Source organism: Paenibacillus sp. FSL K6-1330, assembly GCF_037976825.1.
In the GTDB taxonomy this organism is placed as follows: domain Bacteria; phylum Bacillota; class Bacilli; order Paenibacillales; family Paenibacillaceae; genus Paenibacillus_AQ.
On sequence record NZ_CP150269.1, the window covers coordinates 1328187 to 1558872 of the forward strand.

The following is a 230686-nucleotide window of genomic DNA, read 5'->3' on the forward strand; positions in this document are numbered from 1 at the left end:
TGATGAAGTCAAATCAGATGAGAATAAGACAGAAGATGTAACCGATTCAGGTGAGCAAGTGACGATAAAATTTATGACACCTTGGGGTGCGGAAGAAGTTAAAAGCCGACTCTCGGATGCACTGGAGGCAAAATACCCGAATATTAAAATTGAACATATCGGTGCATTTGCATCTGCTGAGAAAATCCAGGAAGCCAATGCCGCGAATAATTCACCAGATATTATGCTCGTAACCGACCCGTTCGTGACATTAGATGAGTTAGAAATGACCTATCCTTTGGATAGTTTAATTGCTGAAAGTAATCTGGATTTGACTAAATTCCGTGATGGCGCAATTGATGCAATTCGGTTACGTGATCCCGAGCAGCAGGGAAGATTACTTGGTTTACCTTTTGAAGACGTCGTCGTGAATCTATTCTATAACAAAGATATTTTCGATAAGATGGGTATTGAATACCCAAGTGAAACACCAACATGGGATGAAGTTCTCGAAAAGGCAGCGAAGATTGCAGGGAAGCATGGTGACAGCACATACGTTGGTTTAGCTACACGTGGTCTATCCCAATCGTTGCTTCAGTTATCCGCGCCTGGTACGAATCCGGAAACAGGAGAAATCATGTTCGAGAAAGATCCTGCTTTCGCAAAATATTTTAATCTAATCCAACGTGTTGTGAGTATCCCGGACAATGTTCCCGCAGAATCGGAGAAAGATAATTTTGGATTTGATAAAGGGAATGTTGCAATGATCCTATCCTTTGTAAATAGCGCCAACTTATATGCTCATACAGAGGGGCTGAACTTTGGCATGTCCGCGTACCCAAGCTGGAGTGAACTTCCGGGTATATTGCCAAACAACGTACCGCTTACACTGGCTATTAACCCGAACAGCGAACACATTAAAGAAGCATTTCAAGTGTTAGAATTCGCAGTTTCCGATGAGAACCAGAAGAATTTATCCATTGGCGGAGCTCCACCAGTCGTTAAGGACCCCGAAATACGACGATATATGGCAGGAGAAGATAATGTGGGTGTATACAACATTGATGCTGCCTATAAAGGAGAAGCGGCTAAACCGGTCTATTCACCTTTTGGCCCCGATATTTTCTATTACGAAGCCAACATTATTGATGACAAGACCGCAGAGTTTATTAAATTGAAGGGCAAAGAAGATGTCAATACCTTCTTACGCAAAATGGTTGAAGAATATGATGCGATATTGAAAGAGAAAGAAAGTAAGAAATAGAGGCAGGTACAATTATGTTAATTAAGGAGAAACCTATCCCGACCTTTGTCGGGATGGGTTTTTTTATCCAAAGGAGGCATTCCAATTAAATCAGCGAGGCGAGAATCAACGATTTACATGGTACGTAAAAAAGGAATTGAGACCTGCATGGCAAATAGTTAATTCTAGGAAGCGTTCTCAGGAGAAATATGCTTAACAAATTTCCAAATGCACGTGTCATAGCAACATACGGATAAGGAGGAAATGGAATGTATCATTTGCAGCAAAGGGGGCAGCTTTACGAATTACGGACGTAAACTTGAAGTAAGAACAAAAAATTGGCAACAGCACCGCTCGCTCTTAATCCGATTTTCAGAGATCATTTGAAAATTGAAAAGCCGATTTGGCATAAAGATACTGCTAGCAGCGAAGAGGCTATTGGGAGGAAGAAATATAGCATGAACATTCTAATCGTTGAAGATGATGAATCAATTTGCAATATATTACAATCATATCTGGTGAATGAAGGTTGGACGGTATATACCTCGGAAGAAGGTAATGATGCCCTGCAAAAAATTCATAACTTTAAAATTGATTTATTAATTCTGGATTTGATGATTCATGGCATACCAGGGGAAGAAGTTTGTCGGAAAGTGAGAGGGTCTTCCAGCATGCCGATCATAATGATCACATCCAAGGCTCGTGAAATCGATACGATTAATGGTCTTAATCTAGGTGCGGATGACTATATTACGAAGCCTTTCCGCATGAAAGAGGTCATCGCTCGAATTCGAGCTCTGGAGCGAAGAATGAAGATGCTCTCTATAAATAGCCGAACTGTGATGCGATTTAACAAAGGAAGACTTCAAATAAACTTTGAATCGAAGGAAGTATACGTAAACGGTAAACTCGTGAATTTAACGGTTACAGAGTTCAAGCTGTTAAGTGTTTTGCTCAAAAAACCAAATAAGTTATATAGTCGACAAGATTTATCTTATGAAGTTCAAGGTTATCGAGATATTGGTGATGGGAGAACGACAGATACGCATATAAAAAATATCCGCAAAAAAATTGAAGAAGATCATAAAAATCCAGTTTATATTGTAACTAAAATTGGTGCGGGGTATAAATTTACGTTCCATCCGGATGAAGAGTACTAATGGAATTGTGGAATAGATTACGCCAGACCCATTGCATTCTGTTTATCTCCCTTATTTTGACATCTTTGATCTTTTTGTTAGCGACCTATTTCTTATCCCGTCTTTCATTTGATCGTTCAATAGAGGTTTATAAGATGAAGTTTGTAGAGGATCAAACGCAGAAAATTGCCTTTACTTTGCGCACTCATCTAGAACCGGGCAAGCTATCGATCGAGAAGATGGACTGGCTTAAACAAGCAGTTAATGTATATTCGATGAGTATACGTTACTATGCTCCGGGCCATGAAGAAGTGCTGTATGATTCAGGGCTGGAAAGTCAGCAATATGGTCGGCCCTTCACGGCGAGCAGTCCGATTTATGTCGATGGCCAGTTAATCGGAATTTTGGACGCTACGGTTGATTTGGATAATGATTTCAACCTTCCTTCCGCATCGTTTTTTTCGTTTGCTTTATTTGGAGGTAGCGGTGGTATTACCATCATCTTATTATGCCTTATGGTAGTTATTTGTTATCTTCTTGCCAGGCGATTGTCGAAGCCGCTTCGTTTAAGCAGCCTTCAGGCGAAACGTATTGCTGGGGGACATAGGGATACTTTAATTTCCGAAACGGGAACGTTGGAGCTGAATCAGCTAATTACTTCTATGAATAAGCTTGTTGTAGATTTGAATAACCAAGAACACTGGCGGGAGCAATCGATGCAAGATTTAACACATGAACTTCGTACTCCGCTAACCTCTATGCTATCCAGAATGGAGGCGCTTATTGATGGTATTTATCCAGCGAATGAAGAGAATTTAAATCGTATTTACGCCGAAATTGATCGGCTATGCCGCCTTGTGGATGATGTGGAAAAATTGTCTGAAGCAGAGGGAGCTAAATTCCAGCTTGATATTGAATTAATCGATATACGAAATCTGGTGAGGGATGTTTACGAGAATTTAATCTTCTTAGCTAAAGCCAAAGATATAAATTTTACTCTGCATACCATCTATACCCCTTGTCACGTGGAAGTAGATCCTGACCGTTTCGTTCAAATTATGACGAATATTATTTCCAATGCGATCAAGTATACGGCAATTGGAGGGAGCATCGATGTGGGAATCACGATTGATCACAAAGAAATGGTTACTATTTATTGTAGAGATAACGGCATAGGGATATCGGAGCAAGATTTGCCGCTTGTTTTCAACCGCTTTTATCGGGCAGATAAAGCACGTACTAGAAATACCGGTGGAATCGGGGTTGGATTAAGTATTGCTAAAGCACTGATTGAAGCTCATGGGGGAACTGTTCAAGCAGAAAGTAAGATAGGTGAGGGTTCGATGTTTCGAATTGATATTCCGTTAGTCCGAACGCCCAAAAACGAGTTGCTGGCGAACTCATATTCGCCATATAAGTTGTGACGGAGGTTTTACTTCATCATGAAAAAAACATTCCGCTTGCTATTGAAAAACCCATTAATTATTATGTATCCGATTATTTTGGATGCGTTATCATTCATTATTGGGCTTATCATTGTTGGTTTTATTGGTGTGCCTTCACTATCCATACGTCTTATTCTGGAGATGGGGATTCCATCGGTCAGTTATGTTAGTAATATTCCGCAGCTCATCAATCAAATGCAGTTTATGGGTGATACGATATCTGTGAGAGCGTGGATTCCTGTTCTCTTCATGCTGTTACTGATGGCTTTTGCTCAGGGGGGGTATATCGCTTCTTTGCGTAATGTTGTGGAAGGCAGTCCAATATCAATCGGTCAATTTATGAAAGACGGCAAAAAATACGCGGTCCGCTTTATCTTCTTGTTTATGATCATAACCGCAGCAAAAACAGCCATTACAACGTTATTGGCAGCGTTTCTAGGTGTTATCGGACTGTTCTTGTCCCTCGTTATATTTGTAGTTCTCCGAGTCATCTTTATTTATGTAGAATATTGTATCGTTGTTAATCAATTGAATGTTGATGCAGCATTCCGTCAGAGCAGACGTTATTTTCAAGCGTCAAGTTTTAACACGTCAGGTATTATTATTGTCATGATGATCAGTTCAGGCGTCATTAGCTTGCTACTTCACTATTTATGGAGCCCCGCAGCAGTAATTATAGCGATACCTATTTGTGCTGTTGTCATGGGTGTTATTCAAATTGCTTTCATGCAGCAGTTGTTGTTAAACAAAGTATCTACATGAAAAATTGCAATGAATCCCTAATAGTGCGTGTTCAAAAAGATCGATTTTCAGCACCGAGAAGGTTGGATGAAGCTAGGGACGTCAGGAGCGGAGCGTACGTTTTGGGTACGTGAGCACCGGAAGGCCCGGCTGAATTCAAGATTCGATGCCGAGCTGCTTCCTGATTCGCTTCGTAATCAAAAGCGGACTTTTTGAACAACCTCTAATACATAATTAACCCCTTAAATAGCAGTAAGGACACTCGTTCTTACTGCTATTTATCGTTATGGATCATCACATGAAATACGCAACATCTTCACACCACCTTCACAACAGAATTGTTAAGATTAGAAAAAAAGTTGAGGGGGGTCTTTGTGATAACGAATTCGATGATTAAACCTACTCTTCGGCAATTAGAGTATCAGGGTTGGGAGTTCGGTATGTTTTTGCATTTTGGTCTGCGTACATTCTATGAGGGGTATGTTGATTTTGATAAGCGCTCGATGTCACCTTCGGAATTCAATCCTGTTCGGTTAGATTGCGAGCAGTGGATTCGAACAGCTAAAGAATCTGGGATGAACTACGCGGTATTGACAGCCAAACATCATGACGGTTTCTCTAATTGGCCATCGAAGTATAGTTCATTCACTGTGGCGGAGTCCCCATGGAAAGAGGGAACCGGGGATGTGGTGAGGGAGTTCGTCGCCGCATGCCGTAAGTATGATGTGAAACCTGGATTATATTATTCTCCATTTGACGGCTCGGCAGATTTTTATAATCAGGATGCCCGTGCATATGATGATTACTTTGTTAATCAAATTACGGAACTGCTTGGAGATTATGGAGACATTGATATTCTGTGGTTTGACGGTTGCGGCTCTGAAGATCATGAATATGATTGGGCAAGGATTATTGGTGAGATTCGCCGACTGCAGCCGAATATTTTAATTTTTAATATGGGCGATCCTAATTTCCGGTGGGTAGGTAATGAAGACGGAATTGCACCGATTCCTTGCTGGAATGTTACAGATGCAACGGAATTCTCGATTTTAACCCAGCAGAAAGATGCATTGGGTGAACATATATGGTTACCAGCTGAATGCGATGTACAGATGCGGGCGAATTGGTTCTACAGTGACAGTGATGAGCACACCGTCAAGAGTCTAGATCAACTTATGGGCTTGTATTATTATTCGGTAGGTCGAGGCGCTAACTTGCTATTAAATATCGGACCGGATCGAGAAGGTTTGTTACCTGCGAAAGATACAGCACAGTTACAGGCAATGGGTAGTGAGATTCGTAGAAGATTCGATCATCCTATTGCTTCAATAGAACAGTGTTCGCAGAATAAGTCAGGATGGTCTTATGAGGCAACGAAACCTCATGTAATCGATCATATCCTGATTCAAGAGGATTTGGCGCACGGAGAACATGTGCGGGGTTTTCGGATTAACGTCACGACTGAAAAAACACATCGGTCCATCACGGTGTACGAAGGAAGAAACATTGGACATAAAGCAATTATTCGCATTCCTCCGATTAAAGTTCGAGGCCTTCAGTTAGAAATAACAGATTATGAAGATGTGCCTTCAATCCGCCAAATTGCTATCTACCATGTGGGGGAGACCTATGATTCCGAATAAACAATGAGGGGGAATTGATTGTGATTAAGAACCGAAAAATATGGAATGTGCTTATGATTCTGTGCCTTATGCTTACCATTTTTGTAACCGCTTGCAATAGTTCGGATAATACAGCTAATGAACCGGAAAGCCATTCTGAAGCGACGGATACCCATAATACGGATACAAACACGGAAGAAGGTAAGGAAGAGGGACCGAAAGAGCCTGTCAAACCATTTAGCGATGAACCCGTAACGCTTAAGATAGCGACGCCTTGGGGAATCGACTATTTCACACCGAGAATGATTGATCCGATTCAAGAGCAATTCCCCCATGTGACCGTCGAGCATGTTGACTGGAACGGGACGGCTGAGAATATGCAGGAATTAAGTGCGCAAGGTATTGTTCCTGATATTGTATTAGGTTACACCGGTCAAGCACCGTTTGAAGAACTTGAGATGGTATTCGGTCTGGATGACATGATTGCCGAGTATGGCGTTGATTTAAGTGGAGTCAATCCACAGCTGCTTCAGGAATTACGTTCAAGGGACAAAGAAGGACGTCTGATTGGTCTTCCCGATGCTGGCGATGTCCTCGCATTGTACTATAACAAGGAAATCTTTGATCTGTTAGGTGTCAACTATCCATCTGACAATATGACGTGGGATGAACTTATTGATCTGGCGAAGCAGCTGACCGTCAAGAAGGACGGTGTTCAATATAGTGGCCTTGATCTAGGGGCCATGCCAACAGCGTTATTTAATCAATTATCGATGAACTATACAGACCCAGAGACGGGTGAAGTATTGTTTGACAAAGATCCTAAGTTTGCAAAGATGATGGAAGTTCTCAAGAAATATTTCAGTATACCCAACATCTATAATCCAGAAGAACAAAGTAAATTTGAAGGTAAAACAGCTGCAATGGTCATTAACTGGCATGGCTTCTTAACTTGGTTTGGCGGAGAAGTGGAAGAGAGAGTTGAATATGAGAAAAGTATGGATATGGTTCCCGTTCCGTCGTTTGCAGATATGCCGGGAGTAGCTCCTAAACCAGGGGCTCATCCATGGATCATCAATGATTTCAGTGAACATAAAGAAGCAGCATTGCAAGTGTTAACCTACGTGATCTCCCCTGAATACCAGATCCAATACCGGATGAGAATGGGGACTCCTTCCGTATCCTTAAGCCAAGAGGATGGGGAATTGTTCGGTGCAGATGATCCAACGTATACAGGCAAAAATGTCACGGCGATGTTCCAAAATCCATTTGCTGAACCACCTGCACGTAAAAGTCCGTGGGATCGGCATGTTGCGATCAATGAGGCACTCACGAAGTTTGCCACTACCGATTTGAACGTAGCGGAATTCACGCGTGTACTGAAGGAAGAGTCGGAAATTAAGATCAAGGAAGAGCAATCCAAGAAATAAATATGACATGCATTAGGGGGAGCGTTATATGAAGCTGAAACGCACATTAGTCCTGCTATCTGTGTTTATTTTATCGATTTCATTGTTGTTGTCAGGGTGCAGTACGGATGTTGGTGGCCAGCAGGAGGACACAACGGAAACGGTAGCCACGGATACACCGTCTACGGATACGCCATCCACAGATGCGAAAACAGAAGATGAACAGGCCGTATCGACAGATGAGGTTACCATCAAGATTTTGTATCCATGGGGACAAGAGGCGTTCGATAAACTTTTTAAGGATATTGATGAGAAGCTTCCTAATATTAACGTTGAATTAGTTGACTCCCAAGCACAATTGGAGCCCTTGCAAGAGCTGAACGCGAAACAAATCGTGCCGGATATCATATTTGCCAACTGGGGAATCGACGCGTTGCAGGAGCTGGATATGATCGAACCGCTCGATGATTTGATCGAATCCCACCAATTCGATCTTAGTGGTATAGACCCTTCCATTATAGCTTACTGGCGTTTAGTCGATTCTGAGGGCAGATTGCTAGGTATGCCTACAGCTAGCGACAATTATACGATGTTTTACAACAAAGAGGTTTTCGATCTATTTGGAGTGCCTTATCCAACAGGGGATCTGACATGGGATGACATGGTTGATCTTGCGAAGAAACTGACTGGTGAAAGGGACGGAATCCAATATCATGGACTTGAGATGGGCCCTGGATTCGCAGGTACGGAAGCCTTGGTCCCTTTAAAGCAATTAAATGTGAACCTGACGGATCCCGAAACAGGAGAGGTTTTAATTACGAAAGAACCGGCAATTATTAAATACCTTGAATTGATGAAGAAGTTCTACAGCATCCCTGGTATTTATAGTGATGATCCGGAAGTCAGAAAGGATTATTCCTTTCAAAATAAAAATGTCGCTATGATCGTATCTTGGCCGGGATACATTAAATGGGGCATTGGAGATCCGGAAATCACGAAACATATTCAATCCGTACCAGTGCCGGTATGGCCGGAATTACCGAATATTGCACCGGCTTCATTCTCGCATCCATTCATTATTAATAAATACAGTGAGCATAAAGATGAGGCATTTCAAGTCCTTACCGAATATGTGTCTCCCGAGCATCAGGCCCAATTAGCAAGAATTGGGGATCGTCCAGTACTAACCGATCCGAAAGTTTACGAAGAGTTTGGCGCAGAACTTGAAGTTTATGAAGGTATGGATATCAACGCATTTTTCTCACGCCAACCAGTCATTCCAAAAACGATCAGCAAATGGGATCAATATGTGGATCTTTCAGGGAGCCTAATGAAATTCTCTGAGTCAGATATGAATATTCCAGAGTTTCTAAGAGTATTGCAGGAAGAATCTGAGGCGAAAATCAAAGATGCCATGGCTAAGGGACAATAGATATTTCATGACCAAAAGATTCAAACCAAGGTATTGACTGGGGAAAATGGGATCGTGCAAAGGAGGAATTCTTGTGTCGAGAATTATATTTAATCATGTTCACAAACGTTACGGGAAATATAAAGAATACGCAGTGAAAGACTTTAACCTCGAAGTTGAGGATGAGGAATTTCTTGTCTTTGTAGGTTCTTCAGGATGTGGTAAGTCGACAACATTACGTATGCTCGCGGGATTAGAAGATATCTCAGAAGGCGAAATTTACATTGGCGATACCATTGTGAATGATATGCCGCCTAAAGACCGTGATATATCGATGGTATTCCAAAATTATGCGTTATACCCGAACATGTCTGTCTACGATAATATTGCCTTTGGTCTGCAAATGAGAAAGCTTCCGAAACATGAAATTGAGTCATCGGTTAAACGGGCTGCCCGTGTGCTAGAAATTGAAAACTATTTGGACCGTAAACCAAGAGAATTATCTGGCGGTCAGCGCCAGCGTGTTGCACTTGGTCGGGCGATTGTTCGTACACCACAGGCATTTCTGATGGATGAACCGCTCTCCAACTTGGATGCTAAACTGCGTGTGCAGATGCGTTCGGAAATTATTCGGCTTCACAAAAAAATCGGTGTCACGACGATTTATGTTACCCATGATCAGATTGAAGCGATGACGATGGGCGATCGTATTGTGGTCATGGAGAAGGGGATTGTTCAACAGGTAGATACGCCAGAGGTTATTTATAATGAACCAGCTAATCTGTTCGTAGCTAACTTTATCGGAAACCCGCCGATGAATTTTGTGACCGGCAAAATTGAAGAGCGTGAAGGGTTCCTTGAATTCCATACGAAGCGCTTCGGGCTTAAGCTCACAGAGAAGCAAGCTCATGCGATAAGACAGATGAATCTCGTAGATCGAGGAATCATTATTGGAATGCGGCCAGAAAACATTAGCTTTGAGGAAATTATGTTGGAAGCGTATCCACAGTCGATTATTAACGGAACGATGGAATTAAGTGAATTTGTTGGATCTGACCGTTACTACCATATGAATATAGGGTTGGAGAAATATCTGGTTGCCCGTGCTCACCCACGCTATCACTTTGACGATGGAATGAGAACTGCTGTCGCCGTGGATATGAACAAAGCATTATTTTTCCATAAAGATACAGGGCTTCTATTAACAAAGTGATGGAGGGATACGAATGGTAAAGAGAAGTATTAAATTTCTTAACCGATTATTGCTCGTTATCTTATCCGTAGCCCTTATAGGTAATCCGGTGTTGCCAGGTAACGCACAAGGTGATCCCAAGATTGCAGAATCAAGCAGTCCGGATACACGTACTCAAGATTTTTCGAGCCATGAGCCTTATTTTTATACCATATCGAAAGAATGGGAGCAGAAGAAGGTTAAGGTGGGAGCGAAGGAGGCTCTGATTGATGCTAAATCGTATCATGCGAAGTCGGATGATGCTGTCGTCTCCGTGGGCTCTTATGAAGGCGAGCATGATGTTCTTCTATGGTCTCAGCCTAAAGGCTGGGTAGAGTACAAAGTAAATGTAGATCAAGAAGGCTTATATGAACTGGCTACGGATTATCACCCGTTTCTTTCAAAGGATGGGCTCGGGCGCCAGTCGGTGATCATGAGTGTCCAGATCAATGGAGAATATCCGTTTCGAGAGGCACATTCCGTTTCGTTGGAACGGCGATTCTCTGAGGTGAGACCTGAGAAATATGATGATGAGGGTAATCAAATTCGTTCATTAATTGACGAAGAAGCGGGCTGGAAAACGACTTCTTTTCGTGATTCTGAGGGGTCTTATAGCAAACCGTTGCAATGGCATTTGAACAAAGGGGAAAACACGATTCGTATAGAGACGATTCGCCAGTCGGTCGCGCTGAAATCATTCCGTTTACAAGTCCCTAAAGACATTGCCAATTATGAAGACGTGAGAAAAACGTATCCAACTCATGCAGCGAGCGGCAGTAAGGAAGCCATTGTCATCGAGGGTGAACAGTTCAGCCTTAAAAACTCCTCTTCGATTCAAACGCAATACGATCGGAGTCCGTTATCTGAGCCTAAGTCGCTCGATCTCGTTCGATTTAATTCGCTGGGTGGTACGGGCTGGAACAAAGGCGGTCAAGCGGTAACCTGGGATTTTGAAGTTCCGGAAGATGGCCTATACCATCTGACATTCCGTGTGAAACAAAATTTGCGTAAAAATGCTACGGTATTCCGAAATATTTATATTGACGGTGAAATTCCTTTTAACGAAATGAAAAACGTTCCGTTCCCATATGACAGTGACTGGAAAAAGGTATCGCTTGCTAATACGGATGGGGAATTATTTGATTTCTATTTCACAAAAGGAAAGCATTCGCTCAGGATGGAAGCAACTGTCGAGCCTTATATCCCCGTCATAGCCGACATCGATCAGATGTCGAAGGAACTTCGCGACGTTTCCAGAGAACTTCGTATTGCCACAGGGAATAGCACAGATGCGTATCGCGTATGGAACATCGAGAAAGATATCCCGGGTATGACCAAGAGACTTGAAGTATTAAGGGATAGCTTCAACAAACTTACAGATGAAATGCTCGCAATCAACAAGGTAAGGGACAATGTGTCACAATCCTTTAAATCCAGTGTGCGAGATTTAGAAGATTTATTAAAAGATCCGAATGAAATTCCTTATAGTCAGTTAACCATCGGAACGATGCAAGAGAAAATTGAGGCCCAGCGTGTGGATTTGATGAATACTCCGCTGCAAATTGATCGAATTTATGTAGCTGCCCCCGATACAAAACTGCCTAGAATAGAGGCAAACTTCTTCGAGAAATTATGGAACTCGATCGTTACGTTGTTCTATTCCTTTTCAAGCAAGAACCAGCTTGATCGGAATGCAGAAGATGAATTGAATATTTGGATGTTCAAAGGGCGTGATTACGTCGATGAGCTGCAGCAGCTTGCCAATGAACGATTTACACCAGAGCATGGCATTAAAGTGAATATCAATTTGGTCCAGTCGGCAGATTTGGTAGTTCTCGGTAAAGCAGCCGGGATATTACCTGATATAGCGATTGGGGTACCGAGTGCATCGATCTTTGATTATGCATTGCGCAATGCCATTTATGACTTTACAAAATTCCCGGATTCGGAGGAATTGTTAGATCAATTCCATCCAGGTATTATGCAGCCTTACCGTTATGACGGTGGTGTTTATGGTATACCGGAGACCAATAACTTTAACATCATGTTTTATCGCAAGGATATTATGAATCAGCTTGGCCTACCTGTTCCGGATACTTGGGATGATGTATACAAGATTCTGCCGACGTTATTGCAGAACGAAAGCAACTTCTACATCCCGCCGGATAACTTCTCGTACCTGTTCTTCCAAAATAACGTGGAGTTGTATTCGAAAGACGGACTGACGAGTGCATTGAACGAACCTAAGGCTTTTGAAGCGTTCAAAGAATGGACGGAAATGTTCAATGTGTACGGAATGGAACGACAAGTGAACAGTTTCTATCAACAGTTTAGAGATGGAACCATGCCGATCGGTATTTCAGATTTCAATACATACATGCAGCTACTGGTCGCAGCACCGGAAATTATGAATGAATGGGCAATCGCTCCCATTCCTGGAACAAAGCAGGCAGACGGTACGATTGCAAGATGGGCTGCCGGGGGAGCGCCGACAGCGAACATTCTTTTCAATGATACGCCGAAAGAGAAACGCGATCTCGCTTGGGATTTTGTGAAATGGTATATGTCCGAAGATATTCAAACCGAGTTTGGACTTAATCTGGAGCAATATCGAGGTGAAACCTTCCGCTGGAATTCAGCTAATGTTCATGCGTTTGCGAATATGCCTTGGAAACAGGATGATCTCAGCGTTATTTTGGATCAATGGCAGTGGATGCAAGAATGGCCCAATGTACCGGGAGGATATATGACGGCTCGAGAACTTGGTTTTGCTTGGAACAATGCAGCCATTGATCAAGTAAATCCGAGGATTGCATTAGAGAAGGCGGTTAAAGAAATAAACCGAGAGATGAAGCGTAAACAGCAAGAGTTCAATTATATCGATGAAAACGGGCAAGTGTTGAAGAAGCTGGATCTGATCCGAATTACGGAACCTTGGAAAGGAGCAATTCTGAATGACAGATAATGCAGCAGCTCTTTCTGAAAAGGTGAACGGAGCTAAGGCCAAGCTCGGTAAGACGAAGCCCAGCATTTCGGAACGGATCCATTATTTGTTGAAAGACATGTGGAAGTACCGCTTATCTTACTTGTTTATTTTGCCGTTTATGGCGATGTTCATCATATTTATCCTGATTCCTGTTGTTTCAGGTATTCTGTTAAGTTTCACCTATTTTAATGCCTTTGATTTTCCATCATGGCGGGGCTGGCTTAACTACCAGAATTTATTCTCACAGGACATTATTTTCTTGCAGTATGTATTGCCTAACTCGTTTAAGTTTGCCGTATTCGTAGGGCCAGTCGGTTACATCTTAGCCTTTCTGTTAGCCTGGTTAATTGCTCAGCTGCCAACAACGATGCGCACTTGGTATGCACTTGCCATGTATGCTCCTTCGTTATCTGCAGGTGTTGCGATGGCAGTCGTTTGGACGGTTATGTTTACCGGGGACCGATCAGGTTATATTAACAGCTTTTTGCTCAAATGGGGAATCATTGATCAGCCGGTTTTATTCTTACTCGATAAAGACTACCTGCTCAATATTATGATCATTGTCTCGATATGGTCTTCTATGGGTATTGGTTTCTTGGCCATCTTGGCCGGTATCCTCAATGTGGATAGACAATTGTACGAGGCAGGACGAATTGATGGTATATCGAGCCGTCTTCAAGAAGTGTGGTACATCACCATTCCAATGATGAAGCCGCAGATGATGTTCGCAGCCATTATGGCAATCGTTCATACGATTAAATCCGGAGGTATTGGGGTTCAATTGTCGGGTACGAACCCGACTCCGAATTATGCGGGTCAATTATTAATTGATCATATCAATGACTATGGATTTATTCGTTTCGAACTCGGTTACGCGAGTGCGATTTCTATCGTGGTTCTTCTGATGTGTTATGTGTTAAGTAAATTTTTCGGTTATTTATTCGCACCGAAGGAGGATGAATAATGCAAGAGGCACGGATGACTGCCATGCAGCGGAAATTAAAAATAAAATGGAGCGACTTTGTATTAGCTCTGAGATTGATCGATCGAGCACAAATATGGATTGCCATCTGTATCTTGCCGCTTGCCATTTTCATGCTCCTTCCGCTCATTTATTTGTTCAACCATGCATTTAAACCATTGCATGAGCTGTTCATGTTCCCGCCCACATTTATTGTTAGGGAGCCGACAACGGGGAGTTTCTCCGAACTGTTTGCCATGACGGCAAGCACCATTGTGCCGGTATCCAGGTATGTATTTAACAGTATTGTGGTTACCTTGTTGTCTAGCGTTGCCATGGTTATCACAGGAGCGATGTGTGCCTATCCTTTATCGAAGCATCCGTTCCCAGGTTCAAAAATTGTACTTGGTTTAATTATGCTGTCGTTGCTATTCGCAACAGAAGCCATCGCGATTCCACGCTTTATCGTCATTCAAAGCCTAGGGATTATGAACACTTATTTAGGTCACGTACTGCCACTTGTTGCCATGCCGGTGGGCGTATTCCTATTGAAGCAGTTTATGGACCAAGTGCCGAACGAGTTGCTGGAAGCAGCGAAGATCGATGGCGCGAAAGAATTCACAATTTTCCTGCGCATCGTTATGCCAATCGTTACACCTGCCATTGCAACGATTTCAATCCTTGCTTTCCAATCGGCATGGGGGAATGTAGAGACTTCAACTTTATTCATGCAGGAAGATTCCATGAAGACACTGCCGTTTTACATGAGCACATTAACATCTGGGCTAAGCAACTCGGTAGCTAGACAGGGAGCTGCGGCAGCAGGAGCATTAATCATGTTTTTACCGTCATTGCTCATCTTTTTGATCTTCCAGAGAAGAGTAATCACGACCATGGCGCATTCGGGGATCAAATAAGCAGTGGTATGGGGGAGGTGTACAATGCGCAACAATCCAAGCAAACGAAAATATGTGCTTTGGCTAGTCTGCTTGATTGCACTGACTGGATTCCCGATGATCGCAAGCGCTGATGTTCCTTATCGTACCTTCACGGAAGACAGTTATGAACGTACGATAATGACTCAATCTGCATATTCTCCAGTCGGCGTATTAGCGCAGGAGATTCCAGTCGTCAATGAGAAGGGTGAAGTAGAGTATACATCGCTGCAGCGTCCTCAAGATCTATTCATTGCAGACAATGATGATATTTATATTGCGGATACCGATAATAATCGGATTGTTCATCTGAATGAAAGTGGTGAGCTTGTTCGGTTAATCACGTTACCAGAAAGTCCGCTCAATCAACCACAGGGTGTGTTTGTTGCCGATAATGGCGATGTTTACATTGCGGATACAGGTAATAAGCGAGTTGTTCACCTGGATAAGAATGCGAAATTATTGACTGAAATTGGTCGTCCTACATCACCACTAATTAATGAATCCTTCGTATATGAACCGACGAATATGGTTATCGATAAACGCGGCTTTATATATGTTGTATCGAAAGGAAGTTATCACGGGATCATCCAATTTACTCCCGAGGGGAAATTCGACCAGTTCTTCGGAACGAATAAAACGGAAGTAACGCTGATGGATATCATTCGGAGACAGTTTTATTCGAAAGAGCAATTGAGTCGGCAGGTTCGACTTCTGCCTGTAACGATCCGGAATATAGATATCGATGATCAAGGCTTCATCTATACGGTTTCCGGTTCCAAAACAGAGCAAGTCAAGAAATTAAACATTCGCGGTGAAAATATATGGAAAGAGATGTCGTTCAATGAACGGTTGTTTTCCTTAGCTACAGTAGAATCTGATGAATTGATTGAGAAGCAGCTTACCGATGTTTCCTTAGATCAGAATGGTAATGTAACGATTATTGATAAATCACGGAACATTGTCTCCCAATATGATGCAAACGGTACGATGTTATTTTATTGGTCAGGCCGTTCTGCCTTAGGTAATTCGCTGGTTGGTTTAACAGCGGCACCTGTTGCAGTAGAAACCAACTCAAACAAACACCTTTATATTTTGGATGAAGCGCTGGGCCTCATTCAAGAGTATGAACCGACCGAGTTTGGAGCAACGGTTCACGAAGCTTACAAGTTGATGGAGGAAGGCAAGTATGCAGAAGGGGAGCAGTATTGGAACAAAGTACTGAAGTTGAATGCTCACTTCTCTCCAGCTTATAAAGGAATCGCTCAGGCCGCATTTTCTCGCGGTGAGTACGAGCGCGCTAGAGACTTGTTCAAGCTTGCAGGAGATGGTGAGGGATACTCAGACTCATTCTGGCAGATTCGCCTGCAATGGTTCCAGAAAAACTTCTCGACCTTGGCGAACTCTGTTATTATAGCCAGCCTCTTATTATGGGTTTTTATCAGGCTAAAGAAAAAATTCAATTTCCGAATGATGCCGAAATCGAATAAGTTAAACAGTCAAACCTGGTTCCAGCAATTAAAGCATGTATTCTATATCTTGAAACATCCGATAGATGGGTTTGGTGATTTGAGATATTTGAATAAGGGTGGCTACATCAGTGCTTTCGTTATTCTCATATTAACGGTAGTCATGCTTCTGGTGAAATCGTTCTATACGAGTTTTACATATAATCCAGTGCCGGTCTATGCAAAGGGTTCAACTTACATGCTTACAGTCTTCTTGGCCGTATGGTTATCATGGGTGGTATGTAACTATCTGGTAGGTTCGATCAAGCAAGGTGAAGCAAGGTTTAAAGATGTATTCGTTGGAAGCTGTTATTCCTTATTCCCGGTCGTGTTACTCGGGATCCCGCTTGCCCTTATTTCGAACATCTTTACACAAAGTGAAGCATCCATTTACAGCTCGATTGAGGTAGGTATGCTTTTGTGGAGTGGGTTATTATTCTTCTGGAACATTCAAGCGTTGCAAAACTACGGTGTTGGCGAAACGGTATTGAATATAACACTTACGGTCATCACAATGACCATTATGTGGGTACTTGTGTTCATCTTAATCGGACTTACATCCGAATTTGGTAACTTTGTTTACACGATCTATCAGGAGGTGTCGATGTGATGCGCTTATTACGGTCCAAAAAACGATTCATGGTAGCTGCGATTTGCGTCTTATTCGCGTCGACGCTCGGCGGTTTCATCTTTGCTACATCCGCTTCAACCAATAAGACGAAGACCGAAACTCAAACAACAGCACAGACTGAAACAAAGACTAAAACGGAGACACAGAGAGCACCTCAGACGAGTACGACAAAGGCAGTAACCCCTGCAAAATCAAATGGGAAATTGCCGGATGAAACCCAGTTCCAAACGATATCGGAGAATGAGAAATTATTGCTCAAAGCTGATAAATCCTCCGGTCATTTTACTGTAACAAGTAAAACCACAGGAGAAGTATGGCGCTCCTTTCCTAATCCGAAGGATTGGCAGGATAAGCTCAATACAGATGCATGGAAGCTGCATCTTGCTTCACCCTTTATGTTCCGTTATGTAGAGTTTAACCTGCGTAAAGACTTGCTGAAAGAGACTAACTTCTATGCACAAAAAGGGGGAATAAGCCAGTTCGAAGTAACAGATCAGGGATTCAAAGTTATGTATGACATGCCAGATCTTGGCTTCATCATTCCTGTAGAAGTCAAGCTTGGCGAAGATTTCGTTGAAACCAAAGTATTAGCTGAAGGTCTGGTAGATGAGAAAGTCATGCCGAAGGAAGAACCAGCGGCAGCAACGGTTGATAAGGATGGCAAAGAAGTCAAGAAACCGAAGCCCAAGAAAGATCCGATGGCTCGCCTAGCGTCCATTCGCTTATTCCCTTTCTTGGGTGCACAAACTTCGGATGACGAAGATGGATTTCTATACATTCCAGACGGGCCGGGCGCTTTAATTGATTTCAGAGAACGTCGAGCGGGTACACAAAACCTCTATACGGAACGTGTTTATGGTGACGATTGGGCATACAGTAACCGCAATACCATGTCTGATCGTAATCCGATTACTATGCCGGTATTTGGCATTAAATCGAATAAACAAGGACTTCTTGGAGTCATTACGGAAGGTGAAGAGTACGCGAACGTGGTTGCGGCGCCTTCGGGATCATTCAGTCAATTCAACTGGGTTACACCGGAGTATCAATACCGGTTCAAGTTCTTCCAACCGACAGATACGAAGAAGTTGAACGGTTACTTGACGTATAGCAAGGAAATAACGAAGTCGGATCGTGCGACCCGTTATTATATGATCGAGGAGAAGAATGAAGAAATTAGCTATGTTACACTAGCTGAACGCTATCGGGAATTGTTGATGAAGGAGTCGGCGATGAAACCGCTTGAAGGTGAGCATGCGAAGCTGCGGCTGCAGCTGCATTTACTTGGCGGCGATACCGAAGACGGATTTTTGTGGGATTCATATCTACCGTTAACTACGACGAAAGAGGCGGAAGGCATCGTGCAGGAGTTGTCTGCACTTGGTGTCGATCATATGGACATCACTTATCTTGGCTGGCAAAACGATGGATACAGTAAGTTTGGCGGCGACTTCCCCGTTCCAGATCAACTGGGCGGTAATCAGGGAATGAAGAAATTCACCGATTTTGCTCATTCGAAGGGCTACGCGGTTTATCTTGATGCCTCTTCCTATACGTATAACAGAGGCGGTGAAGACGGATTTCGAAAAAATCGAGACGGTCTTCGTGATCTAGCTTCTTCCGTCATAGAATCGACGAATTGGGATAGCAGACGGAAGACATTTGTCAGTCCTCAATTTATGAAAGGGGTTATAGAAGGAGATCTCCAAGAAGCGAAATCATTAGGAATTAATGGCTATTTATACGGTCAAGGAATCGGATCGTTGTTGAATACGGACTTTAATGAGAACTATAGAGCGACAAGAAAACATTCAAAGGAAATTCAGAGCCAGTTGTTTCAGATGACAAAAGAAACATTCGGCAGCGTAAGAGGGGCAGGAGGTAACGCGTACACCTTCCCATATATTAGCCATATGGACAACATGGCCTCTAACTTCTCCTATGACATGTTTATCGATCGTGTTGTACCATTCGCCCAAATAGCTCTTCATGGTCTGACTACATACTCATTCGAGTATGCGAACTTGAGTGATGACTATGCGGACAATTTCTTGAAGGGAATCGAATACGGCGCAGTACCGTCGTTTGTCGTAACGAACGCTTCATCACAGGAATTACTTAAATCACTTTCTCTCCATGAATTCTACAGTACAAACTACAAGGACTGGCTTGCAGAGATCGTGTCACAGTATCAAAAATACGAAGAGGCACTTGGTGATGTGCAGAACGAGTTCATTACAGGCCATCGTGAAATCGTAAGCGGCGTATTTGAAACAACATACAGTAACGGAAAACAAGTCATCGTGAATTATAACGATAAAGAGGTTAGCGTCGGGGATGCTGTTGTGAAAGCCAAAGATTACATTGTAAGCAAAGGAGGTGCGTAGTATGGCCCCAAAGCGAATACTCTCTGCTAAGAGATCCCGAAAGCTGGAAGGGTCGTTATTTATTGCACCGTGGTTGATCGGCTTTATCGCTTTTTTAGGATTTCCGCTAGTCTTCTCACTCTTTATGAGCTTTCACACGGTAAAAATATTGCCGAAGAAAATTGTGTACGACTTTGTTGGCGTCAAATATTACCGCGAGATCTTGTTTAACAGCTCGGATCTATACGATAAGTTAATTCCATACTTCCAGGAAGTCGTCATCATGATCCCGGTTATCGTCATATTTGCCTTGATGATCTCTATTATGCTGAACCAAAAGCTGCCCGGTCGATTCTTATTCCGCGCCATCTTCTTTTTACCGGTTATCTTCTCTACGGGTGCTGTGCTGATGTCATTTATTAATCAAGGGGAAGGCAACCTGGGTTTCCTTGAACGATTTAATATTGGCGGTTACATGGATATGTTCCTTGGGGACAGTTCATGGGCGAAACCTGTAAAGACCGTATTGAATCAGTTTGTCCTTGTCTTATGGTATTCCGGGGTGCAAATTCTGCTCTTTATTGCAGGCCTTCAGACCATTTCGACGTCTGCGTATGAATCAGCTCGAATTGATGGTGCTACACCATGGGAGGTATTTTGGAAGATCACACTTCCAGCAATGTCACCGTTCATCCTGCTGAACTTAATTTATACCGTTGTAGATATGTTTACGTTCCCATCCAATCCTGTCATTAGTTTGATCAATACGGGGAACTACGGATTTAATAGTGCACTCGCATGGATTTACTTTGCTATTATTCTTGTATTCTTAGGAATTGTCATTCTCCTCTACAGTAGAATTAACCGGAAAAATGCAGGAGTAAATCGTTAGTGAGGAAGGGAGGCAGAACATGAAGGTTGAATTAGCGAGGCGTGTGAAACTGAAACAGAAGTTCACAACGAAACGTGGATTACGGCAAGTGAAGTATACGATTCTAGGTCGAGAGATGAATCAAGGGCTGATATTTAAACTAGTCTTGTACGGCATATTCATCGTAACCTCCTATGTGTATATGAACCCGATTTTAAAAATGCTGGTGAAGATGATCATGAGTGCCAAGGACTTAATTGATCCAACCGTGACGTGGATTCCGTCTTCCGTTTACTTAGGTCATGTGGTCGAAGCTTGGAAGCTGCTGGATTATCCGAAGTCTCTCTCCATCAGTGTACTGATTGCGATTTCGACTGCTGTGCTGCACTGTATCTCGTGTGGGCTAGCGGGCTATGCCTTGGCAAGACTCGATGTCCCATTCAAGAAGACGATTCTATTCCTCGTCTTCTTGGCATTCATTATTCCGCCGCAAGTTGTTATTTTGCCGACGATTATGGTGTATACGAAGCTTGGATTGAACGGTCATTTATTAACCTTAATTTTGCCTTCTATTTTTGGGTTCGGTGTCAAGGGCGCACTCTTTGTCATCATTTTCCGTCAATTCTTCTCCACGCAGCCCAAAGCATTGGAAGAAGCGGCCCGTATCGATGGTGCAAGTGCTTTGAGATTTTATGTACGCGTTATGTTTCCATTGGCAAGACCAGCCATTCTCGTCGTCCTGTTGTTCTCGTTCGTCTGGACTTGGAATGACACGTACTACCCTAGGATGTTCCTGGGTTCAAGCGGCGATATGCCGTTAGCACTGAAAATGTCATTTATCGATAGTCAGTTGACGACGTTTATTACGAATGGAGGACTGCCGGAATATTTAGCCGAACCGATTAAAATGGGTGCAAGCTTCCTGGTTATATTGCCTCCGCTTATTCTTTACCTCTTTGCCCAGCGTTACTTTGTTGAGAGTGTTGAACGTACAGGTTTGGTCGAGTAGAACTGGATCCATAATTTAGGATAATACAGGAGGATTATATATGAAGAGAAAATCGATTTTTCTAATCATTACTTTTGTATTCATGCTAACAACAATACTTTCAGGTTGTACCGGCAATGATTCGGTAAATAAAGAACCGGAAGTTGTATCCGAAGCGAAGCCTGCTGGGACTAATGAAAAAGCTGCACAGGAAGAAGAAGTGGATTGGACGAGTAAAGCTGTGACGGATTTCAGCGAGGAGACAACGATCACCATTCAACATGAATGGGGCATAGATCAGATTGCTCCTCTCATGCAGCCCATTGAAGATAAGCTCCAAGCAGAAGGTAAGAATATAACCGTTCATTGGATTCAAGGTGATTCCACCTCGGAAGCATTGCAAGAATTGAACGCTAGCGGTGTCGTCCCGGATATTATTTACAGTTCTAAGGGAATTGATGGTTTAAAAGAACTGGATATGGTTGAGCCCATTGATGACTTCATGAAGATATACGAAATGGATGAAACTAGTATCAATCCATCTGTAATATCCTTGTTCCGCTCCTACGATGATAAGGGTTCAATGGTTGGTGTACCCACGTTTGCTGATACCATTACGTTATTTTACAATAAAGAGATTTTCGATATGTTCGGCGTTCCTTACCCGACAGACCATATGACGTGGGATGAAACCTTTGAGTTAGCTAAGAAGTTGACCGGAGAACGAAATGGTGTAAACTACCGTGGTCTGGAGATGGGCTATACGAACAGCCTGACAAGCGAAGCGCTCGCACCTCTTAAAGAAATTATTACGAATGTTGTGGATCCTGAAACGGATGAAGTATTACTTACGAAGGAGCCGGCAGTTACAAGATATTTCGAATTGATGAAAAAGTTCTATAGCATACCAGGGATATATGAACGTGATCCGGATAAACAAGCAAGCTTCTTTGCCGGTGGAACGGCTGCGATGTTAGTGTCTTGGCCGACATACTTGGAATGGGGAATTCCTGAAACCATTCGACCGAATGTTGATTCGGTTCTCATGCCCATCTGGGGAGGGGAAGAACAGTTAGCGTCACCTACGCAAGCTCATATGTATGTATTGAATAAATACAGTGAGCAAAAAGATGCAGCTTTCCAGTGGATGAAAGAAGTCGTTGCGGAAGATATGCAGATGAAGTTCTCCGCTGCAGGATATCCGACGGTATTGAAGAGTCCTGAAGTTATCGCGACATTCGGCAGCGAAAAAGATATTTACGAAGGCAAAAATGTAAAAGCGTATTTCCCGGAAAACGCGAGAATAATTGAAGGTAGAAAATCGGAATATCAGCGATTAGCTGAAGGTATGATTACCGAGAAACTGAAGGACTTCGCGAACTCAGATATGAATATCGCCGAATTTTTGCGGAAGCTGGAAGAAGAAATGACGATTAAGATCAAGGAAGAGCAACAAAAGAAAGAACAAGGTCAATAAGAACCTCTGGACGCCTGCATAAGTATTTGTTAAGAACCTGAGGCCAACGTCTCAGGTTCTTGGCGCTATATAGCTTTACGCACTTGTTGGACTATTTTGCTGATTAAATCTTCACACTATCTCTATGGGGATTCATGTATTGTAGAAAACAGGGGATGAATCAGTCGAAAAGTGGGGAAGGTGAATTCGCGATGTATGATAAGCTTCCAGTCCTGAATCCAGAGGAAACGATCCCGATATTGCAGGATCAATTCTATTATCCACCTTATATTACGCTTGCCCATATGTATAAACCTCCAATGGGTTGGTTTATGATACCTCAGCAGATTAGTCAATATCAGCTTCTATATGGAGTCGATGGGAAGGCGGATAATATTATGAATGGCGTTAAGTGTCCGCTTGGAAAAGGGGATATTTACATCATTCGGCCCGGTGCTGTTCGTTCATTGCAACCATCTAAGAATGAGCCATATGTGGGAATAACCATTTCATTTCATTTTGGACTGTCAAAGTCACCAATAGAATTCATGTTTGGAAAAGACTACATTAAGGGGAGCGATCCAGATGGATCGTTACTAGGCAAACTAATCCCCTTAATTCAGGCGATCCAGCAGCATACGTTGACAAGTAATATGCTTGCCCAAGGACTGTTGTTACAAATATTATATGATTTGGCTAATAACAATCCGGTTGATGAAACAGCGAAGCAAACCACAAAAATCAATGCAAAGATGGTGAAAATCTGTAATTACATTAAAGAAAATTATAGTACGACGATTCGTTTAGATACGCTAAGTGAGATGACGGGGCTGAGCAGAAACTATATCATACGGCAATTTCGCAAGTGTTACGGTATGACGCCGTCTGATTATCTGGCTACGATTCGCATAGAGAAGGCGAAGCAGCTCGCACTTGAAACCGATCTTTCGATCAGCGAGATTGCGAACCAGGTCGGATATACGGAGCTGCACTCATTTAGTCGGATGTTCAAAAAACGAATGGGAATCAGCCTGAGTCAGTTTAATGCAACGCTTATTTCGTCACTCGATATCGTCTCCCCCCTAGAAGAATCTTAGGGGGTTATTTTTGTTATAAAAGTGTTACTCTGGGCTAAATACTTCCAGGGATTAGCCGAGTAAACTATGAATTAGATCGATTTGAAAACGCTTCCGATGTCTAGTGGACAGTTCAAGTTCGATTCAGAATTAGCCTATGAAAATGTAAGAAGACCGGATCGAATGGCTTTTGGATTCATTTAATCCATTCTTTTCACATCGGTATTATGAATTTGATGTAGGAGGAGTTATATATGAAAAAAAGTAGTCGGAAAAGTCTAGGCCTGCTGTTAATGATGTGTCTCTTGTTCCTTCTCGTTCTGGGGGCATGTTCATCAGGAGGAGGCGGTGAAGCAGCAAGTGATAAGCCGGATACAACAGAGTCAACAGAGGCAACGAATGCGAATACAGAAGAGCAAGAAGAGAAGCCCAAGCCTGTAGAATTGAAACAATTCTCGAATGAACCCGTTACGTTAAAGGTAGCAACCCAATGGGGTGAAGAAAATTTCCAGAACAATTTTGTTCAGGATATGAAGGAGCTGGTTCCTCATATTACATTCGAATATGTGGATTGGAATGGAACGGTTGAAGGGATCCAGGAGATTAACAGCGCAGGGACGGTTGTTGACCTACTAACGCCCAACCTTGGGGTGGATGTGCTGCTCGATCTTGATATGGTACAGCCGCTGGATGAGATGGTAAAAGAGTATGGGATCGATTTGAGCACAGTGGACCCGTCGTTTATTGCTCTGATTCGCTCCCAAGACCCTGAAGGACGGCTGATCGGATTGACGGGTAACGGAGGGATTTATGGTCTCTTCTATAATAAAGAAGTATTCGACCTATTCGGTGTTCCCTATCCGACAGAAAACATGACTTGGGATGAAATCATTGACCTCGCTAAGAAAACGACAGGTACCCGTGAAGGAAATCAATACATAGGATTGGAGTTCGGCTCGGATACGGTGGATGCTGCTCTATTACAATTATCTATAACATTGACAGATCCAGATACCGGGGAACTGTTATTGTCTAAAGATCCGAAGTTTACGAAATACATGGAACTGATGAAAAAAATATATAGTATCCCAGGCATCTACAATCCGGAAGAACCAGATAAGTTTATGCAAAAAACAGCTGCAATGGAAATCAACTGGCATGGTTTCCTGACTTGGTTTGGAGGGGAGACCCCGGAGGAAAGAGCAGATTTCAAGAAAGACATGGACATTCTGCCGGTTCCATCCTGGTCCGACATCCCACAAACGGCTCCAGCGGTTCATACGGCGCCTACCGTAATTAACCCGTATAGCGAGAATAAAGAAGCAGCGCTGCAAGTACTTCAAGCCATTATTTCAATAGAGAACCAAACGAAGGCTACAAGAAAAGGCACAATCCCGGCTACCTCCGATGTGGAAATACGCAAACAGTTTGGTGCCGACAATCCAGATCATCAAGGCAAAAATGTAATGGCCATGTTCCAAAACCAATTTGCCCTTCCTCCTGCCAGAGCAAGCGTGTGGGATAAATATGTCGATTTGAATGGGGCTATGCAGAAGTTTGCGACCTCGGACATGAACATCCCAGAGTTTATTCGGGTGCTTGAAGAGGAATCAGCGATCAAGATTAAGGATGCCAAGAATAAGGAGTAAGAGAGTTTCGTTCAGACAAAATAGAGTACGGAATAGGAGCGAGTAAAATCATGACAGATATGTTGCATAAGGAAGGCTGGACCCTCGTATTTCATGAAGAGTTTGATGGGGAAACGCTCGACCAGACGAAGTTCTCACCCTACGGGTTATCCCATTGGAAGACATTAGAGGAAGCAAAGGCGACCTATCAATTACGTGATAGCTGTATCGTGTTACAACTGCCTGATGAGCATAAGCGTGTATCCGCTATTGTTACGGGGATGCGAGACGGACTACACCGATACGGTGATAATTTCGGACTAAACCATCATGATCGTGCCTTCATGAACCTTGTGACGAAATATGGTTACTTCGAGTTACGTGCGAAGGTGGCGAAAGGGAGCGGGCTTAATTCAGCTTGGTGGATGATCGGGTTCGAAAATGAGAAGGAGCAAAATGCTGAAGTCGACATTTTTGAAATGTTAGGCAAAGACACACGTTTACTGAATACAACACTTCATTCATTACGTGATACGAAGTTGAAGTACGCCCATATTCCGTATCGTACGGATGTAGACTTATCTGAAGATTTTCACGTATACGGCTTTGAGTGGGATGAATCCGGTATGAAGTTCTACCTGGATCATGAGCTATATTGGGAAATCGATCAGTCACCGGATTATCCGATGGTTACATTGCTCCAGATTAATGATGGCGATGGGGGATGGATTGGCGACCTGGATCGATCCATTCCGTATCCGAAGGAGTTCCTCGTTGATTATTTAAGGGTATATAAGCGCGAGGGGATGCCTATGGAGCTCATTCCGCTCGAAGGAACGGAAGGCAATCTCGCCCGGTTTGCCATTAGCGGAGTAGGTAACGATATTACCTGGGGAGATTTGTACAACGCACAATCGCATATTTGTTATATCAATGACGGCGATCCGAATACCGCTCTAATCAGCAAACCGGAAGAGTCATTACCTCACTATATTTATTTGGATTGGATGGAACCGAAAGCATTTGATATGGTATCGTTAACGACACGAGCGGGATTGAAGCATGGCCCGACACAGTGGGATATTGAAATATCTCCAGATGGTGTATCCGATTGGCGTAAAGTGGGTGAATCCGGGCAGGTTGCATGGAGTTATCGTGAGAATGAGTTAGAAACGTTCGAAGTCAGGTTTGCCCAAGTAGAGCAGGCTAAGTCGATTCGCTTGGTTATTCAAGCCTTCAATGAGAGTCAAGAAACAGGAACGTATCTTATCCAGGACATAGCTGTCTATTTGAGCACAAAGGCGTAATAGATCAGAGCTGATCCGAAGCGGAGACGGATGAACTGTTGGCTGTACACATGGCCGGTAGGAAATGGATGGATGGCCTAAACTGAAGCGGTCGTAGTTACCTCATTGTAGTTTATTCGTTTATCACTTGTACATGTCTTTGGAATCAATGACCAACGCCGAAAGCCTCAAACCCATAAAATAACGGTTGAAACGTATAAGATCAGGGTATTGGGAGATGTATGAATACCATCATCAGGAGGCGATGAAGTGAAGAAGAAGACCTACAAGTTGAAACATATGGCCGGAGCATTTCTTGCTGGTGCCATGCTGTTTTCAGGATTTTCGCTGGCGGCTGCCAATCCCGAAGGAGCCGTAGATGCGATTAAACACGCAACATCTAAAATAAGCTACTACGTCAATGGCAAGGACCACTCTACACCTGCCGGTCAATTCATGAACCAAGGGACGGCGGCCCCGGATTCCATTATTCACAACGGCACGACTTACGTGCCTGTTCGCATCGTTTCTGATCTGGTCGGCCAGCCCGTGTATTGGGAGCAAGCTTCCCGAACGATCTCTTTGGGACTTCCCGTGGTCAAGCTGTACAATGCGGCGAGCGAGCCTGTTGGTTCCACTACCTTGGAGCAGATCAATGACGGGGTGAAGGTGAAGATTACCGCATCCGGTCTCACTCCAGGCAAGCATGGGTTCCATGTGCATGAGAATGTGATACAGGGAACAGATTTTAAATCTGCCGGAAGGCATTTTAATCCGACCGACAAGCATCATGGCCTTGAGAATCCGCAAGGAAGCCATGTTGGCGACATGCCGAACCTGGTCGTCGGCGCAGACGGCACCGTTGAAGCGGAGATGATCATTCAGCATGGCACACTTGAAAAGAATCAGCCTAATTCGGTGCTGGGACGCTCGCTGATCATTCATGCCGGCGAAGATGATGGCGTAACCGATCCAGCGGGTAATTCCGGCGACCGTGTGGCTGGCGGGAATATTCCGGAGTAATCTAGTAAGTTGATAGTACATCGGTTTGCAGCATATGAAATCCAGTGAAAAACGCATCTCCACAGGGAGGTGCGTTTTTTTGATGGCTGTGCAACGAAGGGGAGAGAAGGAACTGGTGGAGTAGTTTATGTAAGGTGTAATCTTGGTGGATACGTCGTTAACGATTGACTGCCATACTGTAGAGGGATCATCGAAGTTCCGGTTTGGATCAGAACAGGTATACGGATTTACCGTTGGGTTGTCCATGATTTAGAGTTTTTGATGGTTTTGGCTTTCCGTTATTCGGACCGTTGTTGCTTTTTGCGGATATGCCGTATAGGGTTAGTTAATTCTAATATCCAAGTACTCAGGAGTTTAGTAGTTTGTAGCAGACCACTAATTATAGTTGAAAAAAGACCGTAGATGTAAAATGTAGGACCCATTAGAATGGGAAATTTCGCATTAATTAAGTATCTATCTGACAGTTGCGGTGATTGTAAAAAAAGAACTCCCTTCTAGCTATTACTTCGTATAACGTCAGGAATGCTTCTTTGATATGATACAATGTAAATACATAATTAACCATGTAAAGGATGAGAATCTATGCCGGTTTACAACAAGCTAGTTCGGGATATGATTCCCCAAGTCATTGAATCTACAGGCAAAGAATTTCGCACACGGATCTTGGATGAGGAAGAGTATAAGAAAGAATTGATCATAAAGCTGAAAGAAGAGTCGGAAGAGTACTTTGCCGCTGAAAGTTCAAAGGAGTCATTGGAAGAACTTGCAGATATGCTTGAGGTTATCCGGGCATTGGCGGTGGTACATGGAGCAACATGGGAAGAGCTTGAAGCCTTGAGAGAGAAGAAGGAGGAAGCTCGAGGCGGATTCCAAGAACGGGTGTATCTAATCGATGTCGACGACAACGCTTAATGTCAAACTGATTACGGAAAACTTAGCAGACGATTTAATCACCAGGATGCAGAATGCTTCCGGAATCTATATTATGACTTCCTTCGTTATGCAATCAGGGGGGCGTTTATTGGCTCCCCATTTGAAAAGTGCGATCGAACGGGGACACCAGCAGAGACACTGAACGATTGAACATTCAATTAATTAACGGGATCGCGCTCAAGAATAAGTTGATGCCTGGAGAAAGAAGAAACGGATCGGATAAATCATTAATACATAAGAAGGGCGATGCATTTACATGAAGCGCCCTTGCAAGTGCATTAATCGTTAGCAACGTAGGCGCTTTTTTAACTTTCTCAATTTCAGTTATTTGTATTTGAGTATAATCTGTTTAGCGAATAATGGAGTGAAATAAATGCCCAAAATCCAGGTTCCACCCGAGTTGCTGATTCAAGTCGCTGAGAAGTTCCGTATAGAGTCCCTGCAAATGGAATGGAGAATAAGTTCCCTGGACCATCAAATGGATACCATGCTGATGTGGGAGGGAACGACGCGGTAGCGTTTTTTTGAAGATTTTCATAGAGCCCGCAGCGAAATGACCCAGACGATTGAATATATGAGATCAATTAGTGATGAATTAAAACGCATTGCTTATAGATTTATATTAGTAGATGAAGAACTATTACCTCTTGCTCTGGTAGGCAGCAAAGAGGAGCCCAAGACTTGGCTTGAAGAGGCCTGGGGCAGCTTGAAAGAATTAGGAAACGGAATAATGGCTGCTTCTAACGAGAGATATGATAAACGGTATTCTTCGGTGTGGAGCTTTTTGGATTACTGGACAGCTGGCGTACCCAAAGGTGCTTACCAAGGTTATGTGGAAAGGGCTGATAAGCTTTTTGATTCCCCGAATCACTTCGCCAATGGTAAGACCTTTGGAGTACATGGAACTATTAGAGAAGCCATTTTTCCTATAAATGCATGGTCTACAGAACATGTTGCTAGTATCATTGGAGCAGCAGGAATTGCTACGGGTGCAACAGTACCTCTTATGAAACCGAAAGATATATTGAGTCCATCTGTTAAATATGAAGTTAGAAAAGGTAATGATGGCTTGAAGCATGATTCGAGTGGAGATGGAGGAGGAACGCCGAAGAAAGCTGAGGGGTCAGGTGAGGTTGGTAAAGTTATACCAACAAACAGTACTGTTATTAGTCCAGAAATGAAAGATAAGATATTGGAGGGACAACGCAAAAACCCAAATAAGAATGACTTAATAGGTGGGCATTCTCCTGAAATCACTAACCGTAATCCAAATTATGCAGTTGAAGAGATCTCGATTAACCCTGATGGTACGAGAAAAGTAAGGTTTACCACACAATTCCTAGATGGAAATCTTTCTAAAATTAAAACAAGTACACTCTTTCCAGAGTCTTGGACTGAAGAACAAATTCTAAATAGCATAACTAATGTTGGTAATGCACCAGCTATTTCTACCAGGTTAAGAGATGGGGCAACTTGGCATAGAGCTGTTGTTAATGGTGTTGAAATTGATGTAATTAAAGCTGGTGAAAATGTGACCAGTGGTTATCCAACAGGAACAGTAAATGCATCTCGCCCAGCAGGTTTTTAATTCAACATTAATGGAGGCAATGTATATGTACAAAGAACTAGATAACCTATTATCTGCGGATACAACAGTAGATTCGTGGTACGATGATGGCTGTGTCATTGCAAACGAGATCCTTGCAGAATTTAGTCCAAGTGATTGGGATGAATTATCTAATCAAGTACTAAGTAAACCAGTAGAATGGCAAAGAAAATTGGCATATTGTTTAGATAATGAGTGCAATATGTATGAACTTAACATTTTAATAGCATTACTGAGCACTAATGATGTTGAGTTGTTCGAGATATGCATTGACACACTAAGAAGTTTTACAAATCAAGATAGTAAGAAAATGATATTAGATAATCCCATAATAATACAACGTGTTAATAGCATTTTATCGCAAACATCGAGCTTACCAGTGAAAAATATGCTTCAAGATTTTCTTTCAAAAATACATTCGTAATTTTGCGCTCTATACCTTGATTGGTTTTAGGTCTTTCAAGGTTTCTTTTTTTGGAGGGGGCTACCCAGTACTGTATGAACCCATCAAACATTAATGATCAATAACGTTTTAGATCAGTATAAGACAAAATATTTAACCACAAGTCTACTTAAGTGAATTTTCGAATCGGAGGGCGTATATAGATTTCTCCGTCCTCTTTCCCGGATCTCTAAGTAACTATTTACGTTAGTAGCTGAAAAAAAGGACACAAAGTCCTCAATAGACTTCGTGTCCTCGAATGGTTCCACCCTAACGATTTTTGCCTGTACTTCGCTCCTCTTAGATCTTCCTCAACGGCTTCACTTCAACGTCCTCACATCCACCGTATTAGATATAACATCAACTTCATTCGGAATAATCCCTTTCTCAAACATATAATCGGCCACTGCTTGCCAACGTTGGCGGACGGTGTCATCAATAGGGGCTAGCGGGAATAAAGAGCCTTCTAATTGTTGACGAGCAACGGGTTCGGAGACGCCTTGGATCTCTTGAATTAATTGGACGGTGTGATCGACGTCTTTAGATAGAAGCGAAGCCTCTTCATTCAACCCTTCAAATACTTCACGAACGAGTTCAGAATGTTCCTTCAGGAAGCCATTTCGAACAATATACACCGTATCATTGTCAGATTCGATGTCGCCTGCGGATATGACCAGCTCTGCACCGAAGTCGACGAGCGCAACGGCTGTAAACGAACCCCATGTCGCCCAAGCATCGACTTGCCCGCTCTCAAAGGCAGGCCCTGCTTCCGTTGGCGGAAGATAGACAATCTCGACTTCGCTTGCATCGAGTCCACCTTTCTCCAGCGCTTTATATAGTAGGTATTCGCCGGTACCGCCGCGGTTTACAGCGATCTTCTTACCTCGAAGGTCGGAAGGACTCTTAATGCCGGCTTCCGGCTTGGCGACAATGCCTTGATTATCTTGATCGCCAGGCTGCTTCGTAAAAATGGTGAATTCGGATGATCCACCTACAAGAGCACTAATTGCAGCAGTGATCGAGCCAATCGTGATATCGATGGAATCAGCGTTTAACGCTTCGATCGCCGGAGACATGGCCGCAAAACCGCCGGTTTTTTCAACTTTCGCTCCGGCTGCTTCAAGCCTTTTATACAGGGGCCCGCCTTCATCGGATAAACTTAATGGCTGAGCACTGCGCAGTATGCCTAGACGAACGGGTACGGCCTCATCATCCTCAGGGTTGGCTTGTTTCGCTTGACCGGCTTTACCACAAGCCGCTAACGTTACTAATAGAAATATGAATAGTAAATGAAAGCTTATTTTTCGCATAGGACACTTCCCTTTTTGCCTGATCATTTAGTGGATCTGATGAGCCCAAGTGAAAACCTTCTCCTGTTCTTCTTGCTTCGGTGTCGTTGCGGCCTCACCGTCAATGAATAGATGGGGCAGGATGTATTCTCCTACACGATAAGCTTCTTCGAGCAGTGGAACACCGGAGAAAATAAAGGTTGAAATGCCCGCATCTTGATACTCTCTTAAGCGCGCCAAAACGGTTGCCGGACTGCCTACGATCGTTGTGCCCGGACCTGGTCTTACCAGACTCATCCCGGCCCATAAATCCGGATAAATTTCAAGCTCCCGAGCGTCTTTAGGAATTTGGCCGTTGTGATTGCCAAGCATCCGCTGCTGCCCCACCGAATCGCTATTACGAAGGACCTTCTGCATATTTTCCACGGTTTGCGGATCCATCGTCTTGAGCAGCCGATCCACTTCTTGCCAAGCTTCTTCGTCCGTATCTCGAACGATCAGGTATAACCGGATGCCATACCGCATGGTACGGCCTTGCTCAGCAGCTAAAGCTTGAAGATCTTGAATCTTCTCTGCGACTTGCGGAGGCGTTTCCCCCCAGCTCAGGTACGTATCGATATGCTTGGCTGCCGTGAGGTGAGCCGCTTGCGACGATCCGCCGAACCACAGGGGCGGCGTTGGCTTCTGCGTGGAGGTGAGCTGTAAGGCTTTGCCTTCAGCCGTGATATACTTGCCATGGAAGTCTAGGCTGTCTCCGGCCACCGCTTGTTTCCATACTTCAATCCATTCATCCGTGTAGGCATAGCGTTCATCATGCCCAAGCGTTGAACCATAGGCGCGCATTTGCGCCGTGTTTCCGTTCACGATGTTTAATAATACGTGTCCTCCGGAAAAATCATCGAAGGTTTGCGCCATTTTCGCGGCCAGCACGGGCGAAATCAACGGTGGATGAACAGCGATTAGAAAACGCATGTTGTTCGTGCTGGATATGAGGGATGATCCCAGTACCCACGTATCATGCGGGCCCGTTGCAAGCAGTGCACCGGTAAACCCTAATTGGTCAACAGCCGAGGCAATCTGCCTTAGGTAAGGTAAATCGATTTTGCGAGCGCCCTCCGTTGACCAAGGGCTGCGGCCATCCGGCGCTGTTAAATACCAATACACTTCAACGTTGTCTTTATGTGCAGCCACGTTATTCTCCTCCAATTTCTACGGGTACAGGCAAAACGGCATCTGAAACGACAATTTCCTTAGGCAAAATGTGCTGTCGCGCTAACAGATCGGCAACCTGCTGCTGTTCAGTTATGAATTCTTCGGTAATCGGCTGCAGCCCCCAAGGTCTGCGCCGAAGCGCGGCTTCCCATGATTCCACGGAAGGCCAATGGGGCAAGTCCCGGGCAAACAGCTCCGCCGCTTCGCGCGTATTTTCTTGAATCCACGCATCGGCCTGCTGCAGAGCTTCGACAACGGCCTTGAGCAGCTGCGGTCGATTTGTCGCAAAATCCCGGTCGGCAAACCATACGGAACGGTGAGAGATATGGGATTCAAGCGGCACCAGCGTACGAACGAGTCCTTTGTTATGCAGCTCCGTCAGCTGCGGGTCGTTGCCGACCCATGCCTCCACTTCGCCCGCCAGCAATGCATTGGCCCCCTCATTGCCTATATCCGCACGAGCGACATCATCATATAGAAGGCCTTCTTTATCGAGAGCGGTTGCCAGAAAACTTGTATGCCAGGACCCTTCGGAAAGCGCAATGCGCAAACCTTTCAATTCCGCAACGGATTGCACCGGCGACTCTTTGCGAATGACTAAGGCTCCGCTAGCTGTACGAGGATTAGATACCGCAACGTACACAATATCGATATCCGAAGCCTGCGCGGTTAACGGCGGCGTAGACCCTGTACCTCCAAAGTCGATTTCTCCAGAAGCGATACGTAGAGGCGTCTTCGCTCCATCGGTGTAATCGACCCAAGCAACGGATGCGTTATGGTCTTTAAGAATCTCTTCTAAAAAGCCTAAGCGGCGCAATACGAATAACGAATGATTATTGGGATGAACGCCGATGGTTACGTCTGCTTTCGTTTGAGTCATGTGAGGGACACTCCTTTGGCTATGTTTTGTTCAGCCGCGGCTAATGGTTCTGGAAGACTCCAGTCCCATACGTTCACGGGATTCGGGATGAAACCATGCTCGAACAGGAACCTGCTTTGGGCATCAAGCGCCGTTAGATAGTCTTCGCGTAGTGCCGGTCGAAGCGAAATATTACGGTAAGCGGAGGCCACATATTCGGATGAAGCGCCGGTTTCTTTTGTAACGACCCGAATGAAATCATTGGGATGATCTTTGGACCAATCAGCGGCGCGAAGCAGAGAAGTGAGAATCTGTTCAACGACATGTTCCTGCTCCGTCAATGCCGTATCGACGGTCACGGTTCGGGGCACGCCATTGTTGACTCGCACCAGCGGATCCGGATGGAACCCAAGCTCGATCACTTCCTTCACGGCGACCGTGCGGGCGGCCTCAAGCCCGGTGGCTCCTTTGACAAAAACGGCATCGATCTCCCGTCGCTGCAGCGCCTCGATCTCGGTATTCCATGAATCCCTTCTTCCTTCAGGAACCGCCTCAAGATGAACGATGTTGACTTCATCCAGCGTAAGATTTGCAAGCGAGAGCGCATTATGAAAACCGCGAAGCGCTTGGGCCGCTCGAAAATCAATTTCTAAATAACGATGGCGAGGAATTCCGATTCTTTTTCCACGCAAATCGCCAGGCCCCTGAATATCCGAGTCGGGAAGGGTAAGGATCGCTTGATATTCATCGACCCAGCTTAGTCCGATAAGCCGCGTATCGCTCCCGGTTGAGCGTGCCCATAAAGCCGGAATGTTTCCTCCTTCCCGCACCAGGAAAGGCAAGGTGTGATTAAAATGCGCATGAGGCAAAGCGTGATTGGCGTTTCTTGTTAGTTCCGCCGCCGTACATCCGGACTTTTCAAGCTCCTGTTGAAGAAGCCCTAGGTCAAGGGCCAAACTGGCTGCTGTCGGAACCGGGCAGCGTGTAATCCTAATTTCCTTCACGATTTCTTGCGGGTTATCGATGTTAGGCATGCTTCAGGGCTCCTTTCTTTTTTCGGTTTCACGTCCTGTCATCGCTCGCTTTTGATCCACCTCCTTCAAGAAATGGTTATCCATTAAGCCTTACAAGCGGGCTTATGTTAGAATCTATGACCCTTTCTTTAATGGGTAGGGGAGGTCCTCTGCTTCATTTCGGCTTTCCATTTCGGTTATGCCCATGACCCGTTTCAGGATGTGATCGATGAATGCTGCCACTTCGGCATTTCCCCGTTGACGCGGACGTGAGAAAGGGACAATTCGATCCATCGCGATCCGGCCTTCCTCAATGAGTACTACGCGATCGGCCAGGACGACAGCCTCTTCGACATCGTGGGTAATCAAGACGGTCGTAAATTGCTGCTGCTTCCACAACGATTCGATTAATTGCTGCATTTCGATGCGGGTCAATGCATCCAGCGCGCCTAAAGGTTCATCGAGCAACAATAATTTTGGCTGGCTGGCTAACGCTCTTGCTAAGGCGACTCGTTGTTTCTGACCGCCGGACAGCACGGACGGCCATTCATTCGCCCGCGTTCCTAGCCCAACCTGGTCTAAGGCGGCTTCGGCTTTATGACTGTCTTCTTTTCGAAGTCCGATCGCTACATTATCGATGACCTTATTCCAAGGCAACAGCCTTGCATCTTGAAACATCATCCGAGTTTCGGCATGCACATGCTGAATCGGATGGTCATTAATCCATATGTCTCCCGACGTGGAGGGTTCCAATCCGGCGATCACGCGCAATAACGTGCTTTTCCCGCAGCCGCTTCGCCCGATGATGGCAATGAACTCTCCTGGCTTCACGTCTAGCTCAATGCCTCGAAGCACAGTCTGTTCGCCGAAGCTTTTCTGTAATTTGGTTATACGTAGGTGTACACCATGGGTAGAGGAAATCAGGGTCGACACATCCTTTCAGAGCTTACTTTTGATAATTCGGGTTCCATTGTAAAAACCGCTTCTCTAGGAGCTTGGCGATGGAATCGGCCAGTTTTCCAAATAAGGCATAAAGCAAAATGGTAAGAAGAATAATGTCGGTTTGCATGTATTCTCTTGCGTTCATGGCAAGAAAGCCGATTCCCGAATTCGTAGCAATCGTTTCGGATACGATTAAAGTCAACCACATGATGCCTAAAGCGTAGCGGAGTCCGACTAAAATGGAAGGAAGTGCGCCAGGCAGAACGACTTTCCAAAAGAGCGAAGCTGAGCGCAGCCCGTATACGTTCCCCATTTCGATCAATCCGTTGTCCACGGAGCGGATGCCGTGCAAGGTATTGATGTAGACCGGAAATAACACGCCAACCGCGACCAAGAATATTTTCGACTCTTCGCCAATGCCAAACCATAGAACGACTAATGGAATCATCGCCAGATGAGGAACATTGCGTACCATTTGAATCGTCGTATCTAACAATTTTTCAGCGATGGAAGATAAGCCGTTGATGAAACCCAGCACAAGACCGATCCCCCCGCCGATTAAGAAACCAATGAACGCTCTTTGAAAACTAATTGAAATATGCTCGATTAATTCTCCTGATAACAGCAAATCTCTGAAAGAAAATAAAACGTCCTGAGGCAGGGGGAGGATTTTCCTCGAAATCACGTCAAGATTGGATAATATAGCCCACACAACGATTAGTAAGATGGGGAGAACCCAAGGCAAACATTTTTCGATGATGGGATTGGACATGAGCTTTCTCATCACTTCAACTCACCTAGCCTTCAAAAATAGGATCAAAAGAAAAAGGCCACAACGCCAGCACAATATCTGCTGAGGTTGTGACCTCCATTTGAATGGTCGGTATCATTTAATGTTTAATAATTCCTATAAGTTTAATATGGATTTGATTATACTTCCCGATTTTGGTTTCGTCAACCGGAAATATGCGAGTCTATAGTCTATGGAAGAGGCTATGTTAAAATATGGTGTAATGTATATTCTCCCATACGGAAAATACGTTCTTAATTGAAGTGATATATAGGAGTGTTTCATATTAACAATAAAGTAGCCCTATTGTATGTTGTTCTTGTTGCTTCCCTCCTAACTTCCTGTTCGCCAAGAAACCCGGATCGAATAGAAGAATCCGGCTCGTTGGAGATGGTAAATATCTATTTGTACCGTAACGATACCCATCACGTTCAACCCGAACTGATCAATGTTCAAAGTGACCCTGATTTGCTAAGGAATGCCGCACAATGGCCACAGAGTGGAGAACCCGAACAACTGCCCAATATTCAAGAAATTAAACAAATGTATGTCTTTCAGTTTCAATTTCGCAACGGAGATACGATCCAAGATGTCTATTATATGTATGTTACCGACACAAGTAATGAGCAGTACATGAAGGAATTTGAAGGGAGTCTTAAAAAGGATACCGACAAATTTGATGCTTCAGAAAAAGAACGGATACTAAATTTAGTAGGACTTGAAGACTGGAAAAAGGTTTCAGTTTCAGACTTATTAAATTCATGATTGTTAGATTGAATAAATTAGATTGTATTCGTTGCGAAGCGTATCAATATTCTCTAGAAGAACTCGCAGAAGCTTGTTGAACGATATACATCGAGGAGGTTAACCAAACTAAATGAAAGCAACAATCGAAGGACTTCTCCATGTACTAGGAGAGCATCATAAGGGGTCCCACGGCATTCCGGAGGAGGACATTCAAGCAAAGGAACAGAGCCTGGGTTTTCCATTGCCGACGGTGCTGCGGGAATATTATAAGATTTTGGGACGATCCCCATATACCACCCAAGGGTGCAATAATCAATATGAACCGCTCCCTCTGCAGGATGTGTTCATTCCCGATGATACATTTTTTACGACAGATAAGGCGTTTCTGGTCTTCTATCAAGTAGAGGAATCCGTAATATATTGCGGGATCCGACTTCAGGATTTAGAACAGGAAGATCCACCGGTTTATCTGTGCGCTTGGAACTCGCCCGACTGGCAACTGGAAAATCGATCGCTTCAACGTTTTCTCGCTGGCAAGGGACTCGTTCAGTTGGGCGTGGAGGATCGGCTGCCGTATTGGGCCATTTTCGATGAGAGCATGTGGAGCTTGTCCGACTATCGCAGATGTATGCGTCTGGAGGAACCGGAGCATGAGATGGAGGAAGGATCAGAGCTGAATGCATGGAAAATCTATCTGAAGGACGATGTGCTGATCGTGTTTGAACTTGACGTATCCGAAGAGGAGACGGATGAAACGTTGGCTGTATATCTGGCGTCCTTTCAGCCAGCGAGCATGGAGGATTTGCTGAGCGAGATGAGTAAGGCAACTGACTTGCCTTCATTTCGAACGAATCTGTCAGCTCAGTGAGGGATTGAGGGAGCAAGTAAGAGGAGGCAAGTAAGAAGTAGCGGATAGAACGAACCTATTTGATGGATAATTTTATGGTACAATATGTATATAATAAAGTGGACTGAGGATGCTGCTAACATCCACACTCCTAACAACTGCCGCTTTTAAGAGCGGTAGGCTGTACAAGGTTCAGAAATAGGTCGTCACCCTTGCCTAGGGCGGCCTATTTCTTTTTGTTTTGACAAGCTGTGAACAGAATTGGAGCATGAATGTCAGTGCATTCTTAACCTGCACGGGCATCATGCTGGAATTCCTTAACAGACCTCACGATGAACCGTATCCTAAGTCATTAAACTAACAGGCAAAATAGTTTAAGATTATGCGCGGTGAACCGTACCCCAAGTAAGAGGGAATGGTTGGTTACGGTCCAATGGATTGAATGGGGGAAATATATTGTAGATTCGTTTGCATCTCGAGAGAGGTGCTTTTTTTCGTTTAAAGATTCCTCACGATCCCTTCACCAATTACAGCAAGATTTGAAAAGTAAGGGCAGGCTATATTTGTTAAGTTATATTCGACAAACATAATAAGGAAGGGGCCGTAGCAAAAAAAAATCATAATAACCTCAATGTTGGTTGGAGTCAAAACCTGTCATGTCGAGAAAAGACTTGGCGATCATGTTATTAATACCTAGAAGTGGAGGAATCATCGTGAATATAGAGCACAATAAAGAGGTAAGTAGATCTATAATAACACCACATGTTCTCAAACGGTGGTCAGGATTTATGGCAGTAATAGCAGGTATTCTATATATCGTCATTCAGTTTATCCACCCGACAGATGATATCTCTTCTGTGCACACAAACTCTTGGGTAGTGGTTGCATGCCTGACTATGGCTATGTCGCTCTTTAACCTGATCGGAATTACGGGATTCTATATAAGCCAAGCGAAAGAAGCGGGGTGGCTTGGCTTGGTCGGTTTCCTTTTGTTCAATCTGTTCTGGTTAATGTCAATCATTTTTAGTTTTATCGAAGCATTCGTTTTGCCGTTGCTGACAAGTGATGCTGAGAAGTTTGTGGAAGGAATGGCTGGACTCTTTGGAGGAACGGTTAGCGAGGTTGATCTGGGGATCTTCCCAATATTAGCACCGCTCGCGGGAGTATTGTATATGCTAGGAGGTCTGTTGCTAGGCATCGCCACATTACGTGCCAGAGTCTTCCCTCGCCCAGCAGCAATTCTGCTGGCCTTCGCTTCTGTAGTGACCATTGCTGCTGCAATCATCCCCCATCCGTTTGATCGGGCATTAGCGATACCTATGGGATTAGCTCTTATATGGATGGGATATACTGTTTGGTCGGAACGTAAGTAAGCATCGAATTAGAGATGTCTTCGATCTTCCCTATTTGAATGAAATAAATAGTTCCTCTGACGGTTTGGCTCCTCGGTGCAACATTAAATTTCCAGATCGTCAGGGAGTTTCTTGATGGGTGCATAGATATGGTAGGTTGAATCCAGATTGTGGACGTCATTAAAAACTTGGATAAGTTCAATATCCGATTGATCAGACTCTTGCTTGGAAATCTTTAAGAATCTTGCATAGTCTGTTTTGAGCACTTCTCCAATATCAAGCAGGTCGCCAAAATAGTTGAACCTCGCACAAAAAATAGTCGGTACATCAACCGTGAAATAAAAGGGTTTATGAATTTGAATTTCACTTGGGATTCCGAACAGAACTTTGAACCGGGTTGAATTGGGTTGACAGTTTGAATAAATGACAAAACAAGAACCATTTATGTTTTCATCAATATGATTCAACAGCATTTTGGAATGAGAGTGAATCTTCTTTTTGTAATCATCAGTGGCTAGGTCTACTTCAAAGGCAATCCCGCTTATTCGGGTCTCTTTGAACTCTGTCAGTGTGAAATCCGTGACGACATCACCATTCATATTTTTAAATGGTCTTTTAACCACAGTAGGTATTTGAGTCGGAGAGATTTTATTGAACCCTGCTCTTAGCGAACTTGGAGCTATCCCGTAATGTTGTTTGAATGCCCGGGTGAATGAGGCTTGCGTACCAAAGGCTAACTGATAAGCAATATCGGTAAGCGATAAGTTGTTGTTATAAATGAGTGATAAAGCGGCATTCAATCTTCTAGATAGGATGTACTGATTTAACGAACAGCCCATCATGGCAGAGAAAAGCCTATGAAAATAATATTTAGACATATTGAAAGTAAGAGCAACGGATGACACGGATAAAGGCTGTTCTAAATTCTCCTCAATATGAATCAATGCTTGTTCTATTATCCTATGATGGTTCATACTATCTCCCTTCGTCACGTGCTCTAATTTTTTGTGCTAAGTATACCACACGCGTTATACCGCTTAGAAGGCAATTCGCAATCCGCGAATTGTTAAACAGAGGCTCCTCATTATTTGTATAGAATTAGGGGGAAATACGAAAAAACGGTCAGATGACTGACCGATTCTGTCAGGGATAGAGGGATATAATTGGATATAAATAAGTCGATGTGTTATGAGTGGTTCTATATATTGGATTAGGAGGAACGAAAATGGATTGGAATTACTATGATACGTTTATTACCGTTGCCGCAGATTGCCCCGTTGAGACTGGAACGCAGCCACCAGACAAGAAAGACGGAAAAACCAAGCCGGGCATCGAGTTTGAGTTAATCACGAATCATCCGTATGGCTATACCCAGGAGGAGCTCTTGTACGAAGTGTATATCCGACACAAAAATATTCCGGAGGCAGAGTTAGCCGAGAGAGGGAACCAGATTCGAGACGAGTTTTATATGAAGCCGCAACCATGCTTGAGAGCATCGATGCTCCCGAAGAAATACGGGTGGGGTATTCATTTCAATGCAAAGGGGCAAATCGCGATCGTTCCGGTGGAATCCCCTGATTATCGGCGCTTCGTGGAAAGAGCCTATGGGAATGTGAAGCTGCTAGCCGCGATGAGAAACAAGAGGAGGTGAGTGCAATCACAGGTTCAGTAAAACACATGTTTGATTTGATCAGTGTCCCCCATATACAAAAAACCACCCCCAAAGCCTACGACAAACGTAGTCTCTCTAGGGGCAGCTCTGTAAACCTTACATATAACTCCAATTGCCTCGCTCTACAACTTACTTCGCACTAGGCAGCAATTTATTCAACAAGATCGCTGCAAGCGAAGCAGCCAGAATCGGTGAGCCCAACAAATACTGCACGAACGTAGGCAGCGTGTACAAGAAATCTTTAGGAATGAGCACTAACGCTAACGTCAAAATCATCGGGATGGCGATAATGTACATTTCTTTTTCCCCGATTTTTTCGTTCTTCATGACCTGGATCCCGTTAATCGAGATGATACCGCAGACGATTGCGAATACGCCGCCGATGACCGCAGTTGGGATCGAGGAGATCAGCGCGGCCAATTTGCCGGAGCAGCCGAAGAGGACAAACCATCCACCTACCGCAAGAAAGACTCGGCGACTAGCTACGCCCGTGATGGAGATGATACCTGCATTCGTGGAATAGCCGGTAACCGGCGTCGAGCCGAGTCCCGAAGCAATCAGGCAGCTAATCCCTTCTCCAATGACCCCACGGTTAATGTTCTTATCGGTTAACGGTTTATCAATAACGTTGCTGATGGCAAACCATGTCCCCGTCGTTTCTGCCAGCAGAACGAGATAAATAATGATCATGGTGATGATCGCCGAGAAGTCGAACGAGAAGCCAAAATCCTTAAACGGAATCTGCGGCATGCTGAACCACTTGGCGTTTGCGACAGCGCTGAAGTCCAGCACACCCATAAAGTTAGCGGAGATACATCCGATAATTAATGCGACCATCACGGACGTAACGCGGAATATCGCGCCTCTTGTGCGGAACAAAGAACCCAGGATCACGAACAGGATGAGTGCACCAGCTGAGATCAGGGCCAGCAGCACGTTCTGATTGATGGTAGCGTCCGTGGCGCCGTAGATATTGTCTCGAATAGCAACAGGCAATAAGGACAGACCGACGATGAAGATGATCGTGCCCCCGACAATGGGCGGGATAAAGGAGGTAACGATTTTATTGAAGACTCCCGTATACCCCAAAATAATCACGAGGATCGCGCCAATTAAGCTCGCGCCCAGCACGGAACTCCAACCCATCTCTCCGCCGCCGCTGGCGGCATAAATGGCGACAATTGCGCCGAGAGGAACATAGGAAGGACCCTGCGCCATCGGCAGCTTCATACAGAAATACGTTTGCACGATTGTGGCAAGCCCGGCTGCAATAAACGTGGATTGAATTAATGCGCTGGACTGATTGGGCGCCAAGCCAATTAGCATGGCAATCAGGAAAGGAACGACATAGACGTCCATCGCGACGACATGCTGTAAACCGAGAATGGCGGATTTCCCGAATGAAATTTTGCCGTCGGGAGGAACCGTTAAATGCTGTGATGTTGTTTGCGTGTCATTTTGCTCTTCTGCTTGTGTTTTCACTCCGCTGGACACCTCGAATGTTAGGATGAATTGCTATATCTTTCTTAACGCGTATGAACCTTTTCCCCTTGCACCCACACCTCGCGGATATGCTCAGGCCGTGCCAGATACATGATTTTCTGAAAAATATCTTGTATGTCTTCAAACTCATCAAAAATCGGCAGCTTCGCAGACGGAAGTCTCGTATCGATCACCTGCACATCCCATGCGTAGTTTTCTTGAATGCGACCGATCGGCAAGCTCAGGCTATCACCGCCCCCGGCCGTAGCCAGATAGAATGCCTGATGGACCGTTATCCGCGACTCGGGTACGCCACGAGCTTCCGCAGGAAGGGAGGTGTTCACGCCATCTTCCAGCATCCTTGAAGACATCACGGCTTGTCTTATGTTATCAAAGAGACTGGGCGAGAAGCCGCCGGATAGATCCGAGCCTAAACCGATCTCGACATTTTTGGCATGGAAGCGGGCAACCGGGATTACGCTGTTGGCGAAATACGCGTTGGATATCGGGCAATGGGCGATCGCGGTGCCGGTGTCAGCGAATAGTTCTGCATCCTGATCATCAAGGAAATTACAATGAGCCATGACCGATTTATCGCGCAGCAGTCCAAAATCATTCAAGGCAAACGCATCGTTTTTCTGGAACCGATCTTTCACATAACCGTGCGCCCAATCGCTTTCGCTGCAGTGGGACTGCACATACGTATCGTATTTGGCTGCCAGCTCGCCTAAACCCTTCAGCCCCTCATCGGTACAGCTTGGAATAAAGCGTGGGGTGACGACGGGATACACGCCTTGTTTTGTGGTCTTGGCGAGTTCCTGTACAGCGATAATAAATTCCTCCGTATCCGCCAGTGCCGTGGATGTGTCCGCATCGCGGTAGTAATCTGGATTCTGCTCGGGGTCGTCCATGACAACCTTTCCGACAAGTCCGCGCTGGCCCTTGTTCGCACAGATTTGGGCTAACAACAAGCTGGCTTCTTTATGCACCGTGGCAAAATAAAGGGCCGTCGTTGTTCCGTTGGCCAGCAGGGTGCTTACCACATCGTCGTAAACCTTTTGCGCAAACTCGAGATCGGAGAACTTCGATTCCAGCGGGAACGTATAGGTATTCAGCCAATCATAGAGCGGAATGTCCAATGCGGTACCGGATTGAGCCCATTGCGGGGCGTGAACATGCAAATCGACAAAGCCAGGCAAGAAATACTGTCCTTCCTCTAGTCGATGAAAGCTGTCCGTGCCTTGATACGTATCCAGCAAGGATTGATAGTCGGCGTCTTCCGGTGCCACGACTCGCTCAATCATTCCGTCAGCATTGATACAGTAAAGATAGTCTCTTAATACTTGAATTTCTTTGGGCGATTTGCTTGAAAAAGAAGTCCCTTGAAATAATAACATATATTTACTCATGTTTACCGCCTTAATGTTCGTTTTTTGGAGCGCTTTTGTCATTATAGTCCGTTGAAAAAGAGATGTCCATAGTTTAAAGGCGAATAGATATGAGCGCTGGTCTGGTAGGGTGATCACTAAGCGTAAGGGGGGGCCTTGGCGAAAACAGGGGGGCTATGTTGAGTATGGAGCTCGGATGTAACTTAACATAATAGGAGGAGCATAAACTTGCACAGAAAATCTATAAGAATAAACTGTTTTACTCCATGCAATGTAATAGTCAAAAAAAGAGCCAAGTTGGCTCGAATTATTTTGAACTCACTAATTCCTCGCCCTTGACTCTCCAAATCTTCGCACCGCTTACAAAAGTATTGGATTCTTTATCATATGTCACTTCCTGTGCATCAAGCGTCTCGTTTAGATTCGTTGCAACGATATGAGCATTCTTGAGTTGGTAAATTGATGTTTGGGCAGCAGTACCAACCGTTGCAACAATTTCATTGGTTCCGTCCTGGTCAACATCTGCTTCCACTGTATGCGCGTCAATTCCCAATACCTTTGGAGAACTTGTACCTGTTTGAATGTAATAACTAATGGGGCAATTAGCTCCACATGCTCCAGTTACTTTAATATAAGTCTTATCAAGTGTTTTAACCCGACTAACTGTATATTGATCAGTATTTTGAGAAGAGTAACCAACTTGACCAATTTCAAAAATATTCGTTCCAATCTTTATTGCCGCAGTAACATTTTCATCATCATGATTTTTTTGATAAAAATAGGTAGTGTAATTATCTAACTTTTGTTTGAGTATGACTTTGGTCAAGTCTGTTTCGACAATTTTCTTTAGTGGTTTTTCTAGGTCCACATCTTTGAAACTTAGGGTATATTGCATAGGATGTTTGCCCGTGTCAGAATCATCAACTGTTGAGTTAGATATGGGGATATCAGACGCCTGATTGCAACCGGTGAGGAGAAAAAATACTGTTAACAATGTTATTCCTATTCTTTTCATTAAATCCCCAACCTTTTCTATTTTATTAAGTTTTGCAGATTTTATTATATTCGATATTTAAATTGAAATGTTGATACTATGTTTTTCTTTAATTAAACATTAGTAACCATTGTTGTATATGCATTTAAATGAGCGGACTACGACCCAATAACCACTGAGATGAGTGGATCTTCATGAAAGAAGGCTGCGGACGCAATACGTCCGTAGTCTTTTTGTATAAACAAGAGGATATGAGGTGGTTCCCACAGAATAACTTGAAGCTGCAATCATTTTTGTGATTTGAAGGGGAATTGAAATGAAGACAAAATTGATCATGGTCGAAGGTCTGCCGGGATTCGGCAAATCGACGACGTCCCGTATGATTTATGATATTTTAACCGAACGAAACATCGAGGCCCGGCTTGTGATGGAAGGGGATGTTGACCATCCGGCGGATTTTGAGGGAACGGCGTGCTTGACTGAAGAAGAATTCGAGCAGTTGCTGCTGGCCGCAGGCTCCTTTAAAGAAATATTGATCGAACGAGCCGCCCAAAAAGGCAGCTGAAAGCTCTTGCCCTACCAGAAGCTGAAGAACGAATACGGTACCTCTTTTCCAGATGACCTATATCAATCGTTGTCCAAGCAGGATATTTACGAGCTCCCGCTGGACCTCAACAGGAGACTTATCACCGAGCGGTGGGAGGCATTTGCGGAGCAGGCGCTAGATGAGCCCGCCGTTATGATTTTTGAGTGCTGCTTCATCCAGAATCCGGTGACCGTTGGCATGGTGAAATATGATGCGCCGGAAGGCCAAGTGATGGACTACGTGCTGGGGCTGGAAAAGGCGATCCTTGGCCTGAATCCTGTATTGTTCTACATTGAACAGGACAGTCTGGAATACGCATTCCGCAAGGCCATCCGGGAACGACCGGAGGCTTGGTCTACAGGGTTCGTCCATTATTACACTCAGCAGGGATACGGCAAGCATCACGGTCTAGAGGGCGTTGAAGGGGCTCTGCAAGTATTGGAAGCCCGGCGGGAGCTGGAGTACAGGATCTTGGACAGTCTCGGACTGAACAAGGAGCGAATCAATAACTCCCATTATGATCAAGAGACGTACAGAACCATGCTGATGGGCAAGCTGAAGCTGCATGGGGTTATCCAATAATATTTTTTCGAACGCCTCATATCCCATAAAATAACGGCTTAGACGTATAAAATCAGGGGATTGGGAGATGAATGAATATCATCATTCAGGAGGAGGCGATGAAGTGAAAAAGAAGACCAACAAGTTAAAGTATAAGGCCGGAGCATTTCTTGCAGGGGCCCTGCTGTTTACAGGAATTTTGTACGTTGCTGCGAATTCCGAAGGAACCTTCGATGCGATTAAACATATGACGTCTAAAATAAGCTACTCCGTTAACGGCAAGGACAATTTCACTGCTGACAGCCCATTTGATAAACAAGGGACGGCGGTCTCGGATCCTGAGATTCCTACCGGCAGCAACGATGTGCCCGCTCGCACGGTTTTGAATTCGGTTAACCAACCAGTGTACTGGGACCAGGCTACCAGAAAGGAATCCATGGAGCTTCCTAAAATCAAGCTGTACAATGCGGCAGGCGAGTCTGTTGGTTCCGCTACCTTGGAGCAGATCAATGACGGGGTGAAGGTGAGGATGACCGCATCCGGCCTCACACCAGGAAAGCATGGTTTCCATGTGCATGAGAACACGATCAAAGATAGGGATTTCAAATCTGCTGGTGGGCATTTTAATCCGACCGACAAGCATCATGGCCTTAAGCATCCGCAAGGAAGCCATGTTGGCGATATGCCGAATCTGGTCGTAGGCGCAGACGGCACCGTGGAAGCGGAGATGATCATCCAGCATGGAACCCTTGAAAAGAACCAGCCGAACTCAGTGCTCGGACGCTCGCTGATCATTCATGCCGGCGAAGATGACGAAGTAACCGATCCATCGGGAAATTCCGGTGATCGGGTGGCCGGGGGAAATATCCCGGAGTAACTTGACTGTTAGGAGCTATACAGGACAATCGGGCATCGGCAGAGATTTGGAGCTTAATGGAATGTGTGTACATTAGTGAGAAGAAGAGAACAAGCAGAGGGGCCAAGAATCTCCTAAGATTCTTGGCCCCTCTGCTTTATTTTCAATATTCGCTTAAATCGATTCACCGGAGCATCCCCCCTTCAGCCCTGCTGCTGCCGATATTCGAGCGGGGTTAGGCCGCAGTGTTTTTTAAACACCTGTGAGAAATAAGAGAAGTTGGAGTAACCCACCTTGGATGCAATGAGATGTACCGGTATATGCGTGCTCGTCAGCAGCGATTTCGAGATTTCCATTTTCCGGGTGATAATAAAGTCATTCAGAGATATGCCCTTCGCTTTCTTGAACAACCGGGATAAGTATTCCGGGTTCAGATAGATGGCTTCGGCTACTTCCGCACGGCTGAAGTTCTTCTCGATGTTCTGATTGATGTAATCAATGGCCCGTTCGATGGGAGATAGGGCATGGTGAGCTTCTCCGGTATGCGCTTGAACATAATCAAGCGTGAAATGGACCAGGTCGATCATCTTATCCAGTGATGTATAAGCTTCGATATAGTCGGCATAAGGATATTGCTCAAAAAAGATGTCGTTCACTTCCAGCTTCAACTGGTTAACCGCTGTCAAGAATATTTGGATATAGTCCTGATGAAACCTGGCCAGAAATTCAGCGGACATAATCCCCAGCTGCTTTTGCTGATGGAGGTAGCTATGGATCTGATCCCGGACGGTCTTAATGCTGTTATGGGATATGAGCATGGACCAGTTCTGCATGTTGGGAAAGGAGTAGGAACTATCCTTGATCTTGTTCAGATGCTGCATCGTAAAGACTTTGCTGTATAAAGCGACATTTTGCTGCCGCATATGGCAGAGTGCTTTGTAGTGCAGTTTAAGCTTTTCCGGTTCCCCGATATCGGAGATATAGCAGGCTGCTGAGCAGCCGAGCTCATTTTGTGCCATGTCGATAAATTGCTTCATCAATTCCGAGATGGGGGCATCGAATACACCCTCCGTATAAAGAAGTGTCAAATAATTCATCTGATCCAGCTGCACGAACAGCAGGTCGAGGTTATAAGGCTCTATGAGCTCCGATATGATGCTTCTCAGCTCATATTTTATGGTGTCTTTGTGCGGATTCGATTTCGTAAGCTGGATCAGGATGGAACCGAATTGAGCATGAGTGGAGACGGAAATATGGATATTGCTCAAATCTCGCAGCAGCTGCTGCGGATGCATTCGGGAATCCAGCATGAAGCTGCGGACACAGTTCTCGAGCAGCAATTCTTCATTTTGCCGCCAATAGGCACCATACTCATAAATTTGCCGCATGTGGGTATTGGCATGAATCTTATGGATCGCACGCTCAATGGATGCTTGAATATCTTCGTACCTTGCAGGCTGGAGAATATAATCGAAGCAGCCAAGCTGAATGGCTTCCTGCGCATATTCAAATTCGGAATAAGAAGACAGGAAGATACACTCGATGGCAGGAAATTGAGCTTTTACCCATTTGAACAACTCCAGTCCATTCTCCAGCGGCATTTCGATGTCACATAACATAATATGTACATGATGATGATTTAATAGTGTTCTGACTTCGTCCGGGCCATACGCGGGATACACATGATCGATATGCAGCTCCTGCCAATTGACTCCTGCTATAACTCCTTGCACAACATCATATTGATCATCCACCACTAGAACGTTCATAAGCTTCCTCCTTGTCTTGTATTCTTGCCTTGATCGGGATTATGATTTCGGCAACCGCACCTTTCTCTGTGTTGAAAAAAGCAAGCATAGCCCGCTCCCCGTACAGCATGGACAAGCGATGACGCACATTGCTGATTCCGATATGGATATCCTTATGGAAGCTGCTGTCCCCATGATTCAGCTCCTGCAGAACCGAATCCGTAAAGCCGTCGCCATTATCCTGAATGGTGATATCCGCATAATCTCCATCGTCACTCTCTAGCAGAATCGCTTTAATTTCGACCCGCAGCTGTTCGTTCGGCTTCGTTGCATATTTGATGCTGTTCTCCACGAAGGCCTGAATGGATAGAGGCGGTATCGTAAAATCCTTCAAGGCGCTATCGACGCTGTATTCACACAGCGGCGGAACATGATGAGCAATTTGCTGAATCCGTATATAGTTCAGAACATGATCTACCTCCTGTTGAAGGGAGACAAGCTGCAGATTATCCTTGAAATTGTAGCGTAGGTGGTTGGATATCGCCAGGATCATATGCTGAATGCGCTCGTAGCTTTGCTGCTGGGCCATCCCGTACAGGCTTTTCAAGCAGTTTAGAAAGAAATGGGGGCGAATTTGCAGCTGCAAATGCTGCAGCTCTGCCTTCTGCCGTTCAATCTCATGTTCATAGGCGACAATCTTCAAGTGATTAACCTGGGTTGTCAAATGGTTAAATGCCGCGCCCACCTGCTTGAACTCTTCGATGCGGTATTCTTCTCTTAGCTCCTGCGCTGAGCCTTTGCCAATGCTCGTCATCAGGCGATGCCAAGGAGAGAGGAGCGACCGGTTGAAGAAGAATAAGCTGATGATCACAAGTACAATGGTGAACAAGGACAGCGCGAACAATAGAGCAAGCCCTCCCTTGAATACATCCGGCTTCGGTACAGCAAAGATCAATTGAAGGTTCGTATTCTGAATGGGCTGGCTGATCATGATAAAGTTGTTGTTATATTCGTTTAATTGGAGCTCGTGGTCTGCGACGAATGGTTTATTCGTCAGCGGAGCGCCTTGATTGTTGGCGTAAATCACCTCGGTTCCTTTTTGCACAAGATCCATCGAATGGATCTGATCAAAATCCACCATGGCAGCGGCATACGTGCCGTTTTTTCCGAGCAGTCTGAAAAGATAGGCTTTACCTTCAACTTCGAAAGCGAGCCAGCCCGCGTTATAATGGTTCTCTGCTCGCTGCGTCAATGTACGCATCTGCAGCCGAATGGCTTCTTTCGTTTCATAACTGTACCCGTTATCAAAAATGTCGCGATAAGTGTCATTGACAGCACTATATATAAAAAAAGCATTAGCCAAGTCATACGAGTTCAGAGCCGTATTGAACTGCGTCAAAATTTCATGGGATGCAACATGAGCCCGAAGCGCACTGACAGGACTGCTCAGCGTTGCATAATTGTAATCGCTTACGGCAACGTTGGATAAAAAACTATCGATGGCATCCAGATCGTTTTGCAAGTTTTGAGCATATAATGCGTAGGATTGCTGATTAGATTCGACAAATTTCGCATTAAACGCGTAATAGGAATAGAAGTTGAACGCAAGCAGCATCCCGATTAGCGGGAACGTAATCAGCAATAATGCGCGAAATATATTCATTTTAAATGAAGCGCTGTACCTTCTTTTCATGATGTGGTCACCTAGGATTTAATATGTTTGTATATTATATCACGTAAGACACCTGGATCAGGCTGAACAAGTTATTTCCATGAAAATCATGATTTCAAAAAAAGGACAATAGGCCAGCAAGGTGATGAACATTCATGCTGTGCTTCTTGTCCTTTTTTGTGAGAAAGTAAGGTCTAACCTTTAACGGCTCCAACCGTAATCCCTTTTACGAAATACCTTTGGAAGAATGGGTACACCATCATAATCGGTAATGCCCCGACGACGGCGATCGCCATCTTAATCCCTACGCTAGGCATATTGGATGCAATTTCACTAGCGTTGCCGCCAGCTCCGCCGCTTGCAAGGAATCTAACATCCTGCAGCATCGTATTCAGCATATTTTGTACACTGAACAAGCTATGATCCGTTAAGTAATACAGACCGTTTCTCCAGTCGTTCCAATAGTTGAGTCCAATGAGGAGCGACAGCGTCGCGACCATCGGCAGCGACATGGGGAGAACGATGCGGAAGAGAATGCGGAATTCTCCGGCACCGTCGATTCTTCCGGCTTCAATGACTTCGTCAGGTATGGTCGTCGTAAAGTACGTACGCATCATGATGACATAGAAGGCATTGAGCAGCAGGGCGGGAATGATCAAAGCCCAAATTGTATTATCAATGTTTAAATAGCGGGTCCACATAATATAGGTAGGTACTAACCCGCCGTTGAACAGCATCGTGAAAAAGACGAAGAAAGCGAATTTTCCGCGATGGGGCAAATCTCTTCTGGAGAGAGGGTAAGCCAGCAATACGGTGATTATCAAGCTGGTAACCGTACCGACAACCGTGACGAAGACTGTGATGCCGTAGGCACGTACAATCGTATCGAGTCTTTCATACATGTACGCATAGCTTTCCAAACTGAACTTCTCGGGAAACAGTGAGTAACCGTTCCGGATCAGTGTGCCCTCATCGGTAAAGGAAGAGACGACTAGCAGTACAAACGGAAACAAGCAGAATATCATGAACAAGAACATTAGAATATTCGCTATGATCTGAAACGCTCTACTATTATCAACCATGTTCGAATCTCCTTTGCGTCAGAATAGCGCGTTCTCTTTGCTGAATTTAATAACGAGTCGATTGGCGATGTAGACAAGTGTGAATCCGACCAGCGATTGGTACACACCTGCGGCAGAGGACATGCCCACATCGTTCAATTTGATCAAGCCGCGATAAACATAGGTGTCAATCGTATTGGTAACATCGTATAGCGGACCGGAATCCATCGGTACCTGGTAGAACAGTCCGAAGTCGGAATAGAATATCGTTCCGATTGCAAGCAGCACGAGCGTAATCATCGTTGGCTTCAGGGAAGGCAATGTGATGTGAACGATCTGCTTCCACCGGTTCGCCCCGTCAATTACAGCCGCTTCATAGTAGCCCCGATCAATGCCGACTACGGTCGCGTAGTAGATGATGCAGCTATACCCGACGGTTTTCCATAGATGTACAATCGTCAAGATATAGGGCCAGTATTTCGGCTCCGTGTACCATGAAATGCTCTTCAGTCCGAGAGGCTCCAGAATGGAGTGATTGATAAAACCGGACTCGGAGCTAAACAGGGCGAATACAAGATAACTTACGACAACAATGGAGATCAGATAAGGCAGCAGGATCAGCGTTTGGTAGCTCTTTTTCCAAAACTTCGAACGAATTTCATTTAAGACTATGGCAATGGCAACGGCTAAAACAGTCCCCAAAATAATAAAGGCAAGGTTGTATCCCAGGGTGTTTCGGGTAATGATCCATGCCTCTTTCGTCTTGAAGAGGTATTCAAAGTTGCTTAAGCCTGCAAACGGGCTATCGATGATCCCTTTATTCCAGTTAATATGTTTAAACGCGATGATGATGCCAGCCATTGGTACATAGTTGTTGATCAGCAGGTAAATAAGGCCTGGAATCATCATGATGTACATGGGAATAAAGCGTTTAATACTGGTTTTTCCAGCTCTTTTTACCTTTGGTGCCGCCATGATGGCCATTCTCCTTTCAGCCAATAATCGAAAAAAAGATTATTTATTGTTAGCAGCCCACTTATCAAGTTGGGATTGCTTCTCGGCAATAATGTCGTCAATGCCCGCATCCTTCAGTTCCTTCTGGAAGATCGGCAATGCCGTCTCAGGGTCAAGAACCCCGCACATCAAGGCTTCGTGATATTTAGCAACGACGTTGGACGCCGCAGTCATCTGGTTTCGTACACGGCTTGAATCAAAGGTGAAGCCGTATGCTGCAGAGCGGATGGCAGTATTGTTAAATTCCTTCTGAACCTCCCAATAATCGGCCGGGTTTCCTTTCCATACATGACCAATGGTTTGGTTCGTCCAGATCCAGCCTCCAGTCGGCGGGTATCCACTGTTACCGCCATTCACGCCTTCAGGGAAATCGATCATGGATTGTGCATTCCCAGCATCGCCAACGGTTACATAGTGCTTATCCTGAATACCGTAGATCAGCAGGTTCACAATTTCAGGATCGGTGTACATCAAATTCAGCAATTTCATCGCCGCTTCGGGATGCTCACTTCCGCTGCTGATCGCCCAAGTAGCCATTTGCACGTCAGAGGTTGTTGTATAAGGAGGAATGATTTCGGATACGACGATTTCCGTGTTCCAATTTCTCGTCTCCTGTACGGCAAATCCAGGCTTCAGGTTGGCAAATCCGCCAAATGCGCTGCCTGCTTTCATCAGCGTGCCGGCACTTTCCGTATTGTTAATCGCATCTTTCATGATCAGGCCGGATTGATACCATTTGTGCATGCGTGTAACAAAATCTTTGTATAAGTCCGTTTCATACAAGTTGACAACCTTCAGTTCCTTGCCAAAATCCATCAGTACGCCAAGGTTGGTCATATCGTCGCCAAGCGTATCCCAGCCCCAGTTACGAACCAGCTCGCCATTCGATGGAACGACAGGGATTACGTTGGGTTCATTCTCGCGGATCGTTGTCAGCGCTTCTTCCAACTGATCGAGTGTTTTGATATTGGCGTAATCGATGTTGTATTGATCCGCCAAGTCTTTTCTCATTTGGAAGCCATAGGCCTTGGCAAGGTCGCGACCTGTCGTAATACCGTAAATGTCATCGCCTATGCGGCCGCTCTCGATGTACTCAGGCCCGATTTCTTTAACGAGGTCTTGACCATACTTCTCGAGCAAATCGTTAAGCGGGATGATCTGACCGTTGTTGGCAACCGTAGCCAGTGGCGTCATGTAGATCGGAAGCAAGTCCACTCCCTTACCGGAGGCCAGCATCATTGTCGTCTGTTGTACGTAATTCCCGTACGAAATGTACGTGAGGTCCATTTCAACATTCAGCTTTTCTCTTGTGATTTCGTTAACGGCCTCCACGACCTCTGCGGTATCTTTCTTGTTATTGCCCATCATGACAACGTTGAGCTTCACGAGCTCCTTTTCTTTCAAATCTCCTTCAGCGACAGGTCCCGAATCGTTCTTAGCGCCGGATCCGGAATCTTTGCCTCCGCAAGCGACAAGGATTGAAAGCGCTGTTATTATGACCAGCGCGCATGACAGTATTCGTTTCATTTTGACAACACCCTTCTCTAGTAGAATCTTGTTTAATATCTTAACAAACAAGGTGAACGCGTATCTGTAAAAATAATGTCTTAAATGATTGAAAAAATGACTTGTTATCCGGAAAGCCGCATTTGTTGATTCCCCGTAAACAGGTTTGTGCTAAGATGGTGCAGGCTCTTTGCCATAACTTAACATCAGAAATGAGGCGGATTAGGCATGACAAATCTGAAGGTTGCGTTACAACTGTATACTTTGCGCGATTACGATCAGGAAGATTTCGCTGCGAAGCTTAGAAAAGTAAGCGAGAACGGTTATGATGGTGTTGAATTTGCGGGATTTGCTGATATTCCGGCAGAAGAGATGAAGTCGATGCTGGAGAAGGCGGGACTGGAAGCCATGGGCAGCCATACGCGAATGGAGGAGCTGCTGGATCATTTGGAAGAGGTTATTGCTTACAATCAAGTCATCGGCTCTTCCTATATCGTGATCCCTTACTATAAGATGGAATCGATGGAAGACGTACATAGCCTGATCGCGATCGTAAAAGAGATGGGCCCGAAGATCAAGGCAGCCGGTATGGATCTTCTATATCATAATCATTATCATGAGTTCACGAACGAGTTCGGTGATCAACCCATACTCGAAATGCTGCGAGAAGCAACAAAGGAAACGGAGCTGGGTTTTGAAATCGATATGTTTTGGACAACGCATGCTGACCGTGAGCCTGTAGAGGTCATGGAACGTTTCGGCTCACGCTGCAAGACGGTTCACGTGAAGGACATGGTGAATAAAGAAGTCAAAGAGATGACCGAGGTGGGAACAGGCATTCTTGATCTGAAAGGCATTATCGAGAAGGCCAAGTCCTCGGGCTACGAGTGGGTCGTTGTTGAGCAGGACCGAATTAAGATCGATGGCTATGAGAGTGTCAAGATTTCGCTCGACCATGTGAAATCAATGCTATAAGGGGCAGTGGTCGATAGGTAGGCTAAAATCTTTGTCTAATGGGTGTAAGTCTGACTGTAAAAAACGTTGTATTGAGGTGGCTCGAACACCATTTAAACACTTCCGATCATACGTGCTAAAATAGAACCATCATACGTTGTTATTGGAGGTATCTTCATTGAACATTCAACTGGGCCATTTTGAAGTGAATTCCGGACAATTGGTTGTGGCCGATCCTTGTTATGAATTGGATACGAACATTATTATTATGGGTGTGTTGGAAGCCGTATTGAATGGAACGTGGGTAGGGGAAGTGGAGAAGGTGGAGATCCCGGATTGGGGCGAAGCCAACGCCAAGCTAACGGCTTACCATCATTCGGCAGCTGAACAGGGGGCATTCCTGGAGTGGATCAAGTGTCCTTTTGTAGCTGGAGTGGATAGCGGGCAGGCCGGGATTTTTGATATTCCAAAGTACCGAATTCCTGATGCGGATTCGACCTCGGACAGCTCGGATACGGATACGGAATGGTATTATGCCTGCTGCGACATCACCGGGAGTGGAGAAGAAGCGGGCGTTCTGGATGGAGGGGTCGTATCTCGAACCGGCATGGGCGATGGTGCATACGGCGTATATAAGGCCGTGAATGAGCAGGATCAGGTGGTTGGCGTGAAGATTGTGTTTATTAAGAGGTAGTCGAGTGTCAGTGAAACCAATATGAGCAAGTGCAAACAGCCATGGAAGGTAACCCTTTTGTGGCTGTTTTACTGAATTAACAGAGGAGGCGGAGCAGCTCTTAGAGGAGTTACAGGAAGGTTAGCGAATAAATAGGGAATCCACTTTAAATCGAAGGTGATTCCATGAGTTTTAGGATTAACAAGAGTGAGCAGCACGCAAAGAAGGCTCCACCGGCATACCTAATCGGTCTAATCGGAATGTTATTGTCGGTAGTCATTGCCATCGGCATATTGAGTATGACGGACTTCGAGTTATATTCGTATTCCATCTTATTTGTTCTTCCTTTGGGTGCGATTGCCTTGGGTATGATTTCAACGTCGGTTTATACTTGGCGAATCGTAAGCAGAGGCTATAAGCCGTCCAGGCAATATTATGCGGTTTCATTACTCATGGCGTTCATCACCTTTTTCTTGATTCAATATGGTGAATATCAAACAACGTATGTAACTGAAGACCATACGATCAATCATCAGTTTAAAGGGGAACCTATCCGCAACTACACCGATGCGCAGGAAAATGTCCTTACGTTTCCCAATTACCTTGCCTTTAAATTGAAGACTGGCGAAACAAGCTTCATACATCGTGGCGGCGAGGTCATTGAAATGAATTCATCCTCAGGTTCCAACTGGTTCAGTTGGAGTTTGAGCCTTGTCGGATTCCTGTTGGGTAGCACATTTCCAGGCTGGTTCTCCCAGCAGGGCACGCTGCATTGTACGGCATGCAAACGAGCGTATGTGACAGAACACAAGCTGGGAGAGCTCACCTTTGAGAGAGTCACGGAGCTCCACGATGTTCTTGTTCAAGAAATCCAATCCGATAATTTCAACGCATTTATAGACATCGTCAATCGATATGATATTTTCAAAAACAATGAAGCCCATGATCTTCAAGAAACCTACGTCATTAATATAGGTGTCTGCCCAAACTGCAACCATGGATATGTAATCATGAGACATTACTCTCGCATTGATGCAGAAGGAGGCTCTTTCAGCGAAGATAATAAAAAAATCGTACTTCCAACTACGGGGTCGTTTGCTGCACAGGGGTTTCGTTATGTGAAAGCGGTGTAACTTTTAAAGATTCCGCCTACAAATTTGTTTGATGGATGTTGCGGAATCATCGTAAAAGCAATGGAACCTCAAGCAACATCTTAGCCGAGCGAAAACTCAGGGCCGCTCCCTGTATTCGCTCGGTTTTTCTGTTATAACATGCTCCTTGAACTTGAAACAAAAATGAGACAGTTCTTGTTCAACAGTTGGTTTACACTTAATTAAGATGTTGAAATTTATCAGATCACGTCGTGTTTCTATGACTCATCGATGATTGTACTGATGCAAAGGAGAAACCTATATATGAAAAAAATGTCTATCATGCTGGCAGTAACGCTCATTTTTTCGATGGTGCTTGCTCCCTTGGCTTCCGCTCTGCCCGGGGTCGGGGCTGGTAATGCCTCGATCCCGTCCGAAGCGGACGGTTGGGTATGGGTCGGGACAGCAGAAGAACTGGCTTATATTAATCGGAATCAAGCATCTTACCTGGATCGGAATATCCGATTGACCGGCGACATCGATATGACCGGGTACGATTGGTTGCCTATAGCCGATGAAGCGACCGTCTTCAGCGGTATTTTCGACGGAAGTGGACACCGGATCGAAGGTCTCACCATCGATGGAGGAGCTCTACAGTATGTCGGCTTTTTCGGCCGCGTATCGGGGACCATCCGTAATCTAAGCATTTCCGCACAAGTCAACGGCGGCAGTTATGCCGGCGGATTGGTGGGCCATCTGATGGGCGGCAGCATCATCAACTCGCATTCACAGGGCACGGTTACAAGCGGTAATACGGGTACTGGGGGCGTGAGCGTAGCAGGCGGGTTGGTCGGGACGGCCTATGGCGATTCGACCATTCTTCGCTCCTCTTCATCCGCTGCCGTTAAGAGCGGCGATGCCTCCAATCAGTATGCGGGCGGCCTGGTTGGAGCTCAGGGAGCAGGCAGTATCAATGAATCGTATGCCACCGGAAGGATCACGAATACGGCGGGCGATCACTTTTTTTTTGGCGGCGGGTTGGCCGGACAATTGATATACGGAACGATCGCCAATAGCTATTCTTCGACTGCCGTCATGCAGTCCGGAAGCGTCACCTATTACACAGTTGGCGGCTTTATCGGAATCTTGACGTATGCCTCCATCAACGCCTCGTATTACGATAACACGGTATCGGTCCAAACCACTGGCGTGGGAGTTGGGGAAAACTTAGGCCCGCCTCAACTCACAGGCCTTACGACCAACGACATGAAGGCAGCCTCCAATTATGGCGGTTGGGATTTCGCGAACACGTGGGCCGTCGATGCTGGCGTCAATGGGGGTTATCCTTATTTGCGCCCGGGCATCTTGACAACCGATCTTCAGCGGGCAGTCAAGGACGTTCCCTATTCGATTGCGATTGATGCTTTCGATGGCGCAAGAGGAGGACTGGTTTGGAGTGCCTCCGGACTTCCCAATGGCCTATCGATGACTGCTTATGGGACGATCGAAGGCAGCGCTACGGTGAGCGGTACGTTCCCGGTTACGGTTTCAGCGACCGATGCAGGCCGGAACATCGCCAGCGCTGTGTTGACCCTGAACGTGGATCAACCTGCACCGGACATCGGCGGGCTTGCTATTAGTCCAGGCAGCGCGAACGGCTCGACGAGCGTGACGGCGGTTCCGGGCGACCCGGGACATACGTTTGCTTATCTGCTCGAGAAGGATGCCGGTGTTCGTCCTCTGGTGGGTGATGCGCTGCCTGCTGAAGCGACCTCGTACTTGCTAGGCACGGACATTTTGGATCTAGTCCCGGGTCAATATCTTCAGGTATTTGAGCTGGATGCACAGGAGCGCATCCATGCATGGAGCAGCGTACAGGTAGAAGGGGCCCATATTCGAGACCAGGTCCGCGTGACGGGAGTGACGCTGGATCAGACGGAGCTGACCCTTACAGCTGGAGGTGCTTCGCAGAAGCTGACAGCCGTCGTTACGCCGGTGAATGCGACGAACCAGACGGTATCCTGGGACTCCAGCGATCCAGCCGTCGCCGAGGTGGATCAGAGCGGTGAGGTGACGCCGATCGCGGAAGGTACGGCGGTCGTTACGGTGACAACCGCCGACGGAGGGTTCACGGCCACCGCAGCAGTGACGGTACAATCGGCTCCAGCAGATACGGGGACGGTGATCGGCGCAGTCTACGGTACAGGGAATACACCTCTGGCCGGTGCGGCGGTATCGGTGGGCGGAATGAAGGATATGACCGACGCCGAGGGGAGATTTGCCCTGAATAACGTAGCGGCAGGCCGCCATGCACTCACGGTGACAGCAGCGACGTATAACGATTATGAAACAACCGTAAATGTTTTAGCTGGGGAGACGGTCGATGTAGGACGCATCGATCTGAGAACTGTCTATACCCCTAAACCGGAATCTCCATCCTATAGCTGGGTTCCTCCTGTTCCTACCCCTATCCCTACACCGGACCCAAGGACTGTCGTAACGATCAACGGCAAACAAGTTCGGGTAATCGCCAAAAAAGAGCAGGAGCATGACGGACGCACCGTTCTAAGACTGATTCCAGGCTCCGAGTTGGTTCAGTCATGGGCCGCTGACGGGGACGACATCGTCATCGACATCGACAATGAGGATCCGGTGGTGAAGGTTGATCTTCCGGTTGAAGCACTGCAGGTTCTCCTTGCGGTGAAGCCGAATGCAGCCATTCGAATTGGGGTAATCGGGGCAAGCTACCGCGTTCCGCTGCACGTGCTAAGTGACCTTCCGAACCGAGCGACCGTAACGGTTGTTATTGCGAAAATGACGGATTCCGCAAGCCGCGAGCTGGATGAGGAATTGACCCGTCAAGGGTATGACATGTTGGCGGAACCGACGAGCTTTGAGCTATACAGCGACGGCAATATAAGAATCGAAGCGGAAGGCACGTATTTGGAGCGGGCATTCTCAATAAACGCTGCGGCAGAACCCGGCCGTTCCACCGTCGTGTGGGTGGATGACGCAGGGAAGCCGAGCTTCGTGCCTTCCGTTTTTGAAGGGGAGACAGCGACTTTTTATGGCGCATATAACGGCGTGTTCACCGCGGTTCGGTCTAACCGAACCTTCGAGGATATCCAGGGACATTGGGCGCAAAGCGACATCGAGCGGATGGCGAACAAGCTGATCGTGAACGGATCGGTTGACGGCACGTTTGATACTAACCGTACGGTGACCCGCGCCGAGTTTGTCGCGATGCTCGTGCGTTCGCTCGGACTCGCTGAGAAGCCGCAGCTTTCTGCTTATTCGGACGTGTGGCCGAAAGAAGTTTGGTATGCCGGTGCGGTTGGAGCCGCATCCGCTGCCGGCTTGATTGAAGGCTACGCCGACGGTTCGTTCCGACCGGACGCTAGGGTCACGAGAGAGCAGGTGGTGGTTATGCTGGGCAGAGCCGTCTTATATGCCGGCGAGCTTCCGTCGCAGGATGTCTCCGCGTTGGAACGTTTCGCGGATCATGCCCAGGTATCCGAGTGGGCTAAGGGACCGGCTGCCGAGCTGCTGGCCGCGGGCATGATCGAAGGCGTCGGCAATGCTGCGTTCGCACCGCAGGCGTTTGCCACGCGGGCCCAAAGCACCGTTCTCTTAAACCGAATGCTGCTCTACTTGAATTTCATGAACTAATTGCAGTTGAATAGCTGACGCGCACATTCCAACCGAGAATGTGCGCGTTTTTTTTCGTTTATTCCGTTATGGAGCCTATTCGTAGACTCGAAACATAGTATAGTATAAAAAAATAGCAGGTTTACTAGTTGTAAGATTCAACGGGCGAGAAGCGGATGGAGTGAGGATGTAACGGATGGAGAGGATTTCAAGACATCGCATTATCGGTTTGGATCGGGAAATGAAGAGTTTTGGCTGACGGATTCCCGGGCGCAGACATCCATTTTTTTAATATCAGGGATTGGCGGTATTGGCAAAACAACGCTGTTGCTTCAGATGGCCCGCACGGCAAGGCAGTCCTCGGTGCGTTCTCTTTGGCTGGAAGGGCAAGGGGGCCTAACGACGTCGGGCGCTTTTCTGGCGAGTCTGGAGATGAGTCTTGCAACTGAATACGGCAGAACCAGGGATCCGGAATCCGCGCTGCTGCCATACATCGTTAACGAGCTTCAGCTGCAGCGTACCGTGTTGTTCATAGACAATGGTGAAGAGATCGCACAGCTGGAAGGGTGGCTGTTCTCCAGATTTCTTCCCGAGCTGAAGTCCGCCCGCGTGTTGATCGTTTGTGCCTCACGCAATGGATTGCCGCTCAAGTGGCAGACGAATCCGGAATGGAAATCCCAATTGCATAGGTTCCCTTTGCGGCTGTTTACGCGAGAAGAGGTCTACGATTATTTAGGCGGCAGCGGCTTGGGTGTGGAAATGCAAAGGGGTATTGCCGAGAAGACGGAAGGCCATCCGTTGTCGCTTGCTTTGACCGTGGATCTGCTGCTTTCCGAATCTGCGGAACAGTGGAATGTATGGCGAGAGGTTCCGGCTGTATTGAGCGCCGAATTTTTGCGGGAAGCGGCTTCTCCCGGCGTGTACCGTGCGCTGACGGTTTTGTCGCTTCTGCCTGCAGCCGACGAGAAGCTGCTGAACCGGTTGTTGGACGCACCCTTGGAAGGGGCAGACTATTACCAGTTGAGGGGACTTTCGTTTGTACGGGATACGGTGGATGGAATATCGCTGCACCAGGTCGTCGCTCGAATGTTGCGGGATGATTTCGCGCGCAGAAATCCCGCACAATTCGAAGCGGTTCGCCATCAGGCGTTCGTTCTGCTGGCAGAACGATTCCATTCGGTCGATCAACGGATGCAGATGCGCCTGAGCGCCCACATCTTGGAGCTGTACCGCGAATTTCTACCCTCTGCCCATGCGTATGCCAATTTCGCATCTAGCCTAAAGCCCGGCGAACAGAAACCGTTCGGGCAGGAGGATCTGCCGTATTTGCAGCGTTTTTTGAAGGCCTCTATTCTCGGTTCCGACTGGCAGTCCGAACTGGTTGAACCTGCCGATTGTCCGGTTGTGTTGGAGGAGATTGCAGCTCATTTTCCTGAAGGAATCTTTATCGTGCGGGACGAAAAAGGGATGCCGCTGGCTTTTTGCGCAGGCGTATGGCTGCATGCCTTGAGTTTGCCATTGTTGGAACGATATGCGCCTGGGTGCAGAGGGATGTTGGGAGAAGAGGTTTCTTCGCTGCATCGGCTTCCTCCGGAGGCAGCCGATACGATATTTGTGCTGTTATCCGCGGTGAATTCCGAACAGTCCTTGTATCGTCCCGCGGAGCTGGGCGCTTTGCTGATGCAGCAATGGCTGGTTCACATGACTGGCGGCCTGCGGGGGATTTTGGCGGCGGGGGATCCGCAGTTGAATTCCTTATTGTCGATCCTGGGATTCAAAGCGTACGGGAAAGCGACGGGATATGCGGGCATCGAATTGACGACATGGGAGCTGGATTTTAGGCAAACGACCTTTGATCAGTGGATTCAGCGGATCATACGGCAAACGGAGACAGCAGCAGGTCAACCGACATATCAACGGGAAGATGAGGTTCCTCCGGCCATTGATAGAAGCGAAATGAAGCTAATACTGGATGGACTGTTCGACCCGGACAAGCTGGAGGAACTCCCTGTCAAGCGGCGGTTGGGTTGGAGCGGGGCGCAGGTGAGAACCATAATCCAAGAGATTCTGGCCGACCCACGTTCGAGGGAACCTTTGACGCTATTGGAGAAGGAAATTCTAATCGCAAGTTATCTGCGTAAGGACAGGAACAAAAACCAGCTCGCAGCATCCTTCCATATGAGCAGAGCCACCTTTTACCGCCATACGCGTTTAGCAGAAAAGCATCTGGCTTTTGTGCTAAGCGATTTGGTGAGGTCAGGGTTCTGAGCACACTAGATAAGATATAGGATCAAATAGCCCGTTTATGTGAGCTCCTGCATAGGATTCCCAGCGGAAAAACGCATCTCTGTAGGAGGTGCGTTTCTTGTGATCTGTTTGATTAGAGATACACTATAATGTCAACCAAGGCTGTCACTATACTAGAGACAATAGAGCATATTGGGGCTTCTGAACCATATTAGAACATGAAAGGCCCCAATCCTCCAGCTTGTAAACTCCAATGCCTTTGATATGAAGGACTCTGGAACCTTTTCCATATCCTAGAAGATAGGTACAATAAGGTCCAATGAAATATTGGAGAGGATGCAAATGCCTAGAATACTCGTTCCGCCCGAGGTATTGATTCGGGTATCGGAGGAAGCCGCCAGGGCAGCGGAAGAGCTGGAAACGACCAAGAATCGGCTGGACCAGCAGATTACGTATATGATGTCTTCGTGGGAAGGAACGACCCGTTCGCGGTTTTTTGAAGATTTTCAGCACGCCCACGGCGAAATGAATAAAACGATTGAACATCTGCGGATCATCGGCCAGGAGTTGAAAACCATTGCCTTTCGGTTTATTTCAGCCGATATGCATGAAGATCTCATGCTCGCGGCAGCTGCAGCGAGCGCTGCTAATGAACCCAAAACGTTCTGGGACCATGCGGGGGACTTCTGGCAGGGGCTGCAGACCGGTGCCAAGACCGTGGCCAATTCGGTAAAGGATACGGCGACCTCCTTAGTAGAAGATCCGCTTGACACCGCTAAGGATATGGCCTATAACATGACCATCGGGGCAGTCGAAGAGGTCGTCGACACGGCGGTTTGGGGAGGCAAAATGATCTTTGATGCCGACACCCAGGAGAAATTCGCCGCAGACGTCGAGGCGTCGGGCGGTGCGTTCAATTTTGCCGGACAGCAAGCAGCCATGACGATCGCCGGCTTGGTCGGACGCCGGTTTGGCGTGAAGACTCACCCACACCTGAAGCATGATTCGGGTGGGGATGGGGGGAAGGTTGGAGGGCAGCCGAAGTCTGTGTTTGAGAATGGTCGAGCGTCAATTGAAACATTCAAGTCAAATCCAAAAGTTTTCAGTGGTAAATCAGCCGAAGAAATTTCAAAGATGTTAGAAGATGAAGGATACCAAGTTTCGGTTCAGGCTTCTAAAAAATCAAGATCAGGTGCAAAAATAATTAATATTCACAACACTGGAAGCGAGAAAAATATAACGCAAATGCAGGTTTCACCTGGTGGAGGAAGGCACGGGGATAGTCCATACGTTAAAATAAGCACGAGTGATCAAGGAATTATTAAAATTGTCGATGGTTCTGAGAATGTGTATAAAACTGACGGTGCAGAAACTGCAACTATTATCTTTACAGGGAGGGAATAGAGTGATAGACAATGATTCACCAATTATACCATGGGTTGGACTTGGCGGAATTAAACTTTATAGTCATGTAAGTCAATTTTACGATTTAATTGATAAGCTGGATGAAAAGTCATCGTTGTTAGTGAAATTCTTTGTAAGATATGAAATTAAAGATTCTGTAGATTTGTGGTTCAATTTATTGAATGGAAAGCTCTTTAAGATAACTGCGTCTAAAGGATACAATGGATTATTATTTGATAGAATTCATATCGGCATGCATATTGATGAGGTGCTTCAAATAGAGCCAAGTTTTGAATACGATGATTTTGAAGAAGTCTATGTAAGCCCCAAAGGGGTGTTTATTGAAACTGACCCTATTGAGCAAACAGTATTGTGGATATCGGTATATGTTAAAGAACTAGATGATGATGATTTTGAAAGGGGAAATTGGTGATTAAAAATCTTCTGTGTTCGTTCTATTCATGAGATCGAGTCTGAGACTAAGAACTTTTGATGAACTTTGAAGGCTTATTCCAACTTGAAAATGAGTTAGGGACAAGCTTTTTTTATGTATAATACCTATAACAATCTAAGATATGTATAGACTAAGTGATTTATTGGATTAGGGGTACCGGACATGTTTACTATTTCCTTTAAAGCATATGATAATTTTGATGATATTAAACAAATGTCTGCTAAACAATTTGACCAGACAAAACAAGATATAGAAGGAATCATTGAACTAAATTTTAATGGCAATAAATACGGATTGTTCTTCGATGATTGTCCTTTTGGCGAGGAAAGGCTTGTTCGATGGTTTGTTGACTTATTAACGATTGCAAAAAAAATAAAAGAGCATAATTATGTTGCGTATCGAATTCCAGATAGTTCAAACCTATGGCTTGAATTTATTTTGCAGGGAAAAGAGCTAAGTGTAAGCCTAGTAGAGGATGTTGATCGACAATCAATAATAGATCTATTTATTTATAAACCATACAAGGAATTTACGTATTCACAATGGAAGGGAAGTATAATCAACACAGTTTCTTTTGTGGAGGAGGTAATAATAAATTCAAGCAAGCTGCTAAATTTTATAGCTGTAATGAATCCTCAACTATTAAATAGCGAGAATATTCAACTATTAGAAAATAAAGTGCGTGAGCTAAGCTTATAATGATTTTTTTCTAGATCATCCCATTACAACTTACTAAACTACTGATCATTGATTAAAGGCTTGTTCTAACTTAAAAATGGTTAGGAATAAAGCCTTTTGGCACGTGCAATCTATGGAAGTATTTTTTATCTTGTTTGATCAATGTGGGGAAAGTTGTAAAATTTATGGCCGTTCCCCTCCATACCTGAATAGAGTAGAAGTTAAGCAAGTCAACCTTAAAATGGAAATGGACAATGGATTTGAAAGGGAAATTTCATAAAGTGAATGTTGAGATAAAACAGTCCTCATTATGGATGATTCAATTGCTAATGATACGCATATCCCTTTTACTCCATAATATTGAATAAGGTGAAAAAATTGAATATAGAAGAACTAAAGGCAGCACTCTCTGGATCGAATACTGAGGGCGAATATAGGGAAGTCGTAAGATAGCAGCTAAAAAAACGAGAAGCTAGAGCGCAAATAACATTACCAACTTAAGCAGCCAATCATATAACCTCCCTAATACCTCCGCCAGAGCACAACTAAAGAGAAGCCTTTCCCTAACCAATACTACCCCTCAAAAAAAGACGTGACATTGAACTGACCGCTCCCCAGCGATCCTTCCATTCACGTCTCTTTACCGTAGACTACCCTTTATTCAGCAGCCGATAAAGCGTGAGCGCCAATTGAATCTGGAATAACTCGTCTGCGTTTTTTAAGTTGGAATTCAGCAGCTCTTTGATTTTGTCGATGCGATAGATAAAGGTGTTGCGGTGGATGAACATCGCCTTGGCCGCTTCCGTTACGTTCTGGTTGTGCATGAAATAGTATTCCAGCGTGGAGATGAAACTGGTGTTGAACGTTTGATCATGGTGATGGATGACGCCAAGCGTGTTGTGGAAGAACTCTTCCATCTCGGCAGGCTTGATATTGGAATCGAGAAAATGATAGACGGCATAATCCTCAAAATGGGAGATGATCCGAATGTCTTTGAATCGCTGCATCAATCGCATCGCTTCCTGGGCCTCGAAGAAGCTTCGATGAAGCGAGGAGAACGCCTTATACTGACTGCCAATACCGATTAGAAACTGCGTTTTCTTCATTTCTCGGGTCAATAGCTCGACCAGCTCAAGGGCGAAAGCTTTTGTTTCGTTGACGGTAACCGGCGGTTTATTCTCATTCTTCCCGACTAATATGATGATCTGCTGACTTCGGTAGTAACACGTAAGCTCCCCGTTCGCTTTACTGGACAAGCCGTGGATCAGGTTGACGCATTTCTTCACCATATGCTCCAGTTCGTATTTTCGGTACACGATATCCTTATAGCTTTCCAGAAGGGTCGGTTCGATATGAACGACCATGCAGTAATAGGTATAGTTGATATTCAGCCCGTGTAGATCCGACTGCGAGTGCAGCGTCTCGGTCGAGGTGATGCTGCCGGACAGCAGGTCGTCAAAGAAATCGTGTCGGATTTTGAGCTTGACTTCCTCCAGCTCTTTCGCCTTCATGCGATCGAGAGCCAGAATGGTAGAGCCGTGCTCTAACGCTAAATTATCCATTGCCGTTAGCTTGCGAACGGTTTGGAAGACGACAATGTATCCGTACACATGGCTGGACACCGAGATCGGCATGATGCGGCATTTGAAGGTTTGATGCTTGTGGTCGTAGTCGCGCTGGATCGATTTCTTGATTTCGCTTACGTATGTCGGGATCGCCTCGGTAAACTCGGACGGGAAGATGGGCCTGTTCTTCTGGACCGACAAGAACTCATGCAGCTGCGTCTTATTATCCGGATGGTCTGTATAGCAGAGCAAATTCCAATCCCGATCAAGAATCAGGATCGGATTATGGACGATGTCGGCTAGCTCCGCCGAAATTTGTTCGATGCCGCCCCCTTCCAGCGGAATTTTGAACAGCGCATTATGCAGGTCGAGCGATCTGCGATTCAGCGCGTCATAATCGGCATTGGTCTTCTCATTAATGATCGCGATCACCTTGGAGAGCGTGTATTCAAAAGGGAGCTCCAGTAGCGGAAGCCCATACTTGTTCGCCAGATCAATCATGTTTTGCGGAATTCGGTCAAAATAGCGTTTCATTTTGATACACAGTCCCGCGCAATTGTTCGCGGCCAATTCATGAATGACCCGATTCTGCAGCTCCTCGCTATCTTTAAAAATATATCCGGTGGATAAGAGCAGCTCATTCGAAGCAAGCCAATCGAATACATCCGGATTTTCAATAATATTCACAATGGATATTTGGTGATCAATTCCTGCCGCACCTGCAACGAGTTTAATGCCTTCGATCGCTTTGATCTGAAGGATGTCCCTGATAGTTAGCATTCTTAACACACACCTTTGTTTTTGTTCTTCATTGTGCAATGTGCACAGCGAATACGCTAAGTTTTTAGTTTCGCTGTACAATGACCGGAGCGTAGCCCTGGATTACAATAAGGGTGTCAGGAGCGGTTTGTAACTTCAACTGTGATATAATTCACAAAACATCCTTTTGGCTGTGGAAAGTCATTCACCTGTTATACGTTCGACGTTTATATACCGGCTGAATTTGAATTCAGTATAGCATCTTAGGTCATTTATCCACAACTAAGGCATGGCCGATCCAAGGTGAATGAGGCCTTCAAAGGGATAGCCTGACAAAAGACAGCGTTTGTCCATTTGTAAGCTAAGGAGGCGATATAACGGGAAGCTGCGGGAATAGAACCAGTACAGAAGCGGTTTGTGTTGTAAGCGCCGCCATCTCTTGCGATGCGGGGTTCCTTCAACAAATAAGAAGCTTGAAATTCCATGGGACGGTACACAGCATCTTTGATCGAACGGTGAACCTGAGGTGCCGGACGAACGGTGAACTATATACACTTGCCACTGACAACGTGGACAACGCTCCGAATACGCTGGTCACGGACATCGCGAGTTTTTCCAAACGGGGGCTGACGATTGGAGATCAGTTCTACGCGGAGGGAGATCGGTTATGCGTAGGGAAGAATGCAGCCATTATGCTTCAGCAAGTCCATGTATGGCGGAGTAAGCTCCCACCCTATCCGGAAGACGAAGAAGTCTTAAGAAACCATGTAGCTGCAGCGCAGTCATGGATTGAAGCTCACGGCAAGGCCGGCGGGATGAAGCGAGCGGCTGAGACCGGAAATCCTTTTGATCAGGAAATGGAGAGATTGCTGAGGGAACGCTCGACGGGACTTCTTGAAGCGCTGTCCAAAGGTGAAGTGAGTCTTGCATCTCATTATGCAATTCAACTAATCGGCTTGGGTCCGGGTCTGACTCCGTCGGGCGACGATTTCTTGGTAGGATTGTTTGCCGTTATGAATCTAACGAATGGTCCGCTGTTCAAGATCCGCCACGTGTGCGAGCAAGTTGTGGCGGCATCGGCTGATAGGAGCAATCCCATTAGCTATATGGCTTTAATGAAAGCCGCAAGCGGCCAGGTAAGGGAATCCATAGGTGATTTCATGAACCATATGATCCATGGCAGTAAGACTGAAGTTATATCTAGCTTATCCAGGGTACTTGATATCGGTTCTACATCAGGAACGGATATCGCGCTCGGGCTGGTGAATGGCTTGAAGCTTAGCATAGAAAGCAATGGGAGGTAAAGCATGTCGACTAAAGTTGTGATTAAAAAGAATACGTACTTTGATTCCGTCTCACTGATGTCACTGTCAACCAAAGCGAATCAATTAGACGGCGTAGAACAGGCATTTATCGCAATGGGAACGCAGATGAACAAGGAAGTACTGGCCAATGTCGGTCTCATGACCCCGGAACTGGAGGAAGCCAAGGGAAGCGATTTGATGATCGTCATTAAAGCGGTCTCTGAGGAGTTCGTGGAAAGCGCTTACGAAGGTGTCGAAGCCTTATTTAACAGCAAGGGAAGCGAGGCAGGAAACAGTGAGCTTACGTTCCCGACAATCGACTCAGCCGCAAGAAATCTTCCTTCGGCCAAGCTGGCCGTCATTTCTGTAAACGGACTGTTCGCAGCCAGAGAAGCCAGAAAGGCACTGGAGAATGATCTCCACGTCATGCTGTTCAGCGATAATGTGAGCGTGGAAGAGGAGATTGAGCTTAAGAACATGGCGCATGAGCGTGGTTTGCTCATGATGGGACCGGACTGCGGTACGGCCATCATCGGAGGCGTGGGGCTGTGCTTTGCGAATAACGTGCGTCCAGGAAGCATTGGGATCGTAGGCGCATCCGGCACGGGAAGCCAGGAGGTCAGCGTTCGGGTTCATGATTTTGGCGGCGGGATCTCCCAGCTGATCGGCACGGGCGGACGGGATTTAAGCGAACGGGTTGGCGGCATTATGATGCTGGACGGCATGAGGGCGCTTAACCAAGACGAAGCGACCAAGGTCATCGTACTGATCTCGAAGCCGCCTGCAAAGAGCGTGGAGGAGAAGGTGCTTGCCGAGATCAAGAACATGAGTAAGCCTGTCGTGGTGTGTTTTATCGGCGGAACGGAGGAAGCAGTGGTGAACGCCGGCGGTCATTTTGCCAAAACGACGAAAGAAGCGGCGCTGAAAGCCGTTATCCTGTCGGGCGTCGACGAGAGCACCATTGATAAGCACCCGCTGAATCTGCCTCTCATCGAGGAGATCAAGGCCAAGCTAAAGCCGGAGCAAAAATACATCCGTGGATTGTTCTGCGGCGGAACACTGTGCGACGAAGCCATGTACCTGGCGATGGAGCAATACGAGGATGTATACAGCAATATTCCAAAGGATCCGAAGTATCGCCTGCAGGATATCCATGTGAGCCAGGGCCACACGTTTATCGATTTTGGGGATGACGAGTTCACCAACGGCAAGCCTCACCCGATGATCGATCCTTCTTCCCGGATTGCCAGATTCAAGCAGGAGGCTAAAGATCCGTCGGTTGGCGTTATCGTAATGGATTTCGTTCTTGGATACGGAGCGCACGAGGATCCGGTCGGGGTCATGCTCCCGGCGATCGTGGAGGCCAAGCAGGCGGCCGAACAAGAAGGAAGACATCTGGAGATTATCGGCTATGTACTGGGAACGGATCTCGATACGCCGTCTGTAGAAGAGCAGTTAAATAAACTGGTATCTGCCGGAGTTACTTATGCCAGCAGCAGTACGAACACGGGGCTTCTCGCCAGAGGCTTCGTCGAGAAAGGAGTATGACATGAGCAGAATCAACGAGCTATTTAACAGCGAGCTTCACGTAATCAATGTGGGTCTTGAAATGTTTAAAGATGATATTTTGAAGCAAAAAGGGAAGGTTTCCCACCTGGAGTGGAAACCGCCCGGCGGCGGCAAGCCTGAAGTGATCGCACTGCTGGACAAGCTGGATCAGCCGGACATTCAGGAGAAAATCGAAGCGGCGAACAAGCTGGCCGTAGAGCGGATCATCAACTCCCAGCCGGTATTGATCGGTTTCGATCAGGCGATCAATGTCGTGCCGGGCATGACCAAGAAGACGATCCTGCACGCAGGTCCGCCTATTACGTGGGAGCGAATGAGCGGTCCGATGAAGGGTGCGGTCACGGGCGCACTGGTCTTCGAAGGCTTGGCCAGCAATCTGGATGAAGCGGCGGAACTTGCGGCATCGGGTGAAATCACGTTCTCGCCATGCCATGAGCATAACTGCGTAGGCTCGATGGCGGGGGTAACTTCAGCCTCCATGTTCATGCACATCGTGGAGAACCGGACATACGGCAATATCGCATACACGAACCTGAGCGAGCAGCTGTCCAAAATACTGCGGATGGGTGCTAATGACGAAACGGTCATCGCCCGTCTGAACTGGATGAGAGACGTGCTGGGCCCGATGCTTCGGGATGCCATGAAGTTCTCCGAGAATGGCATTGACCTTCGCCTCATGCTGTCGCAGGCGCTTCATATGGGAGATGAATGCCATAACCGCAACAATGCCGGCACGACGCTGTTAATCCAAGCATTAACGCCGCTGATTCTGCGGACCGACTTCCCTACGGAGCAGCAAATCGAGGTTTTTGATTTTGTGGCAAGCAGCGATTACTTCTCCGGCCCGACCTGGATGGCGCTCTGTAAATGCGCGCTGGATGCGGCGCATGGGATTGAATACAGCACTATCGTGACCACCATGGCCCGCAACGGCGTCGAATTCGGCATTCGCGTCAGCGGCATGCCAGGCAACACCTGGTTCACCGGACCGGCGCAAAAGGTGGTTGGACCCATGTTCGCAGGGTATAAGCCGGAGGATTCGGGCCTTGATATCGGCGATAGCGCGATTACGGAAACCTACGGAATCGGCGGATTTGCGATGGCAACCGCTCCGGCGATTGTGGCGCTTGTCGGCGGAACCGTGGATGAAGCCATGAATTATTCGGTCAAGATGAAGGAGATTACGACCACGGAAAATCCGAACGTTACCATTCCTTTATTGAACTTCAGCGGCATTCCAACGGGCATAGATATTCGTAAAGTGGCCCAAACCGGCATCATGCCGGTGATCAACACGGCCATCGCGCATAAAGACCCGGGAATCGGAATGATTGGAGCGGGTATCACGCATCCTCCGGTGGATTGTTTTGAACAGGCGTTACTAGCTCTTAGCCAGCGCATTCAGTCATAGAATGGTGGCCCTTCAGGCATGCCTTAATGCCTGAAGGGTACCTGATGCTAGTTCTATAAGTGTAATGATCTAAGGAGGCATTTATATGGATCAGGTACTCATGAAAATGTTATGGAAAAAAGGAGATTGGGCTGCGTTCTTCGGCTTGCTTGCCAATAATCTAACCAATCTGCTGACCATGATTTCACTTTTGATTTTTGTTGTAGGTTTTCCGGAAGATATGGTCTACGGAAGAGTAGTCCCTGCCTTCGGATTCGCTATCTTTATCGCAAGCATGGCTTACGGTTGGTTTGGATATAAGCTGGCAAAGAAAACGGGCCGCAGCGACATTACCGCGCTGCCGTCAGGTCCGAGTGCCCCGTCGATATTTACCGTTACTTTTCTGGTGCTGATTCCGGTATTCAGACAGACCAATGATGCAACCTTTGCGCTCCAGATCGGTCTGGTATGGTGCTTCTTCGAAGCCATGATCCTGGTTGTGGGTTCCTTCTTGGGCGATTTGCTCAGAAAAGTAATTCCAAGAACCGTTCTCTTGTCCTGTTTGTCCGGCCTTGGATTGCTGCTGCTTGCCATGAACCCGATGCTGCAATCATTCGAAACACCGATCGTCGCTTTTATCGTATTGGTTATCATCTTTATCAACTGGTTTGGTAAATCTCCAATATTCAAAAAGATCCCGACCGGTTTTCTGCTGCTAATTGCCGGTACCGTCCTGGCTTGGGTATTCGGATTGCAAAATCCGGAAGCGATTACGACGGCGTTGTCTACGCTGGGCTTTAATCCGCCTGAAGTTCACATTACAAGTCTGTTCCAAGGAATACCTCATGCGCTGCCGTACCTGGCATCGGCTATTCCTTTGGGTCTCGCCAATTATATTTTTGACTTGGAAAATATCGAGAGCGCCCATGCGGCGGGAGATCCTTATAATACCCGAAACGTCATGCTGACGAACGGTGTGGCTTCCAGTATCGGCGCATTCACAGGGAATCCGTTCCCGGTTACCGTGTACATCGGTCACGCCGGTTGGAAATCCATCGGCGCCGGTCTGGGGTATACGATTGCATCCGGCTTTGCCATGCTGATTATCTCGCTCTTTGGAATCGGGGCGCTGCTCCTGTCCATCATTCCGGTTGTCGCGATTGTTCCGATCCTGGTCTATGTCGGCGTGGTCACGGCCAATCAGGTTGTCCGGGAAACGCCTAAGAATGAAGTACCCGTTATCTTCATAACCTTATTCCCTTGGATCGCCAACTGGGCTCTAACACTTGCCAATAACATCTTTAATGCCGCCGAGACGACGGCTTCCAAGGTTGGCATCGATTTGTTGTTAAGCAAAGGCGTTTATTATAACGGACTGAATCATCTGGGGAACGGCGCGCCGCTCAGCAGTTTGATCTGGGGTTCCATTGCCATCTTCGCCATCCTGAATAAGCCGCTGCGGGCTGCCGTGTTCGCGGTCATCGCAGCCGTCCTATCCCTATTCGGCATTATCCATGCGCCTACGGTGGGATTTGCCCAAGATGCGCTGATGCCGTTCGTATACGCATACCTGATGGTTGCCGCACTGTTTGTTTATAAGCATTTTTCCGATCTTCGCGATCCGGCAAATCAATTGCAGTCAGAGTAATGGAATGCGCTGGTCTGAATATGTAGATCTGAATGACAAGGATTGAAAACATAAAACGAGGAGGTCACTCGATGAATGCTGAAGCGATGAATGACGAACTCATTCTGGCGTGCGACCGAGGAGACTTGGCTGTGGTAGAGCAGTTATTGGAGCGTGGTGCCGATGTTCATCACAAGGACAGCCAGGGCCGGACGGCGCTAATGGCTGCAACACAGAAAAACCATGTCTCCCTTGCCAAAAGGCTAATCGAAGCGGGCAGTGACGTGAATGCAAGAGACATCACCATGTTAACCCCATACCTGTGTGCAGGAGCTAACGGTTTTCATGAAATCCTGCGTCTGACTATTCAAGGAGGAGCGGATATCACGAGCGTGAACCGGTTTGGGGGAACAACGCTGCTGCCGTCAAGCGAAAAAGGATATTTAAGAACCGTTCAGATTTGCCTGGAAGCAGGCGTTGCCGTGAATCATGTGAATAATCTGGGATGGTCCGCGTTGCTGGAGGCTGTCATTCTTGGAAACGGGGGCCGGCTGTACTCCGATATCATTCAGCTTCTGGTTGAAGCAGGGGCCGACGTGCAGCTGAAGGATCGTGACGGAAAGTCCTCCCTCCAGCATGCCGTAGAGATGAAGCAGCATAAGGTAATCAAGATTCTCAATAAACAAAGCGTAAGTATCCCGGACAGCATTCTACGAGCGAAAGAGCTGGGTAAGGCAGAGAAGTTCGAGGAAGCCATCTCAATCATAGACAACGTGCTGGGGGAAGAGGGGAATCCTGCCGACCTCTACTACTACAAAGGTTATTTTTTCGGAGAACTAGGACGTTATGACGAGGCACTGGCTGCTTATAATCAAGGGCTGTCGATTGATCCCGGCGATCTCGACTTCTATTTCTATACCGCCAATGCTTATCGGATGATGAAACGTCCGGAAGAAGCCATTGCCGAATATGACAAAGCGATTGAGCGGAAGCCGGAGGAAACGTTCTACCGCTATCATAAATCCAATTATTTAAGAGAATTGGGCAGGCACGAGGAAGCCGTCATCGTGATGGATCAGCTGTTAGCCGACCAGCCTTGGCGTTATGATTTTTCCTTTCACAAGGCGAACAGCCTGAGATCGCTCGGTAAGCACCAAGAGGCTGCCGATGCGATAGACAATGCAATCACGCATGATCGGACCAATGGGCTATATCATTATCATAAGGGCCAATCCTTGAATTTGCTTGGTAACTATGCGGCGGCGATCGAAGCGATGGATCAGGCCATCCAATGCGGCCCGGATCATGCGGATTATTACTGCGAGAAAGCCAGCAGCCTGTTAGCGCTTAATCAGCCGGAGGAGGCCATGGTGCTCATTGAACAAGCACAGGCTATTCATCCGGATCATGGCAGAGCCAAGAGCTTGAAAGAAACAATAACGGCTGCTGCAAAACCATAATTCCATTTGAATGTAAACACATCTTTACAGAAACATCTACGGTCTCTGGCGTGCCAATAAAGATGGGATTCTTCATGCAGGACTCGTTATTATCGGCGCGCCGTATGGCTCGTTTATAGAGGATCACTCAGCTAGAGTCATCGGCTGATCGACCAGGAGGTTAGTCATGGATAAATTTGTAGTTGTAGCCATTGGCGGTAATTCGTTAGTCAAGGATAATGGCCGCGAGTCGATTAAGGATCAATACGAGGCGGTATGTGAAATTGCTGCCAACATTGCAGACATGGTGCAAGCAGGGGTCAACGTGGTCGTTACCCACGGTAACGGGCCGCAGGTTGGATTTGAGCTGAGAAGGAGCGAGGTTGCTTCAGAGGTCATCGGCATGAATGCTGTTCCGCTCGTGAATTGCGTGGCGGACACGCAGGGCGGCATCGGTTATCAAATTCAACAGGCGTTAACGAATGAGTTTATCCACCGCAACATCACGAAAAAAGTAGCGACCATCATCACACAGGTTGAGGTCAGCGAAGCCGACCCTAATTTCCGAGATCCTTCCAAACCGGTGGGCTCCTTCTTCTCCCTGGAGCAAGCCGAGGAATTGAAGCGCGAGCATCCCGAGTGGGTGATGGTTGAGGATTCGGGCCGCGGATATCGCAGGGTTGTTCCTTCACCTGCGCCGATTGATATTGTCGAGAAGGATGCCATCCGATCGCTGATCGAGTCCGGCTGTATCGTGATTGCCGTCGGCGGAGGAGGTATTCCCGTCATCAAGACGAAGGACCATACCTACGAAGGCATCGATGCGGTGATCGATAAGGACTTCGCCACAAGTTTATTGGCAGAGCAGGTAGATGCGGAAACGCTGATTATTACAACGGGCGTGCCTCAAGTATTCGTGAATTTCGGTACGCCGGATCAGAAGGCACTAGAAGAGGTCACCGTTGAAGAGATTAAACAGTATGTGAAAGAGGGGCATTTCCCGAAAGGCAGCATGCTTCCTAAAATTGAGGCCAGTCTTAATTTTCTAAAGAAACCGGGACGCAGAGTCATCATTACGAACCCGGAAAGCTTAAGCGATGCCATCAAGAAACAGGCTGGAACGCATATTGTGAGCTAACGGCTTAAGCTGTTGGCAAAAGAACCGCCAGAACCGCTATATTTACTTTTTTGAACATGGCCCGAGAGAGGGATACTTTGAAAAAAGTGCCTCTCTCGGGTTCTTTGCGATGATACTCGCATAATCGGGCTCCTCGGGTTTTCCGTGGCGTATAGGTGCTGTTCTCCCGATCCACGGAAGTTTCTTGAGCTTGATGATTGAACAGATGGGGCCAACAAAGCGGACGCTGACCTCATAGTCTCCATCCATTGTAATGCCGGTGGTGGAGCTGGTGGATTGGAGTCATTCCGATATACTAATGTTTCCGCTGTGTCTCGTTCTCTTCAGAATGTGCTGCATACCAAAATCATGGCAGCCCTAAAGCCTTATCATGTGATTGATCGGGGACAGAAAGCGGCGAACCTGCATATGGTCTATGACCTTTATGTAAAGATGGAAAATGTAAATTTTATAATATACCAAAATTACTATTAAAAATTCATAAAAACACATATTGTTAAAATAAAATAGAACTTTCATCATTTGTTAAATATTAGTAAATAATTTAGATTTTTAGGAGGTGTTATACAAAATAGATATTATAAGGAGATGGTTTTTTTGAGTTTTTGGCGTAGTATCAAGAAAATAGCTTCAGTTTTAGTTTTGGTAATGTTGTTAAATACAGTATTTGCTGCAATTACTGTATCGGCGCTCCCAGCACATAGCGAACTTCAGCAAATCCAAGATGAACTAAATCTAACTGAAAGCGAGATTCAAGAACTTCTATTATTTATCCAAGAACACTCTAGCAGCATAGAGGAAGCAATCGAGGTAGACGAAAATTTAAAGGCGAATATTGAACAATATAACGAGTATAGCAAAGAGTTTGCTATGATACTTGCATTTGCAGATATAGCAAATAGCCAGACATCTACAGTCAGTCACTTGTCGGACTCCAGTATTCCGAGTGAAATTTCGCCAGCTATTTGGCCTATTGTTTGGGCTGTTGTATCTGCTATAATTAAAGCCGCAGTAAAGAAGAAGATGGGGAAAAAAATTGTTCAACAAATAGGTAGACAATTCGATGATAAAGTATGGCCACAGATAGAACCAGGAATTAAAAGAGAATATGAAATTCATGGTTATACTAGGAGTGTTGGTCCAGAGGATGCTGCGCAAGCCAATGGAATTAAGCAAGGTGAACACATAATCTCCTTATATGGTCAAAATGGTTCGGAATATTTGAGGCTACATGTTTATACTTCCGATTCAAGAAATCATACTCGGTGGCATTATCATACAAAAGATAATTGGCCTGACCATAAGGGTAATGTTGATTTATACCATAATTCACTTCCAAAATGGGGTTCAGAATAAAGTTGGATAAACGACGATTTTTGTTAACGTTTGGTCGTAATTTAGACCATAGTAATATTGACTACTTGGTAAAGAGCCGATTATCAAAGTATAAGGGCGGGATCCAAGAGGATTATTTTAACCCCATTCTTCAAAAGGGGGCAGAAGTGATTCTCAACTACCAGATTATTGATACGAATTTTGATCGAAAATCTTCTAAGTATTATTTGGATGATTATCATATTACGGAAGCACAGAAGAACGGTTTTTTGCTTTCATTGAAAAAGCTAAAAGGGACTCACGTCTGGTGCGACCCGCGAATTCAAGGCCATGCCTTTTGTGTAGTTGATGGAATCGAGTACAGTTTCTATGTCTACCGCTCACTTGAAAGACAAGAATACCGCTTTCCCCAATATTACAATGATGACAGTAATGCAGATCCTATTGTGCATAGTCAGTTGCATAAAATGCCTGAGGAAGAACAATATTTACAGTTTCCATCCGATTTGAGTACAGAGGTCAAAGATGAAATAACGATTAAATGGATACAGGAATTGATTAAAATGTAGTAAGTAATTTGAAAAGTAAGACCCTGCACATTATATAGTGCAGGGTCTTTTATTTTTGCGATTATGGGAATTATAATTTTCATATGAATTAAAGTCACTGTTTGTTTCCAAAGAAACTCAAGAAATAATCCGAGTAAAGAAAGAATTATATAAATGACAGAGGTGTGCTCTGCACGGACAAAGATTCATCGAACAAGCGGGCATGGAAATCTATCTATGGATATCGACGATCATTCAAGGTGCTGATATATTCTCTTAACATTTGGTCATATCTTGTACTTATATCCATATAATATACCATTATTAACCAAATTTGATATTTGCGAGGTGTGTTATATGAATTCCGTTTATATCACAAGTGTAGGAAAGTTTCTCCCCGGTTCTCCGGTTAGTAACGATGAGATGGAAGAATATCTTGGCAAGATTGGAGGGAAATCTTCCAAAACCAAAAGACTCATTCTGGAGAAGAATCAAATTCGGTCCCGATATTATGCCATGGATAAAGAGCAAAAGAGCTTATACACAAACGCAGAGATGGCTTCTTTAGCCATTCGGGATGCCCTGGAGCGAAACGGCAACGTAACCGAACAAGATATCAATTTCCTAGCGACAGGTACGACAAGAGCGGATCTGCTCCTGCCAGGGTTTGCGAGTATGGTGCATGCAGAGACTGGTTTACCCCCTATGGAAATTGCATCTCATTCCGGTTTATGCGCCAGCGGAATGCATGCACTCAAGAATGCGTATGTACATATAAAAGCTGGCGAGCACCGAGCAGCCATCGCCTGTTCCAGCGAGTTTTTGAGTCGCGAATCAAACATACGAAATTTGAAGCACAGGGGATTTATAGCAATAATCGGGTGCCTTTTGACACGGATTTCTTACGTTTTATGCTTTCGGATGGCGCAGGAGCTGCCGTACTGCAAAATGAGCCTTCCTCCAAGGGGCCATCGCTGCGTATTGAATGGATCGATAACCAGTCCTATGCGAACCAGTATGAGGTCTGTATGTATTCAGGCATGAGTAAAGAGAATGGAATTCCTTCCTGGCTGGACTATCCCTCCATTCATGAAGCAGCCGATCAAGGAGCTCTGAATATGAAGCAGGATGTAAGGCTTGTCAATGAAATAACAAAGGTAGGCACCAATCGATTATTGGAGCTCGTGGAGGAAGGGAGAATTGATCCTGAGAGATTGGACTGGATGGTGTGCCACTATTCATCGCATTTTTTCAGAGATGAAATCTTCCGATTATTGGAGCATGGCGGCGTGAGGATTCCGGAAGAGAAATGGTTTACGAATTTATATACGAAAGGGAACACGGGCGCAGCATCGATCTATATTATGCTGGAGGAGCTGCTGAATGAAGGTCATCTCACTGAGGGAGAGCAGGTATTGTGTATCGTTCCCGAAAGTGGTAGATTCCAAATCTCGATTATGCTGCTGAGCGTAGTGTAAACATAAAAGACGCCATCGTCAGATGGCGTCTTTTATGTTCCTCATACAGACAGCGATCATCATGCACAGATTCTCCTTTTTAATAATAAAAAGAGGAAAAAACACCATGAATTCGAATATACTCTAGAAACTATACGAAGAGAGGGATACTCTAATGAATATGCAGACACTAGCAGAGAAGATGAGTGCCGGTGTGTTTAACGATATGCTAAAACGTGACTTTTCACAGGACATGATTTCTGAACTAGAACAGATGAACGTTGCCCAATTGGAAAACAAATTGAAAGACACATTAACAGTGCCGATAGGCATATCCAAGGAGAGGGTATTCGAATATCTTCAATTGTATTATTCAGCATCTTGGCAGAATCTCTTCATGGAGCTGAATATGCCCCGTGCTTTAAGTCTTCTAGAAGTTGGTGCAGGTGATATTGTTTACATTCCAAAGGCTTTAGACGCTTATTCCAAAAACATGGGCACATATGTGACTGCCAATCTCAACAGGGAGTTGACACAAAATTTTCAGGAGAAAACGAAAGGAATGGACATAAACATACAGGTTGTTGAGGACGATGCCGCAAATATAGGTTTATATTATCCAGCGTCTTCTTTTGATGTTGTCGCTTTTCATCACGCTATTAATGATATCATTCAGACCATTATCGCCAATCGTGAGGGCATTGATACAGTAAACAATGATTGGTGGACAATCGAACCTCAAATGTTACAAGCTGTTATGGATTATGACCGAAAAGGCATGTTGAAAGATGCAGCGTATCATGAGTTTATCCAAATCATTGACACAAGCCATAAGCAGTTAAAAAGAGGAGGATATATGATATTCGATAATATTACTTATTCTGGATATGATGAAATGGGTTATTCCTCTGAATTTCACAGCAACTATATCCAACTGGCTAGAAGCTGGATTAGCGAAGCAAATCTAGGTTTGGAAGAGATTGAAGTCGAATCGTATGATAAACAATGGTGGATGATATTGAGAAAAGTGTAATTATAGTTTAAATTCTTGTAACAACATAGTTTCAACAAATAATCCAAATTCAAGTATAACTGTCAGGAGTTGATATGGTAGTGAGCAAGCCTGTTATGCAGGTCGCTCTGGTCGTTGGACCGGATTGCGATATGGAGAGCCAAGCCGTAAGGGCGGCTCTGGAATATTTCGGAGTGCGCGTTTTTACATATTGGGTCGGGAGGCCGAATGATCTGATCTCTGTCTTGTCAGGTGATGATGTGTATGAAGGCACCGATATGATCCTGTTGAACTTTCACGGGGATGAAGGCAGCTTGATCATGCCGGAGCTCGGCGAAGAGGTATACGAGGAGCATGAGCCGAGGGGTGACTTCGGACCAGGCGAGATTCAGCGTTATGCGAAGCTGGACGGAAAGACAGTAATTGCGAACGGCTGCTCGCTGGGAGATCCAGCACTGGCCGAAGCCTTCCTGGAGCGGGGCTGCAGGATGTATATCGGGCCGGATGATTACCCGGACGGCAACGATGCGCTGATGTTCGTTCTTCGGCTGTTCTATGAAATCGTTCAGCAGGGCCGGGACGTGAAGGAAGCCTTTGTTCGAGCGGTAGAGATGAGTGATGAGCTATCCATGTACCGGCTGTATGAACGACAGGAATAATAGATAAAGATTCTACACCCCTGCTCATTCCTAGCAGGGGTGTGTGTGCCAATATAAGTCCGATTGAGTACCTCTAGTATCTAGATTACCCGTGCTATCCATTCTTCTCCTCGAAATACTCCTGATACTGACTCGGCGTGACGTGGGCGTACTTTTTGAAGATACTTATAAAATACTTGTAGTCACTAAATCCGATATCCTGCGCGATGGTATAGACTTTGTTATCGGCTGACTTCAGTAAATCGATCGATTTCTGAATCCGATAGCGATTAAGAAACTCGTTGAAGGTATAGCTGGTCTCTGCCTTGAATTTCTGGTTCAGGTAATAGGCGCTTAAGCCGATCTCTTCCACGAGGTCATGAATACTGATCTTCTTGGCATAGTTCTCCTGTACATAGGCGATCATTTTGGCCACGTATTTCGAGGTTTTGGTTTCTTTCTCCAGAAATTTGCTGTTTAGAATCTCTTCCTTTTCCTGCGGATGATTGGAGATCACTTCATATTTGCGGACTAAATCCACTTTGGCTTTGGCCGATTCGAGTGCCGCGACCAGCTGCTCATCCTCTAAGGGCTTCACCAGGAACTCGGTCACGCCTAACTGGAGTGCCTGCTTCGCAAGGTGGAATTCATTATATCCGGAAATAATAATGCTGCTGAACGTATGCTGCTGCAATCCTTCCCGAATCATCGAAATGCCATCCATGATGGGCATGGTGATGTCGGTTATGACGATATCCGGCTTTAGCTCGCAGATCTTCTCATAGCCATCCTGTCCATTCAGCCCTTCTTCAATGACGATGCAATCGTATTGAAGCCAATCGATGCTGAACCGTATCCCCCTACGAATCATATCCTCATCTTCGACCAGCAGAACTTTAAACATGATATCCACTCCATTCGTAAGGAATCGTAAGTGCCACGCAGGTGCCTTTTCCTTGTGCGCTGTCAATGTGAATGCCGGATCCTTCGCCATATAGAAGCACTAAACGTCGGTGAACGTTGTACAGCCCGATATGCTGCGTCGTGTTTGTCTGGCTTTGCAGGAGCTGATTCACTTCCTGAAGCGTCTCTTCACTCATGCCTTGCCCGTTGTCGCGGACTTCCAGAATCAGCTTGTCTGTGGAAGTGTAGATATGGATCTCGATAAGCACATGGCTCTGATCCTGATACCCATATTTGATAGCGTTTTCGATAATCGGTTGCAGCAGAAGCTTGGGGACATATACATCCAGTGTTTCCTCCTCTACGGTAATCCGATATTCCAGCCGATCATTGAACCGAATTTGCTGCAGCTTCAGGTAATCCCGTACATAATTCATGTCATTCTTCAGTTGGACATTGCGATCAGGTCCAATGCTGTATCGAAGCAGCCTGGATAGGATCAGCACGATGTCCTGCGCTTGATTCGCATCAATCTTAATCGCATAGCGCAGTGTCTCCAGTACATTGAATATAAAATGCGGGTGGAACTGTGATTGCAGCTGCTTCACCTCAATAATCGTGCTGAGCTCGGACAGCTCTTTATTTTTCTCGATCAACTCTTTCAACCGATCCAGCATCACATTGTACTCATCGCCCAGAATTTGAAACTCGTCATTCGTCTGAATGTCGACATAGCCATTGAAGTTTCCTTCGCGCAGCTGTGCCAAGGCATGAATTAATTTATCGATCGATTCGGAATTGCGGGTCGACATTTTGTTCGCCAGGAACTGGATCAACACCCACAGCAGTAGGCTGGCAGCAAGAACAAAGAAAGAGACCGTATAGTAGGTGTACTGCTCCGACTTATAGGAGTTCAGCGTAATGACTTGAATCGGCGTATCAGGGATCCGCTTGGCATACATGTAGTACTTACCTTCATTTAGCAGAACATGTCCCTTGTTATCGAGCTTGGGGCTGAATTTGTTGAGAACGCCTTTGGTCACATTGCTGGTCGTGGCAATAATGGTGTTATGTTCATCGGTGATCATGGCGATCTCATTATTTTGTTCGAAAATCATCTTCTGAATGTCGGATTCGTATAGCTGGTAGATGATATAACCTATCGTCCGCTTGTCCTTAACGATGGCTTTGCCAAACGTATAACTTGTATCGCGATCATGCGAATAACGAAAGCTGTTCATTTCGGTTAGCGTGTTGCCGGGCCGCTGATCGATCCGATGAATGAGATTGCCGAAGGCAAAATTGGAATACAGCGCATCCGCTGGAGCGGAGCTTGCCAGGAAGACCCCATCCGTATTGACGACATGAAAAATGCTCTTGACCTTCTGCTGGTTGTTGAAATCATAAAAGGCAGAATACACTTGTTCGCTGCCCAGATGCGAGCTTACATAATTGATCACGGTAGGAGAGACGGCCATCCGATTAATCTCCTCGTAGTACTGATGATACACACCGGATATGGATTGATTGATGGACTGGGCGGCTTCGGTCGTTTTTTGGGTTAGGTTCATTCTGCCATTAATAATCGTGAATGCCAAAAACAATACGATTAAGATGGAGAACGGGATCATCGTATAGATGCGAAATAAATGACGGGTTGATTCCTTGAAGTTGCGATAATGTGTAGGTTTCATGCTGCCCTCCATCTGCGATAAGGCCCTCGACTCTATTATACTGACTGGCGGTATCCGCAGATCATCCAAATACATCCAAGCCGCCCCCTCATGCTGCAGGTGCCGACTTGGATGTAGTCTACGTTATGAATTCATCACATTTACATGGAAACTTCTTTTTGTCCGGAGAGCTTCAGGAAGACAAGCAGCGACACTACCGTAATGACGGTAAGAATCGTAGATAGAGCCGCCGCCACGCCGTAGTTACCGCGGATGACCTCGGTGTATATGGCAACCGTTACGGTCTTGGTCTTGCCTGTATAAAGAATGATCGAAGTGCTTAATTCGGTAATGATGGTAATCCAGCTCAGGATCGCGCCGGAGACTACGCCTGCCACCATCATCGGAAGCGTAATCTTGAAGAACGTCTTCATCTGGGAAGCCCCCAGACTGATGGCTGCTTCCTCGATCCCATCGTTAATCTGATGCAGAATGGCCGCGCTGGATCGAATCGTATAGGGCAGGCGCCTGATAACAAACGAGATGATCATGATGACGGCTGTTCCGCTCAAGGCTAGCGGCTTATTATTGAAAGTGATTAATAGAGCGATCCCCAGAATGGAGCCGGGAACGATATACGGGAACATCGTGAAGATATCCAGCGTGTTGGTTAATGCATTCTTTCTTCGAACGGTTACGTAAGCAATCAGTATCGCTAACAGGATAATGACGACCAGCGACACGATCGCCAGGAAGAACGTGTTCAGAATGACGCCGCCAATATTACTGAAGGCATCCCTATAGCTTTGGAGCGAGAACCCTTCGACGAAGATTCTGCCGTTGGATTTCAGGAACGAAGTATAGATGACATAGAGCTGCGGCAGCAGCGCGATTAACGTATACAGATAGATAACGGCATGCGCCGCGATATTGCCGATGCCCTTCTTCTTCTTGGCTTCAATCGGATGCAGTGCGCTCATCGTAAAGGATTTACGATTGGCTACGAATTTTTGCAGCAGGAATATCGTTGTGGCGAACAGAACGACAATGACGCTGATCGCCGCTGCAAAGCCGTCATCACCGCCGACCTCACTGATGAACTCGTTAAAGATCAGCACTGGAACGGTCTTGTATCCCTCACCGATCAACATCGGCGTACCAAAATCGGCCAGCGCACGCATGAAGACGAGCAGGCCGCCCGCCAGCAAGGTTGGCGTAATGAGCGGGAGGAGCACTTTGCGCATTTTGCCAAAGCCTGAATAACCCATGCTTTCGGCTGCTTCCATTAGCGATTGGTCCATATTTTTCAGTGCGCCTGATACATACATGAAGATAAGAGGGACCATCTGCAAGGTTAAGACGACTAAGATCCCCGTAAATCCGTATATATCCGGCATTGTAATGCCGAATGTGTTGCTAACGAATTTTGTAATGACACCGCTTCTGCCCAGCAGCAGGATCCAGGAGTAAGCTCCAATGAAAGGAGCCGACATCGAGGAGATCAGAATCATGACCCGAATGGCCGAACTGCCTTTAATCTTCACCGTTGCCATGATATATGCCAGCGGCGTTGCGATAATGGCGGCAAGCAAAGTTACGCTGACGGTGACTTTAACGCTGTTGAACAGAGCGTTTAAATAGTAGGGCTTACTGAAAAACTTCGTGAAATAGGCGAGGGAAAAATCGCCAGTCGTACCATTGTACACACTCTTGAACAGCATCGTAAATAAGGGCAGGGCCAGAAACAGAATGTAGAACACAAAGATCAGTAACGAAATGTTGGTCCAGACATCAAATCGTTTGCGCGTCTCTCTCATAGCCGAGCGCCCCTTGTATAGTTCAGTTCGCCTGCCGCATCATAGACATTAATCTTCTCTTTCTTGGCCTTGAGATAGATAACTTGACCAGGCTCGAGGATATATGACGTTTTCGATTCTTGTGTGATCTCCACGCGTTGACCGGACGCCAAGTCTACAAAATAATGGGTGTTCTGCCCAAGAAATACGCTGTGTACAATCGTCGCTTCCATGCCGGTTTGGTCCTCGGTCAGAATGAACTCTTCCGGCCGAACCGAGATTTGAACGTTTAGCGTATCTGCCTTGGCATCGGATTTCGGAACCTCGATGTTAGACAGCTCTTCCATATAGCCGGAGCCGAGGTGCAGGACATAGCTGTCTGCCAATTTTGTTAAAGTACCCTCGAGAATGTTGGTACGACCAATAAAGGTAGCAACGAATACGTTCGCAGGACGTTGATAAATCTCCTGTGGCGTCCCCAGATGCTGAATCACGCCGGATTTCATAACCGCAATCCGATCGGATACCGCCATGGCTTCCTCTTGATCGTGCGTGACGTAGACGGTGGTAATCCCGACTTCTCTCTGAATGTCTTTAATCGCGTTACGCATGTCGACCCGAAGCTTGGCATCCAGGTTGGATAGAGGCTCATCCATCAGCAGGACATCCGGGCGGATGACGATCGCTCTGGCTAGCGCAACGCGCTGCTGTTGGCCGCCGGATAGGTTCTTCGGCATGCGATCTTTATAGGGCTCGATCTGAACCACCTTTAAGATGTTATCCACCTTGGCGTTAATCTCCGCCTTGGATAATTTCCGATTCTCCAGTCCGAACGCGATGTTTCCTCTAACGTTTAAGTGAGGGAAGATCGCATAGCTCTGAAAGACCATCCCGATATTCCGCTTGCCCGGTTCCACCTGGTTAATGACACGCTCGTTAAAATGAATGGTTCCGCCTTCAATGCTGTTGAAGCCGGCGATCATACGCAGCAGTGTCGTCTTGCCGCACCCGGAAGGCCCGAGAAGGGTGAAGAATTCACCCTTTTTAATCTCCAGGGACAGCTCGGGAATGACGGTTGTGTCGTCGTATTTTTTGATTAAGTCTTTAATGGTTATAGTTACGCTCATGGTTGTCACCTGATTCTATAGTTTATTTAACGCTAGTAAACAAATCGACATAACGCTCAACGATCTCAGATTTATGCTCACTTACATAGTCCGTGTCTTCATCAATCATGTGGATCTCTTCATAGGGCTTCATGTGGTCGCCAAGCTTCGTATCTAGGCGAAGTGGACGGTTCGTTAATTGCGTACCGAACGCATCCTGCGCTTCTTGAGACAGAATGAAGTCGATGAATTTCTTGGCGTTGTCCATATGCGGTGCATCTTTGATAATAGCGGATCCCGCATCCAGGAATACGGCGCCTTCTTTTGGATATACGATTTCTACCGGAGCGCCGTTCTTTACATAAGTGCTGGAAGGGTCTTCATAGGTAAGGCCGACTACATATTCACCGTCCGCCACACTTTTGTGAACGGCACCGGAACCGCTTGCAATTTTGCCGTCCAGGTTCTCGATCAGTTGACCAACGTAGTTCCAGCCTTGTTCATTCTCATAATCGCCGCCCATCGCTTTCAGCATGTTGGTTAACTGAGCGAAAGCGGAGCTTGAGCTTGCCGGGTCAGCGGAAGCAATCTTCCCTTTGAGCTGCGGATTCAGCAAATCCGCATAGCCTTCGATTTTGATATCACCGATCAGGTTTTTGTTTACGAGCAGCACGCTGCCATCCGAGATATAAGGAGTAGCAAAGCCCGACGTATTACGGTGACCTTCAATCAGGTTCTTGTCTTCAGGTGATACGTAAGGCTCGTATAAAGCTTCATTTTCGCGGAAACCTGCCATAGAACCACCAAACATCACGTCAGCGTAAGGGTTCTGCTTCTCAGACTGTAAGCGCTTAATAATTTCGCCGGTACCAGCCGTTACAAGCTCAACTGTAATCCCGGTCTGCTTCTCGAACATCGGAATGATCGTCTTGATGATCTCCTCGCTATTCGGACTGTAGATGACGAGTTTATTGGACGATCCCGAATCGGACTCGCTGCTTGCACAACCGCTAAGCGCCCCCATAATCAACACGCAGGTTAACAGTAAAATCGATAGCTTTTTCATGTATAATCCCCCTTGAACAAAAGTTCATTTCGTAATTGCATGTTCATTGTAGCAGTCTTGGTACCGTTTACATAATCCCATAATCCGCAAACATCGTCTAAAATACGCAACCTATTTTGGAGGAGAAAGAGATCTGAAACGGCATACTTTTAAAGAATTCTTTCGGATCCGTTAGGGCAAGATATGGTTTGGAACAACATCTGGCAAGAAGGAGCTGTTCCTATCACAATTTCGAGGGAGTGAGATGGATGGCTAATAAAAACGATCGTAATCAAAAGGCTGATTCTGACCGCGACAACGCCAAAATGGATATTGACGCTGGAGAAGCCTTAGGGACTGCAGGTGGTGGTGTCGTAGGTGCTGCTGTAGGTTCCATATTGGGTCCAATCGGCACGATTGCAGGTGGTATCGCAGGCGCAGCATTGGGTAACAAAGCTGGCGATGCTGCAGATAATGACGACAACGATTCAAAATAAGCAGTGTTAGCACAACCATCTGTGCGAGTAAAAATAAAGGGAACCGGGGATTCCTGTGTCCTCGATTATTTGTAGCTGCATGTTTAAAAGAACCGCGCTCCCGCGCGGTTCTTTGATTTTTCGTATAAGTTCTATGCAGTAGTAAATTTAAACTCATCTTCGCTTGACATATCACTACATGATGTAGTAGTTTATAATCACTACACCGTGTAGTGATTAAGTTCGTTATGGACGCATAACGACGTAAAGAGGTGTTCACCGTGAATCAAGTTCAAAAATTATCGGATACTGAAATGGAGCTAATGGAGGTGATTTGGGAGTGTACACCGCCTGTCACATCCACCGAACTGCTAAGTCTGTTTGCCCAGAGAGGAAGAGAATGGAAAGCGCAAACCATTTCCACCTTCCTATCACGCTTAGTGGACAAAGGGGCGCTTACGGTTACGAGGCATGGACGGACAAATAAATATATGCCTCGCATTTCGCCTGAAGATTATAAGCTCATGGAAACACAGCACGTCTTGGACGGATTATATCAAGGCTCGGTTAAAAATCTAATTTCAGCTTTGTATGACGGCGAAAAGCTTTCAGATGAAGATATTGCAGAGCTGAAGCAATGGTTTTCGCAAAAGTAGGGGGCTTATGAATACTATTCTTGAATTGCTGTTGACCCTTACCGTTGCTGGAAGTGCCGTCGTAGCCTGCATTCTTGTACTGCGGATCATACCCATCAATGCCTTTCCTACAAAGTGGCGCTATGGGATTAGCAAAATGGCAGTAGGCTTTTATCTTTTACCCGTAGTCCTTGGTATGCAGTGGATTTCACCGTTTTTTGTATTCAATGGAACAGCAACCATCCCCTCCGTGAACGAGTTACCTTCTACTGTGCAACATGCGGTGTCCGGTCCATATTCAGGGATTCATTCGGAGCAGCTCGTCCCAGCACAGACCATTTCAGCAAACGTAGCCCTTCCCCTTATTATCTTATGGGCAATCGGCGCTATAGCTTTTGCTGCATGGCAGATGTATTGTTATCGCAGATTTTTAAAGAAACTAGAACATACGCGTACCACCGTTCCGATTAGCAGCGAAGCAGCTAAACAGCTTCCTTTCATCAAGGAAGCCCTTGGTCTGAAAAGCAACGTCCGGCTTGCCTACAGCTCCATCATTCGGAGTCCTGTTCTTGTCGGCCTATGGAAACCAACTATTTATCTCCCTATAGAGAATACAGTTAACATGGACATGGTGATCCGTCATGAGTTGATCCATCTGAAACGGAAAGATTTATGGGTCAAAGCGTTCACGCTCGGAGCCAGCGCCTTACATTGGTTTAACCCCTTGGTGCACATTCTGCGCAAGGACATTCACACATGGAGCGAGCTGTCTTGTGATGAAGAAGTCGTAAAAGAGATGTCTTATGCCGAGCGAAAACGCTATGGGGAGACGATCTTAAGCGTTATGGTAGGATCAAGGAATTTACCCGTGCAATTTTGTGCCTCCTTATCCGGTGACGGGAAACAATTGAAAAGGAGATTAATGATGATGCTTAATGTAAAGAAACAAAAAAAGAAAACACTGTATCTCTCGATAACAGCGGTGTTTTTGGTTGCTGTAATTAGCACATCAGCAGCGGCATGGGCTTCTAGCAATACGCCCAAAGTCATTGGAAATGAGGGAAGTCATTCTGAAGCTCAACCAAACGAAGTAGCCAATGAAGCGGCTCCTAAAGCGCCCCCTTCTAATGACGTAGTTGAAACTGAAGGAAACGGTGTTGGAACTCAGCCAGAAGAAGCTCGTCCTGTGCCTGCAGTTGAGAATGAAGGAAATAATGTTGAAACTCAGCCAGAAGAAGCTCGCCCTGCAGTTGTAGCAGAAAATAAAACAATCACTGATTACCAAGGCAATGAAACCGTGGATGCACCTAAAAACATAGGTGCAAATGAAAAAAGTGGTGCTGAATCTCAAGCAAATGTAGAACCAGCTCTCCCTGTAGACGATGGTTATAGGAAGTCCCACCCAAATGAAATCCCACCGGGAACTTCTATGACGGTCAGATCCATGACAGCTCAAGAAAGAGCTTCAATGGAGGAGCTTGAAGAGGAATTAAGAGCCACGTTGACGCCCGAGGAGCTTGCTGAGTATGATCATGAATATTCTCATCCAAATGAGATTCCCCCGGGCACTTCCATTACGGTCAGATCCATGACACCTGAAGAAAGAGCTTCAATGAAGGAAACTGAAGAGGAATTAAGAGCAACATTGACGCCAGAAGAACTCGCTGAATATGATTTTGATAAATAAGAAACCGCCATTTTGAAAAAAGCACTGCCTTTAGGGCAGTGCTTTTTTTGGGGGTTATTCAGAATGGGTCGACCATGAAAAAGCTGCACTTCTTGAATTAGCCTCGTTCGTGCTTGTTTTAATTTGGAACGTATGGTTACTATAGCTGCCTGTGTCAATGGTAACAATCGAATTTCCAGCTATATTTGGTTGCCACCAACTGACACTGCTATTGGTTTGACTTTTTATGCTTAAATTAACGGATGGCATCGTGCCTGGCAAATTCCCTACAGCTATCGAAACATATCTGTCCGGAGAGGGAATAAATGCATGGCCGACATTTGCTCCTTGGGTTCCATCCGTATTAATAGGGACACTCACATTTCCACTCCAGCTATCAGACAAGATACCAACGTCAAAGAGACCTACGTCCTGGTTTCCATTCGCTCTTTGCTCAAACAGGACGATCTCTTCCGGAGTCATAGGTCTGACCGTAATGGATGTTCCAGAAGGAAAGATTGCTTCTTCTCCTTCTGAGGTTGCAAAAGCGGATACCGAAAGTGACAACATCAGAACCATTGTAAGGACAAGTGAAAAAAGTTTTTTCATTAGAGAATGATCCTCCTTAAATTTAATATTTTTTTAATTACTAGATTAGCTATTCAAACAACCATATAAAAGAACTCACCTCCGCCTCCTCTATATGAGCTACCCCTCTTTTCTAAGGCAAGTATCTAGTAGGTTCAAAGCTTCTTGTTCGTTACCTTGCTTGAGATAAGTAAGGTAGCTTGAACGATGTATGTATCCAATAGAGCTAATCTACTACTAAAACGATTTATCCTAGCAACATATGACGCTTTTTTTAAAAATATAATTTTTCTGACGATCATACATAAGGAAAATCGTGTAAATATATGTTAATATTTTACTATAATGGTAAACTGCTTGATTTAAAACTTCGTCAAGCAGCTAATGAATAAAATAAAACGGAGGAGGGTACACGTGGAGCAAGAACAATGGTTATATTTCTTATGCACTAATTTCTATGATTTAGACCACGACACCCAAAAATTAGCTTATGAAGCTTATCGGAATTTGGTCTATCGGGACATTTATTTTCTGACACGAAGTCATGAACTGGCAGAAGATGTTGTACAGGAGACGTTCTATAAAGTGGTGGTTAAAGCCCCTCAACTGCAAGACACTAAGCATTTGAAAGCCTGGATGATTAAAATAGCTAGGAATTATGCCTATGATTTGTTAAAAAAAAATAAAAAATATCATCATCTTAGAGATCCTCAAGTCGTTATTGATATGAAGGCCCCTTTTTTACGCCCTACTGTAGCCGAGCAAGTGGAAGATCAGATTCGGAAAGAGATACTACTTGAAGCTCTAAATGAGCTAAGCCCCGAGTATCGTCAAGCTTTGTTTCTATATTACATCGAAGAAAAACCATATAAGGAAATTGCACAGGAGCTAGAAACAACGGAACAAGCTTTGGCTCAAACGATGGTCAGAGCAAGAAAAAAATTGCACCTCTACTTTTCAAAAAGATGGGTTGATGCTGATGAGTGACGATTCAAACATAACGATGAACGGTTAATTAGAGCAACAACTAAAGAAGGAAGGTGCTCCCCTCTTTTTCGCTTAATACAGAATGGCATCAGATAGCATCTGTAGTTGTAGCTGTAAAGGGCCCGCCTATGGTACGATATGAGGGATTGGCAAGCGACTTAGCTAGCAAATCGCCATGCTATCATAGACATCTGGATTGGGGATAACATCTTGAAGACATTTAAGAAAGTTTACATAGAAATTACGAGTATTTGTAATCTGGCCTGTACGTTCTGCCCACCGACAGAGCGTAAGGCCAACTTCATTAAGGTCGAAGACTTTGCGAGAAGATTGGACGAGATCAAGCCGCATACGAGTTACATTTATTTGCATGTGAAGGGGGAGCCGCTGCTCCATCCGAAGATCGATGAGCTGCTGGATATTAGCCATGAAAAAGGGTTCAAGGTCAACATTACGACCAACGGCACGTTGATCGCGAAGAACCGGCATAAGCTGCTGGGCAAGCCGGCCTTAAGACAGATGAACTTCTCACTCCACAGCTTCGACGGTCACGAGGGTTCAACAAATCGCGAGGGATATTTACGGGAAATCCTATCCTTTGTTCGTGCCGCGGAGGAGCATAAAGTCATCTTTTCGTTCCGATTGTGGAATCTGACGCAGGACAACCAAACAAACCTGGAGAAGAGCCGCAACCGCCAGACGCTCGAAATTTTGGAGCAGGAATTTAATCTGGATTACCGAATCGAGGAAAAGGTTGAACCCGGCGGTGGTGTGAAGGTGGCCGACCGTGTTTATCTGAACCAGGATTATGAGTTCCAGTGGCCAAGTCTAACAGCCCCGGAGGATGAAGGCAAAGGCTTCTGCCATGCGCTTCGCAGCCAGGCGGCCATTCTCGTAGACGGGACAGTCGTGCCGTGCTGTCTGGATGGGGAAGGGGTCATCAATTTGGGCAATATTCATCAGAAGTCCTTCTCGGACATCGTTGACGGGGAGCGGGCGAATAACCTCGTAGAGGGATTTTCGCGCCGGGAAGCCGTTGAGGAGCTATGCAGAAAATGCGGGTATCGGCAGCGGTTTGGGGCATAAACAAGAGGCGGAGAAAAATTCCGCTTCTTTTTTTATACCGATGTATGGTATCGTTATGTGTTATGACGTAAAGGAACGGCTTGTGGAAACTCGATTATGAGATGCCCTATGTTACGTGATGAGACAATATAGGTATTCACCTTAAAGGAGACCCCATGACATTTCAAGATTTAAATATATCCCCCGTGATTCTCAAAGCTTTAGCGAAGGAGAATTACAAGACGCCAACGCCTATTCAGGCTCAGGCGATCCCGGCTGTGCTGGCCGGCAGAGATTTGCTGGGCTGCGCGCAGACCGGAACAGGGAAGACCGCTGCTTTTTCGGTACCAATGATCCAGTTGTTGAACGAACAATCCCCTAAACCGGGCATGTCGCGCCGTATTCGTGCGTTGGTGTTGTCGCCGACCCGGGAACTTGCCCTGCAAATTTCAGATAACGTGAAAGCCTACAGTCAGTTCACGAAGCTGCGTTCGACGGCCATTGTTGGCGGCGTTTCGCAAAAAACGCAGGAGCGGGCGCTACAGCAAGGAGCGGACATCCTCATTGCTACCCCAGGCAGACTCCTGGATCTTATGAATCAGAAGCGTGTCGATCTGCAGCATGTGGAGATCCTGGTGCTGGATGAGGCTGACCGGATGCTCGATATGGGCTTTATTCATGACGTAAAACGAATTATCGCCAAAATGCCGAGCAAAAGACAAACGCTGTTCTTCTCAGCTACCATGCCTGCGGAGATCACCCAACTTGTCAAAACATTATTGCAAAACCCTGTAAAAGTGGAAATCACGCCGGTTTCCTCTACAGCCGAACGAATCAAGCAATCGGTGTACCTGCTGGAAACAGGAAATAAACAGAAGCAATTGAATGAGCTGATGAAGGACCCGTCCATCGTGTCGGCCTTGGTCTTTACCCGTACAAAGCGCGGCGCTGACCGGGTTGTGCGCGACCTGACGAAGGTGAACATCTCGGCTCAAGCCATTCACGGGAATAAATCGCAGGTCAGCCGCCAGACGGCACTCAAAAATTTCAAAAGCGGGGAGACCCGGGTTCTGGTGGCTACAGATATTGCCGCCCGAGGCATCGATATCGACGAGCTGTCGCATGTCATTAACTTTAACCTTCCGAACATTCCGGAAACGTACGTTCACCGGATTGGCCGGACGGGGCGTGCGGGACTGAGCGGAACGGCGATATCGTTCTGCGAAGTGGACGAGGTGCCTTTTCTCCGCGATATTGAGAAGTTAATCGGAAAGTCCATACCCGAAGTGAAGGACCATGCTTTCCCGATGTCGGGATCATTAAGAGCAGCCAAGGTAGACCGATCGCCGAAATCGGGCTCGGGCAATTCCACCAAAGCCAAATCAGCAGCAGTTAGACCTGCTAAACCGAAGGCCGATCCCACCCGCAAGCCAAAGACCGACATGGCTCGTAAACCGAAATCAGACGGAGCTCGTTCTTCGAGCACGAATTTGGTACGTAAGCCGAAGGCGGAGGCCGTCAGTAATCCGTATTCAGAGATGGCACGTAAGTTCAAATCGGAAGCTGCTCAGAAACCCAAGGATGGCCAAGCACGTAAGCGCAAATCCGAGGGATTCAATAAGGGAAGCAAGACCGGTAGATCCTCGTAAGCAGAAATAACGATAGTGACTCAGAAAGCACCCTCTCCCACTTTTGAAGTGGAAGAAAGGGTGCTTTTTTTCGAAATGGAATGAGAGTTACGTGCTCTTTCTCCCCGCTAGAAACAGGAACAGTGGAATTCTGCGCCTGCGCTCATAGGTTTCCTCGTTCAAGAAATGTTCTCGCACGGGTCTGGATTCCCTAAGCTGCTCCACGATAAAGCCTGCTTCCTGCATCGCCGTGAAGTAATCCTCGACGGTTCGATGGTACTTCCGAACGGTGCCTCCGAGCCATTGCTGTTCCCGGTAGCCTTCGCTGAAGTAATGGTCCACGACCCAGTTCGTTCTTGTGCCGGACGGCTGAAGCGTAGAGGTAATGACGGGATGTTCGACGGAGAAGACAAATCTGCCGCTTGGCTTCAAGCACTGATGAATGCATTGAAAGACGCGCTCGATATCCTGCAGATAATGAATGGCGAGCCTGGAGATCACTAAATCATAAGAATCGCGGGGATATGTAAATTCCTCTATCCTCGTGAGCATAACGGTTCCATTGTTGTAATCGGCCAGGTTGCTTGAGGCGGCTTCCACCATATTACGAGAGCCTTCAATCCCTATATACGCAGCACAACCTTTGTTGAGCAATTCCACGCCAAAGCCTGCATCGCCGCACCCTAGGTCCAATACATGCCGATCCGAGATATCCTCAAGCAGCTGCCAGATGACCGGCTTCTCTAGTGTATCGTTGGCGTTTTCCTGCCCTTGCCGCCGCTCCATGTACTTCTCGAAGTTCGTGTCGTTGTCATAAAAATCAGATCCGTGATAGCTCATAGGCACCTCCTGCTTGGAATCATCCTTACACTCGATATTTCAGAAGATCAGTTAGCCGTGCTAATCCACCTAAAACAGCCGTCTGCAAAATCCGGGGCGGTCCCTCGAGGTACCCATGATGAACAAGGGTCTTTCCTGTCACACAACTCACCTCGATCCGTTATTTTGGAAAAGACTGGGGATGTTTACTCTTATGATTCATTATAACGGATCGTTCCTCCCGGAATAATACCCAGGCCACGATTAATATATAAATAACGGTGCCGATATGAATCCACGCGCTGGCTGGAGCCGCTCCGTCACTACGCAGAACTAATATGGCATCTACAATAGGCATTTCTATGCTGAGAATGAGTAGGATAAGGGATGCTTTACGCAGACGAAAGAGCAATAAGGCGGATATCACCAGCCCGATGTATAAATCTCGATTGGCCTTGATGTAGATGATGGCTGCATCTGAAGAATGAAAAAGAGTTAAACCAAAGCCTTGAATGGCGGCCTCCGGCTGAATAAACGTGTTCACACCGAGGTACAGCAGAAACAGCGAGAGTGAGGCGACCAGCCAGTAAGAGTAAGCGCGCGGCCCCCAATCCTTGGATTGCGATGATGTGCTGGAACCATATGGATTCATACAATAATCCTCCTTAAATTTTTCGAAAGCATCTAGGCTGCTGAATAACGTTACCTGTCATGCTCCGGTTGAATTGACTTTAGACTAACATGCAACATAGAATCGTGATAAGAACCCACTTTCGAGTAAGGAGCTTACTTTAAAGTAAGCCATAGAGGAGGGCTATATGAGAACATCTGCTAAAGCTGTCATTAGTCAATGCCCCATTGAAACGGTCATGCATGTCATAGGGGGGAAGTGGAAGCCCTTGATCTTATGGCATCTAATGGAATCCACCAAGCGCTTCAGTGATTTGGAGAAGGACATACCCGAAGTTACGCAGAAGATGCTGACCCAGCATCTGCGGGAATTGGAAAGTGACGGGCTTGTTGTTCGTACCATCCATCCTTCGGTTCCGCCAAAGGTGGAGTATGCTCTGAGCGAATATGGAATCACACTGCTGCCTGTGCTCGATGCGATGTGTAATTGGGGAACGATTCATAATCGAATAGCGATAGAACGTCCTTTATGATACGAAAAATGTGAATGTTAAACGGCGTCAATCGGCACCAAGGAGTAACCCCTCTCATAAGGTACATGAGCGGACATTTTTATTGAGGGGGTTACTTCCGAAATGTACGAAAATTACTATCATGTACCTGGGCCGATGACCAGGCAGAGAATCTCTATGCAGCAAGCTCAAGAAATTGCACTTGCCCGTGTGCCGGGCCAAATTGTTCATGTCGATATGGATCTGGAGCATGGCGTGTTGGTCTATGAAATATTTATACTGACATCCGACAACAGACTGTTTGAAGTCGAAATTCTTGCAAAATCGGGAAGAATCTTAAAGGTTGAGGAAGAAGACGACGCGGATTAAGGTGTATTAGGCTGGAAAAAGCAAATAACCGAGTGAGACGTGGATAAATCATCGTTTCGCTCGGTTTTTTTATTTGTGCAGGATGTTAAGTTTCGGTTGCTTCACCACCTCCAGACATCGTGTGATTTCCATGACGAAGAAGTGGAAGAATCATCAAGAATCCGGCGAGAAAACATGCGCCAGCTAAAACGTATACGTAGGTTAGTGACATGGTCTGCTTTAATAGCCCCGAGCATCCCATTGTGATCAGCATGGCTCCGGTCATGAGCGGCGTACGTACTCCGGTGACCCGACCGATGTAGGCTTGTTCCGTTTGCTGCATGACCAAGGAGTGGTTCCCGATAAAAATAGCCGGTTGCAGCAGCGCAATCAGGAATTGCGAGAGCATGGTCAGCCAGAGGACCGTCGACAGACCCAGCAGGAGAATGCCCGCTTCGTTCACAATTAACCCCATCATCAGTAACCGTCCGGGAGCTATTCGGGATGCGAGCATAAACGTTACGATTCCACCCAGGATTTCGCCTACACCGTAAGGGATGGTAATCCACTGCAAGTCCTGAGCGGACAAGCCTAAGCCCTCGGTCACCAGAAATACGCTGAGCGGGGAGATCAATCCCACCCCAAGTCCCACAACCATGAAGCAGAGGCTTAGCCGCAGCAGGTCTCTTTTGAATAGAACATAACGAATGCCATCGGCCATATCATGAAGAACGGAGGGAACTGCTGTTGTCGTGTTTATAGACGCCCCTTGGTTTTTAGGCACAAACAGCATGGCTAGCGCAGATAACATGAACAATCCGCTCGTTAACACGAGAGCAGCCGACATGCCCCATTGCTGAAATACCCATGTGCCTAGAATCGGACCGATGATCATGAAGAGAGAGAACAGCGTTTGCAGCAGCGACATTCCGATGGAAGCATCCTCGTCCCGCACATGGATTTTGAACAGCTTCATGCCCGAGGGCTGGGCGAACTGCGAGAGGATGGATGAGCATAAGGTCGCGAAGAATACAGCGCCCCACGAGCCGGATTCCAGCATCAGAAACACGATAAGGACGGAGCAGGCACTGAGTATCTCGCACCAGACGATGGTTGCTTTGGGACGCCAACGGTCGGCCAATACACCCCCAATGAACGAAAACAGAAAGATCGGTCCATATTCGGCGACGGAAATCATGGAAGTGGCAAAAGCATTCCCGCCTGTCATGTCCATGACATACAGCAGGACGGCAAAATTTCGGATCCATATTCCGAGCTGGGAGCATACATTGGAAATCAGGATCGCTCGGACGAAGCCGTTGTGGAGCAAACGGATGGAGCTTGGCATGATGATATTCCTCCTTACAGAATCAATGCTGGAACCTATTTTGCGGCCTCCTGTAAGGTAAGAGTCAATGGTCAACCGCCACCAGGATCGTGTAAAGTAGTATAAAAGGTGGTTGAGGAGGGGTGACATGTTTATCGTCAACGTAGAAGGGGCCGTCTGCAAGGACGGGCAGTGGCTGATGATTACGCGCAGCATGAAGGAAGAGCATGCGGGCGGAACACTTTCGTTAGCGGGAGGTAAAGTCGACAGGGAGGGGCACACACTGGATATTCTGGAGCGCACGGTGAAGCGGGAACTTTACGAAGAAGTAGGCGTCGAGGTGAAGGAGAACGTCACGTACGTATACAGTTCTTCTTTTGTAACGGACGATGACCGTCCTGTCATTAACATGGTGTTCTTGTGCGAGTATGATAAGGGGACGCCATACAGCAAGAGCCCGGACGAGGTAGAGTCGGTACAGTGGATGACGCTGTCCGAAATCATGAATCACCCGATGGCACCGCCGTGGACGAAGGAGAGTGTGCAAAGAGCGGAGGAGGCACGACGTAAGCTAACCTAAGTCAGGGAAAAAAGAATCCAACGAATTGGCGGTGTGGTAATGAGCAACCTATTGCAGGTCAGAGTGACCGGAATCCTGATTGAAGACGAACGTATTTTGCTGGTCAAACAGAGCGTTTCGTCAGAACGTGGCTGGTCGCTTCCCGGAGGAAGAGTAGAGCAGGGGGAAACCTTGGAGGAAGCCATGGTTCGGGAAATGGAAGAGGAAACCGGGCTAACTACAAAAGTGAAGAAGCTCCTATATCTATGCGATAAACCGGATTCATCGCCCTCACTGTTACATATAACGTTTTTGCTGGAACGCTTGGAGGGGGAGATCCGCCTCCCGTCGAACGAGTTCGATTTCAATCCCATCGGTGATGTGGTCCTGGTCCCAATCGCAGATTTAACGAGCCACGGGTTCTCCGAGAAGTTTATGACGATCGTTCAGCGCGGATTTCCGGAGTCAGGAAGCTATCAAGGGCTCAAGAGTAATATTGGGTTATAAAGGAGCTGTTGATTTCATGAAAAACGTAATAATCGTGCGACACTGCAAGGCTGAGGGACAAGCCGTCGACGCTCCGTTAACCGTGCAGGGTATTCAGCAAGCGCTTGAACTTGCGGAGTTTTTATCTGATAAAGGGATTGATCATATTGTTTCGAGTCCTTACCGCAGAGCCTGCGATACGATAAAACCCTTGGCGAATCTCATTGGTGTGGAAGTTGTGATGGATGAGAGATTAACGGAGAGGGTTCTATCGGGTCGCATGGCAACCTGATCTCGCTTCTGCTGAAGTATTACGATAACCGGATCGGCTTCGACGAGTGGGAGGCGTTAACCAATCCCGACGTGTATCAGCTCAACTTCCATTCGGATGTACTCGTGATACAGCGGATATGGACCTCGTGAAGCACCAGGCACAATGTGACGTACCGTATGTAAAAAAGAGTTCATAAGCGTTTATTCCCTATATTTTCCGGTAGGCCGTCCCCTATAATGGAGTTGCACAGATATTCAGGCTGTATTTTCTACGATTCGTATAACAAAGAGAAATCGAATCTTGTACAAGCTGTGTGCAGGGGTTCGCAACAACATTAAAGAGATTATGAAATAAAGGGGATATGAAACATGGCCAAAACAAAACGGGGCCGCGCACTATGGAGTATGCCATCACGTGGCCGCGGCACATGCCCGGTATGCAGCACGTCTCGCATCAAGCTTCTCTACGTCGCCAACAAGTCGGACGGCACGGCGCTAAAGGTATGCAAGAGATGCCAGAATGCCGATCAGTCCAGAGTTGACGCAGCTGTCGTGTAAGATGAGGTTTGTAGGTTAACTGGATGTGAATAGAAACTTGAGAAACGATAGTCATGCAGCAGCCCGCTCCTTACGAAAATGGAGCGGGCTATTTCATGTCCTGTGAATGAAGTTCAGGCGTTACTTGCCGCCTTTCATGAAAACATGAATATGACGGACCTTTTCCCCGGTCATATCGCTCTTGTCATCGTTCTGGCCATTTTTTAAAAAAGAACGAGGTTTACTTTGAATTTCAGATGGGATAATATCTAATTTAATCAGTAGCAAATTAGATGTTCGTCAAATTGTGTAGGGAGTGAACATATCCATGCAATTGGATAAGGTGGTTAGTTATCATAAGGCGCTTGCAGATCCGACGCGAATCAAAATGCTGATCCTGCTAGCCGAAGGCGAATTGAACGGACAGGTTCTGGCCGAGAAGATCGGTGTCACGCCGGCAACAATCACGCACCATGCAGCGAAGCTGCGGGAAGCGAGCCTGATCAAAGAGCGCAGGGATAAGAACACGATCTATTTCTCGTTAAACCATTATTTCATCAAAAATAGTGCAACGGCTACGGAAAATCTAATCTACCAAAGAGTGAGGCCCGAGGGCGTTCCCGAGCGCTTGGAGGAAGAAGATCAGCGGACGAGGGACGCTGTTGTGAACCATTTTTTCACATCCGACGGGAAGCTGAAGAGCATCCCTGCCCAGCTGAAGAAGAAACTTATCGTGCTTACACATTTGGTATCCCGGCTGGAGAAGGGACGTAAGTACACCGAGAAGGAAATCAACGAGTTTATTCAGGGTTACCATGAGGACTTTGCGACTCTTCGCCGGGAGTTCATCATGCATCATTTCATGTTCAGGGACAACGGGGTGTATGAGCTCAATCCGCAAGAGATGTGGGCACGTTGGGAGGATCTATCCTAAATGAAAGAGGATTCTCCGCTATCCCTACAACGGATAGGATTTCGAGCAGCAGGTCTCAGAGCAAGTCCTTAAGAGAGCCGGTCATTTCTATATTCCAGTCACGGATAAGAGGCAGGAGACCGTATGGTTTATCCTGCTTTTTCATCTGGAAACCAGCAGACATGGAAATCCGGTCTCATGGCAGACTATAAAAACTAATCCCTTTTTCATTCAGATCATTAACAACACTTATAAGTTCCTGCATGTTTCTTCCAAGTCGATCTAATCGCCAAACAACGATTGTGTCTCCGCTTCGAACAAAATCTAATGCCTCAGTTAATCCGTCCCTTTTCTTTTTAACTCCACTCACTTTATCTACAAAAATTCTCTCACAACCAAAGGTCATATAAAAAAACAAAACAACTCCATTAACTTATCTCTTAGGAAGGATAATGTTCTATGCAATGGTTTTAATCTTTTATATGGATATTAATATTTCAATACTACTTGACATGTGAATGGATTATCGGTATGGTGTGAATGAGTTCACACTTCACATTAAGGAGTAATCTATGCCAAAAAATACTTTCTATCGTTTAGATGAAGCAAGGCGCGAGGAAATATCTAATAACGCTATGCATCTTTTTGTTGATAATCTTTACGAGGATATAACTATGAAGATGGTTTTGGATAGTTTGTCCATGCACCCCGGAACATTTTATCGGTATTTTGAAGACAAAGATGACCTTTATTGTCTCTTAGTACGTAATGTCACCCAGAAAAGAGCTGCGTATTTTAATAACAGTAATGAAGATTCCCTTTACCGGTTTTTCCTTACTGGCTTATTTGGTAACGTTAATGGCACTGTGACCGAGCCGCTGAATGAGTTGGAAATCAAACTCACTAAAACATTTTTAAACATTCCTGAGAACGTTTTACTTAAAGTATATCTGAATGTGCTAAAGGGCGAGTCATTCCCTTTAATCAAGGACATTTTACGCCGAATGAGGGTTGATGGATATCTCCGACCTGATATTGACGACGACCTGATTTCTTTTATGTTTGAGTCAATGCAGTTTAATTTAGTCATGTTTTTTAGGGAATTCGATATTAAGGACTCTACGCTGCAACATAAGCTTAGCAAGTACTTTGCTGACTTTATGAGTCATGGGCTGCTTGAAGATCATAAATATTCTGAAATGGTTAGCGATATCAAAAAAGCCAGGGAGTAGATATGATTCACTGAAGATAGGATGTAATCGTTTCACCGTTTTGAAAAGTGCTCATAGCGCAGTGTATGTATTTCATATTCGCCACTATTAATTAAGGGGGAACAAGAAAATGAAAACGTATGACGCATTTCCAGAACCAATTGGCGGCTATACTGTCGGTCGAACCCAGATGGATTTTGAGTACACGGCATCAGATCATTCCAAAAGAGAACTGACGGCGTTTGTGTACTATCCGTCCGACAGCAGCGAAGGTAAGACTACATCAACGTACATGTTTCCTGAAGTCTACGAAATGTTTAATGAGCAGCCACTTGTCACTGCGTTGAAGGATGTTTTCTCTATAGATATCAAGACCCAGTGTTACGACGACCTTGCTCTCTCCGGGAAGGAAAAGCGCTATCCGGTGTTATTCTATGTTTGCGGCGGGGGCGGTTCTCCAGAATGGGGTACAGTGATCTGTACAGACTTGGCAAGCATGGGATATGTTGTGGTAAGCATCGGCCATCAGAATAGCACGATGTATAAGCGTAAAGATGGGCGCCTGTTTAATGTATCAAAGGATTTTTCGGATGTCATTATGGCGTTTTCTGAAGATCCGGAGATGCTGGCGTTGGCTGGTAAGATGGAGATGCGGCCTGACGATGAAACTGCCATTGAGATGTGCCGTAACGTGCTTACACTGCCGATACTTGCCAAGGTAACAGAGTATAGTGAATTACAGGCAGAAGATGTGAGGTATGTAGCCGATTATCTTTACAAACTGGACTCTGGAGAACTGAATTCCATCTTTAAGGGCAGATTGTTGCTTGACATCGGCATGGGCATAGTCGGACATTCTTATGGAGGGCTTACGACGGCGATGGTTTGCCGGGACGACGACCGGTTCGCCTGTGGGATTGGCTTGGATAGCGGTGCGTTCGGCCTTCAGGGCAGCGACCTTAAGAAACCCTTCTTGCTACTGTTTTGTGAACCTAACTATAACATGAATGCGATAATTGGCGCTAACAATAGCATGGAAACCTATTATTTCTCTGTTGATCGTGTTGCGCATTTAGATTACTGCGACATCGTGTTTACCAGTGTTAATGAGGAACTCAGAGGCGAACGGGATGCTATGGAGATGCGAAATCTTGTTACAGACTATACGAAGAACTTTTTTGATCATTACTTACTGCAGAAGGCTGCAAGTGTGGAAAGTCTGGCATACGATGGCGTGGACTTGATCAAGAAGACCAGCAACAAGTGACATAACCGAGAGGTTGCTGATAAACGCATATCAAAGAGCTAGCCGTACAGACACAAAGCCGATAACCCTATTACGCGGTTATCGGCTCTTTCATATTTCATGTTTTCTATTTGAAGTATCTATTTCTGTCTTAACTTGACATCAATCATCCCACCTAAAAAATTGAAAATGCTATTTTTAAAAATATTCATATTGAAACCTGCCATGACTATGTCCTTTCATACTTCGCTACCTGATTGCCGTCAGCTGAAATATTATGAAAATTTCTGTTCGATAAAAGTTTTAACATACCACTGCTCACGGTACAGATGTCCTTGCAGTGCTGTTCAATATAGTCCACTACTCGGCGCAGGGATAGGTTGTAATCGTGATCTCGACGGCAACAAGTTTAATGTTTGGCAGGATGCTCCCACCAGCTGACCGACAGAACACTGGAATGGATAGGCAAGCACTGGCTCGAATGAGACAGATGGCTTGCCTTTTTATGTTGTTAACGCGAATTCGCAGTTTGGCAGCTCCAGTGCGGTGACTGAAACTCCTCATGATCACTGGACAACGGTCATAACGAATCTGGTAGTTTAATTCCCCGGTAACGTTTACAATAGGGAATATAAGGGTTAAATGCCAAGTGAGGTGATTGGATGGAAGTCTACCGCTGCATGAACCATCCCGAGATGGAGGCCGTCGCTCAGTGCACGCGCTGCGGAAAGCCGGTATGCGAGGAATGCCATAATCCGGAGACAGGCCGCTGCCGCTATCGCTGCGGTGAGATGAACCCCGCTCCCGGCATGCCGGGACGGCCTAGGAACGTATGGGTGACCGTAATCGTCTCCATACTGGCTATCTTGGGCGGTCTTGCGCTGCTGCTGCTGACGATCTGCGGAGCCATACTGTTTTCTTATTAACGCACGTGTTCCTAGTTCCGACAAGCGCAATTTTCAAATCAGTTATTATTTCAAGGAGTGGACAGATGGAGTTTCCTGTTTATTTGTACCTGGGTTCCTGGCGGATTCATCCACATGTGTTGTTTGAATCGCTGGCTTACTTTATCGGCTTCCGCGTGTATTTATGGACCCGCAGGCCGAGCGGCATGACCAAGCTGATGAGCCTGCAGATTCTGGCTGGAATCATCGCCGGCGCGGCCATTGGCTCCAAGCTGCTATTTTGGCTGGAGGATCCGGCTGCCACTTGGGAACAGCTGCGCCAATTCCACCTGCTATGGGGAGGCAAGACGATTGTCGGCGGTCTTCTGGGCGGTTTGATCGGCGTCGAGTTGACAAAGCGCTTGGTGGGATGGAAGCATTCCACGGGCGACGATTTTGTTTACCCGCTGATGCTGGGCCTGGGACTCGGACGGATCGGCTGTTTTCTGACCGGCCTGGATGACCATACCTATGGCACGCCGACGACCTGGTTCACAGGCGTGGATTTTGGCGACGGGGTTTATCGCCATCCGACTCAGCTGTATGAGATCCTGTTCCTGATCGTGCTGGCCTTGCTGCTGCTTCCGCTGTACCGCCAAAGTCGCGGCAGATCTACTCGCGAGGGCTACGTGTCCGGGCGGATGTTTCAATGGTTTATGGCCGGGTACCTGCTGTTCCGCCTGGTGATCGACTGGATCAAACCGACGCCGCATCCTTACCTGGGACTGAACAATATCCAATTAGCCTGCATCGCGGGCCTCATCTATTATGCATGGCTGATCGGCGGCAGAAACCGGCTTCGCCGCTTCATGCCGGGTTCCCATCTTCCAAGCTGACCAAAGGAGTCTTGATTATGCCAAAAAACCGGCCTTATCTGTATCATGAACTGACGAATAGCATATGCACGACTTGTTACCGCAAAGTGGAAGCCAAGATCATCGAGGAGAACGGCATGATCTATATGCTCAAAAGATGCCTCGTTCACGGTCCGGAAAAAGTGCTGATCGCCACAGAGGCCGATTATTACCATCAGACGCGAAAGTTTATCAAGCCGTCCGAAATGCCGCTTGTCTGGAATACGCCGATCCGTTACGGCTGTCCTTATGACTGCGGGCTCTGTCCGGACCATGAGCAGCACAGCTGCCTCACGCTGCTGGAGATCACGGACCACTGCAATCTGCAGTGCCCGATCTGCTTCGCGGAGTCGTCGCCGCATCGTACCTCGTACCGGTCGCTAACGCAGATCGAATTCATGCTCGACCGGATCGTGGAGAACGAGGGGGAGCCTGACATCGTGCAGATCAGCGGTGGCGAGCCGACGACGCATCCGGATTTCTTTGACATCCTGGACATGTGCAAGAGCCGTCCGATCAAGCATATTATGGTGAACACAAACGGCATCCGCATTGCCCAGGACCGCGATTTTGCGCGGAGGCTGGCCGAGTACATGCCAGGATTCGAAATTTACCTGCAATTCGACAGCTTTGAGGCGCATGTGCTGAAGGAGCTGAGAGGGGCCGATCTTCGGCGCATCCGCCAGCAAGCCATCGACCATCTGAATGAATTCAATATCTCCACGACACTGGTCGTCACGCTGAAGAAAGGCCTCAATGACGGCGAAATCGGAGATATCATTCAGTATGGGCTTCAGCAAAAAGCGGTGCGCGGCGTCACCATTCAGCCGATTCAGGCTGCGGGCCGGCTGGAGGGGTATGATCCGGCAACCGACCGGCTGACCGTGAGCGAAGTGCGGCGGATGATCATCGACCAGTCCGAGGTATTTACGGATGCGGACATTCTGCCGGTTCCTTGCCACCCGGATTGCCTGGCCATGGGCTACGCCTTGAAGCTGGGCGGGGAAGTGCTGCCGTTGACACGGATGATCGACCCGGAAATCCTGCTCGAGGGCGACAGCAACACGATTGTGTTTGAGCAGGATCCGGTGATCCGAGGCAAAATGTTTGAGCTGCTGTCGACCGGCCATTCGCCGCAATCCTCCGCGCTTTCCCTGAAGAGCCTGCTCTGCTGTCTGCCGCTAGCCGCCGTGCCGGAGCAGATTACCTATGACAACGTCTTCCGGGTCATTATCATGCAGTTCCTGGACGCCCATAACTTCGACGTCCGTTCCGTCAAGAAATCCTGCGTCCACATCATGCATCCCGACGGACGAATGATCCCGTTTGACACCTACAACATGTTCTACCGAGACGACAAGGAAGAGCTGCTGAAGGAGCTGAAGGAAGAGGTCGTCACGGCTTGGGACCGGTAGGAAGGCTCTGAAATCATGGCTCAATGGCTCTGAAACTGGAGGGATGAGGCGATATAACACTTGAGAAGAAGATAAGCGCTTTGGATTCTTAATCATTCCTAACTACATAGGGAGGCGAGAATTGTGCAGAACCGAATTCCTGAACCTGAGAAGGTATCCCCTTATCAGTTGGATCAGAACATGAAGATCGAGAACCATGGAGCGGACGAACGGATATGGTATTCCCCCCAGAGGGGGCCGTTTCAGGTATCCGGATTTGGCTGGTTCCACACAGAACGCATATATCGCAGACTGCCTTCGGTACCGGATGTTTATATCCGACCTGAGGTGGATGCGTTAGCGAACTGCACATCGGGCGGTCAGATCCGCTTTCGCACGAATTCGCGGAGCGTGTCGGTCCGCGTGCGTCTGACCGCAGGATCCGGCATGTACCACATGCCGCCAACGGGGGAGTGCGGCGTCGATGCGTATATCGGCGGCCCCGGCCATTGGCTGCATGCGGGAACGGCTCGATTTCAGGCTGGTCAGGTGGAGTATGAGAGCAGCATCTTTGATTCCGGGACAAGCGAGGCACGGTCGTTCCTCCTGAATATGCCCTTGTACCAGGGCGTCGAAGAGATATGGATTGGACTTGAACCAGGGGCCGAGGTTTGGGCACCGGAATCCTATGATTCTTCCAAAAAAGTGATTGTATACGGAACATCCATTACGCAAGGCGGATGCGCGTCACGGCCCGGCATGTCGTATACAAACATCTTAAGCCGCAGGTTTCATCTGGAGTTTATCAATTTGGGTTTCTCGGGCAACGGAAAAGGGGAGTCGGAGCTTGCGATACTGGCGGCTCAAATTCCGGAACCCGCATGTCTCGTCATTGATTACGAGGGTAACGCCGGGAGCACTGAGTCTTATCGACAGACCTTGCCTCTATATATCGAGACTTACCGCAAGGTTCATCCGGAGGTTCCCATCATCTTGATATCCCGCATCCGCCATGGAGCCGAGTCGTTCAAGCCGGAGATTCTCGAAGGGCGGCTTGCGCGGAAGAAGTTCCAGATGGATCTTATCCGGCAGCTGACCGAGGCGGGAGATCATAACCTAACGTTCGTCGATGGATCGGATTGGTTAGGTGATGATCCCGGGGAAACGACGGTTGACGGGGTTCATCCGACGGACCTCGGCTTCAAGCTGATGGCGGACCGGCTTGAGCCTGTGCTCAGGCAAGTGATTGGCGATAGTGCATCTGCAGCAGGGCGATAAGGCAGTCAACAGGTTCAAATGTTAGCGTATGGGTGAAGTAACGTAAACGCAATGAAATCGAAATCTGTGACCATTGGGCCAGGCCAATGAGCCTTAAGGCGCGGATCTATGGAATCTTTACCAAAAATGGTACAAGTCTATTATAGGTTCTAACAAATTTGTTACATCCTACTTGCGTTATGACGATAATATAGAATAATATGAAGGGGCGCGGCTTTCATAGAGGGGACCCGCGCTTTTTTGCTATCTAACTTGCCTGGACACCTTCTTATCGGAAGCCCCCCCTGTAAGAGAGTGTTATGACGCGGAAGGCCGGCATGCCTTAAGGGTTTACAGGCTTGAGATGCGCATTTTCATATTTTCCATGTATAATAGAAGAAATCATTCAAATAGGAGCTAGGAAATGAAAAAGCTAGGAAGAAACGATCTATGTCACTGCGGAAGCGGGAAAAAGTACAAAAGATGTTGTCTTGAAAAAGATGAACGCACGGTATACGGTAAAGTCATCCAGTTCCCTGGTGCGAGAGCAGAAGAGCCTAAGCTGCAGGTCGATCAATTGCGTCAGATGATTAACGACAAGCTGGGATGGATGGACTGGAACGCTGATGAGCATCGCGAGCTTGCCGAGTCTGTGTTTCCTCAGATCTGCCGGGATTATGAGCTGCAGGATGATCAGCAGCTGTTTCAAGTGTTCAGCCTCCTGATGGTCTGGAACAGCTTCTCCAGAGAAGCCAATCCGAAGTACCGTAAACAGGGCGGATATGCAAGTGCGTTGGAATATATAGTAACTTCATCGCTGAACATTTCAACAACGAAGTCCGATATCGCGAAGAAGCATGAGGTTTCCGTTGCTACGTTGACCCGCAACAGCGGTCAGATTCAAGACTTCATGGATGGCGTAGCGGCATCCGGTGACGACGCAAACGTCGAGGATGAGGAAACCGATAGCGAAGTGGACAAGGACTTGTCCCTGGGACGCTAGCATTGCCAAATGAAGATCCATAGCATGAGTGCGGCATTTGCGCATTCGGTATCATAGCGTGACCGCTCCTATTCAAGTGGGGCGGTCATTTTGCGTTTATCCATAATCGACGTTTTCGCAAGGCTGCTTTCCCGATCTAGGCGGAGGCTCCGCGTGAACCCGTCAGCAGCCAGCCTAATGCAATACCATACAGTAGATGACCGGCCAGCCAGAACAGAAGAGCAGCGAGGTCAGATAACTCCGGTGTACGGTCAGACAAAATGGTGGTCAGATACAGGAGAAGCCCTACGGCCAAACAGACCAGGGAGACCCAAGACAAGCTTCGCCAGCGGGTCCAATTCTTCTGCTTCAGAAAGACAGCCAGAGCGATGCTCAGCAGGACGGAGATGATGAGGTGCAGCGCAAACTCGATAATTTCGGAGAGCTTCAGCTCATTCAGGACAGGTACGTAGTCAATGTTTAGGAGCAGCGTGTAAACCTTCAATGAGGTGAAATGCTCTACGATTTTTAGGAACAGCCCGAGGAGAATGCCGGCGGTGATGCCAGCCCATACTGGCCTGTTCAACCTGAATTTACTCCACATGAGCGACGCCCCCTTTTTTGTTCATTGTATAATACCTGTCGATCCGATGCGAAACGAATATTCGCTGTACAACATTGGAACGAATCGAGCGAATACGATGGCAGGCATAAATGTACATATAAAAAATAACCGGACTCATCCCCTCAATGCAGGAGAAGATGTCCGGTTATTCGTATTTTAGCCTGTTATTTCACACGGCGCTTTGCAGCAGCAGGGAGCCGGGCAGTTCGATCCGGTATCCTTTGACAAGATGTTCGCCGTTAAACGTATCCGTATCATATGCCCGCTCAAAGCCAAGCCGCTCATAGAGTTTCACCGCAGAGGCCATCATGTCGGAGGTATGAAGATTCAGCGTGGTTGCGCCGAGCTGGATCGATCTGCGGGCAGCCTCTTGAATCAGAAGCGTGGCGATGCCGCGTCCCCGGGAACCCGGAGATACGGCTAGAAGGCGAATAATGGGCGAGTGAATCCCCATTTCCGGTTTTCCGTAAGCGGCCTCCGAGGAGAGGAAGAGCTGGACGCTGCCCACGATTTCCCCGTCAAGCTCGGCGACGATCCGCGCATGCGGCGCATGGCTGTACGCGGAATTCCTGATGGAATCCCGATATTCCTCCCATCGCTCCGTAGACAGATCGAAGGCATACTGCTGATAGGATTCCAGCATTATAGCAGCAACAGCCTCTCGTTCCCACTCATGAGCATCCCGTATGATCACTTCCTGCATTGAATTCATCGTTACCACTCCTTTTTTAGGTCATTACAGTTTCAGAGGATACGGTCATATCCTGATAAGGTGAGATTAGTATAGCAGCTTATTCCCATTAAACACATTGGAAAACAAATTTATTAATGCTGTCATTAAAAAAATCTATATGCATATTTGGATTGACAATAATTTGCCAACTGCCTAAGATAAGGATAATTTATAAGGAAATTGCGGTCCTAAAACCATCTATATTCATTGGAATAGTGAGTATAATGATGTCCGGAGGTGTTAGTTTGAACATCGAAAATATCGAGGCCTTTGTCTACATCAATCATTACGGCAGCTTCAATAAGGCGGCAGACGTCCTGTTTCTGTCCCAGCCGACGGTGACCGCACGCATCCAGTCACTGGAGAGAGAGCTCGATTGCAGGCTGTTCGACCGTTTGGGTAAACAGATTCATCTGACCGACAAAGGCAAACAATTCCTCCCTTATGCCCAGCAGATCCTCCAAACCTTTCAAAAAGGAAAGCACCATCTTCAATCGAAAGCTTCCATGCCCAATGAGCTCAGAATCGGAAGCACCGTTTCGGTATCCAATTACTTAATGCCTTATCTGCTTATGGTGCTCAACCGCCGGTTTCCCGAGATGAACTTCAAGTTGACAACAGGTCCGACGGAAGAGCTGGCCGGCAAGCTCTCGTCCAAGGATATCGATCTGGCTTTCGTCCGCAAGCTGATGAATCCGGCGTTTCAATCCTATCCCTTTTTCGAGGACCCCATCCGCTTGTATGTATATAAGGATCATCCGCTCGCTGCTGCCGGGAGAGCCTCCATTCGGGATATCCGGCGCGAGACGCTGGTCTTCTTCGAGTGCGGTTCATTGGACTGGTTGCGGATTCAACGGGTATTCGAGAGTCTGGAACAGCCGCCGAACATCGTGTTTCAGGTTGATAATTCCGAGACGGCGAAGAAGCTCGTGCTGGGGCGGGCGGGGATCTGCTTTCTACCGGGCCTTTGCGCTCAGCAGGAGGTAGCCGAGGGAAGCCTGATTCCCGTGGATATAGCCGAAACGGCAGGCATTTCCCTGCAAACCCATCTCATCTCCTTGAACGGACAGAATAATGAGTTTCTGGATTCTTTGCTGGAGCTCGGTCGGGAATTGTCCTATTGATGATTTGCATGGATGAATAGAAAAACTCTATTAGACGCGTTCCCCAAATCGCGGTAAAGTTAGTGACAACATAATTCTTACTAAATCTATAGGAATTATTTATTTGTGGATGGGGACAAGATCGAAAGGGGATGAGGTCGTGAAGAAATCAATCGTAGCAGCTGTTGTCATCGCATTGGCAGGGGTGATCGTCGGATGCGGAGCAGACACGAAGAGCGGAGAAGCGAAGAAGGACAGCAAGGTCAACGCAGCGGAAGGAAAAGTAACGAAGATTGTTGTCGGCACGGGCACGGCCTTCCCGAGAATTTGCTTTATTGACGAGAATGGTAAGCTGACCGGCTTTGACGTTGAGCTGGTGCGGGAGATCGATAAACGTTTGCCGGAATATGAGTTCGAGCTGCAGATCCAGGAGTTCTCCAATCTGCTGCTGAGCCTGGAAACGAGGAAAATTGATTTTGTAGCTCACCAGATGGAGAAGAATCCGGAGCGAACGGAAAAGTATCTGTTCAATAAAGAGCCGTACGCCCATTGGCGAAATAAAATCATCGTCTCTAAGGAGAACGACTCCATTCAATCGCTGGATGATTTGAAGGGGAAAAAGGTGCTGACCGGTGCAACCAGTGCGGCTGCACAGATTCTGGAAAACTACAACAAGAACAATCACGATGCGATCCATATTGTCTATCAGAACGGTGCGGCGAATGATACCGTAAGCCAGATTACGACAGGCCGGGTGGTTGCAACCGTTGGGGCGGACTTTACGCTGCCGCTGATCGATCCGCAAGGAAAGCTGAAAACAACGGGTGATCACCTGTCGGAGGCCGATATTCTGTTCGTATTCCGCAAAGACGACCCGGACAGCCAGAAGCTGTCGGATGCGGTTGACGATGCGATCAGGGAGCTTAAATCGGATGGAACGCTGACTAAGCTGAGCAAGGAATGGCTGGGAGACGACTTTACGTCGTCGAATCCATGATGAGATAACCATGCAAGAAGGGAGAAGGATTCATGGGTGCACCGTTCGATTTCTCGTATGTGCTTAGCTTTTTGGCTAAACTCTTGTCGACCTTAGGCGTCACGCTGCTGATCGTGGCAGGCTCTCTGCTGGTGGGGATCGTTGTCGGATTTCTGGTTGCCCTTCCCCGCCTGTACCGGATTCCGGTGCTGAACGCGTTTGCCAAGGTGTACATTTCGTTCTTCAGGGGAACGCCGATCCTGATCCAGCTCTTCTTGTTCTATTATGGTCTGCCGGAGATCCTGAAGCTTGTTCATATCGACATGTCCCGGGCGCCTGTCATGGTATTCGTGATCTTGACCTACGGGCTTCATACCGGAGCCTTCATGTCGGAGATGATCCGGGCCTCGGTAACGGCGGTGGACAGAGGTCAGGTAGAGGCGGCGTATGCCATGGGGATGAAAGGACATCAAGCCTTCCTTCGGATCGTCCTCCCCCAGGCGCTCGCGATCGCCGTTCCGGTATTTTCGAATATGGTGATTGCCCTGCTGAAGGATACTTCACTGGCGTTCACCCTCGGGCTTATGGAGATGACGGGAAAAGCGCAAACTCTAGGCAATATCACCCAGCATTTTATCGAGGCCTATCTGGCGCTGGCTTTCATCTATCTTGTCATCAGCTTTACGCTGGAGAAACTGCTGCTGCGTGCGGAATGGCGTCTGATGCGCCATGAGGTACCGGAGTCGGCAGCCCGTGAAAGATTCCGTATGCAAAAGAAAGGGGCCTACCGCCGCATCATCGCCGGAATGAGACCTGATAAAGGAGGAGCGGAGCTGTGAAAATCGATCCATCCTTCATATGGACGGCATTCGTAAACTTGCTGTCCGCGATCCCGACAACGCTGTTGATCACCGCCGTATCGGTTACGGCAGGATTTATGATCGGGCTGATCGCGGCGTTTGTCAGGATCTATAAAGTGCCGGTGCTCAGCCAGATCGCTGCAGCCTACGTGACCTTTATCCGGGGTACTCCCATGCTGACGCATCTTCTGCTGATCTATTTCGGGCTGCCGGTGCTGGTGGATGCGCTGTCCGCACAGATGGAGTGGGGCTATAAGTCATCCTCCATTCCGATGATCTGGTTCGCGTTCCTATCGTTCTCGATTACGGCAGGCGCGTATATGTCGGAAGTGATCCGCTCGGGCCTGCTCGCGGTAAACCGGGGGCAGCTGGAGGCAGCTTATTCAATCGGCATGACGACGTGGCAGGCGCTGCGCAGGATCGTATTCCCCCAAGCCTTGGCCGTCAGCCTACCAAACCTGTCCAATTCGGTCATCGGCATGCTTCACGGCTCGACCTTGGCATTTACCGTGTCGGTTGTGGACATTAACGCGCAGGCACAGATCGTGGCATCGACCAATTGGAAGTTCTTCGAATCCTACCTGGCCGCGGCAGCTATTTTCTGGGGGCTTACACTCCTCATCGAAAGACTGACCGCAGTCATCGAGAAACGAATCAATCTCTACAATCGGGGGGGCGTCGCATGATTCAACTGACCGATATTTCAAAGTCCTACGGCAAGAACGCGGTGCTGAAATCGATTGATCTGACGGTAAACAAAGGGGAAGTGGTGGTGATCCTGGGGCCGAGCGGTTCGGGCAAAACCACGCTGCTGCGCTGCGTGAACTATCTCGAGAAGCCGAATGGCGGCGAGATTGCCATCGGTGATTACCGCCTCGATTGCAAGCGGGCCACGAAGAAGGAAATTCATGACCTCCGCCAGCGATCGGCCATGGTGTTTCAGCAGTACAATCTGTTCAAACACAAGACCGCGATCGAGAACGTGATGGAAGGCCTGGTCGTCGTCAAAAAAATGCCGAAGGCCGAGGCGAGGGAGAGAAGTATCGCCCTGCTCGAAAAGGTCGGTCTGGCCGATAAGCTGGATGCCTATCCGAGTCAGCTCTCGGGCGGGCAGCAGCAGCGGGTGGGCATTGCCAGGGCATTGGCCCTGGAGCCGGAGGTGATCCTGTTCGATGAGCCGACGTCGGCGCTCGACCCGGAGCTGGTGGGCGAGGTGCTTGCGGTGATTCGCAAAATCGCGAAGGAAGGGATCACCATGATCGTGGTGACGCATGAGATGGGCTTCGCGAGGGATGTGGCGAATCACGTCGTGTTCATGGACGAAGGCGTGATTGTGGAGCAGGGGACTCCGTCCGAGCTGTTCCATCATCCGCGGGAAGAACGAACCAAGCAGTTCCTGAAGCGGATCACGCCTGAGCTTAACTACAGCATTTAGGAGGTCAACCAATATGGGGATTACGATAAGCGTGCTTGACCAAAGTCCAATATATCCGGGCGAAACGGCAGCGGAGGCGTTCACGCATACCGTGCAGCTTGCTCAAAAGTCAGAGGAGCTTGGCTTCCGGCGCTTCTGGGTATCCGAGCACCACGATTCGGACCAAGTAGCAGGGTCTTCGCCGGAAGTGCTCATTTCTTACCTGTTAGCTAAAACCCAAACCATTCGCGTGGGTTCCGGCGGCGTCATGCTGCAGCATTACAGTCCTTATAAGGTAGCGGAGAATTTCAACGTGCTGGCCGCGCTCGCGCCGGGACGCGTGGATCTGGGCATCGGGCGCGCGCCTGGCGGGTTGCCGCGCAGCACGCAGGCGCTGCAGCGGGGCGTGCAGGAGCAGGAGTCGTTAACTGATAAGATCGTCGAGCTTAGCCAATTTGTGCATAACACGCTGGAAGAGGATCATCCGCTCGCCGGGCTGCGTGCCGCTCCGCTGCCGGAGACCGCCCCCGAGCTGTACGTGCTGGGGGCCAGCGCAGGCAGCGCGGAAATTGCGGCCGGACTCGGCCTGCCCTATGTGTTCTCCCTCTTCATCAACGGGGAGGAATCCGCGGCGTTGGAAGCCATTCGTGTTTACCGAAGCACGTTTGACTACTCCCATGGCAGGGAACCGGAAATTCTTGTTGCACTGTCCGTAATCGTGGCTGATACGGAGGCGGAAGCGGCGGAGCTGGCAGGGGCGCTGAAGCTGGTGAAGATTCATTTGGCCAGCGGCCGGACGCTGGCACTGGGGACAAGGGAACAGGCCGAAGAATTCGGACGCCAGGCAGGCGAGCCGTACACGATCGAGGAACAGGAGCCGTTCATCACCAAAGGTACGAAGGAGACCGTGCGTGAACAGCTGCTCCGGCTTCAACAGGCTTCGGGCGTTGATGAAATCATCGTCACCAGTAATATCCAGCCCTTTGCCAAGCGAATCCGCTCATTCGAGCTGCTGAGCGAGGCGTTGGCTGAGGTTCCTGCCGAAGCGTAATGGAATCGGTCATAGGTACGTGACTATTTAGGAGGTTTTACGAATGCCAAGCCATGTTTTATCCACGGATATAGACATCCATCGATTTATTGAGATCCGGCGCCATCTGCACCGGTACCCGGAGCTGTCGAACGAGGAGTTCGAAACGACGCGGCTGATTAGGGGCTGGCTCGAGGAAGCCGGGATACGGGTCACGGAGTTTCCGCTCGCCACAGGCGTAATCGCCGAGGTCGGTGGACTTCAAGAGGGGCCGATCATTGCGCTGCGGGCGGATATCGACGCCCTGCCGATCCAGGAAGAGACAGGGCTTCCGTATGCCTCGACGATTCCCGGTAAAATGCATGCCTGCGGGCACGATTTTCACACCGCTGCCCTAATCGGGACGGCGTATGCCCTGAAGAAGCGGGAGCAGGAGCTGAAAGGAACCGTGCGGCTGATCTTTCAGCCGGCCGAGGAGAAAGCCAAGGGAGCGAGGCAGGTCATCGACAGCGGGGCACTCGAAGGCGTGCAGGCGATCTTCGGCATGCATAACAAGCCGGACCTGCCTGTAGGGACCATCGGCATTAAGGAGGGCCCGCTGATGGCCGCCGCCGACGGCTTCGTGGTTGAAGTGGCGGGCAAGGGGTCCCATGCGGCCGTGCCGGAAGCGGGCCTTGACCCGATCGTGACCGCATCGCATATCATTACGGCGCTCCAGTCGATCATAAGCCGGAATGTGAGCCCTCTGAAGAGCGCCGTCATCAGTGTCACGAAGCTGCACAGCGGGACCGCCTGGAATGTGATCCCGGATAAAGCGCTGCTGGAAGGGACCATACGCACCTTCGATGACGACGTCAGACTGCAGGTGCTTGAACGATTCGGCCAGGTGGTTCAAGGCGTGGCCGCAGCTTTCGGAACGACGGCTGTCGTACGCTGGATCGAGGGACCGCCGCCGGTCCATAATGACCGCAAGCTGGCGGAGCTCGGTTATGTCGCTACTGCCGAAGCGGGATATGAGGCGGTGATACCGGTTCCTTCGCCGGCCGGGGAGGATTTTGCGGTGTACCAGCGTGAGGTTCCCGGGTTGTTTGTTTTCATGGGGACGGCAGGCACGCAGGAGTGGCACCATCCGGCGTTTGATCTGGATGAGCGGGCGATTCAGGTCAGCATCGATTTCTTCACGAGGCTGGCGGAGCGGGCACTCAGGCATTACAACTCCGGCGGGGAGACTTCGCTATTGTTATCACCATCACCATCACCATCACCATCACCATCGCCTTAAGGAGTTCCTTCTGTCGCTGTCATTCGAAAGGAAGCACCGATTCATGTTTCAAGCATTATCGTTATAAGGCCCCGAACATGAACCGCAGTGCGATGTGAAGGGCAGCTTCTTGTTGTTGTTTATATCGGGAGAGTCATTATCGAGTTTGTATTGGAGGAGATCGAATGAGTGAGTTCCCTATCGAAGCCTTTGTTAATACGCATGATCAGCTGCTGGCCGCCGTTGCTGGCCTTAGCGAGGATCAACTCCAATGGAAGCAGGCACCGCATATATGGAGCATACAGGAGGTGCTCTCCCATCTGGTGGATCACAGCATCGTGATCTCGTTCCGGATTCGGGACATTCTGGCCGGGACAACGGTCCAACTGCCTGCGTTCAATCAGGATGCCTGGGTCAACGGCCAATATTCGAACGAAGGCAGAGCCGCGGATATTTTGGAAGCATTCCGGGCGCTGCTGCACTACAACAGTTTGCTGCTTCGCCGCTTGAGCGCAGCCGATACGATCAAAACCGGCATCAATTTCAAAGGGGAGACCGTCAGCGTTTCGGATATCGTCAGCGGGTTTACCCGCCACGTACAGAATCATCTCGGACAGATCGAACGCATTAAACTGGCTGCAGCTCCCGTGTGAGCAGATGACGCTAAGATCGATAAGGAGGAAAGGAATATGGCAAAGCAAAGACCATTGAAATTAGGGGCGCTCCTGCACGGCGTGGGCGGAGGGACCTCCATGTGGCGGCATCCGGATGCGCAGCCTGACGCAAGCGTTAATTTTGAACTGTATAAGCAGTGGGTTCAGAAAGCCGAGGAAGGCAGATTCGATCTGATCTTCATTGCGGACGGCTTGTATATCAACGAAAAATCGATCCCGCATTTTCTGAACCGCTTTGAGCCGATCACCATACTGAGCGCCCTGGCCGCCGTCAGCCAAAACATCGGTCTTGTCGGTACGTTATCCACCTCGTACAGCGAGCCGTTCACCGTGGCCCGTCAGTTCGCGTCGCTCGACAAGATCAGCAACGGACGCGCAGGCTGGAACATCGTCACCTCTCCGCTGGAGGGCTCAGCCCTAAATTACGGCAAGAAGGAGCATCCGGAGCACGATAAGCGATACCGGATTGCAACGGAGTATTTGGAGGTTGCCCGGGGATTATGGGATTCCTGGGAGGATGATGCCTTCGTGCGGAATAAGGAGACGGGGGTCTTCTTCGATCCCGAGAAAATGCACACGCTGAATCACGAAGGCGAGTTCTTCTCCGTGAAGGGGCCGCTGAACATCGCCCGTTCCAAGCAGGGACAGCCGGTCATCTTTCAAGCGGGATCGTCCGAGGTCGGCAAGAACTATGCCTCAAAGGAAGCTGATGCGGTATTTACCGGTCATGAGTCTGTGGAGGATGCGGCAGCCTTTTATCAGGACGTGAAGTCGCGGGCGGCTGGTTTCGGCCGGAATCCGGATGAAGTGCTGATCTTTCCCGGAATCAGCCCGATTATCGGAAGTACGGCCGAAGAGGCCGAGCGCAAATATGAGGAGATAGCCAGTCTGGTGACCATCGAGAATGCCCTGGATTATCTCGGCCGCTTCTTCGAGCATCACGATTTCTCGCAGTATCCGCTGGATGAGCCGTTCCCTGAGCTGGGCGACCTGGGCAAGAACAGCTTCCAGAGCGGTACCGACAAAATCAAAAGGGACGCTAAAGAGAAGGGGCTGACGCTCCGGCAAGTGGCACTGCAGTCGGCCACGCCTCGCGGCGGGTTTATCGGCACGCCGGAGCAGGTAGCAGACAAGATCCAGGCTTGGTTCGAAGCAGGCGCAGCCGACGGCTTCATGATTACTGCGGCGGTGCCGAACGGGCTGGAGGATTTTGTGGACCATGTCGTCCCGCTTCTGCAGGAGAGAGGCATCTACAGAACCGAGTACGAGAGCGACACGCTGCGCGGCAATTTGGGCTTGCCAGTGCCCGAGAACCGGTACAGCAAGGATCAGGCAGTTGCTGTCCGTTCCTAATAGGGAGCGGTGGGCATGACGGCGGTTGTGGAATTGGATCAGATGACGGAGTTTGCTGGGGAGCTTCGTGGAGAGCTCTCCCGAATCAGGCGGGATCTCCATCAACATCCCGAGCTATTGTACGATGTTTCCCGTACCTCGAAGCTGTTGGCAGATCTCATGGAGTCGTGGGGGATTGAGGTCAGGCGGAAGGTGGGCAAACATTTCGGGATGGGGTCATCGGCACGCAACAAGGAACGGCAGGCAGCGCCATCAATGTCATCGCTGCGCAAAGCGAGCTTGTGGGAACCTTCCGGACGTTTCAGAAGGATACCGTGGCGGTGATTACGGAGGGCTTAAGGCGTCTGGCCGTGTCCATTGCGGACCAAGCAGGCGGCAGCTATAAGCTGGAGCTTCGTGAAGAGATCTTCGTGAAGGGATGGCCGTGGTCAACGACGGAGCCGCGCTGCGTCGTATGAAGCAAGCCGCAGGGCAAGTGCTGGGCAAGCAAAAGGTACATGTGCTCCATCCACCCAGCCTGACTGGCGAGGATTTCGATTGGTACCTGGATCAGGTCCCGGGCGCTTTTGGATTCATCGGCTGCGGGAATCCGGATCGGGGGATCGTGCATGCGATTCACCAGCCCCGATTCGATCTGGATGAAGATGTCCTGGTGCATGGGACTCGAATATGGGTGCGCCTAGCCCTACATGACGTTTACGAATAAGGAGGAAAACCAATGACGAAAATCGCTTTTATAGCAGGAAGCCCGACGCAAGGGTCCCGTTTGTTCGGATTAACGCAATATGTAGAGGATCGCCTGATCATTGCTGGCTACGAGATCGATTTCATCTCGGCAGCGGATCTACCGGCTGAGGATTTGCTGCGGGCCGATTTCAATAGTCGGGCCATCAAGCAGGCCATAGCGGCGGTTGAAGGAGCCTCTGCCGTGATCATTGCCAGCCCGGTATATAAAGCTTCTTATTCAGGGGCGTTGAAAACGATTTTGGATCTTCTTCCCCAAAAAGGTTTGCAAGGCAAAGTCGTGCTCCCGCTATTCATTGGCGGCACCATCGCGCATTTGCTCGCGGTGGATTATGCGTTGAAGCCAGTAATATCCGCACTCGGAGGAACCAATATTCTCAACGGGGTGTTTGCCGTAGATCAGTGGATCACCCGCCTCGAACTGGGCGGTTACGACATCACGGAGCAGCTGAGAGAACGCCTAGATGACGCGCTAAACGAGCTGCAATCAGAGCTGGCCCGATATTCAGCTGTGCCGTCGGAGCGGCAGGGGCAAGCGGTCTGACGCCTAATATTCCAAGACAAACGGCGATCTTGAGATGCAGCAGCCACGATCCGAATCCGTGGATCGTGGTTTTTGCGCTGCCATGATTACTGAGGGGTAAGGGCTCTAATAGAGAATCAAGAAGCGAGGAAAGAACTTCTCTATATGGTCTTGTAGAAGAGAATGCTGGGTGATAGAGTAATCCGTCTATACTCATTGGAAAGATGGAGTCAGAGTGTGGCTGTGGATTTTCAGTAACGGCACTTCCGGAGAAATCGCTGAGTGGCTGCATCGGATGGTTTACACACGGAGCATCGATGATGTGTTTCTGAGGGCAAGCGGGCTGGTGGCATTGGCCATCCCTTTGGCTCTTCTCCTTCGGCGAAGACGGCGAGCCGTGGAGATTGCCGTCAGCTCAGCCATGCAGGATGCAGGAGCCGTCAGCTTAGCATGTAACCGAGTCTTGTTTAGAAATTGTATAGTTCGGTCCTATACTCTAGTTCTATAGACTTATATAGCTGGAGTGATAGGATGACAGACGAGTATTTTGATGAAATGCGAAAATACGGCCACGAGGATGAGATGCGGTACCGAATGTTGATGCGAGGGGTAAAGAACCTGCTGGAACAACGGAAGCGTGAAAAGTCCAAACTGTTCAAAGGACTTCCGCTTCGACAAAGGAATAAAGCCCCGCGTATAGGTAAATGGTCATAGGTTGTCGTTACCAGAACCGTCAGTGGAACAGCATGTGAGCAATGGAAGACAAAACTTATGTTTATAGCGTTTATTACAAATACAAAGGCTACCCTCATGGTTTTGGGGTGGTCTTCTTTGTGTGTCCTCTTCATGTCCCTCTCCATGTCTTTCTTCATGTCTCACTGCATGGGGGTCTTTTGTCTCTTCGCGTCAAGCCCACATAAAAAAGGCCGGCTCCCACCGCTTGAATGCGAAAGGGAGTCGGCTTGATTTCAATTTATGCTACACCGGTGCCAGCTCAGGAGCTGGAGTCGGCGTTGTTGGTTGTTTGGGTTCCGCTGGTTCCGGCTTGACGGCTAAAGGCCGGCGTATGCCCTTCCCGCGCGGGACGCACATCGGGGTTCCGTACAGCGGGTCTGGAATAATCTCGCACGGCAGCTGGAACACGGTCTGCATCAGCTCGGAATCGATGATATCTCCCGGTTTGCCCTTTGCCTTGATGCTTCCGTCGCGAATGGCAACGATATGATCGGCATAACGGCAGGCCAGATTGATATCATGCAGCACCATGACGATGGTCCGTTGTTCTTGAACATTTAATTCATACAGCAGATCCAGCACTTCGATCTGGTGCGTCAAATCCAGATAGGTGGTCGGTTCATCGAGCAGAATGATTGGCGTTTCTTGTGCCAGCGTCATCGCGATCCAGGCCCGCTGGCGCTGACCGCCGGATAGCGAGTCAACCGTACGGTCAGCCAGTTCGGTCAAACCTGTGGAGGTCAGCGCCGCTGTGACTGCTTCCTCATCCTCGCGTGACCATTGACGAAGCCAGCTCTGGTACGGATAACGTCCTTGCTTTACCAGCTGCATCACCGTTAATCCTTCCGGGGCGGTAGGCCCTTGAGGCAAAATGGCGAGCTTACGCGCCACGTCCTTGGTGGACAAGCCTGCGATGTCGGCCCCGTTCAGTACAACCGAGCCGCGCTGCGGTTTCAGCAGCCTGGCCATGGAGCGCAGCAAAGTGGACTTGCCGCAGCCGTTGCTGCCGATAAACACGGTGATTTTACCTATAGGCACGGTTAAATCCAGATTTTCGAATATAAAGTCTCCCCCATAGGACAGACCCAATCCCTTTGCTTCCAGCGTATTCATGACGCCAGCTCCTTTCGGTTCTAGAATCGATTGCGGTTACGATACAGCAAGTAGAGGAAGAACGGCGCGCCGATTGCGGCGGTGAATACGCCTGCCGGAACGTCGCGCGGCAGAAATGCCGTCCGAGCTACCAAGTCCGCGACAAGGAGCAGAATCGCACCGATCAGTGCGCTGACCGGCAGGACGCTCCCGAAGGAGGGACCCACCAGCCTGCGGGCCATATGCGGTGCCATCAGACCGATGAAGGCGATGGCGCCGCCGATCGAGATGGCTGCTCCGGCCAGAGCTACGCTGAGTCCGATTAGGATCAGGCGCTGTTTCTGAACCTGGGCGCCCGTGCTGCTGGCAACGTCGTCGCCCAAGGCTTGGATGTTCACATTGCGGGCCTGCAGCCAGGTAAGCGGTAGAAGTACAGCTATCCAAGGCAGCAGGGTCAAAACGTCCTTATCCCAGGACATGCCGTAAATGCTGCCTGCCATGAAAGTAAGGGAGCGGTCGGCCAACTGCAGCGGTCCGGATATGATCAGCATATAGGAGATCGATTTGATTGCAGCCGATACTCCGATTCCGATCAAGACTAGCCGCAGCGGTGATACGCCATTTTTCCAAGCAAGCACGTACAGCAGTCCGGTTATGAAAAAAGCACCAAGGATGGCGAATAGCGGCATCCAATGGATCGATACGGTGCCTGTGAATATGAAGATGAAGAGAACCGCTCCAAGTGATGCTCCCTCCGTTATACCGATGACGTCGGGGGAGGCCAGGGGGTTGCGGATGACGCCCTGCAGAATAGCCCCCGCCACGGCGAGAGCGGCGCCGATCAGCACGGCGATAATAATTCGGGGCAGCCTTAGCTGCATAACGATAACCTGCTCCATGGGCGGAGCGTTACCGAACAATGCCTTCATGACATGAAGCGGCGAAACAAACTGGCTTCCTGTGCCTGTGCTAATAATCATGGCGGCGATGCAAAGCACGAATAGGATCAGACATACCCATAGTGTTCTTCTCTCCAGCATAAACGATACTTTAGCGTTCCTGGAGCGGAATATGCGGTGTTTATTCATTGTGCTCGTCTTCCTTTCCTGGCTATGTACACGAAGAACGGCACGCCAATGATTGCGGTCATCACGCCGACCGGGACTTCCTTCGGCATGGCAATATATCGGGAGCCGAGATCGGCCGTCACCAGCAGAAGTGCACCGAGCACCGCGCTGTAAGGCAGAATCCAGCGATAATCATTTCCTATTAAATGCCGAACGATATGCGGGATGATAATCCCGACGAATGCGATGGGGCCCGCAGCGGCAACGGAACCTCCGGCCAGCAAAATAACAGCCGCTGCCGCTAACAACTTAATGAGGGCTGTTTTTTGCCCGAGGCTCTGGGCGATGTCATCACCCATGGAGAGGGCGTTCAGATGGCGGCCCAGCAGGAGTGCAACCAGCATGCCAACGGTCATATACGGCCACACGGCTGCAAGTTGGTTCAAATCGCGTCCGGCTACCGAGCCGACAAGCCATACCAGCACCTGATCGAACATTTTGCCGTCAGAGAGCATGAATCCCTGCGTTAAGGAATGGAAGAAGGCGGCTATGGAGGCACCCGCGAGGGTGATTTTTACTGGCGTCATGCCGTCCCTGCCGATGCTGCCTAGGAAAAACACGATACCGCCGCTTACCGCGGCTCCGATCAGCGCGACCCAGGTAAGAGATTGGAGTCCACTTATACCCAGCCAACCCGCTGACATAATAATGAAGAAGGCTGCACCGGAGTTCACGCCCAGCGTGCTGGGTGATGCAATCGGATTGCGCGTGATGACCTGCATGAGGGCACCCGCAACAGCTAGGCTTGCTCCTACAGCAAGTGCAATGAGCGCCCGGGGCAGTCTTGCTGTGAGAATGATCAGATGCTCGTTGCTCCCGTTGAAGTGAGTGAACGATTCCAATACCTGATGAAGAGGTACGTTTGTTACTCCGAAGGCGATGCTGCCCATGACGGCAGCAGCCAGCGCCAATAGCGATATGAATAGTCCGAATACGCGCATATATGCTCACTTTCTTAAGTCCATGAATAATTAAGTTCATATGAATTTTAGGTGAAGGGACCCCATCTGTCAATGAGCTTGATAATCATTCTCATAAATATCTTGATATTTTTCAGGAAACCCTTTATAGTTTTGAATCAGTGATTGATAATGATTTTCAAGTAGAAGGATATGATACAAGGGGGATTTAGATAGGAATGGGAAAAGGAATGGCAAATAAACCAACGAGAGGCCTCAAGTTTAGCTTGCTGGCTCTCATTATGATCGTGATTCTTGCCGGTTGTGGAGCAAGCCCAGCGAAAGAAAATACAAACAATACCGGCGACGATACGACGAATAATGCAAGTGGTAACAATGGTAGCGCAGCAAGCGAATCCTATGAAGTTACACATGCGATGGGTACGGAAACAATCAAGGGAACCCCTCAAAAAGTGGTGGTTCTCACGAACGAAGGAACCGAGGCGCTTCTCGCATTGGGCGTGAAGCCAGTAGGCGCTGTTAGATCCTGGACAGGTGACCCATGGTATCCACATATTAAAGACCAGATGGAAGGCGTTACCGTTGTCGGGGAAGAGAGCCAGCCGAACATCGAACTGATCGCGGGCCTGCAGCCGGACCTGATTATCGGCAACAAGATGCGTCAGGAGAAAGTATACGAGCAATTGAAGGCGATCGCGCCGACCGTTTTTGCCGAGGATCTTCGCGGCGAGTGGCAGAATAATTTTGAACTGTATGCCAAGGCGCTGAACAAGGTATCCGAAGGTGAGGAGCTATTGGCTGCATACGACAAGCGGATTCAGGATTTCAAAGAGAAGGCCGGAAGTAAGCTGGACGAGACCGTTTCCGTGGTCCGTTTCATGGCTGGCAAGACGCGCGTGTACCATACCAATACGTTCTCGGGCGTCATTTTCGATAAAATCGGCATCGCCCGCAACGACATGACCAAGAACGCCAAAGACGATTTCGTTGACGAGATCACGAAGGAACGTTTGCCTGAGGCAGATGCCGACAGACTCTTCTACTTCACTTATGAAACCGGGGATGGCGGCGCCAACCAAACCGAGCAGGAATGGATCAACGATCCATTATGGAAAAACCTGAACGTCGTCAAGAACGGCCAAGCCCACAAAGTGGATGATGCAATCTGGAATACAGCAGGCGGCATCCTGGCGGCCAATCTGATGATTGACCAGTTGCAGGAGTTTTACGGCATTCAGTAATGAATGAAGACGAATGCTACAGGGTAGTATTATCGAATAGCAGATGATGCAAGGAAAAAGCTAAAAAAGGAGGCATCCCAAAAGATCTCAGATCTTGAGGGACGCCTCCTTTTTTAGCATCACAGCATCGCCAGTACTGCCGCTATAAGGCATGCCACACCGTACGCCAGCACAGCTTAACTAAGCCCCCTAATTCGTGCCGCTGCCCCTGACTGTTATCGGACTCCAGATCCCTTATTTCTCAAATTGCCCCCGATTTTTAAATCTAACGGACACAGAATCCCTTATTACCGCAATAATCTGCCTATTTGCTATCATTTTCTATGAATAACGTACCTAGTGTCCGATAACTCTCAAAAATTACGCCTATTAAGCCAAATAACGTATCCTCAGTCCGTTACGCTCAAGGAGTAGCACGAAGTCCAGTAGATCATCAGTAGCCAAGACCAGCAAGTAGCACCAAGATCAGCAGTAGCACCAATACCAGTAGTAGAACCGAGCCAGCAGCAGCACCAATACCAGCAGTAACACCAAGATCAGTAGTAGCCAAGACCAGCAAGTAGCACCAAGCCAGCAGGTAGCAACAAGATCAATAGTAGCACTTAGACCAGCAGTAGCGATAAGACCACCTGTCAACGGACTCCAGGTCCCTTATTTCTCAAATTGCCCTCGATTTTTAAATCTAACGGACACAGGATCCCTTATTACCACAATTACCGGCCCATTTGCTATCATATTCTATGAATAGCGTACCTGGTGTCCGATAACTATCAAAAATCACACCTACTCAGCCAAATAACGTATCCTCAGTCCGTTACGCTCGAGGAGTAGCACCAAGTCCAGCAATAGTAACAAGACCGGCAGTAAGCACCAATACCAGCAGCAGCCTCAGCTATACACGCTGTGTTACCCCGGAATCTACCTCTAAACCATAGCTACTCTGAGTTCCCGCCGGCCCCTACATCGATTATAATCCCAGCCATCCATGCATACCCCTAGACACCCAACGCTTATGTACTCATTATGTTGGGGAATACATGACAGCCGAGCGTCAGTGTTCCCGTAACAAGTTTCGGCCGCCGGCGTTTTTGCGAATGACCTCCGCCACCGTACATCATCCTAATCCCCACTCATGGGAAAGCTTCGAGCGTGGGGCTCCGCCCACGAACAGTTAACATTTGACAGCATCCATAAACCTATGTACAGTATTAGACAAAAGAATAGGAAGTCCACTAGGGGAGCCGTTGGCGGCTGAGACAAGAGCGTATCTTGGACCCTTTGAACCTGATCTAGTTCGTACTAGCGTAGGAAAGTGGAGCCTTCGTATATGAGGTCTCGGTGCGCTTTTTTGGCGCACCCGGGCTTGTTGACGAAGCCGCTCCAGTTTTCGGGGGCGGCTTTTTAGCGTTGTCTGGAAAGTCGTGACTTACGGACTTCCTGCTCTTCAATAAGTTGGAGGTGGGGACAAAAATGAGTTTCACGCATGAGCTCCGTCAGCAGGCGGAAGGAATTTTTCAAGCAATCTTTGATCATCCCTTTGTAAAAGGCATTGCCGAGGGGAACCTGGCGCGAGAACAGCTGATTCACTATGTGAAGCAGGATTTTGAGTATTTGAATGCCTACATGCGGATTTACGGAATTGCCATATCCAAATCGACCAGCAGGGAAGAGATCGCGGCCTTTAACGAACAGATTTCATTCATCTTGCACAGCGAGGTGCACCCGCATCAGAATTTGTGCGCAGCCGCCGGGGTGACCTACGAAGAGCTTCAAGGGTATCCGCTGGCTCCGTCCGCGCATCATTATATCCGTCATATGCTGACGGTGGCGCATGAGGGCAGTCTGGGCGAGATTATGGCCGTATTGCTGCCTTGCCCATGGACGTATCTGGAGATTGGCCGCAAGCTGCTGGATGAAGTGAAGCCGGATGCATCCCATCCGTTCTATGACTGGATTTATTTCTACGGCAACCGTGGGGAAAACGCGACAGCCAAGTTCTGCAACCGTGTCGATGAATGGGCAGAGCGCGCGACGGCAGCCGAGCGGGAACGGATGAAGGAGCATTTCATGCTGAGCTGCCAGCTGGAGTATATGTTCTGGGATATGGCATATAAGCAGGAGGAATGGCCGGTGCCGCTGCAGGCTGCGGTGCTATAAGGAGTCATAATAAGCACATAAATTCCAATATAGATAAGAGAGGCGATTCATATGCATGCATGGGAAAAAGAGGTTTCGGCGCTTTTAACGAAGGTACAGCAGACGAGCCCCCTCGTTCACAATATGACGAACGTGGTGGTTACGAATTTTACGGCTAACGGCTTGTACGCGCTGGGCGCGTCGCCGGTCATGGCTTACGCGCCGGAGGAAGTGGCGGATATGGCCGCCATAGCGGGCGCGCTCGTGCTGAACATCGGCACGCTGAACCGCGAGCTGGTGGATGCGATGATTCTCGCCGGGCAATCGGCGAATGCGCACGGTGTGCCGGTTCTGCTGGATCCGGTCGGTGCGGGAGCGACCTGTTTTCGGACGGAGTCGGCATTGCGGATTCTGAGTGAGGTGAAGGTCTCGCTCGTGCGCGGAAACGCGGCTGAAGTCGCTCATCTTGTCGGGGAGGCCCGCGAGATTAAGGGCGTAGACGCTGGTAATAGCGCAGGCAGTCATCATGCTGAGCTGGCTGTGCGGGCTGCCCGCGAATTAGGCACAATCGTGGCCATTACCGGTGAAGAGGACGTGATTACCGATGGAACAGAGGTACGCATCATTACCGGAGGGGATGCACTGCTCACGAAGGTCACCGGCGCAGGGTGCCTGCTGACCTCGGTGCTGGGTGCCTTTGCCGCAGCGGAAGCAAACCTGCTGCTTGCAGGTACGGCGGGTCTGGCCTTCTACGGGGCCGCGGCGGCGAGAGCTGCGGAATGCACGGCGGACCAAGGACCGGGAAGCTTCCAGATCGCTTTTCTAGATGAGCTGGCAAAACTTCATCCAGGCTCGTTGGCGGGATATGCCGCTGTCCGGGAAGCGGGAACGGCTGCCGCCGGTGGCGCACGATGAGCAAGACTCGCGTGCCCCGGGCACTGACGATTGCCGGCTCCGACAGCGGCGGCGGCGCCGGCATTCAGGCCGATCTGAAAACCTTCCAGGAGCTCGGCGTATATGGCATGTCGGCGATTACGGCGATCACGGTGCAGAATACCTTGGGGGTTCATGGCGTATATCCGCTGCCTTCCGAAGCAGCCGCGGAGCAGATTGAAGCGGTAGGATCGGACCTCGGAGTAGATGCATTGAAGACAGGCATGCTGTTCAATGCAGAGATCATTCGCCTGGTGGCTGACCGGATTCGGGCATTTGGCTGGGAGAAGGTCGTTGTCGATCCCGTGATGATCGCCAAGGGCGGAGCGGAGCTGCTGCAAAGCGAAGCAGTGCAGGCTTTAAGAGAAGACTTGCTGCCGCTAGCCTTGATCGTCATCCCCAATATACCGGAGGCCGAAGTATTGGCGGGGATGCGTATCCGCACGATCGAAGATCGGAAGGAAGCGGCGAGACGTATTCATGATCTGGGGCCCAAGATCGTTGTGATCAAAGGCGGCCATGACGAGGGAATGCCGGGCGTCGCCGGTGAAGGTTCGGATCACCAAAGAGACAGAGGAGCAGATATAGCGGCGGGTACGCAGCAGGAAGAGTTGCCTTGGTCCGAATCAACGAATGACCAAACGAGAACTGCCAACCCTCTCGGGGAGTTAAGTGAGGGACGCTCTCCTAGTATCAAGACCGACGACAGATTCGGTAATGCCGAAAGTCCTCCGGTCATGGACCTCGTATACGATGGCACTGCCTTCTCCGAACTATACGGCAAAAGAATTCATACCGTTCATACGCATGGTACCGGCTGTACTTTCTCTGCCGCCATCACTGCAGGCCTGGCCAAAGGCTTGAGTGCATTCGATGCGATTCAGAGCGGGCGCTTATTCATCCAGGCCGCCATTGAGGACGGCTTAAACCTGGGGCAGGGACACGGCCCCACGAATCATTGGGCGTATCGTCGCCGCCGTCAGGAGGTGCTGCGATGACGGGGAGAGTGACACCCGAGATGATGAGGCAGCATCTACGGATGTACCTCGTACTCGGCAGCGTGAACTGTATCGAAGAGCCAAGCCGGATTGTGCAGGAAGCACTGGCTGGCGGCGCAACCATGGTCCAGTTCCGCGAGAAGGGACATGGCTCGCTTGTTGGCGAGCCGGTGATCCAGTTGGCTCGCCGGATTCAGGATCAGTGCCGCCAAGCGGGCGTACCCTTTATCGTCAATGACGATGTGGAGCTGGCGCTGAAGCTGAACGCCGATGGCGTGCACATCGGTCAGGACGACGAATCTGCGGCTTCCGTCCGCCAGCGGATCGGCAACCGGATTCTCGGTGTCTCCGCCCATACCGTGGAGGAAGCCAGGCGAGCGATCCTCCACGGCGCCGATTATCTTGGCATCGGGCCGATCTATCCGACCCGCTCGAAGGATGATGCCAAGACTGCGCAAGGCCCAGCAATTCTCCATGAGCTTCGCGAAGCTGGAATCCACCTGCCGATCGTTGGGATTGGCGGGATTACCGTGGAGCGCGTGGAGGAAGTGATTGGAGCGGGTGCGGATGGCGTCGCGGTGATATCCGCCGTGACGGGAGCGGAGTCGATACGGGAGGCTGTGGAGGCTATTGTAGATAAGAGCTTCAGGTAGTGGATGTTTTTCATGTGAAAGGATGTTAACAATTAATAGAACTTACTATAAAAAAAGAGTGTCGAAATTTTTCGACACTCTTTACAACTATAGGGTAAATTTTATCAGTTTAAGTGTTCTGCTTTTCCTTCTACATACCATTGTTTTGATCCATTTGAGTTCTTCGTTTTCATGTTAATAACAATATAAGAGCCATCATACTTCTGCCAAAACTGCTTGGCTTCCGTTAACTCGGAGTTTATTAGAATAGCAGGCATGTAATCCCCTACTTCTAGGTTTGCTCTTCTTTCTTCGCCATAAAATGCATCAATAAAAGACGATTTCTCTTCTGATTTGAATTTTGAGTATAATTTATCTTCAATCTCGATGGAGCTTATCATATTCCATTCGCTTAAGTCTTGTTGTGTTGTCAATGTCACGGATTTAATTGAATGATGTAGGATCGTTTCTTTCCCTAAATTCCATGAAGAAACAAGTTTGTTTTCTACGTTTTTAATATATTGTTGTTCTTCTTGATTTTCTGTATTAAAAGAGAAGATGTTTGTTAATGAGTCACTCGCATAAACACTAGAACCTGATATAGCAAATGCTAGACCGAGAGTTATTATAGCAGTTCTTTTTTTTACCTTCATTAAGATGCTTCCTCCTTTAGTCATTTGTTTTTTAGTATATTTACTGAACCTGAATTAGTTACATCACTGCCAGTAAGAGGCGAAAGGAGAGAATTCCAATTCATAACATAAAACTCGAATGTTTTATGTGTACAGCTTGAGATATTAGCTGCCGCGCTTCTTAAATAATTTTGGGTTTATACTAATAATAATATAAGATTTACAATATATGAAATTAAATAGGACTCATTGACCAAAATTAACAATAAATACCTATTGATTGGCGGGATTACCGTGGAGCGCGTGGAGGAAGTCATGGGAGCGGGTGCGGATGGTGTCGCCGTGATATCCGCCGTGACGGAGGCGGAGTCGGCGCGGGAGGCTGTGGAGGCTTTTATAGGAAAGATATGCCGTGCAACCGAACGAATTTCTTGAGATGTAAGAGGATTATAATACGGATCATGAACAAGAGTGCCGAAGTTTCTGCGGCACTCTTGTTTTGTTAACGTCAGATTTTAAAAAAACGGTATATGCTCAGCTTTTCCGTCAACATGCCATTCTTTTGCTCCATCCGCATCTATCCATTTTCGTGCAGCATCCCAGATCAGATTGCTATACAGACCTGGATATGATATACGTAGGACTATGTACCTGCTCCACATTTAGAGAGCTCTCCAAATAAGTTGAATAGGAGATCGGAATGAATAATAGGCAAAAAGAGATTTTTCGCAATTTGTTAATGGAACCGAACCGGTTGTGGCTCGTTCAGGATCTGGCGGATCAGACCGAGTGCTCGGAGAAGACGATCCGGAATGATCTGAAGGTAATTGATGAATATATAGTTAAGCACTCCAGTGGTAATCTGGTGAAAAGGCCGGGACTCGGCGTTTATCTGGAGATCGGGGAAGCAGATCAGACTGATTTATTCCAACGTTTGTATTCAAACGAGAGTTCCACCGAGCATGTATCCGATGAGGAAAGGGTGCTGCATCTGGCTTACCGGCTCTTGATGAACGCGAAGCCCGTAACCATTCAGAACCTGGCTTCTTTGTTTTATGTGAACAAGACGATTATTCGTCGAGATATGGAGAAGATTGAGGGCTGGCTGCACAGCTTTGATCTGAACTTAGTGACTAAGCAGCGTGTGGGCTTAATGATTGAAGGCTCGGAGAAGAACAAACGGATGGCGCTGGCGCGGTTGAACCAGTTGATCAATCGTCCGGAGTTGACGGGACAGATGATGCGTAAGCAGTATGAACCGCATGAGATTGCAACCGTATTCAATGAGTTGAAGGCGTTGCAAAAGCAACATCAGCTCCGCTTCACCGATGAAACCTTTGAAAGTCTGATGCTGCATATTCTGCTTATGGTCAAACGGACCAAGCTGGGACAGCCGATTTCGCTTTCTGGGCAGGACATAGCCTTTTTGGAGAACAAAGCGGAATTTGCATGGGCGATAGACTTTTTGAAGAAGCTGCAAAAACTGTTCGCCGTACCTTTTTCCAAGGAAGAAACCGCTTATCTAACCCTGCACCTGCTTGGCGGGAAGTTCCGATACACGCAGGAGGATGAAGGCGCCCGGCGGAGTGATCTGGCAGACAGCCACCCCCTGCTGCCCCAATTGGTTGAGCAATTGATTCGGCGGATGTCGGAGTTGAATATGATCCCTTTCTCCAAGGACCAGGTATTATTGAACGGGTTGAAAGTGCATTTATACACGACCATGAACCGTCTTCATTATGGTCTGGCTGTGTCTAATCCGATGCTGGCTGAGATCAAAAAGATGTACCCCTACATGTTCGATCGGGTCATCATGGCATTGGAAGAGGTAGGGGGAGCGCTCCAGCTGTATTTTCCCGAAGAGGAAGCCGCCTATTTGACGCTGCACTTTCAGGCGTCTGTGGAACGGCTTCACCAGAATGAAAGCCATCCTCAGAAGGCCATTATCGTGTGTCATATGGGCGTCGGGATGTCCCAATTGCTTCTCGCGAAGGTGGAACGGAGATTCCCGTCCGTGCATGTAGAGACAACGATGTCCAAAGCGGAAGTGGAGGATTATCTGGCAGCTCATGAGGTGGATCTTATTATTACAACGGTGGATCTGCCCAAGCTAAAATCACCTCACATCCTCGTTTCCCCACTGCTCGAGGCCAGTGACGAGCGTAAGCTGGAGCAAGCGATCCGGCGGCTTGATGAGCCGGATTGCAGGGCGGCTGAGGAATCAGTCTTTTTGAAATATACGACACCTTTTCTCGTCTTTCCTCAGCAGGAGATAGAGCGCCCAGAACAGTTAATCGCCAAATTTGCGCATATGCTGGAGGACAAAGGGTATGTCGAGGCAGGCTATACGGAAAGTGTGCTGGATCGTGAGAATATGTCTGCTACGACGATTGGCGGGGGCATTGCCATCCCTCATGGCAGCCCGAAGTGGGTTAAACAGTCCTGCATCGTGATTGTTACTCTGAAACAGCCGATCACCTGGGGAACCGAGAAAGTAGAGCTTGTGTTCTTGCTTGCGGTTAAGCACGATGAGCGGGAAGAGATGAGGCAGCTGTTCAGAGAATTGTCGCATATCAGTGAGCAGCCGGCTTTGGTCAGTGCGTTATCTAAGGAGACGGATGCGATGCGATTGCTGAGTACGTTAAAAGGGTAATATTAGTCTTAGAAACATTGATGATCAAGCAGGACGTATACGTCCTGCTTTTTACATTCTTTTTTGGGGTCCCCGGAAAGTATTTGGAATAAGCATCGTAGAGGCTCCACTTGGTGGGGACATTTTATTGCGATATAAACCTGTTTTTCCGGAAGTTCCGGTAAAAAGTTCATCCGATAACAGCGTTTTTAGCCTGTACACTATAAATGTAAGCGGGAACATGAGAGCAAAGGAGAATGACGATCATGAAAATATTAGCGATTACTTCATGTCCTAACGGAATTGCACATACGTATATGGCTGCTGAGAATCTGCAGAAGGCAGGCGCGAAGCTGGGCGTTGAGTTGAAGATCGAGACTCAAGGCTCCATTGGCGTGGAGAATCAATTTACGGAGCAGGATATCCGTGAAGCCGATGGTATTATTATCGCTGCGGATAAAACGGTGGTGAAGGACCGGTTTGTCGGTAAAAAACTGCTTGTCGTTGGTGTGCAGGATGGTATCCGTCGTCCAGAAGAGCTAATCCAACAGATGATAAAAGGGGATGTGCCAGTTTATCAGGCACAGTCCAAGTCAGCTGAAGATATGACAGGAGAGAACAAACCTAAACAAAATCCGATTTACCGTCACTTGATGAACGGTGTATCCTATATGGTGCCGTTTATCGTGATCGGCGGGCTGCTCATCGCAGTCGCACTGACGATGGGCGGTGTGAAAACGCCGGGTGGACTGGTTATACCGGAAGATTCGATCTGGAAAACGATTGAGAGTATCGGCGGGGCTGCGTTTACCTTTATGGTTCCGATTCTTGCGGGATTTATCGCCATGAGTATTGCAGACAGACCGGGTCTTGCACCAGGTATGGTTGGCGGGTTCATTGCTGCGAACGGCAGCTTTTATGGAAGTGAAGCGGGAGCGGGATTCATCGGCGGGATTATTGCCGGTTTCCTGGCGGGTTATGTTGCACTTGCTATTAAAAAGATCAAGGTTCCTCGGTCGTTGCAGCCGATTATGCCCATTATCGTTATTCCGGTACTGGCTTCTCTAATTGTAGGGTTAATCTTCGTCTTTGTAGTTGGTGCGCCAGTTGCGAATCTGTTTGAAGCGTTAACGGTCTGGCTCGCGGGCATGCAGGGCACAAGTTCGATTCTGCTCGCGCTTATTCTGGGCGCGATGATATCTTTTGACATGGGTGGTCCCGTGAATAAGGTTGCGTTCCTGTTCGGCTCGGCCATGATCGGTGAGGGAAATTATGTGATCATGGGACAAATTGCCGTTGCCATCTGTGTTCCTCCGATTGCGATGGGACTGGCAGCCATGATGAACAAAAAGAAGTTTACACCTGCGGAACGCGAAGCTGGAAAAGCAACATTTACAATGGGACTGTTCGGGATTACCGAAGGAGCGATTCCATTCGCGGCGCAAGATCCTCTACGCGTTATTCCAAGTATCATGGTCGGCTCGATGACGGGTTCGATGATTGCAATGTTTGGTAATGTCGGTGACAGAGTAGCCCATGGCGGACCGATTGTAGCCGTACTCGGTGCCGTTGATAATGTGTTGATGTTCTTCCTCGCTGTCATAGGCGGCGCAGCTGTATCCATTATCATGGTGAGTCTGCTCAAGAAAGATGTTGCAGGTGTGACTCCGGCAGTTGTTGGAGAAGGAGCGAAAGAAACACCGGCCAGTGCACGTAAAGAGTTGGCAGCAGACACAGCTGCACCCGTGGCTGCGGACTCAGCGGAAGTGACTTCAACCGTGACCCATAACGATACAGCAACCGAAGCACCTGCTATCCGCGTCGAGAAATTGACAGACATTGTAACAATGGATCTTATTAATCTGAATCTGACCGGAACGACACAGGATGCTGTTATTGACGAAATGATCGGTGTATTGGAGCGGAATGGGGCGGTAAGAGCTGATGGAGATTTTAAACAGGCCATATTAGCCAGGGAACAAGAAAGCTCCACAGGCATCGGCATGAATATTGCGATTCCTCACGGTAAATCGGATGCTGTCCTGAAACCAAGCGTGGTCTTTGGTATCCAGCAGGATGGTGTTGACTGGAAGAGTCTGGATGGCAGTGAAGCCAAATTGATCTTTATGATTGCCGTGCCGCGGAATAGTAAACAGAATGCACATTTGAAAGTGCTGCAAATGTTGTCCCGCAAGCTGATGGACGATGATTTCAGAGAAGCGCTCTTGGCGGTGACCACCAAGGAAGAGGCCTACCAATTGCTCGATCAGGTGCATTAATTCAAGCCACCGAGTGACTTCACCTAGCCATTGGTTCGGTGGGCAACAGTAGCCAAAGAGCTTGGCTTATAGCAGAAGGATAATGGCTGATCTGTTGGAATTAATCCTGCCGTTATCTCATCATATTAGGGTTCTATGGAACCATTCCAATGAAGCCAGCCCCTACACAGAAATGAGCGGGGCTGGCTTCAATTTTTTTGTGCATGCTTGAATCGGAGTAGGCATTTCGCCGTTACATTATTTATTTGGTGTCCATCTCTGTCATCTGATCTGTTACTGGTATGTTACGTTGTCATATTTTGCATAATGACAATGATATCCAGAATATGATAAAGTTTGTTCGTTCCATGTCCAATGGATTGTGTCCGTTTGGAGTGGACAATAAACGGAAATAAGATCTGTGGGTGATAACAGCATGAACATGAAAAAACTCGGTTTGCTGCCGAAAATCCTTATAGCCATTTTGCTCGGCATTGCGATCGGATCGTTCTCACCGGAATGGCTGGTTGCCGGATTAGCTACCTTTAGCGGGTTGTTTGGAAACTTTCATTGGTTTTGCCATACCTTTAATTATCATCGGATTTATTGCTCCCGGGATCGGGGAGCTGGGAAGAGGGGCCGGTCGCCTGCTGGGCGTGACCACGGGCCTTGCTTATCTCTCCACTGTTATCGCGGGGCTGTTGGCGTTCTTGGCAGCGACGCTATTGTATCCGTATATGTTGGAGGTTGGTGGTCTGGTTAATTCCTACTCCAATCCGGAAGAGGCGCTGCTGGAGCCTTTTTTTAAAGTTGACATGCCGCCTGTTTTCGGGGTAATGACTGCTCTACTGCTAGCCTTTACACTTGGGCTGGGAGCGGCTGTAATCAAGGGACAAACCTTGCAGAAGGTCATGGTTGATTTCCGGGAGATTGTGGAGAAGCTGATCGCCTCGATCATCATTCCGCTGCTGCCGTATCATATCCTCTGCGTGTTTGCCAACTTAACCTATGGCGGGCAAGTGACCACGATCCTGTCGGTCTTTGCCAAAGTATTCATTATGATCATTGTCCTGCATGTGCTGTTCCTGATCATACAATACTTGGTTGCGGGGCAAGTCACGCACAAGAATCCGTTTGCCATGCTGAAGAACATGCTGCCGGCTTATTTTACGGCGATAGGTACGCAGTCTTCTGCCGCTGCCATTCCGGTTACGCTGCGTCAAACCAAGCTGAACGGGGTCAGCGGGAAGGTCGCTGATTTTGTCATCCCTCTGTGCGCAACCATACATCTATCCGGTAGCACGATTACGCTGGTAAGCTGCTCGATGGCCGTGATGCTGCTGACGGGGATGCCAACTTCCCTCGGCATGATGTTCCCATTTATTCTGATGCTGGGCATCACGATGGTTGCCGCTCCAGGAGTCCCTGGAGGTGCCGTCATGGCAGCACTCGGATTGCTGGAGTCCATGCTGGGCTTCGATACAACGCTGACGTCGCTCATGATCGCCCTCTATATTGCGCAAGACAGCTTCGGAACGGCTTGTAATGTAACCGGAGATGGAGCAATCGCAGTGATCACGGACCGCGTGAGCAAATCTGAGCCTGCGTAAATAATGTAGCGCGGATTACTACTTTGCATCGCGGACGGTCAGGATCCAGCAATCTATATGAGTTCAGGCGGAAGCCTGCCCATTTCCGAAAAGATGGGCAGGCTTTTTATTGATTTTTTTTGTACGATCGTACTAAAATATAACCATGAATACTAAAAATAAAATGAATGACCAAAAGGAAATGTCTTTTATTGAGAAGGCCCGCCGTGCGCAGATCGTGGCATGTGCGATCGAAACCATTGCCGAGGACGGTTATGCCCAAGCTTCGATAGGTCAAATCGCCAAGCGTGCCAACGTTAGCAAAGGGGTGATTTCCTATCATTTTGCAGGCAAGGATGAGCTCCTGGAGCAGGTGGTGACGGAGTATTATATCGCCTTTGAGTCCTTTATGCAGCCAATCCTGCGTGACGAAGCTTCTCCGAAAAACAGGCTCAAGAAGTATATTGAAGCGAATTTGGAGTTTATCGCGGATCATCGGAAGATGGTTTTTGCCGTTGTGGAAATCGTGACGGGCATGAGGACGAAGGAGGGGAAGCCTCGGTTTTCGGCGGATACGGATGAAGGTGTGTTTCAACCGATTGAGGCGATTCTGCATGCAGGGGCGAAGGAAGGAAGCTTTCGAGAATTCACCCCGTTATCCTCCCGAGTCATGGCGCTCGCTATCGGGCATGCCATCGATGGATTCAGCCTGGAATTGATGAGAAACCCCGATCTTCACGTAAAGGCTTATGTACAGGAACTGATTACGATCTTTGATCACGCCACGCGCAAATAAGAACGCTCCCAAGGAGGAGAGAGCATGTTGATTTATTATGTGGTGGAGTGCTTTTGCTGCAAGAAGACATTTCGGCTGTACGAAGGAAGCACGGGATATAAAAATTTCAAGGAAAACCAGAAAGGGAAATATTCCTGCGAGTCATGCAATCATAGCATACGGCTTGAGGCGCTCTTTAATCTGCTTAAGAAATAAGAAGGAAGAAAAAGAAAAGGATAATAATGAAATGACAAGAACAATTATCTGGGCCCCATCGCTTTCGCCGCGAGCATCAGCTGCATTGCGGCATGAAATGGTGGGTATCGGACGGTAGGGTTACGCTGGTGGATATGTTCTCGCATACGCATATGTGGAATGCTGTTCACTACTAGTTTGGAACGGGAAAATGTGTGTGAAGTTAATTTGGGTATGCCCTCTCTTGATGGAGAGGGCTTTTTTTCTAGGGAGAGGATGATTACAATGGGGGGGCTACATCCAAAAGACAGTTTGCAGTTGGCTCAAATGACCGAACGCATCCAGCCTGACACTCTGCAAACTATAAAACGAGACAATTAAATTAATTCTATTATATGGTATTATATTTGAATAATTTTGAACAGAAAGGAAGCCAATCGTGCTGTTTCGAAAAGCTACGGATATACCGCAGTTAATTAAATTTCGTAAGATATTACTACGTTTATGAGGATAACAGTAGTATGGGTGAAACATTTAGAAACTACTTTGATTCCTCATTATCAGACAAGATTCGTAGTATGAGTTGCTGATGATGACAGAGTATTTATATCAACAGTATGTAGGTTTTATTTTCAGGCCTTAGATACTTCCAGAGTCTTAATTTGAATCTTTAATCTTACTATACAAGACTAAAGATTCAAATAATTTACTATTAAGAAGAATTTCGAGATATCCGATAATAAAAGAGAGTCTATAATATAAAAAGGAGATGATTAAATTTTATGAAAAAAATTACAGGATTAAGTATTTTTATTCTATTATTTGTATTATTAGATACTTATGCCTATGGGGAATCCGTAAAAGAAATGCAGGGTAATTCATTCCCAAGCGGGACTATCGCAACAGCTAGCAGCGTAGCGGATTCGTATATTCCCGCAAATGTAATCGATAAAGATTTAAAAACAAGATGGAACGCAACAACATACCAAGCAACGCTGCAACTTGATTTCCCAACGGAGTTGAATATTTCTGCAGTGCAACTAGCAGCAGTTGCCACTCCCACAACGGATGAGGAGTACACGGTCTTTGGATTCAAAAATGGATTATGGACACAAATAAGTGAGCCTACGATAAGAAATGTTCTTGCTTCAGCCGAAAGTACACCTGTTGTACTGGAGTCTATTCCAGTTAATCCAGGCAACTACGATGCGATTAAAATAAATATTGATGGTCGTAATTCATGGGTAGCCATAAATGAAATAACATATATAAATCAGTCATTAAATGCCCCGCATCTTGAAAAGATAGTAGATGGACCGATTTCTTTATATTGGAACTCGGTTCCGGGAGCGACTCATTACGAAGTGAAACGATCCGAGACACCTGGGGGTCCTTATACAACTATTGCTACTGTTCAGGAAAGACCTTGGTTAGGGTATCTAGATGAAGAGACGTACAATGATGAGAATCATTATAAGGATTATTATTATGTCGTAACGGCATTGAACGGATCGGAAACGAGCCCGAACTCAAATGAGGTATCCTTAATCCGGCCGAGCACGCCTATAAATGTTCAAGCAGTACCAGGGGACAAAGAAGCAATGGTTACGTGGGATAAAGTGGATAATGCAACCAATTATGAAGTGAATGTTGCGACTTCGGAAGAGGGCCCCTATCAGTATGTTGGATCCGCAATTGATAATAACAAAACAGTGACCAAATTAGTAAACGGAACGAAATATTATATTCGGGTGGTTGCGAGGAATGAAGATGGGTACAGCAGGTCTTCGTCACCAGTTTCAGTTATACCGGGTATAAATCAGTCATTAAATGCCCCGCATCTTGAAAAGATAGTAGATGGACCGATTTCTTTATATTGGAACTCGGTTCCGGGAGCGACTCATTACGAAGTGAAACGATCCGAGACACCTGGGGGTCCTTATACAACTATTGCTACTGTTCAGGAAAGACCTTGGTTAGGGTATCTAGATGAAGAGACGTACAATGATGAGAATCATTATAAGGATTATTATTATGTCGTAACGGCATTGAACGGATCGGAAACGAGCCCGAACTCAAATGAGGTATCCTTAATCCGGCCGAGCACGCCTATAAATGTTCAAGCAGTACCAGGGGACAAAGAAGCAATGGTTACGTGGGATAAAGTGGATAATGCAACCAATTATGAAGTGAATGTTGCGACTTCGGAAGAGGGCCCCTATCAGTATGTTGGATCCGCAATTGATAATAACAAAACAGTGACCAAATTAGTAAACGGAACGAAATATTACATTCGGGTGGTTGCGAGGAATGAAGATGGGTACAGCAGGTCTTCGTCACCAGTTTCAGTTATACCGGGTATAAATCAGTCATTAAATGCCCCGCATCTTGAAAAGATAGTAGATGGACCGATTTCTTTATATTGGAACTCGGTTCCGGGAGCGACTCATTACGAAGTGAAACGATCCGAGACACCTGGGGGTCCTTATACAACTATTGCTACTGTTCAGGAAAGACCTTGGTTAGGGTATCTAGATGAAGAGACGTACAATGATGAGAATCATTATAAGGATTATTATTATGTCGTAACGGCATTGAACGGATCGGAAACGAGCCCGAACTCAAATGAGGTATCCTTAATCCGGCCGAGCACGCCTATAAATGTTCAAGCAGTACCAGGGGACAAAGAAGCAATGGTTACGTGGGATAAAGTGGATAATGCAACCAATTATGAAGTGAATGTTGCGACTTCGGAAGAGGGCCCCTATCAGTATGTTGGATCCGCAATTGATAATAACAAAACAGTGACCAAATTAGTAAACGGAACGAAATATTACATTCGGGTGGTTGCGAGGAATGAAGATGGATACAGCAGGTCTTCGTCACCAGTTTCAATTATACCGGGTATACAAGAAACAGATAGCAACAATAACTAGTTTTTACTTTACCTAATAACTTCCTCAAATGAATTGCTGGATCGTGAGCTGCTGCTTATGCTGATCAAGCACATCGAAGTTTTAAGAAAGCGGAGAAGTTAAGGCCGTATCCTGTTAAAGTTAAACGATATTACGTAGCGGGAAGGCACTGATTTCCGGCCCCTTCCCACCTTGTTATGTGTTGAATCAGCTTCCCCTACACATGGGAGCACTATTCACTGTTAGCGCGAATGGACAATTAAACCGGAGACGCATTGGCGGAACTAGCAAAGAGGGGCGGAGAGCCCCTCTTTTTTGTTAAACTTCACTATGTTGTTAATGCAGAGATTTGAATCCAATTATTTGGGAAATCATTCGATAAAGGATTAGAAGTGTTGTTTAATATATTCGGCAATATGTTGATGGCTTTTAACCCTGACATGGTATTTGTGGAAAATGGTACAGATCAATTATTCAGAAAAGAAAATGGCTGTCATTATAAATACAAAGCTGGGTCAATACCAGAAAAAGTATCTAAGATAATTAATTTACTACGATTTCCACATATTTATCAGGAGTAGTTATAAAAAACACATTCACATTCGAATGTGTTTTTATTTTATATAAATATTGCTACAGCTTTGGTTTATTTACATTTTTTTGTTCATTATTTACTCCAGTAGAATATTACCTTAATATTTCCTGTTTACAATATGATAGAAACTTATATCGTTTTGCGGATGATATTCTGAAATGATGATAACTAGGAGGAATAATTGTGAAGAAGCTACTAACAAGCATTATGGCAACATCTATTATTTTCAATATGGGTGCTTTTTCAGGATCAGCGCAAGCAAAACTGGATGAGCTTCTATTCTCCAAAGATCCAGGTCTTACTTTTGATGTCATTAGTGACATTCAAGGGGATTACAACGACTTTAAGCATGTGCTTAACGATATGAAACAGGTAAACCCTGCTTCAAAAGCATTAATCGTGAATGGTGATATTACAGACCGAGGGTGGGACTTTGAATATCAAGCCGTACAACAGGTGTTAGATAGTAATCTTCGTCCAGAACATGTTTGGTACAGCATAGGAAATCATGAGTTTTATAAACCGAAATGGGCAACACCGAACAAATTAGCGCAAAACACGTGGCCGAATAATACGCCGGAATCCGAAATGTTCGAAAATTTTTATAACTTTACGGGCGAAGAGAAAGTCTATCATAAAAAAGAGTTAGACGGATATCCGCTGCTTTTCATAGGAACCGAAAAATATATGCATTATCATGATAAATCCTTGTGGGATGAGGTTTATCTTAGTGATGAGCAGCTTGATTGGTTAAAGCAGAATCTTGAAGAATATTCAAAGAATGATCCCAATAAACCCATCTTTCTCTTTAGTCATCATGTCCTCAAGGATAGTATTTCAGGCTCCAATCAATCCCCCTACACAGGTGATTACTTAGACCAGGATAAATTAGAAGGAATCTTAAAGGATTACCCACAAGTCATTCTCTTTACAAGCCACAGTCACTGGGATCTGAATCTTCCGGATTGGGCAGGTAAAAAGGTAGTTGAAGGTGGAGATAAGCGTGGTTTTACTGTTGTGAACACAGCTGGTATTCAAATGGGCTGGGCATCGGCAGGTCCTAATGGTGGCGAAGTGCAAACCGGCATTGATTTTAAACAGGGACTTCAGGTTGAAGTGAACGGAAATGATGTGAAAATAAAAGCGTATGATTATAAAACAGATAAAGTTATTAAAGAGCTGGGTGTGCATCATGGTACGGTTGCTCAATTACCACCTCATGTTGAAGCTGATGATGAGAAAAATGAGCTTATTGGTGCTACCCAGTACATGGAGTACTCTGTGAATGGAAATGGAAATGGAAAAGGGAATGGGAATAGTCGCTGGGTTGACTATGATCCGAAGAACCCTCCAAAATTTGAAGGAAACCAAAATGTATTCGTTCGCCATAAAGGTGAAATGAACCTGGAAGATGGATTATCTAAGAAGGTGACTTTCAAAAAATAATCTGAAAAAACAGAGCGCTGATTTTATCAGCGCTCTGTTTTTTGCGTACAACTAACCCGATCTGACTTGGGCATTTCAATATCAACCTTTCGAAGTAACGGGTTCGCTATTCATCTTTTCGTCCGCATCCATTTTAACTGCACGCCCAAACTGTACATAATAAAACGCAGCTACCACAACGATAAGAATGGCAAGCACCATAAAAATATTGCTATAGATGATAGTCGTGCTATTTTGTGGTATCGGATTTAAGCGAATGGTCGATGTGCCCAAATCCAGTATCTTGCCGATAACAGCTGTTGATGTTGCCGTAGAAATAAAAGTGATCATGGAGAATAATCCCATACCTACTCCTATATGCTCTTTTGATAGCGTTCGTGAAACGGTGTTCGACATCGCAATTTGCATGAACGATTGACCAACAGCACCAAAAATAAGAAAGATCCCAATAAAAACTGGCGACATGCCAACGACGGAAGACAAAGAGATAAAGCCAATCAGAAGAAGTGCCGCTGCTGTATAAACAAGGAACGGATTTCCCTTTTCATCTGCTAATTTGCCGCCGCGCCGACCCAAAAACGCGGCCATTAAAGATGATGGCAACATAACCATTCCGATGAAAACAGGTGACGAATGGTTTACAGAAGAAAGCAACTGAGGTGTAATGAATGGAATGGCAAAGCTAATCCCGATCATTACGAAAGTAATAATTAGACCGAATGTAAAAGGTTTGTTTCGAAATATAGCCGGGTTAATGAATGGCGCCGAAGTGTATCGTATACGTAATAAGAAAAAAATGAGAGTAATAGTACCCACCAAGGCAAACCAGATACTTCCGTTTGTTAAAGCCAGTAACAGAATGGCCACTGTGCCCGCTAAAAGCAATCCGCCAATAAAGTCGATTTTTCTGGCAACTCCCTTTTCTTCATCTAAATATTTCCGATACATCGGTAACGTAAGCAACGATAAAAGCGAAATTACAAATAAAACCCGCCAGTTCCACGTACTGCTTACCACTCCAGCAATGATCGGACCTATTGCCAAACCGAGTGAAAATCCGATTGCAACGGTACCCAACGCACGACCGCGGCTTTCAGGAGAGAAGTAACGAACCGGGACGATCATTGCAATCGCTGGAATGACCGATGCACCAGCTGCCTGCACAATTCGACCCACAATGACCATCCAATATTGAATAGCCGCTAAGCCTACAATAGATCCAATTGCAAAAAGTAGCAGGCCAAACGTCAACAAATTCTTCAGACTGTATCTGTCTGTCAATTTTCCGTAGGTTACCGAGCCGATTGCGTATACAATCATATAGCCTGTGATGATCCAGCTCGCTTGCGATGGAGAAAGTTGAAACTGTTTGCTGATATTAGGAAGTACAATATTAAACATGGTTGCATTCATGACGGAAATAATGAGCGTAAAGACAAGTAAACCAAGTAATAACTCTCTGTTATTTTTTTGAACGCTTTGATTGGATTGCATTGGAATGCCTCATTTCTATAGGATAAAACAGCATTGCAGGGGGATGCTTTAAATACTTTGCTTGGTAGATGCTCATCGCCAAAATACTGAAAAGTCCTCAAAATTGAGGACTTTTCTGTTACTTTGGACAATTTGAATTTGAATTTGTTTTTGATCTTGCTCCCACAGCCGCAAATGATCGTATGCTTCAAAATTAGAATGGGCTGCTGGCACTTGGGGCATATATTTTGATGCTGCGTCGCTTGGAGCATTAGACTTTTCAGCTCTTGTTGTATACGAACACCAAAATTTTTCATACCATCGTCTCCCATGCCTCAACAGCTTGGATTACTTGATTTCCCCTGTTGCCATGAGAACGGCTCTTCCCAGCGTATGGCTCAGCATGGTGAATCCAAGGAGAGCCGGTGTGGAGTTAGGGGCGACGCCAATATTCTCGACATCCAGCGCATGAACGACAAAATAATACCGATGAGGGCCGTGTCCCGCTGGAGGCGCCGCACCGATAAACCGTTCAAGTCGCAAATCGTTCGGCAGTTGCAAGGAGCCTTGCGGCAAACCACTGCTATGTTCGTCACCTGCACCGGTTGGCAGTTCGGTGACGCTGGCAGGAATGTTGATGACGGCCCAATGCCACAAGCCTGATCCGGTCGGGGCATCCGGATCATACGCGGTTACGGCAAAACTCTTTGTCCCTTCGGGTGCACCCGACCATTTCAAATGGGGCGAAAGATCTTTACTGCCTTCCAATCCTGACATCTCCGAGTATTGCTGGGGCTGTAGAGGATGGCCCTCCGCAATGTCGTTACTCGTCAATTGAAAGACTGCGACTTCTGGCAACTTGGAAAATGGATTGTTGTTCACTGTATATTACCTCCTTTTATTTTACAATGTCGATAATACACAACATAATCGATTCTGTAAAGAATAATCGTTTTATTTGTCCATTATTGAATTTAGTCTTTGTTTTTTTATAAATTTCGGTGTAAACTATCGAAATACGGATAATTATAATGTGCATGAAGGAAGGTGCTGCTTCATGGCCAAAAGGAACGGTTCGTCCACCTTAAGCGAGAATGTCACGAAGAAACTACAGTCCGATATTCTGACTGGACAATATGAACCCGGCTTCCCATTGAAAGTTTCGGAATTAGCCAGAGATTTTGAGGTCTCGGTTGCCGTTGTTCGAGAAGCGCTGACCCGATTGGCGACCCAAGGTCTTGTACAGCAAAACCCTAACCACGGATTTTCAGTAAAGACGGCGTCGGAAGAAGAGCTGAATAACATCATACAAGCACGGTTAATCAATGAATCCGAAGCTTTACGCCTATCCATCGCTTATGGCGATCTCACATGGGAGTCCAATGTAATCGCCGTTCATCACAAATTATCGCAGACAGCGGAGCACAAGGAAGTAAATGAAAAGCTTATCGTTCGCGAAGAGTGGTCCGAGATCCACCGTCAATTTCATTACGAACTTATAGCTGCATGTCCCAATCCGGTTCTCCTGAATATCTGCAGCAACCTTTGGGATTTGAGCGAATTTTATCGACATTGTTCGCCCCCTAAACAGCAAGTTCGCGATGGCCTCGCTGAACATAAGGCATTAACAGATGCAATTCTTAGCCGCGACAGTGATCGTGCTGTACAGATCTTTAGAGCGCACATCCAGCTCACCGCGGATGTCCTGTTTGACAATCATTAAGTGGTTATGCTACAAATACCAACTTTCAAACCCGTTGTAGACAAGTAGCAACACAGTCGGAGAGGTGGCTGCCCATCATTTGAGCAAAGCTGCTCTGCCGCACCACCGTTGTATCCAATCGGTTCATAAGTTTGCGCGTTGTTTTCGAAGGACTTGGATAGGACGGGCTGTTTGAGATTCGCCAGTGGCCATTGGGGCAACTGAAATAGGGCACCCATATGGGTGCCCTATTTGATCATATTACGAAGTGCTGTCTTCAAATTTTTCTTTGTGTTTGAACCCCGCTTACCCACTCGAAGACCCGAACAGTCGTTAAGCCCTCTGAATGATTTTTTTGTCCCTGATTTCATATACGGTATCAGCTACATTCTCTATCAAACGGATATCGTGCGAAATGAAAATGATCGTTCCCGCATAGTCCTTCATCAATTGTTCCAGTGCTTCCACCGCAGGAAGATCCAGAAAATTGCTGGGTTCATCCATCAGCAGGATGTTGTACCGTCCTAACAGCATTTTGGCAAGCTGCAATTTCATGATTTCTCCGCCGCTCAACACGGATAATGCCTTGCGTACGTCCTGCTGAGAAAATCCCATCGATGCCAGAACGGCTCGAATTTCCGATACCTCATAATCACTGTCTTCCAACATGAACTCCATAACCCCCTGATCACGGTCAAACTTGTAACCCGTTTGGGAAAAATAACCGATTTCCGCTTTAGGGGATACGGAAATACCATGTTCACGATGGAGTATCATCTTGAAAAGCGTCGTTTTGCCAGATCCATTCGCACCGGTGACTGCGATCTTGGCACCCAATGGAAACTGGAAGGAGGCCTCCTCGAAAATCTCCTTGCCCTCAAACTGTTTGTAGATGTCTTTCCCGGTAATCGGAAACGAATGATGAAGCTCCAAGGCTTTGCTTTGCCGAAAACGGATGGATCGCATGGCTTCAGGGGGTTTCACCTCACCAAGCGCTTCGATTCGATGCCCCATATTTTTAGCGGCATTATGGAGCTTTTTCTGTTTGCTGCCCGTCGATTTTTGATGAGCCAGGCGGCCTCCGCTTTCGGAGCTGTTTTTTCGTGAAGCGCCCTTGGCCTTTTGATCCACTTTTCGAGCCTGGTTAAGCTTTTCGGTAATGGCTTTCTCCAGCCGCTCCCGTTCCGCAGTAAACTGCTTATATTTTGCAGCCTGGCTATGCCGTTCCTCTTCCTTTTGGCGCAGGTAATCGGAATATCCGCCCCAGTACTCCGTGATTTTCCCCTCATTCAACTCCCAGATCTTGTCGACGACTTGGTCAAGGAAATAACGGTCGTGACTGATGATGAGCAAGGCGCCGGAAAAATATTTAAGCTGGTGGATCAGAAAGTCTATGCCATCCCGATCCAGGTGACACGTCGGTTCATCGGCAAAAATTCCGTGCACTTCTCTGGAGAGGGCCTGGGCTATTTTTAGCCGTGTTTCTTCACCGCCGCTCATATTCTCCGCTTCACAGCTCTCAATTCCCAGCTTGCCGATTAAAGCGTAATCTTGAATCTCTTGTACCATGACATCATCCAATTGGGGAATATAACTGATGTTGCCTTCCCGAATGACTGTACCATGGGACAAAGGAATTTCCCCCAGCAGGGCTTTTAGCAGTGTGCTTTTTCCTGCTCCGTTCGCACCAACCAGACCGATTCGGTCGTAGTCGTAAAGCTCCAGTTCATCAATGTCCAGAACATCGCGCCCCGAATATTCCACAACCATATCTTTTGCTTTTATCAATAATTCCATATTGTGTTTCCTCCTTCAAAAATCGCAGTTTCTGTTCGCAGGATCTCCTGCGATTGAAGAAGAGAGGTCTAAATAAAGAAGTACCAATGCATGGATCTCATAAGATCTGCCCCTTTTCATATTTATTTTTTTTCTGCTAGTTTTTATCGTTCGGCTGTTTTTTGGCAATAAAAAATACAGATCCGAGTCCACAATGGGGCTTAAATCTGCATGGATAACGAGAGAAGATGGCGATACAAAGGCATAGCAAACAAGCTAACCGTGTCGCAATCTATGTCTACATACGCAGGAAATAAGCAGCTCAAAAAAAGCCCACACTTGTGGTTTGGAAAATCCGCTTTTTTTATTGCCAACTTATCTTATACGCATGGAATGTAACATAGATCACGAGCCTCCTCATAAATGATACGTTGAATCATAACATTGGCTGCTATACCTGTCAATACAATAGAGTGCAGCCACAATAACGAGTAGATGTGAGCAGACCCTTAGATCGCTAGAAGAACTTGACCTGTTGTTGAAAAGGGTGCTTGGTTTTGAATTGTATTTTCTGATTCTGGATTTTTAATAGGTCGCTTAGCCATCGCTCTGACTATTTTGACCATCCTCTTCAGGATCCTGCGATTGTAAACGAATATCAACAATTCTATTTTTATAAGTTGCTCCCCAACTCTTCATGGATAAAATGATCGGTTCCAATGTCTTTCCGAATTCAGTAAGCGAATATTCCACTTTAGGTGGTACCTGTTTATATACTTCGCGATGAATAATGCCATCCCGCTCAAGCTCCCGAAGCTGCAGCGTGAGCATGAACTGCGTAATGGCCGGGTACAGGCGGCGGAATTCACTAAATCTTTTCGGACCTTCAATGAGGTGATAGAGAATAATACCTTTCCATTTTCCCCCGATAACTTCCAGAGTTGTTTCAACAGGACACCCTTCTGTACTTGGAATCACATGGTTCTTATGTTTACGATCGCTCAAACCCCTTATCCCTCCCAATAGTTCAATAATTAATACTATATAATAAAATTATGCGTACTTCTCAAATCTTTATATATATTCTATTATAAACCCGTGTTAAGTTCAATTCATTTGGGCAAGGTTCGAACGGCACAAAATGAACAGAGAGAAGGATGTTGAGTCATGAATTTGAAAGGGTTGTTCATTGGGTTACTTTTTACGGTTTTATATGCTTCGGGGGCCATTATCATGAAAATTGGTCTGCTCTCAGCGTCTCCATTAACATTAGCCACATTACGTTTTCTGATCGCCGGGGTGCTGCTACTGGTCTTTATTTATGGATTTAGAAAGGGGAAATACCCTTTACCTAACAAAAGAGAGTGGGGCGTTTTACTGCTTCTGGGTTTGCTGAATACCTCGTTGTTTGTTGGTCTAGGCAACTTAGCGCTTCGAACCATTTCCGCCGGGATATTCAATCTCTTTCTACCCATAAATCCTTTTGTCTTTGCGCTTTTTTCCCTAATCTTCATGGGGAAAAACATTCGTGCAAAAGAATGGATGGGTATGGCTGTTTCTGCCATAGGTCTATTCATCGCAACCTACCCATCATTGGCAAACAGTCATGCCTCCTTAAGCGGCATTTTATTACTTGTTTTGGCGATGGTTTCGATGGCTGTTGGAAGTCTCGTCTTTAAAAAGGCCAATCTTCAATTGCCTAATCTTGTGATCAACGCTTGGCAGGTATTCATTGGCGGAATGATTATTATGATTCCTGCTCTCTTCCTAGAGTCTGGAAATCCGGTCAATGTGGACGCTCATCTAGTCGAATACTTGATCTGGTCCGTCTTCGGTCTCTCCATTTTTAGCATGGGTCTCTGGTTTTATTTATTGAAACAAGATGCCGTTAAAGCAAACAACTGGCTACTTTTAAATCCTGTCGCGGGCTATATCCTGGCAGCCATCATCCTGGGTGAACCGCTTACGTGGTACTCGGTCGTAGCCACCATCGTTGTGCTTTTCGGATTGTACTTGTCAGGAAATTTTCGCATCAAACAAACGAAGGGGAAAATGATAGAACAAACGGAATAATATCCTTACTTAAAAGGTAAAGCTAAAGTTTTAAGAAAATCTGATTCAATGAATAAGAGAGCTTGTTTTGATCAATCTTTTTTCAAAACAAGCTCTCTTTTTTGTTCATTTATCAATTTGGTAAAGCAATTAAAAAACTCCCGCATAATCAGGAGTTAGTTATCGTATTAAAACGCTGACTTAAAGAATCGTATAAGAAAGATAGATATCTTTTGTAATGTTCATTCTTTATTTCCGATATAACTCTTTAAGGATGTTTAATCCTTTTAATTGGTTTTCTTCATCTTGTTGTAATAGCAGCGAGTTAATTTCTAATATGATCTCATTATCTTTTTTACCTAATGACATAAAGTCAAAGAAGTCGATGTTTAGCGCTATTGTAATTTTCTCGAGGGTTTGTATAGTGAAATTGCCTTCTCCTCTTTCCAGCCTGCCTATATAGCTAAACGAGGACCCGATTTTTTCGGCAAGCTCCTCTTGAGTTAAGTTCTGGTTTTTTCTTATTTCTCGTATAGCAATTCCCAATCTCTCTGCAACCGATTTTTCCATATATGTATCGACTCCTCTTATATAAGAAGTGTAGACAAAAGATAGTTAATATTGGAGTCACTAAAAGTTTCATTATACATTAATTATTGTCCTTAAAAGTTTCATGTGTTAAATTGTAAATGTATTCAAGTATGGCATGTGATTGCAAAAGGTATTCTTTTAGCAAAGTGAGTTATTGTGTGCAATACTAACTTTAAGCATTAATTGACAGGTGTTAGACTCATTTATACTATTACTATAGAGTCATACTAAATTATGGATGTTCGGTATGCGGATATTCTTATTGGAGGTTGTTTGAATTGATACATACAACCACGATACGATCAGAATTGGATTTTCACCTGAAAAAGACGGGATTAACTATAAATCAATTTGCGGAACGATCAAAAATTAACTCAGGGACGTTAAGCACTATTATTAAGGGTGTGCGCCCCATTGCTATGCAGCAATTAGATCGAATGGTATCGGCGATGGGACTTCCCGAAGGCAGCTTTTATGAGCTGTATGCGGATGAATGTTTTGCTTATCCGCTGAATTGGCGAAGACTAAAGCCATTTTTGTACCGCTGTGCCGAACTGGATAAGCTGGAGTTAATTCAGAAGGTTGTTCGATACATGACGGATAACCTAGCTTATGTGCCGATGCTTTATGACACAGCAGAGGATTTGTTTAATCAGGGTAAAAATTCAGCTGCCTCAATTATTTACGAATCAGTAGCCGAGAGTGAGAAATATCAACATTCTGAACGGTTAGCTCTGTGCCATTATCGACTGTTTACAATCTCATTAGGTCATGACCAGGAAAAAAATCTTCGGGCAGCCACCAAATTTGAGGAATTCGTCGAACGTTTAGATGAAGTGGATCAGCTTGATGCACTAAAAGATTTGGCCAATGTATACTGCTCTCTGCGCCATTGGAGTAAGGTTGATATGTTGGCTAAAGAGATGGGACGAAAGGCAAAGATTCAATATGCTTTTAAATATGGGAAGGATGGCATTCGCTATCATCATGATAAAGAGCCCCAAAAGCCATTGTTTTTATATATCATTTATTCATATTTGATGTGTTCAGCTGTCTGTGATGAGTCTGGTGATTATGAGCAGGCATTACGATATGTGGCATTATATTCCGACTTGAGCTGGGTTAAAGAGGACTCGGAAGAAGCACTTGCGATTAAAGATAATTTTAAAATGTGGGCTATAGCGAATACATATTTATATAAGGTAATGATGGGTGATTTTGAAATTATTGCTGAATATGTGGGATTTATTGAAACAAAAGAAGATGAAATCCTGCCTGCGTTAACCAAGATTTTTCAAGCTGCTAATCGTTTTCAGTTCGATATAGATCATGTTTTACTAAAGTTTGAAGATCATATTTTATCATTAAATCAAAAGGACGACGGTACATATAATTATTTAGTAAGGGCAGAGCGATATGTGCGGTTTCAGGCCGAACTGTCACGTTATTATTTTACAAAAGGAAGATATGATGAGGGAGCTAGAAGTGCTTTAGATGGGCTTGCGTCTGCTATTAAAATTCGCAATGAAAATGCGACACTGCAATGTGTAAAATTATTTGAACAATTCAGACATGGAGTATCTGATGAAGATCAGCAACGTTATGACAATTTATGGGAACGGTTGGAGTATCGTGGTCTTAACGGTTGGTAATTCCATAAGGTAATTTGTTGGATATAGGAGAGTGCCTGGACTAAAAGCACATGAATGGATGATAATAAAAACCAAGCATTTACAGGGATTGCCCCCTAAATGCTTGGTTTTTTTCTGTTCATTATTTCAGCAGCTTCTCCAACTGTTCTTGCACCCAGATAGGATCATATTCATGGGTCCAGGTTGTTCCCCCCACCTCAACAAAACACAACCCCAACCCAAAAAAACAAAGAGGCTGCACCAGCGTTACTTCTATAATGGAGGTTATTAGACAGTTGAGCCAATGGCAAGTAAGTGAGGAGGGTACGCATGAAGCGGGATGAATACATGGATGGGGCAGGACTGGAGCAGGAAAGGTCGAATGCTCTTATAAGCGATAAGCTGGTAAGTGATCATGATAGTAACCGTCAGATAGCCTGGTGGAGGGAAGCACGCTTTGGGCTTTTTGTGCATTGGGGGCCTTATTCGATACTGGGCGGGATGTGGAACGGTGAACGGGTGGATGCCAATTATGCGGAGCATATCCAGTTAAGGGGAAAGATTCCGGTGACCGAGTATGCGGAGGCCGCAGCCGGGATGAACCCGGAGGCTTTCGATGCGCATGAATGGGTTGCGCTGGCCAAGCGGTCCGGAGCAAAATATGTTATCGTGACGGCCAAGCATCATGATGGGTTTGCGATGTACGATTCCAAGGTCAGCGATTATTCGATTACTCGTCATGCTAATTTTCCGAGAGATCCGATCAAGGAACTGGCAGAGGCCTGCGAAGCAGAGGGGATTCGCCTGGGAATCTATTATTCCCATGCCATGGACTGGCATCACCCGGATTCGCAGGGGAACACGCTGGATTACCCGGGGAATATCGGCGCATGGGATCAACTGGAGGAATGGATCGGAGATGACGATAAGCGGGAACGCTTCGAGCGTTACCTTCACGAGAAGGCTCTCCCTCAAGTTGAGGAGCTGCTGACCGACTATGGCCCGATTGGGTTGATGTGGTTTGATTGCGGTCATAAGATCAGCGACGAGCATGCCGTGTGGTTCTATGATCTGGTACGCCGGCTGCAGCCGGATTGCTTGATTAACAAGCGGCTGCGGGATGACCGATTTGCGGATTACGGCAATCCGCATGATAACCAGCTCCGGTTCCACCCGGTGCAGCGGGACTGGGAATCGATTCATACGCTGAATGATTCCTGGGGGTTCCGATATGACGATGACCATTGGAAGAGTCCGGACGAATTGATCGAACAGCTGCTGCGCGTGGCAGCCACAAACGGTAATCTGGTACTGAATGTCGGGCCGCTCGGAGACGGAGCGATTGACGATACATCGAGAAGTCTGCTGGAGACGGTGGGCAGCTTCTTGGAACGGAACGGCGAGGCGATATACGGCACGAGCGGCAGTCCGATTGGTACGCCACAGTGGGGTTATTGCACATGGAAGCCGGATGAGAATCTCTTGTACCTGCTGGTGAGAGAATGGCCTCAGGACGGTTTCTTGATCCTGCCTGGTCTCGCTAGCGGAGTTCAATATGCGAGGCCTATCGGAGCGAAGGCGAAGGTGGGCCACCTGCCGTTCCGAAAGCTTGGGCCGTGGGACTGGCAGATTGATGTGCGTTCGGTACCTCAGGACGCCTATGCGACTGTGGTTGAGCTGAAGCTGGATGGAGCGCTGGAGACGAATCTCACTCCGAGGTTCATATCTCAGATGGCGAATACGTTCTGGGCTTATGATGGCATTATCGAGGGCGATGGCCTGCGATACGATAATGGAAAACGTGGTCATGATGGCGTTACCGGTTGGACCGCTCCAAATGCGGCTGTTCAATGGACGTTCCGTTCAGAGGAAGAAGTGCCCGTCCAGTGCCGAGTGATCGTCACCTTGGCCGCTGGAGCGGATCAGGCAGGAGGACGTTATGAGTTGTCTCTGGATGGACAAAAGCTGACTTGTACCGCTTTCGATACGGGTGGGGACGGATGCTGGGGAGAATTTGAAATGGGTCAACTGACCATTCTCTCGGCAGGCGTACATCGTCTTGAAGTACGGGGACTATTGCTGGTTTCTGATTCATTAATGAATTTGCGCAAGGTTACGCTATTGCCAATGGAGAGGGAGTGAGGAATCAATGAAAATCGTATTTGATCCTGCACCGGTTGGAGGAGGCTTTCGAATGCCGGGATATTGGATATGGTGCGGCAGCGTTATCCAGGGTGAGGATGGCCGGTACCATATGTTTGCTTCGCGCTGGCCGAAATCATTGCCTATGCATCCCGGCTGGCTTGCGGCCTCGGAGATCGTCCGTGCGGTCTCCGACCATCCGGCCGGGCCGTATGTATACGAGGAGACGGTACTCGGGGCCAGATCCCCGGCCTATTGGGACGGATGCAGCGTGCACAACCCGCATATCGTGAAGGTTGAGGGCTCATACCTCCTCTATTACATGGGCACGACGTTTCCGTTTCCCCTACCTGAAGAAGGGGAGCCTCTGCTTCCGAATGATCCGCTCGTCGTGGCTGCCAGGGCGAACAAACGGATCGGGGTTGCGACCGCTCCTTCCATAACCGGCCCTTGGACACGGAGGGACCATCCGGTTCTGTTGCCGCGTCCGAATCATTTTGACAGCTTCTTGGTGTCTAATCCTGCCCCCTGTGTTCATGAGGACGGTTCGGTGAAGCTCATCTATAAATCTCGTCCCTATGAAGGGCATTCTTATGGCAACATGCAGTTGGGCTTGGCCTGCGCCGAATCGGTGTACGGTCCTTACACCCGTCAGCCTGAACCGCTGTTTCCCCCAGCGATTCATATTGAAGACCCCTTCATTTGGCGTACGGCACGCGGGTACGAAATGATTGCCAAGGACATGGACGGCTCCATCTGCGGGGAGCGCTATAGCGGAGTCCATGCGTGGTCAGCGAACGGGGAACAGTGGAAGATGACAACCAAACCAGGGGAACCCGTGTACTCTCGCAGAGTACGGTGGGACGATGGCACGGAACGGTTGATGGGTAACCTCGAACGCCCGTTTTTGCTTATGGAGGACGGTCGTCCGGCCTGGATGTTTGCTGCGACTTCAGACGGGAGCCGCGGGTTTTACGATTGTACGGAGACCTGGAACATGGCGATTCCGATTCGGGAGATTACGGAGAACGACGACGAATAAGAGCGATCCATATCCGACTCGAAGCATGATAAACAGCACCTGAAACGGGTGGTCGACCACCGTCGTGCGATGCGCACCCGCACCATGCATGGGGAGTGTACGCGGTGAGAAATGTCCGATTACTCAGCGGCCCATGCTCTCATGTACGGCTGCGTTTTACTTCTCCGTTCATTTCCCCCATAAGCCCTTTTGCTTACCATGGCCGGATAGACCATGATAGCAGAAGGGCTTTTTTCTCTATTCCGCCTCAAATCCCCATCTTAAACACAATCGTAAAAAAACACATCGACAAACAAATGCCGCCATTGTTGCCAAGGCCCTCCGCTTATACGATGAATACGAAGGAAAACTTACAACGGGAGGTCCTTATGGCGAACATCAACCCAAGCACGCGGCTAACACCGTCAGCGCGGAGCCGGGAATGGTTATCCAGCTTTCGCAAGTACAAGGCGATATACCTCATCTCGATTCCGGGCATCCTCTATTTTTTGGTATTTAAATATGTCCCTTTATTTGGCAGCGCCATGGCTTTTCAGGAGTACAACTTATTCAAAGGCATATGGGAAAGCCCATGGGTGGGGCTGGATCAGTTCTATCGCATGTTTCAGTACGAAGAGTTTCTGCGGATCTTCTGGAACACCCTTCTGATCGGGATGTACAGCATCGTATTTGCTTTTCCAATCCCGATCATTCTGGCCTTGCTGTTGAACGAGATTCGTCTTGTCCTGTATAAGCGGGTGCTGCAAACCGTTATCTACATGCCGCACTTTCTGTCCTGGGTCATTATCGGGGGGATTGCGGTAGGCATTCTATCTCCGACCACGGGCATCATCAATCAGATCCTGATGTGGGTGGGACTCGAACCGATTTACTTCCTTGGCGAGGAAGGCTATATTCGCAGCATTCTGATCGGCTCCGGCATTTGGAAGGAAGCGGGATGGGGGACGATCATTTACCTGGCGGCGCTGGCCGGGATCAATCCGGACCTGTATGAAGCTGCGCGCGTAGACGGCGCAAACCGGTGGCGCCAGACTCTGGCGATAACGATTCCGTCGATTCTGCCAACGATTATGATTCTGTTCCTGCTGAACATCGGCAATTTCCTTGATTTCGGGTTTGAGCGGGTGTTTGTGTTCCTGAATGCCTTGAACGAGAATAAGGGCGACATTCTGGATACATACATTTACCGCGTCGGTCTGCTCGGACAGCAGTACAGCTACACCACGGCCATCGGGCTGTTCAAATCTCTCATCGGGCTGCTGCTCATTGTGGGCGGAAACGCCATAAGCCGCAAAACGACCGGAAATTCCTTATACTAGGCAGGTGACCGAAAACATGATAAAACGATCAAAAGGTGAATCCGTATTCGAAATTTTCAACTTTATCTTCCTGGCCGTTGTGTCGGCTGCCATGATATTCCCGATTCTGCACGTTGCGGCACAATCGCTCAGCAGTGATGTGGCCATTTCACGGGGAGACGTTGGCCTGTGGCCGGTGGAGTTCACGCTCTCCAACTATGCGATCGTCTTGAACGATACTTCCGTATGGCGTTCCTTTCTGATCAGCGTATTCGTGACCGTCGTGGGGACCGGGATCAACCTGATCGCAACGGCCTCGCTGGCCTATCCGCTGTCGCGCAATGAATATCGGGGACGAAAAGCCATTCTCATGCTCGTGCTGGTCACTTTTATCTTCAGCGCGCCCTTGATTCCGAATTATCTGCTCATTAAATCGCTGAACATGCTGGATACGGTATGGGCCCTGATTATTCCGGGCGCGATTAGCGCGTACAACTTGTTCATTATGCGCTCGTTCTTCATGAATCTGCCGAACGAAATTATTGATTCGGCCCGGATCGACGGGTGCGGGGAGCTGCGAATCATATCGAGCATCGTGCTGCCTTTGTCCAAGCCGGTCATGGCGACGATGGGGTTGTTTTACGCCGTTGCGCATTGGAATTCATACTCGTCCGCTCTATACTATATCAATAGCCGTCAACTGTTTCCGCTCCAGGTTCGTTTGAGAGAGATCGTCATTACCGATCAGATGGGAGAGATGGACACCACGTTTGAGAATCTGGCGAACATGTCCCCGGAGGGCATCAAGATGGCCACGATTGTGATCGCTACGCTGCCGATCATCCTGGTCTATCCGTTCCTGCAGAAATATTTTATTAAGGGCATGCTCATCGGTTCGATCAAATCTTGATCGTAAAAGAACACAATCCCATAATAAGAACGCCAATACTGCATATGAGGGTTATGAGCTACGATGAAATGGATTTAACGAAAGCGCTTACCTCATGAATGAGCCACTTGTCTATTTTTGTGAAAAAGGGGAGAGGTTGATGAAAAAAAATTGGACGGTCTTACTGATCAGCGTCATGATGATGTCACTGCTCGCTGGATGCGGGGGGAAACCGGAAGAAGGAACTGTCAGTCCCAAGCCGGAAGAAACGAAGCAAGGTACAGACTCCAACAAACTGTCCTTCTCGATTTCTTTCTCTACGGGCGGCAACACCTACATTGAATCGTCACCCGATATCAATAAGGACAAATGGGTGCTGAAGCTGGAAGAGATGACAAACACAGATCTCGATATCCGCTTGATGTCCCACAAGGAATTTGATCAGAAGATGAGTCTGATGTTTGCAGGCAATGAAATCCCGGACGTTGTGGGAAATATGCGGGGAGGTCCAACAACAGGGTCCATGTCAGGCTCGGTGGAAGCCGGGGTGTTCATGCCGCTGGATGATCTCCTCAAGGAACATGCTCCGAATTTGATGAAGATGGTCACCCCGGCCGCGTGGGAAGAAGTATCCTATAACGGCAAAATCTACGGCATCCCGGCCTGGCTGGAAAATCCGTCGCGCCGCGCCACATTCATTCGCACGGATCTCATGGAGAAGGCCGGCATCAAGGAAGCGCCTAAAACCGTGGAAGAGTATCTGGATATGCTGCGTGCCTTTAAGAAGCTGGGTGTAGAGCACCCGTACCAATACCGTGAGGGCTTTAAATATGCGGATACTTTCCTTGGGGCATACGATGTGCTGCCGTTCCAGTTCATGGAGCTGAATGGGGAGGCCGTTCCGAAATTCTTCGATGTCGAGAACATGAGCAAGGCGCTCCAGACGTATAAGACGATGTACGATGAGGGTCTGATCCCGAAGGATTTCGCTTCGCTCTCTCAGGAGGATTACGGACGCAATATCAATGCCGGCAAATCCGGGATGTGGGCCTCCAACGGCGAGGGGTTGATCGGGTTCCGCACCAAACTGAAGGAAGTGGATCCTTCGATGAAGGTGGATATTTATTCATCCCCGACCGGACCGGACGGCAAGGGCGGACTCGGCTTATACAGTTCGGTATCGACCACGTACTATATCAATAACAAGGTGGGAAAAGAGAAAGCCATCGAAATCATTAAATTCCTGGATTGGATGCTGACGGAGGAAGCCGATATGTTCTTCTCCTTCGGGATTGAAGGCGAGAATTACACAATGGAGAACGGGAATATCAACTATAAATGGCCAGTGACCAAACAAGAGGTGGATGAAGCGGGCTTCCGAGCCAACCAGCTGTGGTTCGTTCATGAGCTGACCTATAATAAGAAGCAGACGGCCCTTACCGAGGATGGCCAGGACGTGATCAAGGCTTTCAGTGATGTGCTGAGCAATGAAGGCCGCGGCGGTATTACGTTCATGGCGAATCTGAACAGCTTCTCCAAGTTCCCGGATCTGGCTTCGACCGGAGATACGGGACCTAAATTCATCCTGGACAGCATGGTGAAGATGATCTACGGCAAGCAGCCGATCTCCGATTGGCCGAAGGTGCTGGAGGAATACCGTGCCAAGGGCGGGGATGAGATCATCAAGGAAGCGACGGAGCGTTGGAAGAACAAGGAGAACGTCGTAGACCGCACGAGATAATACCCAAGATAGGAAGTAGGGCATCTCCTGTTTGTTCCATATATCGTGTACAATAGATCCGATATGTAAGCGTTTAACCCAAATGAGCGAAGGATGAAAAATCAAGGTATCTGCCGGTCTTACCATCACAGGTATCCGCTGCGGATACCTTCTTGTTCCATTCGATGTTTGCCTCATACCTTATTCTTCTACATACAGGAGGCTAAAATGATATGCGGTTGCTTATTGCTGACGACGAACCTGTAATCCGAAGAGGGCTGGTCAAGATGGCGGAGACCTACCGTCTGCAGTTTGATGCCATTGACACGGCCGTGAATGGTGAGCATGCGCTCTCCCTGATCAAGGAATTCGAGCCGGATGTACTGCTGACCGATATCCGGATGCCCCGAATGGGCGGACTGGAACTGTGTCAGGAGCTTCATGAGTTGTACGGGCATATTCAAATTATCGTCATATCGGGTTATGGCGAATTCCAATATGCACAGCAATGTCTGGCTTACGGGGTGAAGCATTATCTGCTAAAGCCGGTTACCGGCGTGGTGCTGCACCAAACCTTTGACGCGATTGTGAAACACCGCAATAAAGGCATTGTCTCGCTGGCTTCCTATGTCGATTGGATTGAAAATATCGGGCAGGAGATCTGGATGCTGCAGACCGAACAGCTCGATCGGCTGTTGGTCGATTGGAGAGCGCATCTGCAAGCGGCGGGACTCAGCGTCCCACAGCTTCAGCAGCTGCTGGATGACGCGGTGGGCATGATTTTCCGTCGTCTCGTCTCGAAGGGGTATATGGAGGTTTCGGTGATTGAACCGATCGGTCACCACACGGTGCAGGAGCAGCTGTTGAACGAATTTGAGTTAAGGGTCAAGCAGATGACCGCGGATCTGGTTACGCAGCGGTGGGGGAATTTCAAGAATCCGCTGGATGAAGTGAAATCGTATATCGACACGCATCTGTCCGAGGAGATCACCCTTGAGGAAGTGGCGGAGATGGCCGGTTATACGCCGACGTATTTTAGCGCAATGTTTAAGAAGATGACGGGGGATACCTTTGTAAGGTACCGGATTCACCGGCGAATGGAGCGGGCGAAGGAGCTGCTGGCCCTGCCGCATATGCGGATCATCGACGTGGCGGCGAACGTCGGTTACGAGGATTATCCCCATTTTACGAAAATGTTCAAGAAGGTAACGGGACATACGCCGACGGAATATCGGACGATGCTGGGCTTTAACGGATGAAAAATAAACTGTACCGCAAGTTGTTTTTGTACTTTGTATCCATCATTGTGCTGACTTCCTTGTTGATCGGCATCGTTACCTACACGCGCTCATCAGCTGAGCTGGACCGCCAGCTGGACCGGCATATGTCGCAAATCGTGCAGAATGCCTTGAACCATACCGATCTGTACATTAAATCCTACGACCGTACGATGATCTCCTTATTGACCAACCGGGAATTGAAGAAATTCGTAGATTTGCCTAACCCGGCGGACCATTACGAGTACTATCACATCAGTTCCACGATCAAGGATACGGTATTCCGTCCCCTCATGGAACGGGGGCCCGAGTTGCTGACCATGTATCTCCTGTCTTATAACGGACATGCCACGTACAGCTTCGGTTCTGACTTTACGGCACCGGTATTCAGTGCAGAGGAGAAAGCAAAGCAGCTGACGGATCTCCGTAATACCACAAAAGATGAAAGCGGTCTCATGATTCACACGGAGAGTATTATACCTGGACGCAGCGGCAGTGTGGTACGCATGACGAGACTGATCAAGGGATTATCCTCCACAGCGGAAAAAGGCGTACTAGCCATGGAAGTGCGCTCCCAAGAGTTATCCTCCCTCTGGAAAGGAATTGATCTGGGCGAACGGGGATACTTCTATATCGCGGATGCCAGCGGCCATGTAGTCTATCAACCTGAGGGACTGGAGCATGAAGCCTCGTCTCCGGCCGAGGATCCGAAGCTGACGGCCGCCATCATGGGCGCAGACGAGGAATCCTTCAAATATACGACGGCCGATGGAGAGCAGAGAGTGTTCATGACGCGGATGTCTCCCTATTCCGGATGGCGTCTGGTTGCTTCGTTGCCGCTGGAGGAGTGGCGCAAACCGATAGCCAGCATTCGTTCTACGGTCTGGACGATCGGCTTGATCAGCCTCATTGCTGCTTGTCTGCTTGCTTACCGTTTCACTCGTTCCATTACCCAGCCCATCCAGACGATTATCCGCGGGATGCGCCAGACGGAGCAGGGGCGGTGGATTCCCTTGGAGCTTCCTAAACGCGAGGACGAGCTGACGGAAATGATGCAGCGGTACAATCTGATGGTGACCCGGCTGTCGGAATTAATCGAGCGGGTATACGAGACCGAACTGCAGCAGCAGAAGACGATTATCGAACGGCAGAAGGCCGAGTTCCAGGCGCTTCAGCTCCAGATCAATCCGCATTTCATGTACAACACGCTGGAGACCATCGTGTGTTATGCCGAGGTTGAAGGCTCATCGGAGATTACCGAAATGGTGTCCTCTCTTGGCTTTATGATGCGGTACTCCTTGCTGACGTCGCTGGAGGAGATCACGGTCGCGAATGAGCTCAAGCACGTTTTGAACTACATGACGATCATGAAGCATCGGCACGATCTGGAATTTGATCTGCGGGTTGAGGTTCCCCATGAGCTGCTCCTGTACAAAATGGTGCGGTTGACGCTCCAGCCTTTAATTGAAAATGCATTCCAGCATGCCTTTCCGGACGGCATCGAAGCATTGCAGTACATCATTATCGCTGCCGGGTGCGACGATGATTCCTTCTGGGTCAGCGTGAGGGATAACGGCATCGGCATGACCGATGAACAGCTGCGCGAGGTTGCGGCACGGCTGTCCTACGAGTACGATCATGTGAATCATGTGCCTGAGTCCTCCCTGAACCTTAGCGGTACCGGAGGTATCGGGCTGCTGAATGTGCATCGGCGGATTCAGCTGGTATTCGGCGAGAGTTACGGACTTCGTGTAACCTCGGCGGGCGAGGGGACAGGAACTACCATCCGCATGGTCATGCCATGTCCGCCGCGTGTTTAGCACAAGGCCTGCTTCCGTATTGGAGGTTAGGCCTTGTGCTTTTTGAGGTGATAAGAAAGCATAACCTTCAGAGGCTTCCCCTTCTTATCTCGCAAGAATGATTGGCTTACTTGTTCTCCGCTTGCGGCGTAAGATGGATGGATACGCCGCCATACACCTTGAGACGTATCTTGATGGTATCCTTGGCGCAGCACGTTTCCGTGTGAACCTCAATGGGAGGAAGAACGGAACGATATCGATATTCGTCTGCTTCCGCCTGTTCCTGATAGATCACGGCTTGGTAGGTTTGGTGGTCCTCAAGGAAATCCAGCGGAATATGGACGTCTCGTCCTCCTGCGGCACAGATGGAGGCGACAAACCATTCCGTACCCGATCGTCTTGCTATCGTAACGAATCGGCCCGGATAACCTTCCAGCAGCCGCGTCTCATCCCAGACGGCGGGAACGGCGGCCAGCAGCGGCTTGCCCGGATGATCCGCGAAGACGGAAATCGTATCGGCATAATGCTGGATGCCGGATTCGAAGAGGATGGCAAGGGCCAGCTGAAGCCCTTGGGTCGTCGTGGTCCGCCTGCTGAACGTGACCGGCGTAAAATCCATGGACCCGATCACGTTCCGCGTAAACGGCAAGGTACAGAGATGAGTGGCGTTAGGCCCTTCACTCTGCGCCCGGTAGTATTCCGCACCGTAAACGCCTTCTCTTGTCATCACGTGAGGCCATGTCCGGTGTTCGCCGCTTGGTTTGGTGGAACCGTGAAAATTGACCATCAGCCGATGCCTGGCAGCGGATTCCGCAATGGCATCATAGACCTGGAGCGTCTCTTGGCTGTCGCTGTCGAAGAAGTCGACCTTGATGCCAACGGCGCCCCAAGATGCCCACAGGCATAATTTCTCCTCACGGAGTTCCTTTGTATCCAGCCCTTTATAATGTGTCCACAGCCAAATGCCGACGCCGCGCTCCTTCGCGTAATGGATGAGCTGCGGGGCATCCAGCGTGCCTTCCCAGCCGCCGTCAACGACACTGTATTCCCATCCCATCCCCGCGGCAAAATCCACATGCTGCCGTTGAATATTCATATCGCCGCAAGAATCGCCTTCTGCGTACCAGGACCAGGCTGCTCGGCCCGGAGAGATCCAAGAGGTGTCTTGCAGCACGGACGGGGGGCATAGGTGAGTCGTTACCGAAGAAGAGACCAGATCCCCAAGCGATCCGATGATCATAACACGCCAGGGGGTCGAGAGCGGAAGCTGCGAAGCAACCGGCGTTTCCTGATCCGGGGCGAAGGAGGTTCGGAGCTTCCGGCCGTCGTGCTCATCCGCTGCGAGATGGCTGGCGCCATATTCGCCGTCCACATCTGCTTCGGTCAGCAGCAGCCATTGATCCTCTGCTGATTGGACCAACAACGGGAAACCGAAGTGTCCTCCCCGAAGATGATCCGGCATGGCATGGTCGTAGGTTCGTTCATAGCACCGCATGAACGGCTGAGCCCAGACGTTGAGCGTTCGGTCCTCCGGGAGATGGAAGCCGGAGAGCTCATACTCGATGCGAATATCTCCTTCTCCTTGCAGCAGCTCGTACCGGAATGCGACACCGTCATGAAAAGCACGGAAACGGATCCTCACCTGATGATTCTCTACAGACGCCAGCACCACCATCTCGCTTGCTTCGTAAGACTGCGATTTTTGTTTGCCGGTCACAAGTTCGTAACGCTCCGTGATCGTGTTGTGCTCAACCCCTTGGATGCGTATGCCTTCCTGAAATTTGTATTTGTCGGTTATCAGTCCGAGCGGCGACCTTTCAAGAACTCGATCCCGCTTGTTCATCACCGAGTAAAAGAGGGGGCCGTTATGCTCCTGTTTCAGCGTGATCTGCAGATTCCCGTCAGGTGAATGAAGCTGTGCATGAAACGGCGCTGACGGAGACTGGGATAACTCATGATCCATAAACGAAACTCCTTCCTTATCGATCCAAGAATGGCGTATCCATTGCAGCCTCATTGTAGCGGACAAAGCAAAGCTTAGCATAAGGCTCCGTTCGCTCCGGGTTGTGTTTTCTTACGTTGTGATACTCCATAAAAAAACACGGCCATTCCGCAAATTACGGCATGGTCCAGCGAGCAGAGGCTGTTTTATCATAGAAGCATATCAAGAGGTGTTTGAAAGGGGGGCATCATGTAATCGCGGGTAGATCGTAATCACTACATATGACAAAGGATGGGTGATGATTGATGAGACAGGTACGCAAGCGTAACAGGCAGGTAAGAAGAGGAGGTTTCATGCTGCTGCTGGGTATTCTTCTGTTTTCGTTCGGTAATCCGCCAATACAGGGGGAAACGGCTGCACCGGATGTGATGGAACGGGTCAACCTGGCATGGAATAAGCAGGCGACGGCCAGTTCCGAGATCAGCGGGCGTGAAGCCGGGAAGGCCGTTGACGGTAGCCGTGATACCTACTGGCAGCCGGCGAGCACAGACCGTGAGGACATGAGTGTATACATACAGGTGGATCTGGGGAGTGAGCAGTCCTTCAACCAGGTCGTCCTGGATTTAAACCGGGGAGATCATTTGGGAAGTATCGAGATCGATTACTCCCGTGACGGTGAGTCTTGGAGCAGAGCCTATGCGAAAAATGGGGGCATTCGAGCGGACGGTCAGGAAGTGATGACGTTTGATTCCGTAAGCGCTTCCCACATTCGGGTAACGCTGCTTCTAAGCCGAAATCTCAATGTTCAGCTAAAGGAGTTGGAGCTTTATATGCAGGATGGAGATCAAGGGATTCCGTCCGATGTAACGGAGCTGGCCTTCGTGAAGCCGGATGGAACCCCTTATACCAACAATGAGGAACTGACCTTGGACATTGGAGGCACATCTGCCGTGGAGGCGCGCGGCAAACAGGGGAACGGGGAATGGATTTCGCTGCCTCAAGGCCAGGTTCAATATCACGCCGTGGGAACCAGCGCTGCGGTTACTTCCGAAGGTTCGGTAACGGGGGTCAAGGTAGGAGCGACCCGGTTATATGCGGAAATCAGCATTAACGGTCAAGGGATACGTACACCGGATTTCTGGATTGTGGTGAAGGATGATCAGGAGTTCCAGGATGCGAAATACATTGCCTTCAGCTCGTTCACGCATAAGGCGTTGGTCCAGAAGATTGGCGAGGCGGCGATCTTGGGTGATGGCGAGGAGCTGCCAGTCGTAACAATCGCTCCGAATAGGGATGGAACTGTATCCGCCAGATGGTTCAAGGACGGTCAATCCAGAGGTTCGCTGGGCACGAAGGCGCTGCAGGCAGGGGTAACGCAATCGATAACGCTTCCGGGTGGGATGAAGGTACCGGGCACGTACGAGGTGCGGATGACTTTCCAAACCACAGACGGGGGAACCTACTTCGACAGCTTGTTTTATACCGTCATGCCCAAGAAGGGAACTCCTGAAGGTCAGAGCCAAATCGCCTATACCGGAAAAGACGGAAGGATGGTATACGTTCCTGATTATAAGGGGAACCGGATCATCGATTTCTCAAACGTCGGTTATATGGGTGGCGGTGTGAAACTGCCCGACGTACAGGCGAGAATTGCCGTACAGCCGACCGGCGGGGATGATACGGCGATGCTGCAAGCGGCGATTGATGAGGTGTCGCGGCTGCCTCGTGATGCGGACGGCTTCCGGGGGGCAGTGCTGCTGAAGAAGGGCACATATCTGGTCGGCGGTTCCCTGAACATTCAGTCCAGCGGGGTCGTGCTGCGGGGTGAGGGCAAGAGTGAGGACGGCACGATCATCCGCGGTACGGGCACAACGGCCAGAAATTTGATTGTTGTCGGTGGAACCAACGGTGCAGCTGTTGTGGACGGGACGGAGACGGACATACAGGATCTGTACGTTCCGGCAGGCTCCCGATCCTTCCATGTCCAGAATGCCTCCGGTTATCAGGTGGGCGACTCCGTTATTGTTCGAAGAATCGGGAATGACCGCTGGATTCATGAGATCGGCATGGATCATATCTACATGCGGCCAGGGACCGGGGGAACGCAGCAGTGGTCCCCGTTCAATCTGGATTTTGACCGCGTCATTACGGCCATCGACGGCAACCGGATTACGGTGGATGCTCCATTAGCAAATGCCATTGAACGTCAATGGGGTGGAGGCAAGCTGTTCAAGGCGACGGATGAATCTCGAATCGAACAGGTCGGGATCGAGAACATGCGCGCCATATCCGATTTTGATCCGAGCAAGACCGATACCAAGATGGATAACGATGTTCTGGATACCCCGTATTATTCCGATGAGGCACATGCGGAGCGCTTCATTATGATGAACAGCGTGAAGAATGCCTGGGTGCGCGAGGTGGACGGCTACCATTTCTCCTACGCCTTGGTGCAGGTCGGGCGGCAGGCCAAATGGGTCACCGTGCAGGACAGCGAAACGTACGACATGGTCAGTGTGATTACGGGCGGTCGTCGTTACAGTTTTTTCATCCAGGGGCAATTAAATCTGGTACAGCGCAATTATACGGAAACTTCACGTCATGCTTATGTCATTGAGAGCCGCGTACAAGGACCGAATGTCATGTACGACAATAAGGCCACTCGCGAATACAATACAAGCGAGCCGCACCACCGCTGGTCCACCGGCGGCCTGTACGACAACGTCTGTGCGCGCATCAGCGTCCGCGACCGCGGATGGCTTGGCAGCGGACATGGCTGGGCGGGAGCGAATTACGTCATGTGGAATACCGAGGGCGGGCTTGTTGCGCAGAAGCCTCCAACGGCACAAAACTATGTCATCGGCCATATCCCGACTGAAGACGGTTTGAACGTGAAACCGCTCGTTCCAAACGATTATGATTCAAGACCGCGTGAGGACGGCTATTGGGAATACGCCGACCGGCATGTAGCGATTCAGAGTTTATTCGTCCAGCAGTTGAAGGATCGTCTGGGTCAGCAAGCGGTGGATAATCTGGCCCGTACGCCTGTGGGCGGCGGTGCGATCGATATACCAGAGCAGCCTTAATTATATATAGCGAACAGGGGATTATCAGGGGAGACGCTGATCGTCCCCTTCTTCGCGAAGAAGGGGAGACATGTATGAAGATGGAGAAGATGGAGAAGATGGAGACAACAGGAAGAGGTACGGAACGTTTTCATGGTGGGTATCAAACGGAGTCTGACCGTACAAGACAGCACGGCAAAATTGAGGCAGCAGGGCATGAAACCCCATGGCCGCAGCCTGACACATCTGTAAGTCGGCGCTTGCGGTTATGGTACGCTTCCCCGGCTGCGGAGTGGAATGAGGCATTGCCCATCGGGAATGGGCGTTTGGGCGGCATGGTCTTTGGCAAGACCTCGCTTGAGCGGGTGCAGCTCAACGAGGATTCCCTCTGGTATGGTGGGCCGGGAAGGGGAGCCAACCCGGACGCCACCGAATATTTGAGCGAGATCAGGCAGATGCTGCGGGATGGACGTCAGGCCGAGGCTGAGCACCTGGCCCGGATGGCGATGACTTCATCCCCGAAATACGAGCAGCCCTACCAGCCGCTGGGCGATCTGCTGCTCAAGTTCCTGGATGCCGAGGAAGCGGTGGAGCATTATGAGCGAGAGCTGGATTTGGAGCGGTCCATGGTGACCGTATCCTATTCTTCGGGCGGCATAGGCTATCGCAGGCAGTATTTTGTCAGTGAGCCGGATGGCGTGATGGTTGTTCGCCTAACTGCCGATCAGCCGGGAGTGCTGACGTTTGCGGCGAACCTGATGCGCCGCCCTTTTGACAGCGGAACGGAGTCGTTAGGGCATGATACCTTGCTGATGAAGGGAGAATGCGGCGCGGACGGCATCTCCTTCTGCACGGCACTACGTGCTGTCGCTGAGGGAGGAAGGGTCCGAACCATCGGTGATTTTCTCTCGGTTGAAGGGGCGAATTCGGTTACGCTGCTGCTGTCAGCCCAGACGACCTTTCGGTGTCAGCAGCCGGACAAGGTATGTCTGGAACAGCTGGATCAAACGGCAGGCATGTCGTTCGAAGAGCTGGAAAGCCGCCATCTGGAGGAATATCGGGAGAAGTTTGAACGGTTCTCGCTAACCCTTGGTTCCAGCAAGAAGGATGTGAATAGAGCGAGCTTAACCGAAAGTGGAAATATCATTCCGAATGGGCAGGATCGACTCTTCGATTCAGATCAAGTTGAAACTCCGAACCGAGCGGAAGACGATCTATCATCCCTGTCTACCGATCAGCGGCTGAATCTGTTGAAGGATAGAGTGAAGACGGAAGGTGCCTCTGCGGAAAACAGTGATCCCGAATTGATTGCTCTATACGTACAGTACGGGCGCTATTTGCTCATCTCCTGCTCCAGACCCGGATCTCTCGCAGCGAACCTGCAGGGCATATGGAATGACAGCTTCACCCCGCCCTGGGAGTCGAAGTATACAATCAATGTGAATATTCAGATGAACTATTGGCCGGCAGAGCTGCTGGGCCTGGCGGAATGCCACGAGCCGCTGTTTGACCTGATTCACCGCATGCTCCCGAATGGCCGGGACACGGCTCGCGAGATGTATGGCTGCCGTGGCTTCGCAGCTCATCACAATACCAATCTCTGGGGAGAGACCCGGCCTGAAGGAATATTGATGACCTGTACCATATGGCCGATGGGAGCCGCCTGGCTGTGCCTTCATCTATGGGAGCATTACCGGTTTGGCGGGGATGCGGATTTCCTGCGGGAACGAGCGTATCCGGTCATGAAGGAAGCGGCGATATTCCTGCTGGATTATATGACTGTGGATGAGGAAGGGAGACGAATAACCGGACCTTCCGTTTCGCCGGAGAACCGATTTGTACTTCCGAACGGAGCCGTCGGCAGCCTCTGCATGGGACCCGCTATGGATGCGCAGATTGCAAGGGGCTTGTTTCGGGCCTGTCTTGCGGCAGGCCAGCTTGTCGGAGATAAGGACTCCTTCCTTGAAGAGCTTCAAACCGCGCTGCAAGAAATTCCGGCACCGCGGATTGGAAGGCAGGGAGGGATCATGGAGTGGCTGGATGATTACGAGGAGGCCGATCCCGGACACCGGCACATCTCGCAGCTGTTCGCCCTGTATCCGGGAGAGCAAATTGATCCCGTTCAGTCACCTGAGCTTGCCGAGGCAGCGAACAAGACCTTGGAGCGACGACTTGCGAATGGCGGCGGCCATACCGGCTGGAGCCGGGCCTGGATCATCAATTATTATGCCAGGCTGCAGCGGGGCGCGGAAGCGTATGAGCATCTGGTGAATCTGCTGGCTTCTTCAACTTATCCGAATCTGCTGGATTGCCATCCGCCTTTTCAAATCGACGGTAATTTCGGCGGGATTGCCGGCGTTGCCGAAATGCTGCTGCAGTCGCATTCGGGAGAGTTAAGGCTGATCCCGGCCCTGCCCCCGCAGTGGAGCAGCGGTGAGGTGAAGGGGCTTCGTGCCCGCGGCGGCTTTGTTGTCGACATGTGCTGGGAGGAAGGTGAACTGACCCAGGTGAAGATTCGAGCCGACAAGGCGGGCGAATGTAGGCTATGGTCCCGTTCATCGCTTGTCCTCATAGAGGAGAAACGGCTTGGAGAGGTTATGCTGACGAGTACCACGATATCCGGAGGAGCGTATTGCTACTCGTTCTTGATGCAGCAGGGTGCTAGCTGTAGCTGGGGAAGGTCTGTGGGGGAACAAAAATAATGTTATAACGACGAAAGTAACCCACTCCTGAGATTGGCGCCTAAGTGGGTTACTTTCTCTTTCCTGACTTGATCTTGGAGGAGAAATCCTACTCAAGATGTTTGTACAAAGGAGTAGCCATAGGCCGGCTGCTCCTTATTGCTATTCTTAGCTTATCATCCCCCTCTTCTAGACCTCAATAACGGATCGATTGCACAAAATACTAGTGAAAAGTAATGATTGATGTCCACCAGAACTACTATACTACCCACTGGTAAGACGATAACTGATATTATGAGGGTTCCGCGGCCGGGACTCTTTTGCGAAGCGTCATTGGAGGCGAAAACAGGATAAGGATGAGCTGCGCAGGCGTCTTACCGCTCTCCAATACCGGTGACGCAAGAAGGCTTGGACGAGCCTGTCTATGATAATCCGTATTGGAATAACGCCAGCTCAGGAATTTACGTGGACGTGGTGAACGGAGATCCATTATTCAGCTCAATAGACCAATATGACGCCCGAACGGGATTGCCTGCTTTTATGAAACCTCTGCATGAGGGATATATCAGCGGTCTGCTTGTGGCTGGTCCTTATTATACTTATTGGAGGATGTCAGAACGTGAATAGCCCAAAAGAACAGGAATTATCATCTCAGGCGGAGTCCGAAGCCATTCAATTTTTTAAAGATACGTATCAGTTGGATGTCGAGATGATGGGGTCCAATAACTCACCTCGTATTTTTCCCCTATATCTATTCTCTCCCATCCACTCCACATATGGCTCCTGTACAATACCTATTAGGCAAGACTCATGCTTGCGTCTATGTGCGGAAAGGGGTGACGTTGTTGAATACGATTCATATTCACAATGGTGTACAGATGAGAGGGCTGGTTACTTAAGCCGAAGTGTAAGTCCTCTCAGGATGTAGTGGGAGGAAAAAGAGTAGATGATGAAGTTAACAACGATGGTTCGCGGATTAACGGGAGACAAGGTAGCCCACGAACTCATCCGCAACTGGGAGTTTGACGAGGGAACACTGAAGTTCTGGCGGGCCAGCTCCAACTTTGTGTATGTTTTTGAGCGTGACGGAGAGCGATATTTCCTCAGGTTTAATGATGAAGAGGAGAGCAAGATCGAGCAGATAACGGCCGAGCTGGAATTTATGCTGTATCTGGTTAGGAACGGCTATCCTTCTGTCACGCCGGTTTCCTCTGTGAACGGGAATTGGATCGAAACGGTTCAGGCACCCGAGGGACATTACCACGGCGTTGTGTTTTCCGCTGCTGCAGGGATTGCATTAGATGGCAATCTCACGACCACCCAGTTCAAGGACTGGGGGAAATCGCTAGCAAGGCTGCATACGTTATCCAGCCAATACGAACCCGGAACTGTAAGACGCCGAAGCGCAGAGGACATATTGCACATGATCGATCAGGTGCTGCAGCGGCATCCCGAGGAGCAGGATGCTGTTGAGGAGCTTCACCGGGTTAGTCTCTGGCTGCAGTTCATGCCATCGTCGAGACAGACGTATGGCTTAATCCATTATGATTTTCAGTTGGATAATGTCTTTTATGAAGCGAAGGAGCGTTCTTTCCACGTTATCGATTTTGACGATGCAATGTACCACTGGTTTGCGATGGATATCGTGACGGCTCTTGCGGATACCGAGTCGGAGGAAGAGAAACGGGCTTTCCTGAGAGGGTATCGTTCCATCCGCAGTTTGGATAACGAGCTGGAGACGGAGTTTGCAAGATTTCGCCGATTCGAGCGGCTGTACGGATTTGCCAGAGTGCTGCGTTCCCTGGAGGACAGCGATTTGACGGATGTTCCCCCTTGGTATGAGGGGCTTCGAATGAAGCTGTTGCGCATCTGCGAGAATGATAGGCAGGGGTTCAGGGAGCCGTGGTAAGGGCCCGATCATAGTGAAGGAACCAGTCGCTTTAGGATAATCGAGCCAGACAACCATATCGCTTACACAGGTCAATGACTGCAAAGGTTGCCAGTCATTGAGGTCAAGCGTTGCAGGTATATAACAAAAGGGTTAAGCAGAGGGCATGAACACCCGATCTGCCTAACCCTTTTTTCTTTAACATCAACCATACAAATAGGACTTCACGTCCTGCCCGATGTAGGCTCTCCATATGATCAGATTGTAAGGATCGTCCCAGTCGATCTGCTGCGGCTCTTCAAACATGCGGTGCAGGCGGTTGTTGTTGAAGATGATGGAGCCGCATTGATCAAAAGCCACCCCGTCTACCCACAGCATCCTGTCGTCGGACAGCAGCTTGTTGAATGAGCGAGTGTACGGTGAATAGTAACCGATCCCCTTGCTTTCGAGCATGGTGTAGAATATATGGCCTTGATTGTCGGCATGCATGCCGTCGGTTGTCGTTCCTTTGCTGCCCAGGGTCTGAACGGAATTCCGGATGATTGAATCGGGAATATTGAAATTCCGCAGCAGTCCTGTATCGATAGCGTACAGATTGCGCCCCGTTACCTGGCAGTAGAATAGAGTTCCGCGATCCGCGGATAATGCTATGCCGTCGGCGCCGGTCCGGATCGGCTTGTCGCGGTATACCGGCTCGGTATCAATCTCAAACCGGAATCGGGGCACGTCCTGCGTACTGTAATGACTGTCGAGCACACGCCGAAATTTCTTCGTTCTCATATTGTAGACGATAATTCCGCCATACAGCGGATGGTCCGGCCAGCCAGAGCCCGAATCGGTGATATAGGCATAGCCGTTTCGGTTATCCACCACGATGTCGTTCAGGAACGATGTTCGGGGAGGGGCAATATCATCCGGAATGACAATGGAATCGAGCAGGCGGTTAGCGTTCAGATCCCAGATGACCAGTTTTTGCGAGCCTTCGGGCGAAGTATCGTATGCGATTTTTCCTTGATCCAGAATCCACATCCGATGATGCTCATCAATTTCGTAGCCAAGGACGGATTGCAACTTTCGCACATCCCCTGGCGTATTCCACTCCCAGCTTGGAAAAGCCTCCAGTACGGGCTTGCCGTTCACCATCACAATGGTGTTCAGCGTAGCGGGAATCCCTTCCGCCCAGCGCGGAACCGATACATAGAAGCGTCCCTTTAGGTCCACTTTGACGCCTGCGGGCATGCAATGCTTCCAATACTGATGCTCCTCGAATCGCTGCTTCATCGCAGCATTCGGGAAGTTCCAGTCCAGGCGGTTCCAATGGAAGAGGATCTGGTACGGACTTGTATAGCTATGGGCTTGCTTATCATGAAGGGCGGCAGGCTGCTGCCACTGGTCCTCCATGGAATGATACGGTATACGCATATTTGTAAGACCTCCCGATAACATGCTCGGTTCATCCATTACGGCAGCGATAATTCATTCTTCGCGCTGATTCCTCTGAATTAGTTATATGCCTAGAGGGATGGATTGGCACCGAAAATATTTACGAAGAGGTCTTTTTTCAGAGTACCCGTTACACTTGCATAACCTTAATCAGATTCGTGTTACCGGATTGACCGATCGGCACGCCTGCAGACAATACGATAATGTCGCCTTTTTCGATGTAACCTGTCTTGATGGCATTGCGGGTCGCGGATTCGAACATTTCGTCCGTCGTTGTGACCTTGTCGCCTTTTACCGGAATGACGCCGGAGAGCAAGCAGATTTTGGCCAGCACTTCTTCATGCTGTGTAACCGCGATAATTGGTGCTTGTGGCCGATATTTCGAAATCATCCGCGCCGTAAATCCGCTCTCCGTTGACGTAATGATAGCTTTGGCATTCAGCACGAGGGAGGAGCTAACCGCACCCTGACTAATAACCTCGGTAATATCGGCTACTTGCTGTCTGGATTTGAAAGCGAATTGGTCTTTATAATCGATCATCGTTTCGGCACGGCGGGCGACTGCGGCCATCGTGCGCACGGATTCCACCGGATATTTGCCCGCGGCGGATTCTCCGGACAGCATGACCACGTCAGCACCCTGGATAACGGCGTTAGCCACGTCGCTCACCTCGGAGCGGGTCGGGCGGGGATTGACCTGCATCGATTCCAGCATGTGCGTTGCCACGATTACCGGTTTGCCGGCCAGGTTGCATTTATCGATCATTTCTTTTTGCATCATAGGTACTTCTTCAATTGGCACTTCTACGCCAAGGTCTCCGCGAGCGACCATAATTCCGTCGGATGCTTCAATAATGTCATCCAGGTTCTGCATCCCCTCTTCATTTTCAATCTTGGAGATGATCTGTACATGATCCGCGCCGCGTTCCTTCAGGATGCTGCGAATCTCACGGATGTTGTCGCCATGGCGGACAAAAGAAGCGGCAATGATCTCAATGTCGTTCTCGAGACCGAAGCCGATATGCATGACGTCACGCTCGGTGACCCCAGGAAGTGTCGTTTTGATTCCGGGGAGGTTGACACCTTTACGCGGTTTAAGCACGCCGCCGCTAATGATTTTACAGTGAATGTCCTTCCCATCAACACGGAGAACGTTCAGGTCTACGAGGCCATCATCAATCAAGATACGGTCTCCCGGCTTAACCACTAGATTTAATTCGTCATAATTGACCGAAATGCGGTGTGCATCGCCCAGAATTTCTTCTGTAGTCAGGATTAGCTCCTCACCTGGCTTCAGCAGGCAGGAAGCCTCCTTCAGCTTGCCGATCCGTACCTCGGGTCCTTTAATGTCCATCATGATGGGCACATACGTGTTTAATTCGGATGCGGCCTGGCGAACATTCCGGATACGGGCCACGTGATCTTCCGGCTCTCCGTGTGCCATATTCAAGCGGGCAACGGTCATTCCCTCCTGAATCATGTTTTTCAACAGCTCAATGGAATCGCATGCGGGTCCCATCGTACAAATGATTTTGGTTTTTAGCATGGCTGTTTGTTCCTCCTTTGTATTTGCACTCTTCAGCTTTTTTGCAGCATTCGAGCTCATTCAAACTACCCTAATGATCACATTGTAGCCTGTCTTGTCGAATCATGATATGAACTATAGTACAATGAATGGATTATAGTATCGTATTTGAGGTGGGTTATGATCACTCCGGTAGAAGTAAAACAAATTAGCGGTGTCGATTGGTATGAAGAAGCTGACCATGAGAAGCGAGCATGGCGCTTAAGCCTTGTGACATATGGAAAATGTGTATATTGGGTGAATGGCGATAAGCAGATTATGGAGAAAGGGGAGTTGCTGCTTATTCCAGCCGATGTTCCGTATTATGGCAAAAGCATCCCTACCGTGACGCACACGCAAATCGCCGTTGAGTGGACAGACCAGCTATCGACGGGATTATCGGTGCTTGAACGAGAAGAAGCATTAAAACATAAACCCGGCTGTTATGAGTTGATCCGCGAACGGTTGAAGGTGATCCATCAGCAGTGGCAGGAACGCCCATCTTATTATGTCTTGATGATAGAAGCATTATTGACAGAAGTGTTGATTTATATCAGTCGTGAGCTGGACAAGGGCGTCATTACGCCGGAGAAGCACTTGCATGTGGAACGGATGAAGTCTTATATTGAGCGGCATTACCGTGAGAAAATAACGAAAGAAGAGCTGGGCGATGCCATCGGCAAAACCCCCAATTACGCAGCGGTACTCTTTAAGAGTGTTACGGGGCAGACCATCAGCCAGTACGTGCACGCCCAGCGGATCAAACGGGCAGTGTATTTGTTAACGGAATCGCAGCTGACGGTACAGGAGATTGCCGTATTTCTCGGATATCAGGACCTCTCCTATTTCTATAGAATTTATAAACGAGTCACGGGCAGCGCTCCTTCGGATTTATTGCATGAGCGTCCACGAACCGTATAGGAGATTTAACGCAAAAAAAAGAGGGCTATCTATATGCCCTCTTTGATGATCGTTATGTTATTGAGCAGCGTCATTTTCGAATAACTGCTTCACATACTGCCGCAGTTTCGTTTTATCTACGCCGAGCACTTGTGCCCGTCCGGCCTTCTCGTTTGTCAGCAGTGAGAACGGCGGAAGCTGCTGCTGGTCGATTTTATCCATATTCACATCAAAACCGAGAGCCATCAGCTTCAGCATTTCTTTGGGGCTTAGATCGGTTTCGATGTATGGCGCGATTGAATCCAGGATGCTGGGCAGCTTGAACAAAGAGCCTGTGGTCTGCATCTTTTTGGCGACTTCCGTCATAAGAATCCGTTGTCGTTCCGTACGGGCAAAATCGGACTTCGCATCGTGCCGGAACCGGACGTATTGCAGCGCCATCTTGCCGTCGAGGTGCTGCAGCCCTTGCTTTAAATCGATGTCGTACATATGCTTGTCCGCTTTGCTTGTGTAATACATATCTTTCTCAACTTCAATGTCGACTCCGCCAATGGCGTCGACCAGGGCTATGAATCCGACAAAATCGGTGTAAACATATTTATGTATGGGCATGTCCAATAAATCGCTGATGGTTTGTCTGGTCAGCTCGATTCCGCCGTAAGCAAATGCCGAATTCAGCCGTCCTTTGCCATGGCCGGGGATTTCCACATAGGTATCTCGCAAAATCGAGAACAAGTGGGCTCTTTTCGTGACAGGATCGATGGAGGCAACCAGCATGGTGTCGGATCTGCCGGCATCGTCTCCCCGGGAGTCTCCTCCAATCAGGAGAATATTAATGCGTTCTTTACCCTCCCACTTGGGTATTTCGATGATTTCCTCCGACGCGGCGCCCGAAGTATCCGCCTGCTCCGCCGAATTCGAAGCGGTCGAAATTTGGTTTGAGAATTGTATAATAGCGTAGGTATAGTACGAGATAATCCCCAAGATTCCAACGGATAATAAGAGCATGGTGTATTTTAACCATTTCCTTTTCATAGTTCCTATAACATCCTTTCTGTTGTTCTACTGCATAATTGACCATTCTAGCAAAATAATGAACAAAAATCATATTTTCCCGGAAAAACGATTCGGGAAAGTCGATATATTCCGGTCGGATAAACGGGTTGACTCTCCTCCAAGGGGAGACCTTAGACTGGAAGTCGAAGGAGGGAACCAGCGTATGTTATACACGGTAAAAGAGGTTTCGGAGCTGTCCGGGGTGACCATCAAAGCGCTGCATCATTATCATAAAATCGGCCTGCTCTTGCCTGCCGAGATCAGTGAAGCGGGTTATCGCTTGTACGGTACTGCCGAGCTGGAGCGATTGCAGCACATTTTGTTTTACAGGGAAATGGATTTTTCGTTGGATCAAATCAAGGCACTGATGGAGAAGGCCCCTGAGCGGCGGAAGATGCTGTTACAACAGGAGAAGCAGCTGATGGATCGCGCAGATCGATTGGATACGATTCTGAAAACCTTAAGAATATCCTTAACCAGTACGGAGGAGGGCAAGCGCATGGAGCCTCAGGAATTGTTCAAAGGTTTTGAGAGCGAAGAAGAATGGAAGGAAGCCTTAGCAGAGCAAAATGAGCATCTGAAAGGGCAGTATGATGTGGATTTGCTCGAGAGCGAACCCGTTGATGTTCCAAGCATGAACGAGCAGGCAAGGGAAGCGGCTGCCTTTATGGCAGGCATGGCAAATGCGTTGAAAACGGGGATTAAGTACGATGATGTGCGAGTACGGGATTCGATTCGGGATCATCTGCAGTTTATGAATGAGCAGGGCCACGCCTTTACGGCTGCGGATTTTGCGGGTCAAACGAAGTTTTTCCTGAATGATGACTTTCATCTCCGGATGCTGGAGGAGCGGCAAACGGGGCTGGCTTATTATCTGCGTGCGGCTGCGGAGGCGTATGCGCATCTGACGTAAATAGGGTGATTAAGCCGCGCGGGTCGCGGCTTTTATCATTTTTAAGGGTGTTTAGAATTTATCGGAAGGGTTAAATACATGACATAGCAGCAACAAAAAAACAACTTAGGAGTGATGAACAGTGGCTAACAACAACGGTAACAAAATGAGCAGAGAAGAAGCGGGACGCAAGGGCGGCGAAGCAACGGCCAAGAATCACGACAAGGAGTTTTATCAAGAAATCGGCCGTAAAGGCGGAGAAGCCACATCAGAGTCCCATGATAAGGAATTCTATGAGGAAATCGGCCGCAAGGGCGGAGAATCCCGCGGCAATCAAAACAATAACGATTAAATGAAATCTACAATCATAAAAAAACAATCATAAAAAAATAGCAAGCTTTAAAAAGCAGCGGCGGATTCCGTTCAAAGGGAACCGCCGCTGCTTTATTTTTGAGCTAACCGTAACCGCCGAGCCCGGCGTTTGCCGGACGCTGTTAGGCATTGAATTCAAGTCCACCGAGCCGCCCACAGCTTCATTTCCTTGCAGATGACATGAAGGTCCATGCCTTTGGGTGTCAGCGTGTATTCCACTGTAACCGGAACGGTAGGGAATACTTCGCGTTCAAGCACGCCCTGTTCCTCCAGATGGCGAAGCGTCGTGGTCAGTGCCCGCGGACTGACATTCGGGATTTGCCGCTGCAGCTCGCCAAATCGTTTCGTGCCGCCAAAGAGCTCGCGGATGACGAGAAATGCCCATTTTCCGCCTAAGACCAGCAGCGTTTTTTCGATATTACATTCGATATGTTCGGGAATTTTCGGTATGTAACTGCTCGATTTATTTCCCATAACAGTAGGCTCCTTCCGGTATTCTATTAACTATACTCAAGTATATCAGCTATCCTTTCTATAATATAGTGAAGAACATTTCACTTCTTCCCTGGGAATAGGAACTACTTTAAAATAGCAAATGTAGCATTCAAGTAATTCTATTGAAGGAGGAGTTACCATGAAATACAGAAGATTAGGACGCACAGGTCTCAAGGTCAGTGAGATCAGCTTGGGAAGCTGGCTTACATACGGTGGTTATGTTGAACGCGAGAATGCGGTTAACGCAATTAAAACGGCTTATGATCTGGGCATTAACTTTTTTGATACGGCGAATGTATATGAGAAAGGTGCAGCCGAAGAGTTGGTTGGCGAAACCCTGAAAGCGTATCCGCGCGAGTCTTACGTGCTGGCGACAAAGGCATTTTGGCCTATGGGCGATGGCCCGAACGATCGCGGCTTGTCCCGCAAGCACATTATGGAGCAGGCACATGCCAGCTTGAAGCGGCTTGGCCATGATTACGTGGATATTTTCTACTGCCACCGTCATGATCCGGAAACGCCACTTGACGAGACGCTTCGCGCGATCGACGACCTTGTCCGCCAGGGCAAGGTACTCTATGTCGGCGTCAGCGAGTGGCAGGCATCGCAAATAGCAGAAGCGTTGACGGTAGCGGATCGTTACCTGCTCGACCGCATCGTGGTCAATCAACCCATCTACAATATGTTTGAACGTTACATTGAGAAGGAAATCATTCCGCTGAGCGAGCGTTCCGGCATTGGGCAGGTCGTATTCTCTCCGCTGGCGCAAGGTCTGTTGACGGGCAAGTATACCTCAGCTTCCGATATTCCAGAAGGCAGCCGTGCCGCGAAGCTGGAATGGATGCGTAAAGGCATTACCGAGGAGAAAATCGCGAAGGTTCGCGAGCTGGAGAAGATTGCGGCAGAGCTTGAAGTATCCGTAGGCAATCTGGCGCTTGCCTGGATTCTGCGCCAGCCGAACGTATCCAGTGCGCTTGTCGGCGCAAGCCGTCCGGAGCAGGTTAGCGAGAACGCGAAGGCATCCGGCATTGAGCTCAGCGAAGAGGTTCAAACTCGCATTGAAGAGATTTTGAAATAGGGAAGTAAATCGACTAAGAACTAAGACGTTTATCGCATGGATCCTTGGGAATAAGAGAATCCGAGGACAGATAGAAAGATGTATATAAGATGGCTTCTGACTCGGTTCAGGGGCCATCTTTTTTGCGTGTCTCTTTAGCTAATGAATCCCTCTATTAGAAGACATTTTCTCCTTGAATTATATCGTCTACCATTTATAATACTTTCTAGTAATGTTATACTACTCATTAGTATTATATTACTGAAATAGGACAAATGTATTAGGGGGAGAAGCAGCAATATGCAAAAACGAAGGCGAATAGCATCCGCGAAATGGCTGAAGGTGATGTTGTCCATTCTAATAGGTTTAGAGGTTGTATTGGGTGTGCTCGCGTCTCCGAAGACGGTTAGGGCTAATCTTCTAGACGCTCAATATCTGGGGGAGATCCGTCTATTTCCTTACAAGAACGGTCCCGAAGGGTGGATATACTGTGCAGGGCAAGTGTTAACGATAAGTCTGGAAAATTCGGCTTTGTATACTCTATTGGGCAACAACTTTGGCGGGGATGGCAGCAAGACGTTTGCATTGCCTGATTTACGGGAGGAAGAACCGGTGCCGGGTATGGGGTACTATATCGCGGCTGAGGGATTATATCCGAGAGGCAGCAGTGACTTGACCGACAATACGATGCTGGGGGAGCTTCGACTTTTTCCCTACAACATGGAGATGAATGATAACTGGGTGACGACTGATGGCACCGTTTTAAGTGATTCTGATCCTCTATACAGTGTGTACGGTACTACATTCGGCCAAGACAGTCAGGGTAGCTTTAAATTACCGCAGATTAACCCTGTGCAGCCCAACATCCGGTATTACGCCGCCAAGGCAGGGATACATCCAGGCAGCGCTGGTGAGGTGTATGCTGGCGAGATACGCATTTTTCCTTTGGAAATCCCTGGGCTAGCATCCTATAAGGCGGATGGCAAGCTTGTAAATGTTGCAGAGAATAGGGCACTTTATGAGTTAATCGGCAACAAGTTTGGGGGAACTCCGAACCAAACCTTTGGAATTCCTGATCTGAGAGGCAAACCTTTGACGCAGTATTACGTATCCCATTACGGATACGTTCCAACCCTGCAGCAAGTTCAGCCTGTAACTGTTTCCGACCAATATACAACAGATGTTTCCACACCATTAACAGTACCATCCCCTGGGGTGATGAGTAATGATTCCAATGTTCTGACAGCCAAAATATTGAATTCGCCTGCTCATGGAAAGATCACATTTCATAAGAATGGCTCGTTTACTTATACACCGGATGTCGATTTTGTTGGTACAGATTCTTTTACATATATAGCGAGCAATCATAATAAGAGCAGTGGCACAGCCATCGTTAACATCAACGTTACGGAGATTGAGCCGACGATAAGTGGAGTAACCGATGGAGGGCTATATAATCACGAAGTGACGCCCGTTTATACCAATGGCACGGGAACGTTGGACGGGCAGCCTTTTGTCAGCGCCACGACCATCCGCAAAGATGGCCAGTATAAGCTGGTCGTCGAGTCGCCTCGCGGCAAAACGGTCAAGGCCGATTTTGAGATCGACCAAACCGCACCTCTGGTTACAGGCGTGGCAGATGGAGGCCAGTATGATCGGGAGCGGCAAATCTTCTTTAATGAAGGGAGCGCGACGCTCAATCAGCAAGCGTTCCAGAGCGGAGACAAGGTAAACACGGAAGGGGTATTTGATCTCGTCGTAACCGACCGTGCTGGGAATAAGACTCAGGTTCATTTCTCGATCTATTTCCCAAAAACCGTGACGTTCGACAGCAACGGGGGTTCGCCCGTGGTGGAGGCGGTCGTCCCTTATGCTACGACCGTAACCCAGCCCGTCGATCCAGTGAAACCCGGTTATGCCTTCGGGGGATGGTATATGGATCAATCCTTCCAGCTTCCATTTGATTTCGCGGCACCGATTCTGGCTAACCTGACGCTGTATGCCAAATGGATCGATGCGGATTCGCCTGTCGTGGTGGATCGGACGCCTGCGAATCTGGCTGATGAGGTGTCGATCGAAACGAAGCTTGAATTCAAGTTCAATGAACCCGTAACCGGAGTTAGTGGCAAGTACATATCGATTATGAGGGCGGAGGACCATCACAAAATCGAGTCGATCGAAGTGACAGACGGTTCTCATGTCAGGGTGGTCGATGAGAAGGTAGCGGTAAGTCTGTCTCAACGTCTGTCGTACTTTACGCGTTATTATGTAGAGATAGAGGAGGATGCATTTCAAGACGCTGCAGGCAACTTCTATGAAGGCATGAAGGGTCCTCAAGATTGGAGCTTTATAACGGAAAAAGAATCTGTTTCAGCGCCGCCTGCTCCTGCAAGCTTGAGTGCTAGAGCTGGAGATGGTGAAGTGACCTTGCAATGGTCTACCGTAACGGGGGCTACCTATTACGATATTTATTCCGGGACGGAATCCGGCGTATATGGAACAGCACCGATCGCAACGGTCACGGATACTACGTATTCAGCAGGTGATTTACTGAATGGAACGACGTATTATTTTGCGGTTAAAGCAGGAAATGATGGGGGCTCCAGCGCATTTTCAGAAGAAGTGAGCGCAAGGCCGGCCGGTGCTGAGATTCCCGTTCCGAGCGATGCGGATTTAAGCGGATTAGCATTATCTCATGGAACGCTCGCTCCGGCATTCAACCCTGCTGTCACAAGCTACATTAGCCAGGTTGGAAACCGTATAACGGAGATCAGCATAACGCCGAGCGTTTCCGATCCTCAGGCAAAGGTGACGATGAACGGCAAGGCCGTATCCGCCGGGCAGCCGTCAGATCCGGTCAGCCTAGCAGTAGGAAGTAACAGCATTCATCTCGTGGTTACGGCTCAGAATGGGACGACAAAGACATACACGGTGGACGTGAACAGAGAGGCAGCCGCTTCCCCTGAGCCTGAACCTGGGAATCCACCTCATCCTGGTACGCCAGGCGGTGGATCTGACTCTCCTGGAGGTCAAGGACCAAGCGGTGGTGAGGGTTCCCAAGCAAGTCAAGGGTCAGGTTCGGGGCAGAGCTCCACAGAGAGCAGCCGCGTAACGTCGTATATAAATGATGTATTACAGAACGGCATGATATCATCAACGTTAACGAAAGAGAAGAATGGGCAGGCCGTGTTGACTGTCAAGGTGAACGGAGATAGACTGCAATCACTGCTGATCAAAGAGAAGAACCGTCGACCGATTGTGCGTCTTCACGCCACGGACGATCTCGATCAAGCCGTGCTGGTCCTGGACAACCAGTCCGCAAAAGCGCTTGAAGGAAGCAGCGCGATGATCGAATTCGAGACCTCGGCAGGCAGCGCCCGTATTCCAGGTCAGGCTATTTCAGGACAGCTCGGCAAAGCTGCGGCAACAAAAGAAGGAACACTTCATCTTGTACTTACCAAAAGCGAAATAGCGCTCAGCGCAAAGCTGAAGCAAACCGGGAATGCGAATGATCTTGGTACAACTTATGGCTTCATTGATGTTAGGATTATAGCCTATGATCAAGGGAAGCCGTTGGGCGGAGATTCCTATTCTGCTTACGTGGTGCTCGAGATTCCCCTTCAAGAAGAATCCGCCGCGAAAGTCGTGACAACCGCCGTGTTTTTGGACGAAAAAGGAAACGTCCATCACGCGCCAACCCGGTTGACAACACGTGAAGGCAAAACGTACGCTATCATCCAAGGTTTGAATAATGGTACGTATGCCTTGGTCAGCCATACCGAAGGATTACCGGATATGACAGGCCATTGGGCCGAGGCAGCGGTGAACGAGATGGCCTCACGCCTTATTGTAAGCGGCAGAGATGCTGCCGGGTTCCATCCGGATGCACCAGTCACCCGTGCGGAATTCGTCTCCATGATGGTTCGCTCACTCGGTTTAACAGAGCAGGGAAGCACCAGCACATTTCAAGACGTAACTTCCCGGGACTGGTACTTGGGGGCCGTATCGGCGGCAAGCAAGAGTGGGCTTATTCACGGCTATGCCGACGGCACCTTCTTGCCGGATAACCTGATATCAAGGCAGGAGGCTGCGGTCATTGTCGCAAGAGCCCTAGAAATTGCAGGGGTTGACCTGATATCCGGCAGCTCGGATTCGGATGCTGCGCTAGGTTCCTTCCAAGACGGTATCGAGTGGGCAAGTTGGGCGAAGGCGGCTGCAGTGGATGTGGTCGGAAGTGGAATCATGAGCGGTTATGATGGCAAGTTGAGGCCGCACAGTAATATGACCCGGGCTGAAACGGCAATCATGCTTCTGCGGATGCTCTCAGCATCAGGGATGATTGGTGATGTGCCGTCTAAATAAAGGCTTCTACTATTGAAAAAAAGAGCTGTGCCAGGGAATTCATTAGTCCCTGGCACAGCTCTTTACATTTGAATTACACGCTATTTACCCCAGCCGGTAAGTGGCGAAGGGCTTGGCATAAACAAAGTCGTCGCTGATTTCATCCAGGCTGGAACCCAGTGCTTCATCGATCTCAATATCCAGGCTCTTCAGGTTATCATCCAGCTGCTCGGTTTTCGTAGCTCCGACAATGACAGTGGAGACGGCAGGACGATTCATCAGCCAGGCTAAGGACAGGGCACTCGGGGAATGACCATGCTCTGCAGCCAACTGGCTGACCTGCTGTGCGAGCTTCAGATTGCGATCTTCCAGGAAGCGGTTGAAGTTAGGGTCCGTTTCCGCACGGGAGCCGGAGGGCGTGCTTGCGCCTTGACCGTATTTGCCGGTGAGAATGCCGCCGGCAAGCGGGAAATACGGGATGATGCCAACGCCCTGATCGAGGCAGAGGGGAACAAGCTCCAGCTCCGGCGTACGGTCGGCCAGGGAATAACTCGTTTGGGTGGATACATACCGGGCGTATCCGCGCTGCTCGCTGATCCCAAGCGCCTTCATGATTTCCCAGGCGGCATAGTTGGAAGCGCCGATATATCGTACCTTGCCCGACGACACCATGTCATCCAGCGTGCGCAAGGTTTCCTCAAGGGGCGTATTCGGGTCAAACGTATGGATCTGATACAGGTCCACATAGTCGGTTTTCAGCCGCTTTAAGCTGTTCTCCAGCTCTTGCTGCAGATGATAGCGGGAGGAACCGCGTTCGTTCGGCCCTTGGCCGTTCACGAGTCCGGCTTTCGTGGCTAATACGACGTTATGGCGTTTGCCGGCAAGCGCCTCCCCGATGATGCGCTCGGATTCCGAGCCTGCATAAATATTCGCGGTATCGATGAAATTGATGCCATGGTCCAGTGCATGGTCTATGATGCGGGTGGATGTCTCTTGATCGGCTCTTTTGCCAAAAGCGTTCGTGCCAAGACCGAGCTCCGAAACTTTCAGTCCGCTGTTGCCAAGACGGCGGTAGTTCATCTTGATCCACTCCTTTATGTATAGATTTCCTATAGTATAAACATGATCCCGGAATCGGTTCAAATGGATCGAGCGCGAAAGAAAGATATAGATGTAAGATTCTACATCTTTTTTCGACAATATCTAAAAAAAGTGATTAACTTCCATCCCATCAAATGGTAATATGGTCTTAGGAGAAAAGATTCGGATTAACCATGAGAGATACTACATAAGAACTACTTCGGATGTTGGAGTACGACTTCTTTTTTCACTAATCGTTGGAGTGTGAATCATGAAGATTTATCTGAAGAATGATGCTGGGGTAACGAAACAAGTGAAGGTAGGCTTTAGCTGGACGACGCTATTCTTTGCCTTCTTCCCAGCTTTGTTTCGAGGCGATCTGAAGTGGGCAGTTATCATGTTTATTATTTCTGCCGTCGTCGGTCCATTTACGTTGGGAATCGGAGCTTGGATTAGCGGAATCATATTCTCATTCGTGTATAACAAGATTTATATTAAAGAACTATTGGAAAAGGGTTATCGTCCTGCTACCGAAGAAGCAAGAGCAGTACTTGAGAATAACCAAATTATTGCGAGAGTAGCATAGTTCGATTTCATGCGTAAAGCCTGGGACCTGAGTGAATCTTTCATTCAAGCTCCAGGCTTTACTATATTATATCCTCTAGCCTAATCGATGAAGCGGTTTGTGGACAAATGCTAAAGGTTGTGCAAAATGCCTTAGGACTCCTTGCGATAGGCCGAATATTACGATAGGATAGTTACGAACCATTTGGAAGGGGGATTGTCTTATGAATGAAGCGATTTTTAATCAATTGGATTTTGCCAGAGGAGCGACCTTAAAGTCGGTAGAACATGTAACGGAGCAAGAGGCCGATATCATCCCGGAAGGATTTGCGAATAGCATTCGCTGGAACCTGGGCCATATCTACACCGTGCATGAGCAGTTTGCTTTTGCAACGGCGGGCGAGCAGCCCCGTATTCCGGAAGGATTCGAGGCATGGTTTGCAACCGGAACCAAGCCGGCCGATTGGACGTCGAAGGCGCCTGCGATTTCCGAACTGGTAGAGCTTTTGCAGGAGCAAACGACCCGGATCCGTGAAACCTTCGCGAATCGCCTCGACCAGGCTTCGGCTCATCCGCTGACCATCGGACCCTTGACGTTCCAAACCGCGGGAGAATTCCTGGTGTTCAGCTTGTATCATGAAGGAATGCACACGCAGACGATCAAGGCATACCGAAAATTGATAAAGTAATACGATGAACACGAAGCGATAGAAGGGTGCCCTCGCGCATCCCTTCTATCGCTTTTGTTTGTCGCTGCGGTGATCGATCCTTATAATGGAATCAACACAGATGGATCATCGATTGGAGGATGTGACAATTATGGCGATTGAAATCGAACGCAAATACCTTTTGGAGGTTTATCCGGAAGACTTGATATCGGAAGGAACCATCGTGGTCGAGAAGGAGCAGTTCATCGAGCAGACGTATTTGGCGCTGGATGGGGACCAGGAGCTTCGCGTCCGCAAAATAACGGATCTGAACACGGGTCAGGTTGAATTCACCCATACGTTCAAAAAAGGGTGGGGCATTGCCAGGGAGGAAGTGGAGTTCGCCATTTCCGAAGGACTCTATGACCAAGTGGTGAAGGCGCATGGCGCGATTCCGCTGACCAAGAGACGGGTGACTGCCCGTTTAGGGAACACGATCATCGAAATCGACGATTATGCGCAGATTCACATGCTGGTGCTGGAGGTAGAGTTTCCTTCCATGGAAGCCGCAGACGGCTTTGTGCCGCCGGCGTGGTTTGGACAAGATATCAGCACGGAGAAACAATACAGCAACAAGAAAGTATGGCGGGACCTGCAGCAGCAGGGAATCGTAACGGCGTTAGTCACGAAATGGTTAGCTAAAACATAGGAAACATATGCAGCTAGAACGTGGATACTACCCGTTCTTATATGGTTGCAAAAAGGCTCTTGCGAGCGGTCATACCGGACCGCCCGCGAAGAGCCTTTTTTATAGCATTGAACCCAAAATTCTGTCGTAAGGCGAACTGTAATGGTCCATTGAAGAGTGTTTTGAGAAGCATTCGACTTTTTTAGACAAAAGTATTGAAAACGTTTTATTATTATAATATAATATTATCATGATAATTAATTATTATATCGTAAGTGGTAATATCCATAACAAAAGATGGCGTATCAGAAATAAATAATGGCGTAACAGAGAAGGGGGAAGCTCTTCATGAATGAAAACCAGCAGCTGCTTGAAAGCTATTTTCCGATTGCCTCTTTTATCGCGGCGATCATCGGACCTCAATGCGAGGTGGTTGTGCACGATATCAGCGATCCGGAACGCTCCATCATTTTTATCGAGAATGGCCATATTAGCGGACGCCGGGTCGGTGATGCATCCACAGACCTCGTATTGAAAATTTTGAAGGCTGAGGCCTACAGAGAAGAGCAGTTCATCGCGAACTACAAAGCTTCCAGCGCCCGTGGTCAGACTTTTCGATCTTCGACGTATTTTATTAAAAACGGCAGCGGCGAGCTGGTCGGTCTGATGTGCCTAAACATCGACATTACGCATATGGAGGTTGCGGCCGACTGGATCAATAGCATTTTGCAGGGAGGATCGCTGACGCCGCCAGCAGCTCTTGATGCATCCAAGGAGGAGAAACCGTCCACCGAATATCTGCAGGGGAACGTGGACGATTTGCTGCAGCATATCGTCCAGACCGTCCTTAGCAAAATCAGCATTCCGGCGGACCGTTTATCTTCTAACGAGAAGATCGAGATTGTGAAGGAATTGAATGAGCAGGGGGTATTTCTGCTGAAGGGCGGAGTATCCAAGGTTGCCGCGGCTTTATCCATATCGGAGCCTACCGTGTATCGCTATTTGCAGAAGCTGAAATAAGCGGGTTTCATCCGAATAAGAACGCATTGCATCCTGAGACAATGGAAGGTGACATCATGACATTTAATTTCGACAAGATGGTCAGCCGGTTTGGCACGAACAGTGCGAAATGGGACGGGATGGCGCAGAGCATGGGGAGCGATATGATCGCTCTCTCCGTGGCGGACATGGATCTGCCAGCACCGCCAATGGTGGTGGATAAGGTCGCGGAGGCCGCACGTCACGGCATTTACGGATATACCGATCCGTTCCCGCCTTACTTCGAAGCTGTCCGCACTTGGCTTGATAAAGCCTATGACTGGCAGGTCGAGCCCGAATGGATCGTATTTTGTCCGCGCATTGTTCAAGCCGTTTCGGTCATTATACAGAAGTTTACGGAGACCGGAGATAGGATTCTTGTCCATACACCTGTTTATCAGCCTATTGCGAAAGCGGTTACGTTAAACGATCGGGTATTGGTTGAAAGTCCGCTTAAGCTAGCGGACGGGCGATACGAGATCGATTTTGAAGATATGGAGCGGCGGATGCGGGAAGGGGTTAAACTGGTCCTGCTCATATCACCGCACAATCCGGTGGGCCGCGTATGGACGAAGGATGAGCTTGAACGCATGGCGGAGCTTTGTATCCAGTATGACGCACTGATTGTGTCCGATGATATCCATGCTGATTTCATTCATGAGGGACACGAGCATACCGTCATTGCGAAGCTGTCCGAAGAGGTTGCGAATCGTTCCATTATCTGTACGTCACCGGGCAAAACCTTTAACCTGGCAAGTCTCGAAATCGCTAACATCATCATTCCCAATGATGAGCTGCGAGGGCAGTTTAAGCACGGTCTGCTGCAGGCCGGAATTCATAATCCTACATTCTTCTCCGTGCCTGCGCTGGAAGTCGCATACACAGCATGTGATGAATGGTTAACGGAACTTCGTGCTTATATCAAAGATAACATGGCTTATGCCCAAACATTCATAGCTGATCATATGCCAGAGCTGGCCGTGATCGAACCTGAAGGGACATATTTGCTGTGGATTGACTGTACGGCCGTGAGCTGCCATGAAAAGGATTTGGTGGAGTGGATACAGGAGAAGGCGCGTGTCAGCGTTAGCTTCGGTTCTTCTTTCGGTCCTGGCGGTGAAGGCTTCATCAGGGTTAACATCGCCACGCCGCGTCATATATTGCAGGAAGGCCTGGAGCGGCTTGCCGCGGCTTATCCGCTACAGCGTTAACAACCAAAGTTTAAGAGATCAGAAGGAATAAACTTCAAAGGCTTACCATCCTTATCTCGCAAGAAAAACTTCCGCTTTATGCGGTCTGTCTTCTGAGAAGGTACGTCGATAGACATTTTCTTATTTACATCCAGGGGGAATCCATGATGGCTAAACCAAAAGAGGAACGAATGATAAAGCAGCCGACCATGTTTCTGGCGTTGCTTCCGATTTTTACGATGGTGATTTTGCTGTGCCTTGGTTACGTATTATTTGAGCTGCCGCCCGAACCGCTGATTATTGCATCCGCCATTGTCGCAGGCCTGATCGCGATTAAGCTGGGTTACAGCTACAACGATATTTTGGAATCCATTTCGCAAAAAATTGCGAAAACCATGCCCGCCATCCTCATCTTGATTGTGGTCGGATTTATGATCGGCGCGTGGATGGTCGGTGGAACTATTCCTATGATGATCTACTACGGCCTGAGAATCATTGATCCGCAATTTTTGTTGATCACCGCTTTTCTGGTTACATCTGTAGTATCCGTATGTACGGGAACCTCCTGGGGATCTGCCGGGACCATCGGGGTTGCCTTCATGGGGGTCGGCGCTGGAATGGATGCCAATCTTGCCGCTGTGGCAGGTGCAGTTGTAGCGGGTGCTTACTTCGGGGACAAGCTTTCGCCGCTTTCGGATACAACCAATATTGCTGCCTTGTCCACTGGCGTTAATCTGTACGAACATATCGGCCATTTGCTGTATACGACGCTGCCGTCCTTTTTCGTGGCGGGGATCGTTTATGTGGTCACAGGACTGAACACACATGTATCCAGCGTTGGGGTTCCTGAGAAGGTCACCGAGATCATGAACACGATGACAACGATATACGATTGGAATTTGCTCTTGATCCTGCCGGTATTAATCGTTCTGTACGGCTCGATCACCAAGAAACCGACGATTCCTGTCATGCTGCTATCGTCCTTTGTGGCCATGGCGAACGGCATGATATTCCATGGCTTCACTTTGCATGATGTTGTGACTTCGGTTGTAAGCGGATTCGATATCGCGATGGTTCATGTTAGCGGCTTTGATCCCAATACCGTCATTGCCGATATTCCGCGTCTCATTAACCGGGGAGGCATGAGCTCCATGATGGGGACACTGCTCATCTGTTTCAGTGCGATCACGTTTGCAGGCACGATATCGCTGACCAAATCGCTGGAGTTGATTGTGGACAAGCTCTTGAAGCATGTGCGTTCCACCGGCTCGTTGATCCTGGCTACGATTGCAACAGGGTTGACCATGATCGGCGTAACCAGCAACGGACAGGTCTCCATCCTGATGCCAGGCGAGATGCTCCGTGAGGCTTACATCCGGCGCGGTCTCCATCCGAAGAACCTGGGGCGGACGGTGGAGGATTCCGCTGCCATTACCGAACCGATTCTGCCATGGACGGCAGCAGGTGCCTATATGGCCGGTACACTGGGCGTAGCGACATTATCTTATTTACCTTGGGCAGTATTGTGCTGGACAGGCATTATCTTCGCAACGATCTGGGGTTTTACCGGGTTCGGCATCGCGAAGCTTACGCCCGAGCAGCAGGAGGAAATGTTGAAGGAATACGACAATCCGCATAAAGGAAGTCAGAACAAGCCTCATGCGGATGATGCAGGTGCAGCATCTGTCCATTAATGCAGGATGAATATTTCTTGGATTAAGACAAGAAATCATCAATATAAATGCGTGAACGTATGCGCTAAAGAGGAGAGAACACCATGACACAACAAGAGAGAAAAACCATCGCCACTCAGCAAGCACCTGGAGCCATAGGCCCTTATTCGCAAGCGGTGCAATACGGAAACCTTTTGTTTACATCCGGCCAGCTTGGGATGGATGCGTCGGGGCAGTTTGCCCCGACGGTAGAAGAGCAGGCGAATCGCTCACTGCTTAACGTGAAGGCGATTTTGGAAGCGGCCGGCTTTGGTATGGGGGATATCGTCAAAACTACAGTCTTTTTAAAGGACATGAATGATTTCCAAGCCGTCAACGAAGTATATGCTTCTTTCTTTTCAGAGCCATATCCGGCACGGAGCGCCGTGGAAGTTGCCCGTTTGCCGAAGGATGGACTGGTTGAGATTGAAGTGGTAGCTCGCAAGTCGTAAATAGCAGATCGTGACTAGGAAGTCAAAACCTCATCTTCCATCGATGTGCTGAAATTAGGGATATGAATATCATTAAGTTTTAAACAAAACTGCCGGGCATGAAGCCCGGCAGTTTGTTTGGTTTGAAAAGGGGTTACCGTGTTTATTTCGTACGCCCATATTGCTTCCCGTAAGACAGCACCTTATGGTACAGGCTTTTGTCTTTCAAGTTTTTGAGCGGATAAACTTGGGGTCTGGTGTTGACCTCTAGAATCCAGGGCCTCCCCTTGGAATCGACTGCCACATCCAGGCCGAGTTCGTTAAATCCTTTGTAATGGCGGTCAAAGTTTTTACCTACCGCCACGCCAAGTCCTTTGAGCTCGGATTCCAGCTGTTGGGTGAAGGCCGAGGCGAAATTGGCGCCGCTCATCGTCTTGCGGAACGTGCCAATGGTGCCGCCTTGATTATAATTGGTGGCGACTTTGTTAGGGTTGCCGACTTTGGTGAACAGGGCGGTGCTGACCCAGGCTCCCTGCCTAGTCTTCTGGACCATTACCCGGATATCAAATGGCTTGCCATTGCTTTTGGCCAGACGAATTCCTTTTTGCAGCAGGTAGGGTCTGCTCCCTGCAAAGCGGTTCAGATCACGGTACAATTGAGATGAGCTGGAGTATGACGTTTTCTTGGTATTCAGCTGGCTTTGGTAGCCCCCGTCCGTTTTGCGGATTCGGATGATGTTATTGCCGCCTGAACCATCCGTAGGTTTGAAGAAAACCGTGGAGTAGTCCGCCAGCATAGAGTTCAGGTTTTTTTTGCTGAACGGCAATGTGTGCGGCACGTATTGTCTGAAATAAGGATCCTCGTTCAGCCATTTCGTTTTCTTCCATTTGCTTTTGATGGTGCTGCTTTTATATTTCATAGCTAAGAGGCTCACCCCTCTTTTTTGTTCAGCATATGCCAAAAAAGTAGAGCAAGCCTCCACGATGGCCTTGAACCAAGCTATGTGTTTGAAAACAATTTTTTATCGAAAAACAATAAGGTGATAAATAAAGCTGCCGCGACAAGCAGTATCGACGCCGGTATGATAAAGGCCAGCAGGGTTGCCGTATTCTGCATTTGATAATACATCAGCATGCCGAGCGGCATGATCCCGCCCCCGAGGATGCTCGTCCAGAAGTGCAGCGCGGCCGTCTTCTTCATACTAAGTTTTTCTCGAAACACGTAGTAGAACAGGCCATAGGCAAATAAGGTCAGCCAGCCTACCACCAGAATATGGGCGTGGCCTGCAACCATGTTGTAGTTACTTCTCCCTGCCATGTCCGCTCCGATCAAAGCACCGAAGAGTGTATAGATTGCCGCGATACGCATCAGCCACTTACTATATTTTACCAATGGATATTCCCCCCCTTGCATCTTGAATCGGTCCCAATATACAAGAGTTATATGAACGGAGCGTGAACAAAATATAAACCGGAATTGAACAGGGAAACATCTTCTACTATAATCAAATAGATCTGATTTAGAAGGAGAGAATTTCCAGGTGCGAAGCCCACTCATTGCTTACTGTCTTTCTAAGAAAGCTGCAACCGAGGACTATCCATTCGGACCGCTTCCGATCGTCATGAAAGTCGGGGGCAAAATGTTTGCCCTGATTACCATAATGGCAGGAGAGAAGGTTAGTCATATTTCCCTGAAATGCGATCCGGTGATTGCAGAGAATTTGCGCCAGCAGCATGACGCGGTGCAGCCTGGTTATCATCTCAACAAAAAACATTGGAATACCATTACCGTGGATGGCTCCTTAACGGAAGCGGACCTCCAGGATATGATTGATCATTCCTATGATTTGGTGCTGAAGAGTTTACCGAAGGCTCAGCGCGATGCGATCTCTCAGCGGCTGGTATGAAGCCTGCTGAAATAAATAATCGCCCTGTGGCACAGTGGAGGCAGATAAACATCCACTTGCCAGAGGGCGATTATTAGATGGTACCATCAAACCTAGTTCAACCCATCCGCTGGGCGGTTTCGTATCAGAATGGTCTCATGCCCAAAGTATCCACTTTCTCCCCGGTAATATCAACGCCCATACGGCTTGTAATATCGCGGTAGTGACCGGCGCGGCGCTGCACCGGGCTGCCCTCGGTTTCACCGAGGTTAGCCTCCAGGCCGTTCAAGACCATCACGGTCGTACCGAAGCCGGGATCGCCCAGCCCTCTGAACTTCTCAAGCGGGGAAGGCTTCCATCTGCCAACCATCACATCATGGGCGGAAGGCTTCGGGTCCTGCGGCGTCATCCAGAACAGGATGGCGGTCATGTAGCCGATTTTGCCGTCAGCGGCAACGATCTCCGGATGGTCCAGCAGCACGCTTTTGTCTCCATAGATGATGGAACTGAACAGGCCGTAATTAAAGTTCCAGCTGAGCATGATCGGTCCCCGTCCATAATAGCGTTTGTCTGGTGTTCCGGGATACAGCACCGCGCTGGCAGGATCGACGAAAGCATCCTTGTTGACACCAGTCCGGCCGGCGATGTTCTCGTTCCAGAACAATCCCCAACGGAGCGGTCCTCCCGGAGCGGTAGCCCAGCCTCCGCCCGTTTCGTGGGACAGATTGGCGAGGAAGGCGGCCAGTTCACGCTTGCGGTCCTTCTTGAACCCTTCCTTCAGGAAAGTGCCGCCATCAATGATAACGGTTTCAATATCTTTGTTAAGGTTCTCAACCGAATGGAAGTCAGCTGAACGCACAACGAGTGTTTCAACGCGGGCATCCTTGTCTAATCGGTAAATCTCCTGCGCGGAAGGGGTTCCTTGCCGCGTGTTGATCTTGATCTTCAGATTGGAGACCTCCGCGACCGCGTTGATGAGGTTGTCGTATGAGAAATAGTCGGTCTGATCGGCTTTATAGTATTCTTTGCCATTGGAGATTTTAAACCATTCCGCCGAGCCTAGCCGGAAAGGGAACAACGCCTCAAAGTCTTCCTCCGAAAGCAGTGCTCTAACAGCGGCGATCGCCTTCTCCGGTGTGTAATCCGGATCGAGGCCATCCCAATTCTGGTCGATCTCCTTACGACTGGTTAGCCGGTGCTCCCCGATCGCTAGGGAACCGCCTAGATTCTCCGTGATTTGTGCTGGAGCTGAGGTGCTGGATTTGGTGCTGGCTGCCGGATGAGCGGAAGATGCTTCGGGCTGGGGCGCTTCATCGGCTGCAAAGGCATGAAGCGGGGTCATGAGGAGCGCAGCGCCGAGGGCTGCAATCATACTTCGCTGGGTCATTTTGCGGGATAACGGATATTTCCACACGGTCATACACATTCTCCTCTGTATCATTGGGATTGGAATACACTGCCATCATATATACGGTATGTTGTTTTGTACATAGTCAGGAAATCCCACGATTTAACGCGCAGTTGACACTGAAGGGGAACCTCTGGCGCGACCAAGCGGGGAAGATGTGACGATAGACAGGGGATTTGCTGTGGAATCACTAAAGATGCCGTCGAAGTTCGAATACTGGCATTCGCAGTGTCCTCCAACTTGATAACTAGTTTTTTAAAGCAAAAACATTATAATGTTATTATGTCTTGATTCTAGCAATCTATTAATCTATGGAAAGAATGCTTCACTTCATAATGTTCTGTTCATTTGTGTCATTTCATACATATTAGAGATTCATCATCTTATAGACGAAGAAGGTTAACTGACATGAGTTTATTTGTTCGCGAAAAAGGGTTCTACAAAAGCTTTTTCTGGCTGACGCTTGTGATCGGGATGCAGAACCTGATATCGGTCGGCGTGAATTTGTCGGACAATGTCATGCTGGGAGGATACAGTGAATCGGCCCTATCGGGTGTTGCCCTCGCGACCCAGATCCAATTCCTGCTGCACATGCTAGTTATGGGCGTATGCGAAGGATTGGTCATCATGTCGTCCAGATTCTGGGGAGCGAAGGATTTAGGCTCCATCAAAAAAGCAGCAAGCATCGGCATGCGCATGGCCATTTTCCTCAGTATTGTGTTATGGATAGTCGTGTTCTTTTCTCCGCATGAGGTACTGTCCTTGTTTACGAAGGAAGAGAATGTTATAGCCGCAGGTGTGGAATATTTACGAATCATCTGTTTCTCTTATATCTTCTTTGCCGTCACCAGTTCCTTGCTGGCTTCACTGCGAAGCGTGGAAACGGTGAAAATCGGCTTTGTGGTATCGTTATCGACCCTGATTATCAACATCTGCCTGAACTATATCCTCATCTACGGGTATTTAGGTTTTCCTGAACTGGGTGTGGCCGGATCGGCTATCGCTACCCTGACGGCTAGAATCATTGAATGTGTGATCGTCCTGGTGTACATTAAACGATTTGATCGCAAAATTTTGCTGAAGCTGCAGGATTTCCTGCAGTTCGATATGGAGCTCTTCAAACAGTACATTCGCGTAGGCTCCCCGATTCTGCTGTCGAACACGATATGGGGGCTTGCCATGGCGGCACAAACTGCCATTCTGGGGCATATGGGAGAATCGGCAATCGCGGCCAACAGTATTGCGACTACGATTTTCCAGATGGTGACAGTCATCGTTTACGCTTCGGCCAGCGCAACGGCTGTGCTGATTGGGAAGACCATCGGTGAAGGGTTGATGGACAAAATCATATCCTATGCCAAAACGCTGCAGATTCTGTATATCCTGCTCGGCTTGCTGACGGGCGCTGTGCTGTTTGTAATTAAGGATTTCGTCCTGGGCTTCTACTCCATATCCGATGAGGCGAAGACACTCGCGCTCCATTTCATGACAGTGTTGTCGATCACCGTAGTCGGAACGGCTTATCAGATGCCGGCATTAACGGGCATTGTGCGAAGCGGCGGAGACACCCGCTTTGTCCTTTACAACGATCTGATTTTTATGTGGCTGATCGTGCTGCCCTCCTCGGCATTATGCGCGTTCGTGTTCGATTTATCACCACTCGCTATATTCATTTGCTTGAAGTCCGATCAGATACTGAAGTGTTTTGTGGCGATCGTAAAGGTTAATCGATTCAAATGGATACGATCCTTCAGCTCATGATGGATGGACGGTTGTCTTATGGTAAGAAATCCATAGAGTAAAAAAAGAACCTCGGGAACGCGTGTCCCGAGGTTCTTTTGTATGGTTATGTTCAATCCTCTAGCAGGTTTAATGACTGGGCTTTAACCAGAGCCTGCGTGCGGGTAGTCACGCCGAGCTTGCCATACAGTCTGGATAAATATACCCGGACTGTTCCTTCGGACAGGCCAAGTGCTGCGGCCATCTGTTTATTGGCGGCACCTTGCCGGATCAGATGCAGGAGATTCATTTCATTCCGATTCAGCTGTTCCGGGAGAACAGACGGGGATAGCTTGGCGGATGAAGGGTCCGCTTGGGGATAATCCGGAAAATGCTCCAACAGGATGCGTACATATTCAAGCAGCTGATGCTGCTCCGGCTGTAAGCCGCTTTCTTGTCCTTGGTGGTTTGCATACAGCTTCAGCAGCTGGTACATCTCCTCTCCTTCGTCCAGGAAGGAACGGACATAACCGTTCTGTGCTCCAATACGCAATGCGTCGCCAAGGAGATGAAGGGACTGCTTTCGTTGACCACGCTGATATTCCAGCAGCGCTTGCAGGCCTGTGATCTCGATGATGCTGGATCGTTGCTGTTCGCGCTCGGCTTGGGGTTTTAACAGCTCCAGGAGGTGAAGCGCCTCGGCTTCCCTGCGCTGTTTGCCTAACAGGCGAACGAACGCCAGATATTCGGTTTCCCGGCTATAGGTTGGTCGGTCCTTGACGGAAATCGGGAGGCCGGCCGCTTCCTTGCGGGCTTCGGTTATACGCCCTTCCCGAATATAGAGCATGCATCGTATAGCCTTTAATGGAGTAAGCCATGGGCTGGCTTTCCTGCCGATGACAGCGGTCCATGCTTCATCCAGAGCATAATGGGCCAGATGAAACTTCCCCTCCGCAGCGTACAGCTTGGCTTCGGTTATATGAAGCGGCACGAACAAACCCATGGTTTCTTTGGCGGGGGGCGCATTTCGAATCTGTACCAGCAGCTGGCGGCAGTCGGCAAGCCGATTCCATTCATAATACCCCTCGCACAAGGATTGCTTTACATATAAATTCATGAGCGAATGCGCCCATCCATGGGATTCCAGCACGCCGGTAAACAGATGTGCGATCTTCTCCGTATCAGCGGAGAGAGCTCCCTTCATGCCAAGCGGTGTACGTCTTACGTAAGGCTCCTGACGGTTGTAATCGAATTGATAGTAGATCGGATTGTCGGGCATAGCGTTGTCGAGGATGCCTTCGCTGAAAGCGAACCATTTGCCGAAGTCCCCGTTCAGAAAAACAAGGTTGGAACGCACGAACAGGAGGCTGCTTCGGAGCTGCTCCCGTCGATCTGATGACGCGAGTGCGGCGCACGTTTCTTCAATCTGAGACAGCATGCGCTCAGATCGCTCCAGATCCCCTGCCAGAACCATGATAAAGGCATGCGCTAATGACATTTCAAGTGTCGTCGAGAATGGGGATGGGATGCGGTCAAACCATTCTAGCAAGGTAGCAATTTCCCCCCGTTCAAGCACGGTTTGCATATGCTGCTCCAGCAAGTTCACGGCCCCATCAATGTCCTGCGCTGCAAACATATGGTCAATGGCCTCATCCATAGAACCGGCAGAAGCGTAATATTGCCCGGCAAGCCGATGACGCTTCGTATACTCCCCGTTATCTTCACGCAGCAGGAGGTCCAGCAGAAACTGCGAGAACAGATGATGATAGCGATAGCAGGTATGATGTTCATCCAGTGGAACCAGAAACAGATTCAGCTTCTGCAGCTCCTCCAGCATCGGGCGGCTGTCGCTGAGATCGGTTACAGCATCGCACACCTGTGGATGAAGCTCCGACAGGACTGCGGTCTGCAGCAGAAAAGTAAGCACCTCGGAAGATAGCCTGCCTATCACCTCCTGGAACAGATATTTTGAGATCAGAAGTTGATTTCCCTTCATATCTTCGACGAATGGCTCCAGATCGCGGCCGTTTCGCAGGGAAAGCGAAGCAAGCTGGAGCCCGGTTATCCAGCCTTCCGTTCGATTAAGCAATGCATCCAGCTGCATCGGAGTTAGACGGGGCTGACTGCTATCTGATTCATGCCGGAAAAAGCGCTCGGTTTCATCAGAGGTGAATTCCAGCTGCTTCATTCCGATATGGTTGACCTCATGGTTAACCATCCCTTTCATTGTGGGGAATGGAAGCTCGGTTCGGGAGGAGATGAATAGATGAATAGGCTCAGGGAGGTAATCAATCAAGTAGGAAATCCCCGCATGGATTGCATGATAGTGAATGCTATGCAGGTCCTCGAGAATGAGATTGAGGGGTTCATGCTCCTCGTATAATTCACTGATCAGCGTATCCAGAAAGCTTTCAATCGAGGCGCTTGGCAGCAGATGCGTATGGTTCATAAGCCGATCTCCTTGCTGTTCTGGAAGAACCGAAGCCAAGGCGGCTGTTACGTATCGCCAAAAGCGGACGGGATCGTTATCCCGTTCATCCAGCGACACCCAGGCGCATCGCTCGTTGGCTCCATGGGCCCACTGGGCCAGCAGTGTCGATTTGCCGTATCCGGCAGGGGCAATAATGGTAGTTAGTTGTCCATTGTGGCCTGCTGTCATCGCTTGAATAAGCCGATCCCGGTGAATGAGATGCTTTTTTAACCCGGGAAGGCTTATTTTCATTTTCAGAATAGGTGAATCAGTCAGTAATTTCATAGATACCCTCGCTATATACGAACGTTATTTTTACGAAATTTGAGTCAAGATAACTAGATTATATGAAAAAAATGATGAAAAGTTAACGTTTGTCAATCGTTTCCCTTCCATTTATTTGATAGCATCCATAGTACCGCGGTCCCGACCGGGATTGTGGTTTATAAGCGCTGATGAAATGAGGGAGGAGATTTATGTTAAGGCATTCAGGGAAAATCCTGCTATGTATAGCTTTGCTGTTGATGCAGATGGATTGGGTATTCGGATACCGGCAAGCCTTCGCAGCCACTGCGGTTGCACCGAAGCTTGTTGCCGGTTACTATCATACCGCTTCGCTTGTAAGTAGCGGCGAGGTTTATTCATGGGGGTATGGAGACAGGGGACAGCTGGGCGACGGCAGCTGGAGCACCCGGATCACTCCGGTCATGGCGAAGGGTTTGAACCATGTCATTGACATTCATTCCGGCGTCCGCAGCTCCATGGCGCTCCGCCAGGATGGAACGGTGTGGACCTGGGGGGCGAACGAGAACGGACAGTTGGGAATTGGAACGACAACAAATGTGAACGCCCCCACACAAGTTGCGGGTTTAAGCGGGATCAAGGCCATATCCGGCGGATTGGGCTATCACGGCATGGCGCTTTCCGAGAACGGAAGCGTATGGACTTGGGGGAGAAACGTCAACGGAGAGCTGGGCAATGGGACGACGATACAACAAAACTTCCCGGTTCAGGTGAGCGGTTTGAACGATGTGACGGCTATTGCGACTGGAGGATATTACAGTCTTGCGCTGAAATCGGACGGTACCATATGGGCCTGGGGCGTGAACGGAGACGGGGAGCTTGGCGATGGAACGACGACGGATCGATACATGCCTGTACAAGTTGCCGGGCTGACAGACGTCATTGCGATTGCCGCCGGGGGGTCTCATAGTTTGGCCGTTAAACAAGACGGCACCGTCTGGGCATGGGGAAAAAACACATACGGCATGCTTGGTGACGGCACGAGAACAAACCGAACGAGACCGGTGCAGGTTCGAAGCTTGGAGCATATTGTTGCGGTTGCAGGCGGTGGGTACCACAGTCTTGCAGTGGACCAAGCAGGAAACGTATGGAGCTGGGGGGATAACAGTCAGAAGCAGCTCGGCCTAGGCTCGAATGGTTCAAGCCTAATTCCGGCCCCTGTGTCAGGGATCGAGCATGTTCGTGAAATTTCCGCCGGCGGCTATCATAGCGTGGCGATGAAGAAGGATGGGACCGTCTGGGCATGGGGCTTTAACTCCGGAGGGCAAATCGGGGATGGAACCTACAACAATACCAGGGATATTCCTACCCTGACGAAGGCCGTGCTGGATACCACGGCGCCGGATACCGGCAGTGGGATTCTGAATCCGCACAGTATTACCGCGGACTCGGTTGGATTGGAGTGGCCCAAGGCCCGGGACAATATGACGGAGCAGCACGAACTGCAGTATCTATTATATTTGTCAGGCAGCCCGAATATCGGGGACGTAAGTCAAATGGAGAGGTATGGAAAGCCGATCGGCAGCTACACGGCGGATCAAACCGCACTTGCGGTAAACGGACTTGCGGAAGGCACGGATTATTATTTTAATGTCATCGCCAAAGATGCCGTCGGCAGAAAAAGCGCATACCGTATGCTGAAAGTGACAACGAAATGGCCGCAAATCTACTCGTTAATCTATGATGGCAACGGAAATACGACGGGGAATGTTCCGGCAAGCAGTGGTTTGTTTGCCAGAGGCGAAGAAACGGTTGTAGCGGGCAATACAGGCCAACTGGGCAAGGATGGATATACCTTCGTCGGCTGGAATACGGAGGCCGATGGAAGCGGGATCGATTATCCGGCTGGAGGCAAGCTTATATTTGGTACGCAGGATGTCACGCTGTATGCCAAATGGAGTGCGAACCCGGCACCAACCGAACTTACGGCGGTATCGTATACGCCGGCTCATCAGTCTGTCGGGGTTGAAAGAGATGAGACCTTGCAGGTTGTCTTTAATGAAGACGTGACGGCTGTGTCCGGTAAATCGATTACGATTAGGCAAGCTTCGGATCAGCGCGTCGTGGAGACCATCGATGCTGCTGATGCAGGTAAAGTCTCGGTTCTCGGGAACACGTTGACCCTGGATCCGTTGACCGCTTTCGACTATGGAACGACTTATTATGTCGAGATCGAGTCTGGGGCTTTTACCGGTAACCATTCGGGTACCTATTTTGCCGGAATTCAAGGCGGGGATACCTGGAGCTTTACGGTCAGGGAGCCAGCGACCACGCCGTATGACGCCACCTTGCAAGCATTGGCGCTGAATTCACCTGGAGCGGAAGTGGGTCTGAGCCCTGAATTCGATAGATACCATCATGACTACAAGGCACAGGTAGCCAATGAAACGGAACGCCTTACGGTGACTGCCCAGGTGTATGACGCTCGTGTACAGGTATCGGTCAGCGTGTACGGGGAAGCCGGGGATTTGGAAGTGGGGCCGATCGATATTTTCTCCGGTCAGGAGAGCCCGGAAATCCCGGTTTCCGTCGGTAACCATATAATCGAGGTCGTTGTGACGGCGCCGGATGGACAGTATCTGAAATATAGAGTGATGGTGACAAGAGCGTCGTCAACCGGAGGCGGAGGTGTAACGCCTGAAGAACCGGGAGGAGGTTTATCTCCTGGAGGTACTGGCTCAGGCTCAGGATACGCAAATTCAGGTTCATCAGGCAGTGCCACGCCAGCAGAGAACAGAGTGAATGTCAGAGTTACGCTAAACGATGAATCTCAGGAAGGGATGGTTACAGGCTTGTTCCATGAGACAGATGGACATACCGTCGTTTCGATGAAGCTGGATACGGCAAAGCTGGAAGCCCGTTTAAAGACCGTGGACTACAATCCGGTCATCGTCATTGCGCTTGCACAGCCTGCGGATCATGTCTACCTGGAAATAAGCGGTGCTGCAATTGACCTTCTTGATGCTAAGCAGGGCGCCATTGAAATCCGATCCGTTCTCGGTACCTTCCATGTTCCTGCTGCCGTGATGGCATCATCGCGCTGGCAGAAGTCGGGAAGTTTGGATAAGCCGATAGCGGCGGATCAAATGTTGGTGACTCTGACGATGGCTGCCAGCGATGCAGCTAAGGTAAAGGCTGTTCAGAAGGCGGCGCTGCAATCCGGCATAACCCTTGTCGGTTTGCCTGTCGATTTTGAAATTACAGCTAAAGTTCAGGACATATCCCTGCAATTAGATCCGTTTCCACAGTATGTGGAGCAGCGGATTTCATGGTCACAGGGAGCGTCAGGCCATATTACTACAGCTGCCCGGGTGGAAGAGAATGGAGATTTCCATCATATTCCGACGCGAATAGAGATGAAGAAGGATGGAAGCAGCGAGGCCGTTCTGCATCGCCTCACCGCCGGAACCGTTGCTCTCATATCTCATCAAGCGAGCGTTGCCGATGTTTCGTTTCATTGGTCCAAGGATGCCGTGAACGATCTGGCTTCGCGATTGATCCTTGATGGAAGCGGCCGGGTGAAGGAGCCCACAAACCCAGGTGCGAATCAGCCCGAGAGGACCCGTTTCGCTCCGGATGCTCATGTGAATCGTGCGGAGTTTGCTGCCATGATCGTCAGGGCACTCGGTTTGCACGAGGTGAAGGGCGAAATCCCTGCTTTTCAGGATGTCAGCGCAAGCGACTGGTATAGTGGCGTCATTGCACAAGCCGTACAGTATGAGCTTCTTCAGGGGTATGAGGACGGCCGTTTTCGGCCAACTCAAGGGATTACGCGCCAAGAGGCCATAGCGGTTATGGCTAGAGTGATGAAACTGGCAGGTATAACAACTACAGTGAATGAGATGGAATCAACTGGTATCCTTTCATCTTTTCAAGACCTCCAAGAGCTGTCCGCTTGGGCCAAACCGGCTGCTGCCGCGCTTGTGCAGCAAGGAATAGTCCATGGAGCCGACGCAGGGCTTAAGCCGCTGCAGAAGCTGTCCCGCGGCGAGGCGGCCGTCATGCTGCAGCGGTTATTGAAGGCAGCAGAGCTGATCGATTGATTCAGCGGGATTAACTAGGTCGGATCTTAGAACATTTCATATATTTGCAGGGGATGCCTTTAGGCATCCCTTTCTGCGTGAATGAAAAGGAAAAGTAGCATATAAGCTGCCAACAATTTGAAATTAATGCGTTTTCATGCTGATCTCGGCAGAAAACGCTTGCTCAAATGTTGGCAATTTCCGAACATTATCGACATTTTGATAAGGTAATGTTCTGTGATATCGGCAGTTTTCCGCCAAATATTTGCTAAAAAACACATTAAACTACATAAAACGCTAAAATTTTTGTTTTGACATCTGCTTGTCTATACCATAGGATAATAGTATAAAAAGTGCTCACTTAGGAGGATAAGGTCAGGAAATGAAAAAGACATGGTCAATTCTATTAACACTCGTATTATCCGTTGGATTGCTTGCAGGTTGCGGCAATAGCGATAAGTCTACTGACACTGGTGCAGCTAATGGCGGTTCAGAAGGATCTCAAGATAAGAAACGCATTGCACTTGTTCTCCCTGAGAAGATCGGCGTGAATCCTTTCTTTGCATTGATGGACGAAGGATTGCAGAAGGCTGCTGCCGATTTCAATGTCGAAGTGAAAACGATTGAATCGACAGACCCGGCCTCGATTGAGCAAAACCTGCGTACGGCGGTTGCTGAAAAATATGATTTGATTATCACATCCACCTTCCAAATGGAAGATGCATTGAAGAAGGTTGCACCGGAGAATCCGGACGTGCCTTTTGCCATTATCGATACGGTAGTGGATTTGCCGAATGTCCGCAGCGTCGTATTCCGTGAACATGAAGCAGCTTACCTGCTTGGTGCAGCAGCTGGATTGGCTACGAAGACCAACAAGGTTGGCAACGTGGTTGCAGACGACATTCCGATTATGCATAAATATATGACCGGCTTTGCAGAAGGTGCAAAATCGGTAAACCCTAACGTTGAAATTTTCGTTAACTACGTCGGCGGTTTCACAGATCCGGCTAAAGCGAAGGAACTCGCACTCCTGCAGAACTCTAAAGGTGCCGATTTCGTTGCAGGCCTTTCCGCTGTTGGTGATTTGGGCGTATTCGAAGCCGCGAAAGAGAAAGGCTTCTATGCTTCAGGACAAGATACGGATAACACGGGCACGGATCCCGAGCACGTTGTGCTTGCTCAATTGAAAGGTACAGACGCTGTTGTCTACGAAACGGTTAAAGACTTTGCAGAAGACAAATACTCATTCGATATTCGTGATTATGGTCTGAAAGAAGGCGGCGTGGGTCTTACTTACGTAACCCATGAGAGCAAAACACCGCTTAACCCATTTATTGGACAAGACATCGTAGATCAGCTTAAGGTGATTTCCGACGATATTATCGCCGGAAAGATTAAAGTAACCAACGCATTGGAACAAAATTAGTTCTCACCTGGACCGGCTGCCCATGAGCAGTCGGTCTTTCATTCAGAAGCGAAAGGAAGGCATGACTCGATGCTACTCCAGATGGACAATATTACGAAAAAGTATGGCGAGTTTAGCGCAAACCGCGGCATTGATTTTTCGCTGCGTGCGGGTGAAGTTCATGCGATCGTCGGGGAGAATGGTGCAGGCAAAACAACGCTGATGCGGATATTGTACGGGATGGAGCAGCCAACCTCGGGTACGATTCGGCTGAATGGCAAGGAAGTTTCGTTTGCAAGCCCGGAGGGCGCGATTCAGGGCGGCATCGGTATGGTGCACCAGCACTTCATGCTGTTTCCTACGTTTACAATCGCTGAGAATATCGTGATCGGCAATGAACCGGGATCAGGTGCCAGGTTTGACCGCAAGCAAGCCGTGAAGATTGTTGAGGGGCTTTGTGATCAATACGGAATGAAGGTGGATCCCCGCGCAATCGTAAGCAGCAGCGCGCCTGGCGTGCAGCAGCGAGTTGAAATCTTGAAGGTGCTGTATCAGGGCGCCGAAATCATTATATTGGATGAGCCAACTGGCGTGCTGACGCCGCTCGAGGTGCAGGAGCTCCTGGATGCCATTAAACAGCTCTCCAAACAGGGAAAGAGCTTTATTCTGATAAGTCATAAATTGAACGAGGTTCTTGACGTGGCCGATCGCATCACGGTGCTCCGTGACGGTGCCGTCACGGGCGTGGTGGAGAAGGGAAATACCGATGCCCATCAGCTTTCCCGTCTCATGGTCGGCCGCGAACTGATAGAACTAGATCGCAAGCCGATCACGCCGGGTGAGAAGGTGCTGGAAGTATCAGACGTTTCGATCCGCGGAACGAAAGGAAAGCCGGTTCTGGACGAAGTGAATGTTGAAGTCCGTGCGGGCGAAGTTGTCGGGATTGCCGGTATTTCCGGCAACGGGCAGTCCGAGCTGCTTCAGGTAATTTCCGGTCTGGCTCAGCCGGACAGCGGCCGGATTGCCGTTTCGGGCAAGGACGTAACCGGCATGTCGACAAGGGAGATACGGGAGCACGGATTAGCCCATATTCCGGAGGATCGCTATGTATGGGGTGCTAATCGAACGGCAACCGTGATGGATACCGGGCTTATGGGGCACCACCGCCGCTTGCAGAAGGGCGGCTTCCTTAATCTGAAGGACATTCGTTCGTTAGTTTCCGGATGGGTTCAGAAGTTCTCGATCAAGACGGGCTCCCTGGAGACCAGCACGCAATATTTATCCGGCGGCAATCTGCAGAAGCTGATCGTCGCACGGGAACTGGAACAGGGAACCCCGTTCCTGATCGCTGCCGAACCGACGCGCGGCGTCGACATCGGAGCCATGGAGACGATCCACGGCGAGCTGCTTAAGCGGCGTGAAGAGGGGACGGGAATTCTGTTGGTATCCTCGGAATTAACAGAAATTTTGAAGCTGTCCGACCGGGTTCTGGTTATGTTTGAAGGCCGGATCGCGGGCGAGCTGTCGGCGAAGGAAGCGACAGAAGAGAAGTTGGGACTGCTGATGGCGGGAGGAGCCTTGTAATGAATAAATGGACAAAATTTACGCTTCCGCTGCTCCAGCCGATTGCCGCCATCATTGTTGGGCTGCTTGCCGGAGCCATCGCGATCATGATTGCCGGCGGCGATATCCTGCAGACTTACGCGGAGATGTGGAAGGGTGCCTTCGGCGGCATGTATTTCTTTACGAATACGCTGTCCCGGGCGACCCCGATTATTCTGATTGGTCTGGGCGCGGCGTTTGCATTCCGCGCAGGTTTCTTTAACCTTGGTGCCGAAGGTCAGATGGTGTTTGGCGCGCTTTCTGCCGCATTGGTCGGATTGTACATGCCGGGCCCGGGCTGGCTGGTGTGTATCGTTGCCATTCTTGCCGGTGTGATCGCAGGCGGATTATGGTCGGTGATGGCCGGATATTTTGATGCCCGGTTTCGGGTTAACCTGCTGATCTCCACGCTGCTGCTGAACTATGTGGCCGTGTTGTTTGCGGGTTATCTGGTCGCCTATCCGCTGAAGGACCGCTCGGGTTCAGCTGCGATGGCGCAATCTGAAATGCTCGATAACAGCGTCTGGCTGCCGAAGCTAATCTCCGGTATGCCGCTGCATGTAGGCTTTGTGCTCGCGGTGCTGGCCGCGTTGATTATATTTGTACTGTTGAAGCGCTCCGTGATCGGTTACGAGGTACGGATGCTTGGCGGCAATCCGCTGTTTGCCCTGTTTGGCGGCGTTAAGCGCGGACCGATGATGCTTGGCGCCATGTTCTTCAGCGGCGGCTTGGCCGGTCTTGGTGGCGCCGTTGAAATTCTGGGCTCTCAGTATCGCTATATTGATGGTGCATTATCTACGGCCGACTATGCCTGGACGGGCATTATGGCTGCATTGTTGGCAGGATCGCATCCGATCGGCACGCTGATTGCCTCGATCTTTTTGGCCGCGCTGCAGACAGGCGGTATGGGCGTGGAACGGAATACGGAAGTGCCGCTTGAGGTAGGAGCGATTATCCAAGCCGTGCTGATTCTGTTTATCTCCGCCCGATTCACTTACAGCTTCCTGAAGCGCAGAAAGGGGAACAAATCCGATGGAACAGCTGTTTGATCTTGCCTTAATCAACTCGGCCCTCCGGGTGCTCACTCCGATCTTGCTTGCGGCCCTCGGCGGTGCCCTGTGTTCGCGCGTCGGACTGTTCAACGTCGGTTTGGAAGGCTTTATGCTGCTTGGGGCTTTTTCCGCCGTGGTGGGGAACCACTTCTTCGGCAACGTCTTTTATGCGATTTTGTTCGCGATTGTGATCGTTTCGATATTCTCTTTTATATTTGCTTATCTCAGCATCAATCTGCAGGCGAACGTCATCGTGGTCGGTATCGCGATGAATGCGTTGGCGGCTGGATTGACCACATTTAGTTTACGGGCTATTTTTGATGTAAAAGGTGCATTTTATGACAATACGATGGTTGGGCTGCCGAAATGGAACATTCCGATTATCGAGGATATTCCGGTGATCGGTCCGATACTGGCGGGTTTGACGCCGCTTGTCTATCTGTCGTTTTTGATTGCGGGCCTCATGTGGTATTATTTCTATCGCACGAAGAGCGGCTTCCGGTTCCTGGCTGCCGGTGAGAATCCGCTCGCTGCCAAAAGCGTAGGAATCCGTGTAAGACGGTATCAGTATGGAGCCGTGCTGGCGAGCGGTGTGTTGTGTGCCCTTGCCGGTGCGCAGCTGTCGCTTGGCCAGGTGACGATGTTTACGGAAGGCATGACGGCTGGACGCGGCTTTATTGCGCTCGTAGCTACAATGCTGGGCCAATCGGGTCCGCTTGGAGTAACGGCCGCAAGCCTGCTGTTTGGCTTTATGGATGCGCTCAGCATAAGGTTCCAGGGACTGGCGCTGCCTACGCATTTCACGCAGATGCTGCCTTATGTCGTCACGATTCTGGCGATGTTCTTCTTTAAGGACAAAAGCTTCCAGCAGGATGCACTGAAGCAGGGCTCAAGCTCCAGATAGGTGCGCATGCTGCGCCGTGACAACAAGAGAATTCGCCATCTTAGACGATCAGCGGATGCGAAAGCCGACAAAGCGTAAAGGAGATGAACTTGGTGCACAAAAAAGCAGAGCGATTGAAAAAAATGAAGCCGGTGGCGGTGGGCAACCTGACCGAGGAGCAGCGTGCCAAGCTGCCGCCGGGGCAGACGCTGACCGAGAAATTCCCTATTTTGCACGAAGGGGAGGTTCCTCATTACGACATGTCGGAGTGGACGCTCAAGGTATTCGGCGAAGTCGAAGAGGAGCGGACGTTTTCTTATGAAGATATCATGGGGCTGCCAACGGTGACCGTGAATACCGATATTCACTGTGTCACCCGCTGGTCCAAATTCGATACGGTTTGGGAGGGAGTCCTGTTCCGGGATTTCCTGGCGGGGCTGAAGATCAAGCCGGATGCCAAATACGTCATGTTTCATGCCGATCCGGATTATGATACGAATGTACCTATCGAGGATCTGCTCAAGGACGATGTGCTGCTGGCCTATCGCTTTAACGGCGAGCCGCTGACGGACAAGCATGGCTGGCCGCTGCGCACGGTTGTGCCGCATCGCTACTTCTGGAAGAGCGCCAAATGGCTGCGCGGCATTGAGTTTATGAAGGAAGACCGCCCAGGCTTCTGGGAACGCAACGGTTTCCACAATGAAGCGGACCCGTTCAAGGAAGAACGGTTTAGCGGCGAGGCACTGGATATACCTGAAGACGAATGGACACATAAGGAGTTTGACTAATATGTTGATGCCTATTTTGCAAGTGAACTCAGAGGATATACCTGAATTTGTGATTGTCTGCGGCGATCCGAAGCGTGCGGAGACCATTTCCCGCAAGCTTACAAACGCGCGCGAACTCGCGTTCAGCCGGGAATACCGCACCTTCGTGGGGACGTATGAAGGCGTCGAGCTTGCGGTAACCAGCCACGGCGTTGGTTGTCCGGGAGCTGCGGTTTGTTTCGAGGAGCTGATCCGCGCGGGGGCGAAGACCCTGATTCGCGTGGGCACGGCCGGATCGTATCGGGCGGATACCCCTGCGGGAAGCCTTGTTGTCAGCACGGCGGCGATCCGTACGGATGGCCTGACGAAACAGCTGGTGCCAGACGGCTTTCCGGCAGTTGCGGACAGCCAGGTAGCGGAAGCGCTGTACGAATCCGCCCTTGCGATCGGTGAGGGCGTGGTGCGTAAGGGGATTACTGTAACCCTGGACGTGTTCTTTAACGGCGTTGAAGAAGTACCGCACCAAAAGTACAAAGCAGCGGGAGCGCTTGGCGTAGAGATGGAAATTGCGGCGCTGTACGTCGTTGCGTCGATCCGCGGCGTTCGCGCCGGTGCGATTGTAGCAATGGACGGCTTTGCCGACGCTGATCTCGCGGCCGAGTACGACCCGAACACGAATGTGGTCGCCGACGCGGTGGAACGCGAGATTAACACGGCCTTGCAGGCTGTGGTGAAACTGGCGAAGCAGGGTTAGTAAGGGCAAGCAAGCCGGATTACCTGAGAGCAAGCTGCAGGAAATCCGGCTTTTTTGTTTTGAGTATGATGAATCTGGGGGGAGCATTAGAGATTTGCAGCAGCAACTCCAGCAGTACCTATCGTTACCGCTTTGGCGGCTGGACCGTGAAGAAGGGAACCTTTTCGATTCCGACAGCCCGCACGTAAGTGAATAATTGCCCTTTATGGTGGATTTCGTGATCGACCATGTTGCCCAGCCACACTTTTCCTGGGACAACGAACCCGTTAAAGTCCAGCGGCTGCTCCAGCAGGAAGTCGGACAATTCATTAAAAACCGCCGTAGACGATTCGGTCGAAGCCTGCACGATATTTCGAATGTCATCGATGGTTTCGTACTTGGTGGAAATCGAAGGCGGAGAGAACGAGCCTTTTGCAATGGAGCGCAGGAACATATCCGAGGACGCCGCAATATGAACAGCTAATGCACCCAAGGTATAGGCGTTCTCCCACGGTTTATAATCCAAATGCTCGCTCTTTACGTCCTGCAGCAGTTGCAACAAGACCGTACGGTGTCTATGCCATCGTTCGAATTGCTGTTGACCTTCATGACTCATGATTCTTCCTCCTTGATCGATTGCAGAATAAAGTGTTTAAATATACGCCCGCCTTATACACGGTTCATAAAACAGTTCGATAAGTAATAGCGGATTCCTTCCCGATCGCAAGTTATAGCCAGATGTTGTATTTGATCATTTTGGAAAAAGCAGTTGCAAAAAGAAAGGAGGCCGTATATACTAAGTTCAATTAGTGATTGGTCAATCAATAATAAAACGATATGAGTGAAGGAGGGTGGTAGAAATGGCTAGAGCGTCAACCTCTGCGAATCGGCGGAATGATATCGTGGCGGCAGCCATCGAAGTGTTTGCAGAGATCGGATATTATCGCGCGACCACGGCTCAAGTTGCCGAACGGGCAGCGATATCCCAGCCTTACGTCTACCGGTTCTTTACCAAGGAGTCACTGCTCGTGGAATCGCTGGCTGTTTCCTGGGAGCGCATCGTGAAGGCATTTCAAGCGGTGATCGAATCCGCTTCTCCAGAGAATCTGGAGTTGGGTTTGATTCAGGCCTACGAAGGGATTGTGCAGTCGCATCGCAGTGAGATCCTGCTCCAGATGCAGGCACAGACGATTCAGGAAGCGCCGATCCGCGAAGCGATGCAGCAGGGAATGAATGAGGTGAAGGATCTCGTGGAGAATGCCTTTGTGCGGGCGGGGTTTGAGGATGCCGATAAGAAAACCTCCGATTTTCTGGCCCGGGGCATGCTGTGCAATGTAGCCATGGCGATGGATATGCCGAATATGATGCCTATAAGATAGATCATGTCCAGGCGCGTTTTGTGCCACACCGCGTACCGCATGGGTAGTGCGCGGTGGAAGAAGGGCATTTTTTTAAAAGAAATTGTAATTGATCAATCAATAACGATATGAGATAAGGGAGAGATTGATGATGAAAAAAGCGATTGTTTTGGGTGCAACAGGTGGGGTAGGAGCTCCATTAACCGTGGAGCTGGTAAAGCGTGGGGTCCAAACGGTGGCCTTCGGCCGCTCCTCGACGAAGCTGAATGAGCTGGCGGAGCAGTTGGACCATTCTCCTCTGCTTACGCTGGAAATTGGAGATGCGTTTAAACCCGAGGATATTCTAAGAGCCGGGGAAGGAGCTGACGTTATTTTTCACAGTGCCAACATTCCCTATCACGAGATGGAGTCCAGGCTGCTGCCGCTGGGTGAATCGGTCATGACAGCAGCAGAGAAGCTGGGTGCAAAGGTTGTTGTCGTTGATGGAATCTATCCTTATGGTAGACGATTAATGGAAAAGGCGACGGAGGATCATCCCAAAAAACCGCATACCCGCAAGGGCAAAGTGAGATTGGCCTACGAGCAATTGTTATTCTCGTCGTGCTGGCATAAGGCAAAGCCTCTTATCGTACGGCTTCCCGATTATTACGGTCCCTCTGCGCAGGCATCTTACCTATCGGTAACGATGGAAGCCATTGCGGCAGGCAAACCGACCGCTTTCATCGGCAATATGAGCGTTCCCCGCGAGTACGTCTATTTGCCCGATGCCGCCCGGATGATTGTGGAGATTGCAACAAGGGAGGAGTCCTATGGGCAGAACTGGCATATCCCCGGACCCGGCGTTATTTCAGGTCATGAGCTGGTGCGGATTGCGCAGCAGGCTGCCGGAAAGCGCAAGACTGTGATGCCGCTGGGACGAATTGGGCTATCTTTGATTGGATTATTCAATCCGGTGATGAAAGAGGTGGTTGAGATGCTGTATTTGACCGAGGAGCCTCTGGTGCTGAGCGGTGAAAAATATGAACGCTTGATAGGGCCGATTCAATGGACGCCCCATGAGCAGGCAATTACGGCAACGATGAGGAGTTTAATGGGCAAAGGTGCTCGAGAAGCTGAAGACGCAAAGGGTAGTGCAGCCATGATATAACGATACATTACAGATGTTTTTTACGAAAAGTAGTAATTGATCAATCAATAATATTGATTGGGATTAAATAGAGGCAGACACGCTGACTGCGTAGACGGTTGGCGTGTTTTTTTTATGGGCTCGAAAAAAATTTCGAGAATATCCATCAGTTTCATTTGCCCAAACGTTATATTAACAGAAAAGACAAAACGAAAAGTGAGAGGTTGGCTAATGGAAGTATGTGATCTCTATGAAAATCTGAAGGAGGATGTCCGGCGTTATGCCAGATCCATTGCCAAGCATGCTTATGAAGCGGATGATCTGGTCCAGGATGCCTTTATGAAGGCCATCAAGGAGCCGAATCTGGCAGCTCTGCCCCTTCACAAGCAAAAGGCCTGGTTCTTCAGAGTCGTCAAAAATCGCATGATCGATATTAGCCGCCGGGAGAAGCGGCTCGTATCGTGGGAGGATGATCTGGACGTCGCAGAGCTCCCCGTTTCAAGCCGCAATATTGAAATGACGGAATGGCTCGCCCGTTTGCCGCAATCGCAAAGCGATATCGTGTTTAAGCGCTTTTGGCTCGGGATGTCCAGCCAGGAAATCGGTGAGCAACTGGGCATGCCGGCAGCCACGGTTCGGTACAAATTGCAAACCGCCATCAAAAAATTGAGAAAACTATGGGAGGAAGATATGAAATGAGCAGAATAATCGAGAATGTAGGGATGTTGGATCTTACGCAGGCAACGGAGGAAACCGTAACAAGCATCGAACGGATCGGAAACGTGGGACTTGTAATCTACCGGGCAGAGACGGCACATCTGCTCACGCTGTTGAAAAATGCAGGCAATATCGGCAAGACGCTTGAAATTCCGGAGGGGCACCGTTATTACAGCGGTACGCTGCGATTGGACGAGGAATATTTTCAGCTTCTGGAGCAGCCGGACCGCGTGTTCGTTAACGGCACGGTCATTATCGATAAAGAAGTATCTCTTGAAGTATTCCAGAACGGTACGCTGCACCTGGTGGTCAACGGCCAGGTCTATGCTCCCCGGCATCTGGCCGGAGCTGTTACCGCTGCGTTGATCAAAGCGGGGGGAGCCAGCGCGGAAATACACGCGTATCAATACGAGCCCAGGTTCGAGTCCGGGAAGGTTCAATTGAATAATGCGTATCTGGCCTCCAGCAACGAGCCCATGGAGCTGGTGTTGAACGGCATAGTTCAACTGGATAAGGAACTGGATATGGAGCAGTTCACGGCCCGAATTGAAAGTATCCGCGTTAACGGCAAGGCGGTTATTCATGAACATCAATCTCCTTATTTCTACGAAAAATTGAAAACGATAAACGGCTTGGTCGAGGTGATCCCGGCAGGCTTCGAATATGTAACCAAACCCGTAAGGCTAAACGCGAGAACCGCTCGGCGCTTTAAAGACCATAAGCTCTACACGAATAAGCCGCTCATTCTCGAGGCGGACGTGACCCGGGATGCCTTCAGCCAGGCCTTGTCAGAGATACAGTCGACTTCGTTCATCATTTGCAGCGAGGAGATCGAGGATTTGGTTTGGGAGCGCTGTCCCAACCTGAACACGGAAATCGTAAGTTATGAGCGGCTCTTTGTTTTCATCAACGGCGAGGAGACCTGGTCGAGGGATCAACTGCTGGCTTTGGGGCAGCCGGCTAGCTTTATCGTTGACGGGACGCTGACCTTTGACGATGACGTGACTGAGGAAGACATTAAGGCTTCGCTGTCCTCCCTGGATCTTTTCGGCGAAGTCGTTGTAGGGGAAAAAAGAATTAAAGGCATTTTGTACCCTTACCTTCGAGTAAACAATGGAAGTATCATAGTGAAGGGGACGGAAGAGGCGCTTGCAGGTATTGGTAATGTCGGAATGTTGTCGCTATAAAAAGAAATGAGGAATGAAACCATGAATATCAATAATGAAGATATTGCCAAACAGCATGTTCGCGATCTCCGTCAGGAATTGGAACGATGCAGGATGGCAACGAAATTGCGATCTAAACGCAATCAAGCGGCCAACACCGCAACGACTGCACGTACAGTCGATGGAAAGTGGAAGTCGCTGCTTAATACCATCATCATGATGGGAAGAAGAATGCTCTAATCGGTTGAGCCGGTTATGGCACCAAACGAATCTATACGAATCGTCGATGCGATAAGCGTCGGCGATTTTTTTATTTTTAACTACCGATAGTTAAAAAATATTGACACTTCCCATTCTTAGATTTAAAATTCTACCTATCGGTAGTTAAAAAAGGAGTGGGATCATACGTTGAAAAAGAAAGACTTAACCTCGCAGCAGATCGTTGAGGCCGCCATCGGATTGTTTGCGGTTCATGGCATCGAGAAGACCAGCCTTGCGATGATTGCCGGCGAGGTGGGTATTACGAAACCGTCGATCTACTACCATTTTGCATCCAAGGATGAACTGGTGGAGCGCGTCTTTGATTATATGTTCAGCGATTATCATTTCGATCATTATTTCTCCCTGACCGAAATGAACGAGCACAACTTCGCGGAGAAGCTGTACCAAGGGGGATTGCGCATGTTTCCGGAGGAGGAAGAGGCTTTTGTGCCGGTCATGCGCCTATTGAATGAGTTCATGCTGACCACAAACCGGAGTGCCAATTACGGCCAGCGGGTGATAGCTATGCAGCAATCGTTCCTGGACGGCTTTCGGGAACTGATGCGGTTAGGAGCAGACTTCGGGATCATTGAGCGGCAGAATGCAGATTCCAAAGCGTATGTTCTGGCACTGGTCATTGATAATGTCACGAGTTATATCATGATGGATATTCGATTGGATTACCAAGCGATATGGAGGGAAGCGGTGAACAGTACCCTCAGGAAAGGGGCGGATATACTTGAATCACGGGATGGAATACAGTGACCTTGGATTATCCTCTTCTGACCGGATCCTGATTTGGGCGGTACCGCCGTTATTAGGCGCGGTTGTCGGCTGGTTTATACCTGCAATCGCGGATTGGGCAACGGGCCTCGCCTGGGTGCCTTTTCAAGGACCGCTGGAGTTAATCGCATCTATACAAGGACCTTGGGTCGTCATCGTAACCGCTATTCTGGGCTTGCTTGCGGGCATGGTACTCTCCCATATTGCCATTAAAGAAAGCCTTGCCGTTCGTCTGTCGGATCAAGAGATCAGACTCCGCATGCATGATGCCGAACAAACGTTTACGAGAGACGAGGTTTCTGCGGTCTTTCTGGATGGCAAGCAGTTGGTCCTGCTGGGCACTGAGGGGCAGGAACTCTACCGGGAGAAACCCGAAGCCAAGCGGGATGCCTTAGCCGAAGCCTTCAAGCGGCACGGTTACTCCTGGAGAGACCGCGATCCGTTCGCCGATCATTATGTCCGATGGGTTGCCGATTCGCCGGAACTGACGCCCAGCCTGAACGCGCTCTTCCTGGCACGGAAGAAGGCGATGGAGAACGAGGATAAAGAAGATGCAGCCGATCTGCGCCGGGAACTATCGAAGCTGGGAATTACGGTACGGGATGACGGAAAAAGACAGTATTGGCGGCAGCACGGCCGCCGGCCCTAACGGCCTTAGGAAGCAGTCGTAATTGTCCCGATCATACGCTACACACACTCATCACGCCACCGCCGATGCCGCGATCATCGGCGGTTTTTTAATGGATCTTCGCGTCACTGTCGTTTGCCATGACATTTATTCCCCCTCTCATCGAACAAAATGACACCTCACCCGCTTAGACGAGCCTGCAGCAAACAATATCCCTCTATCGGCAAGACATCCGGCAGTCCTCTCTTCCCATGAGAAGTCTTACAATGAAAGCGATACCTCAGCGAAGGAGATGTCTTATGAATTTTGATCTGAATATCGTACCTTTCAGCCGAAGAGAGTCCTTCTTGGCAATTTCCCTCCTGCCCGCGGCAAAGGACCGCAGACCAGGACTTTACCTGCGAACCGTCCGCGGAGGAGATGACAAGTTTGGCGAGGCGTTTCTGATAGAGCTGCTAAACCGGCAGAGCGAGCCGGTTCCGTTTGAACCTATGGCATCACCCGACAAAATCAGGCTAAAGGCCTCCGATTCGGAGGGTCATGCGGACATTTGTTTATCGGACTCCCGGACCGTCCGATTCCGCTCGGAAGGCTGCGGCATCCGGCTTACCTTTTTTCCAGCAGCGTATGATTACGCCTATGAGACCCATCCGGACAGCTGGGAGGTGAACAGCTTCACGCATGGCTGCCGCTTCATGCTGACCCGGCTTGCAGGCCAGATGGGCATGGAGGTCGAATGGAACGAGATCAAGAGCTCGCGGGTGACCGCCGACTTCTCCATGGACGCGTTAACCAATATAGCGGAATTTGCGGTAGAGGAGTTCATGACCGTCATGACCCCACGCAAGGAATGGGAGTCCTTCGACGAGGCGGTTCATAGCGTCCGGGAAGATTATGCCGCATGGCTGAACAACACCCTTACCGTCTCTGAGCGGTGGCAGGAAGCAAGGGAGCTCGCGGCCTATATTACCTGGTCCTGCGTGGTTCCGGCCGAAGGCTGTCTGACCCGCCCAGCCATGTATATGTCCAAGAATTGGATGACCAACATCTGGAGCTGGGACAACTGCTTTAACGCGATGGCCCTCGTGCGGCATCAGCCGGAGCTGGCCTGGGATCAGTTCATGATCTTTTTTGACCGGCAGGATGAGAGCGGCCTGATCCCTGACTTCGTGAACGATAAATACGAGCTTTGGAATTGCAACAAACCACCGATTCACGGCTGGACACTGGCCTGGATGATGCGTCGGACCGATTTCATTAAGGAGACCCAACTGCGCGAGGTCTATGGCCCGTTATCCAAATGGACGGAGTGGTGGTTCACGCACCGGGACCATGACGGCGACGGCATTCCCCAGTACAACCACGGCAACGATTCAGGCTGGGACAACAGCACGGCGTTTAATAACGGCATTCCCGTCGAGAGCCCTGATCTTGCCGCCTATCTCATTATTCAGATGGAGACGCTGGCCGAAATCGCAGGTTTGCTGGGCCTGACCGAGGAGTCGAGCCAATGGAGACAGAGAGCGGACGATACGCTGGAGCGTTTGATTCGACACTTCTGGAAGGATGGCCGGTTCACGGCCTGCCGCTCGGGAACGCATGAGGTATCCGAGGGAGACAGCTTGCTGCTGTTCGTTCCCATCCTGCTGGGAAGACGCCTTCCCGAGTTTATTCGCAAGGCTCTACTGGAAGGACTTCGGGATGAAAGCCGATTCCTGACAAGCAACGGCTGGGCTACCGAGAGCGTAAGCAGCCGCTATTATAAGGCGGACGGATATTGGCGCGGGCCGATCTGGGCTCCTTCCACGATGCTGCTGGTCGAAGGGGTAGCGGCAGCTGGGGATATGGAGCTGGCGACGGAGATTGCGCAGCGGTACTGCCGGATGGTCAGTCTCAGCGGCATGGCCGAGAATTTTGATGCCCTGACCGGAGCGGGGCTTCGTGATCGGGCGTTCACCTGGACCTCCAGCGTATTTTTGATTCTTGGACATGAATACACCCTATAAGTGCGTGTTCAAAAAGGTCGATTTTCAGCACCGAAGCTTATGCTTCCGATGTGCGTTTTTTCAAAACGCTTCAGTTGGATGAAGCTAGGGACGTCAGGAGCGGAGCTACACGTTTTCGCAGAAAACGCCTTCGAAAGCATCTGCTGTTTTGGGTACGTGAGCACCTGAAATGTTTCCGCAGGAAACATACTTCGGAAGCATCTGCTTAGTCCCGGCTGAATTCAAGATTCGATGCCGAGCTGCTTCCTGATTCGCTTCGTGTTAGATATAGAATTTATTCGTTATCAGCAGAGCTGATGAAATTCTATATCGCAAGAAAACCTACTTTTGAATCGCGGTCGCTCATCCTTGATTGGCCTCGATTGGTTTTCTTATCAAAAGCGGACTTTTTGAACAACCTCTATAACGATGACGGACAAATACTTCTTCCCGGGCTTTTGCCTTGTGGGGGAGGTGCTTTTTCCGTTTCCTCTCCGTTTCCAGTTGCCGCCTAATTACAAGCCCTTTGTTCGGGTTTATAATGAAAGCGGTATCACGGACGGGTTAGCAGTCCTGCCGCATGGCGAACGAGTGGACGAAAGTTTCACGATACGATACGACAACGGGGAGAGTAACCATGAATCTTCAGGGGATCAAAGATCGAGTGGGCCGGCTGTTCACCGGCACCTATCACAGTATACGAACGAAGCTGCTTACTTGTTTTTTAGTCGTCACCCTGATTCCGCTGTTCTCGCTTGGCGGACTTTCCTATTATCAATCCGCTAAAGTGATTAACTCCCAGTTCGGCAAATACGGCGATAATGCCGTAGCGCAGCTGGAGCAGCAGACCAGTTCGGCATTAGGGCGGATGAAGCAGACGGCGGAAACAATTTATTCCTATTTACTGGACCCGAGCCATTCGGGGATCGGAGCCGGGACGCCATCCACATACGGCGACATTATGGAGAAGAACGACTTCGAATCGTTATTGAAGTCTCTTCGGACGCAGCTGACAGCGGGAATTTATATCATTACGACCTCCGGCTATTACTATGGGGAGAACAATCTGGATGTGAATAAACTCGGCAATATCCCGATGTGGAGCACGAGGCCGAAGGCCTATGCCGGGACGTATTGGCTCGGTTTTTACAAACAGGATCATTCCATTAAGAGCAGTGATAGCGATAACGTGCCGGTCATCGGGCTCGCCGTACCGATCCACCACCCGGACAAGGCTCAGGACGGCAGCATCATCCTCATTGAGGAGAGTGCCGAGGAGCTGCTGCGCAGTTATGCCAAGTTCGAGGCCGACACGCACGCCCACCTGCTCATTACATCGCCGGACGGCACGATCGTGTATGAGACGGATGCTCCGTATACCCCCCATGACAACGATGTGACCTGGTCCCGGACTCTTGGCGTCAACCAATGGACCATGGAAGCCAGAGTTCCGGCCAAGGCTTTCTATCAATCCTCGGGCGTTATCCGGGCGAACACGATGGTTGTTGCCATCGTCTCCTGCTTGCTTGCTTTTGGCATTGCTTATCTGTTCTCCTCCCGGTTCACCTCACGAATTCGAACCTTGAAGGACTCGATGCAGAAGGTGAGCTTTGGCAAGCTGGATACCCGTACGCCAATCGAGGGCAGGGATGAACTGGGCAGTCTCGATATGAGTTTTAACCGGATGGTTACGGGCGTGCAGACACTGATTGGCGAAGTGGAGCAGAGCGAGCGGCTGAAAAAAGAGGCGGAGCTGCGCGCATTCCATTATCAGATCAACCCTCATCTGCTGTTCAATACACTCAACTCCATCCAGTGGAAAGCCAGGCTGCAAGGCGCGGAGGACATCCGTCAGATGCTGTATCATCTGACGATGGTGCTGGAGGGGAATTTGGATATCTCGCAGGAGCTGGTCACGTTGAACAGGGAGCTGCGCATGATCGGTCACTTTTTGAAAATCCAGGAGATCAGGTACGGCGAGGTGTTCCGTTATGAGCTGGATTGCGATGAGGCGTTTCTGCCTTATTTGATTCCACGGATGACGCTTCAGCCGCTGTTTGAAAACATTTTTTTCCATGCCTTCACCGATGGTCAGGGAGAGATACATGTCAAGGTCGAGGAGGATCATGACGAGCTGGTGCTTACGCTTCGCGATAACGGGGCCGGCATCAAGGAGGAGAAGCTCGCTCAGTTATTCTCGCCGGAGATGAAGCGGAAGGGACGCGGCGGGCTTGGCGTGCGGAACGCCGATCAGAAATTCAAGCTGCATTTTGGTCCGCTATACGGACTGAAGGTACATTCGATTAAGGGAGAAGGAACAACGATCACCATACGCTGGCCGAAAAAGGAGGAGTCTTTCAATGATGAAAGCAGGGTACTTTAAGGTGTTGATTGCCGATGATGAGAGCATTGTGCGTAAGGGACTCCGCTCCACGGTGCCGTGGGACCGATTCGGGATGGAGGTTGTGGCGGACAGCCCCAACGGTCAGGCGGCTTGGGAGGCGTTCCTGGAGTTTCGCCCGCAGGTCGTCATTACGGATATCGTCATGCCGGAGATGGATGGAATCGAGCTTTCGCGCAAGGTGAAGGAGGTCGCGCCGGAAACCCGAATCATTCTGCTCAGCTGCCACCGGGATTTCGAGTATGCCCAAGAGGGGATGCGGCTTGGCGCCTCGGGATATCTGCTGAAAACCGCCTTCGAGGACGAAGAACTCGAAGCGATGCTGGAAAAATTCCAGCGTGAGCTGTCCGATACGCCGTCCTACGCGCACGAGTTGGCAGAGCAGATTTCTGCTCACCTGTTTGCTTGGCTGAACGGTCATAGCGATCGATTCCCGGGAGAACTCCGGCAGCTCTGCAGCCGTGTGGGGCAGGGGGAGTGCAAGCCCATCTCCCTCTACCTGATCAAGACGGCGGGCTGCAGCAGCAATTGGGAGGGGCTGCTTCAGGAACAGGGCTCCGACGAGCCGGGTTTGCGCTGCAGCAAGCTGATTCACTACGGCGCGGACAGCTGCTATTGGGCCGTACCGGAGGAGTTTAAGGGAGCGGCGGACAGCTTGCTGGTGGAGATCAAGAGCCGGTGCGGGAAGCTCACATGGAATTCGCGGGAATGTCTTCACGATTCGGAGGATGTACAGGCAGCTTTTCAATCCTTGCATAAGGAAGCCGAGCTGGAACGGGTGTACGGTCTTAGCGGGGAGCAGTGGCCTGAGCCGATTCTGCACGCGGTCCATCTCCTGCATGAACATCCCGCGGACGAGTGGTCGGCAGCGGAGCTGGCCCAGAAGGTGGGGCTGAGCCGCAGCCATTTTTCGATCCTGTTTAAGAAAACGGTTGGCGACAGCTTCATCACATTCCAATATAAACGCAAGCTCCGCCTCGCCTATGGCCTGCTGCGCGAAACCTCCTTAACGATGCAGGAGATCGCCGAGAAGACCGGGCTTGGCGACAGCAAATATTTCAGCAAATGGTTCAAACGCTGCACAGGCCAGACGCCAAGCCAATACCGTGCCGAACAAAAAGGGGAATCATTGTAAACAAATGAACACCCGAGGACGAAAGTTCGAACAAAAATACGATCATCTGCGAATCAGCGCACGTTTTGAACCGCTTTCATCCGAGTTATGATGAAAGCGGTTCAATTCATATCAACTCAATACTTTAGGGGAGCTGACAATATGAAAAAGAAAATGTCATGGATCGCGTTGGTTTCGGTTATGACGTTAATGGCATCCTTGCTGGCCGCATGCGGCGGCAGCGGCGGGACCGGAGCATCGAAGGAGCCGGACGGCAATGCATCGGGCGCGGCGACAACGCTTCGCTTCGCTACCTGGGATACGGGTGATGCGCTGAAGATCGAGCAGGAGATCGCCAAGAAGTTCGAGGAATCGCATCCCGGCACGAAGGTTCAGGTGGAGGCTTATGCCGACGGATTCGATCAGAAGCTGGCCGCCGGTTTTGGCGCAGCCAATCCGCCGGACGTGATGTATATGTGGGATTTTCCGACGTATCACCAATCTCTGGAGCCGCTGGACGGCTACGCGTCCAAGGATGAGGATTTGAATATCGATGATTTTTACCAAGGATTGTTTAACTACGGCAAGATCGATAATCAGCTGTACGGAATCCCGGCGGGCTTTACGACCCGGGTGGTGTACTACAACAAGAAGATGTTCGACGATGCGGGCATCGCCTATCCGAGCGATGGATGGACATGGAGGGAATTCCAGGAGAATGCCCAGAAGCTGACGGATAAATCCAAGAAGCAGTATGGCTTCGGCGTACGAGCCGAGAACGATACGTATGACCTCCAAGGGTTCGTATGGAGCAACGGCGGTTCCTTCATTTCCGAGGACGGCACAACGATTGAAGGCTACATGAACAGCAAGGAAACGGCGGAAGCCATTCAGATGCTGGGCGATATGCTCAAGAACGGCTCAGCCGTCCTGACTGGAGGCAAAGGGCAGCAGAGCGGGGAGGATATTTTCAAAGCCGGCAAAATTGCCATGTGGGAGAGCGGTATCTGGCCTCTGGAATCCTTCAGGGAAGCTGGAATCGACGTGGGTACGGTGGAAATGCCAGCCTTCGAGGGCAAGCCTGTAAAGGGCGTATTGGCCGAATCCGCGCTGTCGATAGCGAAGGATTCCAAGAACAAGGATCTGGCTTGGGAGTTCATTAAGTTCTACGTATCGGACGAAGCGATCAAAATGCGCGTGGCCGACCTTCCGGTCCGGGTCAGCGTGGTGAACGAGCTGAAGAAGGATCAGGATCCGCTCTACAAGCCGTATTACACGATGCTGGAGCGTTCGGACAATACGCCGGCCTTCCTGCTGAATCCGAAATGGAACGAAGTGAACCGCCAGCTGTCGGCAGCTGTGGAATCCGTCATGTTTGGCAGCGATGCCCAGGAGGTTCTGAACCAAGCGGTGAAGGATAGCGAACGCTATTTGAAATAAACGAAGAAAGAAGGTTCGCGAATATGGCCCATACTGAAGTGCCTTACTCACAACAGCAGACAGCGGCCCCGAAGCGACTTGGACCAAAACGTTGGGGTGGGGCCGTGCCCTACCTCTTCATTTTTCCATGGATATTCGGTTTTCTGGTTTTCACGCTTGGTCCGCTGCTGTTTTCCCTCGTCATTTCGTTTTTTGATTGGCCGATCGTAGGCCAAGTGACTTTTGTCGGCATCGACAACTATGTGGAGATGTTCTCGAACGATCCGTTGTTCTGGAAATCGCTGATAGTTACGTTAAAGTTCGCGGCTTTGTTCGTTCCGCTGAACATCATCGTGGCTTTGGGACTCGCCATGCTGCTGAATCAAAAGGTGAGAGGGAGCGCGTTCTTCCGCACCGCCTTCTACCTGCCGTCGGTCATTTCCGGCGTTGCCCTCGCCATGATCTGGTCTTGGGTGTACAGCGGGGATTACGGGATCCTGAATTTTTTCTTATCGCTTGTCGGCATCGAAGGCCCGGACTGGCTGAACGATACGAAGTGGTCCCTGGTCGCCATGGTTATTGCAAGTCTGTGGGGACAGGGCTCGATGATGCTTATTTTTCTGGCGGGTCTCAAAGGCATTCCGAAGGACCTGTATGAGTCGGCCTCGATAGATGGAGCGGGTAAGATCAGGCAGTTCTTCAATGTGACCATCCCGATGATCACGCCGACCCTGCTGTTTAACCTGATTACGTCCATCATTGCGGCCTTCCAGCAATTGACGCTGGCGCTTCTGCTTACGGGCGGTGGCCCGCTGAAGTCGACGTTTTTCTATGCGATGTACATGTACGAGAATGCGTTCAAGTATTTCAAGATGGGTTATTCCGCAGCCAATGCCTGGTTCATGTTCCTGATCGTGCTGACGCTGACGTTCCTCGTGTTCAAGTCTTCGGAGGCCTGGGTGTTCTATGAGGGCGAGATGAAGAAGGAGAAGGCGAAGCCAAAGCGTAACAAAGCAGGCGTACCTGCCGGCAGAGAGGGGCGTTCCGCATGAAAAAAGTAATCACGTACACACTGCTCATCTTGTGCTCCCTGCTGTTCATTGCGCCGCTCTTCTGGGCGATCACGACAGCACTGAAGTCGCAGCAGGAGCTGTATCTGTTTCCTCCAAAATGGTTGCCTTCCGTGTGGAGATTCAGCAATTTCGCGGAAGCCTGGAGCATTCAGCCGTTTAACCTGTTTTTGAAAAATACGCTGATCGTGACGCTGCTGTCGACGCTCGGGCAGCTCATATCGTGCACGCTGGTGGCATACGGGTTCGCACGGTTTCAGTTCAAGGGACGGGATGCGCTATTTCTGATCGTGCTTGCCACCATGATGATTCCGTGGGAAGTGACCATGATTCCACAGTATATGGAGTTCAACTACCTGGGTTGGATCAATACGCTCAAACCGCTCATCGTACCGTCCTGGTTTGGTTCCGCCTACTTCATTTTTCTGCTGCGCCAGTTCATCATGACCTTGCCGAAGGAGCTGGATGAAGCGGCAACGATTGACGGGGCGGGCAAAATGACGGTTTTGCTGCGGATCATCGTGCCGCTGATGGGACCCTCGCTCATTCTGGTGGCCGTGTTCCATATGATGAGCTGCTGGAACGATTATCTGGGTCCGCTCATCTTCCTGAATGATCAGACGAAATATACGCTGACGCTGGGGTTATCCCAATTTAAGGGTATGCACGGCGTCGATATGCAATCCATTATGGCGATCACCTGCCTGATCTCGATCCCGCCGCTGGCCGTATTTTTCTTTGCGCAGCGTTATATCGTTGGCGGCATTGCCACGACGGGGATCAAGGGGTAAACGGTGCCAATGATAAGAGGCATCCACGATTGATATGAAGCATGAAACAGCATCAGAACATAGAAGTGCGTGTTCAAAAAGTCATGGAAAGATGACTTTTTGAACTACCTCTAGAAGACTAGACTGCTTGGGAAAGGATGGAGAGATATATGAAAGACCATCGTATCGGCCGCGACTGGGATGACCTAAGCGTGCTGGAACGGAACCGGGCGAAAAGCCGGGCCTATTTCATTCCGTTCGCGGATGCGGACGGAGCGTTAAGCTATGACAGAGGCAGTTCGGCTTGGTACCAATCACTGAACGGGGTGTGGAAATTCCACTATGCCGAGGAGCCGGAGACAGCTCCTGAAGTTTTTTATGAAGAAGATTACGATGTATCGGCCTGGGATGACCTCCCAGTTCCGGGGCACTGGCAGCTGCAGGGCTACGGCCATCCTCATTACACGGATTTGTACTATCCGTTCCCGGTGGATCCGCCGCATGTGCCAAATGCGAATCCGACCGGAAGTTACGTACGCGAGTTCGAGCTTCCAGAGCATTGGGATGGCAGGAAGATTTGCGTCAAATTCGACGGGGTGGACAGTGCGTTTCATGTGTGGCTAAACGGGTCGTTTATCGGCTATAGCCAGGGAAGCCGGCTGACCTCCGAGTTTGATCTGACGCCTTATGTGAAGACCGGCGTAAACAAGATATCGGTTCGGGTATACCAGTGGTCTGATGGAAGCTATCTGGAAGATCAGGACATGTGGTGGATTAGCGGCATTTTCCGGGATGTGTATCTGGTAGCCGAGCCGTCGGCGCTTCGCATCAACGACTTCCGCGTAACGACCGATCTGGATGCGGAGTATCTGAATGCCAAGCTGAACGTGCGTTTGGAACTGGAAGGAAGAGAGCGCGGCTCCGTCCAGTTGCGGTTGTTGAACGGAGCCGGAGTGGAAGTAGGGTCAGCCGGGAAGGATGTCTCGCACTCCGCCGTGGAGGACTTTGAGATCAAGGTAGCCGGTCCGGATTTATGGAGTGCCGAGTCCCCGGCACTGTACCACTTGGTGATCATCTTGCAGGATGCTCAAGGGGGAACGCTGGAGACGGTGGCGCAGCGCGTCGGCTTCCGCTCCATTGAAGTGAAGGACGGACAGCTCCTGGTAAATGGCAAGACAATCCTGCTTAAAGGCGTCAACCGCCATGACCATCATCCGGATACGGGCCGAACCGTCACCCTGTCCACGATGCTCGAGGACATCCGTATGATGAAGCAGCACAACATCAATGCTGTACGGACCGCTCATTACCCGAACGATCCCCGGTTCTACGAGCTGTGCGACGTGTATGGGCTGTACGTGATGGAAGAGACGGATCTGGAGACCCACGGCTTCGAGCCGCTCGGCAACATTTCCCGCTTGAGCGATGATCCGGAGTGGAAGGAAGCCTATGTGGACCGTGTCCGCCGAATGGTGGAACGGGATAAGAACCATCCGTCCGTGCTGTTCTGGTCCCTCGGCAACGAATCCGGCTTCGGCTGCAATTTCCGCGCGATGGCGGAATGGTGCCGGGAGAATGATCCAACGAGGCTGATCCATTACGAGGAGGACCGCGAAGCCGAGGTGTGCGACGTGGTGAGCACCATGTATTCCTCCGTCGAGAAGATGGAGGGATTCGGCAAAATGACCGATCATCCCAAGCCGCATATTCTGTGCGAGTTCGCGCATGCGATGGGCAACGGGCCCGGCGGTCTGCGTCCCTACTTCGATACCTTTGAAGCGCATCCCCGCCTTGCGGGCGGTTTCGTGTGGGAGTGGATCGATCACGGGCTGAGCAGAAGGACGCCGGACGGCAGGATGGATTATGCATACGGCGGTGATTATGGCGATGTTCCAAACAACAGCAATTTTGTTATTGACGGTTTGGTCCGTCCGGACCGGACGCCATCACCTGGACTTCTGGAATACAAAAAGGTCATTGAACCGGTCCGCATGTCGATGCGAAGACACGGTGTGCTTCATATCATGAACCGCTATGATTTCATTTCGCTGGATCATCTGGTGGCCCATTACCGGGTGTTGGCCGATGGACAGCTTGTCCATAGCGGAGCGCTGGAGCTTCCCCGCATCGATGCAGGCACAAGCACGGAGTTAAGCCTCCAGAAGGTTTTGGAGCAAGCGACAATAGGCGTGAGTCCTTATGCCGAGCTGTGGTTTGAGGTATCCCTCTCCCTGGCTGCGGACTGCCGCTGGGCGGAACGGGGACATGAGGTGGCATGGTCCCAGTTTCTGCTGCGGGAATCGTCCAAGCCTGAATTCGAGCAAACGGCCGCATCGCGGCGGGGACCATTACAGCTCACCGAGGAGAAGCACAAGCTTAAGGTGGGAAATGGCAGCTTTCAGCTGTCACTCGGTTCGCTTCATTCCGGATTTGAGAGCTTATTCCTGCATGGCAAAAGAATCACGCTTGGCGGACCGGCGCTGAATTTCTGGCGTCCGCCGATTGATAATGATATGTACGTGCTTCCGGATTGGCGCAAGGCCCATCTGGACCGACTCTCCGAGCGGATCGATCATTTCGAATGGAAGCGACTGGACCAAGACAGCGTGAAGGTGCGGCGGATTTCCCGGATTGCGCCGCCGGTATATGATTGGGGCTTCCGCTGCGAAACGACCTATACGATCACTTCCAGCGGCCTGATTATCATGGATGTGAAGGGTGAGCCGATCGGCACGCCGCCCGCCATGCTGCCGAAAATCGGATTGCAAATGCAAGTTGCGGGAGACATGGAACATGTCCGGTGGTACGGCAGAGGACCTGGGGAAAGCTATCCGGACAGCCTGGAAGCGGGACGGTTCGGGGAATACCGCAGCACTGTGGACGGCTTGTTCACGCCGTATATTTATCCGCAGGAGAATGGGAACCGATCGGATGTCCGCTGGATCTCGCTCGCGGATGGTGCTGGATTGGGGCTCCTCGCCGTTGGCGAGCCTGTCCTGAATTTCAGTGCAAGCCGGTACACCGACCAGGATGTGGAGTCCGCGGCGCATGCCAGCGACCTTGTTCCACGCAGTTTCATTACGCTGAATCTGGATTACCGGCAGAACGGACTTGGCAGCAACAGCTGCGGTCCGGCACAGTCTCCGGAGCATTCGATCAAGCCGGAGCCGTTTTCGTTCCGCATTCTCCTGAAGGCTTACGCTGCCGAGGATACCGATCCGGTAAGACTGAGCCGGCGGATGCGCTCGGAAGCGGAATTATACAAGTAACCGACTGATTTCATTTCAGATCGTGATCGGATTTTCTGGAGAAGGGGAATAACATGTCCTTTTACATCAAAGACCTGCTGCAGCTGTCTACGGGGGTGCGCCGCTTCCTTATAAGCGAGGCCTTCTATGGCATTGGAATCGGCCTCTATACACTCGTCCTGAATCTGCATCTGCTTTTTCGGGGGCTAAGGGAGGACGAAATCGGCGCGTTGGTGTCGATGGGCATTCTGATTATGGGCGTGCTCGCCATTCCGGTATCTCTGCTCGCCAACCGGACCGGAAGGAAAAAACTGCTGGTTACCGGCGTATTCTTTATCGCCGCAGGCAATGTGCTGTTTGCTGTCAGCGATGATTTGCTGTGGTTCTATGCCGCTCAAATATTGGTGTCTACCGGCTTGACGCTGGTGGAAACGACGGAGATTCAGCTTCTCTTCCATTATTGCCGTTCCCGTAAGGAGGAGGCCCGTGCATTTTCCTTGATGTTTGCCGTCTTTACGGCTTTCACGGGTCTCGGAACGCTGGCTGCCGGATATATCTCGAAGGGATTTGAAGGAAGCAGGGGCTATGAAGTGTCCCTTCTGCTGACCGGGCTGGTGCTTGTGCTTCATGGCGTCATCCGGGCGTTCTGGCTGCCTTCTGAGCGCAGGGACTTGGATGAGGAAGCGCCGACGGTTTCATCTTCTAAGGGAATATCCAGGTTAACGGGGCCTCTGTCGTCCGGGACCTTATGGCTGTTCGCCGTGTTTACGGCGCTGCTCGGTGGCTGTATCGCCATGACTGGCTCATTCTTGAACGTCATCGTGAAGTTCCGCCTGGATTGGATGGATGACCAGGTATCTTTAATTCTTGCCATCGGCGCGATCCTTCTGTTTATATGCTCATTGATGACACCGTACGTCATGGAGCGGTTCGGTTATAACACGGCCATTATCTCGGTATTTATCGTTAATATGTTGCTGTTTGCCGCTCTATACATGATTCTCCCCGTATGGCTGTTTGTCGGGCTGTTTCTGCTGCGGGGCGGTGGCGTGACCATGCTGTCCAATCTGCTGGACAGTCTGCTGATGTCGGCTTTCAATGAGAAGGAACGTAATCTGTATGCTGGCATGCGGTCGGTATTTCGGAGTTTAGGCTCGTCCGGGGCAACTTTTGTTGCCGGACTGATCCTGGCCAGGCAGGATTATCGGCTCCCCTTTCTGGCCACGGCCGGCGTGCTGCTCCTATGCGGCCTGTATTACGTATGGTGGATTCGTCCGGTCTTATCCAAGAGATTAAACAGCGGTATCGAGCCATGAATGAAGGGCCGTCTAAAAGGGGAATTCCCTTTTAGGCGGCCTTTTTGCTGATTGCAGCATGCTGTTTTCATATTCATCTTACGGCGTCGGCTTCACAGTTACAGGTTGAACCCGTATTTGTTCGAGGGAAAGTCTTTAAACATATTGACATCAAAAATTGGTACATGTTTAAATAGAAGAAGTGTTAGCACTCTGCTGTAAAGAGTGCTAAAAGAAACCTCGTTCAGATTGGAAGGGAGATTTTTTCATGGCGAAAAAACAGTTTAAAGCTGAGTCCAAACGGCTGCTCGAGATGATGATCAACTCCATCTATACGCAGCGTGAAATTTTTCTGCGTGAGCTGATTTCAAATGCCAGCGACGCGATCGACAAGATTTACTATAAAGCGCTGACCGACGACAACTTGACCTTTAACAAAGAAGATTACTACGTTAAGATTACCGCAGATAAAGCAAACCGTACGCTGACCATTACCGACACGGGGATCGGGATGACAAAGGAAGACCTCGAGAACAACCTCGGCATCATTGCGAAGAGCGGTTCCCTTGCATTCAAGAGTGAGAACGAAGCGAAGGACGGCCACAACATTATCGGCCAGTTCGGCGTTGGCTTCTATTCGGCTTTCATGGTTGCCGATGTCGTTACCGTGACCAGCAGAGCCCTCGGCAGCGACGAAGCATTCAAGTGGGAATCGGAAGGCGCGGATGGATATACCATTACGCCGGCCGAGAAGGATTCTGTCGGAACCGAGATCGTGCTTAAGATCAAAGAGAACACGGAAGACGATCAGTATGACGAGTATTTGGAAGAATATCGTCTAAGAGCGATCATCAAGAAGTACTCGGACTTCATCCGTTATCCGATCAAGATGGATGTGAAAACGCAGCGTCCGAAAGAAGATGCCGAGAATGAGTTCGAAGAAGTTCAGGAAGAGCAGACCATCAACAGCATGGTGCCGATCTGGCGCAAGAATAAAAGCGAGCTGACCGACGCGGATTACGAGAATTTCTACAATGAGAAGCGCTACGGCTTCGATAAACCGCTCAAGCACATTCATGTCAAAGCGGACGGCGCTGTTGTATACAACGCGATTTTGTTCATTCCCGAGAATACGCCATTCGATTATTACACCAAGGAATACGAGAAAGGGCTTGAGCTGTATTCCAACGGCGTCCTGATCATGGACAAATGCG

Annotated in this window: 190 protein-coding genes, 6 pseudogenes and 1 riboswitch (2 of these 197 only partly in view); of the genes and pseudogenes, 148 read left to right on the forward strand and 48 right to left on the reverse strand. The window is 48.6% G+C overall.

What is annotated here, in order from left to right:
- The 24 genes from NYE54_RS05810 to NYE54_RS05925 all read left to right on the forward strand — a co-directional run.
- A protein-coding gene (locus NYE54_RS05810) for an extracellular solute-binding protein (RefSeq protein WP_339270719.1) crosses the window boundary here: on the forward strand, positions 1-1243 show its 3' portion. 89 nt of this gene lie to the left of the window's left edge; 1243 of the gene's 1332 nt are visible here — the last part of the coding sequence; the start codon falls outside the window, past its left edge; it ends in the stop codon at positions 1241-1243.
- Between the two features lie 317 nt (positions 1244-1560).
- Positions 1561-2382 (forward strand): response regulator transcription factor, encoded by an 822-nt coding sequence (locus tag NYE54_RS05815; RefSeq protein WP_251035621.1) that lies wholly within the window; start codon positions 1561-1563, stop codon positions 2380-2382.
- Between the two features lie 134 nt (positions 2383-2516).
- On the forward strand, positions 2517-3785 hold the full coding sequence (locus tag NYE54_RS05820; protein ID WP_339270723.1) for a HAMP domain-containing sensor histidine kinase: 1269 nt from the start codon (positions 2517-2519) through the stop codon (positions 3783-3785).
- Positions 3786-3803: 18 nt separating this feature from the next.
- Entirely contained in the window at positions 3804-4568 is a 765-nt protein-coding gene (locus tag NYE54_RS05825) for a hypothetical protein (RefSeq protein WP_339270725.1), read from the forward strand.
- Between the two features lie 353 nt (positions 4569-4921).
- The gene (locus NYE54_RS05830) at positions 4922-6190 is read left to right on the forward strand and encodes an alpha-L-fucosidase (protein ID WP_339270727.1); all 1269 of its coding nucleotides are present in this window, start codon (positions 4922-4924) and stop codon (positions 6188-6190) included.
- Between the two features lie 20 nt (positions 6191-6210).
- Positions 6211-7599: an extracellular solute-binding protein gene (locus tag NYE54_RS05835; protein ID WP_339270728.1), complete on the forward strand. Its 1389-nt coding sequence runs from the start codon at positions 6211-6213 to the stop codon at positions 7597-7599.
- Positions 7600-7627: 28 nt separating this feature from the next.
- A complete protein-coding gene (locus NYE54_RS05840; protein WP_339270730.1) occupies positions 7628-9010 on the forward strand; it encodes an extracellular solute-binding protein in 1383 nt (460 codons plus the stop codon).
- 73 nt (positions 9011-9083) lie between these two features.
- On the forward strand, positions 9084-10202 hold the full coding sequence (locus tag NYE54_RS05845; RefSeq protein ID WP_076325478.1) for an ABC transporter ATP-binding protein: 1119 nt from the start codon (positions 9084-9086) through the stop codon (positions 10200-10202).
- Positions 10203-10215: 13 nt separating this feature from the next.
- Positions 10216-13185: an extracellular solute-binding protein gene (locus tag NYE54_RS05850; protein WP_339270732.1), complete on the forward strand. Its 2970-nt coding sequence runs from the start codon at positions 10216-10218 to the stop codon at positions 13183-13185.
- A gap of 97 nt (positions 13186-13282) precedes the next feature.
- A complete protein-coding gene (locus NYE54_RS05855) occupies positions 13283-14170 on the forward strand; it encodes a sugar ABC transporter permease (protein ID WP_251035623.1) in 888 nt (295 codons plus the stop codon).
- Complete coding sequence (locus tag NYE54_RS05860) at positions 14170-15084, forward strand: carbohydrate ABC transporter permease (protein WP_339270734.1); 915 nt, start codon at positions 14170-14172, stop codon at positions 15082-15084. The genes NYE54_RS05855 and NYE54_RS05860 overlap by 1 nt, the downstream gene beginning before the upstream one ends.
- 24 nt (positions 15085-15108) lie before the next feature.
- Complete coding sequence (locus NYE54_RS05865; protein WP_339270736.1) at positions 15109-17220, forward strand: YIP1 family protein; 2112 nt, start codon at positions 15109-15111, stop codon at positions 17218-17220.
- On the forward strand, positions 17220-19628 hold the full coding sequence (locus NYE54_RS05870; protein ID WP_339273396.1) for a DUF5696 domain-containing protein: 2409 nt from the start codon (positions 17220-17222) through the stop codon (positions 19626-19628). Before NYE54_RS05865 ends, NYE54_RS05870 begins: the two co-directional genes overlap by 1 nt.
- Position 19629: 1 nt before the next feature.
- Entirely contained in the window at positions 19630-20499 is an 870-nt protein-coding gene (locus NYE54_RS05875; protein WP_098742108.1) for a sugar ABC transporter permease, read from the forward strand.
- Positions 20500-20518: 19 nt separating this feature from the next.
- The gene (locus NYE54_RS05880; protein WP_339270740.1) at positions 20519-21487 is read left to right on the forward strand and encodes a carbohydrate ABC transporter permease; all 969 of its coding nucleotides are present in this window, start codon (positions 20519-20521) and stop codon (positions 21485-21487) included.
- Between the two features lie 40 nt (positions 21488-21527).
- Entirely contained in the window at positions 21528-22943 is a 1416-nt protein-coding gene (locus tag NYE54_RS05885; protein ID WP_339270741.1) for an extracellular solute-binding protein, read from the forward strand.
- 191 nt (positions 22944-23134) lie between these two features.
- Positions 23135-24019, forward strand: a complete 885-nt coding sequence (locus NYE54_RS05890; protein WP_339270742.1) for an AraC family transcriptional regulator — start codon at positions 23135-23137, stop codon at positions 24017-24019.
- A 233-nt stretch (positions 24020-24252) separates the two neighbouring features.
- Positions 24253-25647: an extracellular solute-binding protein gene (locus NYE54_RS05895; RefSeq protein ID WP_339270744.1), complete on the forward strand. Its 1395-nt coding sequence runs from the start codon at positions 24253-24255 to the stop codon at positions 25645-25647.
- A 50-nt stretch (positions 25648-25697) separates the two neighbouring features.
- Positions 25698-26933, forward strand: coding sequence for a glycoside hydrolase family 16 protein (locus tag NYE54_RS05900; protein WP_339270746.1), 1236 nt, complete (start codon positions 25698-25700; stop codon positions 26931-26933).
- A gap of 249 nt (positions 26934-27182) precedes the next feature.
- Positions 27183-27935, forward strand: coding sequence for a superoxide dismutase family protein (locus NYE54_RS05905; protein ID WP_339270748.1), 753 nt, complete (start codon positions 27183-27185; stop codon positions 27933-27935).
- 582 nt (positions 27936-28517) lie between these two features.
- Entirely contained in the window at positions 28518-28847 is a 330-nt protein-coding gene (locus NYE54_RS05910) for a nucleoside triphosphate pyrophosphohydrolase (RefSeq protein WP_339270750.1), read from the forward strand.
- A 394-nt stretch (positions 28848-29241) separates the two neighbouring features.
- Positions 29242-29385 carry a hypothetical protein gene (locus NYE54_RS05915; RefSeq protein ID WP_339270751.1) on the forward strand — a complete coding sequence of 48 codons (144 nt, stop codon included), beginning with the start codon at positions 29242-29244 and terminating at the stop codon, positions 29383-29385.
- A 36-nt stretch (positions 29386-29421) separates the two neighbouring features.
- Positions 29422-30456 carry an EndoU domain-containing protein gene (locus NYE54_RS05920; RefSeq protein ID WP_339270752.1) on the forward strand — a complete coding sequence of 345 codons (1035 nt, stop codon included), beginning with the start codon at positions 29422-29424 and terminating at the stop codon, positions 30454-30456.
- Between the two features lie 25 nt (positions 30457-30481).
- Positions 30482-30898 carry a hypothetical protein gene (locus tag NYE54_RS05925; RefSeq protein ID WP_076326516.1) on the forward strand — a complete coding sequence of 139 codons (417 nt, stop codon included), beginning with the start codon at positions 30482-30484 and terminating at the stop codon, positions 30896-30898.
- 338 nt (positions 30899-31236) lie between these two features.
- On the opposite strand, the gene NYE54_RS05930 is transcribed toward NYE54_RS05925, so the two are convergent.
- The 6 genes from NYE54_RS05930 to ssuC all read right to left on the reverse strand — a co-directional run bounded on the left by NYE54_RS05930 (position 31237) and on the right by ssuC (position 37015).
- On the reverse strand, positions 31237-32226 hold the full coding sequence (locus tag NYE54_RS05930) for an ABC transporter substrate-binding protein (protein ID WP_339270754.1): 990 nt from the start codon (positions 32224-32226) through the stop codon (positions 31237-31239).
- 27 nt (positions 32227-32253) lie between these two features.
- The gene (locus NYE54_RS05935; protein ID WP_339270756.1) at positions 32254-33396 is read right to left on the reverse strand and encodes an LLM class flavin-dependent oxidoreductase; all 1143 of its coding nucleotides are present in this window, start codon (positions 33394-33396) and stop codon (positions 32254-32256) included.
- Between the two features lies 1 nt (position 33397).
- Positions 33398-34297 carry an aliphatic sulfonate ABC transporter substrate-binding protein gene (locus tag NYE54_RS05940; RefSeq protein ID WP_339270758.1) on the reverse strand — a complete coding sequence of 300 codons (900 nt, stop codon included), beginning with the start codon at positions 34295-34297 and terminating at the stop codon, positions 33398-33400.
- Positions 34294-35310 (reverse strand): ABC transporter substrate-binding protein, encoded by a 1017-nt coding sequence (locus tag NYE54_RS05945; RefSeq protein ID WP_339270760.1) that lies wholly within the window; start codon positions 35308-35310, stop codon positions 34294-34296. The genes NYE54_RS05940 and NYE54_RS05945 overlap by 4 nt, the downstream gene beginning before the upstream one ends.
- Positions 35311-35424: 114 nt before the next feature.
- Complete coding sequence (locus NYE54_RS05950; protein ID WP_339270761.1) at positions 35425-36222, reverse strand: ATP-binding cassette domain-containing protein; 798 nt, start codon at positions 36220-36222, stop codon at positions 35425-35427.
- Positions 36223-36235: 13 nt separating this feature from the next.
- The gene (gene ssuC / locus NYE54_RS05955) at positions 36236-37015 is read right to left on the reverse strand and encodes an aliphatic sulfonate ABC transporter permease SsuC (RefSeq protein WP_339270762.1); all 780 of its coding nucleotides are present in this window, start codon (positions 37013-37015) and stop codon (positions 36236-36238) included.
- A 396-nt stretch (positions 37016-37411) separates the two neighbouring features.
- Here ssuC and NYE54_RS05960 point away from each other — a divergent pair, with 396 nt between their 5' ends.
- The 3 genes from NYE54_RS05960 (at position 37412) to NYE54_RS05970 (ending at position 39988) form a co-directional block, all read left to right on the forward strand.
- Positions 37412-37786 (forward strand): hypothetical protein, encoded by a 375-nt coding sequence (locus NYE54_RS05960; RefSeq protein WP_339273397.1) that lies wholly within the window; start codon positions 37412-37414, stop codon positions 37784-37786.
- A 112-nt stretch (positions 37787-37898) separates the two neighbouring features.
- Positions 37899-38636 (forward strand): SMI1/KNR4 family protein, encoded by a 738-nt coding sequence (locus NYE54_RS05965; protein ID WP_339270764.1) that lies wholly within the window; start codon positions 37899-37901, stop codon positions 38634-38636.
- A gap of 767 nt (positions 38637-39403) precedes the next feature.
- Positions 39404-39988 carry a hypothetical protein gene (locus tag NYE54_RS05970; protein WP_339270766.1) on the forward strand — a complete coding sequence of 195 codons (585 nt, stop codon included), beginning with the start codon at positions 39404-39406 and terminating at the stop codon, positions 39986-39988.
- An 83-nt stretch (positions 39989-40071) separates the two neighbouring features.
- Here the strand turns inward: NYE54_RS05970 and NYE54_RS05975 are convergent, their stop codons facing one another.
- The gene (locus NYE54_RS05975; RefSeq protein WP_339270768.1) at positions 40072-40941 is read right to left on the reverse strand and encodes an AraC family transcriptional regulator; all 870 of its coding nucleotides are present in this window, start codon (positions 40939-40941) and stop codon (positions 40072-40074) included.
- A 251-nt stretch (positions 40942-41192) separates the two neighbouring features.
- On the opposite strand from NYE54_RS05975, the gene NYE54_RS05980 reads away from it, so the two are divergent.
- Positions 41193-41618, forward strand: coding sequence for a DUF6157 family protein (locus tag NYE54_RS05980; protein WP_339270770.1), 426 nt, complete (start codon positions 41193-41195; stop codon positions 41616-41618).
- A 150-nt stretch (positions 41619-41768) separates the two neighbouring features.
- Here NYE54_RS05980 and NYE54_RS05985 read toward each other — a convergent pair whose 3' ends face one another.
- The 3 genes from NYE54_RS05985 to NYE54_RS05995 all read right to left on the reverse strand — a co-directional run bounded on the left by NYE54_RS05985 (position 41769) and on the right by NYE54_RS05995 (position 45524).
- The gene (locus tag NYE54_RS05985) at positions 41769-43121 is read right to left on the reverse strand and encodes a solute carrier family 23 protein (RefSeq protein ID WP_339270771.1); all 1353 of its coding nucleotides are present in this window, start codon (positions 43119-43121) and stop codon (positions 41769-41771) included.
- A gap of 44 nt (positions 43122-43165) precedes the next feature.
- Positions 43166-44530, reverse strand: a complete 1365-nt coding sequence (gene guaD, locus NYE54_RS05990; RefSeq protein ID WP_339270772.1) for a guanine deaminase — start codon at positions 44528-44530, stop codon at positions 43166-43168.
- A 286-nt stretch (positions 44531-44816) separates the two neighbouring features.
- The gene (locus NYE54_RS05995) at positions 44817-45524 is read right to left on the reverse strand and encodes a hypothetical protein (protein ID WP_339270774.1); all 708 of its coding nucleotides are present in this window, start codon (positions 45522-45524) and stop codon (positions 44817-44819) included.
- 295 nt (positions 45525-45819) lie between these two features.
- Between NYE54_RS05995 and NYE54_RS06000 the strand changes: the two are divergent.
- Positions 45820-46671 (forward strand): annotated as a pseudogene (locus NYE54_RS06000) (hypothetical protein).
- 103 nt (positions 46672-46774) lie between these two features.
- Positions 46775-47527: a superoxide dismutase family protein gene (locus tag NYE54_RS06005; protein WP_339270776.1), complete on the forward strand. Its 753-nt coding sequence runs from the start codon at positions 46775-46777 to the stop codon at positions 47525-47527.
- A 182-nt stretch (positions 47528-47709) separates the two neighbouring features.
- On the opposite strand, the gene NYE54_RS06010 is transcribed toward NYE54_RS06005, so the two are convergent.
- The 5 genes from NYE54_RS06010 to NYE54_RS06030 form a co-directional block, all read right to left on the reverse strand.
- Complete coding sequence (locus tag NYE54_RS06010) at positions 47710-49275, reverse strand: helix-turn-helix domain-containing protein (RefSeq protein WP_339270778.1); 1566 nt, start codon at positions 49273-49275, stop codon at positions 47710-47712.
- On the reverse strand, positions 49253-50947 hold the full coding sequence (locus NYE54_RS06015) for a histidine kinase (RefSeq protein ID WP_339270780.1): 1695 nt from the start codon (positions 50945-50947) through the stop codon (positions 49253-49255). The genes NYE54_RS06010 and NYE54_RS06015 overlap by 23 nt, the downstream gene beginning before the upstream one ends.
- A gap of 173 nt (positions 50948-51120) precedes the next feature.
- Positions 51121-52008 carry a carbohydrate ABC transporter permease gene (locus NYE54_RS06020; protein ID WP_076326497.1) on the reverse strand — a complete coding sequence of 296 codons (888 nt, stop codon included), beginning with the start codon at positions 52006-52008 and terminating at the stop codon, positions 51121-51123.
- 18 nt (positions 52009-52026) lie between these two features.
- On the reverse strand, positions 52027-52962 hold the full coding sequence (locus tag NYE54_RS06025) for an ABC transporter permease subunit (RefSeq protein WP_339270782.1): 936 nt from the start codon (positions 52960-52962) through the stop codon (positions 52027-52029).
- Between the two features lie 39 nt (positions 52963-53001).
- A complete protein-coding gene (locus tag NYE54_RS06030; RefSeq protein WP_339270784.1) occupies positions 53002-54528 on the reverse strand; it encodes an ABC transporter substrate-binding protein in 1527 nt (508 codons plus the stop codon).
- Between the two features lie 207 nt (positions 54529-54735).
- Between NYE54_RS06030 and NYE54_RS06035 the strand changes: the two genes are divergently transcribed.
- The 8 genes from NYE54_RS06035 to NYE54_RS06070 all read left to right on the forward strand — a co-directional run bounded on the left by NYE54_RS06035 (position 54736) and on the right by NYE54_RS06070 (position 65677).
- Positions 54736-55482, forward strand: coding sequence for a sugar phosphate isomerase/epimerase (locus tag NYE54_RS06035; RefSeq protein WP_339270786.1), 747 nt, complete (start codon positions 54736-54738; stop codon positions 55480-55482).
- A 157-nt stretch (positions 55483-55639) separates the two neighbouring features.
- Complete coding sequence (locus tag NYE54_RS06040; protein ID WP_339270788.1) at positions 55640-56155, forward strand: DUF4241 domain-containing protein; 516 nt, start codon at positions 55640-55642, stop codon at positions 56153-56155.
- A gap of 164 nt (positions 56156-56319) precedes the next feature.
- Positions 56320-57267, forward strand: coding sequence for a hypothetical protein (locus tag NYE54_RS06045; protein WP_339270790.1), 948 nt, complete (start codon positions 56320-56322; stop codon positions 57265-57267).
- Positions 57268-57549: 282 nt separating this feature from the next.
- Positions 57550-60894, forward strand: coding sequence for an S-layer homology domain-containing protein (locus NYE54_RS06050; RefSeq protein WP_339270792.1), 3345 nt, complete (start codon positions 57550-57552; stop codon positions 60892-60894).
- 342 nt (positions 60895-61236) lie between these two features.
- A complete protein-coding gene (locus NYE54_RS06055) occupies positions 61237-63141 on the forward strand; it encodes a bacterio-opsin activator (protein WP_339270794.1) in 1905 nt (634 codons plus the stop codon).
- A gap of 321 nt (positions 63142-63462) precedes the next feature.
- Positions 63463-64524, forward strand: coding sequence for a WXG100 family type VII secretion target (locus NYE54_RS06060; protein WP_339270796.1), 1062 nt, complete (start codon positions 63463-63465; stop codon positions 64522-64524).
- Between the two features lies 1 nt (position 64525).
- Positions 64526-64957, forward strand: coding sequence for a hypothetical protein (locus NYE54_RS06065; RefSeq protein WP_339270798.1), 432 nt, complete (start codon positions 64526-64528; stop codon positions 64955-64957).
- Between the two features lie 183 nt (positions 64958-65140).
- Positions 65141-65677, forward strand: coding sequence for a hypothetical protein (locus NYE54_RS06070; protein WP_339270800.1), 537 nt, complete (start codon positions 65141-65143; stop codon positions 65675-65677).
- Positions 65678-66306: 629 nt separating this feature from the next.
- Here the strand turns inward: NYE54_RS06070 and NYE54_RS06075 are convergent.
- Positions 66307-68001, reverse strand: a complete 1695-nt coding sequence (locus NYE54_RS06075) for a PucR family transcriptional regulator ligand-binding domain-containing protein (protein ID WP_339270802.1) — start codon at positions 67999-68001, stop codon at positions 66307-66309.
- A 452-nt stretch (positions 68002-68453) separates the two neighbouring features.
- On the opposite strand from NYE54_RS06075, the gene NYE54_RS06080 reads away from it, so the two are divergent.
- The 13 genes and pseudogenes from NYE54_RS06080 to NYE54_RS06140 all read left to right on the forward strand — a co-directional run bounded on the left by NYE54_RS06080 (position 68454) and on the right by NYE54_RS06140 (position 81458).
- Positions 68454-69284: a DUF2877 domain-containing protein gene (locus NYE54_RS06080; protein ID WP_339270804.1), complete on the forward strand. Its 831-nt coding sequence runs from the start codon at positions 68454-68456 to the stop codon at positions 69282-69284.
- 3 nt (positions 69285-69287) lie between these two features.
- Positions 69288-70832, forward strand: a complete 1545-nt coding sequence (fdrA, locus tag NYE54_RS06085) for an acyl-CoA synthetase FdrA (protein ID WP_339270806.1) — start codon at positions 69288-69290, stop codon at positions 70830-70832.
- Position 70833: 1 nt separating this feature from the next.
- Entirely contained in the window at positions 70834-72264 is a 1431-nt protein-coding gene (locus NYE54_RS06090; RefSeq protein ID WP_339270808.1) for a DUF1116 domain-containing protein, read from the forward strand.
- 85 nt (positions 72265-72349) lie between these two features.
- Entirely contained in the window at positions 72350-73891 is a 1542-nt protein-coding gene (locus NYE54_RS06095) for a xanthine permease (protein ID WP_339270810.1), read from the forward strand.
- A gap of 71 nt (positions 73892-73962) precedes the next feature.
- Positions 73963-75330 carry an ankyrin repeat domain-containing protein gene (locus NYE54_RS06100; RefSeq protein ID WP_339270812.1) on the forward strand — a complete coding sequence of 456 codons (1368 nt, stop codon included), beginning with the start codon at positions 73963-73965 and terminating at the stop codon, positions 75328-75330.
- A gap of 166 nt (positions 75331-75496) precedes the next feature.
- Complete coding sequence (arcC, locus tag NYE54_RS06105) at positions 75497-76447, forward strand: carbamate kinase (protein ID WP_339270814.1); 951 nt, start codon at positions 75497-75499, stop codon at positions 76445-76447.
- Between the two features lie 243 nt (positions 76448-76690).
- Positions 76691-76921 (forward strand): hypothetical protein, encoded by a 231-nt coding sequence (locus NYE54_RS06110; RefSeq protein WP_339273399.1) that lies wholly within the window; start codon positions 76691-76693, stop codon positions 76919-76921.
- 114 nt (positions 76922-77035) lie between these two features.
- Complete coding sequence (locus NYE54_RS06115) at positions 77036-77803, forward strand: YpjP family protein (RefSeq protein WP_339270816.1); 768 nt, start codon at positions 77036-77038, stop codon at positions 77801-77803.
- A 2-nt stretch (positions 77804-77805) separates the two neighbouring features.
- Positions 77806-78351 (forward strand): hypothetical protein, encoded by a 546-nt coding sequence (locus NYE54_RS06120; RefSeq protein WP_339270818.1) that lies wholly within the window; start codon positions 77806-77808, stop codon positions 78349-78351.
- Between the two features lie 534 nt (positions 78352-78885).
- Positions 78886-79119: pseudogene (locus NYE54_RS06125) on the forward strand (3-oxoacyl-ACP synthase); the annotation flags it as partial.
- A gap of 122 nt (positions 79120-79241) precedes the next feature.
- Positions 79242-79808 carry a 3-oxoacyl-[acyl-carrier-protein] synthase III C-terminal domain-containing protein gene (locus NYE54_RS06130; RefSeq protein ID WP_339270820.1) on the forward strand — a complete coding sequence of 189 codons (567 nt, stop codon included), beginning with the start codon at positions 79242-79244 and terminating at the stop codon, positions 79806-79808.
- Between the two features lie 154 nt (positions 79809-79962).
- Positions 79963-80820: a hypothetical protein gene (locus NYE54_RS06135; protein WP_339270821.1), complete on the forward strand. Its 858-nt coding sequence runs from the start codon at positions 79963-79965 to the stop codon at positions 80818-80820.
- An 80-nt stretch (positions 80821-80900) separates the two neighbouring features.
- Complete coding sequence (locus tag NYE54_RS06140) at positions 80901-81458, forward strand: delta-aminolevulinic acid dehydratase (protein ID WP_339270823.1); 558 nt, start codon at positions 80901-80903, stop codon at positions 81456-81458.
- Between the two features lie 94 nt (positions 81459-81552).
- Here NYE54_RS06140 and NYE54_RS06145 read toward each other — a convergent pair whose 3' ends face one another.
- The 5 genes from NYE54_RS06145 to NYE54_RS06165 form a co-directional block, all read right to left on the reverse strand.
- Entirely contained in the window at positions 81553-82341 is a 789-nt protein-coding gene (locus NYE54_RS06145; RefSeq protein WP_339270824.1) for a response regulator, read from the reverse strand.
- Positions 82334-84034, reverse strand: coding sequence for a sensor histidine kinase (locus tag NYE54_RS06150; protein ID WP_339273401.1), 1701 nt, complete (start codon positions 84032-84034; stop codon positions 82334-82336). Before NYE54_RS06150 ends, NYE54_RS06145 begins: the two co-directional genes overlap by 8 nt.
- 140 nt (positions 84035-84174) lie before the next feature.
- Positions 84175-85830, reverse strand: a complete 1656-nt coding sequence (locus NYE54_RS06155; RefSeq protein WP_076322735.1) for an iron ABC transporter permease — start codon at positions 85828-85830, stop codon at positions 84175-84177.
- Positions 85827-86936 (reverse strand): ABC transporter ATP-binding protein, encoded by a 1110-nt coding sequence (locus NYE54_RS06160; protein ID WP_339270827.1) that lies wholly within the window; start codon positions 86934-86936, stop codon positions 85827-85829. The genes NYE54_RS06155 and NYE54_RS06160 overlap by 4 nt, the downstream gene beginning before the upstream one ends.
- Before the next feature lie 22 nt (positions 86937-86958).
- Positions 86959-87981, reverse strand: coding sequence for an ABC transporter substrate-binding protein (locus NYE54_RS06165; protein ID WP_076322737.1), 1023 nt, complete (start codon positions 87979-87981; stop codon positions 86959-86961).
- A 248-nt stretch (positions 87982-88229) separates the two neighbouring features.
- Between NYE54_RS06165 and NYE54_RS06170 the strand changes: the two genes are divergently transcribed.
- From NYE54_RS06170 to NYE54_RS06180, 3 genes are all read left to right on the forward strand, one after another.
- Complete coding sequence (locus tag NYE54_RS06170) at positions 88230-88457, forward strand: hypothetical protein (RefSeq protein WP_339270829.1); 228 nt, start codon at positions 88230-88232, stop codon at positions 88455-88457.
- Between the two features lie 260 nt (positions 88458-88717).
- Positions 88718-89092, forward strand: coding sequence for a BlaI/MecI/CopY family transcriptional regulator (locus tag NYE54_RS06175; protein ID WP_098742171.1), 375 nt, complete (start codon positions 88718-88720; stop codon positions 89090-89092).
- Positions 89093-89099: 7 nt separating this feature from the next.
- Entirely contained in the window at positions 89100-90758 is a 1659-nt protein-coding gene (locus tag NYE54_RS06180) for a M56 family metallopeptidase (RefSeq protein ID WP_339270831.1), read from the forward strand.
- Between the two features lie 54 nt (positions 90759-90812).
- On the opposite strand, the gene NYE54_RS06185 is transcribed toward NYE54_RS06180, so the two are convergent.
- Positions 90813-91346 (reverse strand): hypothetical protein, encoded by a 534-nt coding sequence (locus NYE54_RS06185; protein ID WP_076322740.1) that lies wholly within the window; start codon positions 91344-91346, stop codon positions 90813-90815.
- Between the two features lie 393 nt (positions 91347-91739).
- On the opposite strand from NYE54_RS06185, the gene NYE54_RS06190 reads away from it, so the two are divergent.
- From NYE54_RS06190 to NYE54_RS06200, 3 genes are all read left to right on the forward strand, one after another.
- Positions 91740-92312 carry a sigma-70 family RNA polymerase sigma factor gene (locus NYE54_RS06190; protein WP_339270832.1) on the forward strand — a complete coding sequence of 191 codons (573 nt, stop codon included), beginning with the start codon at positions 91740-91742 and terminating at the stop codon, positions 92310-92312.
- A gap of 210 nt (positions 92313-92522) precedes the next feature.
- Complete coding sequence (locus NYE54_RS06195; protein ID WP_098742173.1) at positions 92523-93398, forward strand: radical SAM/SPASM domain-containing protein; 876 nt, start codon at positions 92523-92525, stop codon at positions 93396-93398.
- Between the two features lie 155 nt (positions 93399-93553).
- A complete protein-coding gene (locus tag NYE54_RS06200; protein ID WP_339270834.1) occupies positions 93554-95026 on the forward strand; it encodes a DEAD/DEAH box helicase in 1473 nt (490 codons plus the stop codon).
- A gap of 87 nt (positions 95027-95113) precedes the next feature.
- Here NYE54_RS06200 and NYE54_RS06205 read toward each other — a convergent pair whose 3' ends face one another.
- Together NYE54_RS06205 and NYE54_RS06210 are read right to left on the reverse strand one after the other, a co-directional pair.
- Entirely contained in the window at positions 95114-95845 is a 732-nt protein-coding gene (locus NYE54_RS06205) for a class I SAM-dependent methyltransferase (RefSeq protein ID WP_339270836.1), read from the reverse strand.
- A gap of 160 nt (positions 95846-96005) precedes the next feature.
- On the reverse strand, positions 96006-96476 hold the full coding sequence (locus tag NYE54_RS06210) for a DUF4267 domain-containing protein (RefSeq protein ID WP_339270838.1): 471 nt from the start codon (positions 96474-96476) through the stop codon (positions 96006-96008).
- A gap of 166 nt (positions 96477-96642) precedes the next feature.
- Here NYE54_RS06210 and NYE54_RS06215 point away from each other — a divergent pair, with 166 nt between their 5' ends.
- On the forward strand, positions 96643-96987 hold the full coding sequence (locus NYE54_RS06215) for a helix-turn-helix domain-containing protein (RefSeq protein WP_339270840.1): 345 nt from the start codon (positions 96643-96645) through the stop codon (positions 96985-96987).
- A gap of 102 nt (positions 96988-97089) precedes the next feature.
- Positions 97090-97335 (forward strand): PepSY domain-containing protein, encoded by a 246-nt coding sequence (locus NYE54_RS06220; RefSeq protein WP_339270841.1) that lies wholly within the window; start codon positions 97090-97092, stop codon positions 97333-97335.
- Positions 97336-97420: 85 nt separating this feature from the next.
- Here the strand turns inward: NYE54_RS06220 and NYE54_RS06225 are convergent, their stop codons facing one another.
- Complete coding sequence (locus NYE54_RS06225) at positions 97421-98662, reverse strand: MFS transporter (RefSeq protein ID WP_339270843.1); 1242 nt, start codon at positions 98660-98662, stop codon at positions 97421-97423.
- A 127-nt stretch (positions 98663-98789) separates the two neighbouring features.
- Here NYE54_RS06225 and NYE54_RS06230 point away from each other — a divergent pair, with 127 nt between their 5' ends.
- From NYE54_RS06230 to NYE54_RS06250, 5 genes and pseudogenes are all read left to right on the forward strand, one after another.
- Positions 98790-99221, forward strand: a complete 432-nt coding sequence (locus NYE54_RS06230; RefSeq protein ID WP_339270845.1) for an NUDIX domain-containing protein — start codon at positions 98790-98792, stop codon at positions 99219-99221.
- Between the two features lie 39 nt (positions 99222-99260).
- Positions 99261-99707 carry an NUDIX hydrolase gene (locus tag NYE54_RS06235; RefSeq protein ID WP_339270847.1) on the forward strand — a complete coding sequence of 149 codons (447 nt, stop codon included), beginning with the start codon at positions 99261-99263 and terminating at the stop codon, positions 99705-99707.
- A gap of 16 nt (positions 99708-99723) precedes the next feature.
- Positions 99724-100109, forward strand: a pseudogene (locus NYE54_RS06240) (phosphoglycerate mutase family protein).
- 219 nt (positions 100110-100328) lie between these two features.
- The gene (locus NYE54_RS06245; RefSeq protein WP_074961888.1) at positions 100329-100517 is read left to right on the forward strand and encodes a hypothetical protein; all 189 of its coding nucleotides are present in this window, start codon (positions 100329-100331) and stop codon (positions 100515-100517) included.
- A gap of 307 nt (positions 100518-100824) precedes the next feature.
- Positions 100825-101430: a metalloregulator ArsR/SmtB family transcription factor gene (locus NYE54_RS06250; protein ID WP_339270849.1), complete on the forward strand. Its 606-nt coding sequence runs from the start codon at positions 100825-100827 to the stop codon at positions 101428-101430.
- A 178-nt stretch (positions 101431-101608) separates the two neighbouring features.
- On the opposite strand, the pseudogene NYE54_RS06255 reads toward NYE54_RS06250, so the two are convergent.
- Positions 101609-101812 (reverse strand): annotated as a pseudogene (locus NYE54_RS06255) (recombinase family protein); the annotation flags it as partial.
- Between the two features lie 169 nt (positions 101813-101981).
- On the opposite strand from NYE54_RS06255, the gene NYE54_RS06260 reads away from it, so the two are divergent.
- The 7 genes from NYE54_RS06260 (at position 101982) to NYE54_RS06290 (ending at position 109318) form a co-directional block, all read left to right on the forward strand.
- The gene (locus NYE54_RS06260) at positions 101982-102641 is read left to right on the forward strand and encodes a TetR/AcrR family transcriptional regulator (RefSeq protein ID WP_339270851.1); all 660 of its coding nucleotides are present in this window, start codon (positions 101982-101984) and stop codon (positions 102639-102641) included.
- Between the two features lie 109 nt (positions 102642-102750).
- Positions 102751-103887 carry a choline esterase gene (locus tag NYE54_RS06265; protein ID WP_339270853.1) on the forward strand — a complete coding sequence of 379 codons (1137 nt, stop codon included), beginning with the start codon at positions 102751-102753 and terminating at the stop codon, positions 103885-103887.
- A 641-nt stretch (positions 103888-104528) separates the two neighbouring features.
- Positions 104529-104792 (forward strand): hypothetical protein, encoded by a 264-nt coding sequence (locus NYE54_RS06270; RefSeq protein WP_339270855.1) that lies wholly within the window; start codon positions 104529-104531, stop codon positions 104790-104792.
- 65 nt (positions 104793-104857) lie between these two features.
- Positions 104858-105646, forward strand: coding sequence for a prolipoprotein diacylglyceryl transferase family protein (locus tag NYE54_RS06275; protein WP_100540466.1), 789 nt, complete (start codon positions 104858-104860; stop codon positions 105644-105646).
- Between the two features lie 17 nt (positions 105647-105663).
- Positions 105664-107079, forward strand: a complete 1416-nt coding sequence (locus NYE54_RS06280; protein ID WP_339270857.1) for a radical SAM protein — start codon at positions 105664-105666, stop codon at positions 107077-107079.
- Positions 107080-107202: 123 nt separating this feature from the next.
- Positions 107203-108336, forward strand: coding sequence for an SGNH/GDSL hydrolase family protein (locus tag NYE54_RS06285; protein WP_339270859.1), 1134 nt, complete (start codon positions 107203-107205; stop codon positions 108334-108336).
- A gap of 403 nt (positions 108337-108739) precedes the next feature.
- On the forward strand, positions 108740-109318 hold the full coding sequence (locus NYE54_RS06290) for an SEC-C domain-containing protein (RefSeq protein ID WP_339270861.1): 579 nt from the start codon (positions 108740-108742) through the stop codon (positions 109316-109318).
- A 136-nt stretch (positions 109319-109454) separates the two neighbouring features.
- Here the strand turns inward: NYE54_RS06290 and NYE54_RS06295 are convergent, their stop codons facing one another.
- Both NYE54_RS06295 and NYE54_RS06300 read right to left on the reverse strand, forming a co-directional pair.
- Positions 109455-109901, reverse strand: coding sequence for a hypothetical protein (locus NYE54_RS06295; RefSeq protein ID WP_339270863.1), 447 nt, complete (start codon positions 109899-109901; stop codon positions 109455-109457).
- 190 nt (positions 109902-110091) lie between these two features.
- Entirely contained in the window at positions 110092-110634 is a 543-nt protein-coding gene (locus NYE54_RS06300) for a GNAT family N-acetyltransferase (protein WP_339270864.1), read from the reverse strand.
- Between the two features lie 266 nt (positions 110635-110900).
- Here NYE54_RS06300 and NYE54_RS06305 point away from each other — a divergent pair, with 266 nt between their 5' ends.
- The 13 genes from NYE54_RS06305 (at position 110901) to ssuE (ending at position 120614) form a co-directional block, all read left to right on the forward strand.
- A complete protein-coding gene (locus tag NYE54_RS06305) occupies positions 110901-111779 on the forward strand; it encodes a LysR family transcriptional regulator (RefSeq protein ID WP_339270866.1) in 879 nt (292 codons plus the stop codon).
- A 139-nt stretch (positions 111780-111918) separates the two neighbouring features.
- Positions 111919-112755 (forward strand): transporter substrate-binding domain-containing protein, encoded by an 837-nt coding sequence (locus NYE54_RS06310; RefSeq protein ID WP_339270868.1) that lies wholly within the window; start codon positions 111919-111921, stop codon positions 112753-112755.
- Between the two features lie 32 nt (positions 112756-112787).
- Positions 112788-113573 carry an amino acid ABC transporter permease gene (locus tag NYE54_RS06315; RefSeq protein WP_339270870.1) on the forward strand — a complete coding sequence of 262 codons (786 nt, stop codon included), beginning with the start codon at positions 112788-112790 and terminating at the stop codon, positions 113571-113573.
- Complete coding sequence (locus tag NYE54_RS06320) at positions 113570-114280, forward strand: amino acid ABC transporter permease (RefSeq protein WP_339270872.1); 711 nt, start codon at positions 113570-113572, stop codon at positions 114278-114280. The genes NYE54_RS06315 and NYE54_RS06320 overlap by 4 nt, the downstream gene beginning before the upstream one ends.
- Positions 114277-115029 (forward strand): amino acid ABC transporter ATP-binding protein, encoded by a 753-nt coding sequence (locus tag NYE54_RS06325; protein WP_076322761.1) that lies wholly within the window; start codon positions 114277-114279, stop codon positions 115027-115029. The genes NYE54_RS06320 and NYE54_RS06325 overlap by 4 nt, the downstream gene beginning before the upstream one ends.
- A 13-nt stretch (positions 115030-115042) precedes the next feature.
- On the forward strand, positions 115043-116059 hold the full coding sequence (locus NYE54_RS06330; protein WP_339270874.1) for an LLM class flavin-dependent oxidoreductase: 1017 nt from the start codon (positions 115043-115045) through the stop codon (positions 116057-116059).
- Between the two features lie 43 nt (positions 116060-116102).
- Positions 116103-117320: a M20 peptidase aminoacylase family protein gene (locus tag NYE54_RS06335; protein WP_339270876.1), complete on the forward strand. Its 1218-nt coding sequence runs from the start codon at positions 116103-116105 to the stop codon at positions 117318-117320.
- Positions 117321-117484: 164 nt separating this feature from the next.
- Positions 117485-117952 carry a DinB family protein gene (locus NYE54_RS06340; RefSeq protein WP_339270877.1) on the forward strand — a complete coding sequence of 156 codons (468 nt, stop codon included), beginning with the start codon at positions 117485-117487 and terminating at the stop codon, positions 117950-117952.
- 36 nt (positions 117953-117988) lie between these two features.
- Positions 117989-119326, forward strand: coding sequence for an LLM class flavin-dependent oxidoreductase (locus tag NYE54_RS06345; RefSeq protein ID WP_339270879.1), 1338 nt, complete (start codon positions 117989-117991; stop codon positions 119324-119326).
- Positions 119327-119341: 15 nt separating this feature from the next.
- Complete coding sequence (locus tag NYE54_RS06350) at positions 119342-119650, forward strand: hypothetical protein (protein WP_339270881.1); 309 nt, start codon at positions 119342-119344, stop codon at positions 119648-119650.
- The gene (locus NYE54_RS06355; RefSeq protein WP_339270883.1) at positions 119641-119784 is read left to right on the forward strand and encodes a hypothetical protein; all 144 of its coding nucleotides are present in this window, start codon (positions 119641-119643) and stop codon (positions 119782-119784) included. Before NYE54_RS06350 ends, NYE54_RS06355 begins: the two co-directional genes overlap by 10 nt.
- Positions 119751-120032 (forward strand): M20/M25/M40 family metallo-hydrolase, encoded by a 282-nt coding sequence (locus NYE54_RS06360; protein WP_339270885.1) that lies wholly within the window; start codon positions 119751-119753, stop codon positions 120030-120032. Before NYE54_RS06355 ends, NYE54_RS06360 begins: the two co-directional genes overlap by 34 nt.
- A 12-nt stretch (positions 120033-120044) precedes the next feature.
- Positions 120045-120614 (forward strand): NADPH-dependent FMN reductase, encoded by a 570-nt coding sequence (gene ssuE, locus NYE54_RS06365; protein ID WP_339270887.1) that lies wholly within the window; start codon positions 120045-120047, stop codon positions 120612-120614.
- A 957-nt stretch (positions 120615-121571) separates the two neighbouring features.
- Here ssuE and NYE54_RS06370 read toward each other — a convergent pair.
- The 3 genes from NYE54_RS06370 to NYE54_RS06380 are packed head-to-tail and all read right to left on the reverse strand — an operon-like array spanning position 121572 to position 124488.
- Positions 121572-122441 carry an ABC transporter ATP-binding protein gene (locus NYE54_RS06370; protein ID WP_339270888.1) on the reverse strand — a complete coding sequence of 290 codons (870 nt, stop codon included), beginning with the start codon at positions 122439-122441 and terminating at the stop codon, positions 121572-121574.
- Between the two features lie 20 nt (positions 122442-122461).
- Positions 122462-123508, reverse strand: coding sequence for an iron ABC transporter permease (locus NYE54_RS06375; RefSeq protein ID WP_076322771.1), 1047 nt, complete (start codon positions 123506-123508; stop codon positions 122462-122464).
- Positions 123505-124488, reverse strand: a complete 984-nt coding sequence (locus NYE54_RS06380) for an iron ABC transporter permease (RefSeq protein ID WP_076322772.1) — start codon at positions 124486-124488, stop codon at positions 123505-123507. Before NYE54_RS06380 ends, NYE54_RS06375 begins: the two co-directional genes overlap by 4 nt.
- A 197-nt stretch (positions 124489-124685) precedes the next feature.
- Between NYE54_RS06380 and NYE54_RS06385 the strand changes: the two genes are divergently transcribed.
- The 5 genes from NYE54_RS06385 (at position 124686) to thiE (NYE54_RS06405) (ending at position 130428) form a co-directional block, all read left to right on the forward strand.
- Positions 124686-125708 (forward strand): iron-siderophore ABC transporter substrate-binding protein, encoded by a 1023-nt coding sequence (locus tag NYE54_RS06385; protein ID WP_339270890.1) that lies wholly within the window; start codon positions 124686-124688, stop codon positions 125706-125708.
- A gap of 1224 nt (positions 125709-126932) precedes the next feature.
- A riboswitch (TPP riboswitch) is annotated at positions 126933-127036 on the forward strand.
- 142 nt (positions 127037-127178) lie between these two features.
- Positions 127179-127865: a thiaminase II gene (tenA, locus tag NYE54_RS06390; RefSeq protein ID WP_339270892.1), complete on the forward strand. Its 687-nt coding sequence runs from the start codon at positions 127179-127181 to the stop codon at positions 127863-127865.
- Between the two features lie 51 nt (positions 127866-127916).
- A complete protein-coding gene (gene thiM, locus NYE54_RS06395; RefSeq protein WP_339270894.1) occupies positions 127917-128759 on the forward strand; it encodes a hydroxyethylthiazole kinase in 843 nt (280 codons plus the stop codon).
- Positions 128756-129775, forward strand: a complete 1020-nt coding sequence (thiD, locus tag NYE54_RS06400) for a bifunctional hydroxymethylpyrimidine kinase/phosphomethylpyrimidine kinase (protein ID WP_339270896.1) — start codon at positions 128756-128758, stop codon at positions 129773-129775. The genes thiM and thiD overlap by 4 nt, the downstream gene beginning before the upstream one ends.
- On the forward strand, positions 129772-130428 hold the full coding sequence (thiE, locus tag NYE54_RS06405) for a thiamine phosphate synthase (RefSeq protein WP_339270898.1): 657 nt from the start codon (positions 129772-129774) through the stop codon (positions 130426-130428). Before thiD ends, thiE (NYE54_RS06405) begins: the two co-directional genes overlap by 4 nt.
- Positions 130429-130532: 104 nt before the next feature.
- On the opposite strand, the gene NYE54_RS06410 is transcribed toward thiE (NYE54_RS06405), so the two are convergent.
- Positions 130533-131060, reverse strand: a complete 528-nt coding sequence (locus tag NYE54_RS06410; RefSeq protein WP_339270899.1) for a hypothetical protein — start codon at positions 131058-131060, stop codon at positions 130533-130535.
- Between the two features lie 252 nt (positions 131061-131312).
- On the opposite strand from NYE54_RS06410, the pseudogene thiE (NYE54_RS06415) reads away from it, so the two are divergent.
- From thiE (NYE54_RS06415) to NYE54_RS06450, 8 genes and pseudogenes are all read left to right on the forward strand, one after another.
- Positions 131313-131474 (forward strand): annotated as a pseudogene (gene thiE / locus NYE54_RS06415) (thiamine phosphate synthase); the annotation flags it as partial.
- Between the two features lie 265 nt (positions 131475-131739).
- On the forward strand, positions 131740-133692 hold the full coding sequence (locus tag NYE54_RS06420) for a BglG family transcription antiterminator (RefSeq protein ID WP_339270900.1): 1953 nt from the start codon (positions 131740-131742) through the stop codon (positions 133690-133692).
- 245 nt (positions 133693-133937) lie between these two features.
- Positions 133938-135950 carry a PTS fructose transporter subunit IIABC gene (locus NYE54_RS06425; RefSeq protein ID WP_339270901.1) on the forward strand — a complete coding sequence of 671 codons (2013 nt, stop codon included), beginning with the start codon at positions 133938-133940 and terminating at the stop codon, positions 135948-135950.
- Positions 135951-136371: 421 nt separating this feature from the next.
- Positions 136372-137539, forward strand: a pseudogene (locus NYE54_RS06430) (dicarboxylate/amino acid:cation symporter).
- 145 nt (positions 137540-137684) lie between these two features.
- On the forward strand, positions 137685-138314 hold the full coding sequence (locus NYE54_RS06435) for a TetR/AcrR family transcriptional regulator (protein ID WP_339270903.1): 630 nt from the start codon (positions 137685-137687) through the stop codon (positions 138312-138314).
- Positions 138315-138338: 24 nt separating this feature from the next.
- On the forward strand, positions 138339-138509 hold the full coding sequence (locus NYE54_RS06440) for a hypothetical protein (RefSeq protein ID WP_339270905.1): 171 nt from the start codon (positions 138339-138341) through the stop codon (positions 138507-138509).
- Between the two features lie 761 nt (positions 138510-139270).
- Positions 139271-141424, forward strand: coding sequence for a fibronectin type III domain-containing protein (locus NYE54_RS06445; RefSeq protein ID WP_339270906.1), 2154 nt, complete (start codon positions 139271-139273; stop codon positions 141422-141424).
- A 757-nt stretch (positions 141425-142181) separates the two neighbouring features.
- Positions 142182-143444 (forward strand): DUF4073 domain-containing protein, encoded by a 1263-nt coding sequence (locus tag NYE54_RS06450; RefSeq protein ID WP_339270907.1) that lies wholly within the window; start codon positions 142182-142184, stop codon positions 143442-143444.
- Positions 143445-143525: 81 nt separating this feature from the next.
- Here NYE54_RS06450 and NYE54_RS06455 read toward each other — a convergent pair whose 3' ends face one another.
- Both NYE54_RS06455 and NYE54_RS06460 read right to left on the reverse strand, forming a co-directional pair.
- A complete protein-coding gene (locus NYE54_RS06455; protein ID WP_339270908.1) occupies positions 143526-144938 on the reverse strand; it encodes an MFS transporter in 1413 nt (470 codons plus the stop codon).
- A gap of 327 nt (positions 144939-145265) precedes the next feature.
- A complete protein-coding gene (locus NYE54_RS06460; RefSeq protein ID WP_339270910.1) occupies positions 145266-145799 on the reverse strand; it encodes a YbhB/YbcL family Raf kinase inhibitor-like protein in 534 nt (177 codons plus the stop codon).
- A 175-nt stretch (positions 145800-145974) separates the two neighbouring features.
- Here NYE54_RS06460 and NYE54_RS06465 point away from each other — a divergent pair, with 175 nt between their 5' ends.
- A complete protein-coding gene (locus tag NYE54_RS06465; protein ID WP_339270911.1) occupies positions 145975-146640 on the forward strand; it encodes a GntR family transcriptional regulator in 666 nt (221 codons plus the stop codon).
- A gap of 312 nt (positions 146641-146952) precedes the next feature.
- Here the strand turns inward: NYE54_RS06465 and NYE54_RS06470 are convergent, their stop codons facing one another.
- The gene (locus tag NYE54_RS06470; RefSeq protein ID WP_339270912.1) at positions 146953-148416 is read right to left on the reverse strand and encodes an Msr family ABC-F type ribosomal protection protein; all 1464 of its coding nucleotides are present in this window, start codon (positions 148414-148416) and stop codon (positions 146953-146955) included.
- 576 nt (positions 148417-148992) lie between these two features.
- Positions 148993-149400 (reverse strand): helix-turn-helix domain-containing protein, encoded by a 408-nt coding sequence (locus NYE54_RS06475; protein ID WP_076322785.1) that lies wholly within the window; start codon positions 149398-149400, stop codon positions 148993-148995.
- A 162-nt stretch (positions 149401-149562) separates the two neighbouring features.
- Here NYE54_RS06475 and NYE54_RS06480 point away from each other — a divergent pair, with 162 nt between their 5' ends.
- Positions 149563-150468, forward strand: a complete 906-nt coding sequence (locus NYE54_RS06480) for a DMT family transporter (protein WP_339270914.1) — start codon at positions 149563-149565, stop codon at positions 150466-150468.
- A gap of 228 nt (positions 150469-150696) precedes the next feature.
- Here the strand turns inward: NYE54_RS06480 and NYE54_RS06485 are convergent, their stop codons facing one another.
- A complete protein-coding gene (locus tag NYE54_RS06485; protein ID WP_339270915.1) occupies positions 150697-151017 on the reverse strand; it encodes a helix-turn-helix transcriptional regulator in 321 nt (106 codons plus the stop codon).
- Positions 151018-151316: 299 nt separating this feature from the next.
- Between NYE54_RS06485 and NYE54_RS06490 the strand changes: the two genes are divergently transcribed.
- The 8 genes from NYE54_RS06490 to NYE54_RS06525 all read left to right on the forward strand — a co-directional run bounded on the left by NYE54_RS06490 (position 151317) and on the right by NYE54_RS06525 (position 162857).
- On the forward strand, positions 151317-152690 hold the full coding sequence (locus tag NYE54_RS06490) for a helix-turn-helix transcriptional regulator (protein WP_339270917.1): 1374 nt from the start codon (positions 151317-151319) through the stop codon (positions 152688-152690).
- A 309-nt stretch (positions 152691-152999) separates the two neighbouring features.
- Positions 153000-154811: an alpha-L-fucosidase gene (locus tag NYE54_RS06495; protein ID WP_339270919.1), complete on the forward strand. Its 1812-nt coding sequence runs from the start codon at positions 153000-153002 to the stop codon at positions 154809-154811.
- A 7-nt stretch (positions 154812-154818) separates the two neighbouring features.
- Positions 154819-155853, forward strand: a complete 1035-nt coding sequence (locus NYE54_RS06500) for a glycoside hydrolase family protein (RefSeq protein ID WP_339270921.1) — start codon at positions 154819-154821, stop codon at positions 155851-155853.
- Positions 155854-156221: 368 nt separating this feature from the next.
- Positions 156222-157172 carry an ABC transporter permease subunit gene (locus tag NYE54_RS06505; protein WP_100540843.1) on the forward strand — a complete coding sequence of 317 codons (951 nt, stop codon included), beginning with the start codon at positions 156222-156224 and terminating at the stop codon, positions 157170-157172.
- Positions 157173-157188: 16 nt separating this feature from the next.
- On the forward strand, positions 157189-158061 hold the full coding sequence (locus NYE54_RS06510) for a carbohydrate ABC transporter permease (protein WP_339270924.1): 873 nt from the start codon (positions 157189-157191) through the stop codon (positions 158059-158061).
- A 139-nt stretch (positions 158062-158200) separates the two neighbouring features.
- A complete protein-coding gene (locus NYE54_RS06515) occupies positions 158201-159781 on the forward strand; it encodes an extracellular solute-binding protein (protein ID WP_339270925.1) in 1581 nt (526 codons plus the stop codon).
- Between the two features lie 212 nt (positions 159782-159993).
- Positions 159994-161019, forward strand: coding sequence for a response regulator (locus NYE54_RS06520; protein WP_100540505.1), 1026 nt, complete (start codon positions 159994-159996; stop codon positions 161017-161019).
- Positions 161016-162857, forward strand: coding sequence for a sensor histidine kinase (locus NYE54_RS06525; RefSeq protein WP_339270927.1), 1842 nt, complete (start codon positions 161016-161018; stop codon positions 162855-162857). The genes NYE54_RS06520 and NYE54_RS06525 overlap by 4 nt, the downstream gene beginning before the upstream one ends.
- Positions 162858-162963: 106 nt before the next feature.
- On the opposite strand, the gene NYE54_RS06530 is transcribed toward NYE54_RS06525, so the two are convergent.
- Positions 162964-164799 carry a glycoside hydrolase family 97 catalytic domain-containing protein gene (locus NYE54_RS06530; RefSeq protein ID WP_339270928.1) on the reverse strand — a complete coding sequence of 612 codons (1836 nt, stop codon included), beginning with the start codon at positions 164797-164799 and terminating at the stop codon, positions 162964-162966.
- Positions 164800-165083: 284 nt separating this feature from the next.
- Between NYE54_RS06530 and NYE54_RS06535 the strand changes: the two genes are divergently transcribed.
- The 4 genes from NYE54_RS06535 to NYE54_RS06550 all read left to right on the forward strand — a co-directional run bounded on the left by NYE54_RS06535 (position 165084) and on the right by NYE54_RS06550 (position 172433).
- Positions 165084-167864, forward strand: a complete 2781-nt coding sequence (locus NYE54_RS06535) for a discoidin domain-containing protein (protein WP_339273402.1) — start codon at positions 165084-165086, stop codon at positions 167862-167864.
- 74 nt (positions 167865-167938) lie between these two features.
- The gene (locus NYE54_RS06540) at positions 167939-170545 is read left to right on the forward strand and encodes a glycoside hydrolase family 95 protein (RefSeq protein WP_339270930.1); all 2607 of its coding nucleotides are present in this window, start codon (positions 167939-167941) and stop codon (positions 170543-170545) included.
- Between the two features lie 387 nt (positions 170546-170932).
- Positions 170933-171151: a peptide-methionine (R)-S-oxide reductase gene (locus tag NYE54_RS06545; RefSeq protein ID WP_339270932.1), complete on the forward strand. Its 219-nt coding sequence runs from the start codon at positions 170933-170935 to the stop codon at positions 171149-171151.
- Positions 171152-171470: 319 nt separating this feature from the next.
- Positions 171471-172433, forward strand: coding sequence for a phosphotransferase (locus tag NYE54_RS06550; RefSeq protein WP_339270933.1), 963 nt, complete (start codon positions 171471-171473; stop codon positions 172431-172433).
- A gap of 183 nt (positions 172434-172616) precedes the next feature.
- On the opposite strand, the gene NYE54_RS06555 is transcribed toward NYE54_RS06550, so the two are convergent.
- Complete coding sequence (locus tag NYE54_RS06555; RefSeq protein WP_339270934.1) at positions 172617-173834, reverse strand: L-dopachrome tautomerase-related protein; 1218 nt, start codon at positions 173832-173834, stop codon at positions 172617-172619.
- A gap of 151 nt (positions 173835-173985) precedes the next feature.
- Complete coding sequence (gene pyk / locus NYE54_RS06560; RefSeq protein ID WP_339270936.1) at positions 173986-175401, reverse strand: pyruvate kinase; 1416 nt, start codon at positions 175399-175401, stop codon at positions 173986-173988.
- Positions 175402-175560: 159 nt separating this feature from the next.
- Between pyk and NYE54_RS06565 the strand changes: the two genes are divergently transcribed.
- Positions 175561-176340: an AraC family transcriptional regulator gene (locus NYE54_RS06565; protein WP_339270938.1), complete on the forward strand. Its 780-nt coding sequence runs from the start codon at positions 175561-175563 to the stop codon at positions 176338-176340.
- 57 nt (positions 176341-176397) lie between these two features.
- Here NYE54_RS06565 and NYE54_RS06570 read toward each other — a convergent pair whose 3' ends face one another.
- The gene (locus tag NYE54_RS06570; RefSeq protein WP_339270940.1) at positions 176398-177354 is read right to left on the reverse strand and encodes an LCP family protein; all 957 of its coding nucleotides are present in this window, start codon (positions 177352-177354) and stop codon (positions 176398-176400) included.
- 184 nt (positions 177355-177538) lie between these two features.
- Between NYE54_RS06570 and NYE54_RS06575 the strand changes: the two genes are divergently transcribed.
- Both NYE54_RS06575 and NYE54_RS06580 read left to right on the forward strand, forming a co-directional pair.
- Positions 177539-178288: a MerR family transcriptional regulator gene (locus tag NYE54_RS06575; protein WP_339270941.1), complete on the forward strand. Its 750-nt coding sequence runs from the start codon at positions 177539-177541 to the stop codon at positions 178286-178288.
- A 121-nt stretch (positions 178289-178409) separates the two neighbouring features.
- Positions 178410-178619: a general stress protein gene (locus NYE54_RS06580; RefSeq protein WP_071221284.1), complete on the forward strand. Its 210-nt coding sequence runs from the start codon at positions 178410-178412 to the stop codon at positions 178617-178619.
- Between the two features lie 155 nt (positions 178620-178774).
- Here NYE54_RS06580 and NYE54_RS06585 read toward each other — a convergent pair whose 3' ends face one another.
- Positions 178775-179113 carry a helix-turn-helix domain-containing protein gene (locus NYE54_RS06585; protein WP_339270944.1) on the reverse strand — a complete coding sequence of 113 codons (339 nt, stop codon included), beginning with the start codon at positions 179111-179113 and terminating at the stop codon, positions 178775-178777.
- 160 nt (positions 179114-179273) lie between these two features.
- On the opposite strand from NYE54_RS06585, the gene NYE54_RS06590 reads away from it, so the two are divergent.
- On the forward strand, positions 179274-180212 hold the full coding sequence (locus tag NYE54_RS06590) for an aldo/keto reductase family protein (RefSeq protein WP_339270946.1): 939 nt from the start codon (positions 179274-179276) through the stop codon (positions 180210-180212).
- A gap of 279 nt (positions 180213-180491) precedes the next feature.
- Positions 180492-184553: a tail fiber protein gene (locus tag NYE54_RS06595; protein ID WP_339270948.1), complete on the forward strand. Its 4062-nt coding sequence runs from the start codon at positions 180492-180494 to the stop codon at positions 184551-184553.
- Between the two features lie 84 nt (positions 184554-184637).
- On the opposite strand, the gene NYE54_RS06600 is transcribed toward NYE54_RS06595, so the two are convergent.
- A complete protein-coding gene (locus NYE54_RS06600; protein WP_339270950.1) occupies positions 184638-185612 on the reverse strand; it encodes an aldo/keto reductase in 975 nt (324 codons plus the stop codon).
- Between the two features lie 271 nt (positions 185613-185883).
- Here NYE54_RS06600 and NYE54_RS06605 point away from each other — a divergent pair, with 271 nt between their 5' ends.
- The 7 genes from NYE54_RS06605 to NYE54_RS06635 all read left to right on the forward strand — a co-directional run bounded on the left by NYE54_RS06605 (position 185884) and on the right by NYE54_RS06635 (position 191903).
- Positions 185884-186198, forward strand: a complete 315-nt coding sequence (locus NYE54_RS06605; RefSeq protein ID WP_113060695.1) for a DUF2628 domain-containing protein — start codon at positions 185884-185886, stop codon at positions 186196-186198.
- Between the two features lie 202 nt (positions 186199-186400).
- Positions 186401-186865 (forward strand): DinB family protein, encoded by a 465-nt coding sequence (locus NYE54_RS06610; protein ID WP_339270953.1) that lies wholly within the window; start codon positions 186401-186403, stop codon positions 186863-186865.
- 130 nt (positions 186866-186995) lie between these two features.
- The gene (locus NYE54_RS06615) at positions 186996-187532 is read left to right on the forward strand and encodes a CYTH domain-containing protein (RefSeq protein WP_339273404.1); all 537 of its coding nucleotides are present in this window, start codon (positions 186996-186998) and stop codon (positions 187530-187532) included.
- A 327-nt stretch (positions 187533-187859) separates the two neighbouring features.
- The gene (locus tag NYE54_RS06620) at positions 187860-188531 is read left to right on the forward strand and encodes a PAS domain-containing protein (RefSeq protein ID WP_076322814.1); all 672 of its coding nucleotides are present in this window, start codon (positions 187860-187862) and stop codon (positions 188529-188531) included.
- Between the two features lie 56 nt (positions 188532-188587).
- A complete protein-coding gene (locus tag NYE54_RS06625; RefSeq protein WP_339270955.1) occupies positions 188588-189760 on the forward strand; it encodes a MalY/PatB family protein in 1173 nt (390 codons plus the stop codon).
- Between the two features lie 146 nt (positions 189761-189906).
- On the forward strand, positions 189907-191433 hold the full coding sequence (nhaC, locus tag NYE54_RS06630) for a Na+/H+ antiporter NhaC (protein ID WP_339270957.1): 1527 nt from the start codon (positions 189907-189909) through the stop codon (positions 191431-191433).
- A gap of 83 nt (positions 191434-191516) precedes the next feature.
- On the forward strand, positions 191517-191903 hold the full coding sequence (locus tag NYE54_RS06635; protein WP_339270959.1) for a RidA family protein: 387 nt from the start codon (positions 191517-191519) through the stop codon (positions 191901-191903).
- A 142-nt stretch (positions 191904-192045) separates the two neighbouring features.
- Here the strand turns inward: NYE54_RS06635 and NYE54_RS06640 are convergent, their stop codons facing one another.
- Both NYE54_RS06640 and NYE54_RS06645 read right to left on the reverse strand, forming a co-directional pair.
- Positions 192046-192801, reverse strand: a complete 756-nt coding sequence (locus NYE54_RS06640) for a YheC/YheD family protein (protein WP_339270961.1) — start codon at positions 192799-192801, stop codon at positions 192046-192048.
- 80 nt (positions 192802-192881) lie between these two features.
- The gene (locus NYE54_RS06645) at positions 192882-193274 is read right to left on the reverse strand and encodes a hypothetical protein (protein ID WP_339270962.1); all 393 of its coding nucleotides are present in this window, start codon (positions 193272-193274) and stop codon (positions 192882-192884) included.
- A gap of 148 nt (positions 193275-193422) precedes the next feature.
- Between NYE54_RS06645 and NYE54_RS06650 the strand changes: the two genes are divergently transcribed.
- The gene (locus NYE54_RS06650) at positions 193423-193788 is read left to right on the forward strand and encodes an MmcQ/YjbR family DNA-binding protein (RefSeq protein ID WP_339270964.1); all 366 of its coding nucleotides are present in this window, start codon (positions 193423-193425) and stop codon (positions 193786-193788) included.
- A gap of 124 nt (positions 193789-193912) precedes the next feature.
- Here NYE54_RS06650 and NYE54_RS06655 read toward each other — a convergent pair whose 3' ends face one another.
- Complete coding sequence (locus NYE54_RS06655; protein WP_339270966.1) at positions 193913-195187, reverse strand: chitinase; 1275 nt, start codon at positions 195185-195187, stop codon at positions 193913-193915.
- Positions 195188-195583: 396 nt separating this feature from the next.
- On the opposite strand from NYE54_RS06655, the gene NYE54_RS06660 reads away from it, so the two are divergent.
- Entirely contained in the window at positions 195584-196936 is a 1353-nt protein-coding gene (locus tag NYE54_RS06660; RefSeq protein ID WP_339270968.1) for an MATE family efflux transporter, read from the forward strand.
- A gap of 91 nt (positions 196937-197027) precedes the next feature.
- On the opposite strand, the gene NYE54_RS06665 is transcribed toward NYE54_RS06660, so the two are convergent.
- Entirely contained in the window at positions 197028-199649 is a 2622-nt protein-coding gene (locus tag NYE54_RS06665; protein WP_339270970.1) for a LuxR C-terminal-related transcriptional regulator, read from the reverse strand.
- Between the two features lie 191 nt (positions 199650-199840).
- Between NYE54_RS06665 and NYE54_RS06670 the strand changes: the two genes are divergently transcribed.
- The 7 genes from NYE54_RS06670 to NYE54_RS06700 all read left to right on the forward strand — a co-directional run bounded on the left by NYE54_RS06670 (position 199841) and on the right by NYE54_RS06700 (position 210152).
- Positions 199841-203710 (forward strand): S-layer homology domain-containing protein, encoded by a 3870-nt coding sequence (locus NYE54_RS06670; RefSeq protein WP_339270972.1) that lies wholly within the window; start codon positions 199841-199843, stop codon positions 203708-203710.
- Between the two features lie 361 nt (positions 203711-204071).
- Positions 204072-205115: a BMP family protein gene (locus NYE54_RS06675; protein ID WP_339270974.1), complete on the forward strand. Its 1044-nt coding sequence runs from the start codon at positions 204072-204074 to the stop codon at positions 205113-205115.
- Between the two features lie 69 nt (positions 205116-205184).
- Positions 205185-206678 (forward strand): ABC transporter ATP-binding protein, encoded by a 1494-nt coding sequence (locus tag NYE54_RS06680; RefSeq protein WP_339270975.1) that lies wholly within the window; start codon positions 205185-205187, stop codon positions 206676-206678.
- Positions 206678-207745 carry an ABC transporter permease gene (locus NYE54_RS06685; protein WP_076322825.1) on the forward strand — a complete coding sequence of 356 codons (1068 nt, stop codon included), beginning with the start codon at positions 206678-206680 and terminating at the stop codon, positions 207743-207745. The genes NYE54_RS06680 and NYE54_RS06685 overlap by 1 nt, the downstream gene beginning before the upstream one ends.
- Entirely contained in the window at positions 207729-208652 is a 924-nt protein-coding gene (locus tag NYE54_RS06690; protein ID WP_098742272.1) for an ABC transporter permease, read from the forward strand. Before NYE54_RS06685 ends, NYE54_RS06690 begins: the two co-directional genes overlap by 17 nt.
- A gap of 92 nt (positions 208653-208744) precedes the next feature.
- A complete protein-coding gene (locus NYE54_RS06695) occupies positions 208745-209419 on the forward strand; it encodes a sulfite oxidase-like oxidoreductase (RefSeq protein ID WP_076322827.1) in 675 nt (224 codons plus the stop codon).
- Position 209420: 1 nt separating this feature from the next.
- Positions 209421-210152, forward strand: a complete 732-nt coding sequence (locus tag NYE54_RS06700) for a nucleoside phosphorylase (RefSeq protein WP_339273406.1) — start codon at positions 209421-209423, stop codon at positions 210150-210152.
- Positions 210153-210276: 124 nt separating this feature from the next.
- Here the strand turns inward: NYE54_RS06700 and NYE54_RS06705 are convergent, their stop codons facing one another.
- Complete coding sequence (locus NYE54_RS06705) at positions 210277-210747, reverse strand: DinB family protein (RefSeq protein ID WP_339270978.1); 471 nt, start codon at positions 210745-210747, stop codon at positions 210277-210279.
- A gap of 244 nt (positions 210748-210991) precedes the next feature.
- Here NYE54_RS06705 and NYE54_RS06710 point away from each other — a divergent pair, with 244 nt between their 5' ends.
- The 16 genes from NYE54_RS06710 to htpG form a co-directional block, all read left to right on the forward strand.
- Positions 210992-211510 carry a TetR/AcrR family transcriptional regulator gene (locus tag NYE54_RS06710; protein WP_113060294.1) on the forward strand — a complete coding sequence of 173 codons (519 nt, stop codon included), beginning with the start codon at positions 210992-210994 and terminating at the stop codon, positions 211508-211510.
- A gap of 130 nt (positions 211511-211640) precedes the next feature.
- Positions 211641-212636 carry an NAD-dependent epimerase/dehydratase family protein gene (locus tag NYE54_RS06715; protein WP_339270980.1) on the forward strand — a complete coding sequence of 332 codons (996 nt, stop codon included), beginning with the start codon at positions 211641-211643 and terminating at the stop codon, positions 212634-212636.
- Positions 212637-212846: 210 nt separating this feature from the next.
- Positions 212847-213314: an RNA polymerase sigma factor gene (locus tag NYE54_RS06720; RefSeq protein ID WP_339270982.1), complete on the forward strand. Its 468-nt coding sequence runs from the start codon at positions 212847-212849 to the stop codon at positions 213312-213314.
- Positions 213311-214519: a hypothetical protein gene (locus NYE54_RS06725; RefSeq protein WP_339270984.1), complete on the forward strand. Its 1209-nt coding sequence runs from the start codon at positions 213311-213313 to the stop codon at positions 214517-214519. The genes NYE54_RS06720 and NYE54_RS06725 overlap by 4 nt, the downstream gene beginning before the upstream one ends.
- 21 nt (positions 214520-214540) lie before the next feature.
- Positions 214541-214738, forward strand: a complete 198-nt coding sequence (locus tag NYE54_RS06730) for a hypothetical protein (protein WP_076322834.1) — start codon at positions 214541-214543, stop codon at positions 214736-214738.
- Between the two features lie 168 nt (positions 214739-214906).
- On the forward strand, positions 214907-215524 hold the full coding sequence (locus NYE54_RS06735; protein WP_339270986.1) for a TetR/AcrR family transcriptional regulator: 618 nt from the start codon (positions 214907-214909) through the stop codon (positions 215522-215524).
- Positions 215499-216191 (forward strand): DUF308 domain-containing protein, encoded by a 693-nt coding sequence (locus NYE54_RS06740; protein WP_339270988.1) that lies wholly within the window; start codon positions 215499-215501, stop codon positions 216189-216191. Before NYE54_RS06735 ends, NYE54_RS06740 begins: the two co-directional genes overlap by 26 nt.
- A 278-nt stretch (positions 216192-216469) precedes the next feature.
- Positions 216470-218176 (forward strand): trehalase family glycosidase, encoded by a 1707-nt coding sequence (locus tag NYE54_RS06745; RefSeq protein ID WP_339270990.1) that lies wholly within the window; start codon positions 216470-216472, stop codon positions 218174-218176.
- 616 nt (positions 218177-218792) lie between these two features.
- On the forward strand, positions 218793-220538 hold the full coding sequence (locus tag NYE54_RS06750; protein WP_339270992.1) for a sensor histidine kinase: 1746 nt from the start codon (positions 218793-218795) through the stop codon (positions 220536-220538).
- Positions 220516-221691 carry a response regulator gene (locus NYE54_RS06755; protein ID WP_339270994.1) on the forward strand — a complete coding sequence of 392 codons (1176 nt, stop codon included), beginning with the start codon at positions 220516-220518 and terminating at the stop codon, positions 221689-221691. Before NYE54_RS06750 ends, NYE54_RS06755 begins: the two co-directional genes overlap by 23 nt.
- 141 nt (positions 221692-221832) lie before the next feature.
- A complete protein-coding gene (locus tag NYE54_RS06760) occupies positions 221833-223110 on the forward strand; it encodes a sugar ABC transporter substrate-binding protein (protein WP_339270996.1) in 1278 nt (425 codons plus the stop codon).
- A gap of 23 nt (positions 223111-223133) precedes the next feature.
- Positions 223134-224141, forward strand: a complete 1008-nt coding sequence (locus NYE54_RS06765; protein WP_339270997.1) for a sugar ABC transporter permease — start codon at positions 223134-223136, stop codon at positions 224139-224141.
- The gene (locus NYE54_RS06770; protein ID WP_053489640.1) at positions 224138-224950 is read left to right on the forward strand and encodes a carbohydrate ABC transporter permease; all 813 of its coding nucleotides are present in this window, start codon (positions 224138-224140) and stop codon (positions 224948-224950) included. Before NYE54_RS06765 ends, NYE54_RS06770 begins: the two co-directional genes overlap by 4 nt.
- Positions 224951-225099: 149 nt before the next feature.
- On the forward strand, positions 225100-228198 hold the full coding sequence (locus NYE54_RS06775; protein ID WP_339271001.1) for a glycoside hydrolase family 2 TIM barrel-domain containing protein: 3099 nt from the start codon (positions 225100-225102) through the stop codon (positions 228196-228198).
- A 53-nt stretch (positions 228199-228251) separates the two neighbouring features.
- Positions 228252-229493: an MFS transporter gene (locus NYE54_RS06780; RefSeq protein ID WP_339271003.1), complete on the forward strand. Its 1242-nt coding sequence runs from the start codon at positions 228252-228254 to the stop codon at positions 229491-229493.
- A gap of 247 nt (positions 229494-229740) precedes the next feature.
- A protein-coding gene (htpG, locus tag NYE54_RS06785; RefSeq protein WP_339271005.1) for a molecular chaperone HtpG crosses the window boundary here: on the forward strand, positions 229741-230686 show its 5' portion. The gene runs 932 nt beyond the window's last position; only the first 946 of its 1878 coding nucleotides appear in the window; the start codon lies at positions 229741-229743; its stop codon lies off the right edge, out of view.

Bases quoted from the DNA above. Each gene is read 5' to 3' on its own strand.
- NYE54_RS05820 (WP_339270723.1), top strand. From the start codon at position 2,517: ATGAAGTTTGTAGAGGATCAAACGCAGAAAATTGCCTTTACTTTGCGC.
- NYE54_RS05825 (WP_339270725.1), top strand. From the start codon at position 3,804: ATGAAAAAAACATTCCGCTTGCTATTGAAAAACCCATTAATTATTATG.
- NYE54_RS05840 (WP_339270730.1), top strand. From the start codon at position 7,628: ATGAAGCTGAAACGCACATTAGTCCTGCTATCTGTGTTTATTTTATCG.
- NYE54_RS05850 (WP_339270732.1), top strand. From the start codon at position 10,216: ATGGTAAAGAGAAGTATTAAATTTCTTAACCGATTATTGCTCGTTATC.
- NYE54_RS05855 (WP_251035623.1), top strand. From the start codon at position 13,283: ATGTGGAAGTACCGCTTATCTTACTTGTTTATTTTGCCGTTTATGGCG.
- NYE54_RS05860 (WP_339270734.1), top strand. From the start codon at position 14,170: ATGCAAGAGGCACGGATGACTGCCATGCAGCGGAAATTAAAAATAAAA.
- NYE54_RS05865 (WP_339270736.1), top strand. From the start codon at position 15,109: ATGCGCAACAATCCAAGCAAACGAAAATATGTGCTTTGGCTAGTCTGC.
- NYE54_RS05870 (WP_339273396.1), top strand. From the start codon at position 17,220: ATGCGCTTATTACGGTCCAAAAAACGATTCATGGTAGCTGCGATTTGC.
- NYE54_RS05875 (WP_098742108.1), top strand. From the start codon at position 19,630: ATGGCCCCAAAGCGAATACTCTCTGCTAAGAGATCCCGAAAGCTGGAA.
- NYE54_RS05880 (WP_339270740.1), top strand. From the start codon at position 20,519: ATGAAGGTTGAATTAGCGAGGCGTGTGAAACTGAAACAGAAGTTCACA.
- NYE54_RS05885 (WP_339270741.1), top strand. From the start codon at position 21,528: ATGAAGAGAAAATCGATTTTTCTAATCATTACTTTTGTATTCATGCTA.
- NYE54_RS05890 (WP_339270742.1), top strand. From the start codon at position 23,135: ATGTATGATAAGCTTCCAGTCCTGAATCCAGAGGAAACGATCCCGATA.
- NYE54_RS05895 (WP_339270744.1), top strand. From the start codon at position 24,253: ATGAAAAAAAGTAGTCGGAAAAGTCTAGGCCTGCTGTTAATGATGTGT.
- NYE54_RS05900 (WP_339270746.1), top strand. From the start codon at position 25,698: ATGACAGATATGTTGCATAAGGAAGGCTGGACCCTCGTATTTCATGAA.
- NYE54_RS05910 (WP_339270750.1), top strand. From the start codon at position 28,518: ATGCCGGTTTACAACAAGCTAGTTCGGGATATGATTCCCCAAGTCATT.
- NYE54_RS05915 (WP_339270751.1), top strand. From the start codon at position 29,242: ATGCCCAAAATCCAGGTTCCACCCGAGTTGCTGATTCAAGTCGCTGAG.
- NYE54_RS05920 (WP_339270752.1), top strand. From the start codon at position 29,422: ATGACCCAGACGATTGAATATATGAGATCAATTAGTGATGAATTAAAA.
- NYE54_RS05925 (WP_076326516.1), top strand. From the start codon at position 30,482: ATGTACAAAGAACTAGATAACCTATTATCTGCGGATACAACAGTAGAT.
- NYE54_RS05930 (WP_339270754.1), bottom strand. From the start codon at position 32,226: ATGCGAAAAATAAGCTTTCATTTACTATTCATATTTCTATTAGTAACG.
- NYE54_RS05940 (WP_339270758.1), bottom strand. From the start codon at position 34,297: ATGACTCAAACGAAAGCAGACGTAACCATCGGCGTTCATCCCAATAAT.
- NYE54_RS05945 (WP_339270760.1), bottom strand. From the start codon at position 35,310: ATGCCTAACATCGATAACCCGCAAGAAATCGTGAAGGAAATTAGGATT.
- ssuC (WP_339270762.1), bottom strand. From the start codon at position 37,015: ATGAGAAAGCTCATGTCCAATCCCATCATCGAAAAATGTTTGCCTTGG.
- NYE54_RS05960 (WP_339273397.1), top strand. From the start codon at position 37,412: ATGGTAAATATCTATTTGTACCGTAACGATACCCATCACGTTCAACCC.
- NYE54_RS05965 (WP_339270764.1), top strand. From the start codon at position 37,899: ATGAAAGCAACAATCGAAGGACTTCTCCATGTACTAGGAGAGCATCAT.
- NYE54_RS05970 (WP_339270766.1), top strand. From the start codon at position 39,404: ATGGCAGTAATAGCAGGTATTCTATATATCGTCATTCAGTTTATCCAC.
- NYE54_RS05975 (WP_339270768.1), bottom strand. From the start codon at position 40,941: ATGAACCATCATAGGATAATAGAACAAGCATTGATTCATATTGAGGAG.
- NYE54_RS05980 (WP_339270770.1), top strand. From the start codon at position 41,193: ATGGATTGGAATTACTATGATACGTTTATTACCGTTGCCGCAGATTGC.
- guaD (WP_339270772.1), bottom strand. From the start codon at position 44,530: ATGAGTAAATATATGTTATTATTTCAAGGGACTTCTTTTTCAAGCAAA.
- NYE54_RS05995 (WP_339270774.1), bottom strand. From the start codon at position 45,524: ATGAAAAGAATAGGAATAACATTGTTAACAGTATTTTTTCTCCTCACC.
- NYE54_RS06010 (WP_339270778.1), bottom strand. From the start codon at position 49,275: ATGAACGTTCTAGTGGTGGATGATCAATATGATGTTGTGCAAGGAGTT.
- NYE54_RS06015 (WP_339270780.1), bottom strand. From the start codon at position 50,947: ATGAAAAGAAGGTACAGCGCTTCATTTAAAATGAATATATTTCGCGCA.
- NYE54_RS06020 (WP_076326497.1), bottom strand. From the start codon at position 52,008: ATGGTTGATAATAGTAGAGCGTTTCAGATCATAGCGAATATTCTAATG.
- NYE54_RS06025 (WP_339270782.1), bottom strand. From the start codon at position 52,962: ATGGCGGCACCAAAGGTAAAAAGAGCTGGAAAAACCAGTATTAAACGC.
- NYE54_RS06030 (WP_339270784.1), bottom strand. From the start codon at position 54,528: ATGAAACGAATACTGTCATGCGCGCTGGTCATAATAACAGCGCTTTCA.
- NYE54_RS06035 (WP_339270786.1), top strand. From the start codon at position 54,736: ATGACAAATCTGAAGGTTGCGTTACAACTGTATACTTTGCGCGATTAC.
- NYE54_RS06045 (WP_339270790.1), top strand. From the start codon at position 56,320: ATGAGTTTTAGGATTAACAAGAGTGAGCAGCACGCAAAGAAGGCTCCA.
- NYE54_RS06050 (WP_339270792.1), top strand. From the start codon at position 57,550: ATGAAAAAAATGTCTATCATGCTGGCAGTAACGCTCATTTTTTCGATG.
- NYE54_RS06060 (WP_339270796.1), top strand. From the start codon at position 63,463: ATGCCTAGAATACTCGTTCCGCCCGAGGTATTGATTCGGGTATCGGAG.
- NYE54_RS06070 (WP_339270800.1), top strand. From the start codon at position 65,141: ATGTTTACTATTTCCTTTAAAGCATATGATAATTTTGATGATATTAAA.
- NYE54_RS06075 (WP_339270802.1), bottom strand. From the start codon at position 68,001: ATGCTAACTATCAGGGACATCCTTCAGATCAAAGCGATCGAAGGCATT.
- fdrA (WP_339270806.1), top strand. From the start codon at position 69,288: ATGTCGACTAAAGTTGTGATTAAAAAGAATACGTACTTTGATTCCGTC.
- NYE54_RS06090 (WP_339270808.1), top strand. From the start codon at position 70,834: ATGAGCAGAATCAACGAGCTATTTAACAGCGAGCTTCACGTAATCAAT.
- NYE54_RS06095 (WP_339270810.1), top strand. From the start codon at position 72,350: ATGGATCAGGTACTCATGAAAATGTTATGGAAAAAAGGAGATTGGGCT.
- NYE54_RS06100 (WP_339270812.1), top strand. From the start codon at position 73,963: ATGAATGCTGAAGCGATGAATGACGAACTCATTCTGGCGTGCGACCGA.
- arcC (WP_339270814.1), top strand. From the start codon at position 75,497: ATGGATAAATTTGTAGTTGTAGCCATTGGCGGTAATTCGTTAGTCAAG.
- NYE54_RS06115 (WP_339270816.1), top strand. From the start codon at position 77,036: ATGGTTTTTTTGAGTTTTTGGCGTAGTATCAAGAAAATAGCTTCAGTT.
- NYE54_RS06130 (WP_339270820.1), top strand. From the start codon at position 79,242: ATGCTTTCGGATGGCGCAGGAGCTGCCGTACTGCAAAATGAGCCTTCC.
- NYE54_RS06135 (WP_339270821.1), top strand. From the start codon at position 79,963: ATGAATATGCAGACACTAGCAGAGAAGATGAGTGCCGGTGTGTTTAAC.
- NYE54_RS06145 (WP_339270824.1), bottom strand. From the start codon at position 82,341: ATGTTTAAAGTTCTGCTGGTCGAAGATGAGGATATGATTCGTAGGGGG.
- NYE54_RS06150 (WP_339273401.1), bottom strand. From the start codon at position 84,034: ATGAAACCTACACATTATCGCAACTTCAAGGAATCAACCCGTCATTTA.
- NYE54_RS06155 (WP_076322735.1), bottom strand. From the start codon at position 85,830: ATGAGAGAGACGCGCAAACGATTTGATGTCTGGACCAACATTTCGTTA.
- NYE54_RS06160 (WP_339270827.1), bottom strand. From the start codon at position 86,936: ATGAGCGTAACTATAACCATTAAAGACTTAATCAAAAAATACGACGAC.
- NYE54_RS06165 (WP_076322737.1), bottom strand. From the start codon at position 87,981: ATGAAAAAGCTATCGATTTTACTGTTAACCTGCGTGTTGATTATGGGG.
- NYE54_RS06170 (WP_339270829.1), top strand. From the start codon at position 88,230: ATGGCTAATAAAAACGATCGTAATCAAAAGGCTGATTCTGACCGCGAC.
- NYE54_RS06180 (WP_339270831.1), top strand. From the start codon at position 89,100: ATGAATACTATTCTTGAATTGCTGTTGACCCTTACCGTTGCTGGAAGT.
- NYE54_RS06185 (WP_076322740.1), bottom strand. From the start codon at position 91,346: ATGAAAAAACTTTTTTCACTTGTCCTTACAATGGTTCTGATGTTGTCA.
- NYE54_RS06200 (WP_339270834.1), top strand. From the start codon at position 93,554: ATGACATTTCAAGATTTAAATATATCCCCCGTGATTCTCAAAGCTTTA.
- NYE54_RS06205 (WP_339270836.1), bottom strand. From the start codon at position 95,845: ATGAGCTATCACGGATCTGATTTTTATGACAACGACACGAACTTCGAG.
- NYE54_RS06210 (WP_339270838.1), bottom strand. From the start codon at position 96,476: ATGAATCCATATGGTTCCAGCACATCATCGCAATCCAAGGATTGGGGG.
- NYE54_RS06215 (WP_339270840.1), top strand. From the start codon at position 96,643: ATGAGAACATCTGCTAAAGCTGTCATTAGTCAATGCCCCATTGAAACG.
- NYE54_RS06220 (WP_339270841.1), top strand. From the start codon at position 97,090: ATGTACGAAAATTACTATCATGTACCTGGGCCGATGACCAGGCAGAGA.
- NYE54_RS06225 (WP_339270843.1), bottom strand. From the start codon at position 98,662: ATGCCAAGCTCCATCCGTTTGCTCCACAACGGCTTCGTCCGAGCGATC.
- NYE54_RS06230 (WP_339270845.1), top strand. From the start codon at position 98,790: ATGTTTATCGTCAACGTAGAAGGGGCCGTCTGCAAGGACGGGCAGTGG.
- NYE54_RS06235 (WP_339270847.1), top strand. From the start codon at position 99,261: ATGAGCAACCTATTGCAGGTCAGAGTGACCGGAATCCTGATTGAAGAC.
- NYE54_RS06245 (WP_074961888.1), top strand. From the start codon at position 100,329: ATGGCCAAAACAAAACGGGGCCGCGCACTATGGAGTATGCCATCACGT.
- NYE54_RS06250 (WP_339270849.1), top strand. From the start codon at position 100,825: ATGCAATTGGATAAGGTGGTTAGTTATCATAAGGCGCTTGCAGATCCG.
- NYE54_RS06260 (WP_339270851.1), top strand. From the start codon at position 101,982: ATGCCAAAAAATACTTTCTATCGTTTAGATGAAGCAAGGCGCGAGGAA.
- NYE54_RS06265 (WP_339270853.1), top strand. From the start codon at position 102,751: ATGAAAACGTATGACGCATTTCCAGAACCAATTGGCGGCTATACTGTC.
- NYE54_RS06270 (WP_339270855.1), top strand. From the start codon at position 104,529: ATGGAAGTCTACCGCTGCATGAACCATCCCGAGATGGAGGCCGTCGCT.
- NYE54_RS06275 (WP_100540466.1), top strand. From the start codon at position 104,858: ATGGAGTTTCCTGTTTATTTGTACCTGGGTTCCTGGCGGATTCATCCA.
- NYE54_RS06280 (WP_339270857.1), top strand. From the start codon at position 105,664: ATGCCAAAAAACCGGCCTTATCTGTATCATGAACTGACGAATAGCATA.
- NYE54_RS06290 (WP_339270861.1), top strand. From the start codon at position 108,740: ATGAAAAAGCTAGGAAGAAACGATCTATGTCACTGCGGAAGCGGGAAA.
- NYE54_RS06295 (WP_339270863.1), bottom strand. From the start codon at position 109,901: ATGTGGAGTAAATTCAGGTTGAACAGGCCAGTATGGGCTGGCATCACC.
- NYE54_RS06300 (WP_339270864.1), bottom strand. From the start codon at position 110,634: ATGAATTCAATGCAGGAAGTGATCATACGGGATGCTCATGAGTGGGAA.
- NYE54_RS06315 (WP_339270870.1), top strand. From the start codon at position 112,788: ATGGGTGCACCGTTCGATTTCTCGTATGTGCTTAGCTTTTTGGCTAAA.
- NYE54_RS06325 (WP_076322761.1), top strand. From the start codon at position 114,277: ATGATTCAACTGACCGATATTTCAAAGTCCTACGGCAAGAACGCGGTG.
- NYE54_RS06330 (WP_339270874.1), top strand. From the start codon at position 115,043: ATGGGGATTACGATAAGCGTGCTTGACCAAAGTCCAATATATCCGGGC.
- NYE54_RS06335 (WP_339270876.1), top strand. From the start codon at position 116,103: ATGCCAAGCCATGTTTTATCCACGGATATAGACATCCATCGATTTATT.
- NYE54_RS06340 (WP_339270877.1), top strand. From the start codon at position 117,485: ATGAGTGAGTTCCCTATCGAAGCCTTTGTTAATACGCATGATCAGCTG.
- NYE54_RS06345 (WP_339270879.1), top strand. From the start codon at position 117,989: ATGGCAAAGCAAAGACCATTGAAATTAGGGGCGCTCCTGCACGGCGTG.
- NYE54_RS06350 (WP_339270881.1), top strand. From the start codon at position 119,342: ATGACGGCGGTTGTGGAATTGGATCAGATGACGGAGTTTGCTGGGGAG.
- ssuE (WP_339270887.1), top strand. From the start codon at position 120,045: ATGACGAAAATCGCTTTTATAGCAGGAAGCCCGACGCAAGGGTCCCGT.
- NYE54_RS06370 (WP_339270888.1), bottom strand. From the start codon at position 122,441: ATGAATACGCTGGAAGCAAAGGGATTGGGTCTGTCCTATGGGGGAGAC.
- NYE54_RS06375 (WP_076322771.1), bottom strand. From the start codon at position 123,508: ATGAATAAACACCGCATATTCCGCTCCAGGAACGCTAAAGTATCGTTT.
- NYE54_RS06380 (WP_076322772.1), bottom strand. From the start codon at position 124,488: ATGCGCGTATTCGGACTATTCATATCGCTATTGGCGCTGGCTGCTGCC.
- NYE54_RS06385 (WP_339270890.1), top strand. From the start codon at position 124,686: ATGGGAAAAGGAATGGCAAATAAACCAACGAGAGGCCTCAAGTTTAGC.
- tenA (WP_339270892.1), top strand. From the start codon at position 127,179: ATGAGTTTCACGCATGAGCTCCGTCAGCAGGCGGAAGGAATTTTTCAA.
- thiM (WP_339270894.1), top strand. From the start codon at position 127,917: ATGCATGCATGGGAAAAAGAGGTTTCGGCGCTTTTAACGAAGGTACAG.
- thiD (WP_339270896.1), top strand. From the start codon at position 128,756: ATGAGCAAGACTCGCGTGCCCCGGGCACTGACGATTGCCGGCTCCGAC.
- thiE (WP_339270898.1), top strand. From the start codon at position 129,772: ATGACGGGGAGAGTGACACCCGAGATGATGAGGCAGCATCTACGGATG.
- NYE54_RS06410 (WP_339270899.1), bottom strand. From the start codon at position 131,060: ATGAAGGTAAAAAAAAGAACTGCTATAATAACTCTCGGTCTAGCATTT.
- NYE54_RS06420 (WP_339270900.1), top strand. From the start codon at position 131,740: ATGAATAATAGGCAAAAAGAGATTTTTCGCAATTTGTTAATGGAACCG.
- NYE54_RS06425 (WP_339270901.1), top strand. From the start codon at position 133,938: ATGAAAATATTAGCGATTACTTCATGTCCTAACGGAATTGCACATACG.
- NYE54_RS06435 (WP_339270903.1), top strand. From the start codon at position 137,685: ATGAATACTAAAAATAAAATGAATGACCAAAAGGAAATGTCTTTTATT.
- NYE54_RS06440 (WP_339270905.1), top strand. From the start codon at position 138,339: ATGTTGATTTATTATGTGGTGGAGTGCTTTTGCTGCAAGAAGACATTT.
- NYE54_RS06445 (WP_339270906.1), top strand. From the start codon at position 139,271: ATGAAAAAAATTACAGGATTAAGTATTTTTATTCTATTATTTGTATTA.
- NYE54_RS06455 (WP_339270908.1), bottom strand. From the start codon at position 144,938: ATGCAATCCAATCAAAGCGTTCAAAAAAATAACAGAGAGTTATTACTT.
- NYE54_RS06465 (WP_339270911.1), top strand. From the start codon at position 145,975: ATGGCCAAAAGGAACGGTTCGTCCACCTTAAGCGAGAATGTCACGAAG.
- NYE54_RS06470 (WP_339270912.1), bottom strand. From the start codon at position 148,416: ATGGAATTATTGATAAAAGCAAAAGATATGGTTGTGGAATATTCGGGG.
- NYE54_RS06480 (WP_339270914.1), top strand. From the start codon at position 149,563: ATGAATTTGAAAGGGTTGTTCATTGGGTTACTTTTTACGGTTTTATAT.
- NYE54_RS06485 (WP_339270915.1), bottom strand. From the start codon at position 151,017: ATGGAAAAATCGGTTGCAGAGAGATTGGGAATTGCTATACGAGAAATA.
- NYE54_RS06495 (WP_339270919.1), top strand. From the start codon at position 153,000: ATGAAGCGGGATGAATACATGGATGGGGCAGGACTGGAGCAGGAAAGG.
- NYE54_RS06500 (WP_339270921.1), top strand. From the start codon at position 154,819: ATGAAAATCGTATTTGATCCTGCACCGGTTGGAGGAGGCTTTCGAATG.
- NYE54_RS06505 (WP_100540843.1), top strand. From the start codon at position 156,222: ATGGCGAACATCAACCCAAGCACGCGGCTAACACCGTCAGCGCGGAGC.
- NYE54_RS06510 (WP_339270924.1), top strand. From the start codon at position 157,189: ATGATAAAACGATCAAAAGGTGAATCCGTATTCGAAATTTTCAACTTT.
- NYE54_RS06515 (WP_339270925.1), top strand. From the start codon at position 158,201: ATGAAAAAAAATTGGACGGTCTTACTGATCAGCGTCATGATGATGTCA.
- NYE54_RS06520 (WP_100540505.1), top strand. From the start codon at position 159,994: ATGCGGTTGCTTATTGCTGACGACGAACCTGTAATCCGAAGAGGGCTG.
- NYE54_RS06525 (WP_339270927.1), top strand. From the start codon at position 161,016: ATGAAAAATAAACTGTACCGCAAGTTGTTTTTGTACTTTGTATCCATC.
- NYE54_RS06530 (WP_339270928.1), bottom strand. From the start codon at position 164,799: ATGGATCATGAGTTATCCCAGTCTCCGTCAGCGCCGTTTCATGCACAG.
- NYE54_RS06535 (WP_339273402.1), top strand. From the start codon at position 165,084: ATGAGACAGGTACGCAAGCGTAACAGGCAGGTAAGAAGAGGAGGTTTC.
- NYE54_RS06540 (WP_339270930.1), top strand. From the start codon at position 167,939: ATGAAGATGGAGAAGATGGAGAAGATGGAGACAACAGGAAGAGGTACG.
- NYE54_RS06550 (WP_339270933.1), top strand. From the start codon at position 171,471: ATGATGAAGTTAACAACGATGGTTCGCGGATTAACGGGAGACAAGGTA.
- NYE54_RS06555 (WP_339270934.1), bottom strand. From the start codon at position 173,834: ATGCGTATACCGTATCATTCCATGGAGGACCAGTGGCAGCAGCCTGCC.
- pyk (WP_339270936.1), bottom strand. From the start codon at position 175,401: ATGCTAAAAACCAAAATCATTTGTACGATGGGACCCGCATGCGATTCC.
- NYE54_RS06565 (WP_339270938.1), top strand. From the start codon at position 175,561: ATGATCACTCCGGTAGAAGTAAAACAAATTAGCGGTGTCGATTGGTAT.
- NYE54_RS06570 (WP_339270940.1), bottom strand. From the start codon at position 177,354: ATGAAAAGGAAATGGTTAAAATACACCATGCTCTTATTATCCGTTGGA.
- NYE54_RS06575 (WP_339270941.1), top strand. From the start codon at position 177,539: ATGTTATACACGGTAAAAGAGGTTTCGGAGCTGTCCGGGGTGACCATC.
- NYE54_RS06585 (WP_339270944.1), bottom strand. From the start codon at position 179,113: ATGGGAAATAAATCGAGCAGTTACATACCGAAAATTCCCGAACATATC.
- NYE54_RS06590 (WP_339270946.1), top strand. From the start codon at position 179,274: ATGAAATACAGAAGATTAGGACGCACAGGTCTCAAGGTCAGTGAGATC.
- NYE54_RS06595 (WP_339270948.1), top strand. From the start codon at position 180,492: ATGCAAAAACGAAGGCGAATAGCATCCGCGAAATGGCTGAAGGTGATG.
- NYE54_RS06600 (WP_339270950.1), bottom strand. From the start codon at position 185,612: ATGAACTACCGCCGTCTTGGCAACAGCGGACTGAAAGTTTCGGAGCTC.
- NYE54_RS06605 (WP_113060695.1), top strand. From the start codon at position 185,884: ATGAAGATTTATCTGAAGAATGATGCTGGGGTAACGAAACAAGTGAAG.
- NYE54_RS06610 (WP_339270953.1), top strand. From the start codon at position 186,401: ATGAATGAAGCGATTTTTAATCAATTGGATTTTGCCAGAGGAGCGACC.
- NYE54_RS06615 (WP_339273404.1), top strand. From the start codon at position 186,996: ATGGCGATTGAAATCGAACGCAAATACCTTTTGGAGGTTTATCCGGAA.
- NYE54_RS06620 (WP_076322814.1), top strand. From the start codon at position 187,860: ATGAATGAAAACCAGCAGCTGCTTGAAAGCTATTTTCCGATTGCCTCT.
- NYE54_RS06625 (WP_339270955.1), top strand. From the start codon at position 188,588: ATGACATTTAATTTCGACAAGATGGTCAGCCGGTTTGGCACGAACAGT.
- nhaC (WP_339270957.1), top strand. From the start codon at position 189,907: ATGGCTAAACCAAAAGAGGAACGAATGATAAAGCAGCCGACCATGTTT.
- NYE54_RS06635 (WP_339270959.1), top strand. From the start codon at position 191,517: ATGACACAACAAGAGAGAAAAACCATCGCCACTCAGCAAGCACCTGGA.
- NYE54_RS06640 (WP_339270961.1), bottom strand. From the start codon at position 192,801: ATGAAATATAAAAGCAGCACCATCAAAAGCAAATGGAAGAAAACGAAA.
- NYE54_RS06655 (WP_339270966.1), bottom strand. From the start codon at position 195,187: ATGACCGTGTGGAAATATCCGTTATCCCGCAAAATGACCCAGCGAAGT.
- NYE54_RS06660 (WP_339270968.1), top strand. From the start codon at position 195,584: ATGAGTTTATTTGTTCGCGAAAAAGGGTTCTACAAAAGCTTTTTCTGG.
- NYE54_RS06665 (WP_339270970.1), bottom strand. From the start codon at position 199,649: ATGAAATTACTGACTGATTCACCTATTCTGAAAATGAAAATAAGCCTT.
- NYE54_RS06670 (WP_339270972.1), top strand. From the start codon at position 199,841: ATGTTAAGGCATTCAGGGAAAATCCTGCTATGTATAGCTTTGCTGTTG.
- NYE54_RS06675 (WP_339270974.1), top strand. From the start codon at position 204,072: ATGAAAAAGACATGGTCAATTCTATTAACACTCGTATTATCCGTTGGA.
- NYE54_RS06680 (WP_339270975.1), top strand. From the start codon at position 205,185: ATGCTACTCCAGATGGACAATATTACGAAAAAGTATGGCGAGTTTAGC.
- NYE54_RS06685 (WP_076322825.1), top strand. From the start codon at position 206,678: ATGAATAAATGGACAAAATTTACGCTTCCGCTGCTCCAGCCGATTGCC.
- NYE54_RS06690 (WP_098742272.1), top strand. From the start codon at position 207,729: ATGGAACAGCTGTTTGATCTTGCCTTAATCAACTCGGCCCTCCGGGTG.
- NYE54_RS06700 (WP_339273406.1), top strand. From the start codon at position 209,421: ATGTTGATGCCTATTTTGCAAGTGAACTCAGAGGATATACCTGAATTT.
- NYE54_RS06705 (WP_339270978.1), bottom strand. From the start codon at position 210,747: ATGAGTCATGAAGGTCAACAGCAATTCGAACGATGGCATAGACACCGT.
- NYE54_RS06710 (WP_113060294.1), top strand. From the start codon at position 210,992: ATGGCTAGAGCGTCAACCTCTGCGAATCGGCGGAATGATATCGTGGCG.
- NYE54_RS06715 (WP_339270980.1), top strand. From the start codon at position 211,641: ATGAAAAAAGCGATTGTTTTGGGTGCAACAGGTGGGGTAGGAGCTCCA.
- NYE54_RS06720 (WP_339270982.1), top strand. From the start codon at position 212,847: ATGGAAGTATGTGATCTCTATGAAAATCTGAAGGAGGATGTCCGGCGT.
- NYE54_RS06725 (WP_339270984.1), top strand. From the start codon at position 213,311: ATGAGCAGAATAATCGAGAATGTAGGGATGTTGGATCTTACGCAGGCA.
- NYE54_RS06730 (WP_076322834.1), top strand. From the start codon at position 214,541: ATGAATATCAATAATGAAGATATTGCCAAACAGCATGTTCGCGATCTC.
- NYE54_RS06745 (WP_339270990.1), top strand. From the start codon at position 216,470: ATGAATTTTGATCTGAATATCGTACCTTTCAGCCGAAGAGAGTCCTTC.
- NYE54_RS06750 (WP_339270992.1), top strand. From the start codon at position 218,793: ATGAATCTTCAGGGGATCAAAGATCGAGTGGGCCGGCTGTTCACCGGC.
- NYE54_RS06755 (WP_339270994.1), top strand. From the start codon at position 220,516: ATGATGAAAGCAGGGTACTTTAAGGTGTTGATTGCCGATGATGAGAGC.
- NYE54_RS06760 (WP_339270996.1), top strand. From the start codon at position 221,833: ATGAAAAAGAAAATGTCATGGATCGCGTTGGTTTCGGTTATGACGTTA.
- NYE54_RS06765 (WP_339270997.1), top strand. From the start codon at position 223,134: ATGGCCCATACTGAAGTGCCTTACTCACAACAGCAGACAGCGGCCCCG.
- NYE54_RS06770 (WP_053489640.1), top strand. From the start codon at position 224,138: ATGAAAAAAGTAATCACGTACACACTGCTCATCTTGTGCTCCCTGCTG.
- NYE54_RS06775 (WP_339271001.1), top strand. From the start codon at position 225,100: ATGAAAGACCATCGTATCGGCCGCGACTGGGATGACCTAAGCGTGCTG.
- NYE54_RS06780 (WP_339271003.1), top strand. From the start codon at position 228,252: ATGTCCTTTTACATCAAAGACCTGCTGCAGCTGTCTACGGGGGTGCGC.